The 227,243-nt window shown below is 62.7% G+C and carries 212 protein-coding genes, 4 tRNA genes, 3 pseudogenes and 2 riboswitches (2 of these 221 only partly in view); of the genes and pseudogenes, 91 read left to right on the top strand and 128 right to left on the bottom strand.

The window, feature by feature from the left end:
* The 4 genes in view from CRP40_RS01690 to CRP40_RS01675 are tightly spaced (at most 45 nt apart) and all read right to left on the bottom strand, a layout consistent with a single transcriptional unit that may run on beyond the window.
* Nucleotides 1-138 carry the beginning of an iron ABC transporter permease gene (locus CRP40_RS01690; RefSeq protein ID WP_027915854.1) on the bottom strand. 882 nt of this gene lie to the left of the window's left edge, so only the first 138 of its 1,020 coding nucleotides appear in the window; the start codon lies at nt 136-138; the stop codon falls past the left edge of the window.
* Nucleotides 135-1,103 carry an ABC transporter substrate-binding protein gene (locus CRP40_RS01685; protein ID WP_081728223.1) on the bottom strand — a complete coding sequence of 323 codons (969 nt, stop codon included), beginning with the start codon at nt 1,101-1,103 and terminating at the stop codon, nt 135-137. The genes CRP40_RS01690 and CRP40_RS01685 overlap by 4 nt, the downstream gene beginning before the upstream one ends.
* Nucleotides 1,100-1,885, bottom strand: coding sequence for an ABC transporter ATP-binding protein (locus tag CRP40_RS01680; protein ID WP_027915852.1), 786 nt, complete (start codon nt 1,883-1,885; stop codon nt 1,100-1,102). The genes CRP40_RS01685 and CRP40_RS01680 overlap by 4 nt, the downstream gene beginning before the upstream one ends.
* A gap of 45 nt (nt 1,886-1,930) precedes the next feature.
* Nucleotides 1,931-3,997: a TonB-dependent receptor gene (locus CRP40_RS01675; protein WP_097223505.1), complete on the bottom strand. Its 2,067-nt coding sequence runs from the start codon at nt 3,995-3,997 to the stop codon at nt 1,931-1,933.
* A gap of 180 nt (nt 3,998-4,177) precedes the next feature.
* A riboswitch (cobalamin riboswitch) is annotated at nt 4,178-4,386 on the bottom strand.
* Nucleotides 4,387-4,656: 270 nt separating this feature from the next.
* Here CRP40_RS01675 and CRP40_RS01670 point away from each other — a divergent pair.
* From CRP40_RS01670 to CRP40_RS01650, 5 genes are all read left to right on the top strand, one after another.
* Nucleotides 4,657-5,031 carry a hypothetical protein gene (locus CRP40_RS01670; RefSeq protein WP_050587360.1) on the top strand — a complete coding sequence of 125 codons (375 nt, stop codon included), beginning with the start codon at nt 4,657-4,659 and terminating at the stop codon, nt 5,029-5,031.
* A 28-nt stretch (nt 5,032-5,059) separates the two neighbouring features.
* Nucleotides 5,060-6,847: an N-acetylglutaminylglutamine amidotransferase gene (locus CRP40_RS01665; RefSeq protein ID WP_027915850.1), complete on the top strand. Its 1,788-nt coding sequence runs from the start codon at nt 5,060-5,062 to the stop codon at nt 6,845-6,847.
* A 4-nt stretch (nt 6,848-6,851) separates the two neighbouring features.
* Nucleotides 6,852-8,597, top strand: a complete 1,746-nt coding sequence (ngg, locus tag CRP40_RS01660; RefSeq protein WP_027915849.1) for an N-acetylglutaminylglutamine synthetase — start codon at nt 6,852-6,854, stop codon at nt 8,595-8,597.
* 105 nt (nt 8,598-8,702) lie between these two features.
* On the top strand, nt 8,703-9,887 hold the full coding sequence (locus CRP40_RS01655) for an osmoprotectant NAGGN system M42 family peptidase (protein WP_023533809.1): 1,185 nt from the start codon (nt 8,703-8,705) through the stop codon (nt 9,885-9,887).
* An 85-nt stretch (nt 9,888-9,972) separates the two neighbouring features.
* Nucleotides 9,973-10,200: a YheU family protein gene (locus tag CRP40_RS01650; RefSeq protein ID WP_027915848.1), complete on the top strand. Its 228-nt coding sequence runs from the start codon at nt 9,973-9,975 to the stop codon at nt 10,198-10,200.
* Nucleotides 10,201-10,228: 28 nt separating this feature from the next.
* On the opposite strand, the gene csrA is transcribed toward CRP40_RS01650, so the two are convergent.
* Complete coding sequence (csrA, locus tag CRP40_RS01645; RefSeq protein ID WP_027915847.1) at nt 10,229-10,429, bottom strand: carbon storage regulator CsrA; 201 nt, start codon at nt 10,427-10,429, stop codon at nt 10,229-10,231.
* 129 nt (nt 10,430-10,558) lie between these two features.
* Complete coding sequence (locus CRP40_RS01640; protein WP_027915846.1) at nt 10,559-11,368, bottom strand: SDR family oxidoreductase; 810 nt, start codon at nt 11,366-11,368, stop codon at nt 10,559-10,561.
* A 223-nt stretch (nt 11,369-11,591) separates the two neighbouring features.
* Between CRP40_RS01640 and CRP40_RS01635 the strand changes: the two genes are divergently transcribed.
* A complete protein-coding gene (locus tag CRP40_RS01635) occupies nt 11,592-11,744 on the top strand; it encodes a DUF3309 family protein (protein ID WP_012271016.1) in 153 nt (50 codons plus the stop codon).
* A gap of 48 nt (nt 11,745-11,792) precedes the next feature.
* Here CRP40_RS01635 and CRP40_RS01630 read toward each other — a convergent pair whose 3' ends face one another.
* The 3 genes from CRP40_RS01630 to CRP40_RS22130 all read right to left on the bottom strand — a co-directional run bounded on the left by CRP40_RS01630 (nt 11,793) and on the right by CRP40_RS22130 (nt 14,315).
* Nucleotides 11,793-13,457: a cation acetate symporter gene (locus tag CRP40_RS01630; protein ID WP_027915845.1), complete on the bottom strand. Its 1,665-nt coding sequence runs from the start codon at nt 13,455-13,457 to the stop codon at nt 11,793-11,795.
* Nucleotides 13,454-13,765, bottom strand: a complete 312-nt coding sequence (locus tag CRP40_RS01625) for a DUF485 domain-containing protein (protein WP_023533810.1) — start codon at nt 13,763-13,765, stop codon at nt 13,454-13,456. The genes CRP40_RS01630 and CRP40_RS01625 overlap by 4 nt, the downstream gene beginning before the upstream one ends.
* Before the next feature lie 349 nt (nt 13,766-14,114).
* On the bottom strand, nt 14,115-14,315 hold the full coding sequence (locus CRP40_RS22130; protein WP_239930189.1) for a hypothetical protein: 201 nt from the start codon (nt 14,313-14,315) through the stop codon (nt 14,115-14,117).
* A gap of 1,075 nt (nt 14,316-15,390) precedes the next feature.
* Here CRP40_RS22130 and CRP40_RS01615 point away from each other — a divergent pair.
* Nucleotides 15,391-16,755 carry a glutamine synthetase family protein gene (locus tag CRP40_RS01615; protein WP_027915844.1) on the top strand — a complete coding sequence of 455 codons (1,365 nt, stop codon included), beginning with the start codon at nt 15,391-15,393 and terminating at the stop codon, nt 16,753-16,755.
* 25 nt (nt 16,756-16,780) lie between these two features.
* Nucleotides 16,781-18,088: an FAD-binding oxidoreductase gene (locus CRP40_RS01610; protein ID WP_027915843.1), complete on the top strand. Its 1,308-nt coding sequence runs from the start codon at nt 16,781-16,783 to the stop codon at nt 18,086-18,088.
* A 75-nt stretch (nt 18,089-18,163) separates the two neighbouring features.
* On the opposite strand, the gene fadD1 is transcribed toward CRP40_RS01610, so the two are convergent.
* Both fadD1 and fadD2 read right to left on the bottom strand, forming a co-directional pair.
* Nucleotides 18,164-19,861, bottom strand: a complete 1,698-nt coding sequence (fadD1, locus tag CRP40_RS01605) for a long-chain-fatty-acid--CoA ligase FadD1 (RefSeq protein ID WP_027915842.1) — start codon at nt 19,859-19,861, stop codon at nt 18,164-18,166.
* A 293-nt stretch (nt 19,862-20,154) separates the two neighbouring features.
* Nucleotides 20,155-21,843 (bottom strand): long-chain-fatty-acid--CoA ligase FadD2, encoded by a 1,689-nt coding sequence (gene fadD2, locus CRP40_RS01600; protein ID WP_027915841.1) that lies wholly within the window; start codon nt 21,841-21,843, stop codon nt 20,155-20,157.
* Nucleotides 21,844-22,140: 297 nt separating this feature from the next.
* On the opposite strand from fadD2, the gene CRP40_RS01595 reads away from it, so the two are divergent.
* Complete coding sequence (locus tag CRP40_RS01595) at nt 22,141-22,611, top strand: MaoC family dehydratase (protein WP_027915840.1); 471 nt, start codon at nt 22,141-22,143, stop codon at nt 22,609-22,611.
* 62 nt (nt 22,612-22,673) lie between these two features.
* Nucleotides 22,674-23,063: a GNAT family N-acetyltransferase gene (locus CRP40_RS01590; RefSeq protein ID WP_081728229.1), complete on the top strand. Its 390-nt coding sequence runs from the start codon at nt 22,674-22,676 to the stop codon at nt 23,061-23,063.
* Here the strand turns inward: CRP40_RS01590 and CRP40_RS01585 are convergent.
* Nucleotides 23,050-24,009 (bottom strand): YihY/virulence factor BrkB family protein, encoded by a 960-nt coding sequence (locus tag CRP40_RS01585; protein WP_027915838.1) that lies wholly within the window; start codon nt 24,007-24,009, stop codon nt 23,050-23,052. The two genes, CRP40_RS01590 and CRP40_RS01585, sit on opposite strands and share 14 nt — an antisense overlap.
* Nucleotides 24,010-24,166: 157 nt before the next feature.
* A complete protein-coding gene (locus CRP40_RS01580) occupies nt 24,167-24,352 on the bottom strand; it encodes a CsbD family protein (RefSeq protein WP_027915837.1) in 186 nt (61 codons plus the stop codon).
* A 208-nt stretch (nt 24,353-24,560) separates the two neighbouring features.
* On the opposite strand from CRP40_RS01580, the gene CRP40_RS01575 reads away from it, so the two are divergent.
* Entirely contained in the window at nt 24,561-24,941 is a 381-nt protein-coding gene (locus CRP40_RS01575; RefSeq protein WP_023534906.1) for a hypothetical protein, read from the top strand.
* Here CRP40_RS01575 and CRP40_RS01570 read toward each other — a convergent pair whose 3' ends face one another.
* Nucleotides 24,942-25,778: a S1-like domain-containing RNA-binding protein gene (locus tag CRP40_RS01570; protein WP_027915836.1), complete on the bottom strand. Its 837-nt coding sequence runs from the start codon at nt 25,776-25,778 to the stop codon at nt 24,942-24,944.
* Nucleotides 25,779-25,941: 163 nt separating this feature from the next.
* Here CRP40_RS01570 and CRP40_RS01565 point away from each other — a divergent pair, with 163 nt between their 5' ends.
* The 3 genes from CRP40_RS01565 (at nt 25,942) to CRP40_RS01555 (ending at nt 28,261) form a co-directional block, all read left to right on the top strand.
* Nucleotides 25,942-26,805, top strand: a complete 864-nt coding sequence (locus CRP40_RS01565; RefSeq protein WP_027915835.1) for a DUF6279 family lipoprotein — start codon at nt 25,942-25,944, stop codon at nt 26,803-26,805.
* Between the two features lie 107 nt (nt 26,806-26,912).
* Nucleotides 26,913-27,800: a DMT family transporter gene (locus CRP40_RS01560; RefSeq protein ID WP_027915834.1), complete on the top strand. Its 888-nt coding sequence runs from the start codon at nt 26,913-26,915 to the stop codon at nt 27,798-27,800.
* Nucleotides 27,797-28,261: a DUF4265 domain-containing protein gene (locus CRP40_RS01555; protein WP_027915833.1), complete on the top strand. Its 465-nt coding sequence runs from the start codon at nt 27,797-27,799 to the stop codon at nt 28,259-28,261. The genes CRP40_RS01560 and CRP40_RS01555 overlap by 4 nt, the downstream gene beginning before the upstream one ends.
* A 42-nt stretch (nt 28,262-28,303) precedes the next feature.
* Here CRP40_RS01555 and CRP40_RS01550 read toward each other — a convergent pair whose 3' ends face one another.
* Together CRP40_RS01550 and cysK are read right to left on the bottom strand one after the other, a co-directional pair.
* Nucleotides 28,304-29,239 (bottom strand): aspartyl/asparaginyl beta-hydroxylase domain-containing protein, encoded by a 936-nt coding sequence (locus CRP40_RS01550; RefSeq protein WP_027915832.1) that lies wholly within the window; start codon nt 29,237-29,239, stop codon nt 28,304-28,306.
* A 172-nt stretch (nt 29,240-29,411) separates the two neighbouring features.
* A complete protein-coding gene (gene cysK / locus CRP40_RS01545; protein ID WP_027915831.1) occupies nt 29,412-30,386 on the bottom strand; it encodes a cysteine synthase A in 975 nt (324 codons plus the stop codon).
* Between the two features lie 132 nt (nt 30,387-30,518).
* Between cysK and CRP40_RS01540 the strand changes: the two genes are divergently transcribed.
* The 3 genes from CRP40_RS01540 to CRP40_RS01530 all read left to right on the top strand — a co-directional run bounded on the left by CRP40_RS01540 (nt 30,519) and on the right by CRP40_RS01530 (nt 33,825).
* A complete protein-coding gene (locus tag CRP40_RS01540; RefSeq protein ID WP_027915830.1) occupies nt 30,519-31,592 on the top strand; it encodes a DUF748 domain-containing protein in 1,074 nt (357 codons plus the stop codon).
* Nucleotides 31,593-31,787: 195 nt separating this feature from the next.
* Nucleotides 31,788-32,633 carry a MoxR family ATPase gene (locus tag CRP40_RS01535; RefSeq protein ID WP_023534935.1) on the top strand — a complete coding sequence of 282 codons (846 nt, stop codon included), beginning with the start codon at nt 31,788-31,790 and terminating at the stop codon, nt 32,631-32,633.
* Nucleotides 32,634-32,646: 13 nt separating this feature from the next.
* Nucleotides 32,647-33,825, top strand: a complete 1,179-nt coding sequence (locus tag CRP40_RS01530) for a VWA domain-containing protein (protein WP_023534905.1) — start codon at nt 32,647-32,649, stop codon at nt 33,823-33,825.
* 22 nt (nt 33,826-33,847) lie between these two features.
* Here the strand turns inward: CRP40_RS01530 and CRP40_RS01525 are convergent, their stop codons facing one another.
* From CRP40_RS01525 to CRP40_RS01510, 4 genes are read right to left on the bottom strand one after another with little or no spacing between them, the layout of a single operon-like run.
* Nucleotides 33,848-34,768 carry a biotin-dependent carboxyltransferase family protein gene (locus CRP40_RS01525; protein WP_027915829.1) on the bottom strand — a complete coding sequence of 307 codons (921 nt, stop codon included), beginning with the start codon at nt 34,766-34,768 and terminating at the stop codon, nt 33,848-33,850.
* Complete coding sequence (gene pxpB / locus CRP40_RS01520) at nt 34,765-35,451, bottom strand: 5-oxoprolinase subunit PxpB (RefSeq protein ID WP_027915828.1); 687 nt, start codon at nt 35,449-35,451, stop codon at nt 34,765-34,767. The genes CRP40_RS01525 and pxpB overlap by 4 nt, the downstream gene beginning before the upstream one ends.
* Nucleotides 35,448-36,227: a 5-oxoprolinase subunit PxpA gene (locus CRP40_RS01515; RefSeq protein ID WP_027915827.1), complete on the bottom strand. Its 780-nt coding sequence runs from the start codon at nt 36,225-36,227 to the stop codon at nt 35,448-35,450. Before CRP40_RS01515 ends, pxpB begins: the two co-directional genes overlap by 4 nt.
* A gap of 9 nt (nt 36,228-36,236) precedes the next feature.
* Complete coding sequence (locus CRP40_RS01510) at nt 36,237-37,523, bottom strand: MFS transporter (RefSeq protein ID WP_027915826.1); 1,287 nt, start codon at nt 37,521-37,523, stop codon at nt 36,237-36,239.
* A 130-nt stretch (nt 37,524-37,653) separates the two neighbouring features.
* On the opposite strand from CRP40_RS01510, the pseudogene CRP40_RS01505 reads away from it, so the two are divergent.
* Nucleotides 37,654-38,577: pseudogene (locus CRP40_RS01505) on the top strand (LysR family transcriptional regulator).
* A gap of 64 nt (nt 38,578-38,641) precedes the next feature.
* Here CRP40_RS01505 and CRP40_RS01500 read toward each other — a convergent pair.
* From CRP40_RS01500 to CRP40_RS01490, 3 genes are read right to left on the bottom strand one after another with little or no spacing between them, the layout of a single operon-like run.
* On the bottom strand, nt 38,642-39,163 hold the full coding sequence (locus CRP40_RS01500) for a DUF2937 family protein (protein WP_027915825.1): 522 nt from the start codon (nt 39,161-39,163) through the stop codon (nt 38,642-38,644).
* Between the two features lie 9 nt (nt 39,164-39,172).
* The gene (locus CRP40_RS01495) at nt 39,173-39,946 is read right to left on the bottom strand and encodes a class II glutamine amidotransferase (RefSeq protein ID WP_023534887.1); all 774 of its coding nucleotides are present in this window, start codon (nt 39,944-39,946) and stop codon (nt 39,173-39,175) included.
* Nucleotides 39,947-39,960: 14 nt separating this feature from the next.
* On the bottom strand, nt 39,961-40,455 hold the full coding sequence (locus tag CRP40_RS01490) for a hypothetical protein (protein ID WP_027915824.1): 495 nt from the start codon (nt 40,453-40,455) through the stop codon (nt 39,961-39,963).
* Nucleotides 40,456-40,582: 127 nt separating this feature from the next.
* Here CRP40_RS01490 and CRP40_RS01485 point away from each other — a divergent pair, with 127 nt between their 5' ends.
* Complete coding sequence (locus tag CRP40_RS01485) at nt 40,583-42,625, top strand: S9 family peptidase (protein WP_027915823.1); 2,043 nt, start codon at nt 40,583-40,585, stop codon at nt 42,623-42,625.
* Between the two features lie 97 nt (nt 42,626-42,722).
* Here the strand turns inward: CRP40_RS01485 and CRP40_RS01480 are convergent, their stop codons facing one another.
* Nucleotides 42,723-43,001 (bottom strand): hypothetical protein, encoded by a 279-nt coding sequence (locus CRP40_RS01480; RefSeq protein ID WP_080992821.1) that lies wholly within the window; start codon nt 42,999-43,001, stop codon nt 42,723-42,725.
* A gap of 132 nt (nt 43,002-43,133) precedes the next feature.
* Here CRP40_RS01480 and CRP40_RS01475 point away from each other — a divergent pair, with 132 nt between their 5' ends.
* From CRP40_RS01475 to CRP40_RS01465, 3 genes are all read left to right on the top strand, one after another.
* On the top strand, nt 43,134-43,502 hold the full coding sequence (locus tag CRP40_RS01475) for a YajD family HNH nuclease (protein ID WP_023534919.1): 369 nt from the start codon (nt 43,134-43,136) through the stop codon (nt 43,500-43,502).
* Between the two features lie 66 nt (nt 43,503-43,568).
* Nucleotides 43,569-44,039 (top strand): RNA methyltransferase, encoded by a 471-nt coding sequence (locus CRP40_RS01470; protein ID WP_027915822.1) that lies wholly within the window; start codon nt 43,569-43,571, stop codon nt 44,037-44,039.
* A 104-nt stretch (nt 44,040-44,143) separates the two neighbouring features.
* Nucleotides 44,144-44,485 (top strand): DUF2892 domain-containing protein, encoded by a 342-nt coding sequence (locus tag CRP40_RS01465; protein ID WP_027915821.1) that lies wholly within the window; start codon nt 44,144-44,146, stop codon nt 44,483-44,485.
* Between the two features lie 245 nt (nt 44,486-44,730).
* On the opposite strand, the gene CRP40_RS01460 is transcribed toward CRP40_RS01465, so the two are convergent.
* The 6 genes from CRP40_RS01460 to CRP40_RS01435 form a co-directional block, all read right to left on the bottom strand.
* Entirely contained in the window at nt 44,731-45,948 is a 1,218-nt protein-coding gene (locus CRP40_RS01460) for a hypothetical protein (RefSeq protein ID WP_027915820.1), read from the bottom strand.
* Nucleotides 45,949-45,986: 38 nt separating this feature from the next.
* Nucleotides 45,987-46,436 carry a YcgN family cysteine cluster protein gene (locus CRP40_RS01455; RefSeq protein WP_027915819.1) on the bottom strand — a complete coding sequence of 150 codons (450 nt, stop codon included), beginning with the start codon at nt 46,434-46,436 and terminating at the stop codon, nt 45,987-45,989.
* A 254-nt stretch (nt 46,437-46,690) separates the two neighbouring features.
* Complete coding sequence (locus tag CRP40_RS01450; RefSeq protein ID WP_027915818.1) at nt 46,691-47,623, bottom strand: D-2-hydroxyacid dehydrogenase; 933 nt, start codon at nt 47,621-47,623, stop codon at nt 46,691-46,693.
* Between the two features lie 2 nt (nt 47,624-47,625).
* A complete protein-coding gene (locus CRP40_RS01445; RefSeq protein WP_023534892.1) occupies nt 47,626-47,919 on the bottom strand; it encodes a YcgL domain-containing protein in 294 nt (97 codons plus the stop codon).
* Entirely contained in the window at nt 47,916-49,049 is a 1,134-nt protein-coding gene (gene rnd, locus CRP40_RS01440) for a ribonuclease D (protein ID WP_027915817.1), read from the bottom strand. Before rnd ends, CRP40_RS01445 begins: the two co-directional genes overlap by 4 nt.
* Before the next feature lie 126 nt (nt 49,050-49,175).
* On the bottom strand, nt 49,176-50,813 hold the full coding sequence (locus CRP40_RS01435) for a phosphoethanolamine--lipid A transferase (RefSeq protein ID WP_027915816.1): 1,638 nt from the start codon (nt 50,811-50,813) through the stop codon (nt 49,176-49,178).
* Between the two features lie 250 nt (nt 50,814-51,063).
* On the opposite strand from CRP40_RS01435, the gene CRP40_RS01430 reads away from it, so the two are divergent.
* Nucleotides 51,064-51,297, top strand: a complete 234-nt coding sequence (locus CRP40_RS01430; RefSeq protein ID WP_027915815.1) for a YdcH family protein — start codon at nt 51,064-51,066, stop codon at nt 51,295-51,297.
* 86 nt (nt 51,298-51,383) lie between these two features.
* On the opposite strand, the gene CRP40_RS01425 is transcribed toward CRP40_RS01430, so the two are convergent.
* Complete coding sequence (locus tag CRP40_RS01425) at nt 51,384-52,550, bottom strand: PLP-dependent aspartate aminotransferase family protein (RefSeq protein ID WP_027915814.1); 1,167 nt, start codon at nt 52,548-52,550, stop codon at nt 51,384-51,386.
* Nucleotides 52,551-52,654: 104 nt separating this feature from the next.
* Here CRP40_RS01425 and CRP40_RS01420 point away from each other — a divergent pair, with 104 nt between their 5' ends.
* Nucleotides 52,655-53,116 carry an Lrp/AsnC family transcriptional regulator gene (locus tag CRP40_RS01420; protein ID WP_027915813.1) on the top strand — a complete coding sequence of 154 codons (462 nt, stop codon included), beginning with the start codon at nt 52,655-52,657 and terminating at the stop codon, nt 53,114-53,116.
* A gap of 38 nt (nt 53,117-53,154) precedes the next feature.
* Here the strand turns inward: CRP40_RS01420 and CRP40_RS01415 are convergent, their stop codons facing one another.
* Entirely contained in the window at nt 53,155-55,485 is a 2,331-nt protein-coding gene (locus CRP40_RS01415) for an FdhF/YdeP family oxidoreductase (protein WP_027915812.1), read from the bottom strand.
* 227 nt (nt 55,486-55,712) lie between these two features.
* Here CRP40_RS01415 and moaA point away from each other — a divergent pair, with 227 nt between their 5' ends.
* Both moaA and CRP40_RS01405 read left to right on the top strand, forming a co-directional pair.
* Nucleotides 55,713-56,717: a GTP 3',8-cyclase MoaA gene (gene moaA / locus CRP40_RS01410; protein WP_027915811.1), complete on the top strand. Its 1,005-nt coding sequence runs from the start codon at nt 55,713-55,715 to the stop codon at nt 56,715-56,717.
* Nucleotides 56,718-56,737: 20 nt separating this feature from the next.
* Nucleotides 56,738-57,637: a bestrophin family protein gene (locus CRP40_RS01405; protein ID WP_027915810.1), complete on the top strand. Its 900-nt coding sequence runs from the start codon at nt 56,738-56,740 to the stop codon at nt 57,635-57,637.
* A 74-nt stretch (nt 57,638-57,711) separates the two neighbouring features.
* Here the strand turns inward: CRP40_RS01405 and CRP40_RS01400 are convergent, their stop codons facing one another.
* Both CRP40_RS01400 and CRP40_RS01395 read right to left on the bottom strand, forming a co-directional pair.
* On the bottom strand, nt 57,712-58,311 hold the full coding sequence (locus tag CRP40_RS01400; RefSeq protein WP_027915809.1) for an FMN-dependent NADH-azoreductase: 600 nt from the start codon (nt 58,309-58,311) through the stop codon (nt 57,712-57,714).
* Between the two features lie 103 nt (nt 58,312-58,414).
* The gene (locus tag CRP40_RS01395; RefSeq protein WP_027915808.1) at nt 58,415-58,729 is read right to left on the bottom strand and encodes a hypothetical protein; all 315 of its coding nucleotides are present in this window, start codon (nt 58,727-58,729) and stop codon (nt 58,415-58,417) included.
* Between the two features lie 48 nt (nt 58,730-58,777).
* Between CRP40_RS01395 and CRP40_RS01390 the strand changes: the two genes are divergently transcribed.
* From CRP40_RS01390 to CRP40_RS01375, 4 genes and pseudogenes are all read left to right on the top strand, one after another.
* Nucleotides 58,778-59,701, top strand: coding sequence for a LysR family transcriptional regulator (locus CRP40_RS01390; protein ID WP_027915807.1), 924 nt, complete (start codon nt 58,778-58,780; stop codon nt 59,699-59,701).
* A 237-nt stretch (nt 59,702-59,938) separates the two neighbouring features.
* On the top strand, nt 59,939-60,496 hold the full coding sequence (locus CRP40_RS01385) for a peptidylprolyl isomerase (protein ID WP_027915806.1): 558 nt from the start codon (nt 59,939-59,941) through the stop codon (nt 60,494-60,496).
* 61 nt (nt 60,497-60,557) lie between these two features.
* Entirely contained in the window at nt 60,558-62,390 is a 1,833-nt protein-coding gene (locus CRP40_RS01380) for an ABC transporter ATP-binding protein (RefSeq protein WP_027915805.1), read from the top strand.
* A 467-nt stretch (nt 62,391-62,857) separates the two neighbouring features.
* A pseudogene (locus CRP40_RS01375) lies at nt 62,858-63,310 on the top strand (transposase); the annotation flags it as partial.
* Here the strand turns inward: CRP40_RS01375 and CRP40_RS01370 are convergent.
* Nucleotides 63,309-64,445 carry a GNAT family N-acetyltransferase gene (locus tag CRP40_RS01370; RefSeq protein WP_027915804.1) on the bottom strand — a complete coding sequence of 379 codons (1,137 nt, stop codon included), beginning with the start codon at nt 64,443-64,445 and terminating at the stop codon, nt 63,309-63,311. The pseudogene CRP40_RS01375 and the gene CRP40_RS01370 overlap by 2 nt on opposite strands.
* A gap of 247 nt (nt 64,446-64,692) precedes the next feature.
* On the opposite strand from CRP40_RS01370, the gene CRP40_RS01365 reads away from it, so the two are divergent.
* Nucleotides 64,693-65,940, top strand: coding sequence for a putative porin (locus tag CRP40_RS01365; protein WP_027915803.1), 1,248 nt, complete (start codon nt 64,693-64,695; stop codon nt 65,938-65,940).
* A 75-nt stretch (nt 65,941-66,015) separates the two neighbouring features.
* Here CRP40_RS01365 and CRP40_RS01360 read toward each other — a convergent pair whose 3' ends face one another.
* The 3 genes from CRP40_RS01360 to CRP40_RS01350 form a co-directional block, all read right to left on the bottom strand.
* On the bottom strand, nt 66,016-67,137 hold the full coding sequence (locus CRP40_RS01360) for a beta-ketoacyl-ACP synthase III (RefSeq protein ID WP_027915802.1): 1,122 nt from the start codon (nt 67,135-67,137) through the stop codon (nt 66,016-66,018).
* A gap of 231 nt (nt 67,138-67,368) precedes the next feature.
* Nucleotides 67,369-71,274 carry an ATP-dependent RNA helicase HrpA gene (gene hrpA, locus CRP40_RS01355; RefSeq protein ID WP_027915801.1) on the bottom strand — a complete coding sequence of 1,302 codons (3,906 nt, stop codon included), beginning with the start codon at nt 71,272-71,274 and terminating at the stop codon, nt 67,369-67,371.
* A 391-nt stretch (nt 71,275-71,665) separates the two neighbouring features.
* A complete protein-coding gene (locus CRP40_RS01350) occupies nt 71,666-72,526 on the bottom strand; it encodes a glycine betaine ABC transporter substrate-binding protein (RefSeq protein WP_027915800.1) in 861 nt (286 codons plus the stop codon).
* A 196-nt stretch (nt 72,527-72,722) separates the two neighbouring features.
* Here CRP40_RS01350 and CRP40_RS01345 point away from each other — a divergent pair, with 196 nt between their 5' ends.
* Nucleotides 72,723-74,288, top strand: coding sequence for a beta-1,6-glucan synthase (locus CRP40_RS01345; RefSeq protein WP_027915799.1), 1,566 nt, complete (start codon nt 72,723-72,725; stop codon nt 74,286-74,288).
* Nucleotides 74,289-74,335: 47 nt separating this feature from the next.
* Here CRP40_RS01345 and CRP40_RS01340 read toward each other — a convergent pair whose 3' ends face one another.
* Complete coding sequence (locus CRP40_RS01340; RefSeq protein WP_027915798.1) at nt 74,336-74,689, bottom strand: hypothetical protein; 354 nt, start codon at nt 74,687-74,689, stop codon at nt 74,336-74,338.
* Nucleotides 74,690-74,875: 186 nt separating this feature from the next.
* Here CRP40_RS01340 and CRP40_RS01335 point away from each other — a divergent pair, with 186 nt between their 5' ends.
* A complete protein-coding gene (locus CRP40_RS01335; protein WP_027915797.1) occupies nt 74,876-76,174 on the top strand; it encodes a serine/threonine protein kinase in 1,299 nt (432 codons plus the stop codon).
* Entirely contained in the window at nt 76,167-76,994 is an 828-nt protein-coding gene (locus CRP40_RS01330) for a VacJ family lipoprotein (protein ID WP_027915796.1), read from the top strand. Before CRP40_RS01335 ends, CRP40_RS01330 begins: the two co-directional genes overlap by 8 nt.
* A gap of 42 nt (nt 76,995-77,036) precedes the next feature.
* On the opposite strand, the gene CRP40_RS01325 is transcribed toward CRP40_RS01330, so the two are convergent.
* Nucleotides 77,037-77,972 (bottom strand): lipid A biosynthesis lauroyl acyltransferase, encoded by a 936-nt coding sequence (locus CRP40_RS01325; protein WP_027915795.1) that lies wholly within the window; start codon nt 77,970-77,972, stop codon nt 77,037-77,039.
* A gap of 111 nt (nt 77,973-78,083) precedes the next feature.
* On the opposite strand from CRP40_RS01325, the gene minC reads away from it, so the two are divergent.
* From minC to CRP40_RS01295, 7 genes are all read left to right on the top strand, one after another.
* Nucleotides 78,084-78,842: a septum site-determining protein MinC gene (gene minC, locus CRP40_RS01320; protein ID WP_027915794.1), complete on the top strand. Its 759-nt coding sequence runs from the start codon at nt 78,084-78,086 to the stop codon at nt 78,840-78,842.
* A gap of 100 nt (nt 78,843-78,942) precedes the next feature.
* On the top strand, nt 78,943-79,755 hold the full coding sequence (gene minD / locus CRP40_RS01315; protein ID WP_012313198.1) for a septum site-determining protein MinD: 813 nt from the start codon (nt 78,943-78,945) through the stop codon (nt 79,753-79,755).
* A gap of 3 nt (nt 79,756-79,758) precedes the next feature.
* On the top strand, nt 79,759-80,013 hold the full coding sequence (minE, locus tag CRP40_RS01310) for a cell division topological specificity factor MinE (protein WP_009682849.1): 255 nt from the start codon (nt 79,759-79,761) through the stop codon (nt 80,011-80,013).
* Nucleotides 80,014-80,162: 149 nt separating this feature from the next.
* Complete coding sequence (locus CRP40_RS01305; RefSeq protein WP_027915793.1) at nt 80,163-80,798, top strand: RluA family pseudouridine synthase; 636 nt, start codon at nt 80,163-80,165, stop codon at nt 80,796-80,798.
* 212 nt (nt 80,799-81,010) lie between these two features.
* Nucleotides 81,011-82,300: a M18 family aminopeptidase gene (locus CRP40_RS01300; protein WP_027915792.1), complete on the top strand. Its 1,290-nt coding sequence runs from the start codon at nt 81,011-81,013 to the stop codon at nt 82,298-82,300.
* Nucleotides 82,301-82,442: 142 nt separating this feature from the next.
* Nucleotides 82,443-82,610, top strand: coding sequence for a hypothetical protein (locus tag CRP40_RS21870; protein WP_165919273.1), 168 nt, complete (start codon nt 82,443-82,445; stop codon nt 82,608-82,610).
* A 44-nt stretch (nt 82,611-82,654) separates the two neighbouring features.
* Complete coding sequence (locus CRP40_RS01295) at nt 82,655-84,808, top strand: mechanosensitive ion channel family protein (RefSeq protein WP_027915791.1); 2,154 nt, start codon at nt 82,655-82,657, stop codon at nt 84,806-84,808.
* A gap of 53 nt (nt 84,809-84,861) precedes the next feature.
* Here CRP40_RS01295 and CRP40_RS01290 read toward each other — a convergent pair whose 3' ends face one another.
* A complete protein-coding gene (locus CRP40_RS01290) occupies nt 84,862-85,575 on the bottom strand; it encodes a UTRA domain-containing protein (RefSeq protein ID WP_027915790.1) in 714 nt (237 codons plus the stop codon).
* A gap of 325 nt (nt 85,576-85,900) precedes the next feature.
* Between CRP40_RS01290 and CRP40_RS01285 the strand changes: the two genes are divergently transcribed.
* The 6 genes from CRP40_RS01285 to CRP40_RS01260 all read left to right on the top strand — a co-directional run bounded on the left by CRP40_RS01285 (nt 85,901) and on the right by CRP40_RS01260 (nt 91,196).
* Complete coding sequence (locus CRP40_RS01285) at nt 85,901-86,962, top strand: extracellular solute-binding protein (RefSeq protein WP_027915789.1); 1,062 nt, start codon at nt 85,901-85,903, stop codon at nt 86,960-86,962.
* 150 nt (nt 86,963-87,112) lie between these two features.
* Nucleotides 87,113-87,919, top strand: coding sequence for an alkaline phosphatase family protein (locus CRP40_RS01280; RefSeq protein WP_027915788.1), 807 nt, complete (start codon nt 87,113-87,115; stop codon nt 87,917-87,919).
* Nucleotides 87,916-88,755, top strand: a complete 840-nt coding sequence (locus CRP40_RS01275; RefSeq protein WP_027915787.1) for an ABC transporter permease subunit — start codon at nt 87,916-87,918, stop codon at nt 88,753-88,755. Before CRP40_RS01280 ends, CRP40_RS01275 begins: the two co-directional genes overlap by 4 nt.
* Nucleotides 88,745-89,539, top strand: coding sequence for an ABC transporter permease (locus tag CRP40_RS01270; RefSeq protein WP_027915786.1), 795 nt, complete (start codon nt 88,745-88,747; stop codon nt 89,537-89,539). The genes CRP40_RS01275 and CRP40_RS01270 overlap by 11 nt, the downstream gene beginning before the upstream one ends.
* A gap of 1 nt (nt 89,540) precedes the next feature.
* Entirely contained in the window at nt 89,541-90,530 is a 990-nt protein-coding gene (locus CRP40_RS01265; protein ID WP_027915785.1) for an ABC transporter ATP-binding protein, read from the top strand.
* A gap of 12 nt (nt 90,531-90,542) precedes the next feature.
* Nucleotides 90,543-91,196 (top strand): HAD family hydrolase, encoded by a 654-nt coding sequence (locus tag CRP40_RS01260; RefSeq protein ID WP_027915784.1) that lies wholly within the window; start codon nt 90,543-90,545, stop codon nt 91,194-91,196.
* 122 nt (nt 91,197-91,318) lie between these two features.
* Here the strand turns inward: CRP40_RS01260 and CRP40_RS01255 are convergent, their stop codons facing one another.
* Nucleotides 91,319-92,281, bottom strand: a complete 963-nt coding sequence (locus tag CRP40_RS01255) for an NAD(P)H-quinone oxidoreductase (RefSeq protein ID WP_027915783.1) — start codon at nt 92,279-92,281, stop codon at nt 91,319-91,321.
* A 143-nt stretch (nt 92,282-92,424) separates the two neighbouring features.
* On the opposite strand from CRP40_RS01255, the gene CRP40_RS01250 reads away from it, so the two are divergent.
* A complete protein-coding gene (locus CRP40_RS01250) occupies nt 92,425-94,506 on the top strand; it encodes a carboxy terminal-processing peptidase (protein ID WP_173645888.1) in 2,082 nt (693 codons plus the stop codon).
* A 148-nt stretch (nt 94,507-94,654) separates the two neighbouring features.
* On the opposite strand, the gene CRP40_RS01245 is transcribed toward CRP40_RS01250, so the two are convergent.
* From CRP40_RS01245 to CRP40_RS01230, 4 genes are all read right to left on the bottom strand, one after another.
* Complete coding sequence (locus CRP40_RS01245) at nt 94,655-95,023, bottom strand: hypothetical protein (RefSeq protein WP_027915781.1); 369 nt, start codon at nt 95,021-95,023, stop codon at nt 94,655-94,657.
* Nucleotides 95,020-95,361, bottom strand: a complete 342-nt coding sequence (locus CRP40_RS01240; protein WP_027915780.1) for a helix-turn-helix transcriptional regulator — start codon at nt 95,359-95,361, stop codon at nt 95,020-95,022. Before CRP40_RS01240 ends, CRP40_RS01245 begins: the two co-directional genes overlap by 4 nt.
* A gap of 126 nt (nt 95,362-95,487) precedes the next feature.
* The gene (locus CRP40_RS01235) at nt 95,488-95,928 is read right to left on the bottom strand and encodes a YkvA family protein (RefSeq protein WP_027915779.1); all 441 of its coding nucleotides are present in this window, start codon (nt 95,926-95,928) and stop codon (nt 95,488-95,490) included.
* A gap of 490 nt (nt 95,929-96,418) precedes the next feature.
* A complete protein-coding gene (locus tag CRP40_RS01230) occupies nt 96,419-97,183 on the bottom strand; it encodes an FKBP-type peptidyl-prolyl cis-trans isomerase (protein WP_027915778.1) in 765 nt (254 codons plus the stop codon).
* 324 nt (nt 97,184-97,507) lie between these two features.
* On the opposite strand from CRP40_RS01230, the gene map (CRP40_RS01225) reads away from it, so the two are divergent.
* Nucleotides 97,508-98,308 carry a type I methionyl aminopeptidase gene (map, locus tag CRP40_RS01225; protein WP_027915777.1) on the top strand — a complete coding sequence of 267 codons (801 nt, stop codon included), beginning with the start codon at nt 97,508-97,510 and terminating at the stop codon, nt 98,306-98,308.
* 98 nt (nt 98,309-98,406) lie between these two features.
* Here the strand turns inward: map (CRP40_RS01225) and CRP40_RS01220 are convergent.
* The 4 genes from CRP40_RS01220 to CRP40_RS01205 all read right to left on the bottom strand — a co-directional run bounded on the left by CRP40_RS01220 (nt 98,407) and on the right by CRP40_RS01205 (nt 98,956).
* Nucleotides 98,407-98,483 (bottom strand) — tRNA-Asp (locus CRP40_RS01220).
* Between the two features lie 132 nt (nt 98,484-98,615).
* Nucleotides 98,616-98,692 (bottom strand) — tRNA-Asp (locus CRP40_RS01215).
* Between the two features lie 98 nt (nt 98,693-98,790).
* Nucleotides 98,791-98,867: transfer RNA gene (locus CRP40_RS01210), tRNA-Asp, on the bottom strand.
* 13 nt (nt 98,868-98,880) lie between these two features.
* Nucleotides 98,881-98,956, bottom strand: a tRNA-Val gene (locus tag CRP40_RS01205).
* Between the two features lie 215 nt (nt 98,957-99,171).
* Here CRP40_RS01205 and rdgC point away from each other — a divergent pair.
* The 3 genes from rdgC (at nt 99,172) to sugE (ending at nt 101,622) form a co-directional block, all read left to right on the top strand.
* Entirely contained in the window at nt 99,172-100,092 is a 921-nt protein-coding gene (rdgC, locus tag CRP40_RS01200; protein WP_027915776.1) for a recombination-associated protein RdgC, read from the top strand.
* 113 nt (nt 100,093-100,205) lie between these two features.
* Nucleotides 100,206-101,171: a bile acid:sodium symporter family protein gene (locus tag CRP40_RS01195; protein WP_027915775.1), complete on the top strand. Its 966-nt coding sequence runs from the start codon at nt 100,206-100,208 to the stop codon at nt 101,169-101,171.
* A 133-nt stretch (nt 101,172-101,304) separates the two neighbouring features.
* Nucleotides 101,305-101,622: a quaternary ammonium compound efflux SMR transporter SugE gene (gene sugE, locus CRP40_RS01190; protein ID WP_023533912.1), complete on the top strand. Its 318-nt coding sequence runs from the start codon at nt 101,305-101,307 to the stop codon at nt 101,620-101,622.
* 24 nt (nt 101,623-101,646) lie between these two features.
* Here the strand turns inward: sugE and CRP40_RS01185 are convergent, their stop codons facing one another.
* The gene (locus CRP40_RS01185; RefSeq protein WP_027915774.1) at nt 101,647-103,524 is read right to left on the bottom strand and encodes a 1-acyl-sn-glycerol-3-phosphate acyltransferase; all 1,878 of its coding nucleotides are present in this window, start codon (nt 103,522-103,524) and stop codon (nt 101,647-101,649) included.
* Nucleotides 103,525-103,679: 155 nt separating this feature from the next.
* On the opposite strand from CRP40_RS01185, the gene bglX reads away from it, so the two are divergent.
* Entirely contained in the window at nt 103,680-105,977 is a 2,298-nt protein-coding gene (gene bglX / locus CRP40_RS01180) for a beta-glucosidase BglX (RefSeq protein ID WP_231977270.1), read from the top strand.
* Between the two features lie 71 nt (nt 105,978-106,048).
* On the opposite strand, the gene CRP40_RS01175 is transcribed toward bglX, so the two are convergent.
* The 3 genes from CRP40_RS01175 to CRP40_RS01165 form a co-directional block, all read right to left on the bottom strand.
* The gene (locus CRP40_RS01175) at nt 106,049-106,882 is read right to left on the bottom strand and encodes an amidohydrolase family protein (protein ID WP_027915772.1); all 834 of its coding nucleotides are present in this window, start codon (nt 106,880-106,882) and stop codon (nt 106,049-106,051) included.
* 21 nt (nt 106,883-106,903) lie between these two features.
* Nucleotides 106,904-108,172, bottom strand: coding sequence for an MFS transporter (locus CRP40_RS01170; RefSeq protein ID WP_027915771.1), 1,269 nt, complete (start codon nt 108,170-108,172; stop codon nt 106,904-106,906).
* 124 nt (nt 108,173-108,296) lie between these two features.
* The gene (locus tag CRP40_RS01165) at nt 108,297-109,028 is read right to left on the bottom strand and encodes a GntR family transcriptional regulator (protein ID WP_027915770.1); all 732 of its coding nucleotides are present in this window, start codon (nt 109,026-109,028) and stop codon (nt 108,297-108,299) included.
* A 235-nt stretch (nt 109,029-109,263) separates the two neighbouring features.
* Here CRP40_RS01165 and CRP40_RS01160 point away from each other — a divergent pair, with 235 nt between their 5' ends.
* Nucleotides 109,264-112,737: a hybrid sensor histidine kinase/response regulator gene (locus tag CRP40_RS01160; protein ID WP_027915769.1), complete on the top strand. Its 3,474-nt coding sequence runs from the start codon at nt 109,264-109,266 to the stop codon at nt 112,735-112,737.
* On the opposite strand, the gene rmuC is transcribed toward CRP40_RS01160, so the two are convergent.
* Together rmuC and CRP40_RS01150 are read right to left on the bottom strand one after the other, a co-directional pair.
* Entirely contained in the window at nt 112,709-114,079 is a 1,371-nt protein-coding gene (rmuC, locus tag CRP40_RS01155) for a DNA recombination protein RmuC (protein ID WP_166741502.1), read from the bottom strand. The two genes, CRP40_RS01160 and rmuC, sit on opposite strands and share 29 nt — an antisense overlap.
* A 201-nt stretch (nt 114,080-114,280) precedes the next feature.
* Complete coding sequence (locus CRP40_RS01150; RefSeq protein ID WP_027915767.1) at nt 114,281-114,697, bottom strand: sel1 repeat family protein; 417 nt, start codon at nt 114,695-114,697, stop codon at nt 114,281-114,283.
* Between the two features lie 939 nt (nt 114,698-115,636).
* Here CRP40_RS01150 and CRP40_RS01145 point away from each other — a divergent pair.
* The 3 genes from CRP40_RS01145 to CRP40_RS01135 all read left to right on the top strand — a co-directional run bounded on the left by CRP40_RS01145 (nt 115,637) and on the right by CRP40_RS01135 (nt 118,003).
* On the top strand, nt 115,637-115,861 hold the full coding sequence (locus CRP40_RS01145; RefSeq protein WP_027915766.1) for a hypothetical protein: 225 nt from the start codon (nt 115,637-115,639) through the stop codon (nt 115,859-115,861).
* A gap of 249 nt (nt 115,862-116,110) precedes the next feature.
* The gene (locus CRP40_RS01140; protein ID WP_027915765.1) at nt 116,111-116,593 is read left to right on the top strand and encodes a hypothetical protein; all 483 of its coding nucleotides are present in this window, start codon (nt 116,111-116,113) and stop codon (nt 116,591-116,593) included.
* 144 nt (nt 116,594-116,737) lie between these two features.
* A complete protein-coding gene (locus CRP40_RS01135; protein ID WP_023533893.1) occupies nt 116,738-118,003 on the top strand; it encodes an outer membrane protein transport protein in 1,266 nt (421 codons plus the stop codon).
* Between the two features lie 42 nt (nt 118,004-118,045).
* On the opposite strand, the gene CRP40_RS01130 is transcribed toward CRP40_RS01135, so the two are convergent.
* On the bottom strand, nt 118,046-118,975 hold the full coding sequence (locus CRP40_RS01130; RefSeq protein WP_027915764.1) for a LysR family transcriptional regulator: 930 nt from the start codon (nt 118,973-118,975) through the stop codon (nt 118,046-118,048).
* A 115-nt stretch (nt 118,976-119,090) separates the two neighbouring features.
* Here CRP40_RS01130 and CRP40_RS01125 point away from each other — a divergent pair, with 115 nt between their 5' ends.
* Nucleotides 119,091-119,348, top strand: a complete 258-nt coding sequence (locus CRP40_RS01125; RefSeq protein WP_027915763.1) for a DUF2798 domain-containing protein — start codon at nt 119,091-119,093, stop codon at nt 119,346-119,348.
* 71 nt (nt 119,349-119,419) lie between these two features.
* Here CRP40_RS01125 and CRP40_RS21865 read toward each other — a convergent pair whose 3' ends face one another.
* The 15 genes and pseudogenes from CRP40_RS21865 to cobO form a co-directional block, all read right to left on the bottom strand.
* Nucleotides 119,420-119,584 carry a hypothetical protein gene (locus CRP40_RS21865; RefSeq protein ID WP_176505831.1) on the bottom strand — a complete coding sequence of 55 codons (165 nt, stop codon included), beginning with the start codon at nt 119,582-119,584 and terminating at the stop codon, nt 119,420-119,422.
* Nucleotides 119,585-120,495: 911 nt separating this feature from the next.
* Nucleotides 120,496-121,047 carry a glutathione peroxidase gene (locus CRP40_RS01115; RefSeq protein ID WP_027913937.1) on the bottom strand — a complete coding sequence of 184 codons (552 nt, stop codon included), beginning with the start codon at nt 121,045-121,047 and terminating at the stop codon, nt 120,496-120,498.
* Nucleotides 121,048-121,093: 46 nt separating this feature from the next.
* The gene (locus tag CRP40_RS22275; protein ID WP_255212321.1) at nt 121,094-121,216 is read right to left on the bottom strand and encodes a hypothetical protein; all 123 of its coding nucleotides are present in this window, start codon (nt 121,214-121,216) and stop codon (nt 121,094-121,096) included.
* Nucleotides 121,213-122,415: an MFS transporter gene (locus tag CRP40_RS01110; RefSeq protein ID WP_027913936.1), complete on the bottom strand. Its 1,203-nt coding sequence runs from the start codon at nt 122,413-122,415 to the stop codon at nt 121,213-121,215. The genes CRP40_RS22275 and CRP40_RS01110 overlap by 4 nt, the downstream gene beginning before the upstream one ends.
* Before the next feature lie 171 nt (nt 122,416-122,586).
* Nucleotides 122,587-122,928, bottom strand: a pseudogene (locus CRP40_RS01105) (glycosyl hydrolase); the annotation flags it as partial.
* 22 nt (nt 122,929-122,950) lie between these two features.
* Nucleotides 122,951-123,673 carry an adenosylcobinamide-GDP ribazoletransferase gene (locus CRP40_RS01100; RefSeq protein WP_027913934.1) on the bottom strand — a complete coding sequence of 241 codons (723 nt, stop codon included), beginning with the start codon at nt 123,671-123,673 and terminating at the stop codon, nt 122,951-122,953.
* Between the two features lies 1 nt (nt 123,674).
* Nucleotides 123,675-124,241, bottom strand: coding sequence for an alpha-ribazole phosphatase family protein (gene cobC, locus CRP40_RS01095; RefSeq protein WP_027913933.1), 567 nt, complete (start codon nt 124,239-124,241; stop codon nt 123,675-123,677).
* Complete coding sequence (gene cobT, locus CRP40_RS01090; protein ID WP_027913932.1) at nt 124,238-125,293, bottom strand: nicotinate-nucleotide--dimethylbenzimidazole phosphoribosyltransferase; 1,056 nt, start codon at nt 125,291-125,293, stop codon at nt 124,238-124,240. The genes cobC and cobT overlap by 4 nt, the downstream gene beginning before the upstream one ends.
* Entirely contained in the window at nt 125,290-125,811 is a 522-nt protein-coding gene (gene cobU / locus CRP40_RS01085; protein ID WP_027913931.1) for a bifunctional adenosylcobinamide kinase/adenosylcobinamide-phosphate guanylyltransferase, read from the bottom strand. Before cobU ends, cobT begins: the two co-directional genes overlap by 4 nt.
* Before the next feature lies 1 nt (nt 125,812).
* A complete protein-coding gene (locus tag CRP40_RS01080) occupies nt 125,813-127,267 on the bottom strand; it encodes a cobyric acid synthase (RefSeq protein WP_027913930.1) in 1,455 nt (484 codons plus the stop codon).
* A complete protein-coding gene (gene cobD / locus CRP40_RS01075; RefSeq protein WP_027913929.1) occupies nt 127,264-128,256 on the bottom strand; it encodes a threonine-phosphate decarboxylase CobD in 993 nt (330 codons plus the stop codon). Before cobD ends, CRP40_RS01080 begins: the two co-directional genes overlap by 4 nt.
* Nucleotides 128,249-129,157: an adenosylcobinamide-phosphate synthase CbiB gene (cbiB, locus tag CRP40_RS01070; RefSeq protein WP_027913928.1), complete on the bottom strand. Its 909-nt coding sequence runs from the start codon at nt 129,155-129,157 to the stop codon at nt 128,249-128,251. The genes cobD and cbiB overlap by 8 nt, the downstream gene beginning before the upstream one ends.
* Entirely contained in the window at nt 129,154-129,810 is a 657-nt protein-coding gene (gene bluB, locus CRP40_RS01065; RefSeq protein WP_162492461.1) for a 5,6-dimethylbenzimidazole synthase, read from the bottom strand. Before bluB ends, cbiB begins: the two co-directional genes overlap by 4 nt.
* Nucleotides 129,801-131,096, bottom strand: a complete 1,296-nt coding sequence (locus tag CRP40_RS01060; protein ID WP_027913926.1) for a cobyrinate a,c-diamide synthase — start codon at nt 131,094-131,096, stop codon at nt 129,801-129,803. Before CRP40_RS01060 ends, bluB begins: the two co-directional genes overlap by 10 nt.
* Nucleotides 131,093-131,704 carry a cob(I)yrinic acid a,c-diamide adenosyltransferase gene (gene cobO / locus CRP40_RS01055; protein WP_027913925.1) on the bottom strand — a complete coding sequence of 204 codons (612 nt, stop codon included), beginning with the start codon at nt 131,702-131,704 and terminating at the stop codon, nt 131,093-131,095. The genes CRP40_RS01060 and cobO overlap by 4 nt, the downstream gene beginning before the upstream one ends.
* A 119-nt stretch (nt 131,705-131,823) precedes the next feature.
* A riboswitch (cobalamin riboswitch) is annotated at nt 131,824-132,045 on the bottom strand.
* Nucleotides 132,046-132,198: 153 nt separating this feature from the next.
* On the opposite strand from cobO, the gene CRP40_RS01050 reads away from it, so the two are divergent.
* A complete protein-coding gene (locus CRP40_RS01050) occupies nt 132,199-133,515 on the top strand; it encodes a sorbosone dehydrogenase family protein (RefSeq protein ID WP_027913924.1) in 1,317 nt (438 codons plus the stop codon).
* A gap of 6 nt (nt 133,516-133,521) precedes the next feature.
* Here the strand turns inward: CRP40_RS01050 and CRP40_RS01045 are convergent, their stop codons facing one another.
* From CRP40_RS01045 to CRP40_RS01025, 5 genes are all read right to left on the bottom strand, one after another.
* Nucleotides 133,522-134,061: a C40 family peptidase gene (locus tag CRP40_RS01045; protein WP_027913923.1), complete on the bottom strand. Its 540-nt coding sequence runs from the start codon at nt 134,059-134,061 to the stop codon at nt 133,522-133,524.
* Nucleotides 134,062-134,202: 141 nt separating this feature from the next.
* A complete protein-coding gene (locus CRP40_RS01040; protein WP_027913922.1) occupies nt 134,203-134,841 on the bottom strand; it encodes an NlpC/P60 family protein in 639 nt (212 codons plus the stop codon).
* 126 nt (nt 134,842-134,967) lie between these two features.
* Entirely contained in the window at nt 134,968-135,675 is a 708-nt protein-coding gene (hda, locus tag CRP40_RS01035) for a DnaA regulatory inactivator Hda (RefSeq protein ID WP_027913921.1), read from the bottom strand.
* 159 nt (nt 135,676-135,834) lie between these two features.
* Nucleotides 135,835-136,938, bottom strand: coding sequence for an AI-2E family transporter (locus CRP40_RS01030; protein WP_042139556.1), 1,104 nt, complete (start codon nt 136,936-136,938; stop codon nt 135,835-135,837).
* A gap of 11 nt (nt 136,939-136,949) precedes the next feature.
* The gene (locus CRP40_RS01025; protein ID WP_027913920.1) at nt 136,950-138,017 is read right to left on the bottom strand and encodes a DUF2066 domain-containing protein; all 1,068 of its coding nucleotides are present in this window, start codon (nt 138,015-138,017) and stop codon (nt 136,950-136,952) included.
* Nucleotides 138,018-138,303: 286 nt separating this feature from the next.
* On the opposite strand from CRP40_RS01025, the gene purM reads away from it, so the two are divergent.
* The 4 genes from purM to CRP40_RS01005 all read left to right on the top strand — a co-directional run bounded on the left by purM (nt 138,304) and on the right by CRP40_RS01005 (nt 141,132).
* Complete coding sequence (gene purM / locus CRP40_RS01020; protein WP_027913919.1) at nt 138,304-139,362, top strand: phosphoribosylformylglycinamidine cyclo-ligase; 1,059 nt, start codon at nt 138,304-138,306, stop codon at nt 139,360-139,362.
* Entirely contained in the window at nt 139,362-140,015 is a 654-nt protein-coding gene (gene purN / locus CRP40_RS01015; RefSeq protein ID WP_027913918.1) for a phosphoribosylglycinamide formyltransferase, read from the top strand. Before purM ends, purN begins: the two co-directional genes overlap by 1 nt.
* Nucleotides 140,016-140,023: 8 nt before the next feature.
* Nucleotides 140,024-140,734, top strand: coding sequence for a DUF3108 domain-containing protein (locus CRP40_RS01010; RefSeq protein ID WP_027913917.1), 711 nt, complete (start codon nt 140,024-140,026; stop codon nt 140,732-140,734).
* A gap of 215 nt (nt 140,735-140,949) precedes the next feature.
* The gene (locus CRP40_RS01005; RefSeq protein WP_023534042.1) at nt 140,950-141,132 is read left to right on the top strand and encodes a hypothetical protein; all 183 of its coding nucleotides are present in this window, start codon (nt 140,950-140,952) and stop codon (nt 141,130-141,132) included.
* 122 nt (nt 141,133-141,254) lie between these two features.
* Here CRP40_RS01005 and CRP40_RS01000 read toward each other — a convergent pair whose 3' ends face one another.
* The 5 genes from CRP40_RS01000 to cysM all read right to left on the bottom strand — a co-directional run bounded on the left by CRP40_RS01000 (nt 141,255) and on the right by cysM (nt 147,335).
* The gene (locus CRP40_RS01000) at nt 141,255-141,794 is read right to left on the bottom strand and encodes a DUF2058 domain-containing protein (protein ID WP_023534063.1); all 540 of its coding nucleotides are present in this window, start codon (nt 141,792-141,794) and stop codon (nt 141,255-141,257) included.
* Between the two features lie 26 nt (nt 141,795-141,820).
* Complete coding sequence (mazG, locus tag CRP40_RS00995; protein ID WP_027913916.1) at nt 141,821-142,654, bottom strand: nucleoside triphosphate pyrophosphohydrolase; 834 nt, start codon at nt 142,652-142,654, stop codon at nt 141,821-141,823.
* A gap of 85 nt (nt 142,655-142,739) precedes the next feature.
* Nucleotides 142,740-144,980 carry a GTP diphosphokinase gene (gene relA, locus CRP40_RS00990; RefSeq protein WP_027913915.1) on the bottom strand — a complete coding sequence of 747 codons (2,241 nt, stop codon included), beginning with the start codon at nt 144,978-144,980 and terminating at the stop codon, nt 142,740-142,742.
* Between the two features lie 96 nt (nt 144,981-145,076).
* Nucleotides 145,077-146,435: a 23S rRNA (uracil(1939)-C(5))-methyltransferase RlmD gene (gene rlmD, locus CRP40_RS00985; RefSeq protein ID WP_027913914.1), complete on the bottom strand. Its 1,359-nt coding sequence runs from the start codon at nt 146,433-146,435 to the stop codon at nt 145,077-145,079.
* Complete coding sequence (cysM, locus tag CRP40_RS00980; RefSeq protein ID WP_027913913.1) at nt 146,436-147,335, bottom strand: cysteine synthase CysM; 900 nt, start codon at nt 147,333-147,335, stop codon at nt 146,436-146,438.
* A 270-nt stretch (nt 147,336-147,605) separates the two neighbouring features.
* On the opposite strand from cysM, the gene CRP40_RS00975 reads away from it, so the two are divergent.
* From CRP40_RS00975 to CRP40_RS00960, 4 genes are read left to right on the top strand one after another with little or no spacing between them, the layout of a single operon-like run.
* Nucleotides 147,606-150,362, top strand: coding sequence for a response regulator (locus CRP40_RS00975; protein WP_027913912.1), 2,757 nt, complete (start codon nt 147,606-147,608; stop codon nt 150,360-150,362).
* A gap of 48 nt (nt 150,363-150,410) precedes the next feature.
* A complete protein-coding gene (locus CRP40_RS00970) occupies nt 150,411-151,400 on the top strand; it encodes a 2-hydroxyacid dehydrogenase (RefSeq protein ID WP_027913911.1) in 990 nt (329 codons plus the stop codon).
* A gap of 31 nt (nt 151,401-151,431) precedes the next feature.
* Nucleotides 151,432-151,869, top strand: coding sequence for a hypothetical protein (locus CRP40_RS00965; protein WP_027913910.1), 438 nt, complete (start codon nt 151,432-151,434; stop codon nt 151,867-151,869).
* Nucleotides 151,866-152,270 carry an META domain-containing protein gene (locus tag CRP40_RS00960; RefSeq protein ID WP_027913909.1) on the top strand — a complete coding sequence of 135 codons (405 nt, stop codon included), beginning with the start codon at nt 151,866-151,868 and terminating at the stop codon, nt 152,268-152,270. Before CRP40_RS00965 ends, CRP40_RS00960 begins: the two co-directional genes overlap by 4 nt.
* Before the next feature lie 80 nt (nt 152,271-152,350).
* On the opposite strand, the gene CRP40_RS00955 is transcribed toward CRP40_RS00960, so the two are convergent.
* Complete coding sequence (locus CRP40_RS00955; RefSeq protein WP_027913908.1) at nt 152,351-152,815, bottom strand: TlpA disulfide reductase family protein; 465 nt, start codon at nt 152,813-152,815, stop codon at nt 152,351-152,353.
* 85 nt (nt 152,816-152,900) lie between these two features.
* Here CRP40_RS00955 and arsC point away from each other — a divergent pair, with 85 nt between their 5' ends.
* The 3 genes from arsC to CRP40_RS00940 are packed head-to-tail and all read left to right on the top strand — an operon-like array spanning nt 152,901 to nt 154,262.
* Nucleotides 152,901-153,254 (top strand): arsenate reductase (glutaredoxin), encoded by a 354-nt coding sequence (arsC, locus tag CRP40_RS00950; RefSeq protein WP_027913907.1) that lies wholly within the window; start codon nt 152,901-152,903, stop codon nt 153,252-153,254.
* The gene (gene wrbA, locus CRP40_RS00945) at nt 153,251-153,856 is read left to right on the top strand and encodes an NAD(P)H:quinone oxidoreductase (protein WP_027913906.1); all 606 of its coding nucleotides are present in this window, start codon (nt 153,251-153,253) and stop codon (nt 153,854-153,856) included. Before arsC ends, wrbA begins: the two co-directional genes overlap by 4 nt.
* Nucleotides 153,849-154,262 carry a DUF2069 domain-containing protein gene (locus CRP40_RS00940; RefSeq protein WP_027913905.1) on the top strand — a complete coding sequence of 138 codons (414 nt, stop codon included), beginning with the start codon at nt 153,849-153,851 and terminating at the stop codon, nt 154,260-154,262. Before wrbA ends, CRP40_RS00940 begins: the two co-directional genes overlap by 8 nt.
* A gap of 25 nt (nt 154,263-154,287) precedes the next feature.
* Here the strand turns inward: CRP40_RS00940 and CRP40_RS00935 are convergent, their stop codons facing one another.
* A complete protein-coding gene (locus tag CRP40_RS00935) occupies nt 154,288-154,959 on the bottom strand; it encodes a DNA-3-methyladenine glycosylase I (RefSeq protein ID WP_027913904.1) in 672 nt (223 codons plus the stop codon).
* A gap of 3 nt (nt 154,960-154,962) precedes the next feature.
* Nucleotides 154,963-155,787, bottom strand: coding sequence for a tRNA 2-thiocytidine(32) synthetase TtcA (gene ttcA / locus CRP40_RS00930; protein ID WP_023534071.1), 825 nt, complete (start codon nt 155,785-155,787; stop codon nt 154,963-154,965).
* Nucleotides 155,788-155,955: 168 nt separating this feature from the next.
* On the opposite strand from ttcA, the gene CRP40_RS00925 reads away from it, so the two are divergent.
* Nucleotides 155,956-156,462 carry a SprT family zinc-dependent metalloprotease gene (locus CRP40_RS00925; RefSeq protein ID WP_256203841.1) on the top strand — a complete coding sequence of 169 codons (507 nt, stop codon included), beginning with the start codon at nt 155,956-155,958 and terminating at the stop codon, nt 156,460-156,462.
* A 79-nt stretch (nt 156,463-156,541) separates the two neighbouring features.
* Here the strand turns inward: CRP40_RS00925 and fpr are convergent, their stop codons facing one another.
* Nucleotides 156,542-157,321, bottom strand: a complete 780-nt coding sequence (gene fpr, locus CRP40_RS00920) for a ferredoxin-NADP reductase (RefSeq protein ID WP_023534074.1) — start codon at nt 157,319-157,321, stop codon at nt 156,542-156,544.
* Nucleotides 157,322-157,442: 121 nt separating this feature from the next.
* On the opposite strand from fpr, the gene CRP40_RS00915 reads away from it, so the two are divergent.
* The gene (locus tag CRP40_RS00915; RefSeq protein WP_027913902.1) at nt 157,443-158,369 is read left to right on the top strand and encodes a LysR family transcriptional regulator; all 927 of its coding nucleotides are present in this window, start codon (nt 157,443-157,445) and stop codon (nt 158,367-158,369) included.
* A 32-nt stretch (nt 158,370-158,401) separates the two neighbouring features.
* Here CRP40_RS00915 and CRP40_RS00910 read toward each other — a convergent pair whose 3' ends face one another.
* From CRP40_RS00910 to CRP40_RS00900, 3 genes are all read right to left on the bottom strand, one after another.
* Entirely contained in the window at nt 158,402-158,770 is a 369-nt protein-coding gene (locus CRP40_RS00910; protein ID WP_027913901.1) for a diacylglycerol kinase, read from the bottom strand.
* Between the two features lie 73 nt (nt 158,771-158,843).
* The gene (gene erdR / locus CRP40_RS00905) at nt 158,844-159,494 is read right to left on the bottom strand and encodes a response regulator transcription factor ErdR (protein WP_027913900.1); all 651 of its coding nucleotides are present in this window, start codon (nt 159,492-159,494) and stop codon (nt 158,844-158,846) included.
* Nucleotides 159,495-159,669: 175 nt separating this feature from the next.
* Nucleotides 159,670-160,380: a tRNA-uridine aminocarboxypropyltransferase gene (locus CRP40_RS00900; RefSeq protein ID WP_027913899.1), complete on the bottom strand. Its 711-nt coding sequence runs from the start codon at nt 160,378-160,380 to the stop codon at nt 159,670-159,672.
* Between the two features lie 210 nt (nt 160,381-160,590).
* Here CRP40_RS00900 and CRP40_RS00895 point away from each other — a divergent pair, with 210 nt between their 5' ends.
* Both CRP40_RS00895 and CRP40_RS00890 read left to right on the top strand, forming a co-directional pair.
* Nucleotides 160,591-161,010 (top strand): quorum-sensing-regulated virulence factor family protein, encoded by a 420-nt coding sequence (locus tag CRP40_RS00895; protein ID WP_027913898.1) that lies wholly within the window; start codon nt 160,591-160,593, stop codon nt 161,008-161,010.
* Between the two features lie 118 nt (nt 161,011-161,128).
* Nucleotides 161,129-162,238, top strand: coding sequence for a TIGR00730 family Rossman fold protein (locus CRP40_RS00890; protein ID WP_050587300.1), 1,110 nt, complete (start codon nt 161,129-161,131; stop codon nt 162,236-162,238).
* A gap of 15 nt (nt 162,239-162,253) precedes the next feature.
* Here CRP40_RS00890 and recX read toward each other — a convergent pair whose 3' ends face one another.
* From recX to CRP40_RS00875, 3 genes are all read right to left on the bottom strand, one after another.
* Nucleotides 162,254-162,721, bottom strand: coding sequence for a recombination regulator RecX (gene recX / locus CRP40_RS00885; protein WP_027913897.1), 468 nt, complete (start codon nt 162,719-162,721; stop codon nt 162,254-162,256).
* A 20-nt stretch (nt 162,722-162,741) separates the two neighbouring features.
* The gene (gene recA / locus CRP40_RS00880) at nt 162,742-163,809 is read right to left on the bottom strand and encodes a recombinase RecA (RefSeq protein WP_023534161.1); all 1,068 of its coding nucleotides are present in this window, start codon (nt 163,807-163,809) and stop codon (nt 162,742-162,744) included.
* 102 nt (nt 163,810-163,911) lie between these two features.
* A complete protein-coding gene (locus CRP40_RS00875) occupies nt 163,912-164,394 on the bottom strand; it encodes a CinA family protein (protein ID WP_027913896.1) in 483 nt (160 codons plus the stop codon).
* A gap of 199 nt (nt 164,395-164,593) precedes the next feature.
* Here CRP40_RS00875 and mutS point away from each other — a divergent pair, with 199 nt between their 5' ends.
* Nucleotides 164,594-167,167 (top strand): DNA mismatch repair protein MutS, encoded by a 2,574-nt coding sequence (mutS, locus tag CRP40_RS00870; protein WP_023534160.1) that lies wholly within the window; start codon nt 164,594-164,596, stop codon nt 167,165-167,167.
* 139 nt (nt 167,168-167,306) lie between these two features.
* On the top strand, nt 167,307-167,630 hold the full coding sequence (fdxA, locus tag CRP40_RS00865; protein ID WP_023534129.1) for a ferredoxin FdxA: 324 nt from the start codon (nt 167,307-167,309) through the stop codon (nt 167,628-167,630).
* 654 nt (nt 167,631-168,284) lie between these two features.
* Here the strand turns inward: fdxA and rpoS are convergent.
* The 8 genes from rpoS to CRP40_RS00825 all read right to left on the bottom strand — a co-directional run bounded on the left by rpoS (nt 168,285) and on the right by CRP40_RS00825 (nt 175,462).
* Nucleotides 168,285-169,292: an RNA polymerase sigma factor RpoS gene (rpoS, locus tag CRP40_RS00860; protein ID WP_023534146.1), complete on the bottom strand. Its 1,008-nt coding sequence runs from the start codon at nt 169,290-169,292 to the stop codon at nt 168,285-168,287.
* Between the two features lie 108 nt (nt 169,293-169,400).
* On the bottom strand, nt 169,401-170,258 hold the full coding sequence (locus CRP40_RS00855; RefSeq protein ID WP_027913895.1) for a peptidoglycan DD-metalloendopeptidase family protein: 858 nt from the start codon (nt 170,256-170,258) through the stop codon (nt 169,401-169,403).
* A 192-nt stretch (nt 170,259-170,450) separates the two neighbouring features.
* Nucleotides 170,451-171,089, bottom strand: coding sequence for a protein-L-isoaspartate(D-aspartate) O-methyltransferase (locus CRP40_RS00850; protein WP_161780410.1), 639 nt, complete (start codon nt 171,087-171,089; stop codon nt 170,451-170,453).
* A gap of 35 nt (nt 171,090-171,124) precedes the next feature.
* Complete coding sequence (gene surE, locus CRP40_RS00845) at nt 171,125-171,874, bottom strand: 5'/3'-nucleotidase SurE (RefSeq protein ID WP_033694933.1); 750 nt, start codon at nt 171,872-171,874, stop codon at nt 171,125-171,127.
* Nucleotides 171,862-172,920, bottom strand: a complete 1,059-nt coding sequence (truD, locus tag CRP40_RS00840; RefSeq protein ID WP_027913892.1) for a tRNA pseudouridine(13) synthase TruD — start codon at nt 172,918-172,920, stop codon at nt 171,862-171,864. Before truD ends, surE begins: the two co-directional genes overlap by 13 nt.
* On the bottom strand, nt 172,917-173,390 hold the full coding sequence (gene ispF / locus CRP40_RS00835; RefSeq protein ID WP_027913891.1) for a 2-C-methyl-D-erythritol 2,4-cyclodiphosphate synthase: 474 nt from the start codon (nt 173,388-173,390) through the stop codon (nt 172,917-172,919). Before ispF ends, truD begins: the two co-directional genes overlap by 4 nt.
* Before the next feature lie 96 nt (nt 173,391-173,486).
* Entirely contained in the window at nt 173,487-174,341 is an 855-nt protein-coding gene (gene fghA, locus CRP40_RS00830) for an S-formylglutathione hydrolase (protein WP_027913890.1), read from the bottom strand.
* Nucleotides 174,342-174,349: 8 nt separating this feature from the next.
* Nucleotides 174,350-175,462: an S-(hydroxymethyl)glutathione dehydrogenase/class III alcohol dehydrogenase gene (locus CRP40_RS00825; protein WP_023534027.1), complete on the bottom strand. Its 1,113-nt coding sequence runs from the start codon at nt 175,460-175,462 to the stop codon at nt 174,350-174,352.
* 107 nt (nt 175,463-175,569) lie between these two features.
* Between CRP40_RS00825 and CRP40_RS00820 the strand changes: the two genes are divergently transcribed.
* Nucleotides 175,570-176,463, top strand: a complete 894-nt coding sequence (locus CRP40_RS00820; RefSeq protein ID WP_027913889.1) for a LysR substrate-binding domain-containing protein — start codon at nt 175,570-175,572, stop codon at nt 176,461-176,463.
* A gap of 69 nt (nt 176,464-176,532) precedes the next feature.
* On the opposite strand, the gene ispD is transcribed toward CRP40_RS00820, so the two are convergent.
* The 23 genes from ispD to rpsB form a co-directional block, all read right to left on the bottom strand.
* A complete protein-coding gene (gene ispD / locus CRP40_RS00815; protein ID WP_027913888.1) occupies nt 176,533-177,240 on the bottom strand; it encodes a 2-C-methyl-D-erythritol 4-phosphate cytidylyltransferase in 708 nt (235 codons plus the stop codon).
* Nucleotides 177,237-177,518, bottom strand: coding sequence for a cell division protein FtsB (ftsB, locus tag CRP40_RS00810; RefSeq protein WP_023534037.1), 282 nt, complete (start codon nt 177,516-177,518; stop codon nt 177,237-177,239). Before ftsB ends, ispD begins: the two co-directional genes overlap by 4 nt.
* Nucleotides 177,519-177,676: 158 nt before the next feature.
* Nucleotides 177,677-178,966 (bottom strand): phosphopyruvate hydratase, encoded by a 1,290-nt coding sequence (eno, locus tag CRP40_RS00805; protein WP_027913887.1) that lies wholly within the window; start codon nt 178,964-178,966, stop codon nt 177,677-177,679.
* A 152-nt stretch (nt 178,967-179,118) separates the two neighbouring features.
* A complete protein-coding gene (gene kdsA / locus CRP40_RS00800; protein WP_027913886.1) occupies nt 179,119-179,964 on the bottom strand; it encodes a 3-deoxy-8-phosphooctulonate synthase in 846 nt (281 codons plus the stop codon).
* 3 nt (nt 179,965-179,967) lie between these two features.
* Entirely contained in the window at nt 179,968-181,596 is a 1,629-nt protein-coding gene (locus tag CRP40_RS00795; protein WP_027913885.1) for a CTP synthase, read from the bottom strand.
* 270 nt (nt 181,597-181,866) lie between these two features.
* Nucleotides 181,867-183,150: a tRNA lysidine(34) synthetase TilS gene (tilS, locus tag CRP40_RS00790; RefSeq protein WP_027913884.1), complete on the bottom strand. Its 1,284-nt coding sequence runs from the start codon at nt 183,148-183,150 to the stop codon at nt 181,867-181,869.
* An 87-nt stretch (nt 183,151-183,237) separates the two neighbouring features.
* On the bottom strand, nt 183,238-184,185 hold the full coding sequence (locus tag CRP40_RS00785) for an acetyl-CoA carboxylase carboxyltransferase subunit alpha (protein WP_027913883.1): 948 nt from the start codon (nt 184,183-184,185) through the stop codon (nt 183,238-183,240).
* A gap of 106 nt (nt 184,186-184,291) precedes the next feature.
* Complete coding sequence (gene dnaE / locus CRP40_RS00780; RefSeq protein ID WP_027913882.1) at nt 184,292-187,816, bottom strand: DNA polymerase III subunit alpha; 3,525 nt, start codon at nt 187,814-187,816, stop codon at nt 184,292-184,294.
* Between the two features lie 175 nt (nt 187,817-187,991).
* A complete protein-coding gene (gene rnhB / locus CRP40_RS00775; protein WP_027913881.1) occupies nt 187,992-188,615 on the bottom strand; it encodes a ribonuclease HII in 624 nt (207 codons plus the stop codon).
* A gap of 1 nt (nt 188,616) precedes the next feature.
* A complete protein-coding gene (gene lpxB / locus CRP40_RS00770; RefSeq protein ID WP_027913880.1) occupies nt 188,617-189,744 on the bottom strand; it encodes a lipid-A-disaccharide synthase in 1,128 nt (375 codons plus the stop codon).
* Nucleotide 189,745: 1 nt separating this feature from the next.
* Nucleotides 189,746-190,522, bottom strand: a complete 777-nt coding sequence (gene lpxA / locus CRP40_RS00765) for an acyl-ACP--UDP-N-acetylglucosamine O-acyltransferase (protein ID WP_027913879.1) — start codon at nt 190,520-190,522, stop codon at nt 189,746-189,748.
* A complete protein-coding gene (gene fabZ / locus CRP40_RS00760) occupies nt 190,519-190,959 on the bottom strand; it encodes a 3-hydroxyacyl-ACP dehydratase FabZ (RefSeq protein WP_023534097.1) in 441 nt (146 codons plus the stop codon). Before fabZ ends, lpxA begins: the two co-directional genes overlap by 4 nt.
* A gap of 113 nt (nt 190,960-191,072) precedes the next feature.
* Nucleotides 191,073-192,128 carry a UDP-3-O-(3-hydroxymyristoyl)glucosamine N-acyltransferase gene (gene lpxD, locus CRP40_RS00755; RefSeq protein WP_027913878.1) on the bottom strand — a complete coding sequence of 352 codons (1,056 nt, stop codon included), beginning with the start codon at nt 192,126-192,128 and terminating at the stop codon, nt 191,073-191,075.
* Between the two features lies 1 nt (nt 192,129).
* The gene (locus CRP40_RS00750; RefSeq protein ID WP_023534153.1) at nt 192,130-192,633 is read right to left on the bottom strand and encodes an OmpH family outer membrane protein; all 504 of its coding nucleotides are present in this window, start codon (nt 192,631-192,633) and stop codon (nt 192,130-192,132) included.
* Between the two features lie 44 nt (nt 192,634-192,677).
* Nucleotides 192,678-195,029 carry an outer membrane protein assembly factor BamA gene (gene bamA, locus CRP40_RS00745; RefSeq protein ID WP_027913877.1) on the bottom strand — a complete coding sequence of 784 codons (2,352 nt, stop codon included), beginning with the start codon at nt 195,027-195,029 and terminating at the stop codon, nt 192,678-192,680.
* A 74-nt stretch (nt 195,030-195,103) separates the two neighbouring features.
* The gene (rseP, locus tag CRP40_RS00740) at nt 195,104-196,456 is read right to left on the bottom strand and encodes an RIP metalloprotease RseP (RefSeq protein ID WP_027913876.1); all 1,353 of its coding nucleotides are present in this window, start codon (nt 196,454-196,456) and stop codon (nt 195,104-195,106) included.
* Nucleotides 196,457-196,523: 67 nt separating this feature from the next.
* Nucleotides 196,524-197,714 (bottom strand): 1-deoxy-D-xylulose-5-phosphate reductoisomerase, encoded by a 1,191-nt coding sequence (gene ispC / locus CRP40_RS00735; protein ID WP_027913875.1) that lies wholly within the window; start codon nt 197,712-197,714, stop codon nt 196,524-196,526.
* Nucleotides 197,711-198,526, bottom strand: a complete 816-nt coding sequence (locus CRP40_RS00730; RefSeq protein WP_027913874.1) for a phosphatidate cytidylyltransferase — start codon at nt 198,524-198,526, stop codon at nt 197,711-197,713. The genes ispC and CRP40_RS00730 overlap by 4 nt, the downstream gene beginning before the upstream one ends.
* Nucleotides 198,526-199,281, bottom strand: a complete 756-nt coding sequence (gene uppS / locus CRP40_RS00725; protein ID WP_027913873.1) for a polyprenyl diphosphate synthase — start codon at nt 199,279-199,281, stop codon at nt 198,526-198,528. The genes CRP40_RS00730 and uppS overlap by 1 nt, the downstream gene beginning before the upstream one ends.
* 15 nt (nt 199,282-199,296) lie before the next feature.
* The gene (frr, locus tag CRP40_RS00720) at nt 199,297-199,854 is read right to left on the bottom strand and encodes a ribosome recycling factor (RefSeq protein ID WP_027913872.1); all 558 of its coding nucleotides are present in this window, start codon (nt 199,852-199,854) and stop codon (nt 199,297-199,299) included.
* The gene (pyrH, locus tag CRP40_RS00715) at nt 199,851-200,594 is read right to left on the bottom strand and encodes a UMP kinase (RefSeq protein WP_023534028.1); all 744 of its coding nucleotides are present in this window, start codon (nt 200,592-200,594) and stop codon (nt 199,851-199,853) included. The genes frr and pyrH overlap by 4 nt, the downstream gene beginning before the upstream one ends.
* A 180-nt stretch (nt 200,595-200,774) precedes the next feature.
* Nucleotides 200,775-201,638 carry a translation elongation factor Ts gene (tsf, locus tag CRP40_RS00710; protein WP_023534066.1) on the bottom strand — a complete coding sequence of 288 codons (864 nt, stop codon included), beginning with the start codon at nt 201,636-201,638 and terminating at the stop codon, nt 200,775-200,777.
* Nucleotides 201,639-201,820: 182 nt separating this feature from the next.
* Complete coding sequence (rpsB, locus tag CRP40_RS00705; protein WP_003252287.1) at nt 201,821-202,558, bottom strand: 30S ribosomal protein S2; 738 nt, start codon at nt 202,556-202,558, stop codon at nt 201,821-201,823.
* Nucleotides 202,559-202,909: 351 nt separating this feature from the next.
* On the opposite strand from rpsB, the gene map (CRP40_RS00700) reads away from it, so the two are divergent.
* The 3 genes from map (CRP40_RS00700) to dapC are packed head-to-tail and all read left to right on the top strand — an operon-like array spanning nt 202,910 to nt 207,654.
* A complete protein-coding gene (gene map / locus CRP40_RS00700; RefSeq protein ID WP_027913871.1) occupies nt 202,910-203,692 on the top strand; it encodes a type I methionyl aminopeptidase in 783 nt (260 codons plus the stop codon).
* Nucleotides 203,693-203,730: 38 nt separating this feature from the next.
* Complete coding sequence (locus CRP40_RS00695; protein ID WP_027913870.1) at nt 203,731-206,430, top strand: [protein-PII] uridylyltransferase; 2,700 nt, start codon at nt 203,731-203,733, stop codon at nt 206,428-206,430.
* A 27-nt stretch (nt 206,431-206,457) separates the two neighbouring features.
* The gene (gene dapC, locus CRP40_RS00690) at nt 206,458-207,654 is read left to right on the top strand and encodes a succinyldiaminopimelate transaminase (protein ID WP_027913869.1); all 1,197 of its coding nucleotides are present in this window, start codon (nt 206,458-206,460) and stop codon (nt 207,652-207,654) included.
* Nucleotides 207,655-207,680: 26 nt separating this feature from the next.
* Here the strand turns inward: dapC and CRP40_RS00685 are convergent, their stop codons facing one another.
* Entirely contained in the window at nt 207,681-209,327 is a 1,647-nt protein-coding gene (locus CRP40_RS00685; protein WP_027913868.1) for a Na+/H+ antiporter, read from the bottom strand.
* A 363-nt stretch (nt 209,328-209,690) separates the two neighbouring features.
* Between CRP40_RS00685 and CRP40_RS00680 the strand changes: the two genes are divergently transcribed.
* From CRP40_RS00680 to CRP40_RS00665, 4 genes are all read left to right on the top strand, one after another.
* Nucleotides 209,691-210,038, top strand: coding sequence for an ArsC family reductase (locus CRP40_RS00680; RefSeq protein WP_027913867.1), 348 nt, complete (start codon nt 209,691-209,693; stop codon nt 210,036-210,038).
* 31 nt (nt 210,039-210,069) lie between these two features.
* Nucleotides 210,070-211,104, top strand: coding sequence for a 2,3,4,5-tetrahydropyridine-2,6-dicarboxylate N-succinyltransferase (dapD, locus tag CRP40_RS00675; protein WP_027913866.1), 1,035 nt, complete (start codon nt 210,070-210,072; stop codon nt 211,102-211,104).
* A gap of 81 nt (nt 211,105-211,185) precedes the next feature.
* Nucleotides 211,186-212,391 (top strand): cysteine desulfurase, encoded by a 1,206-nt coding sequence (locus CRP40_RS00670; protein WP_027913865.1) that lies wholly within the window; start codon nt 211,186-211,188, stop codon nt 212,389-212,391.
* Complete coding sequence (locus CRP40_RS00665; protein ID WP_027913864.1) at nt 212,388-212,798, top strand: SufE family protein; 411 nt, start codon at nt 212,388-212,390, stop codon at nt 212,796-212,798. The genes CRP40_RS00670 and CRP40_RS00665 overlap by 4 nt, the downstream gene beginning before the upstream one ends.
* Before the next feature lie 13 nt (nt 212,799-212,811).
* On the opposite strand, the gene tcdA is transcribed toward CRP40_RS00665, so the two are convergent.
* Nucleotides 212,812-213,621: a tRNA cyclic N6-threonylcarbamoyladenosine(37) synthase TcdA gene (tcdA, locus tag CRP40_RS00660; protein ID WP_033694928.1), complete on the bottom strand. Its 810-nt coding sequence runs from the start codon at nt 213,619-213,621 to the stop codon at nt 212,812-212,814.
* 118 nt (nt 213,622-213,739) lie between these two features.
* Here tcdA and CRP40_RS00655 point away from each other — a divergent pair, with 118 nt between their 5' ends.
* The 4 genes from CRP40_RS00655 to CRP40_RS00640 all read left to right on the top strand — a co-directional run bounded on the left by CRP40_RS00655 (nt 213,740) and on the right by CRP40_RS00640 (nt 218,880).
* A complete protein-coding gene (locus CRP40_RS00655) occupies nt 213,740-216,337 on the top strand; it encodes a glycosyltransferase (RefSeq protein ID WP_027913862.1) in 2,598 nt (865 codons plus the stop codon).
* Between the two features lie 181 nt (nt 216,338-216,518).
* Nucleotides 216,519-217,670 (top strand): succinyl-diaminopimelate desuccinylase, encoded by a 1,152-nt coding sequence (gene dapE, locus CRP40_RS00650; protein WP_027913861.1) that lies wholly within the window; start codon nt 216,519-216,521, stop codon nt 217,668-217,670.
* Entirely contained in the window at nt 217,670-218,482 is an 813-nt protein-coding gene (locus tag CRP40_RS00645) for a putative RNA methyltransferase (RefSeq protein WP_027913860.1), read from the top strand. The genes dapE and CRP40_RS00645 overlap by 1 nt, the downstream gene beginning before the upstream one ends.
* A 17-nt stretch (nt 218,483-218,499) precedes the next feature.
* Nucleotides 218,500-218,880, top strand: a complete 381-nt coding sequence (locus CRP40_RS00640) for a hypothetical protein (protein WP_023534045.1) — start codon at nt 218,500-218,502, stop codon at nt 218,878-218,880.
* A 60-nt stretch (nt 218,881-218,940) separates the two neighbouring features.
* Here CRP40_RS00640 and CRP40_RS00635 read toward each other — a convergent pair whose 3' ends face one another.
* Nucleotides 218,941-219,150 (bottom strand): cold-shock protein, encoded by a 210-nt coding sequence (locus tag CRP40_RS00635; RefSeq protein ID WP_023534051.1) that lies wholly within the window; start codon nt 219,148-219,150, stop codon nt 218,941-218,943.
* A 244-nt stretch (nt 219,151-219,394) separates the two neighbouring features.
* Here CRP40_RS00635 and plsB point away from each other — a divergent pair, with 244 nt between their 5' ends.
* Nucleotides 219,395-221,881, top strand: a complete 2,487-nt coding sequence (gene plsB, locus CRP40_RS00630; RefSeq protein ID WP_027913859.1) for a glycerol-3-phosphate 1-O-acyltransferase PlsB — start codon at nt 219,395-219,397, stop codon at nt 221,879-221,881.
* 28 nt (nt 221,882-221,909) lie between these two features.
* Nucleotides 221,910-222,596 (top strand): DUF4197 domain-containing protein, encoded by a 687-nt coding sequence (locus tag CRP40_RS00625; RefSeq protein ID WP_027913858.1) that lies wholly within the window; start codon nt 221,910-221,912, stop codon nt 222,594-222,596.
* 57 nt (nt 222,597-222,653) lie between these two features.
* Here CRP40_RS00625 and CRP40_RS00620 read toward each other — a convergent pair whose 3' ends face one another.
* Nucleotides 222,654-225,722, bottom strand: coding sequence for an efflux RND transporter permease subunit (locus tag CRP40_RS00620; protein WP_027913857.1), 3,069 nt, complete (start codon nt 225,720-225,722; stop codon nt 222,654-222,656).
* A 6-nt stretch (nt 225,723-225,728) separates the two neighbouring features.
* Nucleotides 225,729-226,826 (bottom strand): efflux RND transporter periplasmic adaptor subunit, encoded by a 1,098-nt coding sequence (locus CRP40_RS00615; protein ID WP_027913856.1) that lies wholly within the window; start codon nt 226,824-226,826, stop codon nt 225,729-225,731.
* 173 nt (nt 226,827-226,999) lie between these two features.
* Between CRP40_RS00615 and CRP40_RS00610 the strand changes: the two genes are divergently transcribed.
* A protein-coding gene (locus tag CRP40_RS00610) for a TetR/AcrR family transcriptional regulator C-terminal domain-containing protein (protein ID WP_027913855.1) crosses the window boundary here: on the top strand, nt 227,000-227,243 show its 5' portion. Its footprint extends 398 nt past the window's final position; the window shows 244 of its 642 coding nt (coding positions 1-244); its start codon is at nt 227,000-227,002; its stop codon lies off the right edge, out of view.

Below are 227,243 nucleotides of genomic sequence, written 5' to 3'. Positions count from 1 at the left end.
CGCGACGATCCCGATGACGTGGGTCAAGGGCACCGATGCCGGGCCAAATGCCAGCGACACGACCGATGACGACACCAGCAGGATGACCAGCATCACGATCAGCCAACCATAATGCACCGGGCTGCGCGCCAAGGTCACGGTGCCCCCGCTGCGAACAGCTCGGGGTGCAGGGCGCGGGCAATGTTCTCCACCGCCTCGACGTTCTCCACCGAGGGGGTGACCTGCAGGTAGGTCAGGGGTAAGAAGCGCTGCTCGCGAATGGCCCGTACCTCTTTCAACGCAGGCTGCTGCATCAGAAAATCACGTTTCTGCTGCCAGGTCCTTGGCCCGTAGTCGACAATCAGGATCACGTCAGGGTCGCGCTCTACCACGCTTTCCCAATTGACCTGGGTCCAACTGGCGGCCACCTCGTCCATCACGTTCACGCCACCGGCTGCGTCGATCAGTGCCTGCGGCATGCCCAGACGCCCCGATGTCATCGGACGATCTTCGCCGCTGTCGTACAAAAAGACCCGTGGTCGGTGTTGCGCCTGCCCTACCCGCGCTTGCACCGTGGCGATTCGCTGGCGCATCTGGTGGATCAGCGCTTGCGCCTGGCGCGGGTGATCGAACATGCGCCCCAGGTTGTCCAGATCGCGGTAAACGTCATCGAAACTCGCACGTTGGCCAGACATGACCCAAGAGCAGGACTCGCTCAACTCGTAGACCGGGACCCCAAAGGGTGCCAGCGTCGCGGGGGTGACCGGCCCTCCTACGTGCATGCCATAGTTCCAGCCGGCGAAAAACAGGTCGGTATCGACTGCCAGCAGCGTTTCAATGGAAGGATACCGACTGGCCAGTTGCGGTATGCCCTCCAGCGCAGCGTCAATCCATGGGTCACGGTGTTTACTTCGGGTGAACCCTGTGTAGCCGATGATGCTGTCTCGCAGCCCCAGGTGCAGCAGCATGGCGGTCATGTTCACATCGTGCACCACCACCCGCTGGGGAGCCTTGTTGAACGTCACCAGGCGCTCACAACTGCGCACGTTCAGCGGGTACTCGCTGGCCACGGCAGGCAGCGCAAACAAGAGCGTTATCAGGGCAATCAGAAAGCGAGCGTTCATGGTCGGGTTATCCAGGTAATGCGGGGGTAAGGGTGCAGCGGATGAAGGTCGACCAGCGCCTGGACACCAAACACCTCCTGGATCAGTTCGCCGGTCAGCACCTGCTGGGGCGTGCCACTGACACGGATTCGGCCAGCGTCGATGACATACAGGCGGTCGCAGAATGCCGCCGCCAGGTTGAGGTCGTGGAAGCTGGCCAGGGTGCTCAGCCCCAGGCTGCGCAAATGCCGCAAAAGCCCAAGCTGGTAACGCGGGTCGAGGTGGTTGGTTGGCTCGTCGAGAATCAGCAGTTCAGGGGCCTGGACCAGTGCCCGGGCCAGTAGCACGCGCTGCTTCTCGCCCCCGGATAGCGAAGCGAACGTGCGCCCGTCATAACCTGCCAGCCCAACCAGCACGAGCGTGTGAGCAACCCTTTGCCGGTCCTCGGGCGAGTCGCCGTCAAACAGGGCCTTGTGCGGCGTGCGCCCCATGGCCACCACTTCGGCAACACTCAATCCAAACTCGCCAGGAAACTCCTGAAGCACCACCGCGATACGCTGCGCACACCAGCGCGGGCTGCGTTGCCAGATATCGGCACCGCTCAAGCTGACGCTGCCTGCGGTGGGTGGCGTGGCGCGGTAGGCGCAACGTAGCAGGCTGGTCTTTCCACTGCCGTTAGGGCCGATAAGCCCTACGCACTCACCGTCGTCCACATGCAGGTCCACGCCTTGCAGGATCTGGCGCACCCTGCGCCCCGCCTCGGGCACTGCCCAGTGCAGGCCCTCGATACTCAGTCGAGTCATCGGATTCACTCCAGCAAGCACCGGCCCGAAGGACGGTGCAACAGGTCAGAAGCGGTAATCCGCCGTGACGAAAAATGACCTTGGCTCGCCCAGGTACCACTGGCGCCCATTGTTGCCGGTGGTGGTCGCGTACTGGCGATCGAACAGGTTGTTGAGCTGCAAGCCCAAGGTCAGGTCCGGCTGCACGTGCCAGTCAACGTTGGCGTCGACCACGGTGTAGCTCGGCACCTGCACGGTGTTGGCATTGTCCCCATAGCGGCTGTCGACATACCGCGCACCCGCCCCGGCACTGAGCAACCGACCAAAGTCCTTGCTCAACCACAGGTTGGCCGATCGCCGGGGCACATCGACCGGCCGATTGCCGCTGTAGTTGCTGGTGCCACTGGCAAACTCGTCGTACTCCGCGCGCACCCAGGCGGCGTTGGCCGAAAGCTGCACATCGTAGGGCAGGCGCAACGCCAAGGTGGCCTCGATGCCGTCCGAGGATTGCTGGCCGACCTGTTGCTGAAGGACAGGGTTGAGCGGGTCGCTGCTCAAGAGCTTTTTCTTGACGATGTGGTAGGTCGCAAGCGTCCACTCGCCACGGCCATCGGGGAGCATCTGTTTGACACCGACTTCGGTCTGTTTGGCGGTACTCAGGTCCCAGCTTTGTTGCGCTGTACTGAGCGTCAGCAGGTTGCTCACGCCCTCGGTGCTGGTGGCGTACTGACCATAGACCGAGAGGTCCTCGGTCAGCGCGAACACCAGGCCCGCCCGCCAGTTGTCGCCACTCAGGCTGCGGTCCGAGCGGGTATCGGTGTCCAGATCGTCACGGTTCAGATGCACCTGATCACGCCGCACACCGGTGATCAGCGACAGACGCTCGGTGAGTTGCGTGCGGTTTTCGGCGAACAGCGAGAATTGCCGTGCCTGGTTGGCTTCGCGCGAGCGATAGGGGTCAGTGCTGATGTAGTCACCGCCGCCCGAGCCCGACAGTGGCACGGTGTCGGTAAAGGTATTGCCGAAATCATGTTTGCGCACGAAGCGGATCGCATTGTAGTCGGCGCCAACAACGGTCTGGCTGTCCAGGCCGAACAACGCGTGCTGCAGGGTGAACGACTGGCGATCCCCGATCTGCTCTTGGGTCTGCTTGATGCTGATGAAACTGCTGCGCTGCACCTGGTCGCCAGGCAGCCAGGTGTAGCTTTCGGCATTTCGCCACCGGCGCTGGGCCTTGAGGAAGTACAGCTGATTGCTGGCGGTGAGGTTGTCGGTGATCACCCAGTCCGTGACCAGGCGAGTGGACTGATCGTTGTAATGCACCTCGGCATTGGCCACGTTGTAGTTGTGGTCACGCAGCGACTCACGGTAATGCCCATTGACCAGCGGCGTACCGAAATACTGCTGCGGGTCCTGGTCACCGTAGTCATGGCTGAGGGTGATGCTGAAATCGTCGTTCGGCTGCCAGCGCAATGAACCGCTGACAGCAACGCTGGCTGACTCACCACGGTCGACCCAGCCATTGCTGTCCAGTTTATTGAGGTTCAAGCGATAGCTCAGGGTATCGGTCAGCGAACCGCCGCTGTCCAACGCCAACTGCCGGCGATCATGGGAACCGTAGCCCAGGCGGACATGATTGCGAACCTCGCCGTCGAAGGGCTTCTTGGGCACCACGTTGATCACCGCACCGGTGGCGCCCTCCCCGTACAACACCGAAGCCGGGCCGCGCAGTACGTCGATGCGGTCCACGGCCCAGGTGTCCACGGGAAACGTGACGGTGCCAGCACCCACGTACAGGCGGGTGCCGTCATACAGCTGCATGGTCGAACTGTGCCCGGTGAAGCCACGGGCCGAAAGCGCAGTGCCACCGTTGCCAGGCGTGCCGATGAAGGTGATGCCGGGGGTGCGGGTCACTGCTTCCTGCACCGTGGCGTTGTTGCGTCCACTGATGTGCTCGGCGCTGATGCTGGTGACGCTGGCTGGCGTTTCCAAGGGCGTGAGGTGCAGGCGCGAACCGCTGGTGCCAGGGGTGTGCAAGTCCATGGGAGGGTTCTGCTCGGCAGTGCCGGTGATGGCCGTGGCGGGCAATGCCAGTGCAAGGCCGTCTTCGGCTGCCTGAATCGGTACGGCCATGCACACACAGGGCACCAGGCTCGCACCCAGCAACGCCCCTTGAGGGGTATGAAAAACACTAAAGCGGGACATATCTTTCCTTTTGCAGCAGGAATGAAAGAATCCCGGAGGGAACAACGCATGGGGAACGCGCAGGCGCACGCGCCCACGGAAACCGGCCTGCGCCCGCCCACCGCGGGTTTGCCAAACAAGGCTTCAGGCCGGTCTCCGGGCTCGCGAGGGTCATGATGCCGTCACCTTCCCATGCCTGTGGCACAGTGGTCTGTCGAAAGCATCGCTCGCATACCGTTGCGGGGGCAGCGCCGGACTGATCACCCTGGGGCGACGAACCGGCTTCCCGTTTCACCCCATGCACGGCGGCAGGGGGCACCTGAAACAGGCGCGCAGATGACCACCAAAATCGTCCTGGGTCAACATCCCGTGTGGATGATTAGCCGCCGCCAAGCGTCGACGAACGGCATTGCGAAGATTAACGCCCCCCGCCTGGCGGGCTTCATCCGAGCGTGCGAAGGCGCGCTCAGGTAGGCGTAGCACTGGGTTTGAACGCGATGGATCGATGCTGGACGTCGACCCACAGAGGCGGACTTCAGCGACGAGGAATCACCGAAAATCGCACCAAAACCAGGCGCCCACGTAAAGTTTTATTGAACGATCGGGCCTTGCATGCCCTCGAAAAACCCAGACCGCTCACCGAGGCGCGTTCAGATGACGTGTTCGCGCCCAGTGGGACAGACGACCGTTCGGCGCTGTTCATACGCCCCGAAGCGAGTCAACAACGTTACTGGCTGGCAGCTTTGCGTACGCTTGGTATCAGGCACCGCAGGCTGTACGACACGCGCCACACGTACGCGACCATGTGCCTGGTGGCCGGCATGAACCCGGCATTCATCGCCGCGCAACTCGGGCACAGCGTGCAGGTGCTGCTCTGCATGCGCCAGGTGGATCACCCCCTCACGATTGGGCGGGGCTTGATCAGCCCTGGCGTTTGGAGGCGGTACAAATGGGGTACGAGTGAAAAGCCAGTGACGCCATGAGTGCCGAAACTCAAAGGGTTTACGTTACATGTGCGGACTAGCTGGAGAATTGCGTTTCACCCCCCTCGGTCAAGCCCCTCGCCCAGCCGACCTGGCTGCCGTTGAGCGAATCACTCATCACCTGGCGCCACGTGGCCCGGATGCGTGGGGCTTTCACAGCCAGGGGCCGATCGCCCTCGGCCACCGTCGCCTGAAAATCATGGACCTGTCCGACGGCTCCGCCCAGCCCATGCAGGACAGCACGTTAGGCCTGTCACTGGCCTTCAACGGCGCCATCTACAACTTCCCTGAACTGCGCCAGGAACTGCTGGACCTGGGCTATACCTTCTGGTCCGACGGTGACACGGAAGTGCTGCTCAAGGGGTACCACGCCTGGGGCGAGGCGTTGCTGCCCAAGCTCAACGGCATGTTCGCCCTGGCTATCTGGGAGCGCGACAGTCAGCGCCTGTTCCTGGCCCGCGACCGCCTGGGCGTAAAGCCCCTGTACCTCTCGCGCAACGGCGAGCGCCTGCGCTTTGCCTCCACCTTGCCGGCGCTGCTCAAAGGGGGCGACATCGACCCGATGCTCGACCCGGTGGCGCTGAACCATTACCTGAATTTCCATGCCGTGGTCCCGGCACCGCGCACGCTGTTGGCCAACGTGCAGAAGCTCGAACCCGGGACCTGGATGCGCATCGACCGCCACGGCGAAGTCGAGCGCAGCACCTGGTGGCAACTCCAGTACGGCCCCAACCCGGATGAGCGTGACCTGACCCTCGAGGATTGGACCACACGCGTACTGGACGCCACCCGCGATGCGGTTGCCATCCGCCAGCGCGCCGCCGTCGACGTGGGCGTGCTGCTCTCCGGCGGTGTCGATTCCAGCCTGCTGGTCGGCCTGCTGCGCGAAGTGGGTGTGGATGACCTGTCGACCTTCTCCATCGGTTTCGAGGATGCAGGCGGCGAGCGCGGAGACGAATTCCAGTACTCGGACCTGATCGCCAAACACTACGGTACCCGCCACCATCAACTGCGGATTGCCGAGCACGAGATCATCGACCAACTGCCCGCGGCGTTCCGTGCCATGAGCGAGCCGATGGTCAGCCACGACTGCATCGCCTTCTACCTGCTGTCGCGGGAAGTGGCCAAGCACTGCAAGGGCGTGCAGAGCGGCCAGGGAGCCGACGAGCTGTTTGCCGGCTACCACTGGTACCCGCAGGTCGATGGCGCCAACGATGCATTCGCGGCGTACCGCGAAGCGTTCTTCGACCGCAGCCATGCCGAATACCGTGACACCGTGCAGCCGGCCTGGCAGCTGGAGAACGATGCCGCCGGCGACTTCGTCCGTGAACACTTCGCCCGCCCTGGCGCCGACGCCGCCGTGGACAAGGCCCTGCGCCTGGACAGCACGGTGATGCTGGTGGACGACCCGGTCAAGCGCGTGGACAACATGACCATGGCCTGGGGGCTGGAAGCCCGTACGCCGTTCCTGGACTACCGCCTGGCAGAACTGTCGGCCCGCATTCCGGCACGCTTCAAGCTGCCCGACGGCGGCAAGCAGGTGCTCAAGGAGGCGGCGCGCCGAGTGATTCCGCACGAGGTCATCGACCGCAAGAAGGGTTACTTCCCGGTGCCTGGCCTCAAGCACCTCGAAGGCGCCACCCTGGGTTGGGTCCGCGACCTGCTGACCGACCCCAGCCAGGACCGCGGCCTGTTCAATCCGGCCATGATCGACCGTCTGCTAAGCAACCCGCACGGCCAGCTCACCCCCCTGCGCGGATCCAAACTGTGGCAGTTGGCGGCGCTGAACCTGTGGCTGACCGAACAAGGACTCTGAACCCATGAAAGCCCACGAAACGGCCTATGGCCAGCGCCTGCTGCGCGGCCAGGCGCCCTCTTACGAGCGCCTGCAGGCACGCCTTGCGGGCGATGGCAGCGAGCCTCACGATCAGCCACGTGCCCTGCACTGTGGCTGGGGACGACTATTGATCGGGCATACCTATGCCGACCCGGCCAAGCTAGCCGAAGACCTGTTGGGCGAATGCCGCGGCGAACGCGACATCGCCCTGTACGTGGCAGCGCCCCAGCAGGTGCTGGCACACGCGCCGCAGCAACTGTTCCTGGACCCCTCGGACACCCTGCGCCTGTGGTTCACCGACTATCGCCCGGCGCAACGGGTATTTCGCGGGTTTCGCGTGCGCCGTGCGCAAAATCCCAGTGACTGGCAAGCCATCAACACGCTCTACCAGGCACGCGGCATGCTGCCCGTCGACCCGGAGCTGCTCACCCCGCGCCACCTGGGTGGGCCGGTGTACTGGCTGGCCGAGGACGAAGACAGTGGCGCGATCATCGGCAGTGTCATGGGCTTGAACCACGCCAAGGCCTTCGACGACCCGGAACACGGTAGCAGCCTGTGGTGCCTGGCCGTCGATCCGCACTGCACCCGCCCCGGGGTGGGTGAAGTACTGGTGCGTCATCTGATCGAGCACTTCATGAGCCGCGGCCTTGCCTATCTGGACCTGTCGGTGTTGCATGACAACCGCCAGGCCAAGCGCCTGTACGAAAAACTGGGCTTTCGCAACCTGCCCACGTTCGCCGTCAAGCGCAAGAACGTCATCAACGAACGCCTGTTCCTGGGCCCTGGGCCACAGGCTGACCTCAACCCCTATGCGCGGATCATCGTCGATGAGGCCCTGCGCCGGGGTATCGAGGTGCAGGTGTGCGACGCGGCTGCCGGGCTCTTCACCCTGAGCCTGGGCGGTCGCCGTGTACGCTGCCGGGAGTCGCTCAGCGACCTGACCAGCGCCGTGACCATGACCTTGTGCCAGGACAAGCGCCTGACCCAACACGCCCTGCACACCGCAGGTCTGCTTGTGCCGGCGCAGCAATTGGCCGGTAACGCCGATGACAACCTGGCGTTCCTCGAGGACCACGGCGCGGTCGTGGTCAAACCCGTGGATGGCGAACAGGGCCAGGGCGTAGCGGTCAACCTCACTACCCTCGAAGACGTCACGCGTGCGGTCGAACACGCCCGTCAGTTCGACAGCCGCGTGCTGTTGGAAAGCTTCCATGCAGGGCATGACTTGCGCATCGTGGTCATCGGCTATGAAGTGGTCGCGGCCGCGATTCGCCACCCGGCGCAGGTGATGGGCGATGGTACGCACAGCATCCGCGAACTGATCGACGCACAAAGCCGGCGCCGCCAAGCGGCCACCGGGGGCGAAAGCAAGATCCCGGTGGACGATGAAACCGAGCGCACGCTGGCCGCGGCCGGCTTTGGGTTCGAGGATGTGTTGCCCGCAGGTCGCCAGCTGGCCGTGCGGCGCACCGCCAACCTGCACACCGGCGGCACGCTCGAGGATGTCACGGCACGCCTTCACCCTACACTCGCCGATGCGGCCATTCGTGCAGCGCGGGCACTGGAGATACCCGTGGTGGGCCTTGATTTCATGGTCAAGGATGCCAGCGAACCCGACTACGTCATCATCGAAGCCAACGAGCGCGCAGGCCTGGCCAATCACGAGCCACAACCCACGGCAGAGCGCTTCATCGACTTGTTGTTCCCCCATAGCAGGCCGCTGGCCTGATACACCCATGCTCCGCTTCGACGGGAGCCCGGCGCCAGCGCCGCTCCCGCTCGACTGTTACGACCGGATCATCCAACGATTTTTCAACCGACCGGAGGCCTGGACATGTCCGAACGACATCCCGAACCCGATCTCGAGTACCTCAAGCGTGTCTTGCTGGAGATGCTCGCCATCCCCAGCCCTACAGGCTTCACCGATACCATCGTGCGCTACGTGGCCGAGCGCCTGGACGAGCTGGGCATTCCCTACGAGCTGACTCGACGCGGCACTATTCGCGCCACCCTCAAAGGGCGTCAAAGCTCCCCGGACCGCGCCGTCTCCGCACACTTGGACACCATTGGCGCCAGCGTGCGCCAGGTGCAGGACAACGGTCGCCTGGCCCTGGCGCCGGTGGGCTGCTGGTCCAGCCGCTTCGCCGAAGGCAGCCGCGTCAGCGTGTTCACCGATACGGGCGTATTTCGTGGCAGCGTACTGCCGCTGATGGCCAGTGGGCATGCCTTCAATACCGCCATCGACCAGATGCCCATCAGTTGGGACCATGTGGAAGTGCGCCTGGACGCTTACTGCGCCACCCGTGCCGATTGCGAGGCGTTGGGCGTGGGGATTGGCGACTTCGTGGCCTTCGATCCGCTGCCCGAGTTCACCGACAGCGGTCACATCAGCGCCCGTCATCTGGATGACAAGGCCGGGGTCGCCGCCTTGCTGGCGGCCTTGAAAGCCGTGGTGGAAAGCGGCCGTCAGCCGCTGATCGATTGCCACCCGCTGTTCACCATCACCGAAGAAACCGGCTCGGGTGCCGCCGGCGCCCTGCCCTGGGATGTCAGCGAGTTCGTCGGGATCGATATCGCCCCGGTCGCCCCCGGCCAGGCCTCCAGTGAGCACGCCGTCAGCGTGGCCATGCAGGATTCGTCCGGGCCGTACGACTACCACTTGTCCCGGCACTTGCTCAAACTTGCAGGCGAACAGGAATTGCCGGTACGCCGCGACCTGTTCCGCTACTACTTCAGCGATGCCCACTCTGCGGTGACCGCAGGCCACGACATCCGCACGGCGCTGGTCGCCTTCGGCTGCGATGCCACCCATGGCTATGAGCGCACGCACATCGACAGCCTGGCCGCGTTGAGCCAGCTGTTGTCGGCTTACCTGTTGAGCCCGCCCGTGTTCGCCAGCGACTCGCAGCCGGCCAATGCGTCCCTGGAGCGCTTCAGTCACCAACTCGAGCACGATGCGCAGATGGAGAGCGACACTCGCGTGCCGGCGGTGGACAGCCTGGTTGGTCAGAAGACCTGACGGAACGCGCGGGACCCCCTGGCGGGCGGTCCCTGCGCCATCGAAATCGCGTAGGATGCCTACAACTCATTCAGACACGTTACCCATGCTGATACCCTACGAACACCTGCAAGCCGACACCCTCACCCGCCTGATCGAGGACTTCGTCACCCGCGACGGCACCGACAATGGCGATGACACACCGTTGGAAACCCGTGTGCTGAGAGTTCGCCAAGCGCTATCCAAGGGGCAGGCGTTCATCCTGTTCGATCCGGAAAGCCAGCAGTGCCAGCTGCTGGCCAAGCACGACGTGCCCCGCGAACTGCTGGAATGATGCCCGTGCGCGTCGACGCCAGTCGGCCTCATGAAGCCTTGTTCGTCCTGCGCGCCCTGGCACATTGCGTTTCCTTGATGCGCCTGTAGACCTCGGCGCGGTGCACCGGCACTTCCCTGGGTGCATCGACACCGAAGCGCACCACCCCGTCCCGGGTTTCTACCACCATGATTCGGATGTCATCGCCGATCATGATGACCTCGCCCACTTCGCGTCCTATTACCAACATGTTCCGGTCCTCCAGCGAAAGGGAAAACCGGAGCGTGCAGCGTAGCCATTTGGCTACTCAATACTTCCACCCTCATTCAGAAAGACCCGACACGCCTAGGTAACCTTTCTTACGGATCCACCCTAAGCCTTAACGGGCTCGGGCCTTCGCACGCATCTTCACTGCCATGTCGGCCATTTCATCGTACAGCCGCTCAGGTGCCTGGCATTTCAACGCCCAGGCCTGACGGCCCGCTTCGTGGGGCAGGATCAGGAACTGCCCGTCAGCCACCTGGCGGTAGATGCAGTCGGCGATATCGCTGGCACTGATGGGCGAGCCTTCCAGCAGCTTGCCGACCTGTGCTTTCATGGCCGGGTCCGGCCCACGGAAGGAGTCCAGCAGATTGGTCTGGAAAAATGACGGGCAGACCACGTGCACACCCACCCCCAGTTGGCGCAGCTCCACCAGCAGGCTTTCCGAGAGCGCCAGCACCCCCGCCTTGGCGACGTTGTAGTTGCTCATGCCGGGGCCCTGCATGAGCGCTGCCATGGAGGCGATGTTGACGATGCGCCCTTTGCTACGCTCAAGCAGCGGCAGAAAAGCCTTGCAGCCTTTGACCACGCCCATGAGGTTTACCGAAATCTGCCAGTCCCAGTCTTCGAGCGACAACTCGGCGAAGAACCCGCCTGATGCCACGCCGGCATTATTGACGATGAGATCGATGCCGTCGAAGTGCTCCTCGCAGGCCTGGGCCAGCGCGGTGAGCTGGCTGTAGTCACGTACATCGCACCGTTGTACGAACCCGTCGCTGCCTGCGGCACGCACCATTTCCAGTGTCTGACGCAGCCCAGCCTCACTGATGTCGGCCAACGCCAGGCGCCAGCCTTCGCGCGCCCAACGCAGGGCAATTTCGCGGCCCAGCCCGGAGCCTGCGCCCGTGATCATGATGCGCTTGTGCATGGCGACTGCCTTTTTCAGAGGTTGTGGCCCCAGTCTAATCAAGCCTATGCCCAGAGCGGGTGCTTATCAGGCAAGTGAATGAGCGGCCATGAATCGCCCGCTGCGCACAAAGACGGGGCGATGACCAACACGCCGATGGAATCTTTCACAAGCGGCGCCGGTCATTAGTTACAAGAGGCCGGCAACCTGGGCCCTTGACCCTCAACCACGCAAGGACTCCTCCATGACCACGATTCTCATCATCATCCTGATCCTCCTGTTGATTGGCGGCTTGCCAGTGTTCCCGCACTCGCGCAGCTGGGGTTATGGCCCGTCCGGCATCGTCGGTGTGGTGCTGGTGATCTTGTTGGTGTTGCTGTTACTCGGCATGATTTAGTGCAGCAAAAAAAACCGCGCCGAGGCGCGGTTTTTTCATGCCTGCGAATCAGTGCGATACCGCCCCTGAAGCGCCCAGGCCAGTCTGCGAGCGTACGAACTGCGGGAAGAACAGCGCCCGCTCGTTTTCGGCAGCCGTGGACTTGTCGGTGATCGAGAAGAACCAGATACCCACGAAGGCAATCAGCATCGAGAACAAGGCCGGGTACTCGTAAGGGTAGATCGCTTTCTCGTGACCAAGGATCTGCACCCAGATGGTCGGGCCGAGCACCATCAGCGTCACCGCGCTGATCAGGCCAAGCCAGCCGCCAATCATGGCGCCACGGGTGGTCAACTTCTTCCAGTACATCGAGAGCAGCAGTACGGGGAAGTTGCAGCTGGCCGCAATGGAGAAGGCCAGGCCCACCATGAAGGCGATGTTCTGTTTCTCGAACAGGATGCCCAGGCCAATGGCCAGGACGCCCAGTGCAACGGTGGTGATCTTCGAGACGCGGATTTCGTCCTTGTCGTTGGCCTTGCCCTTGCGCCACACGCTGGCGTACAGGTCATGGGACACCGCCGAGGCACCCGCCAGGGTCAAGCCTGCCACAACCGCCAGGATGGTGGCGAAGGCCACGGCCGAGATGAAGCCCAGGAACACACTTCCGCCTACGGCATTGGCCAAGTGCACGGCGGCCATGTTGTTACCGCCCAGCAAGGCGCCGGCGGCGTCCTTGAAGTCCGGGTTGGTGCTGACCAACAGGATGGCGCCGAAGCCGATGATGAAGGTCAGGATGTAGAAGTAACCGATGAAACCTGTGGCATAGAGCACGCTCTTGCGGGCTTCCTTGGCATCGCTGACTGTGAAGAAGCGCATCAGGATGTGTGGCAGGCCAGCCGTACCGAACATCAAGGCCAGGCCCAGCGAGAAGGCCGAGATGGGGTCTTTGACCAGACCGCCGGGGCTCATGATGGCCTCGCCCTTGGCATGCACCTTGATGGCTTCGGAGAACAGGGTGTTGAAGTCAAAGCCCACGTGCTTCATCACCATCAGCGCCATGAAGCTTGCACCCGACAGCAACAGCACCGCCTTGATGATCTGTACCCAGGTGGTGGCCAGCATGCCGCCGAACAGCACGTACAGGCACATCAGGATACCGACCAGGATCACGGCCACGTGGTAGTCCAGGCCGAACAGCAGTTCGATCAACTTGCCTGCACCGACCATCTGCGCAATCAGGTAGAAGGCCACCACCACCAGCGAGCCTGAGGCCGACAGGGTGCGGATCTGCTTTTGCCCCAGGCGATAGGAGGCCACATCGGCGAAGGTGTACTTGCCCAGGTTGCGCAGGCGTTCGGCGATCAGGAAGAGGATGATCGGCCAGCCTACCAGGAAGCCGATGGAGTAGATGAGGCCATCGTAGCCGGAGGTGAACACCAGTGCGGAAATACCCAGGAACGAGGCTGCCGACATGTAGTCCCCGGCGATGGCCAAGCCGTTCTGGAACCCGGTGATGCGACCACCGGCAGCGTAGTAGTCCGAGGCGGATTTGTTGCGCTTGGAGGCCCAGTAGGTGATGCCCAGGGTGAAAGCCACGAACGCCACGAACATGGCGATGGCAGAAACGTTCAGCGGTTGTTTCTGCACCTCGCCGGTCAGGGCATCGGCAGCCCACACGGCGGGTGCGAAGACGCCGCAGGCCAGAACGGCCAGTGTCTTGGCATGACGAATCATTGTTGCGCCTCCTTCAGGATGGCCTTGTTCAGCTCATCGAATTCGCCGTTGGCTCGGCGCACGTAGATGGCGGTCAGGACAAATGCCGAGATGATCAGCCCGACGCCCAGGGGAATGCCCCAGGTGATCGATGACTCAGGGCTGATCTTGGCGCCCAGTATCTGGGGACCGTAGGCGATCAGAAGGATGAAAGCGCAGTACAGGCCGAGCATGATCGCCGAGAGTATCCAGGCGAACCGTTCGCGCTTGCTGACCAGCTCCTTGAAACGGGGGCTGTTTTGTATCGAGAGGTAAATGCTGTCGTTCATTGTTTTTGTCCTAGCAGCACAGAGAGGGAATGTAACCCACGTCCTTACTTTATGCGGCTGTTGGACGGCAACCAGACGACCTTAGTCTTAGATGCAACGGTGTTTTACCGATTGCGCAACAAAGCGGATGACGGAGGTGGGGTTCGAGGGGAGTTTCTGCCTGATCGTGTGCAGAGAGAGGTGGCCCTCCCTCAGAGCTCAGCACACAGCGTACCGAGCAATCGGTGAATCGGACTTCAGACTACATATACCCGGGGGTTGTACGCGTGCGACGGGTGTGGGCATCGGTGGATTTCCAGTAATCTGCTACAGGGTTTAATACTGCGCCCAGTGTTTCAATCAATCATTTTCAATATTGAATGAGTGCAACCTGGCAACCTTGGTAACTTCCAAAGATCTTGCCAAGCCACTCACTCCGCCCTACTCTGCTGTTGCTGTTGCTGTTGCTGTTGCTGTTGCTGTTGCTATTGCTCTTGATCTTGATCTTGATCTTGATCTTCGCGACTTCAGAAGGCCGAACGCAGGTCTTGCGGAGGGAGGTGACAGGCATGGATGCCTGTCAAGCGCTGGGCCCCAGGATGGGGCCTGCAGCGCGGTCCTCCCGGGAGCAAGCCCGGAGTGAGGGAACCCCGAAGCGCAGCGTAGGGGCCGTATGAACGGAGCGCAGCCTTTTTTGGTTACTTTTTGTGGCGTTTGACAAAAAGTAACTCGCCGTAAGGGCGAAAAGGTGATTAAGCGTCGCCATCGCAAATGGACTATGCTCAATATCAACACCCACACCAATGCAATCAAACTTAAAACTTCAAACTTCAAACTTCAAAGCGTGGGCGCATACAGCAAGTTGGTATTCATTGGCGCGGGTGGCGCACAGTCACCCTTCCGCCCTTACGGCGGCTCACTTTTTGTCTTGTCAAAAAGTAAGCAAAAACCGCCTGCTCCTATCATCCGGCCCCTACGCTCCGCTCCGGGGTTCCCTCGCTCCGGGCTTGCTCCCGGGAGGACCGCGCTGCAGGCCCCATCCTGGGGCCCAGCGCTTGACGGGCATCCATGCCTGTCACCTCCCTCCGCAAGCCCTGCGCTCGGCCTCCTGAAGTCGCGATCTGTGTTGCCTGGACTACCGCGCGCTTAGAAGCAAAAGCAAAAACCAAAGCAACGACAACGGCAACGGCAACGGCAACGGCAACGGCAACGGCAACGGCAACGGCAACGGCAACGGCAATGATACGGCAAGGTTCGTGGGTGCGCAGATAGCGAGCTCGACCACTGAGCACTGGACCCTAACCATTTGCGTCCCAGGCAAATGTTTAGCCAATCCCGATGCAAAGGTTGCCATTCACTACTTTAATTCTCCACAACCGACATGTGAGTATCGAATGCATGATTCCCGCCCTGCCCAGCCCACCATCGTCCAATCGCCCTTCGCCGTCGAAGCCCCAGACGCTGTGCGGCGAGAATCCGCTGGTGCATGTCATCCTCGCCTTCTGGGCATTGTGGCACTGCCGTCACGCCCGCCCGCCCGACACCTCGCTCATGCCTGCATGACCTCACCCGGCCTGTTTAGGGCCGTTTGACCCAGCCAGGCCGCCTGCACAGGCAGAGGCCTGAGCGTTCGCGAGCGAATGATTATGCACTTTGCACCTGTGGATCAGGCCAGCCAGTTCCTGGCCGCCAACCCCGATATCGATCTGTTCGAACTGTTCATCCTCGACGCCAACGGCGTGCCACGCGGCAAGCTGCTGCACCGTGATGAACTGCTGGCCGTATACCAGACCGGTCGGCCATTACCCAGCACCATTCTCGGCCTTACCGTAAACGGCGACGACGTGGAAGATTCGGGCCTGGTCTGGGATGTCGGCGACATCGATTGCCGCGCCTACCCACTCGATGGCAGCCTGGTTCGCCTGCCCTGGCGCCGGGTGCCGACCGCAGCGCTGCAAGTGAGCATGCACCCGCGCCAAGGCCTGCCTGCCAGCGTGGCCGACCCTCGTCATGTACTGTTGCGCACCGTCGACGCCCTGAAGGCCGATGGTTATCACCCCGTGATGGCCTGCGAACTGGAGTTCTACCTGCTCGACCAGCAGCGCGATGCCCACGGCCATCCACAGCCGGCGCTCGACCGGGACGGCGGACGCCCTCGCAGCACTCAGGTGTATGGGCTGCGGGAGCTGGAGCAGATCGAGCCGTTCCTGGCAGACCTGTACGCAGCCTGCAAGGCGCAAGGCATACCCGCGCGCACGGCCATTTCGGAATACGCCCCAGGCCAGGTGGAAATCACCCTCGAACACGGTGATGCGCTGCAGGCGATGGATCAGGCGGTACGCTACAAGCGCTTGGTCAAAGGCGTCGCCCACGCCCACGGCATGCAGGCCTGCTTCATGGCCAAGCCGTTCGGCCACCTGTCCGGCACTGGCATGCACATGCACCTGAGCCTGGCCAACAGCGCCGGCCGTAACCTGTTCGCCAGCAAAGACCCGGCCGGCACACCGCTGCTGCGCCAGGCAGTGGCCGGCATGTTGCAGCACCTGCACGAGTCACTGCTGCTGTTTTGCCCCAACGCCAACTCCTTCCGCCGCTTCCAGGCCAACAGCTACGCGCCCCTGTCGCCCACCTGGGGCGTGGACAACCGCACAGTCAGCCTGCGGGTGCCGGGCGGACCGGCCAACAGCCGGCATGTAGAGCACCGTATCTGCGGGGCCGACGCCAACCCGTATCTGGCTGCCGCCGCCATTTTGGCCGCCAGTCACGCCGGCATACGTGATCAGCTCGACCCAGGCGCGCCGATTCAGGGCAACGGTTATGCCCAGGCGACCGAACACCTGCCAACTGACTGGCTCACCGCGCTGCAGGCCCTGGAGCAGTCCACTTGGGCCCGCGATGCATTGGGCGATGCGTTTCTTGGCGTGTACCTGAAGGTCAAGCGCGCCGAGTACAGTCAATTCATGGCCGAAGTCAGCGAACAGGACTGGCGCTGGTACCTGCACCAGGCCTGAGCCCCATACAGAACAAGGATTACCCATGAACGCAGCAGTCAACAAAGACCCGGCGCAACGTGCACCGTCCTACTACACCGCCACCCTCAACGACCCCACCACCTACCCCCAGCTCAAGGGCACCGTACAGGTGGACGTGGCAATCATCGGCGCGGGCTTCACCGGCTTGGCAACGGCTGTGGAGCTGGCCGAACGCGGCCTGAAGGTCGCGGTGGTCGAGGCCAACCGGGTGGGCTGGGGCGCCAGCGGGCGCAATGGCGGGCAAGTGACCGGCAGCCTGTCGGGGGACGAGGCCATGCGTGCACAGATGCGCAAGCGGCTGGGCAGCGACGTGGACGATTTCATCTGGCACCTGCGCTGGCGGGGCCACCAGATCATCGAGCAACGGGTGGCCCGCTATGGCATCGACTGCGACCTCAAGCACGGTCACCTGCACGCGGCCATGAAGCCCTCGCACCTGGACGAGCTACGGGCTTTCGAGGCCCAGGCACAGCGCTATGGCATGGGGGATCAGGTCGAACTGCTCGACCGCCAGGCGATGGCCGAGCACCTGCAAAGCCCCCTGTATCTGGGCGCCCTCAAGAACCGTCGCAACCTGCACCTGCACCCGCTGAACCTGTGCCTGGGCGAAGCCCGCGCCGCCCACGGCCTGGGCGCGCTGATCTTCGAGCAGACCGAAGTGCTGGAAATCATCCACGGCGCCCGCCCTGCCGTGGTGACGGCCCATGGGCGTGTAGACGCGCGCCAAGTCATGCTGGCGGGCGATGTCTACCACAAGCTGGAAAAGCGCCAGCTCAAGGGCAAGATATTCCCGGCCATGGGCGGCATCGTCACCACGGCGCCACTGGGCGAGCTGGCAGCGCAGATCAACCCGCATGACCTGGCCGTCTACGATTGCCGGTTCGTGCTGGACTACTACCGCCTGACGGCCGACAAGCGCCTGCTGTTCGGCGGCGGCGCCAACTACTCAGGGCGTGACTCGCGGGATATCGAAGCTGAACTGCGCCCCTGCATCGAGCGCACCTTCCCAGCCTTGAAGGGCGTGCCCATCGCGTTCCAGTGGAGCTGCGCCATGGGCATCGTGGTCAACCGGATTCCCCAAGTGGGCAAGCTTTCGGACCATGTCTGGTACTGCCAAGGGTATTCCGGGCACGGCATCGCCACCAGTCACATCATGGGCGAAATCATGGCGCAAGCCCTGACGGGCACGCTGGAGAAATTCGACACCTTCGCCCAGTGCAAGCATGTGCGTGTGCCGATGGGGGACGTGTTGGGCAACCCGCTCTTGGCGGCGGGCATGTGGTACTACCAGATGCTGGAAAAACTGCGCTGAAGCCCAGGCCCGTCAATCGCCCTGCGCGGCCTCATCAAAAGGGCTGCAAGGCGATTGCGGGCGGTGCACGCCAGGTCAGGCGCTTTTCTTGAGGTTGAGCTTCTTGAGCTCTTCGTCACGCAGTTCGCGGCGCAGGATCTTGCCGACATTGGTGGTCGGCAAGGTGTCGCGAAACTCGACCTGACGCGGCACCTTGTAACCGGTGAGGTTGGCACGCATGTGCTCCATCACCTGCTCCTTGGTCACGGTCATACCGGGTTTGACCACGACGAAGACCTTGATGAGCTCGCCGGATTTCTCATCCGGAATGCCGATGGCCGCACACTGCGACACGCCGGGCACCGCCGCCAGCACGTCTTCGAGTTCATTGGGGTAGACGTTGAAGCCGGACACCAGAATCATGTCCTTCTTGCGGTCGACGATACGCATGTAGCCGTCGGGTTGGATCAGGGCGATGTCGCCGGTCTTGAGCCAGCCGTCGCTGTCGAGAATCTCGGCGGTGGCCTCCTCGCGCTGCCAGTAGCCTTTCATCACCTGAGGGCCCTTGACGCAGAGTTCGCCCACTTCGCCCAAGGGCAGCTCGTTGCCGGCGTCGTCGACGATCTTGCACAGCGTGGACGGCACCGGAATGCCAATGGTGCCCACCTGGTTGGCCTGCGCCGGGTTCACGGCGGCCACCGGGCTGGTTTCGGTCATGCCGTATCCTTCGCAGATGGCGCAACCGGTCACCGTACGCCAACGCTCGGCAACGCTCAGTTGCAGCGCCATGCCGCCGGACAGGGTGATCTTCAAGGCCGAGAAGTCCAGGGCGCGGAACGCATCGCTGTTGCACAGCGCCACGAACAGCGTATTGAGACCCACGAAGCCCGTGAACTTCCACTTGCCCAGCTCCTTGACCATGGCGGACAGGTCGCGGGGGTTGCTGATCAGCACGTTGTGGTTGCCGATCAGCATCATGGCCATGCAATGGAAGGTGAAGGCGTAGATGTGGTATAGCGGCAGCGGGGTGATGAGGATCTCGCACCCTTCCTGCAGGTTCGAGCCCATCAGCGCCCGGCACTGCAGCATGTTGGCCACCAGGTTGCGGTGAGTCAGCATGGCGCCTTTGGCCACACCGGTGGTACCGCCGGTGTATTGCAACACGGCCACGTCATCGGCCTGCGGGTTGGCCTCGGTCACCGGCTGGCCCTTGCCCAGGGCCAGGGCATCGTTGAAGCGCACGGCGCTGGGCAGGTGATAGGCCGGCACCATCTTCTTGACGTACTTGATCACGCTGTTGATCAGCAGCCGCTTGAGCGGGGGCAGCAGGTCTGCCACCTCGGTGACGATGATGTGCTTGACCTGGGTCTTGGGCACCACCTTCTCGGCCAGGTGCGCCATGTTCGCCAGACACACCAACGCCTTGGCGCCGGAGTCCTTGAACTGGTGCTCCATTTCCCGGGCGGTGTACAGCGGGTTGGTGTTCACGACGATCAAGCCGGCGCGCATGGCACCGAACACCGCCACTGGGTACTGCAGCACATTAGGCAACTGCACCGCGATACGGTCACCGGGCTTTAGGTCGGTATGCTGCTGCAACCAGGCGGCAAAGGCACCGGACAGGGTATACAACTCACCGTAAGTGAGGGTCTTGCCCAGGTTGCTGAAGGCCGGTTTGTCGGCGAAGCGCTGGCAGGATTGCTTGAGTACCGCCTGGATGTTGGGGAATTCGTCGGGATCGATCTGCGCCGCGATACCGGCCGGATACTTGTCCTTCCAAAAATGGTCGATCATGCAAGCCCACTCCTTCAGCAACAGCGAAGTTCGTTTCACGCGTCGAGGCGTTTATTATTGATATGAGATGACGGCCTGATGCAAACCAGATCATCTGAAAGCGGGCCGAGAGTAGCAGCTTTGCCGAGGGTCTACTAGAGCCCAAAGCGGGCTTGACAGTCACAAAAGTGACTCAAAGAATTCTTCGGGTCACGTTTAGAGTATTTGACTTAATTTACCCTGGGCGTCCAGCAGGATGTGCCGTGCCAGAGGCCCTGGCGCACGGCACCACGTTCTCACCGCAGGCTACCGATCTAGCTGGCGTCGCGCAGTTCGCGCCGCAGGATCTTGCCCACGGGCGTCATCGGCAGCGCCTCGCGCAGCACGATGTGCTTGGGCACCTTGTAGCCGGTGAGGTTGGCCTTGCAGTAGGCCTTGAGCTCCTCGACATCCACACCACCCTCGCGCGGCACCACGAACAGCTTCACCGCTTCGCCGGAACGTTCGTCCGGCACGCCGATGGCGGCACAGTTGGCCACCTTGGGATGGCCCATCACCACCTCTTCGACTTCGTTGGGGTATACGTTGAAGCCAGACACGATGATCATGTCCTTCTTGCGGTCGACGATGCGGGTAAAGCCGTCCGGGTCGATCACGGCAATGTCACCGGTCTTGAACCAGCCTTCGGCGTCCAGTGCCTCGGCCGTGGCCTCGGGTTGCTGCCAGTAGCCCTTCATGACCTGCGGGCCTTTGATGCACAGCTCGCCGGGTTCCCCCAACGCCAGCTCGTTACCGTCGGCGTCGATCACCTTGAAGGCCGTGCCCACCACCGGGATGCCCACCGTGCCCAGCCGCGCCAGCGTGCCATAGGGGTTGGTGCTGGCCACGGGGGACGTTTCGGTCAGGCCGTACCCTTCGACGATGCGGCAGCCTGTCAGCTGTTCCCAGCGCTCTGCCGTGGCCTTGACCAGGGCGGTGCCGCCGGAATTGGTGACCTTGAGTGCGGAGAAATCGAGCTGGCGGAAGCCGGGGTGGTCCATCAGCGCGACGAACAGGGTGTTGAGGCCCAGCAACGCAGAAAACCGCCACTTGCCCAGCTCCTTGATGAAGCCAGGTATGTCCCGCGGGTTGGTGATCAATACGTTGTGGTTGCCGGTGACCATCATGCACATGCAGTTCGCAGTGAAAGCATAGATGTGGTAGAGCGGTAACGGCGCGATCATCACCTCTTCGCCATCCTTGAGCAGCTTCTGCCCGTCCGGCCCATGTTGGGAGAAGCACGCCAGCACCTGCAGCATGTTCGCCACCAGGTTGCCGTGGGTGAGCATTGCGCCCTTGGCCAGCCCCGTCGTGCCGCCGGTGTACTGCAGCACGGCGATGTCACCCAGGCCCAAGGGCACAGGCTGGGGCACGCCACCGCGGCCCTGGCGCAGCACCTGCTTGAACGACACAGCCTGGGGCAGCGCATAGGCCGGCACCATCTTCTTGACCTTGTCGACCACGGTGTTGACCAGCCAGCCCTTGAGCGTGGGCAGCATGTCGCCCATCTTCGCTTCGATCAGGTACTCAATACCGGTATCGGGCAGGACCGTCTGCACACGCTTGCCGAACAGGTTCATGTACACCAGCGCCCGGGTACCACTGTCCTTGAACTGGTGCCGCATTTCGCGCTCGGTGTACAGCGGATTGGTGTTGACCACGATCAGCCCTGCGCGCATGGCGCCGAACACCGCGATGGGGTACTGGAGCACGTTGGGCATCTGCACCGCGATGCGGTCGCCCGGCTTGAGGTCGGTATGTTGCTGCAGCCAGCTGGCGAAGGCAGCCGACAGGCGATCGAGGTCGGCGTAGGTCAAGGTCACGCCCAGGTTGCTGAAGGCCGGGCGATCGGCAAAGCGCTTGCAGGAGCGTTCGAACACCTCGACCACAGACGCGTAGGCTTGCATGTCCAAGGTGGACGGCACGCCCGCCGGGCGCTTGTCATTCCAGAAGTCGGCTTGCATTTATTGTTGTTCCTCTGCCGGGACCTGCACTGCGTCCTGATTAGTCCGAGTGCCTGCGCGCAGGCGATGCACAGGCGTTGATTCGACGTTAGCAGGTAAGCCAGGCACGGCCCAGCCGTCAGCGCCTGCCATTAACATTGTGAATCTTATTTGTGCCCTTCCTGCAATTTGCTCGACTGTGGGTACACTGACGTGGGCGCAGAATGTGATCCGGGCGACCCCGGCAAGCGTCTCACCCGTCTGGCCGACGCCCTGCGTGCGACCGGCATCCGACCTGTACTGCTTAAGGAAGCCCTGATGTCCCAGCTCAGCAACACGCCCTACGAAACCCTTGAAGTCGGCCAGCAAGCCGAATACACGAAGTTGGTCGAGGAGCGCGACATCCAGCTGTTCGCCGCCATGTCCGGCGATCACAACCCGGTGCACCTGGATGCCGAGTTCGCGGCCAAGAGCATGTTCCGCGAGCGCATTGCCCATGGCATGTTCAGCGGCGCGTTGATCAGTGCGGCGGTGGCCTGCACGTTACCAGGCCCTGGTACCATCTACCTGGGCCAGCAGATGAGCTTCCAGAAGCCGGTCAAGATCGGCGACACCCTGACGGTGCGCCTGGAAATCCTGGAAAAACTGCCCAAGTTCAAAGTGCGTATCGCCACCAACGTGTACAACCAGCACAACGAACTGGTCGTCGAGGGTGAAGCCGAGATCCTGGCACCGCGCAAGCAGCAAACCGTCGAACTGGTTTCCCCGCCGAACTTCGTGGCCAGCTGAGCACCGTCGTGCAGTCATGGCCGCCAGTGCACTGCACCCGGCTTTCAGCCCCGGAACGGCGGCTGCTCGACCACTTCTATCGCCAACAGGGCTCGCGCATGCGCGCCCCTGCGCAGGGCACGTTTTGGGTGGCCAGGTCGCCGGGCATCATTGCTGGGTTGTCCCTCAGCGAGGTGGACGGTGGTCAGTGGTTGACGGGGCTGTTGGTGGCGCCTGATCGGCGCTCGGAAGGCGTGGGTGAGCAATTGGTCGCAGCGGCCCTGGAGAACGCCTGCGCCAGCACATGGTTGTTTTGCCATCCATCGCTCGCCCTCTATTACGGACGCCAGGGGTTCGCGCCGGCTGGAGCGCTACCCCGGTCGCTGCATGACAAGTTCCAGCGCTATCAACGCAGCAAGGCCTTGATAGCGCTGGAGCGCACCGCCCAACCGGGGCAGGTCAGCGCGGGGTAGGTTCAACGCCCGCCGCTTCATCAGCACCGGGGCGTTCCTTGCCCAATACCTTGGGCTTCTCGTCGTCGCGGGTGCCATCGAAGTCTTTTTCGCCTGGGTCCTTGCCCTCGGCCGACATGTGCTCGATCACCGCGTTCATCTCTGCGCCCAGCAACAGCACAGCAGCCGAGATGTAGAAGTACAGCAGCAGTACGATGATCGCCCCGATGCTGCCGTACATGGCGTTGTAGTCTGCGAACGTCTTCACGTAGTAGGCAAAGCCCAGCGACGCGATGATCCACACCACGACCGCCAGCACCGAGCCCGGGGTGATGAAGCGAAATTTCTGCTCCACATCGGGCATGACGTAGTAGATCACCGCGACCGCGACCATCAGCAGAATCACGATCACCGGCCAGCGAAGAATGGTCCACAGGGTGACGATGAACTCTTCCATGCCAATCTGCGCCGCGATCCACTCCATGACCTGCGGGCCCAGCACCATCAGCGCAGCGGCCGCCAGCAGCATGCCTGCCAACCCGATGGTGTACAGCACCGACAGCGGGATGCGTTTCCAGACCGGGCGCCCTTCTGGTACATCATAGGCCGCGTTCATGGCGCTCATCATCAGGCGCACGCCGGCCGAGGCCGTCCACAGGGCAATGACGATACCCACCGACAGCAAACCACCCTTGGACTGCTGCAATTGGTCGATGACCGGGTTGACCTGCTCAAGGGCTTGGGGCGGCAAGACCAGTTCTGACTGCAAGCGCAGCCAGGAAAAGAAGTCTGGCAGGTGCAGGAAACCGATCAGGGCAATGAGAAACAATAGGAAGGGGAACAACGAGAAAAGAGCCTGGTAGGCCAATGCCGAAGCATAAGTGGACATCTCGTCATCGAGGAATTCGTTGACGGTGCGCACCAGTACGCGGTGCAAGGGTAAGCCCTGCAAGGCGGAAAAAATCATAGCGTCTCCTTTCGCCGCTTGATCGATCTGACGTTCAGTCTAATAGACCCTGCGCTTGGGGTGCTGCTCCCGGTCGTCATGCAACGGCTTTGAATACTTCTGCCGGTCACCGTCCCCTGTTTCGAAGCGCAGAGGACGGCTCGGCAGGCGTGAATCATTACTTGGTCAGGTCGTCGGCCTTGTTTTTCACGTCGCCTTTGACCTGCTGGCCTTCGCCCTTGATTTCCTGGGCCTTGCCTTCGCCTTTGAGTTTTTCGTTGTCAGTGAGGTTGCCAACACCTTGCTTGATGTTGCCCATTGCCTCGTTGGCCATACCTTTAATTTTGTCTCCAGTACCGCTCATGGCAAAACTCCTGTGATGTAGCACGCGTATCGTGCCGACAGAAGGTTGACCCAGCCGCTTGCACAGGAGTTTCAAGAAATTTGCGTCAACAAGCCAAACGGTTGAAAGGCGTAGGCGTAAATGCGGGGATCAGGGCCTGAAACCTTGCCCGCCAAGGTGCCACCCCTCACAATGCGGCCTTTGAAGGCTTCGACCCGCAGGAACCTGCATGAAACTCGACAAACCCGCTGCCATCGCCCGACGCAACAGCGCACTGGCGCGCCCGGTGCTGACCAGTGCCAATACGCTGTTCGCCATTCTCGACCCCAAGCGCAACCTGTGGTGGTTCGAGGTCCCGGTGGCCTTGCTTCGCAAAGGCCAGCCCGACTGGGTCAACCTGCTGCTGCATACCCCGCTGACCGATGAACTTCAGCACCTGAAGGTGCCGATCAACTTCCTGCGGGCCCACCAAGAGCAGATGGAAGTGCGCAACCCTGGCAAGCGTCGCTCCACCATCAGCCTGGCCCTGAGCGCTGACCGCGACTCGTTGCTGCGCGACACGCGCCCCGGTGGCGATCAGCTGGACTTCAACACCTTCGTGCAGGGCTGATCAGGCTTTCTCGATCCGGTCGTCATGGATGACGATGCGGCCCTGCTTGAACAGCCCGCCAATGGCCTTCTTGAAATTGCCCTTGCTGACATTGAACAGCTTGCTGATCAAGGCAGGGTCGCTCTTGTCCGAAACAGGCAACACCCCACCCTCGGCGTCAAGGCGCGCCATGATCTGCTCCTGCAAGCTGTCGGACAGCGCAGCGCCCACCGGCTGCAAGCTGAGCGAAACCTTGCCGTCGGCCCGCACTTCCTTGATGTAACCCTGCTCGTGCATGCCTGAGCGCAGGAACTTGAACACCTCGTTCTTGTGAATCAAGCCCCAGTGACGGTTGTTGATGATGGCCTTGAACCCCATCGGCGTTTCGCCGGCCACCAGCAGCTCAACCGGCTGGCCAGGTTTGTAGTCTGCAGGCGTGGTGTCGAGGTAACGGTCCAGGCGCGAGGTGGCGGTGATGCGGCGGGTGCGCTTGTCCAGGTACACGTGCACCACGCAGTAGTCACCGATCTTCAGCGGCCGTGCTTCTTCGGAATAGGGCATCAGCAGGTCCTTGGACAGGCCCCAATCCAGGAAGATACCCGCACCGTTGATGTCCTTGACCTTGAGGCTGGCGAACTCGCCCACCTGCACCTTGGGCTTCTCGGTGGTGGCGATCAGCTGGTCTTCGCTATCGAGGTAGACGAACACGTTCAGCCAGTCATCGACTTCGGTCTCGGCACCCTTGGGAATGTAACGGGACGGCAGCAGGATTTCCCCGTCGGCACCGCCGTCCAGGTACAGGCCAAAGTCCACGTGCTTAACAATTTGCAAACTGTTGTAACGCCCAAGCAGAGCCATTTTCGAACATCCTCAAGTCAAGGCGGCTATTTTCCGGATAGACCCGCCCTGGTGTCAAAGCCTGCGGTCGGTTCATCGCCGCTCACGCTTCCACGTGCCATCCGGTGGAACCGCAGGTCTCGTGCTGCGTCTACCCCTTGGCTGCCACTGCAAGGACCCGCACATGCCTGCACGCCTGCTCAAAGTCCTGTCGATCTGCCTGGGTTTCGCCCTGATGCTGGGCGCCTGCAGCCGCATCGACCTGGCCTATCGCAACCTCGATCGCCTGGTGCCCTGGTCGCTGGGCGACTACCTGGACATGAACCGCGAGCAGAAAACCCTGCTCGATGATCGCCTCAGGCAGCACCTGGCGTGGCACTGCCAGACGCAACTGCCCGGCTACCTCGACTGGCTGGACCGCCTGCGCACCATGGTGGCCGATAACCAAGTCACCGACCAGGCGCTGCAGCAGCGCACCGAGGAGGCCCGCGAGGCGATTGGCCGGGTCGCGGCCGAAATCACGCCGTCGGCCACCGAGTTGCTGCAAGGCATGAGCGACGCGCAGGTGGGGGAAATGCGCGATGCGTTTCGTGACGATATTGCCGAGCGGCGCAAAGAATATGTCGATACGCCCCTGCCCCGCCAGATCAGCGAGCGCGCCGAGCGCATGGAAAAACGCCTCAAGCCTTGGTTCGGCGAGCTGACCGAGACACAGCGGCAACGGGTTGGCGCCTGGTCCCGCGCGTTGGGTGACCAGAACAGCGAGTGGATACGCAACCGGGCCCATTGGCAGCAGCAACTGCTGTTGGCGGTGGAACAACGGCACGAGTCAGGCTTCCCGGCACGGGTCGCGACCTTGCTGCAGAACAAGGAAAGCCTATGGACGGCCGACTATCGCCGGGCCTTCCAGAACACCGAGCAGCAAGCACGCAGCCTGGTGGTGGACCTGATGCAGCAGAGCACTCCCGCCCAGCGCCAGGTGCTGCTGGATCGGCTGACCAAGGTGCGCAGCGACTTCAGCGCCTTGAAGTGCCTGCGCGGGGCTTGAACAGGCTATGGCAGGACACTGACTGAACTTCGCTGGGCAAGAAAGCGCAAGAATCCGCCGGCCTGCTGACGTACACTCGCGCCCCTGCCAAGCCCTCGGAGACCGTCGTGAGCCCCACCGCCCTAGCCCGCCTGCTGACCCTTGCTGCCGTATGGGGCGCGAGCTTTCTGTTCATGCGCATCATCGCCCCTGTACTGGGCACCGTGCCAACGGCCTTCTTCCGTGTCTCCATCGCCTGCCTGGGCTTGATCGCGCTGCTGGGCGCAGCGCGCGTACGCTGGGATTTCCAGGGTAAGTTAGGCGCCTGCCTGGTGCTGGGCATGATCAACTCGGGCATTCCGGCCACCTTCTACTCGGTGGCAGCCCAGGTGCTGCCGGCCGGTTATTCGGCCATCTTCAATGCCACGACCCCTTTGATGGGCGTGCTGATCGGCGTGTTGTTCTTCAAGGAACCCATGACGTTGGCCAAGTTGAGCGGCATTTTCCTGGGCCTGTTCGGCGTGGGTATCCTGAGCGGCGCGGGGCCTGTTGCCCTGGATGCAGCCCTCTTGCAAGGCGCCCTGGCGTGCCTGGCGGCCACGACCTGCTATGGGTTTGCCGGCTACCTGGCCCGCCGCTGGGTCAGCGGCCTGGACAGCCGCCTGTCGGCCCTGGGCAGCATGCTCGGTGCGACCCTGCTGCTTACCCCGTTGTTCGCCTGGAGCGTGCTTACCCAGCCACCGGCCAGCTGGGGCGGCTGGCCGGTCTGGGGCTCGCTGGTGGGGCTTGGCCTGTTGTGCACGGCGTTCGCCTACATCCTGTACTTCCGCCTGCTGGCCGAAATCGGCCCGGTCAAAGCCAGTACCGTGACCTTCATGATCCCCGTGTTCGGCGTGCTGTGGGGAGCCTGGCTGCTGAATGAGCCGTTGTCGATGGCCCACCTGTACGGTGGCCTGCTGATCGGCGTGGCTTTGTGGCTGGTCCTGCGCCCGGCACGGCGCCGGGGCGCTGCATGAACAGCGTCTACAAAAAAGTGCTGTTCCCGCTGCAGCAGGACGCCAATGGCTATCCGCCGGCATCGGTGGAAGGGCTATGGGCCAAGGCCGTCGAAGACGGTTACGTGATCGACAACATCCCGTTCCATGTCTACGGCATCGCCCCAGGTGACGTGATCTGCACTCATGAAGAGGCTGGCCAGCACTGGTTCGCCCGTTTGCTGCGCAGCAGTGGCAGCTCGGTGTTCCGGGTTCGGGTCAAGCCGCCCGAGACACTGGAGCAGGTCAGCGAAGCCTTGGTGGAATTCGGGTGCACCTGTGAAAGCGAACCTGCGGTGAAGATGCTGGCGATCGCCATCCCACCGGCACGAACGCTCGACACCCTGCTGTATTACCTGATCACCCAGCGTGAAGCGGGTTTTCTGGACTTCGAGGAAGGCGTGCTGCGCCACTGCGTTGCCCACGAGTTTCGCCAGGGATAAGGGCGACTGCCTTGCAGGCGCCCCTCCCGGTCGAGGGCGTCGTCAGAACAACCAGCGGTACAGCAGATAGGCTACGACGACGGCCAGAATCGGTCGCAACACGCGGTATGCCTTGGGGTTGGCACGCTTGAACTGCTTGACGCGCGTGCTCAGCTTGTTGCTGAACCGCTTGCTCCAGGCATAAGCCTGGTTGATCCCGCCCACGCGTTCATCGTCGGTATTCTGTGGCGCGGTGGCGCGGCCCAGAAATGCGCTGACCTTGCGGTTGAGGCGGGTCATGATTGGGCTGTTCAAAGGACGCTCCACGTCGCAGAACAGGATCACACGGGTGACGTCGGTCTCATTCTTGACCCAGTGCACGTAGGTTTCGTCGAACATCACGTCCTGGCCATCGCGCCAGGCATAGGGCTGGCCGTCCACATAAATGCGGCAGGCATCGGAGTTGGGGGTCGAGAGGCCCAGGTGATAACGCAGGGAACCTGCAAACGGATCACGGTGCGGATTCAGGTGGCTGCCGCCGGGCAACAGGGCGAACATCGCGCCCTTGACGTTGGGGATGCTGCTGACCAGCTCGACGGTTCGCGGGCACAGCGCTTCGGCAGACGGCAGGGGTTTGTCGTACCACTTCAGGTAGAAGCGCTTCCAGCCTTTCTTGAAGAACGAACCGAAACCGGCATCGTTGTCCTTTTCGGCTGCCCGGATATAACCCTCGTCGAACAGGCGCATGGCCTCCTCCCGAATTTCCTGCCAGTTGTCCTTGAGCACGTCCAGCTCCGGGAAGCGTTGGCGGTCCAGGTACGGCTTGGACGGCACCCCCGAGAACAGGTACATCAACGCATTGTAGGGGGCGAACAGCGCCGAATGGTTGACGAACTGGCGCAACACGGGCAGGCGGGCCTTGCCGCGCAGGTGGACGAACAGCACGCTGCCGAAGAACACCAGCAGCACACCTGCCTTGGCGAGGAAGGAAACGGTCATGCAACACTCCTAGGGCGGGACACAGGCCAGCGCTGCCTGATCCGGGGAAAATCATCCGGGCATCATAAACCTATCGCGCCCAGGCACAAACCACCTGGGCGCAACGAGACGGATGAAGATTGTGCAATGAACCCCGCCGCCAGGTATTGCTTCGGGTCACCGCCAAGGCAGGTTATTGCTGGGTTTCCTGCTCGCTGAACAGGTCGCTGAACAGCATGCTGGACAGGTACCGCTCGCCTGAGTCGGGCAGAATCACCACGAGGGTCTTGCCCTGCATTTCCGGCTTTTCTGCAAGGCGCACGGCAGCGGCCATGGCGGCACCGCAGGAAATACCACACAGGATGCCTTCTTCCTGCATCAGGCGGATCGCCATGGACTTGGCTTCGTCATCGCCCACCGTCATGACCTGATCGACGATCGACAGGTCGAGGTTCTTCGGCACGAAGCCCGCGCCGATGCCCTGGATCTTGTGCGGCGTGGGCGTGAGCGCCTCGCCTGCCAGGGTCTGGGTGATCAGCGGCGAGCCGATGGGCTCGACCGCCACCGAGGTGATCGCCTTGCCCTGGGTGTGCTTGATGTAGCGCGAGATACCGGTGATGGTGCCGCCGGTGCCGACACCAGCAACGATCACATCCACGGCGCCATCGGTATCGTTCCAGATCTCAGGGCCCGTGGTCTTTTCATGGATGGCCGGGTTGGCAGGGTTTTCGAACTGCCCGGGCATGAAGTACTGCTCGGGGTTGGAGGCGACGATTTCGTTAGCTTTCTCGATGGCGCCCTTCATGCCCTTGGCAGGTTCGGTGAGCACCAGTTCGGCGCCAAGGGCCTTGAGCACCTTGCGCCGCTCCAGGCTCATGGAGGCCGGCATGGTCAGCATGAGCTTGTAACCCCGGGCGGCAGCGACGAAGGCAAGGCCGATGCCGGTGTTGCCCGAGGTGGGTTCGACGATGGTCATGCCGGGCTTGAGCTTGCCGCTGCTCTCGGCGTCCCAGACCATGTTCGCGCCGATGCGGCATTTGACCGAATACCCTGGGTTGCGCCCTTCGATCTTGGCCAGGATGGTCACGCCGCGCGGCGCGAGGCGGTTGATCTGCACCAGGGGCGTGTTGCCGATGGAGTGGGCATTGTCTGCGTATATACGGCTCATGGCAGGGTCCTTGGCATGATGAAGAACTCGGAAAGGCCCAAGGGTAAGCCCCGGCCCCAAGGCCCGTAAAGCCTGTTCGAACTCCGGCGCAGCCCCTGCGGTCAACCACACACCTTGCCTTGGAGAACTGCCATGAGAGCCCGCTATCGCTGGCCGCTGATCGCCCTGGGCAGCCTCATCGTGCTGCTGGTGGCCTTGCAGCTTGCCCTGCCCTACCTGGTGCGCGACTACCTCAATGAAAAGCTGGCCGACATGGGCGACTACCGTGGGCAGGTCAGCGATGTGGACCTGGCCTGGTGGCGCGGCGCCTATACCGTCAACGGGCTGAAGATCGTCAAGACCACAGGTAAGGTGCCGGTGCCCTTCCTCGACGCCCCGGTGATCGACATCTCGGTCAGCTGGCATTCGCTGTGGTACGACCGCGCCGTGGTGGCCGAAGTGGCGTTCCTGCGCCCGGAGCTGAACTTCGTCGATGGCGGCGACAAGCAGAACTCCCAGACCGGCCAGGGCACTGACTGGCGTCAGCAACTGGACAAGCTGCTGCCCATCACGCTCAACGAAGTGGTAATCGACGACGGGGTGCTGACCTTCCGCAACTTCAACTCCAAGCCCCCGGTCACGCTCAAGGCGACGCAGTTGCAGGCCAGCGTTCGCAACCTCACAAACATCCGTGACGAAGCCGGCCGGCGCGACGCCAGCTTCGAAGCCCGTGCCCTGGTCGCAGGCGATGCCAAGGTCGAGAGCCGTGCCACCTTCGATCCGTTCAGCGACTTCGACGACTTCGAGTTCCGCCTGCGTGCCACCGGTATCGAGCTGCGCCGACTCAACGACTTTGCCAGCGCCTATGGCAAGTTCGACTTCAAGGCGGGTCATGGCGATGTGGTCATCGAGGCCGAGGCGACCAACGGCCGTCTGAACGGCTACATCAAGCCCCTGCTGCGCGACGTCGAGGTATTCGACTGGCAACAGGACGTGGAGGACAAGGACAAGGGCCTGTTCCGCTCGGTGTGGGAGGCGCTGGTGGGTGCCACCGAAACCGTGCTCAAGAACCAGCCGAAAAACCAGTTCGCCACGCGCGTTGAGCTCAGTGGCAGCGTGCGCAGGCAGAACATCAGTGCGTTCGAGGCTTTCCTGCAGATCCTGCGCAATGGTTTCGTGCAGGCGTTCAGTGCGCGCTACGAGCGCAGCGCGCCGGATTCCGACTAAGGCGCGGTGACGAGGCATTCGGGGACTGAATACTCGGTCTGCGTTTTCAGTCGTCGTACCCCCGCGTTATAGTCGGGCCACCATCACACACCCTGTGTTGGCCACTTGAGCACCAGCCTGTCGCCCACCCCACCAAGGTCTGGCCTAGCAGGCCGGCTGCGCGTGGCCCGCAAGCCCAAGCAGAGGAAAGACCCAATGAAGTTCGAAGGCACGGGTGACTATGTCGCCACGGACGACCTGAAACTGGCCGTCAATGCGGCCATCACCCTTGAGCGCCCGCTGTTGGTCAAAGGTGAGCCCGGTACTGGCAAAACCATGCTGGCCGAGCAGCTGGCAGCTTCGTTCGGGGCGCGCCTGATTACCTGGCACATCAAGTCCACCACCAAGGCTCACCAGGGCTTGTACGAATACGATGCCGTGAGCCGCCTGCGCGACTCCCAGCTGGGTGTGGACAAGGTGCACGACGTACGCAACTACCTCAAGAAAGGCAAGCTGTGGGAAGCCTTCGAGGCCCAGGAACGGGTGATCCTGCTGATCGACGAGATCGACAAGGCCGATATCGAATTCCCCAACGACCTGTTGCAGGAACTCGACAAGATGGAGTTCTACGTCTACGAAATCGACGAGACCATCAAGGCCAGGCAGCGCCCGATCATCATCATCACGTCCAACAACGAAAAGGAGCTGCCGGACGCTTTCCTGCGCCGCTGCTTCTTCCACTACATCGCCTTCCCCGACCGGGCTACGCTGCAGCGCATCGTGGACGTGCACTACCCCAACATCAGCCAGTCGCTGGTCAGCGAGGCGCTGGATGTGTTCTTCGACGTGCGCAAGGTACCGGGCCTGAAGAAAAAGCCTTCGACGTCCGAACTGGTCGACTGGTTGAAGCTGTTGATGGCCGACAACATTGGCGAAGCGGTACTGCGCGAGCGCGACCCGACCAAGGCCATCCCTCCGCTGGCCGGGGCGCTGGTGAAAAATGAGCAGGATGTGCAACTGCTCGAGCGCCTGGCCTTCATGAGCCGGCGCGGCAACCGCTGAGGGAGCCTGGGCCATGTTGCTCAACCTGTTCAACGAAATGCGCGCGGCGAAGGTGCCGGTGTCGGTGCGCGAACTGCTCGACTTGCACCATGCCTTGCAACGGCATGTGGTGTTCGCCGACATGGACGAATTCTATTACCTGGCCCGCGCCATCCTGGTGAAGGACGAACGCCATTTCGACAAGTTCGACCGAGCCTTCGCCGCTTACTTCAAGGGCCTGGAGAACCTGGATCGTCACATCGAGGCGTTGATCCCCGAGGACTGGCTGCGCAAGGAATTCGAGCGCTCTCTGACCGCCGAGGAGCGCGCGCAGATCCAGTCCCTGGGCGGGCTGGACAAGCTGATCGAGGCGTTCAAGCAGCGCCTGCAGGAGCAAAAGGAGCGCCACGCAGGCGGCAACAAGTGGATTGGCACCGGAGGCACCAGCCCGTTCGGCTCGGGTGGGTTCAACCCCGAAGGGATCCGCGTGGGCGACGCTGGCGAGCGCCAGGGCAAGGCGGTGAAGGTCTGGGACCAGCGCGAGTACAAGAACCTGGACGATCAGGTGGAGCTGGGTACACGCAACATCAAGCTGGCCCTGCGGCGCCTGCGCAAGTTCGCTCGCCAAGGGGCTGCCGAAGAGCTGGACATCGATGGCACCATCGACCATACCGCGCGCGATGCGGGGCTGCTGAACATCCAGATGCGCCCGGAGCGGCGCAACACGGTGAAATTGCTGCTGCTGTTCGACATCGGTGGCTCGATGGATGCCCATGTCAGGGTCTGCGAGGAGCTGTTCTCGGCATGCAGGACCGAATTCAAGCACCTGGAGTACTACTACTTTCACAACTGTGTGTATGAGACGGTGTGGAAGAACAACTTGCGCCGCACGTCGGAGCGTTATTCCACCTTCGACCTGCTGCACAAGTACGGCGACGACTACAAGGTGGTGTTCGTCGGGGACGCTGCCATGGCCCCTTACGAAATCACCCAGCCGGGCGGCAGCGTGGAGCACTGGAACGAGGAAGCCGGGTATGTCTGGATGCAGCGCATCATGGCCAAGTTCCGCAAGGTCATCTGGATCAACCCATACCCCCGCCAGGCCTGGGACTACACCGCCTCAACCCATCTGGTGCGTGAACTGATCGAGGACCGGATGTATCCGCTGACCTTGCAGGGGTTGGAGGATGGGATGCGGTATTTGTCGAAGTGAGGCAGCCAGGATAAGCGCCCTTCTATGCTCGCCAGCGTTCCAAGTACCCCTGCTGCTCCCGCCATGCCTGCTCCTGCACTACCGGTCGGAACCGCACCGTCGCGCCTGGCATGCACTGTGCCAGTTGTGCCAGTGCCAGCGGCGTCAGCGCCCCCAGGCGGGGATAACCGCCGATGGTCTGGCGGTCATTGAGCAACACGATCGGCTGCCCGTCGGGCGGGACCTGGAGGGCGCCAAGGGGAATGCCCTCGGAGATCATGGCCGGGCCTTGGTAAACCAGAGGTGGGCCAAGCAGGCGTATACCCATGCGGTCGGCACGGGTATCCAGTGTCCAGTCGCGGTTGAAGGCATCGAACAGGCTGAGGCCGGCAAAGTCGCCGATCTGCGCGCCGATCACCAGGTCCAAGATGGGCTTGGCAACATATTCAGGGCGCGCCCGATCAGGCACTTCGCCGATCGGTTTCGCTGCACCGGCAAAACTCAAGCATTGACCTTCACGCAACACACTCCCCTGGCCATCGACTCCGCCCAGCCCCTCACGCACGACCGTGGCACAACTGCCCATCACAGGCTCGGCATCGAAACCGCCCGGTGCAGCCAGGTAAGCGCGTACGCCCCGCCGGGGTTGCCGGAGAGTAAGGCGCTGCCCCTTGGTCAGGGTGAAGCTGCGCCAAGGGGCCAGGTATTGATCGTCGATGTGCGCGTCCAAGTCGGCCCCGGCCAGCGCCAGCACGCAATCATGCTGCGCCACCACGCTGAACCCACCCAAGGCAACCTCTACGACGGGAGCCTGCAGGGCATTGCCCAGCAACCAGTTGGCCCAGTGCATCGCGACCCAATCCAGAGCACCGCCCTGGGTGACCCCAAGGTGCCTCACGCCAAAGCGACCCGCATCCTGTAATGCACACAGCGGTGTGCTGGCCTCGACTCGCAAGTGCTTCATGCCTGTGCCTCTTCATCACCGCCCAACGCCAGAAATTCCTGCCGCGTCACCGCTACGAAACGGACGCGGTCACCCGGTTGCAGCAGGCTGTAGCCGTCGCGCTCACGGTCGAACAACCGTACCGGCGTCCGTCCGATCAGGTTCCAACCACCGGGTGAAACGGCCGGGTAGGCGGCGGTCTGGCGCTCGGCAATCCCGACACTGCCCGCTGCCACCTGCTTGCGCGGGGTGCTTAGCCTCGGGGTGGCCAGCCGTTCGTCCACCAGCCCCATGAACGCGAAACCTGGCGCGAACCCCAGGGCGAACACCGGGTAGTCACGTTCGCTGTGCAAGCGCACGACCTCAGCTTCGCTCAGGCCTGCCTGACGCGCTAGCACGGGCAACTCCGGACCGACGCTGGCGTGGTACCACACCGGTATCTCGTGCCGACAGCCGCTGCTGTCAGTGCCAGGCTGTAGCCCATCAAGGGCTTGCCTGATCAGGCAGCGTGCATCGGCCGGCGCCAGGTCGAAATGCACCATCAGGGTGGTGTAGGACGGCACCAGGTCGCGCAAGTGCGCACCGAACGCTGCTTGCAAGCGCTGGCTGGCGGCAAGCACCCAGGGCATGTTGGCTTCCTCGATGCGCTCGAACAGGCGCACCATCAGACAATCGATACCGACCACTTCGATGCGCGGGGTCATGCTGATACGATCCCATCAAGCGCCTGGCGAATCTGCCGAACTGCAGCCACCGAGCTGTCGTTGTCCCCATGCACGCAGAGCGTATGGGCCTTGAGCAGCAACGCAGTGCCATCGCTGGCCAGCAATGGGTGACCGTGGGCCAGCTTCACGGCTTGCTCCACCACCTGGGCCGGGTCGTGGTGCACGGCGCCCGGCAGGCGTCGCGACACCAGGTGGCCGCTGGCGGTGTAGGCCCGATCGGCGAACGCCTCGAACCAGAGCGGTACGCCGATTTCAGCGCCCAGCGCCTGGGCGGCCGCATCGTCGGCCGTGGCCATGAGCATCAGCGGCAGGCCACTGTCATAGGCCGCCACGGCCTCCAGCACCGTGCGCAGGATCAGCGGGTCGGCCATCATGTCGTTGTACAACGCACCGTGGGGTTTCACGTAGGCGACGCGTGTGCCCAGCGCCTTGCAGATGCCATCGAGCGCGCCGATCTGGTAGTGCAGCAAGTCGCGGATTTCTTCGGCACTGCACGCCAGGCTGCGCCGGCCGAAGCCGACCAAATCCGGGTAGGCCGGGTGCGCGCCCACGGTGACGTCGTGAGCCAGGGCCAACGTCACGGTGCGGCGCATGATGCCGGGGTCGCCGGCATGATAGCCACAGGCGATATTGGCACAGTCGATGTAAGGCATGACCTCGGCATCCAGGCCCATGCGCCAGCTGCCGAAGCTTTCGCCCATGTCGCAATTGAGTAGCAGGCGTTGCACCACGGTGTACCCCTTGTCGTTATCCATGTGCCTACCTTAGCGCGCCTGCAATTGTTTGCCGCGTGTTTCTGGCAGGCTCAGCGCTGCTACGATCACCACGCCATAAGACACCGCCGAGAACAGGCCAATGCCCAGGCCCAGCGGCACCTGCTGCCCCAGCATGCCGATCAGCAGCGGGAACAGCGCCGCGACGATCTTGCCGACGTTGTAGCAAAAACCTTGCCCCGAGCCGCGAACGCGCGTGGGAAACAGCTCGGTCAGAAAGGCCCCCATGCCGCTGAAGATGCCCGAGGCGAAAAAACCCAGCGGGAAACCCAACCACAGCATCACCCCATCACTGACGGGCATTTGCGTGTACAGCAGCACGATGACGAACGAGCCTACGGCGAACAGGATGAAATTTTTCTTGCGCCCAAGCAGGTCGGACAGGTAGGCGCTGATCACATAGCCCACATAGGAGCCTACGATCACCATTGCCAGGTAGCCGCCGGTACCCAGCACGCTCAGCCCACGCTCGTTCTTCAGAAACGTGGGCAGCCAGGCGGTGATTGCGTAGTAGCCGCCCAGGGCGCCGGTGGTCAGCAGCGAGGCACGCACGGTGGTCCAGAGCATGCCGGGGGCAAAGATTTCATAGAAATGCGAGGGCGCCGCAGTGGCTTCGGTTGCCTTGGCCTGGCGGTAGACCTCCGGATCCTTGACCAGCCGCCGAACGAAGATCACGAACACGGCCGGCACCAGCCCGAGCAAGAACAGCGCCCGCCAGGCCTGCTCCGGCGGCAACCAGGTGAACAGCAGCGCGTACAGGATGGCCGTCAGCCCCCAGCCGATGGCCCAACCCGACTGCACCATGCCCACCGCCTTGCCGCGGTCCTGGGCACGAATGACCTCGCCGATGAGCACCGCACCTGCCGTCCACTCACCACCGAAGCCAAAACCCATCAGGGTCCTGGCGACCAGCAGTTGCTCGTAGTTCTGGGCAAAGCCGCAGAGGAAGGTGAAGAAGGCGAACCACAGCACTGTCAGTTGCAGGGTGCGGACCCGGCCGATGCGGTCTGAGAGAATGCCGGCCACCCAGCCACCGATGGCCGAAGCGACCAGGGTACTGGTGTGGATCAGCCCAGCCTCGGTGGTGGTGATGCCCCACAACATGATCAACGTGGGGATGACGAAGCTGAGCATCTGCGTGTCCATGCCGTCCAGGCCATAGCCGATCTTGCAACTCCAGAAGGTACGTCGCTGTTGTTGATCGATGTCGCGGTACCAGGCAAAAGGCCCGGAGGAGGATGGGGAACTGATCTGCTGCTGCGTGCCGGTGGGGTTCATGGATGCCTCGGCTTGTTGGTATTGTTTTATGGGGCGACAGCAAAGGTCGCGGCCTGGGCTTCATGTTCAGAGCACGCGGCGCTGGCGTCCAACGAGAAAAACCCCGGGTCTGGAACAAGAAAAACTGATCATGAACCTTCGCTTTCTCGAAACGTTCGTCTGGGTCGCTCGCCTCAAGAGCTTCCGCCTGACCGCGCAGAAGCTGTTCACTACCCAGGCGTCGGTGTCCAGCCGTATCGCGGCGCTCGAAGCCGACCTGGGCGTTAAGCTGCTGTTGCGCGACTCGCGCGGGGTCAGCCTGACCCCGGAAGGCAGCAAGGTGCTGGAACATGCCGAGCGCATGCTGGAAACCGCCAAGGCGCTCAAACAGTCGCTGGACAGCGACCGGGCCAAGGTCGGGCGTATTCGTCTCGGGGTAATGGACACGGTCATTCATACCTGGATGAGCGCGCTGGTGGCCGAATTGACCGAGCGTTATCGGTAGGTAGAGATCGAACTGGTCGCCGACACGGCGCTGAATTTGCGCGAGCAACTGCACAAAGGCTTTCTGGACGTGATCGTGCAAACAGACTTGCTGCGCGAGCCTTCGATCCGCAGCCTGGATCTGGCGCGCTATCCGATGGGCTGGGTGGTCGCTGCCGGGTCGCACCTGCACAGGGACTACGCGTCACTGGCCGAGCTGGGGCGCGAGCGCATCATTACTTTCTCGAAGAATTCCCGGCCCCACCAGGAAGTACTGGCGTTGCTGCAAGGGGCCGGGGTGCAAACGCCGCGGCTGAACTGCGTCAATTCGGTAGCGGCCATTACCCGCTTGTTGCGCGACGGTTTTGGCATCGGGGCCTTGCCACCTGCCCTAGTGGAGCCCGAACTGAACCAGGGTGACCTGGTGCTGCTGGCTGGGCTTCAGCCTCCGCCAAGCCTGGAGCTGGTAGTGGCCTGGCAGACCGGGGTGGCATTGGTGGATGAAGTGGTTGGTGTCTGTCGGCAGGTGCTGGAGCGCTATGCGCAGGACGTGGGCGGGCAACGGATCGTGCTGGTGCCGGGGGGGATGTAGTAAGGGTTTTGACTCGATTTGGGGTAACCGCGCAAATGGCTAGGCCAACGTGTCAGCCCCCAGCCTAACGCCAACTCTCCTTAACCGCACCACGTCGCCCACCCAGTATCAACCGACCTATCCCCAGCAACAGGCTTTCTACCACGAATGCCAGCACGAACCCGGCGCCGACGCCCCAGCCGATGGCCTGCGGAACCAGCAAGACCTGGTAGCTGTAGCCGTTGAGCGTTTCTTCTCGCAGCCGCGGGTCGGCTTGCGTCAGGACATGCCAGGTACGCTGCGCCCATGAACCTTGCAGCGCCTGCCACTCGTCTTCGAGCATCTGGTTGCGAATCATCAGGCTTTCGATGCTGTTGGCATCACTGAGAAAAACGGGGTCGTCACTGCTGCGGTAGTGTCGCAACAAGGCTTGCAGGTCGCCGTTGAAAAAACGCTCAGCCGTCTGGCGAAAACCGTCCAGCGCCTCGCGAGATTCGAATAGGTGGGCCTCCACGCGCTGGCTATAGTCCTTGACCAGCCCCGGGACCTGGATGCCGGCCAACAGCCCGAGGGTGAACAGCAGCAACCGCAGGTAACTTCTGAACATGCAGCATCCTTAGCTTTGCCCGTGCGCGGTGCACTCGCCGTGCCGCCACAGGGCCCACTGACCTGGCGCGTAGCGGTTCCAGGTTTCGTTCTCGGTCAAGGCCTCGGTGGCGATCACCGTGACCACGTCGTTGGGGGTGGTTTGGGTATGGAAATCGACGATCAGGTCTACATCCTTCAGCCGCGCCGCGCCAAACGGCGCGCGGCGGGTAATGTGGACCAGTTTCGTCGAACAGAAGCAGAACAGCCAGTCGCCATCGCTGAGCATGCAGTTGAACACGCCGCGGGCGCGATAACCGGCACAGGCTTCGACCAGCACCGGCAGTAGCTGTTCCACCGGCACCGGCTCCGGGAAGGCGCCGCGGATGCGATTGAGCAGGTCACAAAACGCCGCCTCGCTGTCGGTATCGCCAATGGGCTGGTAAAAGCTTGTGGAACCGGTGAAATCACCCAGTTGGCCGTTGTGGGCAAAGCACCAGTTGCGCCCCCACATCTCGCGCATGAAGGGGTGGGTGTTGGCCAGGCAGACCTTGCCGACATTGGCCTGGCGGATGTGCCCGATCACCACTTCGCTCTTGATCGGGTAGCGTCTTACCAGGTTGGCCACTTCGGACTCGCTGCTGGCGGCAGGGTCCTGGAACAGGCGCAGGCCGCGCCCTTCGTAAAAGCCGATGCCCCAGCCGTCACGGTGCGGGCCGGTGCGCCCGCCGCGTTGGATCAGGCCGGTGAAGCTGAAGACGATGTCGGTGGGGACGTTAGCACTCATGCCCAGCAGTTCGCACATGGCGGTGTCTCCGTTTACAGGCGGGGCTCGACCCGGCCAGCGCCGGCAGGCAGCGCAGGCGGGTCGTCACGGTAACGATCGCTGCGTTCCGCGGCCAAGGCCTCCCCAGGCGCCAGCGCCTGCGCTTCGGCGGCCTCGCGCTGGGCGGCGGCTTGGGCACGCAGGCGGCGCTCGCGGGCGCGTTTCTCCAGCGGCCAACGCACCAGCACGAACAGGAAATACAGCACGAAGGCGATCATGCCGTACATGGCAAAGTCCGATACTGCGCGCCAGGCGTTGTTGCCCACTTTGAAGGCGACGTCCAGCACCGTGATGGCAATGGCCGGAGCGAAGCTGTCCTTGACTGGGTCGACCACGGTCGGCGTAAGCAGCAGCACCGCCAGCACGACGCGCAGTGGTTCGCGTAGCCAGCGCCACATCCAGCCGGTGAGCTTGAAGCCCACCAGAAGGCAGCCCAGGGCGGCCACGGCGTAGAGGCCCCAGGCCAGGGTGTAGTCGTTCTCGATCATGGTAATCGTGCAAGCCAGGCAAAGAGGTGCCTATGATAAACACATTTCCTGGCGCAAACAGTGTTTGCCTGTACCGGCACGCCAACGAAGCTGCCGGCAGCGCCCTTCAAGAACCGAGAGAAATTCGATGCCAAGCACCCACTTGCCGCCCCTGGCCAGAGCCGACGACGCGACCGACCCCTATGCGTGGCTGCAACAGCGTGACGAGCCCCAGGTACTGGCCTACCTCGAAGCGGAAAACGCCTACCAGCAAGCCTGTCTGGCTCATCAGGCCCCGTTGCGCGAGCAGTTGTTCGAGGAGATCAAGGGCCGCATCCAGGAAACCGATCTGTCCCTTCCTTCGCCATGGGGGCCCTACCTGTACTACACCCGTACCACCGCTGGCGATGAATACCCCCGCCATTACCGCTGCCCACGCCCTGGCGATGATTCCAACACGGTCGATGAAGGCCAGGAGCAACTGTTGCTGGACCCCAACGCCCTGGCAGGCGGGGGCTTTCTTTCGCTGGGGGCGTTCAACGTTAGTCCCGACCATCGCCTGTTGGCCTATAGCCTGGACACCAGCGGGGACGAAATCTACACCTTGTACGTCAAGGATCTGGCCACAGGCGATGTAACCACCCTGCCCTTCGACGGCTGCGATGGCAGCCTGACCTGGGCCAATGACAGCCGCACGCTGTTCTTTGCCGAACTCGACGATACCCATCGCCCTTGGCGGCTGTACCGGCATACGTTGGGTCAGGACGGTGCCCAGCGGGTGTTCGAGGAGCCCGATGGCCGGTTCTTCCTGCACTGTTACCGCACCAGTTCCGAACGCCAATTGGTGCTGCTGCTCAACAGCAAGACCACTAGCGAAGCCTGGGTGCTGGACGCGGCCACGCCGCAAGCGCCGTTCACCTGCCTGGCACCGCGCGTGGAAAGCCATGAATACTTCCCCGATCATGGCCTGCTCGATGGGCAGTGGCGATGGTTCATCCGCACCAACCAGGACGGCATCAACTTCGCCTTGTATCACGCCCCAGTCGACCCCGTGCCTAGCCGCGCCCAGTGGCAGCTGTTGGTAGGCCATCGCGATGACATCATGCTCGAAGGGCTGAGCCTCAATGCCAGCGCGTTGACCCTGAGTCTGCGTGACGGCGGGCTGCCGATCATCGAAGTGCGCCCACAGGGGCTGGCGCCCTACCGGGTGGCTTTACCCGACGCCGCCTATAGCCTGTACGTGCAGGACAGCCTGGAATTCGACAGTCCTCGGATACGCTTGCGCTACGAGGCGCTGAACCGGCCGGCCCAGGTGCGGCAGCTGGCGCTGGCCACTGGCGCACAGGAAGTGCTCAAGCAGACGCCGGTGCTGGGGCCCTTCGATGCCGACGCTTATGTCAGCGAACGCCTGTGGGCCACGGCCGCAGATGGCACCCAGGTACCGATCAGCCTGGTGCGACGGCGTCAGGATGTGGGCCGCACGACACCGCTCTACCTGTACGGATACGGCGCTTATGGCGAGAGCCTGGACCCGTGGTTCTCCCATGCGCGGCTGAGCCTGCTGGAACGTGGCGTGGCGTTTGCCATTGCCCATGTGCGCGGCGGCGGCGAGTTGGGCGAGGCCTGGTACCGTGCCGGCAAGCAGGAGCACAAGTGCAATACCTTCAGCGACTTCATCGCGTGCGCCGAACACCTGATCAACGAGGGCGTGACGTCCCCCGCCACCCTGGCCATCAGCGGGGGCAGCGCTGGCGGGCTGCTGATCGGCGCCGTGTTGAACCTGCGTCCCGAGCTGTTTCGCTGTGCCATCGCCGAGGTGCCGTTCGTGGATGTCCTCAACACCATGCTCGACCCTGAGCTGCCGTTGACGGTGACCGAGTATGACGAATGGGGCAATCCCGAGGTACCTGAGGTGTATGAGCGCATCAAGGCCTATGCGCCGTATGAGAACGTGAAAGCCCAGCCTTACCCGGCGATGTTGGTGGTGGCCGGCTACAACGACAGCCGGGTGCAGTACTGGGAAGCGGCCAAGTGGGTCGCCCGCCTGCGTACGCGCAAGACCGATGACAACTTGCTGCTGCTCAAGACCGAAATGGGTGCCGGACACGGGGGTATGAGCGGGCGTTACCAGGGGTTGAAAGATGTAGCCCTGGAGTACGGGTTTGTGCTGGGTGAGCTGGGGGTTGCCTGAGGTTTCGAGCTGTTTGTGTGTGTGAGGCGGCCCCAGCGGCCTTGGCGTTCGTGTTCGGTTGTGGCGCTATCGGCAACGCTAGGACAGCCGCCTTCGCTCACTCCTGGTCCCGCACCGGTTTCTCTGCATCCTGCCGCAACCCTGGTAAAGGCTGGTCCTTTGGCGGGCCAGGCACTGGCATTGGCGGTAGCAAAGGTGCCCCTTGGGAAGTGCCGGTGGCCTTGGGCGGGCTGCTTGGGGTGATCTGCGGATACGGCGTGGGGGTAGGCGTGCCCGGCGCGCCGGGTACAGGTGTGGTCAACCGGGGTGGCGTGCTGGCAGCGTGAGCCGCAGGCACGCCTGCCGCCAGGACAACGGCGAGAATCGCAGCAAGCATCGGCAACCTCCTGTTCAGAACCTTCCTACAGGCTACGCCCATATGACATTTTTCGCCTGTGCGCCGATCATGCAGCCGCGCTAGACTCGACGGCATAACCGTCATTTGCCTGATCAGAACGAAGGAAACACCATGACCTCCTCTACTTCCGCCGCCACTGCGCGCCTGGACCGCATTCTCGCCGATGCCAAGCGCGACAAGGAAATGGGCTACCGCGACAAGGCCCTGAGGATGTACCCGCATGTATGCGGGCGCTGCGCACGCGAGTTCGCCGGCAAGCGCCTGAGCGAGCTGACCGTGCATCACCGCGACCACAACCACGACAACAACCCGCAGGACGGCTCCAACTGGGAGCTGCTGTGCCTCTACTGCCACGACAACGAACACTCGCGCTACACCGATCAGCAATACTTCAGCGAAGGCTCTACCAGCACCCCTAGCATTGCCAAGGCCACCCACAATCCGTTCGCAGCGCTGGCAGGCATGCTGAAGAAGGACTGACCGGTAGCACCCGCTATGACCGGGCAACCCGTATAATCGCGTCTTTTTTGCGAAGGGCCCCGGTTCGTGGCTAACAAACGATACAGTTGCATCGGCCTGTTCAACCCCAAGTCGGCCGAAAACGTAGGCTCGGTGATGCGTGCGGCCGGCTGCTACGGGGTAAACTCGGTGTTCTATACCGGCAAGCGGTACGAACGCGCGCGGGACTTCGTGACCGACACCAAGCGCGTGCACTACGACATTCCGCTGATCGGCATCGATGACCTGCAACGCATCATCCCGCTGGACTGCACCCCGGTGGCGGTGGAGCTGGTCGAAGGCGCCCGCCCCCTGCCCGACTATACCCACCCGGACCGGGCCATCTACATCTTCGGCCCCGAAGACGGCAGCCTTAGCCCCGACGTCAGGGCCTGGTGCGAGGAAACCATCTACATCCCCACTACCGGTTGCATGAACCTGGCAGCGACGGTGAACGTGGTGCTGTACGACCGCCTGGCCAAGGGCCTGAACACCCGCTCAGGCCCGAAATTCAAGTGATGCGTGCGCTGTCATGACCGCCAGGAGGCTCGCCTGGCACATGGAGTGAACGCCGCCCGCCGCCGGCAGGTCAGCTGCTTACACATCACGAAGAGGGCTTACCAATGCTTGATAATCACGCTGATGCACCGTTGCAGGAAAAGAACGTCCATGGCATCGAACGCGCCACGTCGTTGGCCGGTGGTGCTTTGCTGGTGGGCAAAGGGCTGAGCCAGGGCGGTATCGTAGGGCTGTTCAAAGTGGCCGTCGGTGGCCTGGCGCTGGTGCGCGGCTTTACCGGGCATTGCGCTACCAAGGCGTGGTTGCAGCACCACCGCGATCAGTACGATCAGCTGAAATCGGACCTCAAGCGTACTGGGGACGAGCTGACTGCACTGAAGGACAGTGCTAAAGCGGCCACCGAAGGCGTGACGGTGACTGGCAAGGACCCTGTCGCTGGAGTGTGATGCCCTGGCCAGTGTTTTGGCCTTGCCGTGGCGGCGCTGCGGCAAGGCGTAACCATGACGTCTTGCGGTTTGATTGGTAGTCGTCACACGTTCGACTTGAGGGCGGCCGGGGCGCCGGACCGGCCGCGACGGGCTGCGCAGCAGCTCCGGAATCTCAGATTCCGTACTGCTGGAACCGCTTTACGGACCCGATGGCCTTCAAAGGTTGTGCAACGCGTGGCTTCCATCAGGCATTGCGTAGCGCGTCAACGCAGCACTTTGCTCTGCAACGCCTCCGACCGACGCCCAAGTACGTTTTCACTGATCTGCACGAAGTCCTCGAGGCTGACGCTCGGTAGCCGCATCAGCCCTCGCGCCACGTCGTCGAGCGATTGCCGGGCCTGGGTGTGAATACGGATCTCCTTGTCCAGCGCCTGCAACAGCATCACCCCTCGCGCCACTTGGGCAGGCGTTGCCTGCTGCCCCTTGAGGTGCTTGACACTTGCGCCCTGCTTGCTCAGGCGCGCCTGCCAGGCCTGGTAACGGTCATCACTCAGGCCGCCTGATCGGCGCAGGAGCTCGGTGGCGTAATAGTCGGTCAAGCTCTCGATCAACCAGTCATTGCCCTCACGCCCACGCAGCTGCGTGAACAACTGGACCACTTCGCGCAGCAGTGGGCTGCTACCGCTCTCGCTGACCATGGCCTGGCCACTGTGCAGGTAGAGCGAGCCGTGAGCGGCCATCGCCCCGCGCCACATGTGATCGCGTGCGCCCACCACCAGCAGTTTGGGCGGGTTTCTTGGGAAGGTGGCCTGCAGTTGCGGCCAGATGTAGGTCAGCAAGGTCAGGTTGTCCAGGCGGCGCATCCCCTCCCCGACCGGCGCTGCCACCGTCACGTCGGTTTCGCCCAGGCGCGCACGGCGGCTACCCAGGTTGCCAGCCAGCATCCAGCCGGTGGGTCGATCAAACAGCCGCGAGACGTTGTCGATGCGGAACTTGTCCTTACCAATACGTGGCCAGGCGGTCTCGACGCTTTTCCAGCCTTCGGGCAAATCGAATGCCAGGCGGGCGACCAACTCCGTGCCGTCCTGCTGGTCCAGCCGACCGGGTGGGACCAGTTGGTCGCCCAGGAACAGTGCCCAGTGCGCCGTCATACGGGTGTTGTACACCCCAGGACCGTGGAGCTGGTTCAACTGCACGCGATAGCTCAGGCTGGTCTTGCCAGCCGCTGGCTGCCATACCCCGCGCTGGCCGCGAAGCTGCCAGTGGCCATCTGCCTGGAAGCCGCTGTAGGCCCCCGCCTTGCCCAGGTCGAAGTCCAGGCTGCGCACGGCGCTGCCATCGGCAAGCGTGAGGCGCACTTCGGCTTGCCCGGTCGCGGGCAACAACCGGACCTGATAGTCAAGATCGACTTTTTTCGCCCAGGCCGGTGCCACCGCCAGCAATCCCAACATGGCCACCAGCACACTCAAACGGCAACGCATACCGACACTCCTTGTTCACCAGTGGGTAAAGCGCCTGGTTAGCTGGCGCGAAAGATCAGGTGGTCTTCCCAGTCGTCCTCGTGCACGTCACGCTCGCTGAGCATGCGCCCGGCCTGGGATATGCGCTGTTCATGCACTTGCTGGCGGTCACCGCATACCAGGTGGTGCCAGGCCGGCAGGTCCTTGCCTTCGCTGACCAGCCGGTAACCGCAGGTCGCTGGCAACCACCGAAACTGGTCAGCCTTGCCCGGGGTGAGCTGAATGCAGTCGGGCACTTGGGCGAAGCGATTGGGGTAGTCGGTGCACTGGCAGGTGTCGAGGTCGAGCAACGTGCAGGCGATGCGGGTGTAATAAACACTGTTGTCGTCCTCGTCCTCGAGCTTTTGCAGGCAGCACAGCCCGCAACCGTCGCACAGCGATTCCCATTCCTGCGGGTTGAGTTGCTCGAGGGTTTTGCGCCGCCAGAAGGGGGCGTTGTCAGCGATCATGACGCGAATTCCTGCAAGGGATCAGCAGCGCGTGTCCGGCATCGGGCCCGAAGCAGACAGCGCCTGAAACGGTTCGTTAAGGCGTGCAGCATGGAGCTGCTGGCCGTGGCGGCGCCAGTCTAGGGCCTGGCATGCAGCAATACCAGACCGCTTGTCAGCCATGCTCGCGCACAGGCGCGTGGTAGATCGGTACGCGTGAAGGGCCGCCATGAGGCGCTACCCGCAGGCAACGCGCTCTGGCCCAGGCCGAACGATCAATACCCGCGGTCGAAGTCCACTTCGCCGCGCAGCGCCTGGTCGGCTTCGAACGCCTGCAGGTTGTCGAGAAACAACCGCACCATGGCCGCAGGCGTGGTGGGCGCGGCGCTGTGTCCGGTGAGCAACAGGCCCCAGGCGGTCCAGAACGGATGCTGCCTGGGCAGCGGTTCCTGGCGGCATACATCGATCACCGCCCCGGCCAGGTGACCCTCCTTCAGCGCATCCACCAGGTCCGCGTCGACGACTGCCACACCGCGTCCGGCATTGATGAACAAAGCAGTCGGCTGAAAACGCCGGAACATCGCCGCGTCAAAGATATCGTGCGTGGCCGGCGTGTCGGGCAGCAGGTTCAGCACATAATCGACCTGGCCCACCAGGCGCGCGAGATCGTCCAGGGCGGCTACCTCGACGAATGGCGGCTGTTCACGGGCCTCACTGGCCACACCGTACAGCACCACCCCGAACGGACGCAGGAACTCGGCCACCGCCTGACCGATGTCGCCGGTGCCAACGATCAACACCTTGCGGCCCTGCAGCGAGCAACCGGGGCGGTCGTCCCAGCGCCGCTCCACCTGGCTGACCAGGCGCGACAGGACGTGCCGTTCATGGCCCAGCATGTAGGTGAGCATGTATTCGGCCATGACCTGACCGAAAATGCCCACGGCGCGGGTCAGGCGATACTCGCGGGGCAGTCCCGCCGCCAGCAGCGGCGTCACGCCGGCCCAGGTCGACTGCATCCAGTGAGGCCGATGCCCCTGGCGCAACAGGCTCGCCAGCAGGTCGGGCTGACCGAGCCACACCGGGCACTGCGGCGCCAGCCGGGCCAGTTGCGCGGAGTCGTCGCTGGTCAGGACGTCAAGGTGCGGTGCCGCCTGGTGCAACAGGTCGGCGTAGCGGACGTGGTCATGCTCGGCAATCAGTACGCGCATGATCAGGCGGGATCGTTACGGTGCAGCAACTCATCGGGCAGGTGCTCGATGTACTCGTCATCCGGCGGCGGCATCTGCAGGTGATACCCCTGGTTGTCGAGGTTTTCCAGCACCTTGGTGATGTCTTCGCGGGCCAGCTTGCGTTCGGGGCTGAGCACCAGGTCGAAGGCGTGCTGGGGCGTGCCGAAGAACGGCAGCAAGCCTTCGGGTACGCGTTGCAGGCCATCGGCCTTGAGCACGTATAGGTACATTTCGTTCTTGCGGGGGCTCTTGTAGATCGAGCAGATGCGTTTCATTGAGGGTCTCCGGCACCGGCCAGGCTGTCCAGCAGTGCCTGGCCCATCCGCTCACGGCGCCAGCCGCGCAGCGAATCGGGCAAGGTGTAAGGGCCGTCGGGGTAACCGCTTTTAAGCAGGGCCTCGAGGGTTTTCTTGCGCAGCATCAGCTCGGGCGCGATGCCCAACCGCTGCCCTTCGGCCTGGCCGACGGCGCGCAGTTGCTTGAGAATGCCCGAGGCTTCGATCGGCAGCGGCTCAGGCAGTGGCTCGGGCCATTGTTCGGCCGGCAGGCTGGCGGCGTGCTTGATCAGTTGCAGCAAGGTTTCGCCATCCTGGCGCAAGGTGCGCGGGTGCATGTCGTCGATGCGGGCCAAGGCCGCCAGGTTGGTCGGCTGGCTCTTGGCAATGGGCCACAGCGCATGCTCCTTGAGGATGCGGTTGCGCGGAACATCGCGCAGGCGGGCCTCGCGCTCGCGCCAGGCGCACAGGGCGCGCAGCACCGCCAATTGCTGGGGCGACAGTTTCCACGCCAGCTTGACCTCGCGGTACAGGCTGTCGGGCTGTACCTCGCGGCGCAACTGGGCCACCAGTTCAGCACCGTCTTCCAACACCCAGGCATACTTGTCGTCGGACAGGCGCGCACGCAAGGCGCTGAACAGCTCGGCCAGGTGCACGGCGTCCTCGGCAGCATAGCTGACCTGGGTCTCGGACAGCGGGCGTTGCAGCCAGTCGGAGCGGGTTTCGCCTTTGGGCAGGTCGATGCCCAGCACCTCCTGCACCAACCGCGAATAGCCCATGGAGAAGCCCAGGTTGAGGTAGCCGGCGGCCAGCTGGGTGTCGAACAGCGGCTGGGGCAGCTTGCCGGTCAGGCGCAGCAACACCTCCAGGTCCTCGCTGCAGGCATGCAGCACCTTGACCACGTTACGGTCTTCGATCAGCTCGGCCAGCGGCTGCCAGTTGCCGATCAACAGCGGGTCGATCAGGAACGCGCACTTGCCATCGCCAATCTGGATCAGCCCTGCCTTGGGGTAGAAGGTGTCGACGCGCATGAATTCGGTATCGACCGCGACAAAGGGCAATTGGCGCCAGTCGCGGCAGTGTTCGGCCAGGCTCAGTTCGTCACGGATCCAGTGAATTTCGATGGCCACAAGGCTCTCCCACTAACATTGGCGCGCAGTATATACGGCGCGGGCACTGCTGGTGAAACCCGGGCCATCCTTGATGTCGATCAATGGTGCAATTTCATGGACTGTGCAACCCGGCCGGCGGCCTGCTCAACGCTTGGCGGTGAGCCAGGGCCGGCAGCTGGCGAACAGGTCCAGGGAACGCTCGTACACCTGGGTGTGAACTTGCAGCAACCCCAGCATCGAGTGGAACAGGTTGTCCTGGGACAAGGGCGCGTCGTTCAACTTGGCCAGGCAACCGGTATCGACACCGAAGTCCTGTTGATAGCTGTCGGAGAACCAGGCCAGCAGCGGTACATGCTTTTGCTGTTCCGGAGCGATGGCGTACGGTGTCCCGTGCAGGAACAGGTTGTACTCGCCCAGCGATTCGCCATGGTCTGACAGGTAGATCATGGCCGTATCGACCTTGTCCTGCCGGCTGCGCAGGGTGTCGATCAGGCTGGCCAGGACCCGGTCGGTGTAGGCCAGGGTGTTGTCGTAGCCATTGATGATCTGCGCTTGGCTGCACTGGTCCAAGGCGTTGCTCTGGCACACCGGGGCAAAGCGCTGCTCGGCCTTGGGGTAGCGTTTGAAGTAGTCGGGCCCGTGGCTGCCCATCTGGTGCAGCACCAGCACGGTGTCCTTGTCCAAATGGTCGATCAGCTCGCCCAGGCCCTGCAGCAGGATTTCGTCGTGGCACTCGCCTTCGGCGCAGAACTGCGGGTCCTTGAGCTTGCTCATGTTGATGAACTGCACGCGGTCGCAGGTGCCCTTGCACCCGGACTGGTTGTCGCGCCACTGCACGTCCAGGCCTGCCCGTTCGAGGATATCGAGCAACCCTTCACGGTTCTTGGCAACGCGGGCATCGTAGGCTTTGCGGGGCATGCCGGAGAACATGCAGGGTACCGACACAGCCGTTTCAGTGCCGCAGGAATGAACGTCCGAGAACGCCAGCAACCCCTGCTCGGCGGCAAGCCTGGGGGTGGTATCGCGGTTGTAGCCCAGCACGCCGAAGTGATCGGCGCGCGCGCTTTCACCCACGACCAGCACCGTCAGGGATTTGCGCTGGTGATGCTGCCAGTCCGGGGTGCGGGCGGCATCTTCGCCATAGTGCGCAAAGGGGCGTGCACTAGTGACCACCCGCTCGCTCACGTACGCCATGGAGGCACCGACGATATTGCTGGGGGTCAGCATCAGGCGCAGTTCATGATGATTGCGAAACAGCGACGACAGGCCCTGATAATTGGCCAACCCCACCGAGCCCAGGCCTACCACGCAGGCCGCCGTGACCACCAGCTTGCCGAACAGCTCGCGCTGCCACGGCCGGTACACCACCGGTGCTCGCCATAGCAGCACCGAGGGCAACACCCCAAGGCCAAGGATGTACAAGGCGAACTTCAGCGACAGCAGGTCGCGCACTTCTGCCACGTTGGTTTCGGCGATGTTGGCGAACATGCCCGCGTCGATCAGCACGCCGTAGCGATTCATGAAGTACGCCACCGCCGCGCCACTGACGAACAGCAGCACCAGCAAGGGCTTGAGCACATAGCGGAAGGCAATGAGGGTAAGGATGAGGTTGAAGGCGAACAACATCAGCACCGCAAACGCGAGGGTCAGCCACAGGCCGGGCAAGCCGGGGGGCACGACTTGCTCCAGGTGCTGCCACAGGAAAACATTCATGCCGATCAACAGGTACAGGCTGGCCAGCAGCGTGACCCATTCGGTGCGCAGGGGTTTGATGTTGAGCATTCAGGTTCGCAACCAAGAGAAGTGACCACCAGCGCCGGATGGCACTGGGAGCAAGCAGGGCGAACTCTAGAAACCGGGCCATCAATTTTCTGTGAAAAATAACGTAACAATTTAGTGAAAGCGCTGATTTCGATGAGGACCTGTCAGTCGTTCAGCAGGGGTTCAGGATTCGCGGCCTCCCCCGTCGAGGCAAACGCGGCTATCCTCAGAGGTCAGGACCTTAACCAATCCCCCTGACAGAGGTGAAGAAATGCCTGTTCCGCACGATCTGCTCGCTGACTTGCACGTTACCGCTGACGCATTCCAGGCGCTCATTGACAAGGACCAGACGCTGCATGGCTTGCACAAGGAGTACAACGCCAAGGACAAGGAAGTGGTCGCCGCCGAGAAAAACGGCACCAACGACGACGCCGTCACGCGCTTGCGCCGCGAGCGGCTGCTGATCAAGGACAAGATCGAGCGCATCATCCACCCGCCCAAGTAATCACCGGCCTCTTTGCTGGCGCCAGCCCATCATCGGTCGCATGACGGGTTGGCGCTGAACCCCTCGCCAGTACAGCCTTGCCCTTGTTATCCGGCCAAAGCGCCCAGCGCCGTTTCCAGGTCATCGATCAGGTCGGCAACCGCCTCGATGCCCACTGACAGGCGCAACAGGTTTTCGCTGATGCCCATCGCCCCTTTCTGCTCGGGGCTCATGGAGCAGTGGGACATGGTCCAGGAATGGTTGATCATGCTTTCGACCCCGCCCAGCGAATCGGCCAGTACGAAAATCTGCAGCGCTTCGACCAGACGGTTTAGCGCTGCCCGATCGCCCTTGACCTTGATGGCGACCACGGCCCCGCCGCTGCGCATCTGGCGCTTGCACAGGTCATGCTGCGGGTGGCTTTGCAGCCCTGGGTAGTACACCTGCTCGACCTGCGGGTGGCCTTCGAGCCTGCGGGCCACTTCCAGCGCGTTGGCACACTGGCGTTCCATGCGCACGTCCAGGGTCTTGAGGCCGCGCAACGCCAGGTAGCAATCGAACGGCCCTTGCACCGCGCCGATGGCCATGCTGATGCGGCGCAGTTGCCGGTGCAGGTCTTCGCTGGCCGCCACCACCACGCCACCGGTGAGGTCGGAATGGCCACCGATGTACTTGCTGGCCGAGTGCATGACCAGGTCTACGCCCAGGGTGATCGGGCGCTGGTTCCACGGTGAGCAGAAGGTGTTGTCGATGCAGGTCAGGATGCCCCGGGTACGGGCAAGGTCGCACACGGCCTTGATATCGACCAGGTGCAACAATGGGTTGGTCGGTGACTCAATCCAGATCAGCCGGGTTTCGGGCTTGATGGCAGCAGCCACGGCTTCCAGGTCATTGAGATCGACGTACGTGGTGGTCAGGCCGGAAGTACGGCTGCGGTAGTCCTCCATGATACGGAAGGTGCCGCCGTATACGCCGTTCATCACCACCACGTGGGCATCCTTGGGCAGCAGTTCCAGCACGGTGGCGGTGGCATTCACGCCTGACGCACAGGCCACCGCCCCGACGCCTTCTTCCAGGGCTGCAACACAGGTCTCGTAGGCGTGGCGGGTGGGGTTGCCTACGCGGCTGTAGGAGTAGTCCGGCGTGTCGTCCAGGCCGCGCTTGATGAACGAACTGGCCGTGAAGATGGCCGGGAAAATGGCATTGTCGGCGACTTCGAACTGCTCGCCGGCATGAATGGTTCGGGTGGCGAAATGGCGCGGCTTGTCGGACATGGTCGGGCTCGTTGGCAGAGGTAAGGTTGCCACTATCGCACAACGCAAAAGCCCTGACCTTGGAGTACCCTGTGAAAACTTCTTCGCCACGGCCCATGCCCCCTATGGACAGCTTCGACCGACACATCCTGACCCTGTTGCAGCGCGATGCCGCGCTCTCGCTCAAGGCCTTGGCCGAGGCCGTCAACCTGTCCACCACCCCGTGCTGGAAGCGGGTCAAGCGTCTGGAAGACGAAGGCTACATCGTTGGTCGTGTGGCCCTGCTGGATCCTGACCTGCTGGGGCTGGGCCTGACCGTGTTCGTGCAGGTCAAGACCCAGCGTCATGACAGTGCATGGCTGGAGCAGTTTGCCGCCACGGTCACGGCGTTCGAGGAGGTGATGGAGTGCTACCGCATGTCCGGCGACTGGGACTACATGCTGCGGGTGGTAGTGGGTGATATCGCAGCGTATGACCGGTTCTACAAGAAGCTGATCACTAGTACTGATGGGTTGTCGAACATTACCTCGAGCTTTGCCATGGAGCAGATGAAATACACCACGGCTTTTCCAGTGAATCGCGGTTGACGCGGGGTTGCAGAGGTGACCCTGTCGCCTGATCAGACTCAGTCGGTCGCCAGTGCCGCTGCAATGCGATTATCCGCCTTGGCCTTCTCGACCTTGATCGCCACGAACTTGGAGGTCGGGGTATAGGTCCCTTCACCATAACTCTCCAGCGGCACCAGGGGGTTGGTTTCCGGGTAATAGGCGGCAGCCTGCCCCGGCGGTACGTCATAGGCCACCAGACGAAAACCCGACACCCGACGTTCGACGCCGTCGTCCCACAACGACACCAGATCGACGCGCTCACCCGGCTCGAACCCCATGCGCCGAATGTCGGCCTCGTTGACGAACACCACTTCGCGCAGCCCGAACACACCACGGTAACGGTCATCCAGACCGTAGAGGGTGGTGTTGTACTGGTCGTGGGAGCGCAAGGTCTGCAAGATCAAGTCTGGCTTGTCGCCACGCGCCAGCACCTGGGCGTTGACCAGTTCTGCGGGGAGCGCATTGGGGCTGAATTGTGCCTTGCCGGTGGCGGTGCGCCAGATACGGTCGGCGGCGTGGTTGCCCAGGTGAAAGCCCCCAGGTTGCTGCAGGCGTTCGTTGAAGTTTTCGAAGCCTGGAATCACATCGGCAATCAGGCTACGGATATGGGCGTAATCGGCCACTGCGTGTTCCCAGTCGATGGGGTGCTTGCCCAAGGTGGCCTGGGCCATGCCGGCAATGATCCAGGGCTCGGAGCGCATGTGGGGCGAACGTGGCCGCAACTGGCCGTGGGAGATGTGCACCATGCTGAAGGTGTCTCCGACCGTCACGCCTTGCGGGCCGCTGGCCTGCAGGTCGATTTCGGTGCGGCCCAGGCAGGGCAGGATCAACGCATCGCCACCGGTCACCAGGTGCGAGCGGTTGAGCTTGGTGGAAATCTGCACGGTCAGCGCGCAGTTGCGCAGGGCGGCATGGGTGCGCGCGGTGTCAGGGGTGGCCTGGGCAAAATTACCCCCAAGGCCGATGAACACCTTCGCCCGGCCTTCTTCCATGGCCTTGATCGCCAGTACGGCATTGTGCCCGTGGGTGCGCGGCACCTGAAACTCAAAACGAGCTTGCAAGGCATCGAGCAAGGCGGCCTTGGGCTTCTCGTCGATGCCCATGGTCCGATCACCCTGCACGTTGCTGTGGCCGCGCACTGGCGAAAGCCCTGCGCCGGGTTTGCCGACATTGCCACGCAGCAATTGCAGGTTGACGATTTCCTGCACGATGGCCACCGAATGACGATGCTGGGTAACGCCCATGGCCCAGCACATGATCACGCGTTCGGCCTTGCGGTACATGCGCGCGGCCTGCTCGATCTCGGCCTGGGTCAGCCCGGACTGCGCCACGAGGGCAGGCCAGGGTGTAGCATCCAAGGTCTGCAGGTAGGCCTCGATGCCGCTGGTGTGCTCGGCAATGAAAGCATGGTCGAACACCGCCGGTTCACCCTTGGCCTTGGCTTCGCGCTCCCATTGCAGCAGGTACTTGGCAATGCCGCGCATCACCGCCATGTCTCCGCCCAGTGCCGGGCGGAAGTAGGCGGTATTGGTAGGCTCGGAGCCATTGCTGAGCATTTCCAGCGGGTGCTGCGGGTGCTGGAAGCGCTCCAGACCCCGCTCCTTGAGCGGGTTGAAGCACACCACCTGGGCACCGCGCTTCACGGCTTCGCGCAGCGGTTCGAGCATGCGCGGGTGGTTGGTGCCAGGGTTCTGGCCAATGACGAAGATGGCGTCTGCCAGTTCCAGGTCGTGAAAGACCACGGTGCCCTTGCCCACGCCCAAGGTCTGCGCCATGCCGACGCCGCTGGCCTCGTGGCACATGTTCGAGCAATCCGGGAAGTTGTTGGTCCCGTAGGCGCGCACGAACAACTGATAAAGAAAGGCTGCTTCGTTGCTGGCCCGGCCCGAGGTATAGAACTCGGCCTGATCGGGTGATTCCAGGGCGTGCAGGTGCTTGGCGATCAGCGCGAAGGCCTCTGCCCAGCTCGTTTCGACATAGTGATCGGTGGCTGCATCGTAGCGCATGGGATGGGTCAGGCGACCCTGGTACTCCAGCCAGTAATCGGTCTGATCGGCCAGGGCGCTGACGCTGTAGCGGGCAAAGAAGGCCGGATCGACCGAGCGCCCAGTGGCCTCCCAGTTGACGGCCTTGGCACCGTTCTCGCAAAACTTTACCGTGTCGTTTTCCGGCGACTCGCCCCAGGCGCAACCAGGGCAGTCGAAGCCGCCATTCTGGTTGGTCTTGAGCATGGCTCGCAAATTCTTGAAGGCGTTGTCACTGCCCAGCCAGCTTTTGGTCACGCTCTTGAGCGCGCCCCAGCCGGCAGCGGCGCCTTTGTAGTCGCGGATGTGTGGATCCTGGCTCATGGGTGAAGTCCTCGCCCTGCTATGGCTTTTGTCCAGCCTATGAAGCCTGGCGTAGAGCCGTCCAATCGAAAGATCCTACGAGGTGATAAGCGCCTTCGATGACCCCCGTAAACGCGGGGGCTGCACGGTGATAGAGAGCATTTATCGGTCGGTCGGTCAAAGCCATTTGACGGCCCGCCCCACCAGGCGCTAGCTTGGAGGCCAACCTCCCTGATTCGAGCGCGTACGTGGAACAGAGCAGCCGGGCACTGATCGACGGCTTCAACCGGAAAATCGACTACCTGCGGATGTCGGTCACAGACCGCTGCGACTTCCGTTGCGTGTACTGCATGGCCGAGGACATGCAGTTTCTGCCCCGCCAGCAGATCCTGAGCCTTGAAGAACTATTCCAGGTAGCCGAGCGTTTCGTGGCGCTGGGCACCCGCAAGATTCGTCTGACCGGGGGCGAGCCGCTGGTACGCCAAGGCATCGTCGACCTGTGCGGACGCATCGCTGCCCTGCCGGGGCTGCGCGAGCTGTGCCTGACCAGCAACGGCTCGCAGCTGGGGCGCCTGGCGCAACCGCTCTTCGATGCGGGGGTGACGCGGCTGAACATCAGCCTCGACAGCCTGGATGCCGACCGGTTCAAGCAACTGACCCGCACCGGCGACCTGCACCAGGTGATCGCCGGCATCGATGCTGCACGTAAAGCCGGCTTTCGCCGGACCAAACTCAACTGCGTGGTACTCAAAGGGCGCAATGACGACGAACTCGTCGACCTAGTGCGCTTTGCGATCGATCGCGAACTGGACATCACCTTCATCGAGGAGATGCCGCTGGGACAGATCAGCGAGCACGCCCGTGAAGAGTCGTTTTTCTCAAGCGATGAGGTACGCGCGACGCTGGCCGAGCAGTTCAGCCTGGTGGAGTCGACCGAATCTTCGCAGGGCCCCGCGCGGTACTGGCGCCTGGCCGATGCCCCGCAAACCCGGGTGGGGTTCATTTCGCCCCACAGCCACAATTTCTGCGCCACCTGCAACCGCGTACGTCTCACCGTAGAGGGGCGCTTGTTGTTGTGCCTGGGCAATGAGCACTCGGTCGATCTCAAGCACGTGCTGCGTGCCCACCCCGGCAACGCTGAACGGCTGGAAAAAGCCATTCGTGACTCGTTGCACCTCAAGCCGTATCGCCATCACTTCGAGGTGGGCGGCGACGTTCAAATCCTGCGCTTCATGAACATGACCGGCGGCTGACCCGCCGTCTCTGGATTGCCATGATCGTTCATCCCACCCAGGGTGTGCTGCGAGTGCTGTTCACCCTCAAAGGGTCGATCATCAAACAGATCGCCCTGCGCTGCCTGATGGTCACACTGCTGGCGGCGGTCATCGTCCTGGTCGAACGGCATTACCCAGCGTTCTTCTATCCGGTCAGCGCTACGCCGTTCACCTTGCTCGGCTTGTCGCTGTCGATTTTCATGAGCTTTCGCAACAACGCGTGTTACGACCGTTGGTGGGAGGGCCGCAAGGCCTGGGGCAAGTTGATCGTCGAGATTCGGTCGTTCACTCGCGAAAGCGTGGTGATCGCCGATGCCGCGCTACGCGCCGAGATGCTGCGCAGCCTGTGCGGGTTCGCACAGGCGCTCAATGCCAGGCTGCGAGACGAAGACGACCTGGCTGCCGCGCGGCCCTGGCTGGGGAATGCCGAGGCGGTCAGCCCTCACAACGTGTGTAACGGCATCCTCCTGCAACTGGGCGAGCAGTGTTCGCGGCTGACCGAGCAGCAGGGCTTGTCCGAGTGGCGCTACAACCTCCTGGCGCAGCGGTTGGCGGGCCTTGGGGAGGTTCAGGCCACCTGCGAGCGGATCAAGGGCACGCCGTTGCCCTTCCCCTATACCTTGCTGCTGCACCGCACCATCTACATCTTCTGCCTGTTGCTGCCGTTCGCCCTGGCCGAACCGCTAGGCTGGCTGGCACCGCTGTTCACGACCATCGTGGGGTACACCTTCTTTGGGCTCGATGCCATTGGCAACGAGTTGGAAGACCCGTTCGGCCGCGACGAGAACGACCTGCCTACCGATGCCATGGTGCGAACGGTGGAGCGTGATGTATTGGCCGCACTGGGGCAGACGCCGCTGCCGCCAGCGCTGTTGCCGGTGGGGTATGTATTGAGTTGAACGCGCTGCGAAGCTCGAATGAAGCGGTCACCCACAAGCGCTGATACAGGTGCCCGGGGTGAGATTCGCTGCAGTCAGGCTACCGAAGCCAGGCTTGCCCTGGCCTGGTTCAGGCCCTTTTCATGGAAATCCCCGCTCATGTTCAGGCCCTCGGCATGAATGAATGTCACGTCGTGAATGCCAATGAAGCCCAGCACCTGCCGCAGGTAGGGCTCCTGGTGGTCGCTACCAGCCCCTGCATGGATGCCGCCGCGCGCTGTCAGTACGATGGCGCGCTTGCCATTCAACAGGCCCTGAGGGCCGGTGGGCGTGTACTTGAAGGTGATCCCGGCGCGCAGCACATGGTCCAGCCAGGCCTTGAGGGTGCTGGGTATGGTGAAGTTATACATGGGCGCCGCCAGCACCAGCACATCGGCTGCCAGCAATTCGTCGGTCAGCTGGTTGGAGCGCTCCAGGGCTTGGAGCTGTGTTGCACTGCGCTGGTCTTGCGGGTTCATCCAGCCGCCGAGCAGGTCGGCGTCCAGGTGCGGCACCGGGTTGGCCGCCACGTCACGCACGGTAATCTGGTCGGTCGGGTGAGCGGCACGCCACTGGGCGGTGAAGTCCCGGGTCAATTGGCGGGAAATCGAATCCTGCTGGCGTGCACTGCTTTCGACGATCAGAACGTGGGACATGACGGCCTCCATTGGGCTGGGATAAATGCGATGGAGGAAGGTTAGCGCTTGACCTATCGATGAAAAAGCGTAAATAGTCGGTACGATTTATCGATTAATTAGTTTATTCAGCCGCGCAGTTCACGGTGACGCGCAGCTTGATGATCTGACGGGTGAACTTGGCGGTGACGTCGGCGCGTTTGCCGGCCGGCACATTTATCCGGCGCACCCGCGGGGCTTCAGGACCGTTGCGAAAGGTCACCTTGCAGGCGGCGGGCACCTGGCCGTAGTTCTCCAAGGTAATGGCGCCCAGGTCATAGGCCGTGTCGTAGGCAGTGGCGTCGACCTTTACCCCGTCCATGTGTTTTTCCATGTCGATGGGATAGGCAAAAGCGGTCACCGGCAGGCATAGCAACAATGCCGCACAATAGTTCTTCATGGGCGTTCTCCTTGTGTAGAGCGCAGCTTAGGCCAACAGGAGCAGGACATGAAAGCGCCGCGCGTGACGCTGGATCAATGGCGGACCTTGCAAGCTGTAGTCGATCACGGCGGCTTTGCCCAGGCTGCCGAGGTGCTGCACCGATCACAGTCATCGGTCAGTTATACCGTGGCGCGCATGCAGGAACAGTTGGGTGTGCCGTTGCTGCGCATCGACGGCCGCAAGGCGGTGCTGACCGAGGCAGGCAGCGTGCTGCTGCGCCGCTCGCGGCATCTGGTCAAGCAGGCCAGCCAATTGGAAGACCTGGCGCACCACATGGAACAGGGTTGGGAAGCCGAGGTGCGCCTTGTAGTCGATGCGGCCTACCCCAGCGCGCGCCTGGTACGTGCCCTGGCCGCCTTCATGCCGCAAAGCCGCGGCTGTCGCGTGCGCCTGCGCGAGGAAGTGCTGTCCGGGGTCGAGGAGGTGATGCTCGAAGGCATCGCCGACCTTGCCATCAGCAGCTACAGCATTGGCGGCTACCTGGGCGCGGAGTTGAGCGCGGTGGAGTTCGTGGCCGTGGCTCATCCAGACCACAGCCTGCACCGGCTGGGACGCGAGTTGACGTTCCAGGACCTTGAAAGCCAATTGCAGGTGGTGATTCGAGATTCGGGCCGCGCTCAGCCACGCGATGTGGGCTGGCTTGGCGCCGAACAGCGCTGGACGGTCGGCAGCCTGGGTACGGCTGCCACCTTCGTCAGCAGCGGGCTGGGCTTTGCGTGGTTGCCGCGGCATATGATCGAGCGGGAGCTGCGTGACGGTGTGCTCAAACCGCTGCCGCTGGACCAGGGCGGTAGCCGCCATCCGCTGTTCTATCTTTACGCGAGCAAGGAGAAGTCCTTGGGCCCGGCCACGCAGATCCTGATCGACCTGCTGCGCAACTTTGACACGGCGCCGTTGGATGTGCCCTTCGCAGCCCCGGCCCAGGCGTGAGGGTGATGGCCAGGGCCGGCTGCGAACGCCGGCCCCGGCTGGCTGTCTGAGCGGGGTGCAACACCTCGCGATCAGCCCTGACACACGTTCAAACGCTGCGCCTGTGCTCGGCCCGCAACCTGCACTGGCAGACGTCGAAGATTCACGGCACGCTATTGCCCTTGTTCATTGCGATGTATCCACCGTACCGGCGGCCCTCGAAAGCCGCCGCCTCCACTTTGAAGGACCTTTGCGCCCATGTTGAAAAAACTGCTGCTTACCGCCTGTTCCGTCGCGTTCGCCACCAGCGTCATGGCTTCCGACAAGACGCCGCACGTTGTGCTGGACACCAGCTTCGGCCAGGTGGAAATCGAGCTCAATGCAGAGAAGGCACCTGTCAGCACCAAGAACTTCCTGCAGTACGTGGACAGCGGCTTCTACAACAACACCCTCTTCCACCGGGTAATTCCGGGCTTCATGGTGCAAGGCGGCGGTTTCACTGAACAGATGGTGCAAAAGGGCACCAAGGACCCGATCCCCAACGAAGCCAGCAATGGCCTGCAAAACACCCGCGGCACCCTGGCCATGGCCCGCACCTCGAACCCGAACTCGGCCACCAGCCAGTTCTTCATCAACGTGGCCGACAACGATTTCCTCAACCCAGGCCGGGACGCGGGTTATGCCGTGTTCGGCAAGGTAACCAAGGGCATGGAAGTGGTCGACCAGATCGTCAATTCGCCCACCACCGTCAAGAAAGGCATGCGTGACGTGCCTGCCGACCCGGTGTTCATCAAGTCGGCTAAACGCATCGATTGATCACGGGTCTCACAGGGACGTGACCCGATTACCGGTCGGTTGAACAGGAGTTTCAACGCTGATGCTGTACCGTCGTTTCGAGCAACTGATCGACATCTTCCGCGAGGCCCCCAGTGAAGCGCCGCCCAGCGGCGTATGGGCGTTCTATATCTATTATCTGCGCCAGGTATGGCCGAGCTTTCTGGCCTTGCTGGTGGTTGGGCTGATCGCTTCGTTGATCGAAGTGGCCATGTTCAGCTTCCTGAGCCGCATCATCGACCTGGCCCAGGGCGCGCCCAACGCCCGTATTTTCAGCGAGCACAGCGGCGAGTTGATCTGGATGCTGGTGGTGGTGCTGTTGCTGCGTCCGTTGTTCTTCGGGTTGCATGACCTGCTGGTACACCAGGCCATCAACCCGGGCATGACCAGCATGATCCGCTGGCAGAACCACAGCTACGTGCTCAAACAGAGCCTGAACTTCTTCCAGAGCGACTTCGCCGGGCGCATCGCCCAGCGCATCATGCAGACCGGCAACTCGCTGCGCGACTCCGCGGTGCAGGCGGTGGATGCGTTATGGCATGTGCTGATCTATGCCATCACGTCGCTGGTGTTGTTTGCCGAGGCTGATTGGCGGTTGATGTTGCCCTTGGTGATCTGGATCGTGTGTTTCATTGCTGCCTTGGCGTATTTCGTGCCACGCGTCAAAGCGCGCTCGGTGGTGTCGTCCGAGGCCCGCTCCAAGTTGATGGGCCGCATCGTCGATGGCTATACCAACATTGCCACGCTCAAGCTCTTCGCCCATACCGATCACGAACAGCAGTACGCCCGCGAGGCCATCAGCGAGCAGACCGAGAAAACCCAGTTGGCTTCGCGGGTGATCACCAGCATGGACGTGGTCATCACAACGTTGAACGGCTTGCTGGTCGTCGGCACTACCGGGCTCGCCCTGTGGCTGTGGAGCCAGTCGCTGATCACCGTGGGGGCCATTGCCTTGGCGACGGGTTTGGTCATCCGCATCGTGAACATGTCGGGGTGGATCATGTGGGTGGTCAACGGCATTTTCGAGAACATTGGCATGGTGCAGGATGGCCTGCAGACCATCGCCCAGCCCGTCACCGTCACCGACCGCCCTGCTGCCCCGGCCTTGAAGGTCACCCAGGGCGCCGTGCGGTTCGAGAACGTGCGCTTTCATTATGGGGAGGCGAGGAATGTGATCGAGGGGCTGAACTTGGCGATCAGGCCCGGGGAAAAGATCGGGTTGATTGGGCCGTCGGGGGCCGGGAAATCGACCCTGGTGAATTTGCTGTTGCGTCTGTACGACGTGCAGGGTGGGCAGATTCTGATCGATGACCAGGACATTGCGCAGGTGAGCCAGGCAAGCCTGCGTGCGCAGATCGGCATGATTACCCAGGACACATCGTTGCTGCACCGTTCGATCCGCGAGAACCTGCTGTACGGCCGTCCGGATGCGACTGACGCCCAATTGCAGGAAGCGGTGCGCCGCGCCCGCGCCGATGAGTTCATCCCTCACTTGTCGGACGCCCAGGGCCGTACCGGCCTAGATGCGCATGTGGGTGAGCGTGGGGTGAAATTGTCCGGCGGCCAGCGCCAGCGCATCGCGATTGCCCGGGTGCTGCTGAAGAACGCGCCGATTCTGATCATGGATGAGGCCACATCGGCGCTGGATTCGGAGGTGGAAGCGGCGATTCAGGAGAGCCTGGAAACGCTGATGCAGGGCAAGACCGTGATCGCCATCGCCCACCGGCTTTCCACCATTGCCCGCATGGACCGGCTGGTAGTGCTGGACAAAGGTCGTATCGTGGAAGTGGGTAGCCATTCGGAGTTGCTGGAGCAGCGGGGGTTGTATGCGCGGCTTTGGCAGCATCAGACAGGTGGGTTTGTGGGGGTTGATTAGGTGAGGCCCCGGCTTTAAGGTTTCAGGCTTGAGGAGGGAGATGAAACCTCGCGCCTGCTCAAAACCCGGGGCCGCTGCGCGGCCCATCGCGGCCGGTCCCACCCCTGATAGCGCTGGCCTTCGGGTGTCATGAAGGTGAGCAATTCTTCAAAGAGCAACTGCTTGCGCCGACTTGGAAGCTAGCAAACTTCCGGGTAGGAGCGGCCTTGCCGGGGCGCCGGACCGGCCGCGATGGGCCGCAAAGCGGCCCCACTCTGATAGTGCTGGCCTTCAGGTGTCATGTAGCTGAGCAACTCTTCAAAGAGCAACTGCCTGCGCCGACTTAGAAGCTAGCGAACTTCCGGGTAGGAGCGGCCTTGCGCCGCGATGGGCCGCAAAGCGGCCCCAAGTCATAAGCTGTAAAACTGTCTCACTCTGCCCACTTCAATGGCCAGCTACCCTTGAAATGACTACGCAAGGGGGTAGCCATGATAGGCCGAGGTTCTCATCGCTTACGTCTGGGCAGGTTCTCCGAACCTGGGCGTTTATACCTGCTGACCACCGTCACCCGAAACCGTACCCCACTCTTCAAACACTTGTACTACGCCAGGGCCGTGATCCAGCAATTGCGACTCACCGCTACGCACCGTCAGTGTCAAAGCCTCGCCTGGGTACTGATGCCCGATCACCTGCACTGGCTAATCACGCTCGGCCACTGCAGCCTCGGCGAACTGATGCGTGAGTTCAAATCACGCAGCAGTTGCGCGCTTTACAGGCAAGGCGCCGAGCACCAGCGGATCTGGCAGCCTGGCTTCCATGACCGCGCCCTGCGCCGTGACGAACAAATGCGCAGCCTCGCTCGCTACATCATTGCCAACCCGATCCGCGCTGGCCTGGTAACGCGAGTGAGCGATTACCCACACTGGGACTGTGTCTGGCTCAATGCCCCTCGTTCCGGCGATAAGGCAACATCTCCCGTGCCTGCGCAGCATACGCCATCACCCCTTCACGCTCCTGGAGCAGAAAATCGGCCACCGCCGTACGCAACCCGGGATGCAGCAGGTAATGCCACGACCGGGTGATCACCGGCTCGAACCCGCGGATCAGCTTGTGCTCACCCTGGGCGCCAGCATCGAAACGTTGCAGCCCATGGGCAATGGCGAAGTCCATGCCCTGGTAGAAGCACGTCTCGAAATGCAGGCGATCGAATTCGGCCAGGCAGCCCCAGTAACGGCCATAGAAGCTGTCGCCACCTACCAGGCTCAGTGCCATTGCCACGTCTCGCCCGGCCTGGCGGGCCATTACCACGCGCAGGGCGTGGGGCATGCGCTCGGCCAGCAGGCTAAAGAACTCGCGGGTCAGGTAAGGCGCCCGGCCGCGCACGGCGTAGGTGTTGGCGTAGCACAGGTAGACGAAATCCCATTGGGCTTCGTCCAGTTCGTCACCCTGATACCAGCGAAAATCGATGCCCTGCCCCGCCACCTGCTCACGCTCCTTGCGCATCTGCTTGCGCTTGCGCGAACTGAGGGTGTCGAGAAAATCCTGGAAATCGCGATAGCCGCGGTTCTGCCAGTGAAACTGGCAACCCAGGCGCTCCATCCAGCCCGGCAGACGCGCCATCTGTACGTCCAGCGCAGGCTCGGTGAAGTTGATGTGGGCGCCGGACAGGGCGGCTTTGCTCAGGTACTCGGGCAAGGCTTGCAGTAACAAGTGCCCGGCTGCCGGATCGGCCGTCAGCAAGCGCGGGCCACTGACCGGGCTGAACGGCACGGCCCCCAGCCATTTGGGATAGTACGCGATGCCCGCCCGTTCGCAGGCGTCCGACCAACCATGGTCGAACACGTACTCACCGTACGAATGCCACTTGCGGTAACCCGGCAGCAGCGCTTGCACCTTGCCCTCATGCTCAAGCACCAGGTGTTCGGCCGCCCATCCGGTGGTGCGCGCGACACTGCCACTGTCTTCCATCGCACTGAGAAAGGCATGGCTGAGAAACGGCTGGCCCGCAGGGACCAAGGCGTCCCAGGTGGCGGCTGGCATATCACGTAAATGAGCAAGGCTATACAGACTGGTCACAGGGTCGGCTCGCGGCATCAAGGCCCCCAGTATCACCAAGCCGGGCGCCGGACTCAAATGACGATCGCCTGGCGGCCTTCACTTCACAACAGTGCCACTATTCCGACATTAATCTGTCACTCGCCCCCGCAATACTTGCGCCTGTTTTCCGGAACCACAGAACCTGTCTATTCAGGCCCTTTCGGAGACGTGCCAACACAGGGGCGGGCGCTCGGCGTCCCCCATCTTATTCAGTAGGGAGAACCGTATGCGTCTTGTTTCTACACTTACCGGAGCAAGCCTGACCGGCATGGTGCTGGCCATGAGCACCACTCCGGCCAGTGCGGCCGTTGACGCCAAGCTGCTCGAAATGCTCCGCGCCAATGGCTCGATCAATCAGGCGCAATACAGCGAGCTGCAGGCCGACCTGGCCCAGGAAACCAAGGAAAAGGCCGCTCAGAAAGCCCAGTCCGAGCGCATGAGTTCGTTCGAGCAGAAAGTAGCCTGGGCAGCGAAGACTCAGATCAAAGGCGACGTGCGCCTGCGTTATGAAGACGTCAACGTGGACAACCCGATTTCCCGCAGTGGCAACCAGGACCGGGAACGTGTGCGTGCCCGCGTCGGTTTCTACAGCGAAATCAACCCGCAAGTAGACGCCGGGGTACGGGTAGCCACCGGCAGCAGCGCCGATGCACGTTCGACCAACCAGAGCCTGGACAACTACTTCGAGAAGAAATCGCTGTGGGTCGACCTGGCCTACCTCGACTGGCACCCCACTGCCGTGCCGAACCTGCACCTGATCGGCGGCAAGATGATGCAGCCCTGGGTGAGCATGGGCGACATCATCTGGGACAGCGACATCAACCCTGAAGGCGTAGCCGCCACCTACAAGACCAACCTGGGCCCTGCCGAAGTGTTCGGCAGCATTGGCCACTACAACCTCAAGGACAACGTCGACGGCGACGGCGTGCAGTTCAAGCACGATGCACAGCTCTACGCCGCGCAGCTTGGGACCAAGTTCAACGCAGCCGATACCGTCAAGGTCACGGTGGGCGGCAGCGTGTACGGCTACGACAACGACAAGTCATCTGCGGCCCTGCGCTCGCTGGGCAACACCACCGACGAATTCAACCTGGTCGAAGGTTTTGGCCAGGTGGACTTCACCGGCTTCGCCATCCCGCTGTCGGCCTATGGCCAATTCGTGAAGAACACCGAGAGCACCGATGGTCAGGACAAGGCCTGGCTGGCGGGTCTGAAGAGCAAGATCGGGGCATGGAGCCTGGACTACAACTACCGCGACGTGCAGCGCAATGGCGTCGTGAGCCTGTTCACAGACTCGGACTTCGGCAACGGCTTCACCGGTTCGCGCGGCCACAAGTTCAAGGTTGGCTACGAGATCGACAAGAACTTCGCACTCGGTGCGGCCTACATGATGGCCAAAACCGACTACTCCAACCTGCCCAACAGCAACGCCGATGTGGATACGCTGCAGGTGGACCTGGAAGCCAAGTTCTAAGCATCGCCAAGCTGCAAACGGCCGCCCCCATCCGGCCGTTTGCGCGTTTATGCGGGCATCGCCCGCCTTGCCGGCTTAGCGTTTGCGCAAGATCACGCTGCCAATCGAATACCCCGCCCCGAACGAGCTAAGCACCCCCAACGCACCTTGCGGCAAGTCATCTTGATACAAGTGGAAGGCAATGACCGACCCTGCCGAACTGGTGTTGGCGTAGCGGTCCAGGATCACCGGTGCTTCCTGTTCACTCACTTCGCGCCCCAGCAGCTTCTTGACGATCAGGTGGTTCATGCTGAGGTTGGCCTGGTGCAGCCAGAAGCGCGCCACGTCGCTGGGCTGAAGGCCGTTTTCCTGCAAATGCTCGCCTACCAGCTCCGCCACTTTCGGGCACACCTCGCGGAACACCTTGCGGCCTTCCTGGATGAACAGCTTGTCTGCGGCGCCCTCGCCCTCCTCCGCTGCGCGGTTGAGGAAACCGAAGTTGTTGCGGATGTTGTTGGAAAACTCCGTCCACAGCTTGCTGCTGACCACGTCGAACTGGTGCACCGATGTGGCTCGATCGGCGCGTTCGAGCAGCACCGCAGTCGCCGCATCGCCAAAGATGAAGTGGCTGTCACGGTCGCGGAAGTTAAGGTGGCCGGTGCACACTTCGGGGTTGACCATGAGCACGGCCCGCGCCTGCCCCAGCGCCACGCTGTTGGCGGCGGTCTGGATGCCGAAGGTGGCTGACGAACAGGCCACGTTCATGTCGAACGCAAACCCCTGGATGCCCAGCGCCTGCTGCACTTCGATGGCAATGGCCGGGTACGGGCGCTGCAAGTTGGAGCAGGCGACGATGACCCCGTCCACATCGGCCGCGCTGCGGCCAGCGCGCTCCAGCGCCTGACGTGCCGCTGCCACGGCCATTTCGCACAGCACGGAGGGTTCGTCGTTGGCGCGCTCTGGCAGGCGCGGTTTCATGCGCTGCGGGTCGAGGATGCCGGCCTTGTCCATGACGAAGCGGCTCTTGATACCGGAGGCCTTTTCGATGAACGCCGCATCGGACAGCGGTGCGGCTTCGACCTCGCCACGCTCGATGGCCTGGGCGTTGTCCTGATTGAATTGCTGCGACCAGGTGTTGAAGGACGCTATCAGTTCTTCGTTGGAGATGCTCTGGGCCGGGGTGTACAGGCCGGTGCCGCTGATCACGACATTATGCACGGTCGTTCCTCTGTTCGTGGGCCATCGCCACCCGGCGCTGGCTGGAAATACACTGGATTAGTGGCACTTTAGTACTAACTTCACGACGAGGGCCAAGCCCTCGTTTGACAGTAGCCCGTCTCACTTAAGCCATCACCCCGCGAACGGTGAATGGACAAGCGAAGCAGGGCTGCCCGCACTGGGCCGCCAAGCGGCCTGAAATTGTCTCAATAGTGCCACAACTGTGTGAGTTTAGCCTTCCACCAGGCTCCACTGCTTGCTCAATCGCTTGTCTGAAATCGGCACTTTTGTGCCCAACTGCTGGGCGAACAGCGACACGCGGTATTCTTCCAGCCACCAGCGGTACAGGGCCAGTTGCTCGTCGCGCTTGCCTTCCTGAGCATGTTTGTCGGCACGGGCCTTGTACTGCGCCCACAGATTGGCCAGTTCGCCACTCCATACCCGGTCCTTCTGCACCTGAGAACCCAACTTCTCCAGGCGCAGCTCGATGGCCCTGAGGTAGCGTGGCAGTTCCTTGAACCATACCGCCGGCGTTTCGCGCACAAAGCCGGGGTACACAAGGTTGCCCAACTGCTGCTTGATATCGTTCAGGGCCACGGCCTGGCTCAGGTCGATCTTGCCCTTGAAGCGTTTCTGCAACCCGTGCCACAGCTTCAGCACCTCGAGGGTTTGCCGCGCCAGGCGCTCGGCATGTTCGGCCCAGCTGCCCCGCTTGCGTTCGGCCAGCGCCGCCAGCGCGGCACCTTCACGGGGCAATACCGGCTCACCGTCGAGGATGCAACTGTCCAGGCTTGCCAGCAGAATGTCCTCGACCAGCGCGTCGACCCGGCCCATGTCGCGGTACAACAGCCCCAGTTCAGTCAGGCCAGGCAGTTTGCCACGCAGGAACTTGGCCGGCTCGGCCAGCTGTTGCAACAGCAGGCGCTGCAAGGCGCGGCGGTGCTGGAAGTCGGCCTCGGCCTGGGTCGAGAAGCGGCCTTCACGCACCGTGCCGTTATCCTCGACCAGTGCCGGGTAAACCGTCATCGACAGCCCTGCGATCTTTTGCTGCGCCGTGGGCTTCACTTCGCTGAAGGCCTTGGCCTGCACCGGCTGCTCGCTCTTGGCATCGCCTGGCACCGCCAGGGCTGCCTGGCTGGCAGCGGCGAACCGCGCCGTAAGCTCAGCCAGGTCACGCCCTTCACCCAGGAACTTGCCCTGCCCGTCGACCACCTCGATGTTCATGCGCAGGTGACCTTCAACCAGGCTGACCGACTCGTCCCAGGCGTCATCGGGCACGCGCGCACCGGTCATGCGCAGCAGTTCATGGCCCAAGGCCTGGGGCAACGCGCCTTGGCCAAACGTCATGCGGGCCAAGGCGGCCTTGACGAAGTCCGGCACCGGCACGAAGTTCTTGCGCAGGGCCTTGGGCAAGTTGCGAATCAGCGCCACGCACTTGGCCTCGAGCAGGCCTGGCACCAGCCACTCCAGGCGCTCGCCCGGCAGGCTCGGCAACAGGGGTGCCGGCACCCGCACGGTCACGCCGTCACGGGGGTGATTGGGCTCGAAGTGGTAGGTCAACGGCAAGCGCAGTTGGCCGACCTGCAAGCTGTCGGGGTACTGCGCGGCGGTCACCTCACTGGCCTCGCGCGCCAGCACGTCTTCCTCGCGCATGATCAGCAGGTTGGGATCTTTCTGGCTGCCCATGCGGTACCAGCTGTCGAAGGTGGCCGTCTGGTGGATCTCGGCCGGCAGACGCGCTTCGTAGAAGGCATAGAGCGTTTCTTCGTCGGCCAGAATATCGCGACGGCGGGCCTTGGCCTCGAGGGCGTCGAGCGTTTCGAGCAGGCGCTTGTTGGCCGCCAGGCACTTGGCCCGCGACTGGATCTCACCGCCCACCAGGGCTTCACGAATGAACAGCTCGCGGGAGGTGGCCGGGTCGATGGGGCCAAAGTGTACCGGCCTGCGGCCGACCAGGATCAACCCATACAGGGTGATCTGCTCATAGGCCACGACCTGTCCGCGCTTCTTCTCCCAATGGGGCTCGAAGTGGTTCTTCTTGATCAGATGGCCGGCCAGCGGCTCGATCCAGTCCGGCTCGATGCGCGCGACCACGCGGGCATAAAGCTTGGTGGTTTCCACCAGTTCGGCCGCCATGACCCACTGCGGACGCTTGCGCCCGATACCCGATGACGGGTGCACCCAGAACCTGCGCTGCCGCGCGCCTTGGTAGTCACCGTCTTCGGTCTTGTGGCCTATCTGGCTGAGCAGGCCGCTGAGTACGGCTTTGTGCAGCTTGGGGTAGTCGCACGGTTCCTTGTTGACCGTCAGTTGCAGCTCGCGGCAGATCAGCGCCAGCTGGCGATGGGCGTCGCGCCACTCGCGCAGGCGCAGGTAATTGAGGAACTGCTTGCGGCACCAGTTGCGCAAGGGGTTGGCCGTCAGCGCCTGGCGCTGCTCCTCGAAGCCCCGCCACAGGTTGACCAGTGCGGCGAAGTCCGAATCCACGTCCTTCCATTGTGCGTGGGCCTGGTCGGCGGCCTGCTGGCGCTCAGGGGGGCGTTCGCGTGGGTCCTGCACCGACAGGGCGCTGGTGACGATCAGCACTTCCTGCAGGCTGCCCAGGCGCGCGCCTTCGAGCAGCATACGGCCCAGGCGCGGGTCGATGGGCAGCCGCGCCAGCTGACGCCCGACCGGCGTCAGTTGGTTTTCACGGTTGACCGCCGAGAGCTCTTGCAGCAGGTTGAAACCGTCGCTGATCGCCTTGCCGTCTGGCGGCTCGATGAAGGGAAACGCGTCGATGGCGCCCAGGCGCAGGTGCAGCATCTGCAGGATGACGGCCGCCAGGTTGGTGCGCAGGATCTCGGGGTCGGTGAAAGCCGGCCGGCTGTTGAAGTCTTCTTCGCTGTACAGGCGCACGCAGATACCCGGCTCCACCCGTCCACAACGGCCCTTGCGCTGGTTGGCGCTGGCCTGGGACACGGCTTCGATGGGCAGGCGCTGCACCTTGGCGCGGTAGCTGTAGCGGCTGATGCGGGCCGTACCGGTATCAATCACATAACGGATGCCGGGCACCGTCAGCGATGTTTCGGCCACGTTGGTGGCCAGCACCACACGCCGCCCGGCATGGGGCTGGAAGATCCGTTGCTGCTCGGCTGGCGACAGGCGCGCGTACAGGGGCAGGATTTCGGTATGGCGCAGCTGCGCCTTGCGCAGAATCTCGGCGGCGTCGCGGATTTCGCGCTCACCGGGCAGGAAGATCAGCACATCCCCCGGGCCCTTGCCCTGGCCGCGCTCGTGCTGGGCCAGTTCGTCGAGGGTGGCGAGGATAGCCTGGTCGACGGTGAGGTCGTCCTCGATCGGGTTGCCCTCCTCGTCCTGTTCGCTGGTCAGCGGGCGGTACCAGGTTTCCACCGGGAAGGTACGGCCGGACACCTCGATGATGGGCGCGTTGTCGAAATGCTTGGAGAACCGCTCCAGGTCGATGGTGGCCGAGGTGATGATGAGCTTGAGTTCGGGCCGCCGGTGCAGGAGGGTTTTGAGGTAGCCGAGCAGGAAGTCGATGTTCAGGCTGCGTTCGTGGGCTTCGTCGACGATGATGGTGTCGTAGCGTTCCAGGAAGCGGTCGTGCTGGGTTTCGGCCAGCAGGATGCCGTCGGTCATGAGTTTGACCAGTGTGTTGGCATCGCTCTGGTCTTCGAAGCGCACCTGGTACCCCACCAGGCCGCCCAACGGCGTGCCCAACTCCTCGGCCACCCGGGCAGCGACACTGCGCGCGGCGATCCGGCGTGGCTGGGTGTGGGCGATCAGGCCATGGCTGCCACGGCCCAGTTCCAGGCAGATCTTGGGCAGCTGGGTGGTCTTGCCCGAGCCGGTTTCGCCAGCGATGACCAGCACCTGGTGTTCGGCCAGGGCCTTTTTGATCTCGTCGCGCTTGGCGGCGATGGGCAGGCTGTCGTCGTAGCGCACCAATGGCACGCTCTGCTGGCGGGCGGTGACCTGGGCGCAGGACGCCTGCACCCGCTCAGCCCACTGCGCCAGCTTCGCCTCGTCGGGGCGCTTGCGCAGTTCGTGCAACTGGCGCCGCAGGCGGTGGCGGTCGGCGATCATGGCGTGGTCGAGGTTTTGCAGCAGTTTGTCGATGGCGTGGTCAGTCATTGGGCTTTTCGGTGATGCAGGTGGGCCTGCGGTGTGATCGGCATTCGAAAGAGGTGTGATTGTCGCAGATTTGGTTAGTGCGTGCTGGGGGTGCTTGAGCGGTTGGGCTAGCGGGTCGGTGTGAGGGTTCAGTTTCTCTCGGCGGGGGTGTAGCTGGGGGGTGCAGGGATGATGGACGGTGATGTGGGTGAGAGCAGGCGATGTGCGACTGGCTGAGGTCGCCTGGGCCGATTTGCGCCCATCGCGGCCGATCCGCGCCCCGCCAAGGCTGCTCCACGGAGCACTGGACAGCCTCGTAACGCAGCGCAATGGGGTCGTTCCCACGCCAACGAAACCGCTCGAACGCTTGAGGCTCGAACGGCTTCATTTCAGGGCATCAGCGCACAGCGTTTTACTTGCCCGTCCAGTCCTTCACGCGCTCAGGGTGCTTGGCCACCCAGTCCTTGGCAGCCGCTTCGGGCTTGGCGCCTTCCTGGATAGCCAGCATCACCTCGCCGATCTCATCCTTGGACTGCCAGCTGAACTTCTTCAGGAACTCGGCCACTTCCGGGGCCTTGGTGGCCAGCTCCTTGCTGCCGATGCTATTGACGGTTTCAGCAGCGCCATACACGCCTTTGGGGTCCTCGAGGAACTTGAGTTTCCATTTGGCGAACATCCAGTGCGGTACCCATCCGGTCACGGCGATGGATTGCTGCTTGGCGTAGGCACGGCCCAGCTCGGCGGTCATTGCAGCACCGGAACTTGCCTGCAGCTTGTAGCCGGTCAGGTCGTAGTCCTTGATCGCCTGATCGGTCTTGATCATTACACCCGAGCCAGCATCGATGCCGACGATTTTCTGCTTGAACGAGGAATCGGTCTTCAGGTCAGCGATGCTCACCGCCTTGACGTACTCAGGCACGATCAGGCCAATCTTGGCATCCTTGAAGTTCGCGCCGTAGTCGACCACGTTGTCCTTGTTCTTGGTCCAGTACTCACCGTGGGTCACCGGCAGCCATGCCGACAGCATGGCATCGAGCTTACCGGTGGCCACGCCCTGCCACATGATGCCCGTGGCCACGGCTTGCAGCTTCACATCGTAGCCAAGCTTCTGCTTGATCACCTCGGCGGCCACGTTGGTGGTCGCCACACTGTCTGCCCACCCATCCACGTAACCAATGCTGACTTCTTTGGCCATGGCCTGTGCGCCGCTCAAGGCCAGTGCCAGGGCGGTACCTACGCCCAGGAAACGACGCATTTTTGTTGAAGTAGCCATCAAAGCATTCCCTCGTCAGGTCTCGGAGATTCCATCATCTGCCTGCAACCAAGCCAGACCTGATCCAAGTACGACGCCCAGGCGCTCATACGCGACAGCACTGTGCCATTAGCGGCAGCGGCATGAACCTGCCTGCGCGATCCTTGCATGCCAAAGGTTTGGCGCCGGGCTACTATTGACCCTTTTGCCCCCGATGATGGACCGCCCGATGCCCAGTTCCACCCGCCTGCTGACACTTCTGTACACCCTTGCTTGCCTGATCGGTCTGCTTGGGCTCGGCGTGCTCTGGCACGGGCTGGGCAGACCGGTGCACCTGCCCGACGCCGCCAATGCCACGCACAAGCTGCAGTGCGCATCCTATACCCCGTTCGACAAGGACCAGTCGCCCTACGATCAACCCATGCAACTGCGCCCGGCGCGCATGGATGCCGACTTGGCCCTGCTCGCTGAGCGATTCCAGTGCATCCGCACCTATTCGATGAGCGGTCTTGAGGCTATCCCAGCGCTGGCGCGCAAGCATGGACTGAAGGTGATGCTCGGGGCCTGGGTCAATGCTCACCCGGCCGACACCGACCGGGAAGTCGCGCTGCTGATCGCCGCCGCCAATGCCAACCCCGATGTGGTCCGCGCCGTCATCGTGGGTAACGAGACCTTGCTGCGCAAGGAAGTCACCGGCAAACGACTGGCCGAGTTGATCGCGCGGGTCAAGCGCCAGGTAAGCGTGCCGGTCACCTACGCCGATGTGTGGGAGTTCTGGTTGCAGCACCCCGAGATCGCGCCTGAAGTAGACTTTCTCACCATTCACTTGCTGCCGTATTGGGAAGACGAGCCACGGGGCATCGACGATGCGTTGGCCCATGTCGCCGACATACGCCGACAATTCGGCCAGCGCTTCGCGCCCAAGGACATCCTGATCGGTGAAACCGGCTGGCCCAGCGAAGGCAGGCAGCGTGAAACCGCCCTGCCCAGCCGGGTCAACGAAGCGCGCTTCATTCGCGGCTTCGTCGCCATGGCCGAGCACAACGGCTGGCGCTACAACCTGATCGAAGCCTTCGACCAGCCCTGGAAACGCGCCAACGAAGGTGCCGTGGGCGGGTATTGGGGCCTCTACGATGCCGACCGGCAGGACAAGGGCATCCTTGAAGGGCCCGTCAGCAACTTGCCCGACTGGCCCACATGGTGGCTGGCATGCGCGGCGCTGGCGGGGCTGATGCTGTGCATGGCCGGGCGGCCACGCACACGCCGTGGCGCGTGGGCCATGCCAATACTGGCCATGTTCGGTGCGGCGTGCCTGGGCCTGTGGGGCGAGCTGATGCGCAGCCACGCCCGTTTCGCCCCCGAATGGATGTGGGCAGGGCTGTTGGCGGGGTTGAACGTGCTGGTACTGGCCCGGGCACTGCTGCACCTGTCCCAGCCGCAAGGCGTGCGCGGGCGCTGGTCTGCCTGGCTGCAAAGGCGAGCTGGCGGGTTGCTGCTGCTGGGCGGCTTTGCTGCCGCCGTAAGCACGTTGGCGATGGTGTTCGACCCCCGCTACCGCAGTTTCCCCAGTGCCGCGCTGGCCTTGCCAGCCCTGGTGTTCATCCTGTGGCCCGTGCCAGTGCGGCGACGGGAGGCCACCTTTCTGGCAAGTATCATCGGGCTTGGCATACTGCCCCAGCTACTCATCGAGGGGATGAACAGCGGGCAGGCGTGGCGCTGGGCAGCAGTGAGCGCGCTGATGACCGCCGCCCTGTGGCGCAGCCAGAGACTCGGCCGCGCCTGATACCTCTATTTGTCAGCGTCACGGAGCGCCCCCTGGCGGGCGCACGTTTACCTGACCAGGCGCAACCCCGCCAGGACCAATGCGAATACGGCGATGCTCGCGGTATACAGCACCAATGCTGGCACTGCGAACAGCAGGGCAATGCCGGCCAGCCATGTACCGGTCCGCCCCTGTAGCAGCCAGCCAAGCGCTGCCAGGGCCAGCCCGGTCCAGGCCAGGACCTGGTGGTGAATGCCCAACCCCAGCACTGCCCGCATCTTGCACTGCCAATAGGCGGCTGGCTCCGTGCACAACCCCACCCACTGGCCGTCCTCCATCAGTCCATAGCGCACGCCGTAGCTGGCAGCGAGCCAGAGCCCGACGAACATCAGCAGTAGTGCGCCAGGCAGCCTGCGACTCATTGACTTTTCCCACTTGATTGATCAAAAAATCAATGATCGCTTACATCACGGTCTAAGGCAAAATACCTGCCTGCAACACGGTTCAGATAACTGGCACACCAAAGGCCATCACGCCCGGCAACTTTGCCACGGCCCATGTGGTCTTAGCTTGCACACGCGCTACCTTGCGTTCTTTTGGGGGATTACATGCTTCGTTCTTTGCGCCTCGCTGCCGTTCTCGGCAGCCTGCTCATGGCTGTGGCCGCTTCTGCGCGGGATATCGATGCCGCGAGCTATGGCTACCCCCTGACCAACCCGTTCGAGGCGACCATCGCCACGACGCCGCCGGACCAGCGCCCGATGCTGCCCAGCGATGACGAGATCGACCAGTCCGACTACAGCCTCACCTTGCGCCCGGAGCGTGAATTCACGCTGCCGGACAACTTCTGGGCGGTCAAGAAACTCAAGTACCGCATGGCCCAGCAGGACCACGCTGCCCCCTTGATCTTCATCATTGCCGGCACCGGTGCGTCCTACAGCAGCAGCATCAACGAATACCTGAAAAAGCTGTACTACAAGGCCGGCTTCCACGTGGTGCAGCTGTCCTCGCCCACCAGCTACGATTTCATCAGCGCCGCGTCTCGCTTCGCCACGCCCGGCATCAGCCAGGATGACGCCGAGGACATGTACCGGGTGATGCAATCGGTCCGCGCCCAGCACCCTCGCCTGCCGGTGACCGAGTTCTACCTGACCGGCTACAGCCTGGGCGCGCTCGATGCGGCCTTCGTCAGCCACCTGGACGAAACCCGGCGCAGCTTCAACTTCAAGCGTGTGCTGCTGCTCAACCCACCCGTGAACCTCTACACCTCGATCAACAACCTGGACAAGCTGGTGCAGACCCAAGTCAAGGGGATCGACCGCAGCACCACGTTCTATGAGCTGATGCTGGAAAAACTCACGCGCTACTTCCAGGAAAAGGGGTTCATCGACCTCAACGAAGCGCTCTTGTACGACTTCCAGCAGTCGCGCCAGCACCTGTCCAACGAGCAGATGGCCATGCTCATCGGCACCTCGTTCCGCTTCTCGGCCGCCGATATCGCCTTCACCTCCGACCTGATCAACCGCCGCGGCCTGATCATCCCGCCGAAGGTCAAGATCACCGAAGGCACGAGCCTGACGCCCTACTTCAAGCGTGCCTTGCAGTGCGATTTCGACTGTTACATGAGCGAACAGGTAATCCCGATGTGGCGTGCCCGCACTGGCGGGGGCACCATCCTGGAGCTGACCAACCAGGTCAGCCTGTACGCCCTGGCCGATTACCTGCAAAACAGCCCCAAGATCGCCGTGATGCACAATGCCGACGATGTCATTCTCGGCCCTGGCGATATCGGGTTCCTGCGCAAGGTGTTCGGTGATCGCCTGACCCTTTATCCCCATGGTGGCCATTGCGGCAACATCAACTACCGCGTCAACAGTGACGCCATGCTGGAGTTCTTCCGTGGTTAACAAACTGCTCTTTGCCACGGCCCTGCTTGCCGCAGGCCATACCCTGGCCGCCGAGACCGCTCCCCGAGCCAGCGTCATCGAGGCTGATCCGCAGGTGATCGGTACCGCCCCGCTGGCACCGGAAGCCGATGGCTTCCTCGACCCGCTGCGCGAGTTGAAATTCAACCCGGGCCTGGACCAGCGTGAGTTCGAGCGCTCGACCCTCGAAGCGCTGAACGTCTACGACCCGCTCGAGTCGATGAACCGCCGCATCTATCACTTCAACTACCGCCTGGACCAATGGGTGCTGCTGCCGCTGGTCAATGGCTACCAGTACGTCACCCCGCGTTTTCTGCGCAGTGGCGTGACCAACTTCTTCAACAACCTGGGGGACGTGCCCAACCTGTTCAACAGCGTGCTGCAGCTCAAGGCCAAACGCTCGGCCGAGATCACAGCGCGGCTGATGTTCAACACGATCATCGGGGTAGGCGGTTTGTGGGACCCGGCGACCAAGATGGGCCTGCCGCGCCAGAGCGAGGATTTCGGCCAGACCTTGGGCTTCTATGGCGTACCGGCAGGCCCGTACCTGATGCTGCCGCTGTTGGGCCCTTCGAACCTGCGCGACACCACCGGGCTGGTGGTGGATTATTCCGGCGAGCAGGCGATCAATTACCTGGACATGGCCAAAGTCAGCCGCGAGCACCCGGAGTTCTTCGGCCTGCGGGTCATCGACAAGCGCTACACCACCAACTTCCGCTACGGGCAGATGAACTCACCGTTCGAGTATGAAAAGGTGCGCTACGTCTACACCCAGTCGCGCAAGCTGCAGATCGCCGAGTGAGCCGGCAGCGCCACTGCCATTACGGCAGCGGCGCACTCGCTTTCAACGCCCTTTCTTTTCGTACAGCCTTGGGGCCCCGTCCGGTCGGGACTTGAACCGGCGGTGTGCCCACAAGTACTGCTCGGGGCATTCGCGCAGTACCTGCTCGACCCATTGATTGATTCGCAGGCAATCAGCCTCTTCGCTCTCACCGGGGAAATCGCTCAGTGGGGGATGAATCACCAACCGATAACCGCTGCCGTCTTCGAGTCGCTTCTGCGTGAAGGGAATGACCTGGGCGCGGCCCAGGCGCGCAAACTTGGTGGTGGCCGTGACCGTGGCTGCCGGGATCCCGAACAAGGGCACGAACAGGCTTTGCTTGGCGCCGTAGTCCTGGTCGGGTGCGTACCAGATTGCGCGGCCGGCGCGCAGCAGCTTGAGCATGCCCCTGACATCCTCGCGTTCGACGGCCAGTGAGTCCAGGTTGTGCCGTTCGCGTCCGCTGCGCTGGATGAAATCGAACAGGGCATTGCCATGTTCGCGGTACATGCCATCGATGGTGTGACGCTGGCCGAGCAAGGCCGCACCGATTTCCAGGGTAGTGAAGTGCACCGCCATCAGGATTGCGCCCTGCCCCGCCTGCTGGGCGGCCTGCAAGTGCTCAAGCCCCTCGACATGGGCCAGGCGCGCCAACCGCGTCTTGGGCCACCACCAGCTCATGGCCATTTCGAAGAAGGCGATGCCGGTCGAGGCAAAATTGGCTTTGAGCAGCCGTTGCCGTTCGTCCGCCGACAGCTCGGGGAAGCACAGTTCCAGGTTGCGCGCAGCGATACGCCTGCGTTCACCGGCAAAGCGGTACATGATCGCGCCTAACGCCGCACCCAGCTTGAGCAATGCCCGGTACGGCAACTGCACCACCAGCCACAGCAGCCCCAGGCCCAGCCACAGGCCCCAGAACTTGGGATGAAGGAAATAGGGACGAAAACGCGGGCGATCCATTGAAGCTTCCAGCAAGACATGGGCCGCGCATTCTACAACGGATCGGCTCATGTTGCGGGCAACCGGTCTTATCGTTATAAGTCAGGGCACTTTTTCCGCAACAAGCCGTCTATGCAGACCATGAGCCCAAACCACACCCCCGACACCCCCTCCGTGTTCCAGCTCAAGGGCAGCATGCTTGCCATTACCGTTCTGGAACTGGCGCGCAACGACCTTGAAGCCCTCGATCGCCAGTTGGCGGCCAAAGTGGCGCAAGCGCCGAACTTCTTCAGTAACACGCCGTTGGTGCTGGCGCTGGACAAGCTGCCGGCCGGCGAAGGCGCGGTCGACTTGCCTGGTTTGATGCGGATTTGCCGCCACCATGGCCTGCGGACCCTGGCCATCCGCGCCAACCGCATCGAGGACATTGCCGCGGCCATCGCCATCGATCTGCCAGTGCTGCCCCCGTCCGGCGCCCGCGAGCGGCCACTGGAACCCGAGCCCGAGGCCAAGAAACCCGAGCCGGCCCCTGCCCCGCCACCGGTACTCGAACCTGAGGTGCGCCCCACGCGCATCATCACCGCTCCGGTACGTGGCGGCCAGCAGATCTATGCCCAAGGGGGGGACCTGGTGGTCACCGCCTCGGTCAGCCCGGGTGCGGAACTTCTTGCCGATGGCAACATCCATGTGTACGGCGCCATGCGTGGCCGTGCCCTGGCAGGTATCAAGGGCAATACCAAGGCGCGTATCTTCTGCCAGCAGATGACCGCCGAAATGGTCTCCATTGCCGGCCAGTACAAAGTGTGCGAAGACTTGCGCCGCGATCCTTTGTGGGGGGCGGGCGTACAAGTCAGCCTGTCTGGCGACGTGTTGAACATCACCCGTCTTTAACGGATACTTGCCAGCATTTTTAGAGCAACTTTTTTATCGTTGCCGTTATTTCAGTTATTTGCAGGGACTTGCGTCCCGATCATTTTAGGGGTGAAACACCTTGGCCAAGATTCTCGTGGTTACTTCCGGCAAAGGGGGTGTGGGCAAGACCACCACCAGCGCCGCCATCGGTACCGGCCTCGCACTGCGTGGCCACAAGACGGTTATCGTCGACTTCGACGTGGGCCTGCGTAACCTCGACCTGATCATGGGCTGCGAACGCCGCGTGGTGTACGACTTCGTCAACGTGGTCAATGGCGAAGCCAACCTGCAACAAGCCCTGATCAAGGACAAGCGCCTGGAAAACCTGTACGTGCTGGCGGCCAGCCAGACCCGTGACAAGGACGCGCTTACTCAGGAAGGCGTCGAGAAAGTCCTGATGGACCTCAAGGAGCAGTTCGAGTACGTGATCTGCGACTCGCCGGCCGGTATCGAGAAAGGTGCCCACCTGGCCATGTATTTCGCCGACGAGGCCATCGTGGTCACCAACCCCGAAGTGTCTTCGGTCCGTGACTCCGACCGCATGCTGGGCATCCTGTCGAGCAAGTCGCGCCGCTCGGAAAACGGCGAGGAGCCGATCAAGGAGCACCTGTTGATCACTCGCTACCACCCCGAGCGCGTCGTCAAGGGCGAAATGCTGAGCGTGGCCGACGTGGAAGAGATTCTCTCGATCAAGCTCAAGGGCGTGATTCCCGAATCGCAGGCGGTGCTCAAGGCATCCAACCAGGGTATCCCGGTCATTCTCGATGACCAGAGCGATGCCGGCCAGGCGTACAGTGACGCAGTCGACCGCCTGCTGGGCAAAGAGAAGCCGATGCGCTTCATCGATGTACAGAAGAAGGGATTCTTCGAGCGCATTTTCGGGAGCAAATAAACCATGAACCTTTTTGACTTCTTTCGTGGCAGACAGAAACAGACCAGCGCGTCGGTGGCGAAAGAGCGTCTACAGATCATCGTGGCGCACGAGCGCGGACAACGCAGCGAACCGGACTATCTGCCCGAGTTGCAGAAGGAACTGCTGGAAGTGATTCGCAAGTATGTGAACATCGGCAATGACGATGTGCATATCGAGCTGGAAAACCAGGGCAGCTGCTCCATTCTGGAGCTGAACATCACCCTGCCGGATCGCTGATCCGGCCAAGAGCCGGGGCTGCGCTGCAGCCCATTCGCGGCACGAGGCCGCTTCGACAAGGGATCGCGTTCCCCTGTCGGAGCGGCCTTGCCGCATATGGGTTGCGGCACAGCCACGCTTTTTTCTCCCGATTCAACAGAGACCACGCAATGCCGCTGTCCACCCTCCAGATCCTTCACGAAGACGCCGCCATCCTGGTGATCAACAAGCCGACGCTGCTGCTGTCGGTCCCGGGCCGGGCTGACGACAACAAGGATTGCCTGATCACCCGCCTTCAGGAAAACGGCTATCCCGATGCGCTGATCGTGCATCGCCTGGACTGGGAAACCTCGGGCATCATCCTGCTGGCCCGCGATGCCGACAGCCACCGCGAGCTGTCGCGCCAGTTCCATGACCGGGAAACCGAAAAGGCCTACACCGCCCTGTGTTGGGGGCAGCCGGCCCTGGACAGCGGCAGCATCGACCTGCCACTGCGGTATGACCCACCCACCAAGCCACGCCACGTCGTGGATCATGAACAAGGCAAGCATGCGCTGACGTTCTGGCGGGTGGTGGAACGTTGCGGCGAGTATTGCCGTGTGGAGCTGACGCCGATCACAGGGCGCTCGCACCAACTGCGTGTGCACATGCTATCGATCGGCCACCCGCTGCTGGGTGATCGGCTGTATGCCAACCCCCAGGCCTTGGCCGCCCACGAGCGGCTGTGCCTGCATGCATCGATGCTCAGCTTTACCCACCCGGTGTCCGGTGAACGCCTCAGATTCGAGTGCCCGGCACCGTTTTGATGGGGTGTGGCTGTGGCTAGCAGTCCACGAGCGCTGCTGGCCCTGCCCTGACGAGCTGTAATGCGAGCCGAAGCGCTGGGGCCGCAGTGCGGCCTGGAGCCTGCGCTATACCTTCGCAACAACTGTCGCCTGGCCAACCGCACAACCCACAGCCCGACACCGCTCGGCGACTCAATACGCTAAACTCGCGCCACTGCTGTCTGGAGTGAACTATGCGCGATGTACTCAATGCAGGCCTGATCGATTTTCTGAAGGCCTCCCCTACTCCCTTCCACGCTACTGCCAGCCTGGCCCTGCGCCTGGAGGCCGCTGGTTACCAGCGCCTGGACGAACGCGAGAGCTGGTCCGTCGTGTCGGGCGGGCGCTATTACGTCACCCGCAACGATTCCTCGATCATCGCGATCAAGATGGGCAGGCAGGCGCCGCTGCTCAACGGCATCCGCATGGTCGGCGCCCACACCGATAGCCCCTGCCTGCGGGTCAAGCCGCAGCCGGAACTGCAGCGCCAGGGCTTCTTGCAACTGGGCGTGGAAGTGTATGGCGGTGCCCTGCTGGCGCCGTGGTTCGACCGCGACCTGTCGCTGGCGGGGCGGGTCACCTACCGCCGTGACGGCAAGGTGGAAAGCCAGCTGATCGACTTCAAGTTGCCGATCGCCGTCATCCCCAACCTGGCCATCCACCTCAACCGTACCGCCAACGATGGCTGGCATATCAACCCGCAGACCGAACTGCCACCGATCCTGGCCCAGGTGGCCGGTGACGAGCGCATCGACTTTCGCGCCCTGCTGACCGAGCAACTGGCACGCGAGCACCAACTCAACGCCGACGTGGTGCTGGACTACGAGCTGAGTTTCTACGATACCCAGGACGCCGCGCAGATCGGGCTCAATGGCGACTTCATTGCCGGCGCCCGCTTGGACAACCTGCTGTCGTGCTATGCCGGGCTGCAGGCCCTGCTGGCCGCTGACAGCGATGAAACCTGCATCCTGGTGTGCAATGACCACGAGGAAGTCGGCAGCAGCTCGGCCTGCGGCGCCGACGGGCCGATGCTCGAGCAGACGTTGCAGCGCCTGTTGCCCGACGGTGACGCCTACGTGCGCACCATCCAGCGCTCGTTGATGGTCTCGGCCGACAATGCCCATGGCGTGCATCCGAACTACGCCGACAAGCACGACGGCAACCACGGCCCGAAACTCAACGCAGGGCCGGTGATCAAGGTGAACAACAACCAGCGCTACGCCACCAACAGCGAAACCGCCGGCTTCTTCCGCCACTTGTGCATGGCCGAAGAAGTACCGGTGCAGAGCTTCGTGGTACGCAGCGACATGGGCTGTGGCTCGACCATAGGGCCCATTGCGGCCAGTCACCTTGGCGTGCGGACGGTCGACATCGGGCTGCCGACCTTCGCCATGCACTCCATCCGCGAGCTGTGCGGCAGCCATGACCTGGCGCACTTGGTGAAGGTCCTGACAGCGTTCTACCGCAGCCACGACTTGCCGTGAGCCACGCGGGGCGCCGGGGTGCTACACACCCGGCGCCAACAGGCCGCGCTGCTGCACATGGCCGACGAGTCCGCTTCCAGCAGGCCAGGTCGGGGGTTAGCGACTATGCTAAAGGCATGTCTCACTGCAAAGGACTGTCGCCATGTCACCCTTCCTGGCCCTGCTGATTCCCGTCTGCGCATCGCTGTTGTTGCTGACCCTCGGGTTCGGCCTGCGCGAGCGCGATGTTGGCGTGCTGATGATGTGGGTGGGCACCCTGGGCATCTTCGGCCTGACCTGCTGGAAGATCCTGGAGAAACTGCCGTCATAAACCTCTACACTCGGGCAATCGTTTGACCTGAGGTAGATCTGCCCGTGCCTGCCCTTCTGCGTTACCTGTTTGTTGTGCTGTTGCTGTTCATAGGTTCTGCACACGCAGCAGGCCTGCCCGGCCTTCTGGGTTCCAGTGCCCCCGCCCAGCCCGAGGCTTCCGAGCCGCTGGGCAAATCCCTGGACGAGGTGATCAAGAGCCTGGAGAACGACCAGCAGCGTGCCAAACTCCTGGCCGACTTGAAAAAGCTGCGCGACGCTACGCAAAAGTCGCAACCGAGCGTTGAGCAAGGCGTGCTCGGCTTGATCGGTGGCGCCCTGCACGATTTCGAAAAGCAGTTCACCGGGGAAGCCAACCCGTTCCAGCGCTGGGGCATGGAAATCGACCAGGCCCAGGAAGAACTGGCGGCCTTGATGGTGCCCGTTCATCAATGGCCCGCGATCCTGTTCGGCTTTGCTGCGGTTATCGCGGTGTGGAGCGTACTGGCGTTCGCGTTCAACTGGGTGGGCCATCGGGTCCGCCTGCGATTCGGCCTGAGCGAAGAACTGCCCCAGCATCCTCGCACCTGGGACCTGGTCCGCTTCGCCCTGCGCAAGCTGGGCCCCTGGTTGGTCGCGCTGGTGTTCACGGTGTACCTGAGCTTCGTACTACCCCCGTCGCTGGGTAAATCGCTGGCCATGGTGCTGGCGTATGCCCTGGTGGTCGGCACCTGCTTCTCGGCCATCTGCGTGATCGCGTTTTCCCTGCTGGACGGCCCGCACCGCCACCGGGCATTGCACATCCTGCGCCACCGTGCATTCCGGCCCTTGTGGCTGATCGGCAGCTTTGCAGCCTTCGGCGAGGCCATGAGCGACCCGCGCCTCACCGCTGCGCTGGGCATACACCTGGCCCATGGGGTGGCAACCCTGGCCAACGTCGTCGCCGCGGTGTGCACCGGCCTGTTCATCCTGCGTTTTCGCCGGCCGATTGCCCACCTGATTCGCAATCAACCCCTGTCGCGCCGGCTGACGCGACGAACCCTGAGCGACACCATCGAGATCCTGGGCAGTTTCTGGTTCATTCCGGCGCTGATTCTGGTAGCCATCTCGCTGTTCGCCACTTTCGTTTCGGCCGGTGATACCAGCACGGCGCTTCGCCAGTCACTGATGTGCACGGTGCTGGTGGTGGTGTGCATGGTGCTCAATGGCCTCGTCCGCCGCCACGCTGCCAACCCCAAGCGCGCCGGCAAGCGCCATGCGGTGTATGCCGAGCGGCTGCGCAACTTTGGCTACTTGTTGGTCCACCTGTTCATCTGGCTGGTGTTCATCGAACTGGGCCTTCGGGTATGGGGGCTGTCGATGATCAGCTTCGCCGAAGGCGATGGGCATGACATCAGCCTGCGCCTGATGGGCCTGGCAGGGACGCTGATTGTCGCGTGGCTGGTGTGGATCCTGGCGGACACGGCGGTACACCATGCGCTGGTCCGCTCGCGCCGCGGCATGGCCAACGCCCGGGCGCAGACCATGATGCCGTTGATCCGCAACGTGATGTTCGTGTTCATCTTCATCATCGCGGTGATCGTGGCCCTGGCCAACATGGGCATGAACGTGACGCCGCTGCTGGCCGGTGCCGGTGTCATCGGCCTGGCGATCGGCTTCGGCGCCCAGTCGCTGGTGGCCGACCTGATCACCGGGCTGTTCATCATCATCGAGGACTCCCTGGCCATCGACGACTACGTGGATGTCGGCGGCCACCTGGGTACGGTGGAAGGCCTGACCATCCGCACCGTGCGTCTGCGGGACATCGATGGCATCGTGCACACCATTCCTTTCAGCGAAATCAAGAGCATCAAGAACTACTCCCGCGAATTCGGCTATGCGATCTTCCGCGTGGCGATCCCCTACAACATGAACATCGACCAGGCGATCACACTGGTGCGCGAGGTCGGTCAGAAGCTGCGCAGCGATCCGCTGATGCGCCGCAACATCTGGTCGCCGCTGGAACTGCAAGGGGTGGAGAGCTTCGAGTCGGGTTCAGCGGTGTTGCGGGCACGCTTCAAGACGGCGCCGATCAAGCAGTGGGAGGTGTCGCGGGCCTTCAACCTGGCACTCAAGCGCCAGCTCGACGAAGCCGGGTTGGACTTGGCAACGCCCAGGTTGTCGGTGCAGGTGGTAACGGCCGGCGCAGGCGCCATGACACAAACCGAGCCGTCCGGTTGAAGCCGGTTGGCCATGGATCGCGTCCTCGCTGGCGCCCTCAAGAGGCCGCCCGGCTAGCCTGCCTGTGCCCTGATGCAGATGGCGTCATGGCGCCAGTATTCAAGGTCGCAGTCGATCAGTTGCCCCTGCTGGTCGCTGTTGACCCGGGTGATTTGCAGCCCAGGGCTGCCTGCTGACACCTTCAACGCACCGGCCGCCTGCACGGGCAATGCGGTGGGCAGGATCTCGAAGCACACCTGCCCGTAGTGCAGACCGTACTGGCGCGCGTAGATTTCGGTCAATGACTGGGCCAGGTCTTGCTCGAGGATGGCCGGAAAGTAACGCGGGTTGAGGTAGTGCTCGGCGTACAGCACCGCCCTGCCGTCGATGCGCCTGAGCCTGCAGATGCGCACCACACTGGATAACGCCGGCAGTTGCAACCGCTCGCAAATGGCCGCCGACGCCGGCTGCAGCCGAGCCGACAGCAACTCGGTACTGGCGGCCCGCCCCTGCTCACGCACCATTGCATGAAAGTGGCTGCGCGCGATGAGGTCATAGCTCAAGCGTTCGGGGGCGACGAACCAGCCCCGCCGCTCCTCGCGATAGATCAACCCCCTTGCCTCCAACTGCACCAACGCTTCGCGCAGGGTGATGCGCGTGGTGGCGAAGAGTTCGCTGAGCCGGCGTTCGGCAGGCAGCTTGCCGCCAGGCGCCAAAAGGCCGTGTCCGATCTGCTCCTCAAGGGCGTTACAGATGGCTGTTACCGCGCGCGGTGGCATCGGCTGCATCAAAGGTTACCTATCTGGACTAGGCCAGCCCCACTACAGGGCACGGGGCACTGGATACAAGCCTAGGCAGGGCTGATGAACATCCCGTGACAAGACTGCCCGGCTGGTGCTGCCAGAAACGGGCCAGGCCTTGTGAAGCCCCGCTCGCAGGTGGTCTACGCTGTATTGCCAGAGGCCGCGATCAGGCAGCTGGACCTGGGGCTACATCAAATTGTCACGCTACCGGCCTACCTTGGCTCAAGGTTTGCTGACCTAGACCAAGGCTGCAGACAACGGCTTCATACACAACAGCGTTCGGTCGATGCACCCACCCAAGGAGCTACGGATGAAAAAGTTGTTCATGGCGTCACTGCTCGGTTCGGCAATCGCGTTCTGCACGTCGGCCATGGCCGCAGATGACCTCAAGGCACTGGAGGATGCCGCCCGCAAGGAAGGCATGGTCAACAGCGTGGGCATGCCCGACGCCTGGGCCAACTGGAAGGACACCTGGCAGGACCTGGCCAGCAAGTACGGGCTCAAGCACAGCGACACCGACATGAGTTCGGCGCAGGAAATCGCCAAGTTCGAGGCGGAGAAAGACAACGCCAGTGCCGACATCGGCGATGTGGGCGCAGCGTTCGGACCCATCGCCATCGCCAAGGGCGTAAGCCAGCCGTACAAGCCAAGCACCTGGGACCAGGTGCCAGAGTGGGCCAAGGACAAGGACGGCCATTGGGCGCTGGCCTACACCGGCACCATCGCGTTCATCATCAACAAGGACCTGGTCAAGGAGTCAGAGCGGCCCAAGACCTGGCACGACCTGGAGCGCGGCACGTACAAGGTGGCCATCGGTGATGTCGGCACCGCCGCCCAGGCCGCCAATGGTGTGCTGGCCGCCGCCATCGCCTACAAGGGCGATGAGAGCAACGTGGCCCCAGGCCTGCAACTGTTCACCAAGCTGGCCCAGCAAAAGCGCCTTTCTCTGGCTAACCCGACCATCCAGACCCTGGAAAAGGGCGAGGTGGAAGTGGGCGTGGTCTGGGACTTCAATGGCTTGAGCTACCGCGATCAGATCGACCCCAAGCGCTTCGAAGTGCTGATCCCATCGGACGGCTCGATCACCTCGGGCTACACCACCATCATCAACAAGTACGCAAAACACCCCAATGCCGCGAAGCTGACGCGTGAATACATCTTCAGCGATGCCGGGCAGATCAACCTGGCCAAGGGGCATGCACGCCCGATCCGCGCCGAGCACCTGAAGTTGCCGGAAGATGTGCAGGCCAAATTGCTGCCCAACGAGCAATATGCGCCTGCGCAGCCGATCAAGAACGCCGAGGTGTGGGAAGCGACCTCCAAGAAGCTGCCGCAGATGTGGCAGGACCAGGTGATCATCGAGATGGAATGAGGCATGCAGACGGGCCTGCCAGCTGCCACGCTGGCCGTCCCGCCTGTATGGCAGCCCCAGCGAGCCGGCGTCGCGCCAGCAGTAACTCCCCGGCGCGGCGCCGCGCAATGCGAGCGCCCCCTTCCCCGATGGTTTTTTGCGGAGTCATCAATGAGCCACAACGTCATCCTGGTGCTGTTGGACGGGCTGAACTATCAGGTTGCCCACCACGCCATGGGCCACTTGCACGCCTATGTCGAGGCCGACCGCGCCGCGCTTTACCGCATGGAGTGCGAGTTGCCGTCGCTGTCCCGTCCGCTGTACGAGTGCATTCTCACGGGTGTGCCCCCTATCGACAGCGGCATCGTGCACAACAACGTCAACCGGCTTTCCAACCAGCGCAGCGTGTTCCACTACGCCCGCGAGGCCAACCTGGGCACGGCAGCGGCGGCCTATCACTGGATGAGCGAGCTCTACAACCGCTCCCCGTTCGACCCCCAGCGTGACCGGCATACCCACGCCCCCAAGTTGCCCATCCAGCACGGGTTGTTCTACTGGGACGATCGCTACCCCGATTCACACCTGCTGGCGGACGGCGAATACCTGCGCCGGCGCCATGCGCCCAACTTCCTGCTGGTGCACCCGATGAGCATCGACGATGTGGGCCACCACCATGGGCTGGACAGCAGCCAATACCGCAATGCTGCCCGCAGCGCGGACATCCTGCTGGCCGATTACCTGCCCAGGTGGCTCGACGAGGGCTATCAAGTGCTGGTGACCGCCGACCATGGCATGAACAACGATCGCTCGCACAACGGGCTGCTGGCCGAAGAGCGCGAAGTACCCCTGTTCGTGTTCGGCGCAGCCTTCAGCCTCGACCCATCGGCCAAGCCACTGCAGACCGACCTGTGCGGGACCATCTGTGAGTTGCTTGGCGCCGCTCACGACAAATCGGTCTGCCGGGAGTTGCTCAAATGAGCCAATCGCCTCGTGGCCGTAACCTGGCGTTGCTGTGCCTGGTGCCCTTCGCTGCCGTTTTCGTGATCTTCCAGATCGCCCCGCTGGCCTGGGTGGCGCTGAGCAGCCTGCAGTCGGAGGCGGGTTGGGGCATGGACAACTTCAGCAAGGTGTTCGCCTCCAAGTTCTACCTGCAAGCCCTGCAACGCAGCCTGGAGATCAGCTTCTGGTCCAGCCTGTTCGGCATCTTCATCGCGACCTTGGGCGCCTATTCGCTGCGTCAGGTGGACTCGCGGCTGCGCGACTTCGTCAGTGCCTTTGCCAACATGACCAGCAATTTTGCCGGCGTGCCGCTGGCGTTCGCGTTCATCATCCTGCTCGGCTTCAACGGCGCATTGACCTTGTTGCTCAAGCAGATGGGCCTGCTGGAAGACTTCAGCATCTACTCCAAGAGCGGGCTGATCCTGGTGTACACCTATTTCCAGATCCCCTTGGGTGTCCTGCTGCTGTACCCGGCCTTCGACGCGCTGCGCGAAGACTGGCGCGAGTCGGCTGCGCTGCTGGGCGCCAATCACTGGCAGTTCTGGCGGCACATCGGGCTGCCGGTGCTGGCCCCGGCGCTGCTGGGCACCTTCGTCATCCTGCTGGCCAATGCCCTGGGCGCCTACGCCACGGTCTATGCCCTGACCACCGGTAACTTCAACGTACTGCCCATACGCATCGCGGGCCTGGTGGCCGGCGACATCAGCCTCGATCCGAACCTTGCCAGTGCCCTGGCAATGGTGCTGGTAGGGCTGATGACGGTGGTTACCGTGGTGCATCAATGGTTGTTGAAAAGGAGCTACCATGCGCGCTGACCCCAAAGGAGGCGGCTGGTACCACCGCGCCGTGGTCTACCTGCTGTTTCTGATTTTGCTGATGCCACTGGCCGGCACCCTGCTCTACTCCCTGGCCACCAGTTGGTCGGCCACCCTGCTTCCCAGCGGCCTGACCCTGAAGTGGTACGTGGCGTTGTGGAGCGAGCCGCGCTTTCTGGCGGCATTCGGCCAGTCGCTGCTGGTGTGCGTCGGCGCGCTGCTGCTGTCGGTCGTGCTGATCCTGCCACTGCTGTTCGTGGTGCACTATCACTTCCCCCGGCTCGACGCGTTGATGAATGTCCTGATCCTGCTGCCGTTTGCCGTACCACCTGTGGTGTCGTCGGTGGGGTTGCTGCAACTGTATGGCAGTGGGCCGATGGCCATGGTGGGGACACCGTGGATTCTGATCGGCTGCTACTTCACCATCGCCCTGCCCTTCATGTACCGGGCCATCACCAACAACCTGCAGGCCATCAATCTGCGCGACCTGATGGACGCGGCGCAGTTGCTGGGCGCGAGCACCTGGCAGGCGGCTTTGCTGGTGGTACTCCCCAACCTGCGCAAGGGCCTGATGGTGGCCCTGCTGCTGTCGTTCTCGTTCCTGTTCGGGGAGTTCGTGTTCGCCAACCTGCTGGTGGGCACGCGCTACGAGACCCTGCAGGTGTACCTCAACAACATGCGCAACAGCAGCGGTCACTTCAACAGTGCGCTGGTGATCTCCTATTTCGCCTTCGTGCTGATCCTGACGTGGGTCGCCAACCGCTTGAACAAGGACAAGACCTGACATGAGCTACGTCAGCGTACGCAACCTGCAAAAAAGCTACGCCGGTAGCCCGGTATTCAGCCAGATCGATTGCCAGATCGAACGGGGCGAGTTCATCACCCTGCTCGGCCCCTCAGGGTGCGGCAAGTCCACGCTGCTGCGCTGCATCGCCGGGCTCACGCCCGTTGACAGCGGGCAGATCCTGCTCGACGGCATCGACATCGTGCCGCAGAGCCCGCAGAAGCGCGGTATCGGCATGGTCTTCCAGAGCTACGCGCTGTTTCCCAACATGACGGTGGAGCAGAATGTCGCCTTCGGGCTGCGCATGCAGAAGGTCAGGGGTGATGAAAGCCAGGCACGGGTGCGCGAGGCATTGCAGCTGGTGGAATTGAATGACTTCGCCGCACGTTACCCTCACCAGTTGTCTGGCGGGCAATGCCAGCGCGTCGCCCTGGCCCGCTCCCTGGTCACCCGCCCCCGACTGCTGTTGCTGGACGAGCCGCTTTCGGCGCTCGATGCGCGTATTCGCAAACACCTGCGTGAACAGATCCGCGCCATCCAGAGGGAACTGGGTTTGACCACGATCTTCGTTACCCATGACCAGGAAGAGGCCTTGACGCTGTCAGACCGCATCTTCCTGATGAATCAGGGCCGTATCGTGCAAAGCGGTGATGCAGAGACTCTCTACACGGCCCCGGTGGACCTGTTTGCCGCCGGTTTCATCGGCAATTACAACCTGCTGGACGCCGACAGTGCCAGCCGCCTGCTGCAGCGGCCTGTCACCGGGCGCCTGGCCATACGCCCAGAATCCATCACACTGGGTCTGCACGGCGAACTCGACGCCCAGGTGCGCAGTCACAGCCTGCTGGGCAACGTGATACGTTATCGGGTGCAGGTACGCGAGGTAGAGCTGGTGGTGGATGTGCTCAACCGCTCACCCGCCGACCTGCATGCCGACGGTCAGCGGGTCAGCGTGTCGATAGACCCCAGTGCGCTACGGGAAGTGGCTTAAGGAGATGCATGTATGGCGCTAGCCATTTTCGATCTGGACGAAACCCTGATTCACGGCGACTGCGCGTCACTGTGGAGCGAACACATGGCCCGGCTGGGGTGGGTGGATGGTGACACGTTCTTGCGCCGTGACCGCGCGCTCATGGAGGCCTACAGCAAAGGCGAGCTGGCGATGGAAGATTACATGGCGTTCAGCCTGGAGCCGATTGCCGGGCGGACCCTGGAAGAGGTCGCACACTTGGTCGAGCCGTGGGTGGAAGATGTCATCGAACCGATCATTTTAGGCGATGCCTGCCGCTGCATCGCCGAACATCGCAAGCGCGGGGACCGGGTGCTGATCATTTCTGCGTCAGGGGTACACCTGGTTGGACCGATTGCTGCACGCCTGGGCGTGGACGAATACCTGGCAATCGACTTGGAGGCCCGCAATGGCGTCTATACCGGGGCTACCCATGGCGTACTCACCTACCAGGAAGGCAAGATCACCCGCTTGATGGCCTGGCTGGACCAGGAGCAGGAAAACCTGGAGGGCGCGAGCTTCTATTCCGACTCGCGCAATGACCTGCCCTTGTTGCTGAAGGTGGATCACCCTTGTGCCGTGAACCCGGACCCTGTGTTGCGCGAGCATGCGCAAGCCCACGGTTGGCCGATCTTGAGCTGGCACTGAACCCGCGTTCGCTGTTCAGTGCCAAGGCTTGCCCTGCCCCCGTGGGCCTGCGTTCACGCAGGCCCGCAGGGACTATGAGGGCGTCATGAGGCCAGTACCCGAGCAGGCAAGCGGGCCCGACACTAGGCCAGGCTCGGGTCGATGATCATGACCAGCTTGCCGGACACCTGGTTGGTCTCGAGTTCGGCGTAGGCTGCCTGGGCGAACTCCACCGGGTAGGTATCAACCAACTGCGGTGACAACCGCCCCTCGGTAAACAGCGGCCAGACTTGCTGGTGCAAGTCACTCAACAGTTCGGCCTTGAATGCATCGTCACGGTTGCGCAAGGTCGAGCCCGTGATCTGCGCCCGCTTGCCCATGACCTGGGCCAAGTCCAGTTCGAACGTGCGTCCACCCATCACGCCGATGATCACCCAGCGCCCGTCGCGGGCCAGCAGCTTGAGGTTCAGCTCGCCATAGCTGGCGCCGACCGGGTCGAGAATCACATCGAATGGGCCGATGGCTTCCAGGTCATCGAGGTTCTGGTTGCGCACCACGCCACCTGCCGCGCCCAGGGCCTGGCAATACGCCAGTCGCTCGGCCGAGCCGACGCTGACCCAGACGCTGTTGCCGAACGCCTTGCACAGTTGAATGGCAGCCGACCCCACGCCGCTGGCACCGGCGTGCACCAGCACCTTCTCGCCGGCTTTGACGCCGCCCAGCTGGAAGATGTTCAGCCACGCCGTCGCGTAGACCTCCGGCAGGGCTGCCGCTTCATGCAGGCTAAGCCCTTCGGGCACAGGCAGCACGTGCCGCGCATCGACGATCACTTCCTCGGCCATGGCACCGCTGGCCAGCAGTGCGCACACCCTGTCGCCCACCCGCCAGGCTGCCCCGGCCCCCACTTCTGCGATCACGCCGGCACATTCCAGGCCCATGTAGGGGCTGGCGCCGGGCGGCGGCGGATAGAGCCCTTTCATCTGCAGCAAATCGGCACGGTTCAACCCCGCAGCCGCGACCCGGATGCGTACTTGTCCTGCGTCACACGCCGGACGTTCGGCTTCGACCCAGGTGACATGTCCGTCAACGCCTTGCAATGCCTTCACAGTGCCTCCATAGTTGAATCATATGACCGAGCCTGGGCCACCCGTGCCCAGGCTTTTTGCAGTATGCGCCCGGTTTTTATGGAACCGGCGAACGGAAAAGACGGCCTACTATGCGTGATCAATTGCCCCCACGTCGAATCAGCATGAAGCATTTCCTACCCAGCACCGCCCTGGCACTGATGATCGGCCTTGGCAGCCTTACGCTCGGCGGCAATGCGGCGGCCGCCAACAAATGGGACAGCCTGCAACCGGACCGCGACGAAATCGTCGCCAGCCTCAACGTGGTGGAGCTGCTCAAACGCCATCACTACAGCAAGCCGCCCTTGGATGACGCCCGTTCGGTCATCATCTACGACAGCTACATCAAGCTGTTGGACCCGGCGCGCAGCTATTTCACCGCCGCCGACATCGCCGAATTCGACAAGTGGAAGACGCAGTTCGACGACTTCCTCAAAAGCGGCAACCTCGACCCTGGCTTCACCATCTACAAGCGCTACCTGGACCGGGTCAAGCAGCGCCTGGACTTCGCCTTGGCCGAGCTCAACAAGGGCGTGGACAAGATCGACTTCACGGTCAACGAGACCTTGCTGATCGACCGCAAGGACGCGCCTTGGCTCAAGGACCAGGCTGCCCTGGACGACCTGTGGCGTAAACGCGTCAAGGACGAGGTGCTGCGCCAGAAGATTGCTGGCAAAGAGCCCAAGCAGATTCAGGAAACCCTGATCAAGCGCTACAAGAACCAGCTGGCACGCCTGGATCAGACCCGCGCCGAAGACATTTTCCAGGCGTACATCAATACGTTTGCCCAGTCCTACGACCCGCACACCAACTACCTGTCGCCGGACAACGCCGAAAACTTCGACATCAACATGAGCCTGTCGCTCGAAGGGATTGGCGCGGTGCTGCAAAGCGACAACGATCAGGTCAAGATCGTGCGCCTGGTACCGGCGGGGCCTGCGGCCAAGACCAAGCAGGTCGCACCGGCCGACAAGATCATAGGCGTTGCTCAGGGCAACAAGGAAATGGTCGACGTCGTCGGCTGGCGCCTGGACGAAGTGGTCAAGCTGATTCGCGGCCCCAAGGGCTCGGTGGTACGCCTGGAAATCATCCCGGCGAGCAACGCCCCCAGCGATCAGACCAGCAAGATCGTGTCGATCACGCGTGAAGCGGTCAAGCTCGAAGAGCAGGCGGCCAAGAAGTCGGTGCTCAAACTCAAGCAGGACGGGCGTGACTACAAACTCGGCATTATCGAGATCCCGGCGTTCTACCTGGACTTCAAGGCCTACCGCGCAGGTGATCCGGAGTACAAGAGCACCACGCGTGACGTGAAGAAGCTGCTGACCGAGCTGCAGAAAGAGAAAGTCGACGGCGTGGTCATCGACTTGCGCAACAATGGCGGTGGTTCGCTGCAGGAAGCGACCGAGCTGACCAGCCTGTTCATCGAAAAAGGCCCTACTGTGCTGGTGCGCAATAGCGATGGCCGTGTGGATGTGCTTGAAGATGAAAACCCAGGTGCCTTCTACAAGGGGCCGCTGGCCTTGCTAGTCAACCGCCTGTCCGCCTCGGCATCGGAGATTTTCGCTGGCGCCATGCAGGATTATCACCGCGCGTTGATCATTGGTGGCCAGACCTTCGGCAAGGGCACCGTGCAGACCATTCAGCCACTTAACCATGGCGAGCTCAAGCTGACCCTGGCTAAGTTCTACCGGGTTTCCGGGCAGAGCACCCAGCACCAGGGCGTATTGCCGGACATCGACTATCCGTCGATCATCGACACCAAGGAAATCGGCGAAAGCGCCCTGCCCGAGGCGATGCCATGGGACACCATCCGTCCTGTCGTCAAGCCTGCGGTAGACCCCTTCAAGCCTTACCTGGCCCAGCTCAAGGCTCAGCACCAGGCACGCAGCGACAAGGATGCCGAGTTCATCTACATCCGCGACCGTCTGGCATTGACCCAGAAACTGATGACCGAAAAGACCGTCAGCCTCAATGAGCAAGAGCGTCGGGCGCGTCACGATGAAGTCGAGGCCAAGCAACTGGCTCTGGAAAACATCCGTCGCAAGGCCAAGGGCGAGGAACCGCTCAAGGAGCTGAAGAAAGAAGATGAGGATGCACTGCCGACCGAGGATGAAGACACCAAGCCGGAAGACGACGCCTACCTGTCGGAAACCGGGCGCATCCTGATCGATTACCTCAGCGCCAGCACCAAGGTGGCTAAGAAGTAAGCGGCAGACCCTGGGGAGGGACGATCCATTCGCCACCCTCCCCTGATGTGTAAAGAAAAGCCGGGCTCATTGATGCCCGGCTTTCTTTTTGGGTCATTGGTAGGAGCGCCTGGAGAAGGGTTGAAGGGCTCAGCGTTGCTGGGTCTGATCAGGCGGGATCGGGATACGTGTATTCGAATACGCGTGCGACTTCAGAGGCATGCCAGGAAGCGGCCTCCATGCCATCGACAGGCCCTGTGAAGCGCCCTAACCGCTCGACGCACTCAAAGAAGCCTGTGCGCGGCAAGCGGCTGGCACCCTGGCTGATCACCAATGAACTGCGCAGGGGTTGTTCGGCACGCGCATCCAGCACTGCCAGGTACTCAAGCGCTGCGGTCAGTGTCTGCATGGCAGGACTTGGCAGTTGCAGGCGCTCGATGAGCGCTCGGTAGGTCAGCAAATGACGTTGCCGTCGGGCCAGATCCAGCTCGCCCAGCAGGTTGTCCCAGTGCTGGCGGCTGATCCTGACCTGACTCATGAAGCCTCGCTCCAGCCAGGCACACCCAGGTGCCAGGCCAGGGCACGGCGAATGGCGGCATCGGGCTCCCGCTCGCCCGACTCGATCATCGCCAGGTAAGCCGGGCTCACCCCCACATTGCGGGCCAGGTGCTCGGCGGCGATGCCTTTGTCCCGGCGTATGGCACCTACTTCGCTAAATGCGGGCAAAGCGGCATGTGAGGCGGCTTCTTCGACAGGTGACTGTACTGGGGTATTCGCTGGGGCCTGCCCTGCTGCCTTGAGCAGCGCCTGGTAGTCTTCCCACGGTACGACGGCATACTCGGGTTGACCGTCGCGGCTGATGACCTGAATATCCATTGCAAAAATCCCTTCGAGAGGACTACTGAAGGTAATCCATTGGCGTGTTTCATGTGCCAATTATATGACCAAGTTCAGGATCTTTGCAGTCGAGCGCTGGCAGGGTTCTACCGTGTCACTGACGCCTCAAGGGATTTCACGCTCCAGACGCAGGTCTTCGGGGGTGGCTGGAAGACGCTCAACTACCTGCAGCCGTTCTGGCGACTGGGTGTCCCGCCAGGCCTTGAAGCGCTCCAGTTCATCGGAAACGGTCTTGAGCACCCACCCCAGCACGGCGATGTCATCCAGAAAACCTACGCCCAGCAACCAGTCCGGGATGGCGTCGATGGGGCTTACGAAATAAAGCAGACCGGCAACGATCGTAATCAAGGCCTTGCGGTTGATCGCCCGGTACTCGCCTCGCCACCATGCCAGGCACAGGGCCTGCATCAACTTCACGTCTTCGCGCAGTTTGCCCAAGCGTGGCCCTTTGCGGGCCACCGCGAACAGCAGCGCCGGCAAGCGCCCACGGCTGAGCAGGCGCTCTGCCAGGGGCAGGAAGCGCGTGAAATTCCAAGGTGCCTTCATAGTGCCTCCAGACGGAAAAGGTTATCCACATTTATTGTGGATAACCTTGTGAACAGGGGGACGTTTCCGAGCCCGCTGGCCCATAAACAGGGCACCGGACAAGATCGGGCATTTTTTACACAGCGGTTACAGAGCACTGCGCGGGCCCGCCCTAGGACAGTTATTTCAGACGCAGCTTACACCCAGCGCCTGTCCTTGTTCGGACCATGGGCGCCAGAGCAGGTTCGAACGGGATGCCCAAATGCGAACGTCCTGTAAGGCAGCTCCGCCACAGGTTCAGCACGGCTCTGAATGTCATCAGATACCCGTGTAGGCGGAGTACGCTGTACCCGCGCAGTTACGGCCTTGCCGGGGCTGCGGATCGGCCGCGCAGCCTCCCCAGGATTTAGCTTTGCCGCAGATACTATTAGGGCCGCATAGCGGCCCCAATGGTATCAAGTGAACCGAACGCTCCGTGATGACAGCGCGCTCGTTTCAATCGAAACACGCCTTACTTGGCAGGTGCTTCAGCCGGTGCGTCGGCAGGCGCTTCGGCCTCAGGCTCACCACCTTGCAGCTGCGCTGGGTCCTTGATCGCGATCAGTTCCAGGTCAAACACCAGAACCGAATTGGCTGGGATCAACGGGCTCGGGCTCTGGGCGCCGTAGGCCAGGTCAGCAGGGATGAACAACTTGTACTTCTCGCCAACGTGCATCAATTGCAACGCTTCGACCCAACCTGGGATCACGCCGCTGACCGGCAGGTCGATCGGGCTGCCGCGCTCGACGGAGCTGTCGAAGACCTTGCCGTCGATCAACTTGCCTTCATAGTGAACGGTCACCACGTCGGTTGGCTTGGGCTGCGGGCCATCGGCCTTCTTGACAACTTCGTACTGCAGACCCGAGGCGGTGGTCACCACGCCTTGCTTCTTGCCGTTTTCTTCAAGGAACTTCTTGCCCGCAGTGGCCGCCTCTTCGCTGGCCTTGGCCAGGCGTTCTTCGGAACGCTTCTGCAAGGCAGTGAAGGCTTCTACCAGTTCTTCGTCCTTCAGGCGCTGCTCTTTCTTGCCAACGGCGTCCTCGATACCCAGCGCTACCGCCTTGGAATCGAGGTCGTCCATGCCTTCCTGCGCCAGGCTCTTGCCCATGTTCAGGCCAATGCCGTAGGAAGCTTTCTGCGCAGGCGTCTTCAGTTCGGGGCTGCTGGCCTGCTGATCACAACCAGCCAGTACCAGGCCTACCAGGGCAACCGCAGCCGCCAAACGATGCTGTTTCATGCTAATTCCTTGTTCATGCGCCATAAGGGCAATCAGGGTAGAGGCCGCGAGCTTAGCAGGCGGCCCTCACCAATGGCTACCGGCATAGGAGCGGGTTTGAGTAAGTAAGTTCAGCAAGTGAATCGTTATTCATCAACCAGGTAACAGCTTCATGCCATGACCTGACAGATCCCCCGCGCCAGCGCTAAAGTCATGTTTAAAACAGCAGGTACCGACAAAGAAATCATCCACGATCAAGTGACGCATCGGTGCTCGACGGTGGCATGTGGGTATGCCGTGGGTCTATGCTTTGAGGCATTCTAGCTGGAGTGATTATTCGCGTTTATGTCCAAGGTCATCATCAAATCCCCCGCCGAGCTCGACCTGATGCGCCGCGCAGGCCAACTGCTGGCACAGGTGTTCGCCGAACTCGACAGTTTCATCCGTCCAGGCATCACCACCCTGCAGATCAATGACCACGCAGAAGACTTCATCGTCCAGGCCCTTCGGGCAAGACCGGCCAGCAAAGGCCAGTACGGCTTCCCCTATGCGCTCAATACCTCGGTCGATCATGTGGTGTGCCATGGCATGCCTGACGCCGATGAAGTACTCAAAGAAGGTTCGATCGTCAACGTCGACATCACGCTGGAACAAGGCGGTTACATTGCTGACTCTTCTAAAATGTACGCCATCGGGCAGATCGATGATGAAGCCCGGCGCCTGATCGACACCACCTATGCGGCGCTGTGGAAAGGCATCGAGCAAGTACGACCTGGGGCCACCCTGGGTGACATTGGCCATGCCGTGCAGGCGCATGCCGAGGCCGCAGGCTACAGCGTGGTCCGAGAGTATTGTGGGCATGGCATTGGCCAGCAGATGCATGAAGCGCCAGAGGTGCTGCATGTCGGTCAGCGCGGCATGGGCATGAAGCTCAAGCCAGGCATGGTGTTCACCATCGAGCCCATGATCAACCAGGGCGGGCGCGGCACCCGCACGCTCAAGGATGGCTGGAGCGTGGTGACACGTGACGGCAGCCTGTCAGCGCAATGGGAGCACACGGTGGCCGTGACGGACGAAGGGTTCGAGGTACTGACCCTGCGGGCCGAGGAGCGCCCAGGCCTCAATGGCCAGGCGGCCCGGGCCTGAAAGGCGACTATAAAACTGAAATGCAGGCATAAAAAAAGCGACCCTAAGGTCGCTTTCTGTTTGCTTCAGGGTGTTCAGTGGGCCCTTGAAGCTGAATATGGCGCAGCGGACGGGACTCGAACCCGCGACCCCCGGCGTGACAGGCCGGTATTCTAACCGACTGAACTACCGCTGCGTTTTATTTCGGGTTGCGCCCGATTGAAACTTGGGTCTACCCACCAGACAGCCTGGGGGAAGGCATGAAAAACGGCTCAATGACCATTCGTCATGGTTGCCTCAAGGTGTTCTAGGGACCTTGATGCGAAGATGGCGCAGCGGACGGGACTCGAACCCGCGACCCCCCGCGTGACAGGCCGGTATTCTAACCGACTGAACTACCGCTGCGTATCGTTCAGGCTCGCGCCCGATTGAAACTGGGTCAGCCCAAGGCGCTCGACCTTGTGGCTTCAGACCGGTGACAAGCACCCATCTGTTAATCAAAATGGCGCAGCGGACGGGACTCGAACCCGCGACCCCCGGCGTGACAGGCCGGTATTCTAACCGACTGAACTACCGCTGCGCTATACATCGAGTGGTGGGTGATGACGGGATCGAACCGCCGACCCTCTGCTTGTAAGGCAGATGCTCTCCCGGCTGAGCTAATCACCCTTCGTCTCGGTGTGGGGCGCATTCTACGGACGGCCCTGCCCCCTGGCAAGCACTTTCTTTCACTTTATTTCGAAAAAAGTACAGATCTTTCAACGACCTAGCGTAACGGCCCGATTTCGTCCGGTTTGTGCACTGCTGGCCCTCTGACAGGGTTGGCCTTCCGGGGCTGGTAGGAGAATAATGCCCGCCTTATGCATTAATGAGAGACTTCCCCGATGTGGTTCAAGAACCTGCTGACCTACCGCCTGACCCAGGACGTGCCCTTCGAGCCTGAAGCTTTGGAGGCTGCCCTGGCCAGCAAGCCAGCCCGTCCGTGCGCCAGCCAGGAGCTGACCACCTACGGTTTCGTCGCCCCGTTCGGCAAGGGCGAAGATGCCCCGCTGGTGCACGTCAGTGGCGATTACCTGCTGATCGCTGCACGCAAGGAAGAACGTATTCTGCCCAGCAGCGTGGTCAATGACGCGGTCAAGGAAAAGGTCGAAGAGATCGAGACCGAACAGATGCGCAAGGTCTACAAGAAGGAGCGTGACCAGATCAAGGACGAGATCATTCAGGCCTTCCTGCCTCGCGCCTTCATTCGCCGCTCGATGATCTTCGCTGCCATCGCCCCGCGCCTGGGGGTGATTCTGGTCAACTCGGCCAGCGCCAAACGCGCCGAAGACCTGCTGTCCACGCTGCGCGAAGTGATGGGCTCGCTGCCCGTGCGGCCGGCCACCGTCAAGATCGCCCCGGTGGCCACCATGACCGACTGGGTCAAATCCCAGAATGCCGCCGAAGGCTTCTATGTGCTGGACGAATGCGAGCTGCGCGACACGGCCGAAGATGGCGGCATTGTGCGCTGCAAGCGCCAGGACCTGACTGGCGAGGAAATCCAGCTGCACCTGAGTACCGGCAAGGTCGTGACCCAACTCGCCCTGGCCTGGCAGGACAAACTGTCGTTCGTGCTGGACGACAAGATGGTCATCAAGCGCCTGAAATTCGAGGAACTGCTGCAGGAGCAGGCCGAGCAGGATGGCGGTGACGAGGCCGCGCAGCAGTTCGACGCCAGCTTCCAGCTGATGATGATGACATTTGCAGAGTTCCTGCCCGTGCTCTTCGAAGCTTTGGGCGGCGAAGAAATCCCGCAAGGGGTGTGAGCCCGCTGCGGGTTGGCAGTACCCACGACACTTGAGTGCGGCACCGTTGCCGCACTTGACCCCCTGCCTGCAGCGACAATGCCCGGGCATGCAGTCGAACTGGAGATAACCCCATGCGCGCCCTCGCCGCCTTGAGTCGATTCGTCGGCAACACCTTTGCCTTGTGGGTATTGGTGTTCGCCGTGCTGGCCTTCCTGCAACCGCAATGGTTCATTGGGTTGAAGGTGGCCATCGTGCCCTTGCTGGGGCTGGTGATGTTCGGAATGGGCCTTACCCTCAAGCTCGACGACTTCGCTGCCCTGGCCCGTCAACCCTGGCGGGTCATGCTGGGGGTGGTCGCGCATTTCGTGATCATGCCGGGCATGGCCTGGCTGCTGTGCCAGCTCTTCGAGCTACCGCCGCAGATCGCCGTGGGCGTGATCCTGGTCGGCTGCTGCCCGAGCGGTACGGCCTCGAATGTGATGGTGTGGCTGTCGCGCGGCGACCTCGCGCTGGCCGTGGCCATCGCAGGCGTCACCACGCTGCTGGCGCCACTGCTGACCCCTGCGCTGATCTGGTTCCTGGCGTCGGCCTGGCTTCCGGTGTCCTTCATGGATATGTTCTGGTCGATCCTGCAGCTGGTCATGCTCCCGATCGTACTCGGCGTGCTGGCCCAACGCCTGCTGGGTGAGCGCGTGCAGACCGCAGTTCAGGTTTTGCCACTGGTATCGGTGGTGAGCATCGTACTGATCGTATGCGCCGTGGTGGCCGCCAGCCAGGCGAAAATCGCCGAGTCGGGGCTGTTGATCATGGCGGTGGTCATGTTGCACAACAGCTTCGGTTATTTGCTGGGGTACATCACCGGCAAGCTGTGCAAACTGCCCTTGGCCCAGCGCAAGTCGCTGGCGCTGGAGGTCGGCATGCAGAACTCCGGGCTAGGAGCAGCCCTTGCCGCTGCGCACTTCTCGCCCCTGGCGGCCGTGCCCAGTGCGCTGTTCAGCGTGTGGCACAATATTTCCGGGGCGCTCCTTTCCACCTGGTTCCGGCGGCTGGAGGACACCTCCTCCGACGTCGAGGGCGCAAAACGTGTCAGACGCTGACAGGCGATTGGCCCGCAGGCTTGCCCGGCAGACCGTAGATGTGCACCATGGGCTCACGGTGAGGACGACCTCACGACGCCCAGCGTGATCATCCAGGGGACGGCCCCATCACTTGCAACGATGGAGACGCATCATGTCCTGGATCATCCTGTTCTTCGCCGGCCTGTTCGAGGTCGGCTGGGCCGTTGGCCTCAAGTATACCGACGGCTTCAGCAAGCCACTGCCCACCGCGCTGACGGTTGCCGCCATGGCCGTCAGTCTCGGCCTGCTGGGCCTGGCGATGAAAGAGCTGCCGCTGGGGACGGCCTATGCCATTTGGACCGGCGTCGGCGCGGTGGGCACCGTGATCGCCGGCATCATCCTGTTCGGTGAGTCCATGGCGTTGGTTCGACTGGTCAGCGTGGCACTGATCGTATGCGGCCTGATCGGCCTCAAGGTCAGCGCCAGCTGATACCGGTCAGCTGGCCAGGTTTGCTCAGCGAATGCCTGCGCGCAGGCCAATGACCTGCTCGCGCAGCCGCTCTGGTAGCGCCTCCTGTGCAGGGATGGCGCTGCCTGCCACGACGGTCACACGGGACCACATTCTTCTGAAAAACCCTTTGGCCGGGTCGCGACTGAAGAAACTGCCCCACAGCCCTTGCAGCGCCAGGGGAATCACCGGCACCGGCGTCTGTTCAAGGATATGGCTCAAGCCGCCCTTGAACACGTCGACCTCACCGTCCCCTGTCAGCTTGCCCTCGGGAAAGATGCACACAAGCTCGCCGTCAGCCAGGTAACGGGCAATGCGGGTGAAGGCGCGCTCGTACGTCGCCAGGTCCTCGCTGCGTCCGGCAATCGGAATGGCGCCTGCGGTGCGAAACACGAAGTTGAGCACGGGCAGGTTGTAGATCTTGTAGTACATGACGAAACGAATGGGACGGCGTATCGCGCCAGCGAGCAACAAGGCATCGACGAACGACACGTGGTTGCACACCAGCAATGCCGCGCCTTCGTCGGGAATGTGCTGCAGCCCCTGGTGCTTGACGCGGTACATCGAGTGACTGAGCAGCCAGATGAGAAACCGCATGGTGAATTCAGGCACGATGCTGAAAATGTAGGCGTTGACGGCGATGTTCAGCAGCGAGACGACCAAAAACAGCTGCGGGATGTCCAGCCCAGCCACGCCCAGCAGCACCATGGTCAACAGGGCCGATACCACCATGAACAACGCATTGAGGATGTTGTTGGCAGCGATCACCCGCGCGCGCTCGTCTACGGCGGTGCGTGCCTGAATCAATGCGTACAGCGGCACGATATAGAAACCGCCAAACACCCCGAGCCCGACGATGGACAGCAGAATCCACCACGCCTGGCTCAGGCCCAGCAGGTCGAGCCAGTCATGGGCGCTGGCAGCGCTGGGCACATCCCCGGAATGCCACCACCACAGCAGGCCGAACACGGTCAGGCCAAAGGAGCCGAACGGCACCAGCCCGATCTCCACCTTGCGCCCGCTCAGACGCTCACACAACAAGGAACCCAGGGCGATGCCCACCGAGAACAGCGTCAGCACCAGGGTGACCACGGTGCCATCGCCGTGCAGCCAGTCCTTGGCATAGGCCGGGATCTGGGTCAGGTAGATGGCGCCGACGAACCAGAACCAGGAGTTGCCGACGATCGAGCGCGATACCGCAGGCGGCTGGGCAAGGCCCATGCGCAGGATAGTCCACGACTGCCTGAAGATGTTCCAGTCCAGCTTCATGTGGGGTGAGGCAGCGGCGGCACGGGGAATCCAGCGGCTGGCCAGATAGCCCAGTACGGCAGTGCCCACTACGCCACCGGCTACCACCGCGGCATAGCGTTCGGTCGACATCATCACCCCGGCGCCGATGGTGCCGGCGAGGATAGCCAGGAAGGTGCCCGTCTCCACCAGCCCATTGCCGCCTACCAGCTCTTGCTCACGCAGCGCTTGGGGCAGGATCGAGTACTTCACCGGCCCGAACAGCGCCGAATGGGTACCCATGCCGAACAAGGCCACCAGCATGAGGGCCAGGTGATTGGTCGCAAACCCCAGCGCGCCGATCGACATGATGCCGATCTCCGCCAGCTTGATCACACGAATGAGCGCGTCCTTGGGAAATTTCTCCCCGAACTGTCCACCCAGCGCCGAAAAAAGAAAGAACGGCAGGATGAACAGCAAGGCACACAGATTGACCCAGATGGATCGGTCACCGTCCCCAAGGCTCAGCTTGAACAGGATGGCCAGGATCAGCGACTGCTTGAACAGGTTGTCGTTGAACGCACCGAGCGACTGAGTAATGAAAAAAGGCAGGAAGCGCCGCTTGCCGAGCAAGGTGAATTGCGAGGAATGACTCATCGTCCTTGGTCCTGGGTGAAGCCGCGAGGGCACGGGTGAAGGAAGGTCGTGGGGATTGCACAGATATCGGGGATAGGCAACTGGTAGATCTGCGAGTAGCGAGCTTGATCACTCAGGTGGCAATGTCAGGGAAATTCGCCCAGGAAGTCAATGGAATGACGCCTCCTCGCAAGCGAGCAACCCGCTCACCTGCACTCACGGCCATGTTGATGCTTTGCGCAGCGATAGGGCCTGTCACCGCCCTGGCTAACAAGCCTGACGCGCAGCAAAAGACGTTCATCGACAATTTGCTCTCGCAGATGACCTTGCAGGAAAAGATCGGACAGTTGCGAATGGAATATGCCGCTCAAGGTGATGCGCCTCAAGACATGAACACAGCCATCGCAGCCGGGGATGTGGGGGCGATGTTCACCCACCCGGCTGCCAACAGTACGGATTTGCGCAGGCTGCAGGCCATGGCGGTCGAGCGTAGCCGGCTGGGTATCCCGCTGTTCTTTGCAGGTGATGTAATCCATGGACGTCGCACCATCTTTCCCATCAACTTGGGTCAGGCGTCCAGCTGGGACCTGCGCGCGGTGGAAAAAAGTGCACGCGTTGCAGCAATCGAGGCGACCAACGATGGCTTGGACATGACCTTCGCTCCCGTCTTGGATGTCAGTCGCGACCCGCGGTGGGGACGCATCTCCGAAGGCTACGGCGAAGACACGCACCTGGCCTCGCGCATGGGTGAGGCTGCCATCCGCGGTTTGCAACGACCGCATCTGGCAGCACCGGACAGCCTGATGGTTTGTATCAAGCATTTTGCCGGTTATGGAGCGGTTGAGGGAGGGCGCGACTACAACACGGCTGACATGAGCGAACAACGCCTTCATCAGGATTACCTGCCCCCCTTCAAGGCTGCCATCGAAGCCAAGGCCGGTGCCGTGATGACTGCACTGTCCAGCCTTAATGGCATCCCTGCAACGGCCAACGGCTGGCTCTTGAAAGACCTGCTTCGCACACAGTGGCAGTTCAAAGGCTTAGTCATCAGCGACCACGGCGCAGTGGCAGAGCTGATAGACCATGGCGTGGCCCGTGATGGCACCCAGGCGGCCAAGGCAGCGCTGACCGCTGGCACACAAATGAGCATGAGCGACCGTCATTACCGTGACCAGCTGGCTGGCTTGATCAAGCAAGGACAGGTCAGCGAAGCCGAGCTGGACGGCGCGGTTCGCCAGGTGCTCACAACCAAGTACGAATTGGGCCTGTTTGATGCCCCTTATCAGCGCCTGGGTGCCGACGCCGCTAGCGAGCAGATCGGACAGCATCGTGCCCAAGCGCGGGATATGGCGCGCCGCTCCTTGGTGCTGCTGAAAAACCGAAACCGCACGCTGCCGCTGCATAAAAGCATGAACATCGCCTTGATCGGCCCATTGGCCGATAACGCGGCAGACATGCTTGGCAGTTGGTATGCCAATGGCAGACCCGAGGAGGTGGTCACGCTTCGCTCCGGCATGCATCAGGCTCAGGCGGGCAAGGGTCGATTGCGCTATGCCAAAGGGGCCAACATCATTGACGATCCATCGGCCCTGATGCTTCTTGCGGACAAACACGTCGACATCGATCCAAGCCCTCCCGCAGCGATGCTCAAGCAGGCCCTGGCGGTGGCTCGGCAAGCCGATGTAATCGTCGCGGTGCTTGGCGAGGCGCGCGGCATGTCCCATGAGGGTGCGAGCAGGACCGAGCTGGGTCTACCCGGCGGACAACGTGCGCTGCTCAAGGCATTGAGCGATACCGGCATTCCAGTGGTACTGGTTTTGATGAATGGCCGCCCGCTTGCCCTCGACGACGAAACCAAGTGGGCCGATGCCGTACTGGAAACCTGGTATAGCGGGAGCGAGGGGGGTAATGCCATCGCTGATGTGCTGTTTGGCGACTACAACCCCTCCGGGAAACTCCCAGTGACGTTCGTGCGCAACGTCGGCCAGATCCCCCTGTATTACAACCATCTGAACACCGGCAGGCCGTTCGACCCCATCGACCCCGCACCTTACCGGTCGCGCCACTTCGACGTCGATGACACCCCTCTTTTTCCTTTTGGCTTCGGGCTGAGCTACACCCAGTTCGATGTCTCAGCCCCACGCTTGTCCACCGACCGTCTGCGTCCGGGTGAGCGCTTGAAGGTTCGAGTCACTGTTACCAATCAGGGACCGTTGGCGGGCGAAACAACCGTGCAACTCTATCTTCGGGACCTGAGCGCCTCTGTCAGTCGGCCCGTCAAAGAACTCAAAGGCTTCCAGAACATCTTCCTGGAGCCTGGCGCTGCCAGAGACCTGACGCTGGAGATTGCACCCACCGCGCTAGCATTCGTGGACCGTAACCTGCAATGGGTGACCGAGCCCGGTAACTTCGAAGTGATGGTCGGACTGGACTCGCACCACGTCAAAACAGCCACATTCGAACGCCTGCCGTGACTGCTTGCCCCGACGCCCCCGCTACAGGAGCGCTATTGGTTGACCGAAGCCTTGCGTACCCATTCTTTGGCTCAATTGAAACGGTACAAGTCCTTGGCCGTCTCCAGCAACAGCGCCTTGCGCAACTCGCTGGAGCAGCCTAGGGCCTGCAATTGCTCGAGCGCCTGGCCATAACTCATCGTGCGTTCGTGCTGCGTATGCGGCCAATCGCTGCCCCACATCAGGCGCTCGGCCCCATAGTGCGCTTCCAGCGCGCCCAGCGCCTGGCGGGCGAACAGCTCGTTCTGCTCGGGCGAGCCTTCCAGGCGGTAGATACCGGAAACCTTCACCCAGACATTGCCCTGCCCGCCCAGGGTCAATAGGTCGGCGAAGCCTCCCTGCCCCAGCCCGCTGCGCGCATCGGGCCTTCCCAGATGGTCGATGACGATATCCAGCCCGTACGGTTGCAGCGCCCGCACCAGGGTGGGAATGTCCGCCAGTTGTCGATGCAGCTCGACGTGCCAGCCCAGTTCGGCCATGCACGCGAAGCGATGGCGCCACTGCGGGGCCGCAAGGTCCGGCAGTGGTTGCCCCATCAGGTTCAGGCGCACGCCTCTGACCCCAAGCTGGTCCATCTGTATGAGGGTTTGGCGCGCAACGTCCGGCTCAAGCATCACCACCCCCCGCAGGCGCCCCTGAGCGGCTTGCAGGGCACCCAGCAGATAGCCATTGTCGGTCCCCAGGAAACTGGGCTGCACCAGAACGCCGTGACTGAAACCGTGCGCCTGCAACTGGCTGAGGTAATCCGCCAACGGTGCATCGTACGCGGGGGCATAACGGCGCTCGCGCGCCAATGTCAGCCCTTGACTGAACACGTGGGCATGGCTGTCGATGGCAATCATGGATGAAGCAGGGTTGTGAGGCATGTCTTTGATCTTTCGGTCAGGTTACTGGGCGGCCACACCGGGCGCTTGCGGGGCAGGCTCGAGGTTGCGGCCGCGCGTTTCAGGCAGGCACAGTGCAGCGATCACCGCCACGCCGTAGGCGATGCCGGCATCAATGCCGATGGCGGTACCCAGCGACATGGATTCGCTCATGTGCCCGACCAGGAAGGGGAAGACCGCCGAGAGCACACGGCCAAAGTTGTAGCAGAAGCCAACCCCCGCTCCCCGCACATCGGCAGGATACAGCTCGTTGAAGAAGGCGCCGAGGCTTGCTGGAATGCCGGCTGCGAAGAAGCCCAGCGGGAAACCCAGGAACAGCATCTGCGTATTGCTCAACGGGAAGAAGACATAGGCCTGAACCGTCAGCACGCAGCACAGCGCAAACAGCAGGATGTTGCGACGCCTGCCGATGCGATCGATCAACAACCCGCTGACCACGCAGCCACACCAGAACGCAAAGATGATCACCGCCAGGTAGCCACCGGAATTGAGCACCGACAAGTTGCGTTCGGTCTTAAGGAAAGTCGGCAGCCAGGTCATCACCGCGTGGTAGCCACCATGCGCCCCCAGGCCCAGCAAGCCGCCCAGCAACGTGACGCGCAGCAATTCAGGGCGAAAGATCCCCGCCATCGAGGCGAAGAAACCCTGGGGAATGGCGTTCTGTTTCTGCAGGCGTTGAAAGCTGTCCGGTTCTGGAACGTTGCGACGCACCCAGATGATCAGCAGCGACGGCAACAGGCCCACGAAGAACATCACGCGCCAGGCGAATTCCTGCGGCACCAGCGAATAGATCAAGGTGAACAACGCTACCGCCAGGCCCCACCCTACCGCCCAGGCGCTTTGCACCGTACCCATGACCTTGCCGCGGTACTTGGGGTTGATGGTCTCGGCCATCAGCACGGCCCCGGCCGCCCACTCCCCACCAATGCCAAAGCCTTGCATGGCCTTGACGAACAGCAGTGGATAGAAGCCTGTGACGAAAGCCGAGAGGAATGTGAAGCAGGAGAACCACAGGATCATCCACTGCAAGGTGCGCACGCGGCCGTACCGATCCGACAGGGTTCCGCCAAGCCAGCCGCCGATCGCCGAGGTCACCAGGGTCAGGCCACTGATCAGGCCCGCATCGCCTTTGGACAGCGAGAAAGCCGCGATCAGCGCGGGAATGGCCAGGCCGAACATCTGCACTTCCAGCGCATCGAGCGACCAGCCCCCAAAACAGGCCCAGAAGGTCTTGCGTTCGCGCGATGTAATTTGGCGGTACCAGCTGAACATGATTCTTATCCTTTTAAGGGTGAAGGGTACGCTGGGTTGCCCTCAACGCAGACAACCGAGCAGGCGAAGCCACTGCGCCCTGGTGACGGGGCGCAGGCAGATAAAGAAGGTTGAAACGGCGCGGTCAGCGAATATCGATGCGGTAGCGGAAGTGCTGCGCGTGTCCCCGCGACCGGCGCCACTCCAGGGGTTTGCCGGCGTAGTCACGGGCCAGCCGTTCGATCACCACAATAGGGCTGCCGGCCGGTACCTGCAGAAGGCGCCCATGCACTTCATCCACGGCCTCGGCAGTCAGGGCTTCTTCGGCGGCTGCGACCACTTGCCCACACAGCTGTTCGTAGATCGGGTAGAGCAATGGGCCCTTGTTATCCAGATCAGTCTCCAGCAGCAACTGGAACGGCTGGCGGGGCAGCCAGATGTCCTCGGCCAGCACGGGCTGGGCATCGAGCAGACGAAGCCGCTGCAGATGGATCACATCGGCCCCGGGTACGAGCCCCAAGGCCTGAGCCACGGCAGACGGTGCCGCCACGGCGTTCATGCTCAGGATGCGACTCATCGGCACGACGCGCTCGCCGTTGACAGCTTCGAAGCGGAAGAAGCGAAACAGCGAGGATTGGAACTGTGGACGGCGGATGAAGGTACCTCGCCCCTGCTGGCGCTCAAGCACGCCTTCGGCGACCAGCGCATCGATGGCCTTGCGCACCGTGCCCACCGACAGGTCGAATTCACTCGCCAGTGCAGCCTCGGTGGGGATCGCCTCACCCGGGTGCCAGCGGTTGTTAGCGATCTGCGCTACCAGATGGTCGCGTAGCTGTTGATAGCGTGGCAGTCGTGTGTCGCTGGCGAGTGGAAGCATGGCTGTATTCTCGTCTTGTTATATAGACATCTATATGAATTTTTCGAGAGTATTTGCTTCCCGGCATCGCCTGTCAATCCTCCACCCGTCTGCTGGGCCCCACACGAGCCCGCAATTTGAGTGCGTCACGCTGCGACCACCTGCCACTGCGACCATCGTCTGCGCTGACGGCGCGCCACCTGTCGTGCCAGACTGGCTGACCGGGCCTCGTTATCCATTTAGCTTCGGAGTCACCATGTCGTTGTCCAGCGGGCTGATCGCCGCGGTCGCCCTGGCCTATATGGCCGTCATGTTCGCCATCGCCTTCTATGGCGACCGGCGCAGCACCCCTTTGCCGCCCAAATTGCGTGCCTGGGTGTACAGCCTGTCGCTGGCGGTGTATTGCACCAGCTGGACGTTCTTCGGCGCGGTCGGACAAGCGGCCGAGCAGCTGTGGGCATTCCTGCCGATCTACCTGGGGCCGGTATTGCTTCTGGTCTTCGCACCGTGGGTGGTGCAGAAGATGGTGCTGATTAGCAAACAGCAGAACATCACGTCCATCGCCGACTTCATCGCTGCCCGTTACGGCAAATCCCAGACGCTGGCCGTGGTCGTGGCTCTGATCTGCCTGGTGGGCGTGCTGCCCTACATCGCCCTGCAGCTCAAAGGCATCGTGCTGGGCGTCAATCTGTTGATCGGCGCCAGTGCAGACGCCACCGGCACGCGCGTACAGGACACTGCGCTGGTGGTGTCGCTGGTGCTGGCGCTGTTCGCCATCGTATTCGGCACGCGCAGCCTGGACGTCACCGAGCACCACCGGGGCATGGTGCTGGCGATCGCGTTCGAGTCGTTGATCAAGCTGTTGGCGTTTCTGGCCGTGGGGATCTTCGTCGTCTTCAACCTGTACGATGGGTTCGATGACCTGTTCACCCAGGCGCGCCAGTCCATCGAGCTGCACGATTACTGGACAGAGACCATCAACTGGCCGTCGATGGTGGTCCAGACGGCTGTCGCCATGATGGCCATCATCTGCCTGCCTCGGCAGTTCCACGTGACCGTGGTGGAAAACATCGAGCCACAGGACATGCGCCTGGCACGCTGGGTGTTCCCGATGTACCTGGCCCTGGCTGCACTGTTCGTGGTGCCCATCGCCCTGGCGGGGCAGATGTTGCTGCCAGGGACGGTGATGTCGGACTCGTTCGTGATCAGCCTTCCCCTGGCCGAGGCACACCCCAGCCTGGCGCTGCTGGCATTCATCGGTGGCGCGTCAGCGGCTACCGGCATGGTCATCGTAGAAGCGGTCGCGTTGTCGACCATGGTGTCCAACGACATGCTGCTGCCCTGGTTGCTGCGTCGCAACAACGCCGAGCGACCGTTCGAGGTGTTCCGCCACTGGATGCTTTCGGTCCGGCGGGTCACCATCGTGGTCATCCTGCTGCTGGCGTACGTCAGTTACCGCCTGCTGGGTTCTACGGCCAGCCTGGCGACCATCGGCCAGATCGCGTTTGCTGCCGTGACCCAACTGACGCCCGCCATGCTCGGGGCGCTGTACTGGAAACAGGCCAACCGCCGGGGTGTATTCGCAGGTCTGGCGGCGGGCATCTTCCTGTGGTTCTACACCCTGGTGCTGCCCATCGCCGCCCACAGCCTGGGCTGGTCGTTGCAGGTGTTCCCAGGGTTGGCGTGGTTGCACGGCAACCCCCTGAATCTGCCGATCAGCCCGCTGACCCAAGGCGTGGTGCTGTCGCTTGCCGGCAACTTCACCCTGTTTGCCTGGGTCTCGCTGCTGTCGCGTACCCGCGTGTCCGAGCACTGGCAAGCGGGCCGCTTCATTGGCCAGCAGACCAGCGCCCGCCCCAGCAGCAAGCCCTTGCTGGCGGTGCAGATAGACGACCTGCTGACCTTGGCATCGCGTTTCGTGGGTGAGGAGCGCGCGCGCCAGAGCTTCATCCGTTTCGCCTACCGCCAGGGCAAGGGCTTCAACCCCAACCAGAACGCCGACGGTGACTGGATCGAGCACACCGAGCGGTTGTTGGCCGGTGTCCTGGGCAGTTCGTCTACCCGTGCAGTGGTCAAGGCAGCGATCGAAGGCCGCGACATGCAGCTCGAAGACGTGGTGCGCATCGCCGATGAAGCGAGCGAAGTGCTGCAGTTCAACCGGGCACTGCTGCAGGGCGCCATCGAAAACATCAACCAGGGCATCAGCGTGGTCGACCAGAACCTGCATCTGGTGGCCTGGAACCGGCGTTACCTTGAGCTGTTCAATTACCCGGACGGGCTGATCAGCGTGGGACGGCCCATTGCCGACATCATTCGCTACAACGCCGAGCGCGGCCTGTGCGGCCCAGGGGAGGCCCAGGTGCACGTAGCCCGGCGTCTGCACTGGATGCGCCAGGGCCGGGCCCACTCGTCCGAGCGGCTGTTCCCCAATGGGCGCGTGATCGAGTTGATCGGCAACCCGATGCCCGGTGGCGGTTTCGTGATGAGCTTTACAGACATCACGCCGTTCCGCGAAGCCGAGCAAGCGCTGCGCCACGCCAACGAAAGCCTTGAGCAACGCGTGGCAGAGCGCACCTACGAGCTGTCGCAACTGAACCAGGCGCTGACCGAAGCCAAGAGCCATGCCGAAGCGGTCAGCCAGTCCAAGACTCGCTTTTTGGCTGCGGTCAGCCACGACCTGATGCAGCCTCTGAACGCCGCCAGGTTGTTTTCCGCGGCCTTGTCGCAGCAAGCCGAAGGCATGACCGAGGAAGCCCGACAACTGGTTCAGCACATGGACACTTCACTGCGTTCGGCCGAAGAACTGATCAGCGACCTGCTGGACATCTCGCGCCTGGAAAACGGCAAGATCACCCCCGACGCCAAGCCATTTGCCTTGAACGAGCTGTTCGACACCCTTGGGGCGGAATTCAAGGTACTGGCGGCAGAGAAAGGCCTGGCGTTCCGCCTGCGCGGCAGCCGCCTGCGGGTCAACAGTGACATGAAGCTGCTGCGCCGCGTGCTGCAAAACTTCCTGACCAACGCCCTGCGCTATGGCAAGAGCCCGATCCTGCTGGGTGCCCGCCGCCAGGGCGAGCGCCTGTGGCTGGAAGTCTGGGACAGGGGCCCTGGCATCGCCGACGACAAGCTGCACGTGATCTTCCAGGAGTTCAAACGCCTGGACAGCCATCAGACCCGCGCCGAAAAAGGCCTGGGCCTGGGCCTGGCGATCGCGGACGGACTGTGCCGAGTCCTGGGTCACACACTGGAGGTACGTTCCTGGCCAGGCAAGGGCACCGTGTTCCGTGTGAGCGTGCCGATCTCTCTACAACCAGCCCCTGTCACTTCGGCGGTGGAGCAGCGCAGCGAGCCGCTGGCCGGGCTGCAGGTGTTGTGCGTGGACAACGAAGACAGCATCCTGATTGGCATGAACAGCCTGCTCAGCCGCTGGGGCTGTCAGGTGTGGACCGCACGCAGCCGCAGCGAGTGCGAGGCCCTGCTGGCCGAGGGCATGCGCCCACACCTGGCCTTGGTGGACTATCACCTGGATGAAGGCGACACCGGCACGCGCCTGATGGGCTGGCTACGCACCCGATTGGGCGAACCGGTGCCCGGGGTGGTCATCAGCGCCGACGGCAGCAAGGAAACCATCGCCCTGGTGCATGCCGCAGGCCTGGACTATTTGCCCAAGCCGGTCAAGCCGGCTGCATTGCGGGCCCTGCTCAACCGTCATCTGAGCCTGGTGCAGTAACTGCCTGGTCGGGCACTTCATCGGCGAAGGCGCGTTCGAGCAAGTCGGGCGACAGGCTTTTGCTGGCCCGGGCGCCGAGCAGCTTGAGCTGCTCGCTGCGACTGACGAGATTGCCGCGCCCTTCGCACAGTTTGTTACGTGCTGCCGCATAGGCCTTGTCCACCTGTTGCAGGCGGCTGCCCAGCTCATCCAGGTCCTGGATGAACAACACGAACTTGTCGTACAGCCACCCGGCACGTTCGGCGATTTCCCGGGCGTTCTGGCCTTGGCGTTCCTGCTTCCACAAGCTGTCTATCACCCGCAAGGTGGCCAGCAAGGTGGTGGGGCTGACGATGACGATTTGCCGGTCGAAGGCTTCCTGGAACAGGTTGGGCTCGGCCTGCAGTGCCGCCGAGAACGCGGCCTCGATGGGCACGAACAACAGTACGAAATCCAGGCTGTGCAGGCCTTCGAGGCGGCTGTAGTCCTTGCTCGACAGGCCCTTGACGTGACTGCGCAGCGACTGGACGTGCTGCTTGAGCGCCGCCTCGTCGTTGCCTGACACGAACTGCTGATACGCCGTCAGGCTGACCTTGGCATCGACCACCACCTGCTTATTGCCCGGCAACATGATCAGCACATCTGGCTGGAAGCGCTCACCGTCAGCGCTCTTCAGGCTCACCTGCGTCTGGTACTCCCTACCCTTCTCCAGCCCTGCGTGTTCGAGCACGCGCTCCAGGATCAGCTCGCCCCAATTACCCTGGGTTTTCTGCCCCTTGAGCGCCTGGGTGAGGTTGGTCGCTTCATCGGACAGACGCAGGTTGAGTTGCTGCAGGCGCTCGAGTTCCTTGCCCAGCGAAAAACGCTCGCGGGCCTCTTGCTGGTAACTTTCCTCGACACGCTTTTCGAACGCCTGGATACGCTCCTTCAATGGGTCGAGCAGTTGGCCAAGGTGCTGCTGGCTGGTTTGAGCAAAGCGCTGCTCACGCTCATCGAAAATCTTGGTGGCCATGTCGGCAAACTGGGCGCGCAGCGTATCGCGGGCCTCCTGCAGGTCTTCGAGACGCTGCTGGTGGCTTTCCTGCTGTTCTCGCAGCTCGGCTTCGAGGCGTGCGGCCTGGGACTCCAGACGGCGCTGCTCGGCCTCGCGAGTCGCGCGTTCCAGGTTCCAGGCGTGAGCGGCATCACGGGCGTTGTCTCGCTCGATCTGCAGCAGCTCCAGCTCTCGTCCCTGGGCTGCCAGTTGCGTCTGCTTGAGGGTATTGGCTTCGCTGAGATCACTGACTTCATCACGGCTGGCTTCGAGTTGCGCCTGCAAACCGGCCTGGGCCAACTGCGCTGCGTTCAGACGCTCGTCAAGCAAAGCACGCTCGCCATCACGTGCTGCATGCCGACGCTGAAGCTGCATGACCCACACCAGGCACGGCACCGCGCCCGCCACCAAGCCCAGCAGAATGCTGGCCAGATCCACTGTCATGCCTACCCCGGTCACTGTTGGCAAATTCGCTGAAGCTTAACAGCCTGACCGGCAGGTTGCCCGTGCCGCCGTCACCTGCAGGGGTCGTCAGTGCCCAAACCACTGACGCAGCAATCGACGGGCCTCATGGGACCCCTTCCCGGCCGCCAACTCCAGCCAGCTACGGGCCTGTTCGGGCGCAGACGCCCGGCACGCCCGTGCATACTCCACCTGGGCACGACAATCGCCAGCGCGTGCGGCCTGGCGTAGCAGGTCATGGCCGATACGCCGATCACGGGCGCTGCCACAATCGCGGCAAAGCATCTGCCCCAGGCGGCTTTGAGCCACCACCACACCCTCGCGGGCTGGGCGCTTGAGCAACCGCCCAGCCAAGTGCTTGACCTGAGGCTTGTCACCCAGACGCGAATTGTCGAGTAGCCACAGGGCAACCTTTAGGGTGAACCGTCCGGAACGCTCTGCAGACGAGGGCATGGGGCTGGCAAGTTGTTTACTGCGAGACTTCATGAGCGGCAGGTCAGGCAAATCGAAAAGCGCGCCACTCTACCGGTTTTCGACGTGCGGGCCTAACCCTGAGGATTTTTTTTATAAAAATTTCATGTGATTGTTTCTTGACGTTTGCGAGACGATGGATGGTCATTCGAACTGGTCTGATTCTTGGCGAGACCCGAGGCAGCTTGGCGCCAACCCCGCACTAGAGCAAGCGGCGGCGACAATCCACAGTTCCTGTGGATAAGTCGGTGGACAACACCCTATTCCCCCCCGCCAAGCCCCGAATTACGGGGGCTGCTGTCAAACTGACGATTTTTTCACCAACGAAAAATAGTGTTTTTTTTCATTGACTTAACTGGCTAGTCAAGTCATTGGCGACTGGAGCGAAAGGTGGGACAGGTTTGATACACGTCCTCCTTTCGGTGTGAACAAACATCAACCGCGCATCCGTTCGTGTGTGAGCAAGGCGGCCAGGACACCCTTCGAGCACGCTCGGCCCCTTCCCACCGCCGGCATTAAGCGCCATACTGCTCGGCTACCCACGCACAATCAGGGCTTGCCTTCACCGAAAGGCTCAGGTAGGATGCGCCTCGTTAGTACCAAGCTGAAAGTCAATTCTGGCCCACAGTGTCCTTGCAGACTCGCTCTCCCAATAGCGCGCTGCTGAAACCAGGACCGGCCCTTTCGATGATTCGCCCGCAGCCGATACGCTGCCGCGACATCCATCACGAGTCCAATTGATCAGGATCCCGCGCGAAGGCCTAGAACCTTGGCTCCGCGTGCTGCCTGCCCTCTGAAGTACCTACCAGTCAGCCCAAGCGCCCACCATTGATTGCGCTCCCTCTGGCTGCTTTGTTCCAGCAGGTTCTCTCGTCCCTTAATAAAGACGTCACTGGAACGTTTCTATGATGCACGGATCTACTCCCCGTGTTTAATGCAGGAACCTCCAATAATATGCAAACTCAACATCAAATCCAGGCTGCAATCGGTACCCTTTCCCAGGCGTTCTCGCCGTTGAAATGCTTGCTCGTCGCACCCCGCAAAGGCAGCTTCAGCTTTACGCTGGTGGACGAACACGGTATCGCCTGCCATACCGAACGCCTGTACCACGAGCAGTACAGCCGCAGCGAACCGCTGCAGGCCGTCATCGCCCGTACCCGCCAGTCACTCACCGCGTGAGCGGTGAATGCTGCGGCATTCACCCATCAGATACACCCCCTCCCAGCTTGCCTGCACAAATCCAGCGTAATTGCCTTCGGGTATATCGCTCGGCTTGTCAGGCAGCAATCGATTTAAAAACAGCCTTTTACGTCACCCTTATCACACTACACTTCAACTCGAGCGGTGCACGCCGCTTCCGGCGGGCCTGACCGTTCACACAGCTGCCAAGCGCCTGCGCCCGCCGGTCCCTTACTGCTCGGGGGCACCATGGGTATTGCGGCCAAAGAACTATGTCAGCATGTCATCAGGCCCACACTGATCTACCTTGACCGTCACTGCGCCAGCGCCGAAGTGTTGTTGCTCGGCATCGCTGCCTGCCAGTCGGCTTTGGGATCGGCGCTGCACGGCAGACGCGGGCATGGCCTCTTTCGCATAGATGATCAGCGTCATCGGGCGCTCTGGGACGACTACCTGGCACGCGATCCAGACTTGGCCAGCCGTGTACGCGGCCTGGCCAGCCAACATGCCTTCCTGGGCGGACCCGACCTGGAACTCACCGTCAACCTGCGCTACGCCACTGCCATTGCCTGGCTGCTTGTGGAGGTCCAGGTGGTGAGCTTGCCTGCCGTGGACGACCGGATGGGCCAGGCGCGTATCTGGCGGCAGATTTTCAACCCTCAGGGTCGCTTGCGAGACTTCACCGAAGCCTGGCAAGCCTGCATTGATCAGAAACTGCCAGTAGCTTCTTGAGACGGTTCTTACAGACTCAACTGAGAAAAGGAATTTTAGTCGGATTGTCCTACAAAACCGCTCTATCTCCTGCGATTGCGCCTATAGCGCGACGCGTGATTTGTTGGTAGCTTTTCGCCTCGGAGATCCCAAGGAGTTCTAATAATGAAAAAAGTAATGCTCAAAACCTCCCTTGGCGTTGCTGTTGCGCTCGCTTCGAGCCAACTGTTCGCCAGCGGCTTCGCGTTGAACGAACAAAGCGTCAGCAGCATGGGGACAGGTTTCGCGGGACGTTCCTCTTCTGCCGAGGATGCCAGCACCGTATACGGCAACCCGGCCGGCATGTCCCGCCTCAAGCGCCAGCAGGTCACCGTCGGTGGCGCAGCGGTCATCGCCAAAACCGATATCTCGGGGCCTGGCAGCAACCTTGGGGGGGAAACTGACGGTGACATGGTACCGGTCGTCGGCGTACCCATGGGTTACTACGTCAAGCCCATCGACGACCACTGGACCGTCGGCTTCGGTGTCTACGTGCCCTTCGGTCTGGTGACCGATTACGGCAGTGACGACGCGGCGCGCTATTGGGGCAAGAAAAGTCACGTGGAAGTGGTGACGTTCCAGCCTACCGTCAGCTATGCCTTCAATGACAAGGTATCGATCGGCTTCGGCCCGACCTTCAACCGGATCAAAGGCGAACTGGGTTCCAACCTGATCAACCCGGCCACCCCTGGGCGCAACGACGGTGAAGTCAAGATCAAGGGTGACGACACGGCAGTCGGCTACAACATCGGCCTGATGGTGCAAGCCACCGACCGCACGCGCATCGGCCTGACCTATCACTCCATGGTCGACTACAAGCTCGAGGGCAAGACCAAGGTCAACACCCCGCTGATCGGGCCATTCAACGGCAGCAAGTTCGATGCCTCGCTCAAGATCAAGACGCCGGAGTCGGTTGACCTGTCGGTCACGCATGAACTCGACGACCAATGGACGCTGTACGCTGGCAGCACCTGGACGCGCTGGAGCCGCCTGAAGGACATCACTGTACAGAACGATGTCCCGCGCCCATTGATCGGCTCTGCCTTCCAGACCATTTCGGAAGAACAGAACTGGCATGACACCTGGGCCCACGCCGTGGGTGCGTCGTACAAGGTCAACAAGGAGTGGGTGCTGCGCACCGGCTTCACGGTCGACCAATCGCCGACCAACAACCAGGACCGTTCGCCGCGCATCCCCACGGGCGATCGCAAGATCTTCAGCCTGGGCGCCGGCTGGAGCCCGAGCGAGGACATGACCATCGACGTGGCGTACTCCTACCTGTGGGAAGAAGACACCAAGGTCAATCAGGTCAGCGCCACCAAGGGCGCCTACCGTGCCAAGTACGAGAACAGCGCGCACGGTGTAGGGGCATCGCTCACTTACCGCTTCTGATCGTTACCGTTACCTTGAAAAACCGCCCTTGTGGCGGTTTTTTCATGTTGGCACTTGCCACTCGTCGCCCAGGTGGTCGCGCAGGTAGTGCATGAAAGCGTGTACCTTGCTCGTGAGTGCGAAGCGGTCGGCCACGCAGAGATAAACGTCCATGGGTGCTGTCTGCGCGTACGCCTGCCCGTCAGGGCCATGTTCGAACAGCGGCACCAGGGCACCGCAAGCCAGGTGCGGCCGGGCAATGAACGCTGCCAGGCGCGTGATGCCGCCGTCATGCACCGCCATCTGCGTTAGCGCATCGATGTCGTCGCAGATGAGCACGTCGCCAAATTCGGGCTCCAGGCGCTGCCCATCACGCATGAATCCCCAACGCAACAGACGGCCATCGACCGGGTAGCGAAACACCAGACAGCGGTGATTGCGCAGCGCCTCCGGCGTCTGTGGTACGCCGGCACTGGCCAGGTACCCTGGTGCGGCACAGCAGACGAAAGGAATGCGGGCGATGTGCTTGGCTATCAGGTGCTCGTCCAACTGGGGCGTGATGCGCAGGCTGACATCGATACCTTCACGTGCGTGGTCAACCTTTCTGTCGCTCATGACCAGTTCTATCGAAATGCGCGGGTACAGCACGCTGAACGCGGGTATCAGGGGCGCCAGGACGTGACGACCGAACGCAGAGGTCGACGCGATGCACAGGCGACCTTGAGGTTCGCTTTCGGGGGTCATCACCGCTTGTTCAGCGCGCGCCAAGTCACGCTCTATCAGCCTGACATGCTTGTAGTACTGGGTGCCGGCGGGAGTCAGCGTCATACGCCGCGTTGTGCGGGTCAGCAAACGGACCTGCAAATGCCCTTCAAGCCGGGCCAGGTTCTGGCTCACAGCTGCTGGGGTAATGCCCAGGCTGCGGGCACCTGCTGCAATACTTCCGGCTTCGACGACCTTGATGAAGCTGCGGATGGCGTTGAGCAGGTCCATGCTGTGCCCTTGGGATTCGTAAGTTTTGCTTTATAAAGGAGTTAGGCGGAGCGGTCTACTGGTGAAGCGCAGTGGGTTGATAGGGTAAGGCCTCAATCGGACTCCAGGAGGTCGCATGACTGATGTCACTCAAAGCCGTCGTCGCAGGTTGCATGTGAATGCCACGCCGTATGTGTTTGCCTTTTACATGTCGGCCATCATGGCATTGCTGATGTGTTTCGTGATCACGGCAGCTAATGCCGGAATCGATCAGGATTATATGAGCAACGTACTGAAAGCTTATCGATTGGCGATGCCGGTAGCCTTTGTGTGCGTGTTGATTGTTAGGCCGATTGTGGGAAGGCTGGTTGCGATGACCGTGCATACGGCTTGAATGGCCGTGCAGCTGCTATCGTGGATAGGTAGATTAATCATCAGCAATCGCTATGCAGGGTACCCTCTTCACTAACCCCCTACCTGTAAATAACGGTCACTGCTATCGGTTTGGCTGTTGATCTTGATCTTGATCTTGCTCTTGATCTTGATCTTGCTCTTGCTCTTGCTCTTGCTTTTGATCTCCGCGACTTCAGAAGGCCGAACGCAGGTCTTGCGGAGGGAGGTGACAGGCATGGATGCCTGTCAAGCGCTGGGCCCCAGGATGGGGCCTGCAGCGCGGTCCTCCCGGGAGCAAGCCCGGAGTGAGGGAACCCCGAAGCGCAGCGTAGGGGCCGTATGAACGGAGCGCAGCCTTTTTTGGTTACTTTTTGTGGCGTTTGACAAAAAGTAACTCGCCGTAAGGGCGAAAAGGTGATTAAGCGTCGCCATCGCAAATGGACTATGCGCTCTATCAATACCCACACCAACCCATCGAACTTCAAACTTCAAACTTCAAACTTCAAACTTCAAACTTCAAACTTCAAACTTCAAACTTCAAACTTCAAACTTCAAACTTCAAAGCGTGGGCGCATATATCGAGTTGGTATTCATTGGCGCGGGTGGCGCACAGTCACCCTTCCGCCTTTACGGCGGCTCACTTTTTGTCTTGTCAAAAAGTAAGCAAAAACCGCCTGCTCCTATCATCCGGCCCCTACGCTGCGCTCCGGGGTTCCCTCGCTCCGGGCTTGCTCCCGGGAGGACCGCGCTGCAGGCCCCATCCTGGGGCCCAGCGCTTGACAGGCATCCATGCCTGTCACCTCCCTCCGCAAGCCCTGCGCTCGGCCTCCTGAAGTCGCGAGCTGTGTTGCCTGGACTACCGCGCGCTCAGAAGCAAGAGCAAAAGCATTAGCAAGAGCAAGAGCCAAAACAGCGCATTTCTCTGAACTTGATAGTTGAGCAGTTGCCCAACTTTCTGGATTACACATCACCCCTGTAGGAGCGGTCGGCCCGGTACCCCAGGAAGGCCGCCCCTACAAGCTACTGTGGGTAATTGGCTAAGTATACTTAAGCACCTTATATATACTTGCCACAGATCACCTATACAGCTCCATCACTGGAAGCCCCCATGCTCTAACAGGGACCGCTACTTGATCAAACCAAAAAGATCAGGGCTGCGAGGCGATAGCCTTCTCAATCGCTGTTCTAAACTCGACGTCATCCGGTTTCGTCAAACTCGAAAAACTACCAATCACCTTGCCCTGGCGATCAATTACATACTTGTAGAAGTTCCACTTGGGCGCACTGCTCTGCCTGGCCAATTCAGCGAACATCGGAATCGCATCCTTGCCCCGCACCGCCTGCTCCTTGGTCATGGTGAACGTCACACCATAATTCGCATAACACACCTTCGCCGTCTTCTCGCTGTCCGCATCCTCCTGCTTGAAGTCGTTCGAAGGCACACCCAGCATCTCCAACCCACGGCCATGGTACTGCTTGTACACCGCCTCAAGCCCCTCGAACTGCGGCGCAAACCCACAATAACTGGCCGTGTTGATCACCACCAAGGGCTTGCCGGCAAACCGCTCGCACAAAGCGACCTCACCCTTGCCCCGCAACTCCGGCAACGAACCCTGCAACACGGCCGGGCATTCGGTCGCCCAGCTGGACGCGCTGGCCATCAACGCCAATACCGGCACCACCATCCACTTCACGCTCATGACATCTCGCTCCTGCTCGATCAACCTTGAACTGGCAGCGTAGTGCCTAACAGGCGCCCATGCCCAATTGCATGAGCGCCATGCCGCCCTCGTGCCACCCCCACCAGACCAGCGTCAGCACCAAAAGCGCCGCCACCGCGAGGGCGATACGGATCAGTCCAGGGCTCATGCCGCTGTTGCCTGCAAGCGTGCCACAGGCCGTTCACGAACCGGCCAGTTGAGCGCCGCAGCCAAGACACTCAGCAGGATCGCGATCTGCCAGACCAGGTCATAACTGCCAGTACGGTCATACACCACGCCTCCCAGCCAACCGCCCAGAAACGCCCCAAGCTGGTGGAACAGGAAGACGATACCGCCAAGCATCGACAAGTTGCGCACGCCAAAGACCGTCGCGACGGTACCGTTGGTGAGCGGTACGGTGGACAGCCACAACAGGCCCATCGCAATACCGAACAGGTACGCGCTGAAGGCACTCACCGGCGCCCAGAGAAACAGCACGATGACGACTGCACGCAGCAGGTAGAGCCCGGTCAGCAACCGTGGCTTGGACAGGCGCCCGCCCAGCCAACCGGCCGTGAACGTGCCCACGATATTGAACAGGCCCACCAGGGCCAGCACGGTCGTGCCCGTGGTGGCTGGCAGATGCTGGTCTACCAGGTACGCCGGCAGGTGCACCCCGATGAACACCACCTGGAAGCCACACACGAAAAAACCTAGCGCCAGCAACCAGAAGTCGGCATGCCCACAGGCCTCACGCAGCGCCTCGCCCAGGGTCTGCTCGTTGCCGTACGCGGGCAAAGGCCGGTCGCGCAACAGGCCTACCAACGGCACGATGAAGGCGACCAGCAGGCCCAGTACCAGCAAGGCGGCCGACCAGCCCAGCCATTGGATCAGGCCGAGGGTGCCGGGCAGCATGGCGAACTGACCGAACGAACCGGCGGCACTGGCAATGCCCATGGCCATGCTGCGCTTTTCAGGCGGCACGGCCCGGCCGACGACGCCCAGGATGACCGAAAAGGACGTACCCGACAGGCCGATGCCGATCAACAGACCCGCGCTCAGTGACAACGACCAGGCAGAATCGGCCATCCCCATCATCGCCAGGCCCACCGCATACAGCACGCCGCCCACCATGACCACCCGCGATGCGCCAAGACGATCGGCCAACGCCCCGGCGAACGGCTGGGCCAGGCCCCAGATCAGGTTCTGCAAGGCGATGGCGAAGGCAAAGACCCCTCGACCCCAGCCGAAATCGGCGCTCATCGGCGCCAGGAACAGGCCAAAGCCGTGCCTGACGCCCAGTGACAGCGCGAGGATCAGCGCCGCCCCAGCCAACACCCATCCACTGGTTCGCCATACAGACGTCATTGTTATTGTCTCCAGCCCATCGCAAGGTCGTCAGGTGCTGCCGCTGATAAAACCTGATATTCCAGGGACGGTGACCGCCCTGTACGTCGAGTTATCAAGGAAGCATTTGGTTACAGCATGAACGCTGGAGCCGACTGACAGCAAGCAGGACATCAGCAGACGTCGCCATTGGTCTATGGCCAGTCGTTTGCGTATCGGTTCGAACGCCGGCGTCGCCTGCCGTGGCAGCGGGTCGGGCAACCCCTGGTCGATCGCCTGCCAGTAACGCCAGGGCACTTTGGCGGTACCCAATTCGTAATCCATCCCGTCCCAGCTGTCTTCGCGGAAACTGTAGAACGCCCAGTGCACGCGGTGCTGATCGAGCACGCCCAGTACGTCCTCCAGGTACTGCCGGCAGCCGGACTCGCCCACCACCAGGCGCGAACGGGGCACGTTCGTGGCTTCGGCCCTGTTCAGCGGGGCCTGCAGGTACTGCGCCACGCGCTGGCCGTCCCCTTGCTGAGGCTGGCCGGAAGACCGCGCTGCCGCGATTTGCTCAGCGGATCACGACAAGGCCCAGCAGGACGGTGAGCTCAAGCAGTTCCAGCAGTGCACCTGCGGTGTCGCCCGTGGTGCCGCCCAGACGATTGCACATCACCCTGCGCAATGCCACGAACACGACCGCCGTCAGCACCATTGCCCAGCCGGTCAAAGCCAGGCCCAGGCCAGCACAGGTCAACAGTACCCATCCCGCTGCGCGGCGGGGCATGTGATCGGCCAGTGCCTGGCCTAACCCGCCAGGGCGCACATAGGGAGTACACAGGAACAACCCCAGCATCGCTGCTCGACCAATGACCGGTGCAAGCATCAGTTGCAGGCCAGCCCCCTGCTCGATCAGTGCCCACAAGGCGCAGAACTTGAGCAGCAGCACCAAAACCAGCGTCACCACCGCTGCCGGCCCGCTGCGCGGGTCCTTCATGATCTGCAGCGTGCGTTCACGATCACCAAACCCGCCTAGCCAGGCATCTGCGCTGTCTGCCAGGCCGTCCAAGTGCAGCGCGCCACTGAGCAGCACCCAGAGGGTCAATAGCAAGGCAGCATGCAGCGCCGCCGGAACGCCTTCGAGCCAGTGGCTGGCCAGCCACAGCACCAGACCGAACAGCAGCCCGACCAAGGGGTAGTACAACAACGAGCGGCCCACTTGGCGTGGCGTTGGCATGCCAGGCAAGGTGACAGGCAGGCTGCTTAGAAACTGCAGGGCAATCCAGAATGGCTGCATGCTAACCCTCCTCAACCAGCTGGCCATCCTCGCCGACTTGCAAGCGCACCCGTGCGCCATGGCCGACTTCCACCTGCAACAGCTGCGCCCTGGGCAGGCCCCGGGCGCGGGCCAGCAGCAGGCGCATGACACCCCCATGGGTGACCAGCAGTACACGCTTGCCGGCATGCTGGCGGTACAACCCCTCGATGGCTGTCAGGACGCGCTGCGCAAACGCCTGGACCGGCTCGCCATTGGGCGGCGTATAGCCATAGGGGTCAGCCCAGAACTGCCCAAGCGCCTGTGCGTCGTGTTCCATGATCTGCAACGCCGTACGCCCTTCCCAATCGCCGAAATGCAGCTCTTGCAATGCAGGCTCGCGCTGCACGGGCAGGCCCAGCCTGGCGCCCAATTCATCGGCGAATCGGCCACAGCGCTGCAACGGCGAACTGACCAATGCCTGCCAAGGCCCTGCGTCGGCCACGGCAGCGCGCATTTGGGCCCAGCCCTTTTCGGTCAGGGCGTCATCGAGGCTGCCACGCAGGCCACCTTGCTCGGTTTCCCCGTGGCGCAGCAGGTCGAGCCTCATGCCGGGCGGTCCTCCACGGCAGCCTCGGCAAAGGTCGCCATCTGCGCGTGTAGCGCGCAGGCCAGCCGCAGCAAGGGCACGGCCAGCGCGGCACCGCTGCCCTCACCCAGGCGCAGCCCCAGGGCCAACAGAGGCTCGGCCTGCAAGGCGCTCAGCACCGCCTGGTGACCAGGCTCCGCACCTTGGTGGGCGAACAACAGCCAAGCGCGGCACTGCGGGTTGAGGCGCACGGCCACCAAGGCCGCCACGGTGCAGATGAACCCGTCCACCAGCACCGCCACACCCGCCTGGGCGCATGCGAGATAAGCGCCGACCAGCGCCGCCAGCTCGAAGCCCCCCACACAGCCCAGCGCACGCAGCGGCTCATCGGCCGCCAGGCGGTGCAAGGCCAGGGCTCGCTCGATGACGTACGCCTTGTGCTGCACGCCGGCGCTGTCCAACCCGGTGCCTGGCCCGCTCAATGTGGCTGGCGGACAGGCGAGCAGTACGCTGGCCAGCGCCGCCGCTGCGGTAGTGTTACCGATGCCCATTTCGCCGCCGATGAACAGCTGTGCACCGTGGGCCGCCGCCCGCAGCGCGCTGTCACGACCTGCCTGCAGGGCGGCTTGCAGTTGTGCCTCGCTCAGGGCGGGCTGTTGGGCAAAATTAGCCGTACCGGGGCCAAGGTGCATGTGGCGAACGCCCGGCAATGCGAGCGTCGGGTCGACAGTGCCGAGGTCGACCACCTCCAGGGTGGCGTGCAGTTGGCGCGCCAGTACGCTGATGGCTGCACCCCCACCGACGAAATTGCGCAACATCTGGCCTGTCACGGCCTGAGGGTACGCCGAAACGCCCTCCTCGACCACGCCGTGGTCGCCCGCGAACAGGCTGATGGCGACGTGCTCCAGCGACGGCCGTTCGCAGCCCTGCAGGCCTGCCAACTGAATGGCGAGCGCTTCGAGCTGGCCGAGCGAACCGGCAGGCTTGGTCAATTGTTGCTGCCGCTCGCGTGCTGCGGCCATGGCCGCCTCGTCAAGGGGCTGGCAGGGCATCTGCCACCAGACAGGGTTCATGATGCAGGTCCTTTGAGCGTGAGTGGGAGGCCGGCGACCGTGAGGATCACCTGCTGGCAGCGTTCGGCCACCGCCTGATGCACGACACCGGCCAAATCGACGTAACGTCGCGTCAGCTCGCCCATGGGCACCACGCCCAGGCCGGTCTCGTTACTGACCAGGATGATGTGGCCGGGCAGGTGCTCAAGGCAGCCCAACAAGGCATCACGCTCCTCGGCCAGCCGGCGCGGGTCGTCCAGCATGAGCAGGTTGGTCAGCCATAGCGTCAGGCAGTCCACCAGCAGGCAGCGGTCAACGGCCGCTTCGGCCTTCAGTACGGCGGCCAGGGCCAAGGGTTCTTCGATCAACCCCCACTCCACTGGCCGGCGCTGGCGGTGCAGCTGCACCCGCTCATCGAGTTCGCCATCCAGCGGTTGACTGGTGGCGATATAGGTCACGGGCAGGCCGCAGGCGGCTGCCCGCTGCTCGGCCAGGCGGCTCTTGCCAGACCGGGCTCCGCCGATCACGAACGTACGCACGTCAAGGTACTCCACACAATTGGCGCAGGCGCTGGGTGTCCAGGTGCTTGTCCACTAGGTCAGCCAGGCGTTCGATGTCGCGCTCGCGCAACGCCTCGTAGTCGATCAGTTGCACGTCTTCAAGCCCAGCCCAGCGCAGCAGGGCCGCGCAGGAGGCGCTGCCCTCGAACAACCCGTGCAGGTAAGTGGCCAACACCTGGCCGTCCGTGCTGATGGCACCCTCGCAGCGACCGTCGGCCAGGCGTATAGCTGGTTGCGCCAGCGCAGGGCCAGTGGTGACACCGGCATGGATCTCGTAACCGGTCACAGGCGATGCATCCAGGTGCAAGGTCCCGGCGACGTTGCGCAACTGCTTGTCGGCTTCCAGCACCGTGGCGTAGTCCAGCAGGCCGAGCCCGGGGCTGGAGCCTGCAGCGCCTTCCAGGCCCAGCGGATCGTGCACCTCGCGCCCAAGCATCTGCAGGCCGCCGCAGATACCGATCACCTTGCCGCCATAACGCAGATGGCGTTCGATGGCCTTGTCCCAGCCGCGCGCACGCAGTTGCGCCAGGTCGCCACGGACACTCTTGGAGCCTGGCAGGATGATCAGGTCCGCTGGCGGCACCGGTTGACCGGGGCCGATGAACTGCAGGTCGACCTGCGGGTGCAGGCGCAGCGGGTCGAAGTCGGTGTGGTTGCTGATACGTGGCAGCACAGGCACGATCACCTTGAGCACACGCTGCTGCTTTTCGCCCTGGCGCCGGTCGATGCCGTCCTCGGCTTCAAGGTGCAGGTCGGTGACGTACGGCAGCACGCCGAGCACGGGTTTGCCGGTGCGCTGCTCCAGCCAGTCGAGCCCGGGTTGCAACAGGGCGATGTCGCCCCTGAAGCGGTTGATGACGAACCCTTTGACGCGCGCCTGCTCGCTGGGCGACAGCAGTTCGAGGGTACCGACCAGGTGGGCGAACACACCCCCGCGGTTGATGTCGGCGACCAGAATCACCGGGCAGTCCACAGCCTCGGCAAACCCCATGTTGGCAATGTCGCCAGCCCGCAGGTTGATCTCGGCCGGCGACCCTGCGCCCTCCACCATGACCACCGGCCAGCCCTGGCTCAGGCGCTGGTGCGAGGCCAGCACGGCCTGCATGGCGATGGCCTTGTAATCATGGTAGGCAACCGCGTTCATGCTGGTCACCGCACGGCCATGGATGATCACCTGGGCGCCGGTGTCGCTGTTGGGTTTGAGCAGCACCGGGTTCATGTCGGTGTGCGGCGCCAGGCGACAGGCTTGGGCCTGCACCGCCTGGGCCCGGCCGATCTCGCCGCCGTCGGCGGTCACGGCGCTGTTGAGGGCCATGTTCTGCGGCTTGAACGGCACCACGCCGATGCCCTGGCGCAGCAGCCAGCGGCACAGGGCAGTCACCAGGGTGCTCTTGCCGGCGTCGGAGGTGGTGCCTTGCACCATCAGGGTCGTCATGTAAGGTCCTTGCGGTAGGCACTGAGGGCTTGGGCCAATCGTCGTTCGTCCGCCTGGCTGGGCGGTAACCCGAAACGCAGGGCCGCCGGCTGCTCGAACAGGCGCACCAGCACCCCGTGTCGTGCGAGGTGATCGTGCAACCGGGCGGCATGCTCGCACCGCACGTACTGGAACAGGTCACAGCCGCCGGCGGGCGCCAGCCCTGCATGGGACAGCAAAGCCGCCAGGCGTTCGCTGGCGCCTGCACAGCGCTGGCGCTGCAGCTGCTGCGTGGCCAGGTCGGTCAGGCTGGCCTGGGCCAGCACCCGGCTGGGGCCGTTGATGGTCCACGGGCCGAGCAATTCGGCCAGGCGCTGCAGCACGCTGTGCTCTGCGGCCACGAAGCCCAGGCGCACACCGGCCAGGCCGAAGAACTTGCCGAACGAGCGCAGCACTATCAAACCCGGGCATTCGGCACGTTTGATCACAGTGTTTGCGGGGCTGTTGTCCATGAAGGCTTCATCGACCACCAGCCAGCCGCCGCGTGCTGCCAGGCGCTGATGCCACCCCAGCAGTGTGGGCGCAGGCACGACGCGGCCGGTGGGGTTGTTCGGATTGACCAAGACCAGCACGTCGAGGTTGTCGATCGCGTCGTCGACCTGGTGCTCATCCAGCTCAAGCAACGTGTGCCCAGTCCGCTGCCAGGCATAGGGGTGCTCGGCATAACAGGGTGTCAGCACTCCGACTCGGCTCGGGCTGCGTAACAGGGGCAGGGCCTGGATGGCAGCCTGTGAGCCCGCCACGGGCAGCAATCGCGTGGCGCCGTAGTAGCTGCACGCCGCCTGCTCAAGACCATCGTCTGTTTCCGGCAGGCGTGCCCAGGCTTCGATAGGGATCGGCGGTATCGGGAAGGACCAGGGTGCAATGCCACTGGACAGGTCCAGCCACTGCTCGCGCGCGATGCCATATTGCCGAACCGCACGCAGCAGCCGGCCTCCATGTTCAAGCATTCAAGTAAGCTCCCAGACACAACACCAACAGCCACAGCCATACCCCACGCTGCACCAGTGTCCAGCCGCCCTCGATGGCATCGGGGCTGGCCGCAGGGCCGTCGCCCAGGCGCGGGCGGTCGTGCAGTTGGCCGTGGTACACCGCCGGCCCGCCCAACTCGACACCCAGTGCCCCTGCCCCGGCCGCCATGACCGGGCCAGCATTGGGGCTGTCCCATAGCGGCCCCTGGCGGCGCCAGCAGGCCAGCGCCAGGCGGGTTTTGCCCAGCACTGCGTAGGTGAGTGCGACCAGGCGCGCCGGCACATAGTTAAGTACGTCATCGATACGCGCCGCGCACCAGCCGAAGCGCTCGAAGCGTTCGTTTCGATAGCCCCACATGGCATCGAGGGTGTTGCTCAGTCGATAAAGCACCACCCCTGGCGCCCCGGCCACGGCAAACCAGAACAAGGCGGCGAACACGGCATCGCTGCCGTTTTCCAGCACCGACTCGGTGGCCGCCCGCGCCACCGCCGTCTCGTCCAGCTCACGGGTTTCACGGCTGACCAGATACCCCACTCGCCGCCGTGCTTCTTCCAGATCGCCCTGGCGCAAGGCCGTGGCCACCGGCAGCACATGTTCGCCCAGGCTACGCAGCCCCAGGGCGCAGTACAGCGCCAGCACATCGACCAGCCAGCCGATCACCGGCAGCCAGGAGAGCATGAGGGCCAGCAAGGTCAGCGGCACCACGGCCAGGAACCAGGCGCTCACGCCATGACTGCGCCAACCGCGCCCGCCGGCATTGAAGCGCCGCTCCAGGCTGCTGGCCATGTTGCCGAAAGCAACCAGCGGGTGGCGCCGCCGCGGCTCACCGAGCAACGCATCCAGGGCCACACCGGCCACGCTCAGCAACGCCACGCTCATGCGCCTTCTCCCCACCGGTTTTCAAACAGCATCTCGTGCAACGGTCGTTCTTCGGCCCAGCTCTGCATGACCAGCATGGGCGCAGGATAGAATGCCGCCACCGGCCCCAGGCACAGCACGGCCACGGGTTTGGCGCCGCTGGGCATGCCAAGCAACGCTGCCAGCGCCTGGGGATCGAACAGCGATACCCAGCCCATGCCCAGCCCTTCGGCACGGGCGGCCAGCCACAGGTTCTGGATCGCGCAGGCGAGCGAGGCCAGGTCCATTTCAGGCAGGGTGCGGCGCCCGAAAATGTGAGGCTCACGGTTGTCCATCAAGGCGGCGACCCACAGTTCGGCGCAATCGTTGATGCCCTCTACCTTGAGCTTCATGAATTCGTCCGAGCGCTCGCCCAGCGCTTGTGCAGTCAACGCCCGTTCGGCCTCCACCAGGGCCTGAATGCGCCCACGCAGGGCCCGCTCGGTGATGCGGATGAACCGCCATGGCTGCATCAAGCCCACGCTCGGTGCCTGGTGGGCTGCGCTGAGTAACCGTGTCATGACCTGCGGCGCCACCTCCCCTTGAGCGAAATGGCGCATGTCGCGCCGCTCGCCGATGGCGCGATAGACCGCGGCACGCTCCTGGTCGCTGAACGCATGCTCGTTCATGGGCAGAGCAGCGCTGCGACTGCCTCCGGGTTGGAGGGGAAGTAGAAGTGCACGTAGGACGCGGTCAGGCGGCCCAGGCGATAGACCGCTTCGTTGCCGCGCCCACCGTTGGGGCTCAACCCACGTGCCAGCGGCTCGAGCGCGGTGCTGGTCAAGGAGTGGTGGTAGGTATGGCCGCGCAGTATGCCCTCGGGCAGTTCGACCGCCTGCAGAGCCAGGGCCGCCAGGCGCTTTTGCATGGTCGCCTCCCCCGGCAGCAACCCAAGCAACTCGACCCTGTCCCCGGCCACGTCGGTCAGCGCGTCGAGCAGATACAGCATGCCGCCGCATTCGGCGAGCAACGGCTTGCCCTGGGCATGATGGGCGCGGATGGCCTGGCACATCGAGGTGTTGCGCGCCAGGGCATGATGGTGCAGCTCGGGGTAACCGCCGGGCAGGTACAGGCTGTCCACTGGGGGCAATTCGACGTCATGCAGGGGGGAGAAGAACTGCACCTGTGCGCCTAGACGGCGCAACAGGTCCAGGTTAGCGCCATAGAGGAAGGCAAAGGCTTCGTCGCGGGCCACACCGATACGTACGCCCGCCAAGGTGGCCTGGGCGGGTAACGGATCGGCCGGTTCGAAGGTGACCGCCGGTGGCAAGGCGGCATCGCAACTGGCGCCCAATGCCTGGGCGGCAGCGTCCAGGCGTGCGTCCAGGTCGTTCAACTCGCTGGCCTGCACCAACCCCAGGTGACGGCTGGGCAGTTCGATGCCGCGCTCGCGGGACAAGCCGCCATACCAACGCAGGCCCTCGGTGAGGCTGCCTTCGAGCAGTTGCGCATGACGCAGGCTGCCCACCCGGTTGGCCAGCACCCCGGCGAACGGCAGATCCGGCTGATAACGCGCCAGGCCCAGGGCCAGCGCGCCAAAGGTCTGGGCCATGGCCGTACCGTCGATAACCGCCAGCACCGGCACGCCGAAGTGACGTGCCAGGTCGGCGCTCGAAGGGGTGCCGTCGAACAGCCCCATCACCCCTTCGATGAGGATCAGGTCGGCTTCACCTGCCGCCTCCCAGAGCAGCCGGCGGCTTTCCTCGGCACCGATCATCCACAGGTCCAACTGGCAGACGGGGGCATCGCTGGCGCGTTCGAGAATCATGGGGTCGAGAAAGTCAGGCCCGCATTTGAACACCCGCACCTTGCGGCCCAGATTGCGGTGCAGGCGCGCCAGCGCGGCAGTGACCGTGGTCTTGCCTTGGCCAGAAGCCGGCGCGGCAATCAGGACGGCGGGGCAATGGCGGGCCTGGCTCACAGCTCGACGCCCTTCTGGGCACGGATACCGGCCTGGAAGGCGTGCTTGAGCATGCCCATTTCGGTCACGGTGTCGGCCAGCTCGACCATTTCCGGCTTGGCCGCGCGACCGGTGACGATGACGTGCTGCATGGGGGGGCGAGCCTGGATGTCCGATAGCACCTGGTCCAGATCAAGGTAGCCGTGCTTGAGCGCAATGTTGAGCTCGTCGAGCACCACGAACTGCACCGCAGGATCCTGCAGCAGTTGCCTGGAGACGGCCCATGCCGCTTCTGCCGCCGCAATGTCACGCTGGCGGTCCTGAGTTTCCCATGTGAAACCCTCGCCCATCACGTGATAGCGCACCTGTTCGGGAAAGCGCCTGAAGAACAGCTCTTCGCCGGTACTGTTGCGGCCCTTGATGAACTGCACCACCCCGCACTGCATGCCGTGGCCCAGGGCCCGGGCCAGCATGCCGAAGGCCGAGCTGCTCTTGCCTTTGCCATTGCCGGTGAGCACCAGCAGCAGGCCGCATTCGTTGGGGGAATTGGCAATGCGTTCGTCGATGACCGCTTTCTTGCGCTGCATCCGTGCCAGATGGCGTTCGTCGCGCTCGGTGGCGTCGCTCATGGGAGGTTCTCCGCTGGCTGACACCACGATCGAGCGCCGTGTCAGGGAATGGGCAGGCAAACGGAGCGCGCGCAGGGGCATTGGCCAAGGCCAGTGGTCACCGCGCATCACCCTCCGTGATGCCGTTGGCAGTATCAGGCCGGTCTCCGGGCTCGTGAGCGGGCCGCTGGCCCTGACCTGCGCGCCTTCCCGGGTATGGTCACCCAGTGGCCCTGCGCGGCCGTCACTCACTTACCGTTGCGGGGGCAGCGCCGGAATCGCACCCTGTGGGCACTCACCGACTTCCCAGTTTCACCCTGGCCAGACGTTGCTGGCGGGGCACCTGAAACACGCGCGAAGGTTAGAGGGTTGCACCCGGAGCGTCAATCGACGCGGCTCGCCTGGCGGCGCAGGAGGGATGGCCGAGCCACCCGCGTCAGCCCCGCCGCCTGTGCGACTGAACCCGCCGCGTTCCACAGCCTCTGAATCAATAGAACCTGCCGAGGACGTCGACCATGAACCGCGTGGCACTGCCTGTTGCACTTCTTGTAAGCCTGGGCTTGGGTGGCTGCGGCGAAACGGCGCGCCTGACAGTGGCCGACGGCACCGGCCCTGCGCCGCAGTTGCCCTCCCCCGCCAAGACCCTGCTCCCCACCGTGAACATCGCGCCAGCCGTCGGCTGGCCCGCCGGGCGCATGCCTCAGGCTGCACCCGGGTTACAGGTGTCGCGCTTTGCCGGTGACCTCGACCATCCGCGCTGGCTGTACGTGCTACCCAATGGCGACGTGCTGGTGGCAGAAACCAACGCACCTGCCAAGCCTGAAGACGCCAGGGGTATCCGCGGATGGGCCATGAAGCGGGTCATGGCACGCGCGGGGGCTGCCGTGCCCAGCCCTGATCGCATTACCCTGTTGCGCGACGCTGACCAGGATGGCGTTGCGGAAATCCGCCATACCTTTGCCGACGGGCTGAACTCGCCCTTTGGGATGGCGCTGGTGGGCAATGATTTTTACATAGCCGATACGGACAAGCTGCTGCGTTTTCACTACCAGCCCGGGGCACGCCAGGTAACCGGCCCGGCAGAAGTAGTTACCCTGCTGCCAGCCGGCCCGTTGAATCACCACTGGACCAAGAATGTCATCGCAAGCCCTGATGGGCAGCGCCTCTACGTCACCGTGGGCTCAAACAGCAACGTGGGTGAAAACGGACTCGACCAGGAGCAGGGTCGCGCCGCAATCTGGGAGATCGACCCCAGCACCGGCAAGCACCGCCTGTTCGCCACCGGCCTGCGCAACCCTAACGGGCTCGCCTGGGAGCCTAACAGTGGCGCACTGTGGACGGCGGTCAACGAGCGTGACGAAATCGGCAGCGATCTGGTACCGGACTACATCACCTCGGTACACGCGGGTGGATTCTATGGGTGGCCCTACAGCTACTACGGCCAGCACGTGGATGAGCGCGTGCAGCCCCAGGACCCCGCCAAGGTCGCCCGAGCACAGGTACCCGACTATGCCGTTGGACCGCATACTGCTTCACTGGGATTGGCCTTCGCCGGGCCGGATGTGCTACCTGCTCGTTTTGGAGCAGGCGCATTGATTGGCCAGCATGGGTCCTGGAACCGCAAGCCCCACAGCGGCTACAAGGTGATATTCGTACCCTTCGACGCCTCAGGCAAACCGTCGGGCCGGCCCATGGACGTGCTCGACGGTTTTCTGGATGAAGGCGGCCAAGCCATGGGCCGCCCGGTGGGGGTTGCCCTGGAGGGTCGCGGGGCCGTGCTGGTCGCGGACGATGTGGGCAATGCCATCTGGCGCGTCAGCAAAGCTCGGTAACCCGTCTCAGGGGTTCTGTGCCAGGTGCCCCTGAGGGATGACCCGCTTGGCCTGCAGGTAGGCCTTGGCCCAGTAGCTGTTGGACAAATAGTCCAAACGCACCGTACCGCCAGTGCGAGGCGCATGCACGAAGCGCCCGTCCCCTACATAAATGCCGGCATGGCTCACCTGCGAGCCGCCACTGGTCGCGAAAAACACCAGATCACCCGACTGCAAGGATTTCACATCCACGGTAGGCGCACGCATGCCGATCATCTCGCGCGTGGAGCGCGGCAGGCTGATGCCGGCGGCATCGCGGTAGACGTACTTGATCAGACCACTGCAGTCGAAACCTGAATCGGGCGTATTGCCGCCCCAGCGGTAGGGCGTGCCAACCAGACCAATGGCGCGAATCAGTACGTCATCGGCAGTGGGCGAGAAGCTGGGTTGGCTGTAGGTAACCTGGGGCTGCACAACCCGCACAGGGGCAGGCGCCTGAGGTTGGCTGGAGCAGGCCGCCAATAAGGCTGCCAGGGAAATGAAAGCGAAGCGCGCCATCGTTGTCATGGCCAAAACATCCTGTATGGGAACGCTGGGCCGCAGCGGGATAGAGTTGAGAAATTAGATTAGACGCTTTCTGTAAATACGCACGGCGTCGAGCTTTTTTGCAAAGCAGCGACGCCGTGGTTAGGACACATCAGATTGCCATTAGTTGCGCGCGATATGCGTCGGCGCCATGGCCAAGGCACGTTTGGCCTCGAGGAAGGTCTTGCTCCAGTAACGGTCACCGAGGCTATCGATGCGCACGCCCCCGCTACGACGGCTGCTGGAGTGAATGAACTGGTTGTCGCCCAGGTAGATGCCAGCATGACTGACACGACCACGGCCGTTGGTGCTGAAGAACAGCAGATCGCCAGGCTTGAGTTTGTTGCGTGCCACCTTCGGCGCATCGACGTTGATCATCTCGCGGGTAGAGCGCGGCAAGGTCATGCCTGCCTCTTCGCGGAACAGGTAGCCGATGAAGCCGCTGCAATCGAAGCCGGACTGCTCCGAGGTACCACCGAAGCGATAGCGGGTGCCGATCAACGACATGCCGCGCTCCAGAATGCTGTCGGCCAGCACTGGCAGCTGATAGGGCTTGCTGCTGGAGAAGACCTCCAGTTCATCGTCAGTAGCCACTTCCTGGGGTTCGCCAAACACTGACGAAGACGAGGCCTTGGCCTTGATCGCCGGCTGTACGGCGACCGGGGTGTGATCCTGGGGCTGGGATACCGGGCCTTGGGCCGCGCAGCCAAAAAGCAGGGTCACGAGTGCGAGTGGCACGAGGGGTGCGAAGCGCTTGAGCATGGGCACAACCGTGTCTGTAATCCTTTAGTGGGGTGGAACTATGCCCACTATAAGTTCCATTTGCAAATTTTATCGAAAAAGATGTGACTTTTCCGTGGGATGGCTCTGGCCCCGTGTTTTCAGGGGTCACCAGCCCAGGGTTTCCTTGAGGAAAGGAATGGTGAGTTTGCGCTGGGCTTGCAGAGATGCCTGATCGAGCCGTTCCAGCAGATCGAACAGCGCACTCATGCTGCGCGCGCCGCGGGTAAGGATGAAGTGACCCACTTCGTCGGTCAGGTGCAGGCCGCGCCTGGATGCCCGCAATTGCAAGGCACGTAGCTTGTCTTCGTCGGACAGCCCGCGCATCTGGAACACCAGGGCAAGGGTGAGGCGGGATTTCAGGTCAGGCAGCTTCACCGGCAATTCCCGCGGGGAAGCGGATGCTGCCAGCAGCAGCCGACGGCCACTGTCGCGCAAGCGATTGAACAGGTGGAACATGGCCTCCTCCCAGTCCGGCTTGCCGGCGATGACGTGCAGGTCATCGATGCACACCAGTTCGTACTGGGCCAGGTAGTCTAGAAGACCGGTACCGCGTTCGAGCAGCTGCGCCAAGGGCAGGTAGACGGCAGGCTCGCCCCGTTGCTGGAAGCGATGGGTGGCTGCTTGCAGCAGATGCGTGCGGCCCACGCCTTGTTTGCCCCACAGGTAGATGAGGCTCTCGGTCCAGCCGGCGTCGGCTTCGCAAAGCCGCTCGACATACCCCAACGCAGCGGCATTGGCGCCCGGATAGTAGTTGATGAAGGTGGCGTCGTCGCGCAGGCGCACACCCAGGGGCAACTGGATCGGTGGTTTCATGCTCGCGGGCGGTCGACAGGACCGCAGGGGGCCTTTTGTGGACAATCTTCAAAGTCTATACCTGCCAAGCGGGGTGCACAATGACGCCGCTGCAGAGTCCAAGCAAAATCAATGGGTTGCACTCTCCCAGCGCCAACCCGAGACTCACCTGCCGCCCTGTCACGGCTGATCGGGTGCGGGGGGATCGAGGGGGACTGGGACTGGAGCATCCCCTGCATACATGTCCGACTCCTTGTACAAGCCGTGCACGTGGCGCAGCAGCACCATGATGACCGCCGCCACCGGCAACGCGAGCAGCACGCCCGTGAAACCGAACAGCTCACCGCCGGCCAGGATGGCGAAGATCACCGCCACAGGGTGCAAACCGATCCGGTCGCCTACCAGTAGCGGTGTCAGCACCATGCCCTCGAGTGCCTGACCGACCATGAAGACCGCAACGATGCCGAGCATGGGATACAGATCGCCACCGAACTGAAACAGTCCTGCCACCAGCGCCGCGCCGATGCCAATGATGAAGCCCATGTAGGGGACGATGGCCGCCAGACCGGCCAGCATGCCGATCAACAACCCCAGTTCAAGCCCGACCAGCATCAAGCCTGCCGAGTAGATGATGCCCAACGCGACCATCACCAGCAGTTGCCCACGCACGAACGCACCCAGCACCTCGTGGCACTCGCTGGCCAGCTCGACGACTTTCGGCTCGCTCTGCCGCGGCAACAAGCTGCGCAACTTGGCCATCATCAAGTCCCAGTCACGCAACAGGTAGAACCCCACCACGGGGATCAGCACCATGTTGGCCACCCAGGCCATCAACGCCAGGCTGGAGGCCGTTGCCTGGGACAAGAGCATGCTGACGATATCGGTGGTCTGCCCCATGTGAGCGCCGATGGCCGCCTTGATCTTGTCGAATTTCCAGAACCCGTCGGCAAGGCCCAGGCGCCCCTGCACCCAAGGCAAGGCGACGTGTTCGAGCCAGTCAAGCACTTGCGGCGCCAGCGCATACAGGCGCACCAACTGCTTGGCCAGCATGGGGATGAGCACGAGCAACAGTGCAAGCATCAGCAACGTGAACAGCCCGAACACCACCACTACGCCCCAGGTCCGTGACAACCCCAGGCGCTCCAGGCGATCGACCAGCGGGTCGGCCAGATACGCCAGCAGAATGCCGACCAGAAAAGGTGTGAGAATGTTGTGCAGGCTATAAAGCAGGGCGATGACGATCAATGCCACGCCCAGCCAGATCCAACGACGCATGTCAGTCATGAACGACCCTCTTACCAACCAAAGCGCAAGCCATCGAACGTTTCGGCACCAGCCGCAGGCGACACTGGTGGCTCGTCTGGGGACGTACCCACTGGCCCAGGGGTCACCTGCGGCGCAGGTATCTGCTCGGCCGGGACTTCCCTGAGCTTGGCCAATGCCAGCTGAGCCCGTAGTTGTTCGCGGCTGGCGGTGACCGAATAGGTCAGCACGTCGCCGTCGACCCGCTTCAACTGCGCGCCGTAGGACTCCAGAACCCGGGCCAGCTCAGCGTAGCGCGGCAGGTTCATGCCCTGGACCTGCATCTGCACTTGGCCACCGGCCCCGGGTCGCGTCACGTAACGCGGTGCCAGCCGCGTACTCACCGCAAGCATCACGGCGTCGGCAAGCGCTGCCGGGTCCGCTCCTTCGGCGCTGCCCTGCTCGCGCTCACCGCCCAGCCACAATTGCCATTTACCTTGCCATTTGCCGTCGACCTGCTGGGCGTGCACAGCCAGCAGAGCATCGGCGCCGTAGCGCTGGGAGACTTCACGCAGCGGCCCCGGGTCCTTGGCGTCGATATGCTTGGCATCGGCCACCAATTGCTCTTGCAGATCGGCCAGAGGCAGGCGCAGCGGCAAGCCCCGGTGACGGGCCGCGCGCCGCAATGGCTGGGCGCTGGGCTGGCCGTCCCCTACCAAGCTGGTGCCGTCAACGCTCTCGACGAGCCACCAACCCAGAATCGACGGGCGATTGCTGCCCCACAGACTAAGGCCCGCCTTGCGCAGGGCACGTTCGGTGCTACCGGGGTCGAACTCGACCCGCACGGTTTCGGGCGGGCCAGCGTCGCTGCCCACCTGGTTGACGATCGGTTGCGGGTCCTTGCGCAGTGCGGCCAGCGCCGGGCTCTGCACGGCCTTGGAGTCGCCGGTCAGGCGCAGCACCAAGGTGTCGAAGGCCTGGCTGGTCGCCGCCGCACGCGCCTCGGCGCCCTGCCCGGCCACTGGCTCGCGTACCTGATAGAGGCCGGAGACGTTTTCGGCCTGGGCCGCGCCTGCGACCAACGCCAGACATCCCATGACCCAAGTAGTGAAGAAGCGCATCGTTGTGTCCTTGTGATCTGGAACGGCGAGTTTCAAGCTTCAGCGCTCACACCTCAAGCGGCAGGGTTAAAGGTAGCACCGGCAAGGCCAGGCTTCTGGCGATCTTGCAGGGGCAAGGGCCCTAAATTCACCTGCCCGTCGGCCGGAGGATGGCCGCTGCCCGGCAACCCTGATAAAATCGCGCGCCTTCACAGACCACTGATGTCACGGTTAGCCGCTGCATGGCTGCCGGCCCTTGCCGTCAGGGTCGTTTTTACGAATCCCTCCCTCCTAAAGGCCTGGATCAATGAGCAAGCAACCCTCCCTGAGCTACAAGGACGCCGGTGTAGACATCGACGCCGGCGAAGCACTGGTCGAACGCATCAAGGGCGTGGCAAAACGCACCGCACGCCCTGAAGTCATGGGTGGCCTGGGCGGCTTCGGCGCCCTTTGCGAGATCCCGGCCGGCTACAAGCAGCCGGTGCTGGTCTCCGGCACCGACGGCGTGGGCACCAAGCTGCGCCTGGCGCTGAACCTGAACAAGCACGACAGCATCGGCCAGGATCTGGTCGCCATGTGCGTGAACGACCTGGTAGTTTGCGGCGCCGAACCGCTGTTCTTCCTGGATTACTACGCCACTGGCAAGCTGAACGTGGACGTGGCGGCTACCGTGGTCACCGGTATCGGCGCAGGTTGCGAACTGGCGGGGTGCTCGCTGGTCGGCGGCGAAACCGCCGAGATGCCGGGCATGTACGAAGGTGAGGACTACGACCTGGCGGGCTTCTGCGTAGGTGTAGTGGAAAAGGCCGAGATCATCGACGGCTCGCGCGTGGCCACCGGTGATGCGCTCATCGCTCTGCCATCCTCGGGCCCGCACTCCAACGGTTACTCGTTGATCCGCAAGATCCTCGAAGTCTCGGGCACCGACGTCGAAAGCACCCAGCTCGACGGCCAGCCACTGACCGACCTGCTGATGGCGCCAACGCGCATCTACGTCAAGCCGCTGCTGCAACTGATCAAGAACACTGGCGCAGTCAAGGCCATGGCCCACATCACCGGTGGCGGCCTGCTGGACAACATCCCGCGCGTATTGCCGGCCAATGCCCAGGCGGTCATCGACGTGGCCAGCTGGCAGCGCCCAGCCGTCTTCGATTTCCTGCAGGAAAAGGGCAACGTCGACGAGCATGAAATGCACCGCGTACTCAACTGCGGCGTGGGCATGGTGATCTGCGTAGGCCAGGACCAGGTCGAAACTGCCCTGAGCGAACTGCGCAACGCCGGCGAACAGCCTTGGGTCATCGGCCATATCACCGAGGCCGCAGAGGGCGCTGCTCAGGTCGAGTTGCAGAACCTCAAGGCACACTGATGCCGAGCAAGCCCTGCAATGTCGTGGTACTGCTGTCGGGTTCCGGCAGCAACCTGCAAGCGCTGATCGACAGCAGCGCCATCCCGGACAGCGCCGTGCGCATCGGCGCGGTCATCTCCAACCGCGCCGATGCCTACGGCCTGCAGCGCGCAGCCGCTGCCGGTATCGAAACCGCAGTACTCGACCATACCGAATTCGAAGGCCGCGAAGCCTTCGATGCGGCCCTGGTGGCGTGTATCGATGGGTTCGCCCCGGACCTGGTGGTGCTGGCGGGTTTCATGCGTATCCTCAGTGGCGGCTTCGTGCGCCACTACCAGGGTCGCCTGCTCAACATCCATCCTTCGCTGCTGCCTCGCTACAAAGGGTTGCACACCCATCGACGCGCCCTGGAAGCAGGGGATGCCGAGCATGGGTGCAGTGTCCATTTCGTCACCGAGGAACTCGATGGGGGCCCGTTGGTCGTACAGGCTGTCGTGCCGGTGGCACCCGATGACACGGTCCAAAGCCTGGCTCAGCGGGTTCACGCACAGGAACACGTCATCTACCCAATGGCTGTTCACTGGTTCGCCAACGGCCGCTTGCGTCTTGGCGAACAAGGTGCATTACTGGATGGCCAGCCCCTGTCGGCCAGCGGTCATTTGATTCGATCCTAGGAGATACTATGCGTCGCGCCATGCTCTTGGCTCTTGCCGTGCTTGCCCTGCCCCTCCAGGCAGCAGACCTGAAGCCGTTCTCGGCCAGCTACACCGCCGACTGGAAGCAACTGCCCATGAGCGGCACCGCCGAACGTAGCCTGGTCAAGAATGCCGATGGCACTTGGGACCTGAACTTCAAGGCGTCAATGATGATCGCCAGCCTGACCGAGCAAAGCTCGTTGCGCCTGGAAAACGATACCTTGCTGCCGCAGCGTTACCACTTCGAGCGCGGCGGTCTTGGCAAGGCCAAGAAGGTCGACTTGAACTTCGATTGGGCTGCCAAGAAAGTGACCGGTAGCGATCGTGGCGATGCCATCACCCTGCCGCTCAACCGTGGGGTGCTCGACAAGTCGTCCTATCAACTGGCGCTGCAGCACGATGTCGCCGCAGGCAAGAAGAGCATGACTTATCAGGTGGTCGATGGTGACGAGATCGATACCTATGACTTCCGCGTGCTGGGCACCGAAAAAGTCACCACCAAGACCGGCCAGGTGGATGCCGTCAAGGTCGAACGTGTGCGTGATCCAAGCCAGAGCAAGCGCATCACCGAGCTATGGTTTGCCAAGAACTGGGACTACCTGCTGGTGCAATTGCGCCAAGTGGAAACCGATGGCAAGGAATACGTGATCGTCCTGCAGGACGGCACGGTCGATGGCAAGTCGGTCAAAGGTAACTAATGTTCGAGGTTGTCGGCGTTTAGCCGTAATCAACGCAAAGCCCCGCCCTGTGCGGGGCTTTTCTTTGGCCGGGCATAAGGCAGTCGCGCCAGGGCATGCCATGGCTACATGAAACTTGTTTCATGACCGTTTTATTTACTTAGGCTGCTAACAAACTCTATAAATAAGGCGTGCGACAGACTGTCGCACCCAACCCGAAAAAGTGGAGTTTAACGATGACAGTTCAAGTGACCGAACGCGACGAATCGAAAATGTCCCACGAAGGCCTGGCCGCAGGCGTGCGGATCTGGGATGTGCACCAGCAGGGCCAGTTGGTCGGGATGTTCCACAACGAGCACGAGGCGCAACAGTACCGTGTCGAACTGGAAGACCTGGAAAAGCAGCGCACGACGCAGTGACAGCGATCTTCAGAAAAACCATGACGTGAATAGTCGTCGTGGTGCCAGGGGCCGCCTCGCGGCCCAGCGCACACAATGCGGCCCTGCCTAACAGATTCACGATCAGACAGGGCCTTGCAGCGTTACCACATCAGATCGTCAGGGATCTTGTACGCCGCATACGGATCGTCGTCATCGGCTTCCTCGACATGGGTATTGAGCAGTAATACCCGGCCCGGGTCGCGTTCCTGAATCTTGACGGCAGCCTCGCGGGGAATGACCTCATAGCCGCCCCCGTAGGACACCACCGCCAGCGCACCATTGCTCAACTTGCTGCGCATCAGGGCGTTGACCGCGATACGTTTGACCTTTTTGTCGTCGACGAAGTTGTAGTAATCCTCGGTCGTGAGCTTGGGCAGGCGGGTCGCTTCGATCAGTTGCTTGATCTGCGCGGCGCGTGCCTTCTTTTCAGCTTTTTCCTGCTGTTCACGGTTGAGCGCCTGATCACGCTTGGCCTTTTCAGCCATGGCTTCCTTGGCCAGCCGCTGCTGGGTATCGTCCACGTCGACCTGGCCTTTGTGCTCCAGGCGCTTCTGTTTCTTTTCAGCCTTGTTGGCCTGAGAAACCTGTTTCTGGTTGACCAGCCCGGCTTTGAGCAATTGGTCGCGAAGGGAAAGGCTCATGAATGTTCACTCACTTATGCAACAGCTCAGCCGCAGCTGGGCAGGTTCTTTTCCTGACGCTTGGCTTCACCCCAAAGGGTGTCCAGCGCATCAAGGTTACAATCTTCAATGGCAGTGCCGCTGTCACGCAACGCCTGCTCGATAAAGCGAAAACGTCGCTCGAACTTGCGATTGGCTCGGCGCAAGGCGTTTTCAGGGTCATGTTTCAAGTGACGCGCCAGGTTGACCACCGCGAACAGCAAATCGCCTACTTCGTCTTCCAGCGCATCGTTGTCCCCGTCGGCCATGGCCTGCAACACTTCGCCGAGTTCCTCACGCACCTTGTCCACAACCGGCAAGGCCTCGGGCCAGTCGAAACCGACGGTGGCCGCACGTTTTTGCAGTTTGGCCGCCCGGGACAAGGCAGGCAATGCCGTCGGCACATCGTCGAGCAACGACAGCTGCTCTGGTCGGCTTTTTTGCGCCCGCTCCTGCGCCTTGATTTCTTCCCAGCGTGACTTGACCTGCGCATCGCTCAGGCTGGGCGTCTCCAGCGGCGCATACAGGTCCCCGGTCGGAAAGACATGCGGGTGGCGACGAATAAGCTTGCGGGTGATGCCATCCACCACGCCGTCGAACGCGAAACGGCCCTCCTCCCGAGCAAGCTGGCTGTAGTAGACCACCTGGAACAGCAGATCACCCAACTCGCCTTGCAAGTCCTCGAAATCGCCGCGTTCGATGGTGTCCGCCACCTCGTAAGCTTCTTCGAGGGTGTGCGGGACGATGCTGGCATAGTCCTGCTTCAGGTCCCAGGGGCAGCCGTAGTGCGGGTCGCGCAAGCGAGCCATGAGGTGAAGCAGGTCCTGGAGGGTGTAGGTCATTCAGGCAAGTCCTTGACGGTCGGGCTTGGCGGGCAAACCGGCCCCACAGGTGAGGCGGTCTACCCGCAAATCGTGCACACGTGGTTCAGGGCGTACGATTACGCCGTGTCTCGATGATGTTCGGCAACTGCGAGATACGCCCCAGCAAGCGCCCAAGGGCGTCCAAACCGGGAATCTCGATGGTCAGCGACATCAGCGCCGTGTTGTCTTCCTTGTTCGAGCGGGTGTTGACCGCCAGCACGTTGATCTTCTCGTTGAGCAGCACCTGGGAGACATCGCGCAGCAAACCGGGGCGGTCATAGGCACGGATGACGATATCGACCGGATAGGTCTGTACCGGTATCGGCCCCCAGCTGACCTGGATCATGCGCTCTGGCTCTTTGCCGGCCAGCTGCAACACCGAGGCGCAATCCTGGCGGTGGATGCTCACCCCGCGCCCCTGAGTGATGTAGCCGACGATGGCATCGCCAGGCAAGGGCTGGCAGCAACCGGCCATCTGCGTCAGCAGGTTGCCCACGCCCTGGATCTGGATATCGCCACGCTTACCCCCACGCGGCCCACTGGGCTTGCGCGGCACCAGTTCGATCTGCTCGATGCGCTCAGGCTCCAGCAGCTGTTGCGCCGCGTTGACCAGGTGCGCCAGGCGCAGGTCCCCAGCCCCCAGGGACGCAAACATGTCCTCGGCCGTCTTGACGTTGGTCTTCTCGGCCAGGCGCTCGAAGTCGACCTGCGGCAGGCCCAACCGGCTGAGCTCGCGTTCGAGCAGCGTCTTGCCAGCGGCAACGTTCTGGTCGCGCGCTTGCAGCTTGAACCAGTGCACGATCTTGGCCCGCGCGCGCGAGGTGGTGACATAGCCCAGGTTCGAGTTCAGCCAGTCACGGCTCGGGTTGCCATGCTTGCTGGTGATGATTTCGACCTGCTCGCCAGTCTGCAGGCTGTAGTTGAGCGGCACGATGCGCCCGTTGATCTTGGCACCCCGGCAGTTGTGGCCGATCTCGGTGTGTACCCGGTAGGCGAAGTCCAGGGGCGTCGCCCCTTTTGGCAGGTCGATGGCGTGACCGTCCGGGGTGAATACGTACACCCGGTCGGGCTCGATGTCGACCCGCAGTTGCTCGGCCAGCCCCCCGATGTCGCCCAGTTCTTCATGCCACTCCAGTACCTGGCGCAGCCAGGAAATCTTTTCTTCGTAGTGGTTTGAGCTGGGCTTGACGTCGGTGCCCTTGTATCGCCAGTGGGCACAGACGCCAAGCTCCGCTTCTTCGTGCATGCCGTGGGTGCGGATCTGCACTTCCAGCACCTTGCCTTCCGGGCCGATCACAGCCGTGTGCAGGGAGCGGTAGCCGTTTTCCTTGGGGTTGGCGATGTAGTCGTCGAATTCCTTGGGGATGTGACGCCACAAGGTGTGCACGATACCCAGGGCGGTGTAGCAGTCGCGTATCTCGGGGACCAGCACCCGCACGGCGCGCACGTCGTAGATCTGGCTGAATTCCAGGCCCTTGCGCTGCATCTTGCGCCAGATCGAGTAGATGTGCTTGGCGCGGCCACTGATGTCCGCCTTCACCCCGGTGGCCAGCAGTTCGTTCTGCAACTGGTTCATGACATCGCTGATGAAGCGTTCACGGTCCAGGCGGCGCTCGTGCAACAGCTTGGCGATCTGCTTGTACTGCTCGGGCTCGAGGTAGCGGAACGACAGGTCTTCCAGTTCCCACTTGATATGCCCGATACCCAGACGGTGGGCCAGGGGGGCGTAGATGTCGAACACTTCCCGCGCCACCCGCAGGCGCTTCTCGTCGTCAGCGGACTTGACCGCCCGAATGGCACAGGTGCGTTCGGCCAGCTTGATCAACGCCACGCGAACGTCGTCGACCATCGCCACCAGCATCTTGCGCAGGTTCTCGACCTGCGCCTGGGAGCCGAGCACCAGCGACTGGCGGGGGCTGAGGCTGGCACTGATCGCAGCCATGCGCAGCACGCCATCGATCAGCTTGGACACGACCGGCCCGAAGCGCTGGCTGACTTCGGCCAGGGTGACCTTGCCTTCTCGCACAGCGCGGTAGATGACCGCCGCTACCAGGGAGTCCTGGTCAAGCTTGAGGTCCGCGAGGATCTCGGCGATCTCAAGACCTGCCTGATAGCTCGACGTACCATCGGCCCAGGAATGCTTGGCCGGGTTGCCCTTCTTCTCGACTTCCTGGGCAAACTCGCAGGCCTCTTTGAGCGCTGCGCGGTCGAGCGCCGAATCGACGCTGACCACATGGTCCAACCACGCTTCGAGATTGATACTGCCGTCGGTATTGACCGGCTGGTGCACTCTCACCTGTACCATCTTTGTTTTACCTTTCCATACAGCGCACCCTGCGGGTGCACTGGCAATCACCGCACGGCTGCCATTCCCTGGAAGCCGCACCAAGGGGCCAGCTGGCTAGCCCACTTCGAATAACGCCATGGCTTCGACATGCGCCGTTTGAGGAAACATGTCGAGAATCCCGGCCCTTGTTAACCGGTACCCCTGCCCGACCAGCACTTGGGCGTCTCGCGCCAGTGTGGCCGGGTTGCACGATACATAGACCAGCCGCTTGGCCCCAAGACGGGCGATGCCTTGCACCACCTCCCATGCACCGTCGCGCGGTGGGTCCAAGAGTACCGCAGAAAAGCCCTCGGCGGCCCATTCCATGCCCGTCAACGGCTGCGATAAATCGGCCTGAAAAAACTGCGCGTTATGCACATCGTTGCCGCGGGCGTTAGCCGCCGCGCGATCGACCATGGCCTGCACGCCCTCTACCGCCACCACCTCACGAGCGTTCCGTGCCAGCGGCAAGGCAAAATTGCCCAGGCCGCAGAACAAGTCCAGTACCCGCTCTTCGGGCTGCGGAGCGAGCCAGGCCAGGGCCTGCTCGATCATGGCGGTATTGACCTGGGCATTGACCTGCACGAAGTCGCCGGGGCGCCAGTCCAGCTGCAGCTGCCAAGGCGCCAGGACGAAACCCAACGGCCCAGTGGCATCCACCGGCTGCGGCTCGCCTTCACCCTGCAACCACAGCTGCGCGTTGGCCTCGGCGCAGAACGCCTGCAAGCGCGCTACATCGTCGGGCGGCAACGGCGCGACATGACGCACCAGCACCGCCTCGGCCGTGCCGCTGAACAGTTCCACATGGCCCAGGGCCTGGGGCTTGACCAACGAGCGCAGCACCGTAGGCAAGTGACGCAGGATCGACTGCAAGGGCTGTACCAGCACCAGGCAATCATCGATGGCAACGATGTCCTGACTGGCCTGCGCCCTGAAGCCGACGGCCAACTGGCGGGTCTTGGGGTCCCAGCGCACGGCCACACGGGCGCGACGACGGTAGCCGAAAGCGGCCCCGGTCAAGGGCGCGGCCCACTGCTCGGGCTGCACACCGGCCACCCGTTGCAGTTGCTCGGCCAGGGTGCGCTGTTTGAGCGCTAGCTGGGCCTCGTGGGGCAGGTGCTGAAGGTTGCACCCCCCGCACTGGCCGTAGTACTTGCACGGGGCATCGCGGCGCTCGGGACTGGCCTGGAGCACCCGCTCCAGCCGCGCCTCGACCACTTTGCCACGGGCATTGAGCACCCTCGACTCGACCTCCTCGCCTGCCAGGGCGCCGGTGACGAACCAGGTGCGCCCTTCATGGAAGGCAATACCGCGACCGTCCCCTGACAGGCGCTCGACGACCAGCCGTTGCTTCTTGCCCACGGGAACCTGGGGACTACGATTGCCACCGGCTGGCTGAAAGCGCAGGCCGCTGTTGGTTTTCTTCTTGGACATTTAGCTCGGATCGAACAGGCCAGTGGACAGGTAACGGTCGCCGCGGTCGCAGATGATGGCCACCAACGTGGCATTTTCCACCTCCCGGGACAGGCGCAGCATGGCGGCGACTGCACCACCGGAAGACACGCCGCAGAAAATGCCCTCTTCACGAGCAAGCCTGCGCATGGTCTGCTCGGCCTCGTCCTGGGACATGTCGACGATGCGATCGACCCGGGCTGCGTCGAAGATTTTTGGCAGGTATTCCTGGGGCCAGCGGCGAATACCCGGAATGGCCGCGCCTTCCATCGGCTGCAAGCCGACGATCTGCACCGCAGGGTTCTGCTCCTTGAGGTACTGCGAGCACCCCATGATGGTCCCGGTAGTGCCCATCGAACTGATGAAGTGGGTAACGCGCCCCTGGGTCTGCTGCCAGATTTCCGGGCCGGTACTGGTGTAGTGCGCAATCGGGTTGTCACCGTTGGCGAACTGGTCGAGCACCACGCCACGGCCATCGGCTTCCAGCTGCTGGGCCAGGTCGCGGGCCCCTTCCATGCCCTCTTCCTTGGTCACCAGGATCAGCTCGGCGCCGTAGGCTGCCATCGCCGCCTTGCGTTCGGCCGTGGAGTTGTCGGGCATGATCAGGATCATCTTGTAACCCTTGATTGCCGCCGCCATGGCCAAGGCGATGCCGGTGTTGCCGGAAGTGGCTTCGATCAGCGTATCGCCGGGTTTGATCTGACCGCGCGATTCTGCACGGGCGATCATCGACAGCGCGGGGCGATCCTTGACCGAGCCGGCAGGATTGTTGCCCTCGAGCTTGAGCAGCAAGGTATTGCTGGTCTGGCCAGCCAGGCGCTGCAGGCGAACCAGGGGCGTATTGCCGACGCAATCGGCGATGGTTGGATACTGCAAGGTCATGGTGTCTTTCACAATCCGGACGGCAGGGGCGACCATCATACCGGCAAACCCTGCTTCGCCATATCACGCAATCTGAGGTGCATATAGCTGCAAGCTATAAAGCCTGTGCAATGCCTTGCCCACGCACTGCGCAGGCCCTGTGGACTCATGCCAATGCGCAGGCTGCCCATGCGCACGGAGTTAACTCGTGCAATGGCTGGCGAGGCGGAGTAACGTCCCCGCTTGGCCGCCTTGCAAGGCGGCATCCAGGCACATTGACAGGAGGCGAGTGTGCTCGACCGTTTGGGAATTCGCAGCCGTGTGCTGTTGCTGGCGCTGCTGCCAGCCGGATTGATGGCCTTGGTACTGGGCAGCTATTTCACCTGGCTGCAACAGAGCGACCTGCGCACGCAATTGCTGCAACGGGGCAAGATGCTGGCCGAGCAGCTGGCGCCGCTGGCAGCCCCGGCCATGGCCCGCAAGGCGCCTGCACAACTGGAGCGCATTGCCGCGCAGACCCTCGAACAGGCCGACGTACGCGCCGTCGCCTTCCTGACACCGGACCGTAGTCGGCTGGCCCATGCCGGCCCGAGCATGCTCAACCAACCGCCCAGCGGCGGCAGCGGCACCCAGTTGCTACAACGCAGTGGCAACGATGCCACTCGCTACCTGATGCCGGTGTTCGGCCACCACCGCGACCTGGCCACCGACGCCGTGCCTGCCGAAGCCGAACGCTTGCTGGGCTGGGTGGAAATCGAACTGTCCCATGACGGCACCTTGCTGCGCGGCTACCGCAACCTCTTCACCACGCTGCTCCTGATCCTGGCCTGTTTGGTGGTCAGCGGGCTGCTGGCCCTGCGCATGAGCCGTGCCATCAACACCCCGATCGAGCGCATCAAGCATGCCGTCAACCAGCTCAAGGACGGCCACCTGGAGGAACGCCTGCCGGCCATGGGCAGTCACGAGCTGGACGAACTGGCCCACGGCATCAACCGCATGGCCGAGACCCTGCACAGTGCCCACGAAGAGCTGCAGCACAGCATCGACCAGGCCACCGAAGACGTCCGGCAAAACCTTGAAACCATCGAGATCCAGAACATCGAGCTGGACATGGCCCGCAAGGAGGCCCTGGAAGCCAGTCGGATCAAGTCGGAATTTCTGGCCAACATGAGCCATGAAATCCGCACGCCGCTCAACGGCATTCTGGGCTTTACCCACCTGCTGCAGAAAAGCGAGCTGATGCCACGCCAGGTGGACTATCTGAACACCATCGAGAAGTCAGCTGACAACTTGCTCGGGATCATCAACGAGATTCTCGATTTCTCCAAGATCGAGGCGGGCAAGCTGGTGCTCGACAGCATCCCCTTCAACCTGCGCGACCTGATCCAGGACACCTTGACCATCCTGGCGCCGGCGGCCCATGCCAAGCAGCTTGAGCTGCTGTGCCTGATCTACCGCGATACGCCCTCCTCGCTGATCGGTGACCCGCTGCGGCTCAAGCAGATCCTCACCAACCTGGTCAGCAACGCGATCAAGTTCACCCGCGAAGGCACCATCGTCGTGCGTGCCATGCTCGAGGACGAGCACGAGGACAGCGCCCAGTTGCGCATCAGTGTCCAGGACACCGGCATCGGCCTGTCGCCTCAAGACGTACGTACGCTGTTCCAGGCCTTCAGCCAAGCTGACAACTCCCTGGCCCGCCAGCCAGGTGGCACTGGCCTGGGGCTGGTGATCTCCAAGCGCCTGATCGAGCAGATGGGTGGCGAGATCGGCGTCGACAGTACCCCTGGCGAGGGCTCGCAATTCTGGATCAGCTTGAACCTGCCCAAGGCGCACGACGATGCCGAGGAGCTCCCTTTGCAGCCCTTGCTCGGGCGTCGCGCCGCCATCGTCGATGGCCACGAACTGGCGCGGCAGGCTCTGGAGCACCAATTGCAGGACTGCGGCCTGAGCGTCTGTGTCTTTACCTCCTACGAGCAACTGGTGCAGGCGGTGCAAGCTGCCAGCCAGGCGGGGCAGCCGTTCGACTTCGCCGTGCTGGGCGCCAACGTGGGCTCCCTGGCGCCCGAACAACTGGGCCAGTACTACCAGCACCTGGAGCGGCATCATTGCCAGTGCGTGGTGCTGTGCCCCACCACCGAACAGGCGCTCTATCACCCTTACCTGTCCAATGGCCACGGTCAGCTGTTGTCCAAGCCATCCTGCACACGCAAGCTGCGTCGCCTGCTGCTGGAAATGGTCCAGCCCCGCCGGTTGCAGGGCGAGGTCAGCGCCATGGCGGGCCAGCAGCGCCAGCCAAAGGTGCTGTGCGTGGATGACAATGCGGCCAATCTCTTGCTGGTGCAGACCTTGCTGGAAGACCTGGGCGCCCGGGTGACGGCTGTCGACAATGGTTACGCGGCGGTACAGGCCGTGCAGAGCGAACCGTTCGACCTGGTACTGATGGACGTGCAGATGCCTGGCATGGACGGACGCGCCTGTACCGAACAGATTCGCCTCTGGGAAAACACCCAGAGCGGCAACCCGTTGCCGATCGTTGCGCTGACCGCCCACGCAATGGCCAATGAAAAACGCGCCTTGCTCCATGGCGGCATGGACGACTACCTGACCAAGCCGATCAGCGAGCGGCAGCTGGCACAGGTGGTGATGAAGTGGACCGGCCTGAGCCTTGGCCCGTCGCCGCAGATGCCGTCGGGCCTGCCCACCGGGCCTGACGAGTTGAAGGTGCTTGACCATGACGAAGGCCTGCGCCTGGCGGCAGGCAAAGCCGATCTGGCCGCCGACATGCTGAGCATGCTGCTGGCCTCGCTGGAAGATGACCGCGCCGCCATTCTGGGTGCGCGTGAAGCGCATGACCGTCATACGCTCATCGAGCAGGTGCACCGGCTCAACGGCGCTTCTCGCTACTGCGGTGTACCTCAACTACGTGCCGCCTGCCAACGCAGCGAAACCCTGCTCAAACAGGACAGCCCCTTGGCTGGGGAGGCGCTCGATGAACTGGACAACGCGATCAGCCGGCTGGCAGCCGAGGCCAGGCTGAGTATTTGAAGGCACCCGCCCTTTCCACCGACCAGTGCCCATGCACAAGGAGCCACCATGCGCGCCCTGCTCTTCAGCAGTCAGCACTATGACCAGGAGAGTTTCACCCAGGCCGCCCTAGGCGGCGGCGTGGCACTGCACTTTCAGTCCGCCCGACTTACGGCCGATACCGCGCCGCTGGCCCAGGGCTTTGATGTGGTCTGCCCCTTCATCAACGACGAGCTCGACGCGACGGTGCTGCAATGCCTGGCGCGCGGTGGTACGCGCCTGGTGGCGTTGCGTTCGGCGGGGTACAACCATGTCGACCTGGCTGCGGCCAAGCGACTGGGGATAGACGTGGTGCGCGTGCCGGCCTACTCGCCCCAAGCCGTGGCCGAGCACGCCGTGGCGCTGATACTGGCGCTCAATCGGCGCTTGCATCGGGCCTACAACCGCACACGGGAAGGCGACTTCACCTTGCACGGCCTGACCGGTTTCGACTTGCATGGCAAGACCGTCGGGGTGGTCGGCACCGGCCAGATCGGCGCGGCCTTCGCGCGCATCATGGCTGGCTTCGGCTGCCAACTGCTGGCTTACGACCCCTGCCCCGACCCGCAGCTTGAGGCCTTGGGCGTGCGCTACATGAGTTTGCCAGCGTTGCTGGGCCAGGCACGCATCATCAGCCTGCACTGCCCGTTGACGCCAGGCACCCGGCACCTGATCAACGCGCAGAGCCTGGCGCACCTGCAACCTGGCGCCATGCTCATCAATACCGGGCGCGGGGCGCTGGTCGATACGCCGGCATTGCTCGATGCGCTCAAGAGCGGCCAGCTGGGCTACCTGGGCCTGGACGTCTACGAAGAAGAAGCCAAAGTGTTCTTCGAAGACCGTTCGGACCTGCCCCTGCAGGACGATGTGCTGGCGCGCCTGCTGACATTCCCCAATGTGATCGTGACTGCCCATCAAGCCTTCCTCACCCACGAGGCCTTGCAAGCCATTGCCCAGACGACCCTCGAGAACATTGCCAGCTGGGCGGCAGGCAGGGCGCAGAACCTGGTGACCGGTTAATGCTAGGATACGCGGCATTTAGGGAGGACCCATGGTCGAACACGATTTTCGTTACACCCTCTTCAACCCGCAGCACACGCTGATCGAATGCCGCGCCCTGGTGCCTGGTCGCTACCAGGTCACAGGCAACGGCGGCTCGATGCACAAGGGCGATACCCTGCTGGTCACCCTCAAGGGCAGCAAGGACTTGACCATGCGCCTGACCGTGGACAGCGTCCGGCACCTGATCAACCCGCGTGGACAGTGGGTTGCCGTGGCCAACGGGCCGGTCTTCCACGAACTGGAGATTCTGGCCTGGCAAGTGGCGTGCGACAGCTGCGATGCGGTACTGGATTTCGAATTTGCGGTCGATGCCAAGCTGGGCAAAGCAGCGCGTCAGCCTGCAGCCAACGCCCGCATCGCCGAACTGGGCTGGGCAAGCCAGGACGCCCGGCACCTCTGCCCCCGTTGCCAGGAGCCTGCACAATGAAACACCTGCTCACCAGCGCACTGATCGTCACCGGCCTGATTGGCTGCGCGACAGCCCCTTCGGACCTGCAGCAAGACCGCAGCTACGTTCTGGAGTGGATCGGGGAGCGCCCCCTGCTCGACGACAGCCACTTGAGCATGACCCTGGGCAGCGACGGGCGCGCCTACGGCAATGCAGGCTGCAATCACTGGTTCGCGGCCTACACCCTCGACGGCGGGCGCTTGAGTTTTGGCAGCGTCGGCAGCACCCGCAAGCTGTGTGCACCGGCCTTGATGGAACAGGAAAAACGCTTCCTGCAGGCCCTTGGCAAGGTGACGCGCTGGGACTTGGCGCCCGATCAGCAACTGCGCTTGTGGCCAACCGACGGCAAGCCGCTGCGCCTGTGGCCTGAAGAGGGCTGATCAGGCGGCCCGTTACCCACGGGGCGGGGCCTGGCCTGGCGTGACAGGTCAGCGCCCCGTTCGCACCGCCCGTGCCAGCGTTAGCCCTGTTTCAGGGCCTTGATTTTGGCCTTCAAGCCTTCGAGCGTCTGCTCACCGAGCAACTGCTCACGCACCTTGCCCTTGTCATCGATGATGTAGGTCACCGGCAGCGCTTCGCTGCGGGGTAGGTCGTAGCGCTCGGCGGGGTCCTGGGCCAGCACGGTGAAACCGATGCCCAACGTGTCGGCCGCCTGCTTGAGGTCCGCGCCTTGCAGGCCATCGAAATTCACCCCCACCACCTTGATGCCGTCAGCGGCCCACTGCTTGGCAGCGGCATTGAGCTCGGGAATTTCGGTGCGGCAGGGCCCGCACCACTCCGCCCAGTAGTTGAGCACCAGCCAGTGCCCATCCAGGTGTTCGGCCTTTACCGTGTTGCCATGCTGGTCCACGCCATAATCGGCACCGCAGCCACCAAGCAACAGGCTCGCGGTGATGGCCATTACTGCTGCCAGACGCCTTGCCATGGGTCAATCCTTCTCGAGTTTTAGAGCAAATGGGACAGTCGCTGCGGTTAGAATACCGGTCACACCTTGCCGGATGCGACCCCACATGACTGACCTGACGCTCTATCATAACCCGCGCTGCTCCAAATCCCGCGGCGCGCTGGATCTGCTCGAGGCCCGCGGCCTGGCGCCTACCGTGGTGCGCTACCTGGAAACACCCCCCGATGTGGCCACGCTCAAGGCGCTGTTGGACAAGCTGGGCATGCCGCCCCGTCAACTGTTGCGTACGGGCGAGGACGACTACGCTCAACTGAACCTGGCCGACCCGACACTCAGCGACGCCCAGCTGATCGACGCCATGGCGACCCATCCCAAGCTGATCGAGCGGCCAATTCTGGTAGCCGGCGACAAGGCCGTGATCGGCCGCCCACCCGAAAAAATCCTGGAGATCCTGCCGTGAGCGAACCTTACATCCTGGTGCTTTACTACAGCCGCCATGGCTCGACCAGCGAGATGGCCCGGCACATCGCCCGTGGCATCGAGCTGGGCGGCATGGAAGCACGCCTGCGCACCGTACCGGCAGTGTCCAGCGAATGCGAGGCGGTCGCGCCCGACGTGCCGACCAGTGGCGCACCCTACGCCACCCTCGACGACCTGCGCCACTGCTCGGGGCTGGCCCTGGGCAGCCCTACCCGCTTCGGCAACATGGCCGCTGCGCTCAAATACTTTCTGGACGGTACCAGCCCCTTGTGGCTGGGCGGCGAGCTGGTGGGCAAGCCCGCCGGTGTGTTCACCTCCACCGCGAGCTTGCACGGTGGCCAGGAGAGCACCCTGCTGTCGATGATGCTGCCCTTGCTGCACCACGGCATGTTGGTACTGGGCCTGCCCTACAGCGAGTCAGCCCTGATCCAGACCCGTGGCGGCGGCACACCTTACGGGGCAAGCCACCACGCCGGCGCCGACGGCAAGCGTGACCTCGATGAGCACGAAATCGCCTTGTGCCGCGCCTTGGGGCAACGCCTGGCGACCACGGCCAAAGCTTTGGAGACCACGCGTGGCTAAGGCGCGAAAACCGCTGCCTGCGCAAGCATGGCTGGCACCCCGGGTGCGGGTGACGCGGGCGCTGAGCTTGGCCTTCGTGCTGGGGTTGATCGCGCTGCTGGTGGTCAACAACCTGTGGTTCGCCAACCTGCATGGCGCGCGGGTGAGCGTGATCCTGGCCATCGAACTGCTGCCACTGCTGCTGGTATTGCCAGGCATGTTAAGCGCCAGCGCCCGGGCTCATGCCTGGGCCTGTTTCGTGGTCAACATCTACTTCATCAAGGGGGTGGTGGCAGCGTTCGATCCTGCCCGGGCGCTGTCTGGCTGGCTTGAGCTGTTGCTCAGCCTGGGGCTGTTCACGGCTGCGCTGCTGTATGTGCGCTGGAAGTTCCAGTACCAAAGGCGCCTGGCCGGCGAAGGCAACTGATGGGGGGCGGGCCCGCCCCGCCGGCTCAGTGATTGACGGTGTGGGCCAGCATCACCGACAGCTGGCACAACGGCCGGCCGCTTTGTTCTTGCCACTGGTTGAAGGCGTCCTGCACCAGGGCCAGGTCGCGCTGGCTGGTGGGCTTCTTATCGATGACCTTCTGAGCGATCAGCGCTGCCGACATATCGTCGGTAGGCACGAAGGTGTCCTTGCCGACCATGCGCAGGAAACGTGGCGCGGACAAACCGCCCAACTGGTTGCCGTGCTTGGTCAGGTATTTCCACAAACCCACGATATCGGTGACTGGCCAATCGGCGATGAAGTCGCCGAAGCTGCCCCACTGTTTTTCGATGTCCAGCACCATCTGGGCGTTGCGCGGCACGCTCTTGAGCTTGCCCAGGTGCCGGATGATGCGGGTGTCCTGCATCAGCCGCTCAAGGTGCTCGGCACTCATCAGCACGACCTTTTCCGGGTCGAAGCCGAAGAACACCTGCTCGAAGGCCGGCCACTTGGCATCCACCAGGCTGTGCTTGAGCCCGGCGCGAAATACACGCAGGGCAAGGGTCGACAAGTAGCGATCAGCGCTGGTCGCCCTTAGCTGCTCCGGGCTACGGGGGTGCGGCAAGGCCGCCTCCAAGGCGCGGGCAGAGCCGAAGCGGTTCAGGCAGAACTCGTGCAACCACTGATAATCACGCATGAGTCAGATGTTCACCACGTCAAGAAAACGCGGGGTGGCGTTTTCATCGATCGTCAGGCTGGTGAAATCGAAGAGATTGCGGTCGGCCAACTGCGACGGCGCAACATTCTGCAGGGCGCGGAAGATGCTTTCGGTACGACCTGGGTGCTTGCGCTCCCATTCGACCAGCATGTCCTTGACCACCTGACGCTGCAGGTTCTCCTGCGAGCCGCACAGGTTGCAAGGGATGATCGGGAACGCCTTCATGTCCGAGTACGCCTGGATATCTTTCTCGCTGCAATAGGCCAGCGGACGGATCACCACGTTACGGCCGTCGTCGGCACGCAGTTTTGGCGGCATGCCTTTGAGGGCACCGTTGAAGAACATGTTGAGGAAAAATGTTTCGACGATGTCGTCACGATGATGGCCTAGCGCCATCTTAGTGGCACCAATTTCATCGGCGAAGGTGTACAAGGTACCGCGGCGCAGGCGTGAGCAGAGCGAGCAGGTGGTCTTGCCTTCCGGGACCAGCTCCTTGACCACCGAGTAAGTGTCCTTCTCGACGATGTGGTACTCGACGCCCAGTTCCTTGAGGTAGGCCGGCAGCACGTGCTCGGGGAAGCCCGGCTGCTTCTGGTCCATGTTCACCGCCACGATCTGGAACGAGATCGGCGCCACCTTCTGCAGGTGCAACAGAACATCGAGCATGGTGTAGCTGTCCTTGCCGCCGGACAGGCAGACCATGACCTTGTCGCCATCCTCGATCATGTTGTAGTCGGTGATGGCTTCGCCGGCGAGACGACGCAGACGTTTTTGCAATTTGTTCTGGTTGACCGAAAGGGTGCCCATAGCGCTTGAATCCGCGAGGTGTGACAAAAGCCGGCTATTTTACGCACAATTCCAGCTGGGCTGTAGGCATTCCGACAAAGACTTCAGGGCGATCACGCTCGAATAACCCGCCGTGTGACCAATGGCTGGGTGAGCGCACTGCCGCTGCGGCATAATGGTCGCCAGAGGATTCATTGCCCCATGCCCGAACTGCTCATCCAACGCGTTGAAACCTGCTATCAGCAAGCTGAACGGTTTTTCGATCGCGCCTTCCCCCGCCCGCAGATCAGTTTCAAGCTGCGCGGGCAAAAAGCCGGGGTCGCTCACCTGCACGAAAACAAGCTGCGTTTCAACCTGCAGCTCTACCGCGAGAACCACGAAGACTTCCTGCGCCAGACCGTGGCGCACGAGGTCGCCCACTTGGTCGCACACCAGGTCTTCGGCGAAGGTATCCAGGCCCACGGGCAGGAGTGGCAGTTGATCATGCGCGGCGTCTACGAACTACCGCCCGCGCGCTGTCACAACTACGCCGTCAAGCGCCGCGTGGTGACCCGCTACCTCTACCGCTGCCCCTGCCCGCAAAGCGAGTTTGCGTTCACGGCGCAGCGGCACGCGCTGGTAGGGCAAGGCCGTCGGTACCTGTGCAAACGTTGCAGGCAGCTGCTGGTCTACAGCGGCCAGACGCGGGTCGAATAGCGGCCTGAGTGATGAAGCAGGCAAAAAAACGGTCCGTTGACGCGGGGTCAACGGACCGTCTGGTCATGCTGAGCGCGCCTTACTTCTCGACGAACGCTCGCTCGATCAGGTAATCGCCCGGCTCGCGCATGCGTGGGGAGATTTTCAGGCCGAAGCTGTCCAGCACTTCGCTGGTCTCATCGAGCATGCTCGGGCTGCCGCAAATCATCGCGCGGTCATCCTGCGGGTTGATCGGCGGCAGGCCGATGTCGCTGAACAACTTGCCGCTGCGCATCAGGTCGGTCAGACGGCCCTGATTCTCGAAAGGCTCGCGGGTAACGGTCGGGTAATAGATCAGCTTTTCGCGTACGGCATCGCCGAAGAATTCGTTCTGCGGCAAGTGCTCTGTGATGAACTCACGGTAGGCCACTTCGTTCACGTAGCGCACGCCGTGGACCAGGATCACCTTCTCGAAACGCTCGTAGGTTTCAGGGTCCTGGATCACGCTCATGAACGGCGCCAGGCCAGTGCCGGTGCTGAGCAGGTACAAGTGCTTGCCAGGGTTGAGGTCGTCGAGCACCAGCGTACCGGTAGGCTTCTTGCTGATGATGATCTCATCGCCTTCCTTCAGGTGCTGCAGCTGCGAGGTCAGCGGGCCGTCGGGCACCTTGATGCTGAAGAACTCCAGGTGCTCCTCCCAGTTCGGCGAGGCGATGGAGTAGGCGCGCATGAGCGGACGGCCGGAGTCCTGCTGCAGGCCGATCATCACGAACTGACCGTTCTCGAAGCGCAGCCCCGGATCACGGGTGCACTTGAAGCTGAACAGCGTGTCGTTCCAGTGGTGCACACTGAGGACACGTTCGTGGTTCATGTTGCTCATCTAATGGGGCTCCTGAAAAAAGTCGCAGCGCGCACGAGGCGCAGAGTTGCGCGATAGTTTAGGGGCAGCGACAATATCTGTTAACTGGATTATCAAGATATGTGTTATCGGTTATATCGATATGCGATTCACACTACGTCAACTGCAGGTCTTCGTGGCCGTCGCCCAGCACCAGAGCGTTTCACGCGCTGCCAGCGTGCTCGCGCTGTCGCAGTCGGCTGCCAGCACCTCCATCACCGAGCTTGAGCGCCAGAGCAGTTGCCAGCTGTTCGACCGCGCGGGCAAGCGCCTGAGCCTCAATGCCTTGGGTCACCAGTTGCTGCCACAAGCTGTGGCGTTACTGGACCAGGCCAAGGAGATCGAGGACCTGCTCAACGGCAAGTCAGGCTTCGGCTCCCTCGCCGTGGGCGCTACGCTCACCATTGGCAACTACTTGGCAACCCTGCTGATCGGCAGCTTCATGCAGCGACACCCCGAAAGCCAGGTGAAGCTGCACGTACAAAATACCGTGCATATCGTGCAGCAAGTTGCCCACCACGAAATTGACCTGGGTCTGATCGAAGGTGATTGCAATCATCCGGACCTTGAGGTGCAGCCTTGGGTGGCGGATGAACTGGTGGTGTTCTGCGCCCCTCAACATCCATTGGCCAGGCAGGGCCGCGCCGACATCGCCACGCTGGCCCGTGAGGCCTGGATCCTGCGCGAGCAAGGCTCGGGCACGCGCCTGACGTTCGACCAGGCCATGCGGCACCACCGCGCACAGCTGGACATCCGCCTGGAACTGGAGCACACCGAGGCCATCAAGCGCGCCGTGGAATCGGGCCTGGGCATCGGATGCATTTCACGCCTCGCCCTGCGCGATGCCTTTCGCCGAGGCAGCCTGGTGGCAGTGGAAACACCCGAGGTGGACTTGATGCGCCAGTTCTACTTCATCTGGCACAAGCAGAAATACCAGACCTCGGCGATGCGCGAGTTTCTGGAACTCTGTCGCCACTTCACAGCTGGCGTCACGCGCAGCGACGAGATCGTGCTGCCGCCCATCGCCTGAGCCGTCCAGGCGCTGCGCCCCACGGTGCAGCTCTACAGCAGGATCACGCCCCACACGATCGCCACCATGCACAACGACACCAGCTGGGCAGCGCTGCCCATGTCCTTGGCGTTTTTCGACAACGGGTGGCGTTCGAGAGAAATGCGATCGATCGCCGCCTCCACCGCCGAATTGAACAGCTCGACGATCAGTCCAAGCAGGCACACCGCGATCATGATCGCCCGCTCCGCACGGCTTACCGGCAACCAGAATGCAACAGGCACCAGCACGACGTTGAGCAGCACCAGCTGGCGGAACGCAGCCTCGCCCTTGAAGGCGGCGCGCAGCCCGTCCAGGGAATAGCCTGCGGCGTTGAGGATTCGTTTCAGGCCAGTCTGGCCCTTGAAAGGTGATGGCGTCATGAGGTTCGCTTAGCTACAAAAAGGCCGGCAGACTAGGCTGGCAAGGGTCAAAAAAGCGTGAAGCCACGTACAGTCAGGTGCTGGCAACCGATTCAAGTTGTTGCAGCAACAAAGCGGCCTGGGTGCGCGTGCGCACGCCCAGTTTGCGGAAAATGGCCGTCACATGGGCCTTGATGGTAGCTTCGGACACACTCAGCTCGTAGGCGATCTGCTTGTTAAGCAAGCCCTCGCAGACCATGGTCAGCACCCGAAACTGCTGCGGCGTGAGGCTAGCGAGGCCTTCGCTGGCAGCCTTCGCTTCGGCAGGCACATCGACCTTCTCGAACGCCTGCGGTGGCCACCACACGTCGCCATCGAGCACTTTGCGCACCGCATCCTGAATCACTTCAAGGGTGCTCGATTTGGGAATGAACCCGCTGGCGCCGAACTCGCGGGACTTGACCACGACCGCAGCCTCCTCCTGCGCCGAAACCATCACCACCGGTATCTGCGGGTACTGCCCGCGCAGCAGGACCAATCCGGAAAAACCATAGGCACCCGGCATGTTCAGGTCCAGCAGCACCAGGTCCCAGTCTGCCTTCTCGCTCAGGCGGTTTTCCAGCTCGGCGATACTTGCCACTTCCACCAGGCGCACGTCCGGGCCCATGCCCAGGGTTACGGCCTGGCGCAGTGCACCGCGAAACAGCGGGTGGTCATCGGCAATCAGGATTTCATATGTGGCCATCGATCTAAGGATCCTGTTCTGTACCAAGGGCCCGTCGACACGGGCACGTTGGCGGGAATCGGCGCCAAGGATGCCGAGCGGCAACGGCAAAGGTCAAGCCAGCCTGCCAGTCGTTCAACCCGCCTCGGCGGCATGCCGGCCATTATGAACCAAAGCCGGTAGGCTGCCCCTTGGACTATAGGAAGGTATGCAGGCGCTGGTGAACAGCATCCTGCTCATCCAGAGGCAGGCGACGCTTGCCACTGAGGTAGTGCAAGCTGAAGACGTCCAGATAGGCATCCAGTGCCTGTGAGGCGAGGTGGTCCCCAGCCAGGTCCAGGCACATCGCGGCTACTTCCGCCGTGCAGAAGTGGTCATCGCGCCGCGAGCGGCGCAGGCGGTAGCGCGACATCTGCTCGGGCTGCAGGCTCAGCACCGGAAAACGCTCCAGGTACGGACTTTTGCGGAACATCTTGCGCGCCTCGGTCCAGGTGGCGTCGAGCAGGATGAACAATGGCCGCTTCTCAGGCGAGCGCACCACGTCCGTCACGACGCGCTCCGGCGCCACGAATTCACCCGGGAACACGATGTACGGCTGCCATTGCGGGTCATCGAGCAATGCCAGCAAGCCTTCGTTTACCGAGGTTCGCAGCCAGCCGAAGGCTGATGTGTCTTCGATCAGGTCAGCGATGAGCCAGCCGGTGTTGGTTGGCTTGAGCGGCTCGGTATCGTGCATCAACAGGCAGATGCCCGACTCGGCACTGACACTGGGCTTCCAGTCACACAGGCAATGCGTGGCGATGACCCGGCAGCCCGGGCAACGCTCGGCACGTGAGCCGCGTGCGACGAAGGGTTTGTTGCTGCGTGCCAGGCGTTCGGCGCGCAGCCGTGCGACGGCATGACTCATGCCGGCACGCGGTGCAGAAGAGAGGTGGCAGTCACAGCAATTGCTCGATTGAAAACGGCCGGCAGTTTACCAGAATGCTGGCCAGTTGCTGTGCAGACGACCAGTGCGCCCCTATACTCGCGATTTCAAGCGCCATACGGGCGGCAGCGATTACGGAACGCCGCCTGTCCTTGCCTGTCCAAGCGCCAGTCACCGAACCAGGAGAGATCCATGCTGCGCCTTATCGCCCCCGCCCTGAGCTTGCTGCTCGCATTGCCACTTGCAGCCCAGGCGGCTTCCAAGCAGGACTATGACCTGAACACGATGCTGCAAAAGGTTGCCAAGGAAAGCAGCGTCGGCACACCCCGCGCCATCAACGAAGACATTCTCGACCAAGGCTATACCGTCGAAGGCAAGGCCCTGATCAATCATCTCAGCGTACGCGCCGACCATGCTGCGCGCATGCAGGCCAACCCTGAGCAGGTGCGTAGCCAGTTGGGCGACAGCGTTTGCCGCAACAGCGGGTTCCGCAACCTGATGTCCAAGGGCGCAGTGATGGTGTACCGCTTCACGGTCTACAAGACCAATCAGCCGTTGATGGATCAGGCCTTCGACAGCGCCAGCTGCGTTGCCGGTAACAAGAAGAAGTAAATCTTCGACTACCGCTCAAGCCCCGTCCGGGCGCCCTCATGCGCCCGACGCCCTGATACGGGCTGGGCGTGACCGGTGCTAAAGGGCTAGATTGATGAGGTGCAGAAGGAGAAGTTGCATGCCCTATCAATCGAATGACCTGCTTTCCAGCCACTTCCGCGATCATGACATCGACCTGAGCTACATCGACGCGCAACTCGAACGCGTGGCCCCCGATAGCCCCAACCTGCCCCTCTATCGCGACATGATGCTGACGGTCCTGCGCATGGCCCATGACGATGCCGACCGCTGGAGCACCAAGATCACCCTGCAAGCGCTGCGCGAACTCGACCAGTCCTTTCGCGCACTGCGTCGCCACAAGCATCGCCGCAAGGTCACCGTCTTCGGCTCGGCGCGTACGCCGCTGGAGCATCCCATGTATGCCCTGGCCCGTGAGCTGGGTGCTGCGCTGGCCCGCTCGGACCTGATGGTCATCACCGGGGGTGGTGGCGGTATCATGGCCGCCGCCCATGAGGGTTCAGGCGCCGACAACAGCCTTGGCTTCAACATCACCCTGCCCTTCGAGCAACATGCCAACCCAACGATAGACGGCACCGACAAGCTGCTGTCGTTTCACTTCTTTTTCATTCGCAAGTTGTTTTTCGTCAAGGAAGCAGACGCGCTGGTGTTGTGCCCCGGAGGGTTCGGTACGCTCGATGAGGCACTGGAAGTGCTGACGCTTATCCAGACAGGCAAGAGCCCGCTGGTACCGGTGGTGCTGTTGGACTCGCCGCAGGGTACTTTCTGGCAGGACTGCCTGACGTTCATTCGCCATCAGTTGCAAGACAACCGCTACATCCTCCCAGGCGACCTCAAGCTGCTGCGCCTGGTGCACAGTGCTGACGAAGCTGTCGAGGAAATCAATCAGTTTTACCGAAACTACCACTCCAGCCGCTGGCTGAAACGCCAGTTCGTCCTGCGCATGCACCGGCCACTCACGCCCGAAGCGTTGCACGCAATTGGCGAGCGGTTTAGTGATCTCTGCCTGAGCGGCAGCTTCGAGCAAACGCCTGACAGCAATGTCGAAAACGAGACCGGGGATTTTGGGCACCTGACACGCCTGTGCTTCGCTTTTACCGGCCGTGATCAAGGCCGACTGCGAGAGCTGGTGGACTTCATCAATCTGCCGCAACATTGGGCTGTTGCGCCACCGACCTGCCTTGAACAGCGTTTGCCGGATCTATCCTAGGCGCAGGCTGTGCGCTCAGTCGTCCCAGCCTCGACCACTAAGCAGCCTGCCAATCATGTCCATGGGGAAACCGCGATAAGCGAGGAAACGCATTTGCTGCGCACGCGCCTTGGGGTCTTCAGGGCGTTGCCCGGCATATTTGCGCTGCCATACTTCAAACAGCCGCTCGCCCCAGTCGATTTGACTCTCGCGAAGCGCCGCGTCGATATCACCACGCGCCAAGCCGCGCTGCCCGAGCTCCTCACGGATTCGGGCAGGGCCATAACCTGAACTGGATCGATAGCGAATGAAGCTTTCCAGATAACGAGCTTCACTCAGCAGGCCTTCGTCGCTCAGCCGATCGAGCTCAGGCTCGATCAGCGTCTGCAACGCCCCGCGCTGAAGTAACTTGCGGGTCAATTCCACGCGACCATGCTCACGTCGCGCAAGCAGGTCCATGGCTGCCCGCCGAATGGCGACGGGAGTGTCGAGTACGGCAGGCATGTTCGGCTACGGTCGCGTGATCAATAGCCAGCTTCGGCTTCGGCCACGTCACCCGCATCGGCCTGTGCGGCTGCAGCCTTGGCAGCAGCGGCTACAGCACCGGCATTGAGCAGCTTGTCGCGGATCTGCTTCTCGATTTCGCTACCGATAGCGGGATTCTCATGCAGGTACTTGGCAGCATTCGCCTTGCCCTGACCGATCTTGTTGCCTTGGTAGCTGTACCAGGCGCCCGATTTCTCGACCAGGCCCTGAGACACGCCCAGGTCGATGATTTCACCGTTACGGTAGATACCCTTGCCGTACAGAATCTGGAATTCCGCTTGACGGAACGGTGGCGCCACCTTGTTCTTGACGATCTTGACGCGGGTTTCACTACCCACCACCTCGTCGCCTTCCTTGACTGCACCGGTGCGGCGGATGTCCAGGCGAACCGAGGCATAGAACTTCAGTGCGTTGCCGCCGGTGGTGGTTTCCGGGCTACCGAACATCACGCCGATCTTCATACGGATCTGGTTGATGAAGATAACCAGGCAGTTGGCGTTCTTGATGTTACCGGTGATCTTGCGCAGCGCCTGGGACATCAGACGAGCCTGCAAGCCCACGTGCATGTCACCCATTTCGCCTTCGATTTCAGCCTTGGGTACCAGCGCCGCCACGGAGTCGACGATGATGACGTCGACCGCGTTGGACCGTACCAACATGTCGGTAATTTCCAGCGCCTGCTCACCCGTGTCAGGCTGCGAAACCAGCAGGTCGTCTACGTTGACGCCCAGTTTGCCAGCGTACTCCGGATCAAGAGCATGCTCGGCATCGACGAACGCACAGGTGGCGCCACTTTTCTGGGCTTCGGCGATGACCGAGAGCGTGAGCGTGGTTTTACCTGACGATTCCGGGCCGTAAATTTCGACGATACGGCCTTTTGGCAGACCGCCGATACCCAGGGCGATGTCCAGCCCCAGAGAGCCGGTAGAAATGGAAGGGATGGCTTGGCGCTCATGGTCGCCCATGCGCATGACCGCGCCCTTACCGAATTGACGTTCGATTTGACCCAGGGCCGCAGCCAAGGCGCGCTTCTTGTTGTCGTCCATTGAAATCCTCACGTGTTCGACTTGGCCCTGATGGCCGGATAACTGTATAAGTAGCCAGTATTATTCCACAGGCGAGCGTTCGAGCAAACCCCCGATTTCGATTTAACCGATGCCAAGCTGTAACAAGCCTTCTAAGGCGGCGATGACGGTCTGGCGCCGCACGGCCTCGCGGTCGCCGTCGAACTGACGACGCTCGCTGACGACCTGCTGGCCATCGCTCCAGGCCAACCATACAGTCCCCACGGGCTTGTCGGCCGAACCGCCGCCGGGGCCGGCCACTCCGCTGACCGCCACGGCAAAGCGGGCGCCGCTGGCCAGCTGCGCGCCCTTGACCATGGCCTCGACCACCTCCTGACTTACGGCGCCCACCTGCCCGAACAACGCTTCGGGCACCCCCAGCTGACGCGTTTTTTGCCGGTTGGAATAGGTCACGTAGCCGGCTTCGAACCAGGCCGAGCTGCCGGCAATCCGGGTAATGGCCTCGGCAATGCCGCCGCCGGTACAGGATTCGGCGGTGCTCACATGCGCCCCCAGGCGTTGAAGGTGGTCACCCAGGCGAGTGGCGAGTGTGGTAATCGGGTCCATGCGAGGGCTCCTTGTAGACTGACTACTACCCTATCACCCCAATAGAGAAGCTTGCCCGGCAAACGTTCAGGTTTTCCAAGCCCCTGACGCAGCACCCATGGTGGGCAGGCACGGCGTTCGGCGCCTGCATCGCACCGAAAAAGCCTGTACCATTGCCGGTTTACCCTTGCCAACCAGATCACCCGCTGTAAGGCCGACCATGTCCGATCTCTCCGCACATACCCCAATGATGCAGCAGTACTGGAAGCTGAAAAACCAGCATCCGGACCAGCTGATGTTCTATCGCATGGGCGACTTCTACGAGATCTTCTATGAAGATGCGAAAAAGGCCGCCAGCCTGCTGGACATCACCCTGACCGCGCGCGGGCAGTCCGCCGGCCAGTCCATTCCCATGTGCGGGGTGCCGTTTCATTCCCTCGAGGGTTACCTAGCCAAGCTGGTCAAGCTGGGCGAATCGGTGGTCATCTGCGAGCAGATCGGCGACCCGGCCACCAGCAAGGGGCCGGTCGAGCGCCAAGTCGTGCGCATCATCACGCCAGGTACCGTCAGCGACGAAGCGCTGCTCGATGAGCGCCGTGACAACCTGATCGCAGCGCTGCTGGGCGACGAGCGCCTGTTTGGCCTGGCCGTGCTCGACATCACCAGCGGTCACTTCGGCGTCCAGGAGATCAAAGGCTGGGAAACCCTGCTGGCTGAACTGGACCGCCTCAACCCGGTCGAGCTGCTCATCCCGGATGACTGGCCACGCGACCTGCCTGCCGAGAAACGCCCCGGTGCGCGTCGCCGAGCGCCCTGGGACTTTGACCGCGACTCGGCGCGCAAAGCGCTCTGCCAACAATTTGCCACCAAGGACCTCAAGGGCTTTGGCTGTGACAAGCTGACCCTGGCCATCGGCGCCGCCGGCTGCCTGCTGGCCTATGCCAAGGAAACCCAGCGTACGGCCCTGCCGCACTTGCGCAGCCTGCGTCACGAGCGCCTGGACGACACCGTCATCCTCGACGGGGCCAGCCGTCGCAACCTGGAGCTGGACGTCAACCTGGCAGGTGGGCGTGACAATACCCTGCAATCGGTCGTCGATCGCTGCCAGACGGCCATGGCCAGCCGCCTGCTGAGCCGCTGGCTGAACCGTCCGCTGCGCGACCTCAAGGTCATACAGGCCCGCCAGGATTCGATCCGCTGCCTGCTCGACAGCTACCGGTTCGAAAAGCTGCAACCCCAGCTCAAGGAAATCGGCGATATCGAGCGCATCCTGGCCCGTATCGGCTTGCGCAACGCCCGCCCACGCGACCTGGCGCGGTTGCGAGACGCACTGGGCGCCCTGCCCGAGCTGCAGAATGCAATGACCGAGCTCGAGGCGCCGCACCTGGCACGCCTGGCCGCGATCACCGGCACCTACCCGGAGCTGGCCAGCCTGCTGGAGCGTGCGGTGGTCGACAACCCGCCTGCCGTGATCCGTGATGGAGGCGTGCTCAAGACCGGCTACGACAGCGAGCTCGACGAGCTACTGGCCATCAGCGAAAACGCCGGGCAGTTCCTGATCGACCTCGAGGCGCGTGAGAAGGCGCGCACCGGCCTTGCCAACCTCAAGGTCGGCTACAACCGTGTGCATGGCTATTTCATCGAGCTGCCTTCCAAGCAGGCTGAGCAGGCCCCGGTCGACTACATCCGCCGGCAGACCCTCAAGGGCGCCGAGCGTTTCATCACGCCGGAACTCAAGGCATTCGAGGACAAGGCGCTGTCGGCCAAGAGCCGCGCCCTGGCCCGGGAAAAGATGCTCTACGACGCGCTGCTGGAGACCCTGATCAGCCACTTGGCGCCACTGCAGGACAGTGCCGCCGCCCTGGCCGAACTGGACGTGCTCAGCAACCTGGCAGAGCGTGCCCTGAACCTGGACCTGAACTGCCCACGCTTCGTCGACGAGCCGTGCCTGCGCATCGAGCAGGGGCGTCACCCGGTGGTCGAGCAGGTGCTCACCACGCCGTTCGTGGCCAACGACCTGGGCCTGGACGACAGTACCCGGATGCTGATCATCACCGGGCCGAACATGGGTGGTAAGTCCACGTACATGCGCCAGACCGCACTGATCGTGCTGATGGCGCACATCGGCAGCTTCGTTCCAGCAGCGCGCTGCGAGCTGTCGGTGGTCGACCGCATCTTCACCCGCATTGGCTCGAGCGACGACTTGGCAGGCGGGCGCTCCACCTTCATGGTGGAAATGAGCGAAACCGCCAATATCCTGCACAACGCAACCGACCGCAGCCTGGTGCTGATGGACGAAGTAGGCCGCGGCACCAGTACCTTCGATGGCCTGTCGCTGGCCTGGGCAGCAGCCGAACGCCTGGCGCGCCTGCGGGCCTACACCTTGTTCGCTACCCACTATTTCGAACTGACCGTGTTGCCCGACAGTGAGCCGCTGGTGGCTAACGTGCACCTCAATGCAACGGAGCACAACGACCGTATCGTGTTCCTGCACCACGTGCTGCCAGGGCCTGCGAGCCAGAGCTATGGCCTGGCGGTTGCGCAACTGGCAGGTGTACCGGCGGTGGTCATCCAGCGCGCCCGTGAGCACCTGTCACGCCTGGAAACCACCAGCCTGCCGCACGACTCGACTCAGGTCACGAAAGCGCAGGATGCACCACAAGTGCCGCACCAGAGCGACCTGTTCGCCAGCCTGCCTCACCCAGCCATCGAGAAACTGGGCAAGCTGCAGCTTGATGACATGACACCGCGCCAAGCTATCGAAATGCTATATCAACTAAAGAACCTGTTATAACGGCAGCCATGACAAGCTGGTAGAATCCGCCGCGGTTTGCTGGTACTGCACGGTTATTAGCCTGGCCTGCAGCCAAAACCCGCAAACCGCGCGGCCCGAGAGGAAGGGCCGCCGCCGTCGCCTGAGGAGAGAACTAGAAATGACCTTCGTCGTCACCGACAACTGCATCAAATGCAAATACACCGACTGCGTGGAAGTCTGTCCGGTGGACTGCTTCTACGAAGGCCCGAACTTCCTGGTCATCCACCCGGATGAGTGCATCGACTGTGCACTGTGCGAACCAGAGTGCCCGGCACAAGCCATTTTCTCGGAAGACGAAGTGCCATCGGGCATGGAGAACTTCATCGAGTTGAACGCCGAACTGGCTGAAATCTGGCCCAACATCACCGAGCGCAAGGATGCCCTTCCTGATGCTGAGGAGTGGGACGGCAAGCCAGGCAAGATTGCCGACTTGCAGCGTTAACGTCGCATGAAAAAACGAAAAGGCCCGCAAGGGCCTTTTTGTTTAGCGCGAAAAACCTGCATGCAGACGTGGCCGCCGCCACGCGGGTTCTGGCAGAGCTGTTCACAAGCGTCATGCAGTCTGGCGCTGGTATCGAAAAGCTCAGATCCTGAAAAAAAGGCAAAAAAAAGGGGCGGTTTGACCCGCCCACATTTTTTTCCGTAGTCCCTGCTTGTCCTGTACATCGTCCTGATGAAATCGCTTCTTGCGATGTCCTTGGCGCTCTTCCTGAGTGCCTGTGCGTGTCCGTGTGCACAGTTCGAATACTAGCGATCTGAGCAGGATGTGCAACGCGTCCTCCTCACAGAATGTTGCGACCTACAAACTTTCACACATCTAAATACTTCAGCTTTTTCAATGACTTAAGAAAAGGTTGCTTTTGAAAACGACAATGATTTACCGCCACACCCTTCAAAGGCTTACGCAACGAGTAAGCAAAGGCTTACAGGCCGAACTGTCAGGGTGAGCACATCGCTGAGTACGCCTGTGAATCTGCAAACCGGGCCGAGCACCGCTCACCGCAGAGAACGGATCGACAGCACGGCTCCCCAAACCCCAAACGCAAAAACGCCCCTTTTTATCGGGGCGTTTCTGTACGCAGCGTAAGACCAGGGACTAACGAAAAAGCGACTCGCTGGATAAGCCGTTCTTTTCCAGAATCTCACGCAGGCGCTTGAGCCCCTCGACCTGTATCTGCCGCACCCGCTCGCGGGTCAGGCCGATTTCCAGACCGACGTCCTCCAACGTACTGCTTTCGTGTCCACGCAAGCCGAACCGGCGCACCACCACTTCACGTTGCTTGTCGGTCAGTTCACCGAGCCACTGATCGATGCTCTGCGACAGGTCATCGTCCTGCAGCAACTCGAACGGGTCAGTGGGGCGATCATCCGTCAGGGTGTCGAGCAGCGTCTTGTCCGAGTCAGGGCCCAGAGACACGTCCACGGAGGACACCCGCTCGTTGAGACCCAGCATGCGCTTGACCTCGGCAACCGGCTTCTCAAGCAAGGCGGCGATCTCTTCGGGCGAAGGCTCGTGATCCAGCTTCTGGGTCAGTTCGCGCGCCGCGCGCAAGTAAACGTTGAGTTCCTTGACCACATGAATGGGGAGGCGAATGGTGCGGGTCTGGTTCATGATCGCCCGCTCGATGGTCTGCCGAATCCACCAGGTGGCATAGGTCGAGAAACGGAAGCCCCGCTCAGGATCGAACTTCTCCACCGCGCGAATCAGCCCAAGGTTGCCCTCCTCGATCAGATCGAGCAATGACAACCCCCGGTTCACGTAGCGGCGAGCGATTTTCACCACCAGGCGCAGATTGCTTTCGATCATGCGCTTGCGGCCGGCAGGGTCGCCCTTTTGCGACAAGCGCGCAAAATGCACTTCTTCTTCCGGCGAAAGCAGAGGCGAAAAACCAATCTCGTTGAGGTACAACTGAGTCGCATCGAGGGCGCGGCTGTAATCGATGTACTTGTGTTGTTTAAGTGAAGAGCCTGATTTGGCCCTGGTCCGAACCGAAGGTACAGCAGGTTCGTCTGACACCACATCCGTTTCCAAAACGATGCCCGTCTCCATGAGGAGGACGTCATCGTCGATGTCAAACTCCGGCGCTTCTTTGCTGAGAGCCATTGTTATAGTCCTTTGCTGAGTTCGAACTCAGACTCAAGCGGCGCCTTTCTCCTTGGCAGCGCTGGAGCCTGTCCCCTCCATGTCAGCGGAACAGACCGGAAACAACAATCAACGGCGTGGCAGGAACTGGAGCGGATCGACGGGTTTGCCCTGACGGCGAATTTCGAAATGCAACTTCACCCGATCTGTGCCTGTAGACCCCATTTCAGCAATCGACTGCCCTGCCTTGACCTGCTGCCCCTCCCGTACCAAGAGCCTGCGGTTGTGGCCGTAGGCACTGACATAGGTATCGCTGTGCTTGATGATGATCAGCTCGCCGTAGCCCCTCAAACCACTCCCGGCGTACACCACTGATCCACTGGCCGCAGCAAAAACAGGCTGTCCCAAATCACCGGCGATATCAATGCCTTTATTCAAACTACCGTTTGAAGCAAATTTGCCGATCAAAACCCCGTTCGCCGGCCAGGTCCAGCCACCGGCCGCACGTTCGGCGGCAGGCACGGTAGCGACTACCGGCGTGCTCGCCGAGCTGGATGTGGTGACGGTCTTGGTGGTCGTGGCAGGAGTAGAGGCCGTGGCACCCACAGGACGGCGGGTGACCGTGGTTCGGCTGGACGAGGACGGGCTGGCCACTACGGTGGTGCTGCCCGAGGCCCCGCTACTGAAGCGAATTGGCTGGCCAGGGCGAATGGTATACGGCGGGGCGATACCGTTGCGGGCCGCCAACTCCTTGTAGTCCCAGCCATAGCGAAACGCGATGGAGAACAGCGTGTCGCCTGGCTTGACCACATACTGACCGGAGGTCACGGTAGGCCGTTTGGGCGCGCTGCTGTTGCGGTCGACGACACGCGCACTGTTGCTGCCGGAGCTCGAGCACCCCACCAACAGTGTGCCCATGGCCAGTACCAGCACCAGGAGCCTGAGACCCGAGCTGTCCTTGCGCTGCCGAAAGACTGTGTGACCCACCCGCGCTCCCCTCATGGTGCCGAAAACGTTTCAAGACATGAATGCAATATTGTTGCAATTATAACGAAGCTCGCCAGTCTTGGCAGGCGGCTGCAACACACTTGCGCAACGTGCGTGCACCGCCAGATAGACAGGTCGATCCTGCAAGAATTCGACGCAGGTGCAAAAATAGCCCGTCGATGCCCAGATGAATCAGGTTACCGGTCCATTGAGCAGAGGCACGAAGCGTACCGCCCCAAGCACACGGCGTGAAAACCCATGCTCTTCTCGGACGATGAGCATCAGCTGCTGCACTTCACCGGGTGAACCCACTGGAATCACCATCCGCCCACCCGGCGCCAGTTGGTCGAGCAGCGCCTGGGGCACTTCCGAAGCAACGGCGGTCACGATGATGCCATTGTAGGGGGCCAGTGCCGGCCACCCCTCACACCCATCGCCCCAACGAAACACCACGTTGCGCAGGTTCAGCTCCACCAGGCGTTCCTTGGCGCGGTCCTGCAAGACCTTGATGCGCTCGACCGAGAACACCCGCTCGACCAGTTGCGCCAGCACGGCGGTCTGGTAGCCAGAACCGGTGCCGATCTCCAGGACTTTATCCAGCGGACCCGCCTCGAGCAGCAATTCGCTCATGTGCGCCACCATGAACGGTTGCGAGATGGTCTGGTTGTGGCCGATGGGCAGCGCGGTATCTTCATAGGCGCGATGGGCCAGTGCCTCGTCCACGAACAGATGGCGTGGCGTGCGGCGAATCACATCGAGCACCTGGGGGCTGGACACGCCCTCCTCGCACAGCCGCTGGATCAGACGCTCGCGGGTGCGCTGGGACGTCATGCCGATGCCCCGACGCAACATATCGTCCTCACGCATCAAAGCAAGCCCTCCAGCCAGCCATCGAGCTGCTCGAAAGCGTCGTTGAAGGTGCGGTCGAGCTGCAACGGGGTGATGGAAACGTAGCCTTGCATCACGGCATGGAAGTCGGTGCCCGGGCCGCCGTCCTCTGCATCGCCGGCGACTGCGATCCAGTAACCTTCCTTACCACGCGGGTTGACCACTTTGGTGGGTGCCGCGGCCCGCGCCCGATGGCCGAGTCGCGTCAGCTGGATGCCACGAATGCGCTCAAGCGGCAGGTTGGGTATGTTGACATTGAGCACGGTGCGCGGCGGCAGCGTCAGGCGCGACTGTGCCTCGACCAGGCGACGGGCGATATGAGCCGCGGCGGGAAGGTTGTCCGGCTGGCGCGAAAGCAGTGAGAACGCCAGCGACGTACCGCCCAGGAAACGACCCTCCAGCGCAGCGGCCACGGTGCCCGAGTACAGCACGTCATCGCCCAGGTTGGCCCCCAGGTTGATGCCCGACACGACCATGTCTGGCGTATACGGCAACAGCCCGTTGAGCCCCAGGTGCACGCAGTCGGTCGGCGTGCCATTGAGGCTGATGAAGCCGTTGGCCAGCGTCTGCGGATGCAGCGGCCGGTCCAACGTCAGCGAGCTGCCGGCGCCGCTCTTGTCTTGGTCAGGTGCAATGACCGCGCACTGCGCGTAATCGGCAAGCGCAGCGTGCAGCGCGGCGATGCCTGGTGCGGTCACACCGTCGTCGTTCGAAATCAGAATACGCATGGGCTGTCCGTCTGCCCTGCCGACACCAGATCCACCACCTCGCGCACCACGACGGTGGCGAAGCATCCGGCCGGAAGGACGAATTCCAGTTGCAGGATATCAGGCTCGGGATAATGCCACGTAAGGCCAGCAATAGGGAGCCGCAGAATACGCCGTTCGTGATCCATGCCCGCCTTTGCCAACCACTGGCACAGCGCGGGCTGGGCAGCACCGACCGAATTTTCCAATGCCCGGGTTCGACCGCTGGCTGGCGAATCGCCCTCGCCCCACAGGGGGCCTGTAGGGTGCAGGTCGAGAACGGCTAGGCGAGGATCAGCGCATTCAGCTTCAGCAGCCGGAAAAAAGCTGCGGCTGTCGGTGAATGCCAGCAGATCGCCCACTTGCGCACTGGCCCAGCTGCCATCGGCTACCCGTGCGGCCAGGACCTGGTTGAACAGGTAGCTGCGACCGGCTGAAAGCAGGCGCGAGCGAACGTTACGTTGCTCAGGCAAGGCCTGGCGCTCGGCCCAGGCCAGGGCGTCATGCACATTGCCGCCGGCATGCCCGAAGCGCTGGGTACCGAAGTAATTGGGCACGCCGTTCGCTTTGAGCTGGGCCAGGCGCGCGTCGACTGCCTGATGATCGGCTGCCAGCTGGGTCAGGCGCAGCGTGAAGCCATTGGACGAATGCGCGCCGCGCTGCAACTTGCGCTGGTGGCGCATCTGCTTGAGGACGCGCAGATTGGCATCCTCGGCCCGCGACAGGTCGGGGTCGGCCTTGCCCGGCAAATGCAGGCTGAACCACTGGCGGGTCAAGGCCTGGCGGTCCTTGAGCCCGGCGTAGCTGATCGCGCGCGCAGGCACCCCCGCGGCCCTTGCAAGCCGGCGGGCCGCTTCCTCGGTATTGAGCTCACGCTTTTCCACCCATAGCCACAGGTGCTCGCCCTGGCCAGACAGCGGGATATCAAGCACTTCGTCGACCTGAAAATCTTCGGCAACGGCCTTGAGCACAGCCGTACCGAGCGCTTGCCCCGAGGCCCTTGGGCCCAGCAGATCCAATTCGGTCATGCTGGCAGCAACAGGGCAACCGCATGCACGGCGATCCCCTCCTCGCGCCCGGCGAAGCCGAGCTTTTCGGTGGTGGTGGCCTTGACGTTGACCTGGTCCAGGCCCACTTTGAGGTCGTCGGCGATGCGCTGGCGCATGACCTCGATGTGGGGTGCCATCTTCGGCGCCTGGGCAATGATGGTGGCGTCGACGTTGCCGACTTGCCAGCCCTTGGCCCGAACGACATCCAGCACATGACGCAGCAGCACGCGGCTGTCGGCGCCCTTGAACTGCGGGTCGGTGTCGGGGAAGTGCTTGCCGATATCACCCAGCGCGGCGGCGCCGAGCAATGCGTCGCTCAGGGCATGCAGCAGCACGTCACCATCGGAATGGGCCAGCAGGCCGTACTTGTGGGGGATACGCACCCCGCCCAGGGTAATGAAATCACCGTCGCAAAACCGGTGCACATCGTAGCCGTGGCCAATACGCATAAGAAAACGCCCTGAATGAGTCAGGGCGTGATTCTACCTGCATTTGCAACGCCAAGGTGCAGAGCCGGCCAACGTCGCCGGCTGGCTGCCCTGCGGCTACACCCGGCCCAAAGCCATCGCGTGATGACGCAGGTGTTCCTCGATGAAGCTGGCGATGAAGTAGTAGCTGTGATCGTAGCCCGGTTGCAGACGCAGGGTCAGCTCATGACCGCCTTTGCGCGCCGCCTGCTCCAGGGCTTCGGGCTTGAGCTGCTTTTCGAGGAAGTCGTCGCGATCGCCCTGGTCCACCAGCAACGCAGGGCACTGCCCCGACGGGGTTTCGGCCAACAACACGCTGGCATCCCACTCACGCCAGCGCGTGCGCTCTTCACCCAGGTAGCGGCTGAAGGCCTTTTCGCCCCAAGGGCAATCCATCGGGTTGCAGATCGGCGAAAACGCCGACACCGAGCGATAGCGGCCTGGGTTGCGCAATGCGCAGACCAGGGCGCCGTGCCCGCCCATGGAATGCCCACTGATGCTGCGCTCGCCGGAGGCCGGGAAATGCGCCTCGATCAGGGCTGGCAGCTCCTGCACCACGTAATCGTGCATGCGGTAGTGCTGAGCCCAGGGTTGCTGCGTGGCATTGAGGTAGAAGCCAGCACCCAGGCCAAAGTCCCAGGCACCGTCGGGATCACCGGGTACCTGCTCGCCGCGAGGGCTGGTATCGGGCGCCACGATGATCAGCCCCAGCTCTGCGGCCAGGCGCTGGGCGCCGGCTTTCTGCATGAAGTTCTCGTCGTTGCAGGTCAACCCGCTGAGCCAGTACAGGACCGGCAGCTTTTCGCCCTGCTCGGCCTGGGGTGGCAGGTAGACGGCGAAGACCATGTCGCAACCCAGCACCTTGGAGGTGTGGCGGTAACGCTTGTGCCAGCCGCCGAAGCTCTTCTGGCAGGAAATATTGTCCAGGGTCATGGCAAGCCTCAGAAGTGGATGACGCTGCGAATGCTCTTGCCTTCGTGCATCAGGTCGAAGGCCTTGTTGATGTCCTCCAGGCCCATGGTGTGGGTGATGAAGGTATCCAGCGGAATCTCGCCCTTCTCGGACATTTCCACGTAGCTAGGCAGTTCGCTGCGGCCACGCACGCCGCCGAACGCCGAACCGCGCCAGACGCGTCCGGTGACCAGTTGGAATGGCCGGGTGGCGATTTCCTGACCGGCGCCAGCGACACCGATGATGACCGACTCGCCCCAGCCCTTGTGGCAGCACTCCAGGGCCGCACGCATCAGTTGCACGTTGCCGATGCACTCGAAGGAGAAGTCCACGCCGCCGTCGGTAAGGTCGACGATCACTTCCTGGATGGGGCGATCGTACTCCTTGGGGTTGATGCAATCGGTAGCGCCCAGCTGGCGAGCGATTTCGAACTTGGCCGGGTTGATGTCGATGGCGATGATGCGCGAAGCCTTGGCCTTGACTGCACCAATGATGGCCGACAGGCCGATGCCGCCCAGGCCGAAGACGGCGACGGTATCACCCGGCTGCACCTTGGCGGTGTTCAGCACGGCGCCAATACCCGTGGTCACGCCGCAACCCAGCAGGCAGACCTTCTCCAGCGGCGCTTCTTTCTGGATCTTGGCCACCGAGATTTCCGGCAATACGGTGTATTCGGAGAACGTCGAGGTGCCCATGTAGTGGAACAGCTGCTGACCCTTGTAGGAGAAGCGCGTGGTGCCGTCGGGCATCAGGCCCTTGCCCTGGGTGGCACGGATGGCCTGGCACAGGTTGGTCTTGCCAGACAGGCAGAATTTGCACTTGCCACACTCGGGCGTGTACAGCGGAATCACATGATCACCCACCGCCACCGAGGTCACGCCCTCGCCCACGGCTTCGACGATGGCACCGCCTTCGTGGCCCAGGATGGACGGGAAGATGCCTTCGGGGTCAGCACCGGACAAGGTATAGGCATCGGTGTGGCACACGCCGCTGGCGACCACGCGCAGCAATACCTCGCCAGCCTTGGGCATGGCCACATCGACTTCAACGATTTCCAAGGGTTTCTTGGCTTCGAATGCTACGGCAGCGCGGGACTTGATCATCGCAGGGGCTCCAGACAGGTCAATGAAATCGGCAGACAGTGTAATTCACCCGCAATTGCTGAATAATCGGGTGAAAGACAAAACATTATTGCTGTGCAGGGATAATCATGAGCAACCGCTGGGAGGGCATCGATGAGTTCGTGGCGGTGGCCGAATTGGGGCAGTTTACGGCGGCGGCTGAACGGCTGGGCGTATCCTCGTCCCATGTGAGCCGGCAGATAGCGCGCCTGGAAGAACGCGTGCAGACACGTTTGCTGTACCGCAGCACGCGAAGGGTTACGCTCAGCGAGGCCGGTCAGACGTTCCTGCAGCACTGCCAGCGCCTGCAGGATGGGCGTGAGGAAGCGCTGCGGGCAATGGGCGACCTGGCCAGCGAGCCCAAGGGGCTGCTGCGCATGACGTGCGCCGTGGCCTACGGCGAGCGCTTCATCGTGCCGCTGGTGACCCGTTTCATGGCGTTGTACCCGCAGTTGAGGGTGGACGTCGAACTGAGCAACCAGACCCTGGACCTGCTGCACGAAGGCATGGACCTGGCCATCCGCCTCGGTCGCCTGGCCGACTCGCGCCTGATCGCGACGCGCCTTGCGCCCCGGCGCATGTACGTGTGCGCCTCGCCGGGCTACCTGGCGCGCTATGGCAGGCCCCACAGCCTGTCGGAACTGGCCAGGCACAACTGCCTGATAGGCAGCTCGGATGTATGGGCATTGCAAATGGAGGGGCGTGAAATCAGCCAGCGTGTTCAGGGCAACTGGCGGTGCAACAGCGGCCAGGCGGTGCTGGATGCGGCGCTCCAGGGCATCGGTTTATGCCAACTGCCGGATTACTACGTGCTCGAACACCTGCACAGCGGCGCATTGGTCCCGCTGCTGCAAGCCCACCAACCCCCCAATACGGCAGTATGGGCCTTGTACCCGCAACAGCGGCATTTGTCGCCCAAGGTGCGGCGCCTGGTGGACTATCTGAAAGAGGGCTTGGCAGGTCTGCCTGAGTACCGGGCATGACCGGCGCTCAGTCAGAATGGCGGGTGGTGGGAGCCTGACTCAATCACCGGGGAGTTGAACGGGGCCCTGTCAACGCCGCCCATTCCAGCGTTGGCGCAGCCACTCCAGGTCTTCGGGGCGCGTAACCTTGAGGTTGTCACTGCGGCCTTCGATCAGCCGTGGCGACTGACCGGACCATTCGATGGCCGACGCCTCATCGGTCACCACCACATCCGAGACCAGGCACTCGGCCAGCGCCCGATGCAGCGCCCCTAAACGGAACATCTGCGGCGTATAGGCTTGCCAGATGGTGCTGCGGTCAACCGTGGCGCTGACGCGCCCATGGCCGTCGGATTTTTTGAGCGTATCGCGAGCAGGTACCGCCAACAGGCCGCCCACCGGATCATCTGCCAATTCGGCCAGCAGCTTGTCCAGGTCACTGCGTGCCAGGTTGGGCCGCGCCGCATCGTGCACCAACACCCAGTCATCATCTTGCGCGCCCTGAGCGTGCAACAGCAGCAAGGCATTGAGTACCGAGTCAGCACGCTCGCGCCCCCCGGCAGCCCGGCGGATGCGCGGGTCGCTGGCGCACCCAAGGCCGGGCCAGTAAGGGTCATGTTCAGCGATGCTGACCACGACCCCCTTGAGGGCGGGGTGATCGAGAAAACACGCCAGGCTGTGCTCGATGATGGTCTGCCCCGCCAACGACAGGTATTGCTTGGGGCGATCGGCAGCCATGCGGGCGCCCACTCCCGCCGCAGGGATCACGGCCCAGAAGGCCGGCAAGCGCTCACTCATTTCTGTGGCAACTGAAAGAGGGTTTCGCCTTCCTTGACCATGCCAAGCTCGTGGCGGGCACGTTCTTCGACGGTTTCCATGCCTTTTTTCAACTCCAGTACTTCGGCGTCGAGCACACGGTTACGCTCCAGCAGCCGCTCGTTCTCGGCATGCTGCTCGTCAATCTGCTGCTTGAGCTCGGCCACCTGCGCCAGGCTGCCATTGCCTACCCACAAACGGTATTGCAAGCCGCCCAGCAGCAGAAGCAGGACCAGGAACAACCAATAAGGACTGCGCATCAAGATATCCAGGTTGAAAGACCCTGTTGGTTCAGGGTCTCAGATAGCACGAAGCCTGGCCGAGGCCAGGCTTCTCAAACAGAAACCCGATGGAACGTAGGAAGTTACGGTACGAACGTTCCTACAGCTCCGGCTGCTGTCTTTTTACCATCTCTTGCTTAGCCGCGAAACTCGGTACGGCCACGGTAAACCGCCTTGGCACCCAGTTGCTCTTCGATGCGCAGCAATTGGTTGTACTTCGACACGCGGTCGGAGCGGCACAGCGAACCCGTCTTGATCTGACCGGCCGCAGTACCCACAGCCAGGTCGGCGATGGTGGAGTCTTCGGTTTCACCCGAGCGGTGGGAGATCACGGCGGTGTAACCGGCAGCCTTGGCCATCTGGATGGCTTCCAGGGTCTCGGTCAGCGAGCCGATCTGGTTGAACTTGATCAGAATCGAGTTACCGATGCCCTTCTCGATGCCTTCCTTGAGGATCTTGGTATTGGTCACGAACAGGTCGTCACCGACCAGTTGCACCTTCTCGCCGATCTTGTCAGTGAGGATCTTCCAGCCAGCCCAATCGGACTCGTCCAGGCCATCTTCGATCGAAATGATCGGGAAGCGCTCGGTCAGGCCTTTGAGGTAGTCGGCAAAGCCTTCGGCGTCGAACGACTTGCCTTCGCCGGACAGGTTGTACTTGCTGTTTTCATAAAACTCGGAGGCGGCGCAGTCCAGGGCCAGGGTCACGTCGGTGCCCAGTTTGTAGCCGGCTTTCTCGACGGCTTCGGCGATGGCGCCAAGGGCGTCTTCGTTGGAGGCCAGGTTAGGGGCGAAACCGCCTTCGTCACCCACGGCAGTGTTCAGGCCACGGGCCTTGAGCACGGCCTTGAGGTGATGGAAGATCTCGGTCCCCATGCGCAGGCCGTCGGAGAAGGTCTTGGCGCCCACTGGCTGAACCATGAACTCCTGGATATCGACGTTGTTGTCGGCATGCTCGCCACCGTTGATGATATTCATCATGGGTACCGGCATCGAGTACTGGCCTGGAGTGCCGTTGAGGTTGGCAATGTGGGCGTACAGGGGCAGGTCCTGATCCTGGGCTGCCGCTTTGGCAGCCGCCAGGGACACGGCCAGGATGGCGTTGGCGCCCAGCTTGGCCTTGTTCTCGGTACCGTCCAGCTCGATCATGGCGTGGTCCAGGGCCTTCTGGTCGGAAGGGTCCTTGCCCAGCAGCAGGTCGCGGATTGGGCCATTGATGTTGGCGACAGCCTTCAGCACACCCTTGCCCAAGTAACGGCTCTTGTCGCCATCACGCAGCTCCAGCGCTTCGCGCGAGCCGGTGGAAGCACCGGACGGCGCGCAGGCGCTGCCGATGATGCCGTTGTCGAGCAGTACATCGGCTTCCACGGTGGGGTTGCCACGTGAATCGAGAACTTCACGACCTTTGATGTCGACGATTTTTGCCATTGTTGTAAGCACTCCAGAATTGACGAAAACAACGCAGCTTAGAAAATTCTTGCCGTTCACCGGACGAGGATGCAGAGGCAGGCCCGGCGAAGGGAGCCCCTGACCGAGTGGTCAGGGGTGAATCGGACGGTACTTTACCCGAGAAAAGTGCTTTACGCGGTTTCTACCGTCGGAAAACTTTTCACCAGGTCATCCAGTTGCTTGAGCTGAGCCAGGAACGGCTCCAGCTTGTCCAGGCGCAAGGCACACGGGCCGTCGCACTTGGCGTTGTCCGGATCGGGGTGAGCTTCGAGGAACAACCCTGCCAGCCCCTGGCTCATGCCGGCCTTGGCCAGGTCGGTCACCTGAGCGCGGCGCCCGCCTGCGGAGTCGGCACGACCACCCGGCATCTGCAGGGCATGGGTCACGTCGAAGAACACCGGGTACTCGAACTGCTTCATGACACCGAAGCCGAGCATGTCCACGACCAGGTTGTTGTAACCGAAGCTCGAACCACGCTCGCACAGGATCAATTGGTCATTACCGGCTTCCTCGCACTTGGTCAGGATGTGTTTCATCTCCTGGGGTGCGAGGAACTGCGCCTTCTTGATATTGATCACCGCGCCAGTCTTGGCCATCGCCACCACCAGGTCGGTCTGGCGCGACAGGAAAGCCGGCAACTGGATGATGTCGCAGACCTTGGCCACCGGCTCGGCCTGGTAGGGCTCGTGCACATCGGTGATCACCGGCACGTTGTAGGTGCGCTTGATCTCCTCGAAGATCTTCAGGCCCTCTTCCAGGCCAGGGCCGCGGTAGGAAGTGACCGAGGACCGATTGGCCTTGTCGAAGCTGGCCTTGAACACATACGGGATACCGAGCTTTTCGGTAACCCGCACGTATTCTTCGCACACCTTCATGGCCAGGTCGCGGGACTCCAGAACGTTCATGCCACCGAACAGGACGAATGGCTTGTCGTTGGCGATATCGATGTGACCGACGCGGATGATCTTCTGGGGCATGGGTCAGGCCTTGTTCTTCTGGGCGAGCGCTGCCTTGACGAAGCCACTGAACAGCGGGTGGCCATCGCGTGGGGTGGAGGTGAACTCCGGGTGGAACTGGCAGGCGACGAACCACGGGTGGTCCTTGGACTCCACCACCTCGACCAGGGCACCGTCTTCGGAACGACCGGAAACCACCAGGCCTGCGCCCACCAGCTGCGGCAGCAGGTTGTTGTTCACTTCGTAGCGGTGACGGTGACGCTCGGTGATGATGTCCTTGCCATAGCACGCATGCACGTTGGAACCGGCAGCCAGCTGGCAGTCCTGGGCGCCCAGGCGCATGGTGCCGCCCAGGTCCGACGCCTCGCTACGGGTTTCGACCGCGCCGGTGGCATCGGCCCACTCGGTGATCAGGCCGACGACCGGGTGGCCGCTGTCGCGATCGAACTCGGTGGAGTTGGCGTCGCTCCAGCCCATCACGTTGCGGGCGAACTCGATGACGGCCACTTGCATGCCCAGGCAGATACCCAGGTACGGCACCTTGTTCTCACGGGCGTATTGCACCGCCGTGATCTTGCCTTCGACACCGCGCAGGCCGAAACCACCGGGTACCAGGATGGCATCGGCGCCCTGGAGCAGGCTGGTGCCCTGGTTCTCGATGTCTTCGGAATCGATGTAGCGCAGGTTGACCTTGGTGCGGTTGGTGATGCCCGCGTGGCTCATCGCTTCGATCAGCGACTTGTACGCATCGAGCAGCTCCATGTACTTGCCGACCATGGCGATGGTGACTTCATGCTCCGGGTTGAGCTTGGCGTCGACCACCTTGTCCCACTCGGACAGGTCGGCACTGCTGCACTGCAGGCCGAAACGCTCGACGACGAAGTCGTCCAGACCCTGGGCGTGCAAGACACCTGGAATCTTGTAGATGGTGTCGACGTCTTCCAGCGAAATCACAGCGCGCTCTTCAACGTTGGTGAACAACGCGATCTTGCGGCGCGACGATGCATCGACAGGGTGGTCGGAGCGGCAGATCAGCACGTCAGGCTGCAGGCCGATGGAGCGCAGCTCCTTGACCGAGTGCTGGGTCGGCTTGGTCTTGGTTTCACCGGCGGTGGCGATGTAAGGCACCAGCGTCAGGTGCATCAGCATCGCGCGCTTGGAACCCACTTCCACGCGCAGTTGGCGAATGGCTTCGAGGAACGGCTGGGACTCGATGTCGCCCACGGTGCCGCCGATCTCGACCAGGGCCACGTCGGCATCGCCTGCACCCTTGATGATGCGGCGCTTGATTTCATCGGTGATGTGCGGGATGACCTGGATGGTCGCGCCCAGGTAGTCACCACGGCGTTCCTTGCGCAGCACGTGCTCGTAGACGCGGCCGGTGGTGAAGTTGTTGTTCTGGGTCATGGTGGTGCGGATGAACCGCTCGTAGTGGCCCAGGTCCAGGTCGGTCTCGGCGCCATCCTGGGTGACGAATACTTCACCGTGCTGGAACGGGCTCATGGTGCCTGGGTCGACGTTGATGTACGGATCCAGCTTGAGCATGGTGACCTTCAGGCCCCGCGCCTCCAGGATGGCCGCCAGGGAAGCCGAGGCAATGCCTTTCCCCAATGAAGAAACAACACCGCCCGTGACGAATATGTAGCGCGTCATGAAAAACCCTAGAAGTCTGCGTTAAAGCGGCCAGCGCCGCCGGAGATAGCGAAGGAGGGCAAACGCCCCCGATCACCTGCGTCAATCACAGTGCATCTCGAAAAACTGCCGCGTGTGTACAGACCAGGGGTAACCCTGGCAGGGCGCTCGCTCGTCATTTCTAAGAATCAGCCCAGCAAAAAACTGCTTGGTAATCGGCAACTCCTGTGTTTTCGCGGAACCCACAGAAGCTGTATCAAGAAGGGAGGGTAGTCTACCCGAATGTACCCACTAGCTCAAACCTTGCGCGCGCGTCGGCAACTGCCAATGCAGCCGGTAATCCCCCTGAGCCAAACTGGGCAGGTTGGCCACCGCCAGCAGCCGCTCACCTTGGAAAAGCAGAGGCAGGCGCATGCGCAGAAAATGCGGCACTTGCAGCTCATTGAGCAGGCGCTTGAGATCACGCCGCCCGCGTCCTGGGATGTCCAGCCACTCCCCGCCCTGACGGTAGCCGATACGCAGGCCCGTCAGCGAGCCTGCGCCAACAAGTCGCACACTGCCGTTGCCCGGCAAGGCCAACGGCTCATCGGCGTTTTCCCAAGCCATGGCCTGACGCGGCGTTTGCAACCAGTCGCCGCTCAGCCACCAGATGCGCCCTTGGCTGCGCACCAGTTGGCCATCGCTCAGTTGCCACACGGGGCAGGCATCGCCAGCGGCGTCGCGCAGGTCCGCCCAGCCGGCCCAGTGGCGCGTGTCGGGCAAGCGGGTTCGGTGGCTGAGCCAATACTGCAACGCATTGCGTTGGCGTGCAGGTGAAAGCGCGAGCAGGCCGGCCAGGTCCAGCGAATCGAGTCCAGGCCAAACAGCAGGGGCATTTTGGCGTACCGGCGCCAGGTCGCTCTCGGCCAGCTCGTCCAGCAGGCTCAGGGCTTCGCCCAGGTGGTCGGCGGCACGGGCCAGGCTCTGCCCGGCGTGCGGCCAGCGCTGCCGAAGGGACGGCAGAACCTCCCTGCGCAGATAGTTGCGGGCAAACCGGGTGTCGGCATTCGAAGGGTCCTCGACCCAGCCCAACGCGTGCGCCTGTGCATAGTGTTGCAACTGTCGCCGGGAGCAACCGAGCAAAGGCCTGACCAGCCTGCCCTGCCCCATCGCCCGCTCCCTCGGCATCGCCGCCAGGCCGCGCAACCCCGCGCCCCGCAGCAGGCGAAACAGCAGCGTTTCAGCCTGGTCGTCGCGGTGCTGGCCAGTGAACAGCATGTCATCTGCCGCCAACACCCGCTCGAAGGCGGCGTAACGGGCATGGCGGGCAGCCTGCTCCAGGCTCGGGCCCGGGGCGACGTCGACCTCGATGACCTGCAGCTCGATGCCCAGGTCATCGCAGACGCGTTGGCAATGGGCAGGCCACGCCTGCGCGACCGGTTGCAGGCCATGCTGGATGTGAATCGCGCGCAGCGGCGGTGCACGATGGCTGCGGGCGTAGGCGGCGAGCCAGTGCAGCAGAACGGTGGAGTCCAGGCCGCCAGAGAGGGCGACGTACCAGGTGCGGGCGCAAAGCCAGGGGGCGGGATCAATCATCAAGGCTTCCATCAACCTGAGTGACGGATGCGGGTGAGCCTGGGTTCCAGGCTCACCCGAGGGGCCGACAGACGGCCCCGAAGGCGATCAGACGCCGTAGCTCATCAGACGATCGTAACGGCGAGCCAGCAGTGCGTCGTGGTCCAACCCGCTGAGCATGTCCAACTGCTGCACCAGCTCGGCGCGGATGCTTTCGGACATGGCGGCAGGGTCACGGTGAGCGCCACCCAGTGGCTCCGGGATAACCTTGTCGACGATGTCCAGGCTCTTGAGGCGCTCAGCCGTGATGCCCATGGCCTCGGCGGCATCGGCAGCCTTGTCGGCCGTCTTCCACAGGATCGAAGCGCAGCCTTCGGGCGAGATGACCGAGTAGGTGGAGTACTGCAGCATGTTCAGCTGGTCGCACACGCCGATGGCCAGCGCGCCGCCCGACCCGCCTTCACCGATCACCGTAGCGATGATTGGCGTCTTCAGGCGCGCCATCACGCGCAGGTTCCAGGCGATGGCCTCGCTCTGGTTACGCTCTTCGGCGTCGATACCTGGATAGGCACCCGGCGTGTCGATGAAGGTCAGAATCGGCATGCGGAAACGCTCGGCCATTTCCATCAGACGGCACGCCTTGCGGTAGCCCTCAGGGCGCGGCATGCCGAAGTTACGGCGAACCTTCTCCCGCACTTCGCGGCCCTTCTGGTGCCCGATGACCATGACCGGCTTGCCGTCCAGGCGTGCGGTACCGCCAACGATGGCAGCATCGTCGGAGAAGTGGCGATCGCCGTGCAGTTCTTCGAATTCGGTGAAGATGTGCTGCAGGTAGTCCAGGGTATAGGGACGACGCGGGTGACGTGCCAGGCGAGCGATCTGCCAGCTGGTCAGGTTGCCGAAGATGCTTTCGGTCAGGGTATTGCTCTTGTCTTGCAGACGGGCAATTTCATCGCTGATGTTCAGCGAATTGTCGTTGCCTACCAGGCGCAGGCCTTCGATCTTGGCTTGCAGGTCGGCAATCGGCTGTTCGAAGTCGAGAAAGTTCGGGTTCATAGTCATCCGTCTTGGGTCTACGGCCAGGCGGCCGGCCGGTTGATCCGTTTGGCGCCATACCTTAAGGGATCAGGCGCCTTCAGGTCGAGATTAAATGTTGAGCGGCTCAACGGTATTGCAAAAAGACGTTCTCACGTCCGAACTGGTCACGCAGGGTCTGAATCAGCCCGTCTGCGGGGTCGATGGCCCACTGGTCGCCAAATTGCAGCATGGCCTTGGCATCGCTGCCGGTATATTCCAGCGTGATCGGGCAGGCGCCGCGGTGACGGGTGATCAACTCACCCAACCACTTGAGGCGATCGCCCTTGAGCGCCTCGTGGGCGACCTTCAGGCGCAGGCTCTCGGCCAGCTTGGTACGGGCATCCTCCAAGGTCATCACCTGCTTGACCCGCAGCCGCAGGCCGCCTGAGAAATCGTCGTTGCTGACCTCCCCTTCGACCACCACCATCGCATCGTTCTGCAGCAGTGACTGGGCCGTGATATAGGCATCGGCAAACAGCGAGGCCTCGATGCGGCCAGACCTGTCATCCAGGGTGACGAACCCCATCTTGTCGCCCTTTTTGTTCTTCATGACTCGCAGGGCGATGATCATGCCGGCGATGGTCTGGGTTTCGCGCGAGGGCTTGAGGTCGATGATGCGCTGGCGCGCGAAGCGGCGGATTTCAGCCTCGTATTCATCGATCGGGTGACCGGTGAGGTAAAGCCCCAGCGTGTCCTTCTCGCCCTTGAGCCGCTCCTTGAGCGTCAGTGGTCGCGCTTTGCGATAACTGGCATACACGTCGGCGTCCGGCTCGTCGAACATGCCGCCGAACAGGTCGATGTGACCGCTGTCGGCCGTGCGGGCCGTCTGCTCGGCCGCCTTGATGGCATCGCCCAGTGCCGCCAGCAGGATGGCCCGGTTGATGTCGATGTGGGCATGGTAAGCCTTGATCTCGTCATGAAAATGCGGGCCGAGCCGGTCCAGCGCGCCACTGCGTACCAGCGCATCGAGGGTGCGCTTGTTGACGCGCTTGAGGTCGATACGCTCGCAGAAGTCATACAGGTCCTTGAACGGGCCGCCCTCGGCACGGGCCTCGACGATCGCCTCCACAGGCCCCTCACCCACGCCCTTGATGGCGCCGAGGCCATACACAATGCGGCCATCGTCGTTGACGGTGAACTTGAAGTCCGAGAAGTTCACATCTGGCGCGTCCAGACGCAACTTCATGGTGCGCACTTCCTCGACCAGCACCACCACCTTGTCGGTGTTGTGCATGTCCGCCGACAACACCGCGGCCATGAACGGTGCCGGGTGGTGGGTCTTGAGCCAGGCTGTCTGGTAGGACACCAGGCCATAGGCGGCCGAGTGAGACTTGTTGAAGCCGTAACCTGCGAACTTCTCTACCAGGTCGAAGATGTTGCCCGCAAGATCCCCATCGATTCCATTATTGGCACAGCCTTCAATGAAACCGCCGCGCTGCTTGGCCATTTCCTCGGGCTTCTTCTTGCCCATTGCCCGACGCAGCATGTCGGCGCCACCCAAGGTGTACCCCGCCATCACCTGGGCGATCTGCATCACCTGCTCCTGATACAGGATGATGCCGTAGGTCGGCGCCAGCACCGGCTGCAAGCCGTCATACTGATAGTCCGGATGCGGGTAGGCCAGCTCGGCACGTCCGTGCTTGCGGTTGATGAAGTCGTCCACCATGCCCGACTGCAGCGGGCCGGGGCGGAACAGCGCCACCAAGGCGATGAGATCTTCGAGGCAGTCGGGCTTGAGCTTCTTGATCAGCTCTTTCATGCCGCGCGATTCGAGCTGGAACACCGCTGTGGTTTCGGCCTTCTGCAACAGCTCGTAGGTCTTGCGGTCATCGAGCGGGATGAAGTCGATGTTCAGGTCGGGCAGGTCTTTCTTGGCCTGCTCACGGTTGATGATCTCCATCGCCCACTTGATGATGGTCAGGGTGCGCAGGCCCAGGAAGTCGAACTTCACAAGGCCCGCCGCCTCCACGTCGTCCTTGTCGAACTGGGTGATCAGGCCACCGCCTTCTTCGTCGCAGGCGATGGGCGAGAAATCAGTAAGCTTGGTCGGCGCAATGACCACGCCACCGGCGTGCTTGCCGGTACCGCGCGTGACGCCTTCGAGCTTCAGGGCCATGTCCCAGATTTCGCGAGCGTCCTCGTCACCCTTGAGGAAGTCGCGCAGGATTTCTTCCTGCTCGTAGGCCTTCTCCAGGGTCATGCCCACTTCGAACGGAATCATCTTCGACAGACGATCGGCCAGGCCGTAGGACTTGCCTTGCACGCGTGCCACGTCGCGCACCACGGCCTTGGCCGCCATGGTGCCAAAGGTAATGATCTGGCTCACGGCATTACGCCCGTAGGCCTCTGCCACGTAGTCGATGACCCGGTCCCGGCCGTCCATGCAGAAGTCGACGTCGAAGTCGGGCATGGACACCCGCTCAGGGTTCAGGAAGCGCTCGAACAGCAGGTCGTAGGCCAGCGGGTCGAGGTCGGTGATCTTGAGCACATAGGCCACCAGCGAGCCTGCACCCGAGCCTCGGCCAGGTCCCACCGGTACGCCGTTGTTCTTGGCCCACTTGATGAAGTCCATCACGATCAGGAAGTAACCGGGGAAGCCCATCTGGATGATGATATCCAGCTCGAACTTCAGCCGATCGAGGTAGACCTGGCGCTTTTGCTCGTAGTCGGGCGTGGTCTCTTTAGGCCACAGCACCGCCAGGCGCTCTTCCAGCCCTTCGTGGGACACGTGCCGCAGGTAATCGTCGATCCCCATGCCATTGGGCGTGGGGAAGTCAGGCAGGAAGTACTTGCCCAGTTGCACCTGGATATTGCAGCGCTTGGCGATTTCGACGGTGTTGGCCAGGGCGTCCGGCAGGTCGCTGAACAGCTCGGCCATTTCCTCGGCCGATTTCAGGTATTGCTGGTCGCTGTACAGGCGCGGGCGACGCGGATCGTCCAGCGTCCAGCCTTCACCGATGCATACACGGGTTTCGTGGGCGTCGAAATCGGTCTGTTTGATGAAACGCACATCGTTGGTGGCCACCAGCGGCGCACCCAGCCGATCGGCGAGGGCCACGGCGGCATGCACATACTCTTCGTCCCTGGGGCGACTGGTGCGCTGGACTTCGACATAAAAGCGCTCGGGGAACATGGCCATCCAGTCCTCGAGCAGCGCTTGCGCCTCCTCACTACGCCCCCCCAGCAACGCCATGCCGATGTCGCCTTCCTTGCCCGCCGAAAGCGCGATCAAGCCTTCGCTGGCCGCGGCAATCCAGTCACGCTGGATGATGACCAGGCCATTGCGCTGGCCCTCGGTCCAGCCCCGGGAAAGCAACTCGGTCAGGTTGCGGTAGCCCAGAGGGTTCATGGCCAGGAAGCAGATACGCGACAGCGGCGCCTGCGCATCTTCACCGGCCAACCACAGGTCCGCACCACAGATCGGCTTGATGCCCGCCCCCATGGCCGCCTTGTAGAACTTGACCAGCGAGCACATGTTGCTCTGGTCGGTGATCGCCACCGCAGGCATGTTCATCCCGGCCAGCGCCTTGGCCAGCGGTTTGATCCGGACCAGACCGTCGACCAGCGAGAATTCGGAGTGGACGCGCAGGTGAACGAAGGAAACCGACATGAATGATCCTGTAGCAGTGCTTAACGACAAGGGCGCGATTGTAGCTCAATTGGGCAGGGGTTTTGAGGGCCGGTTGCCCCTGCGCGACGGCAGGGCGGCCTGAGCAAATGCCCGGGAACGTGGTCCAGCCCGACCCCACAGGGCCTCAAGCCCCTGGATACGGCAGGGTTGGGTATCAGATCAGCGAGGCGGTCACAGCCTCACGCACACCCCAGGCGGCACGCACGGGCGCAAACGATCGACGATGAATGGGCGTCGGCCCGAGCCGTGCCAGTGCCTCCAGGTGGACCGGCGTCGGGTAGCCTTTATGCGCGCCTATGCCGTACCCGGGGTAGATCAGCTCGAAGGCGCCCATTTCGCGATCCCGCGTCACCTTGGCCAGGATCGAAGCCGCCGCGATGGCGGGCACCTTGGCATCCCCCTGCACGACCGGTGCCGAGGGCACCGACAGCTGCGGGCAGCGATTGCCGTCGATCAAGGCCATGTTCGGGGTGATGTGCAAGCCTTCCACCGCGCGCTGCATGGCCAGCATGGTGGCATGCAGGATATTGAGGCGGTCGATTTCTTCGACTTCAGCGCGGGCAATGAAAAAGCTCAGGGCCTTGTCGCAGATTTCGTCGAACAAGGCCTCACGGCGTGCCTGGGTCAGCTTCTTCGAGTCGTTCAGCCCCAGGATCGGGCGTGCTGGGTCAAGGATCACGGCAGCCGTCACCACGTCGCCACACAGGGGGCCGCGGCCCACTTCGTCGACGCCGGCGACCAAGTCTTCGACCAGGTTGAAATCCAGACCGAACTGCATCTCAGCGTTTCTCCAGCAGGGCCAGCACGGCGTCGGCGGCCTGATTGGAGGCATCCCGGCGCAACGTGCGGTGAATCTCGTCGAACGAGTCGGTTTGCCCGCTACCGTCGCGCAGCAAGGGCAGCAGCGCATCGACCAGCGCTTCGCTGGTCGCGGCGTCTTGCAGCAACTCGGGCACCAGTGCACGGCGCGCCAGCAGGTTGGGCAAGGACACGTAGGGGCTTTTCACCAGCCGTTTGAGTATCCAGTAGGTAAGCGGCGCCAGGCGGTAGGCGACTACCATGGGTCGCTTGAACAGCAGCGCTTCCAGGGTGGCCGTACCCGATGCGATCAGGACGGCGTCACACGCGGCAAGCGCCTCGTGCGAGCGGCCATCGAGCAGGGCCAACGGCAAGTTGCGGCCCTCGAGCATTTGCTCGAGCTGCGCGCGGCGAGCGGCGTTGGCACAGGGCAGCACGAAGCGCACACCCGGCACCTGCTGCTGCAGACGTTGCGCTGCATCCAGGAACAGCGCACCCAGGCGCCCGACTTCGCCCCCACGGCTGCCTGGCATCAGGGCGACCACCGGGCCATCGCCCAGGCCCAGGGCGGCGCGCGCCGCGGGCCGATCCGCCTGCAGGGCAATGGTATCGGCCAGCGGGTGGCCGACGAATCGCACCGGCACGCCCTGCTCTTCATAGAAGCGGGCCTCGAACGGCAACAATGTCAGCATCAGGTCGCAACCCTGACGTATCTTCAACACGCGCTTTTGCCGCCATGCCCACACTGAAGGGCTGACGTAATGGACGGTCTTGATCCCCGCCTGGCGCAGTTTGAGTTCGATCTCCAGCGTAAAGTCGGGCGCATCGATACCGATGAACACGTCCGGCTTCTGCTCGATGAGTGTCTGGACCAGCAGCTTGCGGCGCTTGAGCAATTCACGCAGGCGACCGAGCACCTCGACCAGCCCCATGACGGCCAAGCGCTCCATGGGGAAGTAGGATTGCAGGCCTTCGGCCTCCATGAGCGGGCCACCGACACCGATGAAGCGCACATCGGGATGGCGCGCCTTCAAGGCGCGCATCAAGCCGGAACCGAGGATGTCGCCGCTGGCTTCACCGGCGACCAGGGCTACGCAGAGCTGGGCCATGTCAGCGAGTGATGCCGCGGGCCGAACTCACGATCGACTGGCGGAACAGCTCGACCTCGGGATGCTGCGCCGCCGGCGCTTCGAGTTCGCGCAATGCATCCTCCACCGTCAGGCCCTGGCGGTAGACGATCTTGTAGCAGCGACGCAGCACATGGATGACCTCGTCGCTGAAACCACGGCGGCGCATGCCTTCGAAGTTCATGCTGCGCGCTTCGGCGGGGCTGCCGAAAACGGTGACGAACGCGGGTACGTCCTTGCCGATGGCCGTGCCCATGCCAGAAAACGCATGGGCGCCGATGTGGCAATACTGGTGCACCAGGGTGAACCCGGACAGGATCGCCCAGTCGCCCACATGCACATGGCCCGCCAGCGCAGTGTTGTTGACCAGAATGCAGTGGCTGCCGATCACGCTGTCATGGCCAATGTGGGCATAGGCCATGATCAGGTTATGGTCGCCGACGGTGGTTTCGGCGCGATCCTGCACGGTACCGCGGTGGATCGTGACGCCTTCACGGATGACGTTGTGATCGCCGATCACCAGGCGGGTGGGCTCACCCTTGTACTTGAGGTCCGGGGTGTCTTCGCCAATCGAGGAAAACTGAAAGATACGGTTGTGCTTGCCGATCCGGGTCGGCCCCTTGAGCACAACGTGTGGGCCGATGACGGTGCCCTCCCCGATTTCGACATCGGGGCCAACGATCGACCAAGGGCCCACCTCGACGCCTTCGGCCAGCTTGGCCGAAGGGTCGATGATGGCCCGAGGATCAATCGAATTCATAGGGAGCGTTCCGCACAGGTGATTTCGGCCGAGCATACTGCCTTGCCGTCGACCAGGGCACGGCATTCGAATTTCCAGATCATGCTTTTGCGGCTCAGGAACTTCGCTTCCAGCACCAGCTGGTCACCCGGCAGCACCGGCTGACGGAAACGCAGCTTGTCGGAGCCTACGAAGTAGTACAAGGTGCCGTCGGCAGGCTTGGCATCGAGCATCTTGAAACCGAGGATGCCGGCCGCCTGGGCCATGGCTTCGATGATCAGGACGCCGGGCATGATGGGGTGCGCCGGGAAGTGACCGTTGAAGAACGGCTCGTTGATGCTGACATTCTTGTAGGCACGAATGCTCTGGGCCTCGTAATCCAGATCCGTCACGCGGTCCACTAGCAGGAACGGGTAACGGTGAGGCAGGTATTCGCGAATCTCGTTGATGTCCATCATTTCGGGGGGGAAGCCTGTATAAGAATAGGGAGCGCAGGTGCTGACCACACGCTCCTTTTGCAATCCAAAGAGGAGCCAGCTAGCGACTGTTCACTCTTGCTCAGGAAATGGTATCAGCCTTCTGATGTCGGCTGCCCACCTGAGGTCACGGTATCGACGCGTTTTTCCAACTGCTGGAGACGCTTGGCCATGTCGTCCAGGTGGCGGATACGCGCGGCGCTCTTGCGCCAGTCAGCCAGAGGCTGCATGGCAGTCCCGGAAGAATAGCCACCCGGCTCGGTGATCGAGCGGGTCACCATGGTCATTCCGGACACGAAAACGTTGTCGCAGACATCGATATGACCGACCATGCCCACGCCACCGGCGATGGTGCAATGCTTGCCGATACGCGTGCTGCCGGAGATACCCACGCACGCGGCCATGGCCGTATGCTCCCCGATCTGCACGTTGTGGGCAATCTGGATCTGGTTGTCGAGCTTGACGCCGTGGGCGATGCAGGTGTCGGACAAGGCGCCACGGTCCACGGCCGTGTTCACACCAATCTCCACATCGTCACCAATGCTGACCCCGCCGATCTGGGCGATCTTGCGCCACACGCCTTTCTCGTTGGCAAAGCCAAAGCCTTCACCACCGATCACTGCGCCGGACTGGATGACCACCCGCTTGCCAATGGTGACATCGTGATACAGCGTGACCCGCGGCGCCAGCCAGCCCCCTTCGCCGATCACGCAGCGGGCACCGATGAAGCAGTGGGCACCGATGGTGACATGGGCGCCGATACGCGCACCGCTTTCAACGACCGCGAAAGGCCCGACACTGGCCGTCGCGTCTACCTGGGCATCCCCGGCCACCACGGCGCTGGGGTGAATCCCCGCCACAGCCTTGGGTTTGGGGTCGAACAGGTGGGAAATGCGGGCATATGCCAGGTAGGGATCGGCAACGATCAGGGCATGACCGGCGAACGCCTCGGCATCGGCGGCCTTGAGCAGCACGGCAGCCGCCTGGCTCTCGTCCAGGTATTTGCGGTACTGCGGGTTGGCAAGAAAGCTCAACTGACCCGGCCCGGCCTCCTGCAAGGTGGCAAGGCCTGTGATCTGCAGCGTCTCGGGGCCCTTGAGGGTGGCCCCGAGGGTCTCGGCCAGTTGGCCAAGCGTCATGGTCACGGTCATATCAACGGGCTTGGTTCATACGCTCGATAACCTGGCGGGTGATGTCGTACTGAGGCTTGACATCAATGACCGCACCGCGCTCGAGCACCAGGTCGTAACCGCCCTTCTTGATCACTTCCTCGACGGCGCCGTCCAGCTTGGGCTTGAGCTGCTTGAGCATGTCGCGGTCGGCAACAGCCTTGGCTTCGTTCAGCTCCTTGGACTGGAACTGGAAGTCACGGGCCTTTTGCTTGAACTCGAGCTCCAGGCGCTCACGCTCCTGCTGCTGCATCTTGTCACCGCCCTTGATCAGGCGATCCTGGATGCCCTTGGCGCTGCTTTCCAGGCCTTTGAGCTTGGTCAGCTGAGGGCCGAACTTCTTTTCGGCATCCACGGCGTACTTCTTGGCGGCATCGGACTCGAGCAGTGCCATCTGATAGTTCAGAACGGCAACCTTCATTTCGGCGAAAGCCGGGGTGGCGACCAGCGCCGCGGCCACTACGGCCATTTGGGTCAACTTGCGCACGATGAACTCCTGGATAAACCGTTGTCGTTAAGCAAGGGCCGACCTTAGAAGGTCTGGCCCAGAGAGAATTGGAACACCTGGGTGTCTGCCTCGTCCGGCTTCTTGATCGGCATCGCCAGGCTGAAGCTCAACGGGCCCAAGGCCGTGATCCACGTCACGCCAAGACCGACCGAACTGGCCATGTCGGAGAAACCGACCTTGGTGCAGTCCGGCTTGTTGCCGCAGTTGGTGTCGAACACGTTACCCACGTCCCAGAAGACCGAGGTGCGCAGGGAACGCTGGTCCTTGACGAACGGCAGCGGGAACAGCAACTCGACGCCGCCCTGGACCAGGACGTTGCCGCCGAATGGAAGCGGGTCTTGGTCGGGGTCAAGCAGAGTTCCGTTCTTCTCGTTAAGTTTACTTGGCGTACTGCGCGGCCCCAGGGTGCTGTCCTTGAAGCCGCGAACCGAGTTGAAGCCGCCCGCGTAGTAGTTCTCGTAGAACGGCAGACCGGAGGTACCCCCGAAGCCGTCACCGTAACCCAGTTCGGTGTGCAGACGCAGGGTGTAGTTCTGGCTCAATGGCTTGAACAGCTGGCCGCGGTAGTCCAGTTTGTAGAACGACAAGTCGCTGCCTGGAATCGTGGTTTCGAGGCTCAGGCTCTGAGAGTGACCGCGTGTCGCCAGCACACCTTTGTTCAACGTCGATTCGGACCAGCCGATCGAGGCTTTGAAGTTGGTGAAGTTCTCGCCTTCCTTGTTGATGAAATCAAAGATCTCGTCAACGGTGTACTTACCGGTCTTGAGCTTGTCCTGCTGCACACTCAACCCATAGGTCAGGCGCGACGTCTCGCTGATCGGGTAACCCAGGCTCACACCGGCACCCAGGCTGTCCACCGCGTAGCTCGCCACGTCGACATCGAGGTCGTCGTAGTTGGTGCTGCGGTAGAAGGCGTTGTAACCCAGGCTCACGCCATCGGCAGTGAAGTAGGGATCGACGAAGCCGAAGTTGTATCGCGACTGGTACTCGGACCGGGTCAGGCCAACGGAAACCTTGTTACCGGTACCCAGGAAGTTGCTCTGGCTGATCGAGCCACCCAGGATCAAGCCTGCGCTCTGGGCAAAGCCGACGCTGGCGGTGATCGAACCGGAGGCCTGCTCTTCGACGCTGTAGTTCACGTCGACCTGATCGTCGGTGCCCGGCACCGGTGGGGTCTCGACGTTCACGTCCTTGAAGAAGCCCAGCCGTTCCAGACGGGTCTTGGACTGGTCGATCAGGTAGGTCGAGGCCCAGCCGCCTTCCATCTGACGCATTTCGCGGCGCAGCACTTCGTCTTCGGTCTTGGTGTTGCCGCGGTAGTTGATGCGGTTGACGTAGGCACGCTTGCCCGGATCGACCACGAACATGATGTCGACGGTGTGATCCTGGTCGTTTGGCTGAGGCACACCGTTGACGTTGGCGAAGGTATAGCCTTCGTTACCCAGGCGGCGGGTGATCAGCTCGGACGTGCTGGTCATCACCTTGCGCGAGAACACCTGGCCCGGCTGCACCAGCAGCAGCGACTTGACCTGGTCTTCCGGCACCTTGAGGTCACCGGAGAGCTTCACGTCACGGACGGTGTACTTCTCGCCTTCGTTGATGTTGACGGTGATGTAGACGTGTTTCTTGTCAGGCGTGATGGACACCTGGGTGGACGCGATGTCCATGTTGATGTAGCCGCGGTCCAGGTAGTAGGAACGCAGACGCTCCAGGTCACCGGACAGTTTTTCGCGGGCATACTTGTCGTCATTCTTGAAGAACGACAACCAGTTGGTGGTCTTGAGCTCGAACAGCTGACCCAGGGTGTCGTCATCGAACACGTTGTTGCCAACGATGTTGATGTGCTGGATGGCAGCGACGGTGCCCTCGTTGATCTTGATCTTCAAGGCCACACGGTTGCGCGGCTGAGGCACCACCTCGGCGTCGACCTCGGCCGAGTAGCGGCCCTGGGCCACGTACTGGCGCTGCAGCTCGTTACGCACGCCTTCGAGGGTAGCACGCTGGAAGATCTCGCCTTCGGCCAGGCCCGATTGCTTCAGGCCCTTCATCAGGTCTTCGGTACTGATCGCCTTGTTGCCTTCGATCTCGATGCTCGACACCGACGGGCGCTCGACCACATTGATGATCAGCACGTTGCCATCACGGTTCAGCTCGATGTCCTGGAAGAACCCGGTCTTGAACAGCGAGCGGGTCGACTCCACCAGGCGCCGGTCATCGGCCTGGTCGCCCACGTTCAGGGGCAAGGCACCGAAGACGCTGCCGGCGGAAACCCGCTGCAGGCCATTGACGCGGATATCGGAGATGGTGAAGGACTCGGCGTGAACTTCAGCGATCATCAGTGCGGAGAGCACCGCAGTTAGCAACAGACGTTTCATGAAGTCCTTTTATTCCAACTGGCAATAAACAACCTGCCGTCATGAACGACAGGTTTCGCAATTGAGCGAAGCTTTTATAGTCGACCCAGATCGTTGATCAGGGCGAGCAACATCACCCCCAAGACCAAACTGATACCGATCTGGACCCCCCAACCTTGTACCCGGTCAGACAACGGACGACCGCGCGCCCATTCAACCAGGTAGAACAGCAAGTGCCCCCCATCCAGTACCGGGATGGGCAGCAGGTTAAGAACCCCCAGGCTTATGCTCAGGTAGGCCAGGAAATTCAGGAAATCCCCCACGCCGGACTGGGCTGAAGCGCCCGCCACTTTAGCAATGGTTATCGGTCCACTCAAGTTTTTTACCGAGAGCTCACCGAACAGCATTTTCTTCAGTGACCCAAGCGTGAGCACGCTCATGTTCCAGGTGCGCGACAGGCCTTCACCCACCGCCTCCAGCGGCCCATAGCTGACTTCGCGCAGCATCGAGGCCGGCCATTGACCGCCTTTGACGCCCGCCCCCAGGTAGCCTGCCGCCGCCTCACCCTCGCCCTTCACGCCCAGCGTTACCGGTACGTCCAAGGGCGCACCGTCGCGCTCCACACGCACTACCATCTGGGCGCCGGGCCGCGCGCGCACGCTATCGACCACCTGCTGCCATTCGTTCACCGACTGGCCGCCGATGCCCAACAACCGGTCGCCGGTCTTCAAGCCCGCCGCCCCGGCCGGCCCCTTGGGGTCGATCTCGGCCAGCACCGGCTCGATGGCCGGGCGCCAGGGTTGAAGCCCCAGCGAGCGAATCGGATCGGGCTCATCGGCACCTTTCAACCACTGGTCGAGTTTCACCTGGCGCTGCTGATCGGTACTGCTGCCTTCATCGCGCACACCGATGTTCAGCGTGCCGCTCTCACCCAGGCGGCGAACCAATTGCAGGTTGACCGCCGACCAACCGTTGGTCGGCTTGCCATCCACTGAGACGATTTCCTGGCCGGCCGTCAGCCCTGCTGCTGCCGCCGGGCTGCCATTCTCGACGGTGCCGATTACCGGTCGGATCTGCTGGCTGCCGAGCATCGCCAGCACCCAGAAGAAGAAGATGGCCAGCAAAAAGTTGGCGACCGGCCCCGCGGCAACGATCGCGATGCGCTGGCCGACGGGCTTGCGATTGAATGATTGACCCACCAGTGCAGGGGGCACGTCGCCTTCGCGCTCGTCGAGCATTTTCACGTAGCCACCCAGTGGAATGGCTGCAATGACGAACTCGGTGCCCTGGCGATCATGCCAGCGCACCAGCGGCGTACCGAAGCCCACGGAAAACCGCAGCACTTTCACGCCACAGCGACGCGCCACCCAGAAGTGGCCGAACTCATGGAAGGTGACCAGCACACCCAAGGCGACGAGCGTACCGATGATCATGTAGAGCGCTGTCATGTCCATCTCCGAATGATGAGCAATGGGTCAATAGGGGTGCTGTCGTCGATGACCGGGCGAGCCCGCCTCAGCGGCCGTTGAGGTCCAGCCAGGCCCAGGCCAGCTCGCGCGCGCGCTGGTCGGCGGCAAACACTGCTTCCAGCGAAGTCAGCGGCACCACGGGCTCCTGGTCCAGTACCTGTTCGATCATACTCGCGATCTCCGGGAAGCGGATACGGCCCTGGAGGAACGTCTGCACCGCCACTTCGTTGGCCGCATTGAGCACGGCTGGGGCGCTGTTGCCTGCCTGCGCCGCCTGTCGTGCCAGGCGCAGGCAAGGGAAACGCTGCTCATCGGGCGCCTCGAAATCCAGGCGCGCAATGCTGAACAGGTCCAGCGGCGCGACCCCGGAATCGATTCGCTCTGGCCAGGCCAGGGCATTGGCGATGGGTGTACGCATGTCCGGGTTACCCAACTGTGCCAGCACCGAACCGTCGACGTAATCAACCAGGGAGTGGATCACGCTCTGCGGGTGCACCACCACCTCAACCAAGCTGGGCGGCGCATCGAACAGCCAGCATGCCTCGATCAACTCCAGGCCCTTGTTCATCATGCTGGCCGAATCGACGGAAATCTTGCGCCCCATCGACCAGTTCGGGTGGGCGCACGCCTGTTCGGGCGTGACGTCCTGCAGGGCCTGGGTCGATGTCTGGCGGAACGGTCCACCCGAGGCCGTCAGCAGAATGCGGCGCACACCCACAGCGCTCAGCCCGCGCGCGTAGTCGCCGGGCATGCACTGGAAGATGGCGTTGTGCTCACTGTCGATGGGCAACAACACGGCGCCCGACTGACGCACGGCGTCCATGAACAAGGCGCCCGACATGACCAGGGCCTCCTTGTTGGCCAGCAGCACCTTCTTGCCGGCCTGCACGGCGGCCAGGGTCGGCCGCAGGCCGGCGGCGCCGACGATGGCGGCCATGACCGCATCCACTTCGCTGGCGCAGGCGACCTGGCACAACCCGGCTTCGCCTTCCAGCACTTCGGTAGCGCACCCTGCCGCTGCCAGGCCTGCACGCAGGCGCCCCGCCGCGTCGGCGCTCGGCACCACGGCGTAGACCGGGCGATGCCGCACACACAGGGCCAACAGCTCCTCGACGCGGGTGTAGCCGGTCAAGGCGAAGGCCTGATAGCGCTCAGGGTGGCGGGCAATCACGTCCAGGGTACTCAGACCAATGGAGCCGGTGGCCCCCAGCACGGTAATGCGTTGCACTTGACTCACATCACACCCCATTCAGCCGCCCACAACAGCACGGCGAACAATGGGATGGCCGCCGTCAGGCTGTCGATGCGGTCGAGCACGCCACCGTGGCCAGGCAGCAGATTGCTGCTGTCCTTGATGCCCGAGCGGCGCTTGAACATGCTTTCGGTCAGGTCGCCGATCACCGAGGCCATGACCACCAGCGCAGCGCCTGCCAGACCCAGCAGCAGCTGACCAATGCTCCAGTCTCGGCTGATACCCACCACCAGGGCGATCACCAGGCTGACCGCCAGCCCGCCGTACACGCCTTCCCAGCTTTTGCCAGGGCTGACCTGCGGCGCCAGCTTGCGCTTGCCGAAGGCCCTGCCGGAAAAGTACGCACCGATGTCGGCGGCCCAGACCAGAGCCATGACCGACAGGATCAGCCAGTTGCCCAGCGGCCAGTGCTTGAGCAGCACCAGGCCTTGCCAGGCCGGCAGCAACACCAGCAGGCCGATCAGCAGCCGGCAGGCAGCGCTGGCCCACAGTTCGCTGGTGCGTGGGTACGTTAGCACCAGCCAAGTGGCCAACCCCCACCAGATGACGGCAGCCCCAAGCACCCAGGGTGCAAGCTCCGGCAGGATGTACAGCAGCATCAAGGCCCCGGCAACGACCAAGGCATAGGCGACACGCAGGGGCTGAGCCATCAACCCCGCCAACCGTGCCCACTCCCAGGCGCCGAGCGTTACCACCAGACCGATGAACAGGGCGAAGTTGCCCCCCTCGAGCAGGAAGAACCCACCCAGCGCTATGGGCAACAGGATCAGCGCGGTAATGATGCGTTGTTTAAGCATTAAGCACGCGCTCCAGCCTCGACCTGCTCGCTGGTCTTACCAAAGCGGCGCTGGCGCGAAGCGAAATCAGCCAATGCACTGCGCATGGCCTCGTGTTTGAAGTCCGGCCAGTAAAGGTCGGAGAAATACAACTCGGCGTAGGCCAGTTGCCACAACAGGAAATTGCTGATGCGATGCTCGCCGCCGGTGCGGATGCACAAGTCCGGCAAAGGCTGCTCGCCGGTCGCAAGGCACGTCTGCAACAACCCTGGGGTGATGTCGTCGGGGCGAAGATGGCCAGCCTGAACTTCACGCGCCAGCCGCTGCGCGGCCTGGGCGATGTCCCACTGCCCACCGTAGTTGGCGGCGATCTGCAGGATGAAGCGGCTGTTGCCTGCGGTCAGCGCCTCGGCTTCGCGCATGGCAGCCTGCAGCTCCGGGTGAAAGCGCGAGCGGTCGCCGATGATGCGCAGGCTGATGTTGTTGTCGTTCAAGCGACGCGCCTCGCGGCGCAGCGCCGAGAAGAACAACTCCATCAATGCACCGACCTCATCGGCAGGTCGCTGCCAGTTTTCACTGGAGAAGGCAAACAGGGTCAGCACTTCGACGCCGGCCTCGGCGCACACTTCGATGACTGCGCGCACGGCATCCACGCCCGCCTTGTGCCCGGCAACGCCAGGCAACAAGCGCCGTTTGGCCCAGCGATTGTTGCCGTCCATGATGATCGCGACGTGACGCGGCACCGAGGGAGGCACCGCTGGCTTGGTCTTTTCCATTAAAAAAACCCGGCCTTAGACGGCCATCAGGTCCTTTTCCTTGGCCTTGAAGGCTGCATCCACCTCGGCGACGAACTTGTCCGTCAGCTTCTGGATGTCATCGGCAGCGCGGCGCTCTTCGTCTTCGCTGATGGACTTGTCCTTGGTGAGCTTCTTCAAGTCCGCCAGGGCATCACGACGCACGTTGCGCACGGCGACCTTGGCGTCTTCGGCAACGCCGCTGGCCTGCTTGGTGTAGTTTTTGCGGGTTTCTTCGGTCAGAGCAGGCATCGGCACACGGATGGTGGTGCCGGCGCTCGACGGGTTCAGCCCGAGGTCGGAGGTCAGGATGGCCTTTTCGATGGCAGCGCTCAGGTTCTTGTCGTGAGCGACGATCTTCAGGGTGCGCGCGTCCTCGACGCTGATCGCAGCGACCTGGTTCAGCGGCATCTCGCTACCCCAGGCAGTGACCTTGACGCTGTCCAGAATGCTTGGGTGCGCGCGACCGGTGCGGATGGCCGCCAGGTTGCGGCCCAGGGCCTCGATGGACTTGGTCATGCGCTCCTGCGCGTCTTTCTTGATGTCGTTGATCATGCTTGGCCTTCCTCGATCAGAGTGCCTTCAGCGCCGCCCACCACGATGTTCAGCAGGGCGCCTGGCTTGTTCATGTTGAATACCCGCAATGGCATGCCGTGGTCACGGCACAGGCAGATTGCGGTCAAGTCCATCACGCCGAGCTTACGATCCAGGACCTCGTCATAGGTCAGGCGATCGAACTTCTCGGCGTGCGGGTCCTTGAATGGATCGGCAGTGTACACACCATCGACCTTGGTCGCCTTCAGCACCACGTCGGCATCGATTTCGATGGCTCGCAGACAGGCTGCCGAGTCGGTGGTGAAGAACGGGTTGCCGGTACCGGCGGAGAAAATTACCACATCCCCGGAATTGAGGTGGCGAATCGCTTTGCGACGGTCATAGTGATCGGTAACGCCCACCATGGAGATGGCCGACATGACCAGTGCCGGAATGTTCGAGCGCTCCAGCGCATCGCGCATGGCCAAGGCGTTCATCACGGTAGCCAGCATCCCCATGTGGTCGCCGGTAACGCGGTCCATGCCGGCGGCGCTCAGCGCAGCCCCTCGGAACAGGTTGCCACCACCGATGACCAGGCCGACCTGCACACCGATACCGACCAGCTGCCCTACTTCAAGGGCCATGCGATCAAGCACCTTCGGGTCGATCCCGAAGTCTTCGGAGCCCATCAGGGCCTCGCCGCTAAGTTTGAGCAAAATGCGTTTATAGCGAGGTTGGCGACCACTCACCTGCTGAGCCATTGCGAGTCTCTCCTGCGGCGTACTGTAGAAAATTCGTGCGGGCTGTTTGCAGCCTGCTAACTGTAGCGTGGCACCGTTTCGGCGCCAGCGGCGGCAGCGTCGTGTAAACGCCTCGCCGCTTTGACAAAGAGGCTGCGCGCGTGAGCGGGCAGCCTCTTTGGGGCGACAGACGGGGCTGTCTTACTGCTTGGCAGCAGCAACCTGTGCGGCAACTTCGGCAGCGAAGTCGTCGACTGGCTTCTCGATGCCTTCGCCAACCTTGAAGTAGGTGAAGGAAACGATTTCAGCACCGGCTTTCTTGGCCAGCTCGCCGACCTTGACTTCCGGGTTCATGACGAACGCCTGCTCTTTGAGCGAGGCTTCAGCCTTGAACTTGGTGATACGGCCGTTGATCATGTTTTCAACGATGTTTTCCGGCTTGCCGGCGATCTTGTCGGCGTTCAGCTGCAGGAAGACACCCTTCTCGCGCTCGATGGCTTCGGCGGAGATTTCCGACGAGTCCAGGAACTCGGGGTTGGACGCTGCAACGTGCATGGCGATGTTCTTGGCCAGCTCGACGTCACCGCCTTTCAGGACAACGACAGCACCGATCTTGTTGCCGTGCAGGTAGGCGCCGACCACGTCGCCTTCCACACGTACCAGGCGGCGGATGTTGACGTTTTCGCCGCACTTGGCGACCAGGGCTTCACGGGCAGCTTCACGCGAGGCGATCAGCGGAGCGGCGTCGGTCAGCTTCTGGGCGAAGGCTTCTTCCAGGCTTTCGGCGACGAAGTTCTTGAAGTCGTCTTGCAGGGCCAGGAAGTCGGTCTGCGAGTTCACTTCCAGCAGTACGGCGGCCTTGCCGTCGGTCTTGACGGCGATAGCGCCTTCGGCAGCCACGTTGCCAGCCTTCTTGGCGGCCTTGATGGCGCCCGAGGCACGCATGTCGTCAATGGCTTTTTCGATGTCGCCGTCAGCCTTTTCCAGGGCTTTCTTGCAATCCATCATGCCTTCGCCGGTACGCTCGCGCAGTTCTTTGACCAGCGCTGCAGTAATTGCTGCCATTTCAAAATCCTCTTGGAAAGTTTTTCAACCATTCCACCCGTTTGTGACGGGCGTTCAATTCTGCTAATCCGCTGTCTGTGCCTGCATGCCCATGAAAGGGACGGCTGCCGACAGCAGGATTTCAAGGTGGCAAAAAGGGGGCATAGCCCCCTTTTCGCGTGCCAAGTCGACGCTAGCGTCTATTACTCGGCAGCAGGTGCAGCCGCTTCTTCAGCGTAGACTTCGGTGCCGCCAGCAACGTTGTTGCGGCCACGGATGACAGCGTCAGCCATGGAAGTCATGTACAGCTCGATAGCGCGAATGGCGTCATCGTTACCTGGGATGATGTAGTCAACACCTTCCGGGCTGCTGTTGGTATCGACAACGCCAATGACCGGGATACCCAGTTTGTTGGCTTCGGTGATCGCGATGCGCTCGTGATCAACGTCGATGACGAACAGAGCGTCAGGCAGACCGCCCATGTCCTTGATGCCGCCCAGGCTGCGGTCCAGTTTTTCCAGATCGCGGGAGCGCATCAGGGCTTCTTTCTTGGTCAGCTTGGCAAAGGTGCCATCTTCGGCCTGAGTTTCCAGGTCGCGCAGACGCTTGATCGAAGCACGGATGGTCTTGTAGTTGGTCAGCATGCCGCCCAACCAACGGTGGTCAACGTACGGCGAACCGCAACGAGCAGCTTGCTCGGCGACGATCTTGCCGGCGGAACGCTTGGTGCCGACGAACAGGATCTTGTTCTTGCCCTGGGCCAGGCGCTCAACGAACGACAGGGCGTCGTTGAACATCGGCAGGGTTTTTTCCAGGTTGACGATGTGGATCTTGTTGCGCGCACCGAAAATGTACTTGCCCATTTTCGGGTTCCAGTAACGGGTCTGGTGGCCGAAGTGCACACCGGCCTTCAGCATATCGCGCATGTTGACTTGGGACATGATAGTTCCTTGATAAGTCGGGTTGGGCCTCCACGTATCCCAATGACCAACCCGCGAACCCTGAAGCTCGGGGCACCCAGGCCATCGTGTCGACACGTGTGTGGGTTTGGATGCAGACGGAGCTGGCTCCGAAAGCGGCGCATGTTATACCACAGGCTGCGCGCAAACAAAACACGAAACTCACCCCCCAACCGCCGGACGGCAGGGCATGTGCGCCAGCGCACGACCAGCGACGGTGCAGGTGTGGCGTGTTTGCAAGGGCCGCGTGCCGCTACGAGCCCGCACCTCTGATAGAATGACGCCTTTCCCGATTTGAACGCGCCGCCTGCGGCGCCGAGTAGAGAGCCTGTAATGACCGTCACCATCAAGACTGCAGAAGACATCGAGAAGATGCGCATCGCCGGCCGCCTGGCAGCCGACGTGCTGGAAATGATCGAGGAGCACGTCAAGCCCGGTGTCACCACCGAGGAGCTCGACCGCCTGTGCCACGACTACATCGTCAACGTCCAGCAGGCCATACCGGCGCCGCTCAACTACAAGGGCTACCCCAAGTCGATCTGCACGTCGATCAACCACGTGGTCTGTCACGGCATCCCCAATGACAAGCCCCTGAAAAACGGCGATACCCTGAACATCGACATCACGGTGATCAAGGACGGCTACCACGGCGACACCAGCCGCATGTTCCACGTCGGCACCGTGCCGGTGTGGGCCCAGCGTCTGTCCCAGGTCACCCAGGAATGCCTGTACAAGGCCATCGAACTGGTCAAGCCGGGCTGTCGCCTGGGCGACATCGGCGAAGTCATCCAGAAGCATGCCGAGAAGAACGGTTTCTCGGTGGTGCGCGAGTTCTGCGGCCATGGCATCGGCAAGGTATTCCACGAAGAGCCGCAGATCCTGCATTACGGCCGCGCCGGCACCGGCATGGAACTCAAGGAAGGCATGACCTTCACCATCGAGCCGATGATCAACCAGGGCAAGGCCGACACAAAGGTGCTGGGCGATGGCTGGACCGCGATCACCAAGGACCGCAAGCTCTCGGCGCAGTGGGAGCATACCCTGGTGGTCACGGCGACCGGGTACGAGATCTTCACCCTGCGCAAGGACGACACCATCGCCCGCACCTCGGCCTGAGCCACCCCAGCAGCCTTCGATGACAGGAACCTGACCCCATGCTCCAGCTCGACCCCGAACTGTTCGACCGTGGTCAGTTCCAGGCGGAACTGGCCCTCAAGGCCAGCCCCATACCCGCCTTCAAGAAGGCCATTCGCCAGGCGGGCGAGGTGCTGGACAAGCGCTTTCGCGCAGGCCACGCCATCCGCCCGCTGATCCAAGCTCGGGCCTGGCTGGTGGACAACGTCCTGCAGCAGGCGTGGAACCAGTTCGACTGGGGCGAGCAGGGCGGCATTTCCCTGGTGGCGGTCGGCGGCTACGGGCGCGGTGAGCTTCACCCGCACTCGGACATCGACCTGCTTATCCTGCTGGGAGAGGCCGAGCACGAACGGTATCGCGATGCCATCGAGCGCTTTCTGACCCTGCTGTGGGACATCGGCCTGGAGGTCGGCCAGAGCGTGCGCACCGTCGATGAGTGTGCCGAACAGGCCCGCGCCGACCTCACCATCATCACCAACATGATGGAAAGCCGCACCATCGCCGGCCCGGAAGCCCTGCGCCAGCGCATGCTCGAGGTCACCAGCACGGCGCACATGTGGCCGAGCCGCGAGTTCTTCCTGGCCAAGCGCGCCGAGCTGCAGGCGCGCCACCACAAGTACAACGACACCGAGTACAACCTCGAGCCCAACGTCAAGGGCTCGCCTGGGGGGCTGCGCGACATCCAGACCGTGCTGTGGGTGGCGCGCCGCCAGTACGGTACCCTGAACCTGCATGCCCTGGCCGGCGAAGGCTTCCTACTGGAAAGCGAGAATGCGCTCCTGGCCTCCTCCCAGGATTTCCTGTGGCGGGTGCGCTACGCCCTGCACATGCTCGCCGGCCGTGCCGAGGATCGCCTGCTGTTCGACCACCAGCGCAGCATTGCCGCCCTGCTGGGCTACAGCGACGAAAACCCCAAGCGTGCCATCGAGCAGTTCATGCAGCAGTACTACCGGGTGGTGATGAGCATCAGCCAGTTGTGCGACCTGATCATCCAGCATTTCGAGGAAGTCATTCTCGCCGACGACGACAGTGGTACCACCCAACCGCTCAATGCGCGCTTCCGCCTGCATGACGGCTACATCGAGGCCGTGCGCCCGAACGTGTTCAAGCGCACGCCGTTCGCCATGCTGGAAATATTCGTGCTGATGGCCCAGCACCCGGACATCAAGGGTGTGCGTGCCGACACGGTACGCCTGCTGCGCGAGCATCGGCACCTGATCGACGACACCTTCCGCAACGATATTCGCAACACCAGTCTGTTCATCGAACTGTTCAAGTGTGAAATCGGTATTCATCGCAACCTGCGGCGCATGAACCGCTACGGCATCCTCGGGCGCTACCTGCCGGAGTTCGGGCTGATCGTCGGGCAGATGCAGCACGACCTGTTCCACATCTATACCGTCGATGCCCATACCCTCAACCTGATCAAGCACCTGCGCAAGCTGCAGTACACACCGGTGTCGGAGAAATTCCCGCTGGCCAGCAAGCTCATGGGCCGCTTGCCCAAGCCCGAGCTGATCTACCTGGCCGGTCTCTACCACGACATCGGCAAAGGCCGTCAGGGCGATCATTCCGAGCTCGGCGCGGTCGATGCCCTCAAGTTCTGCGAGCGCCACCAGCTCCCAGCCTGGGACAGCCGGTTGATCGCCTGGCTGGTGCAGAACCACCTGGTCATGTCCACCACCGCCCAGCGCAAGGACTTGTCCGATCCGCAGGTGATCAACGACTTCGCCCTGCACGTGGGGGATGAAACACGGCTGGACTACCTCTATGTGCTGACGGTGGCGGACATCAACGCCACCAACCCCACCTTGTGGAATTCATGGCGAGCCAGCCTGTTGCGCCAGTTGTACACCGAGACCAAGCGTGCCCTGCGCCGTGGGCTCGAAAACCCGCTGGATCGTGAGGAGCAGATTCGCCAGACCCAGTCCTCGGCATTGGACACGCTGGTGCGCGAAGGCACCGACCCAGATGACGTGGAGCAGCTGTGGTCGCAGCTGGGGGATGACTACTTCCTCAAGCACACCGCCTCCGACGTGGCCTGGCACACCGACGCCATCCTGCAACAGCCGGCTGACGGTGGCCCGCTGGTACTGATCAAGGAAACCACCCAGCGCGAATTCGAAGGCGGGACTCAGATCTTCATCTATGCCCCTGACCAGCACGATTTCTTCGCCGTGACGGTGGCGGCCATGTCGCAGCTGAACCTGAACATCCACGACGCCCGCATCATCACCTCCAGCAGCCAGTTCACCCTGGACACCTACATCGTGCTGGACAACGACGGCGGTGCGATCGGCGACAACCCGCAACGGGTCAGGCAGATTCGCGACGGCCTGACCGAGGCGCTGCGCAACCCCGAAGACTACCCCACGATCATCCAGCGTCGGGTGCCGCGCCAACTCAAGCACTTCGACTTCCCGCCGCAGGTGACCATCCTCAACGACGCCCAGCGCCCGGTGACCATTCTCGAAATCACCGCGCCCGACCGGCCGGGCCTGCTGGCGCGGCTGGGGCGCATCTTCCTGGAATTCGACCTGTCGTTGCAGAACGCCAAGATTGCCACCCTGGGCGAGCGTGTGGAGGACGTGTTCTTCATCACCGACGCCGACAACCAGCCCCTGTCCGACCCGCAACTGTGCAGCCGCCTGCAGGAAGCCATCGTGCAACAACTGCAAGCAGGGCAGGCCAGCGCCAGCCCTGCCCGCGTGACCTTTTGACGACATGATTGACGAGACCTTGCGCCAATGAACCCTGCCTTGAGCCAGCTTCAGCCCTACCCTTTCGAAAAGCTTCGTGCCCTGCTGGGCAGCGTTACGCCCGCTGCTGACAAACGCGCCATTGCCCTGTCGATTGGCGAGCCCAAGCACGCCTCGCCACCCTTCGTGGCCCAGGCGATGGCCGACAACCTCGACAAGCTGGCGGTATACCCCAGCACGCTGGGCCTGCCTGCCTTGCGCCAGGCCATCGGGCAGTGGTGCGAGCGCCGCTTTGGCGTGCCTGCTGGCTGGCTGGATGCCGATCGTCATATCCTGCCGGTGAACGGCACCCGCGAAGCGCTGTTCGCCTTTACCCAGGCGGTGGTCGACCGTAGTGCCGATGGCCTGGTGTTGAGCCCCAACCCGTTCTACCAGATCTATGAAGGGGCTGCGCTGTTGGCCGGTGCCACCCCGTACTACCTGCCGTGCCTGGAAAGCAACGGCTTGAACCCCGACTTCGACGCGGTGCCCGACCACGTCTGGGCCCGTTGCCAGGTCCTGTTCCTGTGCTCACCCGGCAACCCCACCGGCGCCCTGGTGCCCATGGACACCTTGAAAAAGCTGATCGCACTGGCCGATGCGCACGATTTCGTGATCGCTGCCGACGAATGCTACAGCGAGTTGTATTTCGATGAGGATGCACCGCCACCGGGGCTGTTGTCGGCCTGTGCGGAGCTGGGGCGTAATGACTTCAAGCGCTGCGTGGTGTTCCACAGCCTGTCCAAGCGTTCGAACCTGCCGGGGCTGCGCTCGGGCTTCGTGGCCGGCGATGCCGACATCATCAAGCCGTTTCTGCTGTACCGCACCTACCATGGTTGCGCCATGCCGGTGCAGACACAGTTGGCCAGCATCGCCGCCTGGGAGGATGAGGCGCATGTGCGCGCAAACCGCGACCAGTACCGCGCCAAGTATGACGCCGTGCTGGCCATCCTCGAGCCGGTCATGGATGTGCAGCGCCCGGACGGCAGCTTCTACCTGTGGGCCAAGGTGCCGGGTAGCGATGCCGACTTCACGCGCGATCTGTTCGAGGCCGAGCACGTGACCGTGGTACCCGGCTCGTACCTGTCCCGTGAAGTGGGCGGGGTCAACCCCGGCGCCGGACGCGTGCGCATGGCGCTGGTTGCCCCGCTGTCCGAATGCATCGAGGCGGCCGAGCGTATTCGCGCGTTCTTGCACACGCGCTGAAGCCTTTTAGGCAAGACGGGGCCAGTTCACTTGATCTGGCCCAGGTTAGCCTCGCTCATGTCCAGGTCGCCCAGCACATGCCGCACCACCTCGTCACCGAGCAGGTGCTGGCGGTGCAGGTTGTAGAGCTCCAGGCGCTGGGCCCGCAGCGCACGCAAGCGCAGGCGGCGCTCGAGCAGGTCCATCTGCTCGGCCAAGGCCCTGGCCTCCTCACTGTCATTGTGCCGGTCCAGCTGGTCGCGATACTCAGCCATCAGCCGAGCCTTCAATTCTGTAGCCAGTGTGGCCTGGGCGGCATCCTGCGGCGCGTTGGCATCGACCACCTCCTCGGCCTCCAAGGCGTGAATCGCGGCCTCAGCGGTGCGTCGCCAGGCTTCATGCACCTCTTGCTGCATGCGCTCGTCAGGGCTTTTGGTCACGCCGCGCAGTAAAAGCGGCAGTGCGACACAGGCACCGATCAACGACAGCAGGATGACACCGGCGGCAATGAAGATCAGCAGATCGCGCTCTGGAAACGCCTTGTCCGCGCCCATCAGCAACGGAATCGACATCACACCCGCCAGGGTGACGGCCCCTCGCACACCGCCCAGCGTGAGCAACCAGCACGAGCGTGCGGTGGGCAACATCACCAGCGCAGGCTTGCCGCGCCAACGGCGCAGAACCCCCACCAGGCGCCAGATACTCTGCACCCAGATGAACCGCAGCACGATCAGCGCCGCGAAGATGGCGACCACGTCCAGGCAGCGCCAGGCCAGGGTCGGCCACAGCGTGGTTTCATGGCTGACCACCGCCTTGACGATGTCGGGCAGTTGCAAGCCCAACAACAGGAAGATCAGCCCATTGAACGCGAACTCCAGCAGCGACCACACGCTACGATTGAGCAGGCGGGTGCTGGTCTGGCGTGGCAGCAGGTCGAGCCAGCTCTGCATCATGCCGGCCGCCACTGCCGAGAGGATGCCCGACACCCCGAGGCGCTCGGCCAGCACATAGGCCGCGAACGGCAGCAGCAGCATGAACACCACATGGGTGGCCGGGTCGTCCCAGCCGCGGCCGATCATCCAGGCACGCAGGCGGCCGACCAGCCAACTCAGCGCCACCCCCACGGCCAGACCGCCAAGCGCCACCAGTGCGAAGCTCAGGCTGGCATCGGTCAGTGAAAAGACACCGGTGATGGCCGCAGCCAGGGCGAACTTGAAGGTAACCAGGCCCGAGGCATCGTTCATCAGGGCCTCACCCTGGAGCATGTGCATCAACGGCGTAGGCAGGCGGTCCTGGGTAATGGCCGACACGGCCACCGCGTCAGTCGGCGACAGTACGGCTGCCAGCGCGAATGCCACCGGCAACGGGATGCTCGGCAACAACCAGTGGATGAAATAGCCCGCACCGACCACGGTGAACAACACCAAGCCCACCGCCAGGGCCACCACCGGGCCGCGAATGCGCCACAACGCGCGTTTGGGAATGCGCCAGCCATCGGCGAACAACAGCGGCGGCAAGAACAGAAACAGAAACAGTTCGGGGTCGAGGGCGACATGCAGCCCCAGTGTCGGCCAGGCCAGCAAAGCGCCAGCTGCGATTTGTACCAGCGGCAGAGGCAGGGGAATCAGGCGGCCGACCAATTTCGACACGCTGACCAGCATCAGCAGGATAAGGACGGTATAGGCGGACTGCATCCAGTGGGTCTTCCTTCTTCAAACGGCCCCGTACCCGAGGACAAAACGTACACCTGGATCAGCATGGTAACGGGTGACAAGCGTGCCTGGCCGCTGCACCAAGGTCGCAGGTGGCGAACTAATGTGTAACATGAAGATACATCTACCGCCCAAGGGTTCAGCCGGTATCGGGAAATGACCGGTGGTTTCGCTCAATTGGACGCACGTTCCCGCCCATGAAGGAAGGCAGCACGCGTTTGCAGAAGCAACCGCTGCCCGTTCAGGACAACCTCCCGTGGCGCCGTGCGGAGGGTTATCGCATAATCGCGCGACTGACATTCGGAAATGGAGAGATTGGGGCGACACGTATCCCCGATGCACACAATGACCTACACGCTCTACGGCATCAAAGCCTGCGACACCATGAAAAAGGCTCGCACCTGGCTCGACGACCAGGCCATCGCCTACGAATTCCATGACTACAAGACTCAAGGCATCGACCGTGACAGCCTGAACCGCTGGTGCGACGAGCACGGCTGGGAAACCCTCCTCAACCGCGCCGGCACCACGTTCCGCAAGCTCGACGACGCCAGCAAAGCCGATCTCGACCAGGCCAAGGCCGTCGAGCTCATGCTGGCCCAGCCTTCGATGATCAAGCGCCCGGTACTCGACCTGGGTACGCGCACGCTGGTGGGCTTCAAACCCGACCTGTACGCCGCCGCCCTGGCCTGAGTCCCTACCCTATTTAGCAAGAGGTAACCACATGTCCAATTCCCTGTTCAGCCTGGCCTTTGGTGTCGGCTCCCAGAACCGCCAGGGCGCCTGGCTGGAAGTGTTCTACGCACAGCCCCTGATCGACCCGAGCCCCGAGCTGGTCGCGGCCATCGCACCAATCCTTGGCTATGAGGGTGGCAACCAGGCCATCACCTTCAGCAACGCCCAGGCCGCGCAACTGGCCGACGCCGTCAGAAGCGTCGATGCCGCACAAGCCGCCCTGCTCACGCGTCTGGCAGAAAGCCACAAGCCGCTGGTGGCCACCCTGCTGGCTGAAGACGCCGCACTGGCCTCCACGCCCGAGGCCTACCTCAAGCTGCACCTGCTGTCCCACCGCCTGGTCAAGCCGCACGGCGTGAGCCTGGCCGGTATCTTCCCCCTGCTGCCAAACGTGGCCTGGACCAACATCGGCGCCGTGGACCTGGCCGAGCTCGCCGAGCTGCAACTCGAAGCGCGCTTGCGTGGCGAGCTGCTGGAAGTGTTCTCGGTGGACAAGTTCCCGAAGATGACCGACTACGTGGTCCCGGCCGGCGTGCGCATCGCCGACACTGCACGGGTACGCCTGGGCGCCTACATTGGCGAAGGCACCACCATCATGCACGAAGGTTTCGTCAACTTTAACGCCGGCACCGAAGGCCCGGGCATGATCGAAGGTCGTGTGTCGGCCGGTGTCTTCGTCGGCAAAGGGTCGGACCTCGGTGGCGGCTGCTCGACCATGGGTACCCTGTCCGGCGGCGGCAACATCGTCATCAAGGTCGGCGAAGGCTGCCTGATCGGTGCCAACGCCGGTATCGGCATTCCACTGGGCGACCGCAATACCGTCGAAGCGGGCCTGTACATCACCGCCGGGACCAAGGTGAACCTGCTGGACGAGCACAACGAACTGGTCAAGGTCGTCAAGGCACGCGACCTGGCGGGCCAGGCCGACCTGTTGTTCCGCCGCAACTCGCTCAATGGCGCCGTGGAGTGCAAGACCCACAAATCGGCCATCGAGCTGAACGAAGCCTTGCACGCACACAACTGAAAACCCCACCGGGTATGAAGTGTTAAGATCGGGTCTGGCGCCTCAGCGCCAGACCCGATTTTCATTCCAGGCCCCGCGAATATGTTCCAGCCCTCCCCCTGGCGTGCCGATTTTCCTGCCATCGACGCCCTGCAACGCCAGCACCAGACCTACCTGGACAGCGCCGCCACCGCTCAGAAACCCCAGGCGCTGCTCGACGCTCTAGGCCATTACTATGGCAGCGGCGCGGCCAATGTCCACCGTGCCCAGCACCTGCCTGGCGCGCGGGCAACCCAGGCCTTCGAAGCCAGCCGCGACAAGGTCGCCCGCTGGTTGAATGTCGGACAGACCGGCCAGATCGTGTTCACCCATGGCGCCACGGCTGCGCTGAACCTGCTGGCCTACGGCCTGGAGTCTCGTTTCGAGGCCGGCGACGAGATTGCCATCAGCGCCCTCGAACACCATGCCAACCTGCTCCCGTGGCAGCAGCTGGCACACCGACGCAACCTGCGCCTGGTGATATTGCCGGTCGATGCACGCGGTTTCATCGACCTGGAGCGGGCGCTGCAGATGATCGGGCCACGCACCCGCGTCCTCGCCGTCAGCCAGTTGTCCAACGTGCTGGGCACTTGGCAGCCGCTGCCGGCCCTGCTCGCCCATGCCCGCGCACAGGGTGCACTGACGGTGGTAGACGGCGCCCAGGGTGTGGTGCATGGGCGCCAGGACCTGCAGCAACTGGGGTGCGACTTCTATGTGTTCTCCAGTCACAAACTGTACGGGCCGGACGGGGTGGGCGTTTTGTACGGGCGCGACCAGGCGCTGGGGCTGCTGCGCCATTGGCAGTTCGGCGGAGAGATGGTGCAACTGGCCGAGTACCAGCGCGCGAGCTTCAGGCCGGCGCCGCTGGGCCTGGAAGCCGGCACACCGCCCATCGCCGGGGTGATCGGCCTTGGCGCTACGCTCGATTATCTGGCGAGCCTGGACGCGGCGGCGGTGCTGGCTCACGAGGCCGGGTTGCATGCCCGGCTGATCGAGGGCCTCACGCAACGCGAAGGTATTCGCCTGCTAGGCCTGCCGCAGTGTGCGTTGGCCAGCTTCGTCGTGGAAGGGGTGCACAACGCCGATATCGCGCACCTGCTCACCGAACAAGGCATTGCCGTGCGGGCAGGCCATCACTGTGCGATGCCCCTACTCCAGGGGTTGGGCCTGGACGGGGCGATCCGCGTGTCGCTGGGCCTCTACAATGACCAGGCCGACCTGCAACGCTTCTTCGAGGCGCTGGACCAGGCGCTGGAGTTGCTGCGATGACCTTGCCAGCACAAGCCGATCAGGCACTGGAGGCCTTTGCGCAGAGCAAGGGCTGGGAGCAGCGCGCGCGGCTGTTGATGCAGTGGGGGGACCGCCTGGAACCGCTGACTGAAGCCGAGAAGACCGAAGCCAATCGCGTTCACGGGTGCGAAAGCCTGGTCTGGCTGGTGGCCGATGCCGTGGACGGCCACTGGCGATTCAAGGCCAGCAGCGATGCACGCTTGCTGCGCGGTCTGCTGGCGCTGCTGCTGGTGAGGGTGCAGGGCTTGAGTGGTGAGGCGCTGCTGGCGCTGGACGTGCAGGACTGGTTCGGGCAACTGGGCCTTGAACGCCAGCTGTCACCCTCACGCAGCAACGGCTTGCATGCCGTGGTGCAGCGAATGGCTGTGCTGGCTTCTGGGCGTTGATGCCACCGCGCATTCACTCCGGCCGGACACGCTCCGATGGCCGCCTGGCGCCCGCTACCAGCTTCTCCACGGCTTTGCTGGCGGCAACCATGCCGAACGTGGACGTCACCATCATCACCGCGCCAAAGCCGCCGGAGCAGTCCAGCCGTACGCCCTCGCCCACGAAACTCTTCTGCAGGCACACACTGCCATCCCCCTTGGGATAACGCAGCTGTTCACTGGAAAACACACAGGGCACGCCATAGTTACGGCTGACATTGCGCGAGAAGTTGTAGTCGCGGCGCAAGGTCGAGCGCACCCTTGAGGCCAGCGGGTCGTTGAAGGTCTTGTTCAAGTCCGCGATCTGGATCTGGGTCGGGTCGATCTGGCCACCTGCACCACCGGTGGTGACGATGCCGATCTTGCGCCGCCGGCACCAGGCTATCAGGGCTGCCTTGGCCATGACGCTGTCAATGCAGTCCACCACGTAGTCGAACTGTTCGGTGATGTACTCGGCCATGGTCTCGCGGGTGACGAAATCGGCCACCGCGTGGACCTTGCACGCCGGGTTGATGGCCCGCAGGCGCTCGGCCATCACCTCGACCTTGGGCCGGCCCACCTGCCCTTCCAGCGCATGGGCCTGACGGTTGGTATTGCTCACGCACACATCATCCAGGTCAAACAGGGTGATCTCACCCACCCCCGAGCGGGCCAAGGCTTCGGCCACCCACGAGCCCACCCCGCCAATCCCGACGATGCCCACGTGGGCCTGCTGCAGGCGCTGCAGGCCCTGGTCGCCATACAACCGGGCCACCCCTGCAAAACGTGGATCTTCTGTGCTCATGTCAATACCCCAAAAAACCGGCGCGCATTATAGGCCAGCCAGGCCATGCCCTGCACGGTTATGAAAGACACCTTAACCCTGCTTTAATGTCGTAACACTTCGACACTTATGGACGACAATGTCTTCACGTAAATTCGGCCTGAACCTGGTAGTGGTCCTGGCCATCGCGGCGCTGTTCACCGGTTTCTGGGCGCTGATCAATCGCCCGGTATCGGCACCGGCCTGGCCCGAACAAATCTCCGGCTTTTCCTACTCGCCGTTTCGCCTGGGTGAAAGCCCGCAGAAGGGCCAGTACCCGGACGACAACGAGATGCGTCAGGACCTGGAGCAGATGAGCAAGCTCACCGACAGCATCCGTATCTACACCGTCGAAGGCACCCAGGCGCACATCCCGAAGCTGGCCGAGGAATTCGGGCTGCGGGTAACGGTGGGGATCTGGATCAGCCCGGACCTTGAGCGTAACGAGCGCGAGATCGCCACGGCCATCGAACTGGCCAACACCTCGCGCAGCGTGGTACGGGTGGTGGTCGGCAACGAAGCCTTGTTCCGCGAGGAAGTGACGCCGGAAAACCTCATCCAGTACCTGGACCGTGTACGCGCGGCCGTGAAAGTGCCGGTGACCACCAGCGAGCAGTGGCACATCTGGAAACAGAACCCGCAACTGGCCAAGCATGTGGACCTGATCGCCGCCCACATCCTGCCCTACTGGGAATTCGTGCCCATGAAGGACTCGGTCGAGTTCGTCCTCGACCGTGCGCGGGAGCTGAAACACCAGTTTCCCCGCAAGCCGCTGCTGCTTTCGGAAGTGGGCTGGCCGAGCAATGGCCGGATGCGCGGTGGTGCCGATGCCACCCAGGCCGACCAGGCCATCTACCTGCGCACCCTGGTCAACACGCTCAACCGACGCGGCTTCAACTATTTTGTGATCGAAGCCTACGACCAACCCTGGAAAGCCAGCGATGAAGGCTCGGTCGGGGCCTATTGGGGCGTGTTCAACGCCGAACGCCAGCAGAAATTCAACTTCGAAGGCCCCGTGGTCGCCATTCCCCAATGGCGAGCCTTGGCAGTGGCCTCGGTGGTGCTGGCGATGATTGCACTGATGGTGCTGTTCATCGATGGCTCGGCCCTGCGCCAGCGTGGGCGCACCTTCCTGACGTTCATCACGTTCCTGTGCGGATCGGTGCTGGTGTGGATCGCCTACGACTACAGCCAGCAGTACAGCACCTGGTTCAGCCTTACGGTAGGCGTGCTCCTGGCCCTTGGCGCACTGGGGGTGTTCATCGTGCTGCTGACCGAAGCCCATGAGCTGGCCGAGGCAGTATGGACGCACAAGCGGCGGCGCGAATTCCTGCCGGTGCACGGCGACAGTGCCTACCGACCGAAAGTGTCGGTGCATGTGCCGTGCTACAACGAACCGCCGGAAATGGTCAAACAGACCCTCGATGCCCTGGCCGCGCTGGATTATCCGGACTACGAAGTGCTGGTCATCGACAACAACACCAAGGACCCGGCCGTGTGGGAGCCGCTCAAGGCCCACTGTGAAAAGCTCGGCGAGCGCTTCCGGTTCTTCCACGTCGCACCCCTGGCCGGTTTCAAGGGCGGCGCGCTCAACTACCTGCTCCCGCACACGGCCAAGGATGCCGAAGTGATCGCGGTGATCGACTCGGACTACTGCGTCGACCGTAACTGGCTCAAGCACATGGTGCCGCATTTCGCCGATCCGAAGATCGCCGTGGTGCAGTCGCCGCAAGACTACCGCGACCAGCACGAGAGCGCCTTCAAGAAGCTGTGCTACAGCGAGTACAAGGGCTTCTTCCACATTGGCATGGTCACCCGCAACGACCGCGATGCGATCATCCAGCACGGCACCATGACCATGACCCGGCGCAGCGTGCTGGACGAACTGGGCTGGGCCGAGTGGTGCATCTGCGAAGACGCCGAACTTGGCCTGCGGGTGTTCGAGAAGGGCCTGTCGGCGGCCTACGCCCACAACAGCTATGGCAAGGGCTTGATGCCTGACACCTTCATCGACTTCAAGAAACAGCGCTTCCGCTGGGCCTATGGCGCCATCCAGATCATCAAGCACCACGCCGCTGCCCTGCTGCGCGGCAAAGGCAGTGAATTGACCCGCGGCCAGCGTTACCACTTCCTGGCCGGCTGGCTGCCGTGGATTGCCGACGGCATGAACATCTTCTTCACGGTGGGGGCCTTGTTGTGGTCTGCCGCCATGATCATCGTGCCGCACCGGGTGGACCCGCCGCTGATGATCTTCGCCATCCCGCCGCTGGCGCTGTTCTTCTTCAAGGTCGGCAAGATCGTGTTCCTGTATCGCCGCGCCGTTGGGGTCAACCTCAAGGATGCACTGGCCGCTGCGCTGGCCGGGTTGGCGTTGTCGCACACCATCGCCAAGGCCGTACTGTACGGGTTCTTCACCAGCAGCATGCCGTTCTTCCGCACGCCGAAAAATGCCGACAGCCATGGCTTGCTGGTGGCGATTTCCGAAGCGCGGGAAGAACTGTTCATCATGCTGCTGTTGTGGGGCGCTGCAGCCGGAATTTACCTGGTGCAGGGCTTGCCGAGCTCGGACATGCGCTTCTGGGTCGCCATGCTCCTGGTGCAGTCGCTGCCCTACCTGGCCGCGCTGGTGATGGCGTTTCTGTCATCACTGCCCAAGCCTGAAGCAAAGGCTACGGAAAAGGCTGTCGAGACGCCCTAGGCGTGAGGCCTTGCAGGCCGACTTGCCGGCCATCACCGGCAAGTCGCCTGCAAAAGGACTGCGTGTTGTGCGAATGCGTGCAGGGGCCGGCTTGTCGGCGATTGGGCCGTGAAGCCCGACATCATTTGATATAAGATAACGCCCCTCAGCTTTCCCGCCTTGCCTTGCCCCGGAGTTCCCCATGACGGCCCCTGCCGAGCTCTCGCCTACCCTTCAACTGGCCTGCGACCTGATACGTCGTCCCTCGGTCACCCCCATCGACGCCGATTGCCAGGCGCAGATGATGCAGCGCCTGGGCGCCGTGGGCTTCGAGCTTGAACCGATGCGCATCGAGGACGTCGACAATTTCTGGGCCACCCATGGCACCCAGGCAGGCCCGGTGCTGTGCTTTGCTGGCCATACCGATGTCGTGCCTACCGGCCCGGTCCAGCAGTGGCAACACGAGCCGTTCCAGGCGCTGATCGATGCCGACGGCATGCTCTGCGGCCGTGGCGCGGCCGACATGAAGGGCAGCCTGGCGTGCATGGTGGTGGCCAGCGAACGCTTCGTGCGTGACTACCCAGGCCACCGGGGCCAGGTTGCCTTCCTGATCACCAGTGACGAGGAAGGCCCGGCCCATCACGGCACCAAGGCCGTGGTCGAGCGCCTCAAGGCGCGCAACCAGCGCCTGGACTGGTGCATCGTCGGCGAGCCCTCCAGCACCAACGTGCTGGGCGATGTGGTCAAGAATGGCCGTCGCGGCTCGCTCGGCGCCACGCTGACCGTACGCGGCAAGCAAGGCCACGTCGCCTACCCGCACCTGGCGCGCAACCCGATCCACCTGGCCGCGCCAGCGCTGGCCGAACTGGCAGCCGAGCATTGGGACCAGGGGAACGCCTTCTTCCCCCCGACCAGCTTCCAGATTTCCAATCTCAACGCCGGGACCGGTGCAACCAACGTGGTGCCCGGCGAACTGACGGCGCTGTTCAACTTCCGCTTCTCCACCGAGTCCACCGTGGAGGGCCTGAAGGCTCGGGTCTCGGCGATCCTGGACAAGCATGAACTGGATTGGTCGGTGGAGTGGGCGTTGTCCGGCCTGCCGTTCCTGACCGAGCCGGGCGAGCTGCTCGATGCGGTTTCGGCCAGCATCAAGGGCGTCACCGGCCGCGACACCCAACCCTCGACCAGCGGCGGCACCTCCGATGGCCGCTTCATTGCCACCATGGGCACCCAAGTGGTCGAACTCGGCCCGGTCAACGCCACCATTCACCAGGTCGACGAGCGCATCCTAGCCAGCGACCTGGACCTGCTGACCGAAATCTACTACCAGACCCTGGTACGGTTGCTCGCCTGATGCTGACCTGCCCACTCTGCCAGGCTGCCCTGAGCCCGCTGGACAACGGTGTGGTGTGCCCAGCGGGCCACCGCTTCGATCGCGCGCGCCAGGGCTACCTGAACCTGCTGCCGGTGCAGCACAAGAACAGTCGCGACCCAGGTGACAACCAGGCCATGGTCGAGGCACGCCGTCATTTTCTGGACGCTGGCCATTATGCACCGGTGGCCGGACGGCTGGCGCAATTGGCGGTCGAGCGCCAGCCAGGTACTTGGCTGGACATCGGTTGCGGCGAAGGCTACTACACCGCGCAATTGGCCCAGGCACTGCCTGATGCCCAAGGCTACGCCCTGGATATCTCCCGCGAGGCCATCAAGCGTGCCTGCCGCCGCGCACCGGACGTCACCTGGATGGTAGCCAGCATGGCGCGCGTGCCGCTGGCCGATGCCAGCTGCCAGTTCATCGCCAGCGTCTTCAGCCCGCTCGATTGGGCCGAAGCCAGCCGTGTGCTGAGCCCAGGCGGTGGCCTGATGCGCGTAGGCCCTACCAGCGGCCACCTGATGGAGCTGCGCGAAGTGCTCTACGACCACGTGCGCCCCTATGCTGACGACAAGCACCTGGCCCTGGTGCCCCAGGGCATGTATCACGCCCATGGCGAGGTCCTGGAATTTCGCCTGAGCCTGGCCGAACCCCAAGCCCGCGCTGCCCTGCTCGCCATGACCCCGCATGGCTGGCGCGCCAGTGCAGAGCGTCGGGCGCGCGTGATCGAGCAGCCGGAACCGTTCGAGGTCACCGTCTCCATGCGTTTTGACTATTTCGTGCGCCAAGCATGAGCACACCCGGAGGTGTTATGCGCCAACCTGATATCGAGATTTATCTCAAAGACGCCGAAGTCGACCACAAGCAGATTGCAGCCTGGCTGACCCAGGCCATCGGCCCGTGCACCGAATGGAAGCAGAAAGGCCAGACCTACAAGTGCCAGGCCGGTAACATTCCGGTCACTTGGTTACCCAAGGCTGTAGGGAAATGGAACAGCCTGTACCTGGAAAGCGACCAGACGCCCTGGGCCGATGATATCGCCTGTGGTCGTGATGCCCACGCGGCTCTGGGTGTGGAAGTACGCTGTGCACCCGGCGGCTGGGTAGAGGAAGACGGCGAGGAAGATGCTGACCGCTGGGTGCGTATCAGTGCCGACGGCGAAGAGGAAATCACCTGGCGCACGTCGCCCTGATGGGCGTCCCTGAAGCTGCAAGCACAGCCGGCTTGCAGCTTCAGGCTTGAGCCTGGTCGCTCAGAGACCCACGACATCCTCGGCCTGCAGGCCTTTCTGGCCCTGCACGCAGGCATACTCGACCTGCTGGCCCTCGACCAGGCTACGATGCCCCTCACCCCGGATGGCCCGGTAGTGAACGAAGACATCTGCGCCCCCTTCCCGTTGAATGAAGCCATAGCCCTTGGCATCGTTGAACCACTTCACGTTCCCAGTCTCACGAGACGACATCTGCACTACTCCGGATTTTTATTGTGAAAATCGCCTTGCAGACACGAGACAATCGCCCCGAATCAGCGCCGCGTGCGTAAATCTCCTGCAAGCGGCAGGCCTGATCGGTGCTGGCGCATAAAAAAATTGAAGACAGGCCACGTGCACGTCAAGCTAGGCGCAATGCGAACGACTGGCCTATCTGGGCTAACCGCGCAGTGATCGCTGCGCTCGGCACTCTTCACCCTCAACCAGGGCTCTTTTCATGACCCGTTCTCCCCTGCACCGCTTGGTATTCGGCGTTCTGCGCCGGTTCTTGTACCTGTGGGTGCGCTCCGAAACCATCAATCAGTCAGCCCTGACCCTCAAGCTCGACCGCAGTCGCCCTGTGTTCTACGCCTTGCCTTCGCCTGCGCTGACGGACCTGGCGGTGCTCGACCACGAGTGCACCAAGGCAGGGCTGCCACGCCCGGTACTGCCAGTGGTCGTCGGCCCCCTGCACGAGGCGGCTGCGTTCTTCTACCTCACCCCCGACCCGGACTGGCTGGGGCGCCATGACAAAAGTGGCGCCCCGCCTACCCTGGAACGTCTGGTCGAAGTGCTCGGCCAGCACGCCGAGGAAGATGCGCAGATCATTCCGGTCAGTGTGTTCTGGGGGCAATCGCCCGACAGCGAGTCGAGCCCGTGGAAGCTGCTGTTTGCCGACAGCTGGGCGGTGACCGGCCGCTTGCGCCGCTTGCTGACCGTGCTGATCCTGGGACGCAAGACCCGGGTGCAATTCTCCACCCCGATTCACCTGCGCGAACTCGTGCAGCACAACAAGGGCCACGCCCGCACCGTGCGCATGGCCCAGCGCCTGATGCGCGTGCACCTGCGCAACCTCAAGACAGCGGTCATCGGGCCGGACATCTCCCACCGACGCAACCTGGTCAAAGGCTTGATCCATGCGCCGTTGGTGCGCCAGGCCATCGCCGAGCACGCTGAGCGCGAGCACGTGCCCCAAGCCAAGGCCGAGGCACAGGCCCACCACTACGGTAACGAAATCGCCTCGGACTACACCTACACGGCCATTCGCTTTCTCGAAGTGGTACTCAGCTGGTTCTGGCACAAGATCTATGACGGCATTAAGGTCAACCACATCGAGCAGGTCCAGGGCATCGCCCCGGGCCACGAGGTGATCTACGTCCCTTGCCACCGTAGCCATATCGACTACCTGCTGCTGTCGTACTTGCTGTTCAAGAACGGCCTGACACCACCGCATGTGGCGGCCGGCATCAACCTGAACATGCCCGTGGTGGGCAACCTGTTGCGCCGTGGTGGCGCGTTCTTCATGCGCCGGTCGTTCAAGGGCAACCCGCTCTACACCGCCGTGTTCAACGAATACCTGCACACGCTGTACACCAAAGGGTTCCCGGTGGAGTACTTCGTCGAGGGCGGCCGCTCGCGTACCGGGCGCATGCTCCAGCCGCGCACGGGAATGCTGGCCATCACCCTGCGCAGCTTCCTGCGCTCCTCACGCACGCCGATCGTGTTCGTGCCTGTCTACATTGGGTATGAGCGCGTACTCGAAGGCCGTACCTACCTCGGGGAGTTGCGCGGGGCGAGCAAGAAGAAAGAATCCATTTTCGACATTTTCAAAGTGCTAGGTGCGCTCAAGCAACGCTTTGGCCAGGTCTACGTCAACTTCGGCGAACCCATCCGCCTGGCCAGCTTTCTCGACCAGCAGCAACCCGGCTGGCGAGACCAGGACCACGGGCCACAGTACCGCCCGGCTTGGCTCAGCGAAACCACGACGCGCCTGGGCGATACCGTCGCCAGGCACCTGAACGGCGCAGCGGCCATCAACCCGGTCAACCTAGTGGCGCTGGCCCTGCTTTCCACCAGCAAGCTGGCCCTGGACGAACGTGCGCTGGTGCGCGTGCTCGACCTGTACCTGGCGTTAATGCGCCAGGTGCCCTACTCCGCACATACCACAGTGCCCGAAGGCGACGGTCAGGCCCTGATCGAGCATGTGCGCGGGATGGACCTGGTGGCAGAGCAGAAGGACGCGCTTGGGCGCATTCTGTACCTGGATGAAAACAACGCGGTACTGATGACCTATTACCGCAACAATGTCCTGCACATCTTTGCCCTGCCTGCCCTGCTGGCAAGCTTCTTCCTGAGTAGCTCGCGCATGAGCCGCGCCTTGCTTGGCCAATATGTCCATGCCTTGTACCCCTACCTGCAGGCGGAGCTGTTCCTGCGCTGGGAACCTAAGCAGTTGGACGAGGTGATCGACCTGTGGCTTGGCGCGCTGGTCGAGCAAGGCCTGCTTCGCCAGGACCACGACATCTTTGTCCGTGCAGCGCCCAGTTCTCGTCAGTTCGTGCTGCTGACCCTGCTGGCGCGCAGCATCACCCAGACCCTGCAGCGCTTCTACATGGCGACTTCGCTGCTGCTCAACAGCGGCCAAGGTACCCTGAGCGCCGAAGCGCTCGAAGCACTGTGCGTGATGATGGCCCAGCGCCTTTCGATCTTGCATGGCCTGAACGCACCGGAATTTTTCGACAAAAGCCTGTTCCGCCACTTCATCCAGACGCTGATCGACCAAGGTGTGCTGCGCGAGAATGCACACGGCAAACTGAGCTACAGCAACAAGCTAGGCGGGTTGGCCGAAGGCGTGGCCAAGCGCGTGCTGTCGGCCGAGTTGCGCTTGTCGATCCGCCAGGTTGCCCTGCACGGGGATGATGGCCTGGCAACGGCGACCCTATGAACCTTTTTCTGAATACAAGGACACTGCCATGACCCGCTCCTCCCTGCGTCTGACCACCCTGTGCGCCGGCCTGCTGCTGTCGGCCAGCGCCTTTGCCCTGTCGCTTGGCGACCTCAGCCAGAAGGACGCCACCGGTGGCCTGAAAGACGCACTGACCCAAGGCGCGCAGTTGGCCGTCAAGCAGCTGAGCACGCCGGGCGGCTTCAGCAACAACCCGGACGTGCGTATCGAGCTGCCCGGCAACCTGGGCAAGGCGGCCAAGGCCATGAAAATGTTCGGCAAAGGCGACCAGGTGGACGCGCTCGAAGCCGGCATGAACAAGGCCGCTGAGGCGGCCGTGCCGCAGGCCCAGGCGATTCTCGTCAACGCCGTGAGAAACATGACCGTGACCGATGCCAAGGGCATTCTAAGCGGCGGTCAGGATTCGGCCACCCAGTACCTGAACAAAAGCAGCCGCGAGCAGATCCGTGCCAAGTTCCTGCCAATCGTCAAGCAAGCGACCGACCAGGTCGGCGTGGCCCAGCAGTACAACGCCTTCGCCGCACAGGCCAAAGGCCTGGGGCTGATCAAGAATGACGCCAACATCGAGAACTACGTGACGGAAAAGGCAATGGACGGTTTGTTCGAGATGATCGCCAAGCAGGAGCAGAGCATTCGGCAGAACCCTGCCCAGGCCGCCACGAGCCTGGCCAAGAAGGTATTTGGCGCACTCTGATCGCTACCTGAAAGGGGCCCCGCCGCGGGCCCTTTTTACACCGCAGCAAAAAGGCCGCTAGTCGCGTTCCCTGACCTTGAACCAGGCGGCGTACAACGCCGGCAGAAACAGCAGGGTCAAGGCGGTGGCGACGATCAGCCCGCCCATGATCGCCACGGCCATTGGCCCGTAGAACACGCTGCGCGACAACGGGATCATGGCTAGCACGGCCGCCAAGGCCGTCAGCACGATAGGCCGGAAACGGCGCACCGTGGCTTCGACGATGGCCTGCCAGCGCCCCAGCCCGGATGCGATATCCTGCTCGATCTGGTCCACCAGAATGACCGAGTTGCGCATGATCATGCCCGCCAGGGCAATGGTCCCCAGCATGGCGACGAACCCGAACGGCTGGTTGAACACCAGCAGGAACAGGGTCACGCCAATCAAGCCCAGCGGCGCCGTCAGAAAGACCATGACCGTGCGAGAAAAACTGCGCAGCTGAATCATCAGCAGGCTCAACACGACCACGATGAACAACGGCATGCCGGCATTCACCGATTTCTGCCCACGTTCGGCATCTTCCACCGTGCCACCCACCTCTAGCAGATAGCCATCGGGCAACTTGGCCCGGATGCCTTGCAAGGTAGGCTGTACCTGCTTGACCACAGTGGCCGGCTGTACCTTGTCGTAGATATCGGCCCGCACGGTCACCGTCGGCAGACGGTCGCGGTGCCAGATGATGCCTTCCTCGAAGCCGTAGGTCAGCGTGGCCACCTGTGACAGGGCCACGCTACGCCCGTTGTCCGTGGGCAGCGACAAGCTGGCGAGCTGGCTCAGGTCGTTGCGTTCCTGTGAGGTGCCTCGCAGCAGGATTTCGATCAGCTCATCGTCTTCGCGGTACTGGCTGACCGCGGTGCCTGTGAGCGAGCTTTGCAGGAAACTGGACAACTGGCGGGTGCTGACGCCCAAGGCGCGGGCGCGGTCCTGGTCGATTTCCACGAACACGGCTTTGCTGGGCTCTTCCCAGTCCAGGTGCACATTGACCACATGGGGGTTCTCCCGCACCTTTTCTGCCACTTCCCGGGCCAGGGCGCGTGCTTGTTCGATGTGCTCGCCTGTCACTCGGAACTGCACGGGGTAGCCCACCGGTGGGCCGTTTTCCAACCGGGTGACGCGCGCGCGCAGATCAGGGAACTGCTGCTCGACCGTGCTGATCAGCCAACTGCGCAAGTCTTCGCGTGCTTGCATGGAGTCGGCCAATACCACGAATTGGGCGAAGCTGGCAGCGGGCAGTTGCTGATCCAAAGGCAAATAAAAGCGCGGCGACCCTGAACCGACATAGGCGACATAGTTGACGATGCCCTGTTGCTGCTTGAGCAACTGCTCAAGCTGCCGGACTTTCTCGCCCGTGTTGACCAGCGATGCGCCTTCGGCAAGCTTCAGGTCGACCATCAGCTCAGGACGCCCGGAGGCCGGGAAGAACTGCTGCGGTACGAAGCGAAACAGGAACACGCTGCCCACGAACGCGGCGATGGTCAGCACGATAACGGTCTTGCGGCGCCGCACGCACCATGCCACCACACGGCGCACACGCTGGTAGAAGGGCGTGGCATACGGGTCCGGTGCAGCGCCGCCGTTACCGTGGCGAGCGGCGTGTCGCTTGGCCAGATCCGGCAGCAACCGCTCGCCCAGGTAGGGCACGAAGAGCACGGCGGCCACCCAGGAGGTGAGCAACGCAATGGTCACCACCTGGAAGATCGACCGTGTGTACTCGCCGGTGCTGGAGGCAGCCGTGGCAATGGGCAGGAACCCGGCTGCGGTGATCAGGGTGCCGGTCAGCATGGGGAATGCCGTGCTGGTCCACGCATAGCTTGCCGCTTTCAGGCGGTCGAAGCCCTGCTCCATCTTGATCGCCATCATCTCCACGGCAATGATGGCGTCATCGACCAGCAACCCCAGGGCGAGCACCAGCGCACCCAGTGAGATCTTGTGCAGGCCGATGCCAAAGTAGTACATGGCGGCGAAGGTCATGGCCAGCACCAGGGGGATGGCCAGCGCCACCACCAACCCCGTGCGCACGCCCAGCGAAAAGAAACTGACCAACAACACGATCACCAGCGCCTCGCACAGCACCTGGACGAACTCGCCAACCCCTGCCTTCACCGCAGCGGGCTGGTCGGACACCTTGCGCAGCGACAAGCCGGCCGGCAAGCCGCGGGCCAGACGCTCGAATTCCGCTTCCAGGGCCTTGCCCAAGGTCAGGATGTCACCCCCATCCTTCATCGACACCGCCAGGCCGATGGCGTCTTCGCCCATGAAGCGCATCCGCGGCGCAGGCGGATCGTTGTAGCCCCGGTACACGCGCGCCACATCGCCCAGGCGAAACGTGCGCTCGCCCACGCGCAGTGGCAACTGGCGAATCTGCTCGACACTGTCGAATCGCCCACTGACCCGCAGTTGCACACGTTCGCTGGGCGTTTCGAAGAACCCGGCCGTGCTCACCGCATTCTGCTCCTGCAACGCCTGCTGCACCGCCTGCAAAGGGATGCCGAGGGTGGCCAGCTTGACGTTGGACAGTTCGATCCAGATCTTCTCGTCCTGCAAACCGATCAGCTCGACCTTGCCCACATCCTTGACCCGCTGCAGCTGGATCTGAATACGGTCCGCATAGTCCTTAAGGACCGCGTAGTCGAAACCCGGCCCAGTCAGCGCATAGATGTTGCCGAACGTGGTGCCGAACTCATCGTTGAAGAACGGGCCCTGCACCTCGGGTGGCAGCGTGTGGCGGATGTCGGCGACCTTCTTGCGTATCTGGTACCACAATGTGGGGATATCGGCCGAGTGCAGAGAGTCGCGGGCCATGAAGGTCACCTGCGATTCACCGGGGCGCGAGAACGAGACGATCTTTTCGTACTCGCCGGTTTCCATGAGCTTTTTCTCGATGCGCTCCGTGACCTGGCGCGCCACCTCCTCAGCGGTGGCGCCGGGCCACAGGGTGCGGATGACCATGGCCTTGAAGGTGAAGGGCGGGTCTTCGCTCTGACCCAGCTTGGTGTAGGACAGCGCGCCAACGCCCGCGAGCAGTATCATCAAAAAGAGTACGATCTGGCGGTTGCGCAGCGCCCAGGCAGAGAGGTTGAAACCCATCCCGAGTTACTCCTTGCCCGTCAGGTCGACTGTACGGTTGGCGCGGTCCACGGGTCGCACCTGCTGGCCTTCGCGCAGCACATGACCGCCGGCTGCCACCACCCAGTCGTCAGCCGCAAGCCCCGCGAGCACAGGCACGCTGTCAGTCCCATAGGCGCCAAGCTGCACCGTGACCCGCTGCACACGGTGCTCGCCAGTGACCCGCCAGACGTACGCCTGGCCGGCTTCAGCCGTGACGGCCGACAGGGGAACCGACAACGGCACCTGCCCTGGGTGGGCGACCAATACCCTGGCGCTCTGCCCCAGCGTTGCCGGCACCTCGTTGGAGGTAAAGGCAACCCGAGCCGCGTAGGTTCTGGAGCGCGGATCGGCGGCCGGCGACAGCTCGCGGATCCGCCCCTCGAAGCGCCGCCCCGGGTGCGACCACAGCTCCACGGTGACCGGTTGGCCCACGGCGAAGCGGGCGTATTGCTGCTCGGGGACGGCGATGGCCACTTCGCGCTCGCCGTCAGCTGCCAAGGTCAATACCGTCTGACCCGCAGCGACGACTTGACCGACTTCGACCAGGCGCCTGGCTATCACCCCTGCCTGAGGCGCGCGCAACACAGCGTAGTCGGCCTGGTTACCCGCCACGTCGAACTCGGCCTTGGCCTGCTTGAGCCGGGCGACCCCAGCGCGATAGAGGTTTTCGGCGTTGTCGTACTGCGAGTGGCTGATCATCTGCTTGTCGAGCAACTTCTGGTAACGGTCACGCTCGGTGCGCACCAGCGCCAGGTTGGCCTCGGCACCGGCTACCTGCGCGCGGTTAGCCTCCAACTGCAGGCGCACATCCTGCGGGTCCAGTTCAGCCAGCGGCTGGTTGAGCTTGACCCGTTGCCCTTCTTCGACAAGCCGCTTGCTGACCTTGCCACCAATGCGAAAAGCCAGTTCCGGCTCCAGTCGCGCCCTCACCTCGCCTGGGTAGTTATCGGCCATCGCCTCGGCTGGCCGCGGCTGAACCACCAAAGCAGGGCGAACCACCGCAGGTAATGCAGGTTCCTGATTGCACGCCGTAAGCATCAAGAGGACCATGGGCAGGGCAAGGCTGAGGGCACGGGGCAACATCGGGAATCCCTTCGCAAAATGCTGATCGAATATTTGAACTGGCCGGTATAGTAAGTCAGCCATCAAGGCACGGGAAGAGCGTCCCGAGGTTTTTTTGGAGCGTTTGCGCGCTATTGCGGTCAAGAACAGCGAGCCACGCCCAAGCCGTATAAGATAGGCAACCTTCAAGGCAGATGCAGATCCCAATGTCCAACGACGTCTCCAGCGGCCCAGGCCGCCCAAAGGACCTTGCCAAGCGCCAGGCCATTCTCGAAGCGGCCAAGTCGCTGTTTCTGAGCCTGGGTTACGCAAGTACCAGCATGGATGCGGTCGCGGCGGCAGCGGGTGTATCGAAGCTGACGGTGTACAGCCACTTCACCGACAAACAGACACTGTTCTGCTCGGCGGTCATGGCCACGTGTCAGTTGCAGTTGCCCG

The organism is Pseudomonas sp. URMO17WK12:I9, assembly GCF_900230165.1.
Lineage (GTDB): Bacteria > Pseudomonadota > Gammaproteobacteria > Pseudomonadales > Pseudomonadaceae > Aquipseudomonas > Aquipseudomonas fulva.
Note: the sequence above shows the minus strand (reverse complement) of the source record. Positions and strands in the feature narration are given on the sequence as shown.

Coding starts and splice junctions, on each gene's coding strand:
- hrpA (WP_027915801.1), bottom strand. CDS start 71,274: ATGACTGACCACGCCATCGACAAACTGCTGCAAAACCTCGACCACGCC.
- CRP40_RS01475 (WP_023534919.1), top strand. CDS start 43,134: ATGACCTCCTCTACTTCCGCCGCCACTGCGCGCCTGGACCGCATTCTC.
- CRP40_RS01230 (WP_027915778.1), bottom strand. CDS start 97,183: ATGAAACAGCATCGTTTGGCGGCTGCGGTTGCCCTGGTAGGCCTGGTA.
- CRP40_RS01300 (WP_027915792.1), top strand. CDS start 81,011: ATGCGCGATGTACTCAATGCAGGCCTGATCGATTTTCTGAAGGCCTCC.
- CRP40_RS01285 (WP_027915789.1), top strand. CDS start 85,901: ATGAAAAAGTTGTTCATGGCGTCACTGCTCGGTTCGGCAATCGCGTTC.
- CRP40_RS01390 (WP_027915807.1), top strand. CDS start 58,778: ATGAAAGCGCCGCGCGTGACGCTGGATCAATGGCGGACCTTGCAAGCT.
- CRP40_RS01365 (WP_027915803.1), top strand. CDS start 64,693: ATGCGTCTTGTTTCTACACTTACCGGAGCAAGCCTGACCGGCATGGTG.
- ttcA (WP_023534071.1), bottom strand. CDS start 155,787: ATGGGCACCCTTTCGGTCAACCAGAACAAATTGCAAAAACGTCTGCGT.
- CRP40_RS00785 (WP_027913883.1), bottom strand. CDS start 184,185: ATGAACCCGAACTTTCTCGACTTCGAACAGCCGATTGCCGACCTGCAA.
- CRP40_RS01290 (WP_027915790.1), bottom strand. CDS start 85,575: ATGCAGCCGATGCCACCGCGCGCGGTAACAGCCATCTGTAACGCCCTT.
- recX (WP_027913897.1), bottom strand. CDS start 162,721: ATGCCTGCCGTACTCGACACTCCCGTCGCCATTCGGCGGGCAGCCATG.
- bamA (WP_027913877.1), bottom strand. CDS start 195,029: ATGAAACGTCTGTTGCTAACTGCGGTGCTCTCCGCACTGATGATCGCT.
- csrA (WP_027915847.1), bottom strand. CDS start 10,429: ATGTTGGTAATAGGACGCGAAGTGGGCGAGGTCATCATGATCGGCGAT.
- CRP40_RS01335 (WP_027915797.1), top strand. CDS start 74,876: ATGCTTCGTTCTTTGCGCCTCGCTGCCGTTCTCGGCAGCCTGCTCATG.
- ispD (WP_027913888.1), bottom strand. CDS start 177,240: ATGAGTGAGCGCTTGCCGGCCTTCTGGGCCGTGATCCCTGCGGCGGGA.
- CRP40_RS01030 (WP_042139556.1), bottom strand. CDS start 136,938: ATGACTGACATGCGTCGTTGGATCTGGCTGGGCGTGGCATTGATCGTC.
- CRP40_RS01525 (WP_027915829.1), bottom strand. CDS start 34,768: ATGAAGCACTTGCGAGTCGAGGCCAGCACACCGCTGTGTGCATTACAG.
- CRP40_RS00970 (WP_027913911.1), top strand. CDS start 150,411: ATGCGCGCCCTGCTCTTCAGCAGTCAGCACTATGACCAGGAGAGTTTC.
- CRP40_RS22275 (WP_255212321.1), bottom strand. CDS start 121,216: ATGAGCCCTGGACTGATCCGTATCGCCCTCGCGGTGGCGGCGCTTTTG.
- CRP40_RS00695 (WP_027913870.1), top strand. CDS start 203,731: ATGCTCCAGCTCGACCCCGAACTGTTCGACCGTGGTCAGTTCCAGGCG.
- CRP40_RS00615 (WP_027913856.1), bottom strand. CDS start 226,826: ATGTTGCCCCGTGCCCTCAGCCTTGCCCTGCCCATGGTCCTCTTGATG.
- CRP40_RS01165 (WP_027915770.1), bottom strand. CDS start 109,028: ATGCTTCCACTCGCCAGCGACACACGACTGCCACGCTATCAACAGCTA.
- CRP40_RS00795 (WP_027913885.1), bottom strand. CDS start 181,596: ATGACGCGCTACATATTCGTCACGGGCGGTGTTGTTTCTTCATTGGGG.
- CRP40_RS01415 (WP_027915812.1), bottom strand. CDS start 55,485: ATGAGCCAGGATCCACACATCCGCGACTACAAAGGCGCCGCTGCCGGC.
- CRP40_RS00965 (WP_027913910.1), top strand. CDS start 151,432: ATGGTCGAACACGATTTTCGTTACACCCTCTTCAACCCGCAGCACACG.
- CRP40_RS01040 (WP_027913922.1), bottom strand. CDS start 134,841: ATGCTCAAGCGCTTCGCACCCCTCGTGCCACTCGCACTCGTGACCCTG.
- minC (WP_027915794.1), top strand. CDS start 78,084: ATGCAGACCATGAGCCCAAACCACACCCCCGACACCCCCTCCGTGTTC.
- ftsB (WP_023534037.1), bottom strand. CDS start 177,518: ATGCGCAGTCCTTATTGGTTGTTCCTGGTCCTGCTTCTGCTGCTGGGC.
- CRP40_RS01480 (WP_080992821.1), bottom strand. CDS start 43,001: ATGCTTGCTGCGATTCTCGCCGTTGTCCTGGCGGCAGGCGTGCCTGCG.
- CRP40_RS01115 (WP_027913937.1), bottom strand. CDS start 121,047: ATGAGCGTGAAGTGGATGGTGGTGCCGGTATTGGCGTTGATGGCCAGC.
- CRP40_RS01175 (WP_027915772.1), bottom strand. CDS start 106,882: ATGCCTCACAACCCTGCTTCATCCATGATTGCCATCGACAGCCATGCC.
- CRP40_RS00685 (WP_027913868.1), bottom strand. CDS start 209,327: ATGCAGTCCGCCTATACCGTCCTTATCCTGCTGATGCTGGTCAGCGTG.
- CRP40_RS01575 (WP_023534906.1), top strand. CDS start 24,561: ATGAAACTCGACAAACCCGCTGCCATCGCCCGACGCAACAGCGCACTG.
- tsf (WP_023534066.1), bottom strand. CDS start 201,638: ATGGCAGCAATTACTGCAGCGCTGGTCAAAGAACTGCGCGAGCGTACC.
- CRP40_RS01450 (WP_027915818.1), bottom strand. CDS start 47,623: ATGCGCGTACTGATTGCCGAGCATGACCACGTCCGCTACGCCGACCTG.
- frr (WP_027913872.1), bottom strand. CDS start 199,854: ATGATCAACGACATCAAGAAAGACGCGCAGGAGCGCATGACCAAGTCC.
- CRP40_RS01565 (WP_027915835.1), top strand. CDS start 25,942: ATGCCTGCACGCCTGCTCAAAGTCCTGTCGATCTGCCTGGGTTTCGCC.
- CRP40_RS01510 (WP_027915826.1), bottom strand. CDS start 37,523: ATGAACCCCACCGGCACGCAGCAGCAGATCAGTTCCCCATCCTCCTCC.
- CRP40_RS01380 (WP_027915805.1), top strand. CDS start 60,558: ATGCTGTACCGTCGTTTCGAGCAACTGATCGACATCTTCCGCGAGGCC.
- CRP40_RS00825 (WP_023534027.1), bottom strand. CDS start 175,462: ATGATCAAGTCCCGCGCTGCCGTAGCATTCGAAGCCAAGAAACCCTTG.
- kdsA (WP_027913886.1), bottom strand. CDS start 179,964: ATGCCCCAGAAGATCATCCGCGTCGGTCACATCGATATCGCCAACGAC.
- eno (WP_027913887.1), bottom strand. CDS start 178,966: ATGGCAAAAATCGTCGACATCAAAGGTCGTGAAGTTCTCGATTCACGT.
- CRP40_RS00670 (WP_027913865.1), top strand. CDS start 211,186: ATGTTCCAGCCCTCCCCCTGGCGTGCCGATTTTCCTGCCATCGACGCC.
- CRP40_RS01025 (WP_027913920.1), bottom strand. CDS start 138,017: ATGCGCTTCTTCACTACTTGGGTCATGGGATGTCTGGCGTTGGTCGCA.
- ngg (WP_027915849.1), top strand. CDS start 6,852: ATGAAAGCCCACGAAACGGCCTATGGCCAGCGCCTGCTGCGCGGCCAG.
- bglX (WP_231977270.1), top strand. CDS start 103,680: ATGACGCCTCCTCGCAAGCGAGCAACCCGCTCACCTGCACTCACGGCC.
- plsB (WP_027913859.1), top strand. CDS start 219,395: ATGACCCGTTCTCCCCTGCACCGCTTGGTATTCGGCGTTCTGCGCCGG.
- sugE (WP_023533912.1), top strand. CDS start 101,305: ATGTCCTGGATCATCCTGTTCTTCGCCGGCCTGTTCGAGGTCGGCTGG.
- purM (WP_027913919.1), top strand. CDS start 138,304: ATGAGCAAGCAACCCTCCCTGAGCTACAAGGACGCCGGTGTAGACATC.
- dapD (WP_027913866.1), top strand. CDS start 210,070: ATGTCCAATTCCCTGTTCAGCCTGGCCTTTGGTGTCGGCTCCCAGAAC.
- CRP40_RS21865 (WP_176505831.1), bottom strand. CDS start 119,584: ATGCCTGTCACCTCCCTCCGCAAGACCTGCGTTCGGCCTTCTGAAGTC.
- CRP40_RS01515 (WP_027915827.1), bottom strand. CDS start 36,227: ATGGATAACGACAAGGGGTACACCGTGGTGCAACGCCTGCTACTCAAT.
- CRP40_RS01345 (WP_027915799.1), top strand. CDS start 72,723: ATGGACCGCCCGATGCCCAGTTCCACCCGCCTGCTGACACTTCTGTAC.
- CRP40_RS01195 (WP_027915775.1), top strand. CDS start 100,206: ATGCGCGCCCTCGCCGCCTTGAGTCGATTCGTCGGCAACACCTTTGCC.
- CRP40_RS00625 (WP_027913858.1), top strand. CDS start 221,910: ATGACCCGCTCCTCCCTGCGTCTGACCACCCTGTGCGCCGGCCTGCTG.
- CRP40_RS01500 (WP_027915825.1), bottom strand. CDS start 39,163: ATGTTCAGAAGTTACCTGCGGTTGCTGCTGTTCACCCTCGGGCTGTTG.
- CRP40_RS01240 (WP_027915780.1), bottom strand. CDS start 95,361: ATGGATATTCAGGTCATCAGCCGCGACGGTCAACCCGAGTATGCCGTC.
- CRP40_RS01455 (WP_027915819.1), bottom strand. CDS start 46,436: ATGATCGCTGACAACGCCCCCTTCTGGCGGCGCAAAACCCTCGAGCAA.
- CRP40_RS01445 (WP_023534892.1), bottom strand. CDS start 47,919: ATGAAACGCATCTGCTCGATCTACAAGAGCCCCCGCAAGAACGAAATG.
- CRP40_RS01680 (WP_027915852.1), bottom strand. CDS start 1,885: ATGACTCGACTGAGTATCGAGGGCCTGCACTGGGCAGTGCCCGAGGCG.
- fadD2 (WP_027915841.1), bottom strand. CDS start 21,843: ATGCAAGCCGACTTCTGGAATGACAAGCGCCCGGCGGGCGTGCCGTCC.
- cobT (WP_027913932.1), bottom strand. CDS start 125,293: ATGAACCCTGTCTGGTGGCAGATGCCCTGCCAGCCCCTTGACGAGGCG.
- CRP40_RS01535 (WP_023534935.1), top strand. CDS start 31,788: ATGAAGTTCGAAGGCACGGGTGACTATGTCGCCACGGACGACCTGAAA.
- CRP40_RS01675 (WP_097223505.1), bottom strand. CDS start 3,997: ATGGCCGTACCGATTCAGGCAGCCGAAGACGGCCTTGCACTGGCATTG.
- CRP40_RS00935 (WP_027913904.1), bottom strand. CDS start 154,959: ATGCGTGATTATCAGTGGTTGCACGAGTTCTGCCTGAACCGCTTCGGC.
- CRP40_RS00915 (WP_027913902.1), top strand. CDS start 157,443: ATGCGATTCACACTACGTCAACTGCAGGTCTTCGTGGCCGTCGCCCAG.
- fadD1 (WP_027915842.1), bottom strand. CDS start 19,861: ATGATCGACCATTTTTGGAAGGACAAGTATCCGGCCGGTATCGCGGCG.
- cysM (WP_027913913.1), bottom strand. CDS start 147,335: ATGACCTTGCAGTATCCAACCATCGCCGATTGCGTCGGCAATACGCCC.
- CRP40_RS00730 (WP_027913874.1), bottom strand. CDS start 198,526: ATGCTTAAACAACGCATCATTACCGCGCTGATCCTGTTGCCCATAGCG.
- minE (WP_009682849.1), top strand. CDS start 79,759: ATGAACCTTTTTGACTTCTTTCGTGGCAGACAGAAACAGACCAGCGCG.
- CRP40_RS00820 (WP_027913889.1), top strand. CDS start 175,570: ATGAGCAACCGCTGGGAGGGCATCGATGAGTTCGTGGCGGTGGCCGAA.
- rlmD (WP_027913914.1), bottom strand. CDS start 146,435: ATGTCCAAGAAGAAAACCAACAGCGGCCTGCGCTTTCAGCCAGCCGGT.
- CRP40_RS01530 (WP_023534905.1), top strand. CDS start 32,647: ATGTTGCTCAACCTGTTCAACGAAATGCGCGCGGCGAAGGTGCCGGTG.
- CRP40_RS00960 (WP_027913909.1), top strand. CDS start 151,866: ATGAAACACCTGCTCACCAGCGCACTGATCGTCACCGGCCTGATTGGC.
- CRP40_RS00665 (WP_027913864.1), top strand. CDS start 212,388: ATGACCTTGCCAGCACAAGCCGATCAGGCACTGGAGGCCTTTGCGCAG.
- dnaE (WP_027913882.1), bottom strand. CDS start 187,816: ATGTCGGTTTCCTTCGTTCACCTGCGCGTCCACTCCGAATTCTCGCTG.
- CRP40_RS01465 (WP_027915821.1), top strand. CDS start 44,144: ATGCTTGATAATCACGCTGATGCACCGTTGCAGGAAAAGAACGTCCAT.
- cysK (WP_027915831.1), bottom strand. CDS start 30,386: ATGAGCCGTATATACGCAGACAATGCCCACTCCATCGGCAACACGCCC.
- CRP40_RS01485 (WP_027915823.1), top strand. CDS start 40,583: ATGCCAAGCACCCACTTGCCGCCCCTGGCCAGAGCCGACGACGCGACC.
- rnhB (WP_027913881.1), bottom strand. CDS start 188,615: ATGCAGTTCGGTCTGGATTTCAACCTGGTCGAAGACTTGGTCGCCGGC.
- CRP40_RS01080 (WP_027913930.1), bottom strand. CDS start 127,267: ATGACGACCCTGATGGTGCAAGGCACCACCTCCGACGCCGGCAAGAGC.
- arsC (WP_027913907.1), top strand. CDS start 152,901: ATGACTGACCTGACGCTCTATCATAACCCGCGCTGCTCCAAATCCCGC.
- CRP40_RS00640 (WP_023534045.1), top strand. CDS start 218,500: ATGCGCCAACCTGATATCGAGATTTATCTCAAAGACGCCGAAGTCGAC.
- purN (WP_027913918.1), top strand. CDS start 139,362: ATGCCGAGCAAGCCCTGCAATGTCGTGGTACTGCTGTCGGGTTCCGGC.
- CRP40_RS01625 (WP_023533810.1), bottom strand. CDS start 13,765: ATGAACGACAGCATTTACCTCTCGATACAAAACAGCCCCCGTTTCAAG.
- uppS (WP_027913873.1), bottom strand. CDS start 199,281: ATGGAAAAGACCAAGCCAGCGGTGCCTCCCTCGGTGCCGCGTCACGTC.
- CRP40_RS01630 (WP_027915845.1), bottom strand. CDS start 13,457: ATGATTCGTCATGCCAAGACACTGGCCGTTCTGGCCTGCGGCGTCTTC.
- lpxD (WP_027913878.1), bottom strand. CDS start 192,128: ATGACCGTGACCATGACGCTTGGCCAACTGGCCGAGACCCTCGGGGCC.
- fdxA (WP_023534129.1), top strand. CDS start 167,307: ATGACCTTCGTCGTCACCGACAACTGCATCAAATGCAAATACACCGAC.
- relA (WP_027913915.1), bottom strand. CDS start 144,980: ATGGTACAGGTGAGAGTGCACCAGCCGGTCAATACCGACGGCAGTATC.
- mazG (WP_027913916.1), bottom strand. CDS start 142,654: ATGACCTACACCCTCCAGGACCTGCTTCACCTCATGGCTCGCTTGCGC.
- CRP40_RS01405 (WP_027915810.1), top strand. CDS start 56,738: ATGATCGTTCATCCCACCCAGGGTGTGCTGCGAGTGCTGTTCACCCTC.
- CRP40_RS01325 (WP_027915795.1), bottom strand. CDS start 77,972: ATGGATCGCCCGCGTTTTCGTCCCTATTTCCTTCATCCCAAGTTCTGG.
- CRP40_RS00680 (WP_027913867.1), top strand. CDS start 209,691: ATGACCTACACGCTCTACGGCATCAAAGCCTGCGACACCATGAAAAAG.
- CRP40_RS01140 (WP_027915765.1), top strand. CDS start 116,111: ATGGGTATTGCGGCCAAAGAACTATGTCAGCATGTCATCAGGCCCACA.
- cobC (WP_027913933.1), bottom strand. CDS start 124,241: ATGAGGCTCGACCTGCTGCGCCACGGGGAAACCGAGCAAGGTGGCCTG.
- CRP40_RS01130 (WP_027915764.1), bottom strand. CDS start 118,975: ATGGACCTGCTCAACGCCATCCGCAGCTTCATCAAGGTCGTCGAAGCC.
- CRP40_RS01435 (WP_027915816.1), bottom strand. CDS start 50,813: ATGCTCAACATCAAACCCCTGCGCACCGAATGGGTCACGCTGCTGGCC.
- CRP40_RS01420 (WP_027915813.1), top strand. CDS start 52,655: ATGGACAGCTTCGACCGACACATCCTGACCCTGTTGCAGCGCGATGCC.
- CRP40_RS01640 (WP_027915846.1), bottom strand. CDS start 11,368: ATGCACAAGCGCATCATGATCACGGGCGCAGGCTCCGGGCTGGGCCGC.
- CRP40_RS01685 (WP_081728223.1), bottom strand. CDS start 1,103: ATGAACGCTCGCTTTCTGATTGCCCTGATAACGCTCTTGTTTGCGCTG.
- CRP40_RS01650 (WP_027915848.1), top strand. CDS start 9,973: ATGCTGATACCCTACGAACACCTGCAAGCCGACACCCTCACCCGCCTG.
- CRP40_RS01235 (WP_027915779.1), bottom strand. CDS start 95,928: ATGAAGGCACCTTGGAATTTCACGCGCTTCCTGCCCCTGGCAGAGCGC.
- CRP40_RS01050 (WP_027913924.1), top strand. CDS start 132,199: ATGAACCGCGTGGCACTGCCTGTTGCACTTCTTGTAAGCCTGGGCTTG.
- map (WP_027913871.1), top strand. CDS start 202,910: ATGACCGTCACCATCAAGACTGCAGAAGACATCGAGAAGATGCGCATC.
- CRP40_RS00900 (WP_027913899.1), bottom strand. CDS start 160,380: ATGAGTCATGCCGTCGCACGGCTGCGCGCCGAACGCCTGGCACGCAGC.
- rpoS (WP_023534146.1), bottom strand. CDS start 169,292: ATGGCTCTCAGCAAAGAAGCGCCGGAGTTTGACATCGACGATGACGTC.
- CRP40_RS01615 (WP_027915844.1), top strand. CDS start 15,391: ATGCACTTTGCACCTGTGGATCAGGCCAGCCAGTTCCTGGCCGCCAAC.
- CRP40_RS01185 (WP_027915774.1), bottom strand. CDS start 103,524: ATGAGTCATTCCTCGCAATTCACCTTGCTCGGCAAGCGGCGCTTCCTG.
- pyrH (WP_023534028.1), bottom strand. CDS start 200,594: ATGGCTCAGCAGGTGAGTGGTCGCCAACCTCGCTATAAACGCATTTTG.
- CRP40_RS01145 (WP_027915766.1), top strand. CDS start 115,637: ATGCAAACTCAACATCAAATCCAGGCTGCAATCGGTACCCTTTCCCAG.
- CRP40_RS01125 (WP_027915763.1), top strand. CDS start 119,091: ATGACTGATGTCACTCAAAGCCGTCGTCGCAGGTTGCATGTGAATGCC.
- CRP40_RS00895 (WP_027913898.1), top strand. CDS start 160,591: ATGCTGCGCCTTATCGCCCCCGCCCTGAGCTTGCTGCTCGCATTGCCA.
- CRP40_RS01395 (WP_027915808.1), bottom strand. CDS start 58,729: ATGAAGAACTATTGTGCGGCATTGTTGCTATGCCTGCCGGTGACCGCT.
- CRP40_RS01555 (WP_027915833.1), top strand. CDS start 27,797: ATGAACAGCGTCTACAAAAAAGTGCTGTTCCCGCTGCAGCAGGACGCC.
- CRP40_RS01110 (WP_027913936.1), bottom strand. CDS start 122,415: ATGACGTCTGTATGGCGAACCAGTGGATGGGTGTTGGCTGGGGCGGCG.
- CRP40_RS01400 (WP_027915809.1), bottom strand. CDS start 58,311: ATGTCCCACGTTCTGATCGTCGAAAGCAGTGCACGCCAGCAGGATTCG.
- pxpB (WP_027915828.1), bottom strand. CDS start 35,451: ATGACCCCGCGCATCGAAGTGGTCGGTATCGATTGTCTGATGGTGCGC.
- CRP40_RS00635 (WP_023534051.1), bottom strand. CDS start 219,150: ATGTCGTCTCGTGAGACTGGGAACGTGAAGTGGTTCAACGATGCCAAG.
- CRP40_RS01275 (WP_027915787.1), top strand. CDS start 87,916: ATGAGCCAATCGCCTCGTGGCCGTAACCTGGCGTTGCTGTGCCTGGTG.
- fabZ (WP_023534097.1), bottom strand. CDS start 190,959: ATGATGGACATCAACGAGATTCGCGAATACCTGCCTCACCGTTACCCG.
- dapC (WP_027913869.1), top strand. CDS start 206,458: ATGAACCCTGCCTTGAGCCAGCTTCAGCCCTACCCTTTCGAAAAGCTT.
- CRP40_RS21870 (WP_165919273.1), top strand. CDS start 82,443: ATGTCACCCTTCCTGGCCCTGCTGATTCCCGTCTGCGCATCGCTGTTG.
- CRP40_RS01005 (WP_023534042.1), top strand. CDS start 140,950: ATGACAGTTCAAGTGACCGAACGCGACGAATCGAAAATGTCCCACGAA.
- erdR (WP_027913900.1), bottom strand. CDS start 159,494: ATGGCCACATATGAAATCCTGATTGCCGATGACCACCCGCTGTTTCGC.
- CRP40_RS01100 (WP_027913934.1), bottom strand. CDS start 123,673: ATGCAGCCATTCTGGATTGCCCTGCAGTTTCTAAGCAGCCTGCCTGTC.
- ispF (WP_027913891.1), bottom strand. CDS start 173,390: ATGCGTATTGGCCACGGCTACGATGTGCACCGGTTTTGCGACGGTGAT.
- CRP40_RS01665 (WP_027915850.1), top strand. CDS start 5,060: ATGTGCGGACTAGCTGGAGAATTGCGTTTCACCCCCCTCGGTCAAGCC.
- CRP40_RS01045 (WP_027913923.1), bottom strand. CDS start 134,061: ATGACAACGATGGCGCGCTTCGCTTTCATTTCCCTGGCAGCCTTATTG.
- CRP40_RS00645 (WP_027913860.1), top strand. CDS start 217,670: ATGCTGACCTGCCCACTCTGCCAGGCTGCCCTGAGCCCGCTGGACAAC.
- CRP40_RS01570 (WP_027915836.1), bottom strand. CDS start 25,778: ATGGCTCTGCTTGGGCGTTACAACAGTTTGCAAATTGTTAAGCACGTG.
- CRP40_RS22130 (WP_239930189.1), bottom strand. CDS start 14,315: ATGCCTGTCACCTCCCTCCGCAAGACCTGCGTTCGGCCTTCTGAAGTC.
- CRP40_RS00955 (WP_027913908.1), bottom strand. CDS start 152,815: ATGGCAAGGCGTCTGGCAGCAGTAATGGCCATCACCGCGAGCCTGTTG.
- CRP40_RS00875 (WP_027913896.1), bottom strand. CDS start 164,394: ATGGACCCGATTACCACACTCGCCACTCGCCTGGGTGACCACCTTCAA.
- CRP40_RS01540 (WP_027915830.1), top strand. CDS start 30,519: ATGAGAGCCCGCTATCGCTGGCCGCTGATCGCCCTGGGCAGCCTCATC.
- cobD (WP_027913929.1), bottom strand. CDS start 128,256: ATGCTTGAACATGGAGGCCGGCTGCTGCGTGCGGTTCGGCAATATGGC.
- CRP40_RS01350 (WP_027915800.1), bottom strand. CDS start 72,526: ATGGCTACTTCAACAAAAATGCGTCGTTTCCTGGGCGTAGGTACCGCC.
- CRP40_RS01580 (WP_027915837.1), bottom strand. CDS start 24,352: ATGAGCGGTACTGGAGACAAAATTAAAGGTATGGCCAACGAGGCAATG.
- CRP40_RS01245 (WP_027915781.1), bottom strand. CDS start 95,023: ATGAGTCAGGTCAGGATCAGCCGCCAGCACTGGGACAACCTGCTGGGC.
- CRP40_RS01495 (WP_023534887.1), bottom strand. CDS start 39,946: ATGTGCGAACTGCTGGGCATGAGTGCTAACGTCCCCACCGACATCGTC.
- CRP40_RS01550 (WP_027915832.1), bottom strand. CDS start 29,239: ATGACCGTTTCCTTCCTCGCCAAGGCAGGTGTGCTGCTGGTGTTCTTC.
- rseP (WP_027913876.1), bottom strand. CDS start 196,456: ATGACAGCGCTCTACATGATCATCGGTACGCTCGTCGCCTTGGGTGTG.
- CRP40_RS01305 (WP_027915793.1), top strand. CDS start 80,163: ATGCCGCTGTCCACCCTCCAGATCCTTCACGAAGACGCCGCCATCCTG.
- CRP40_RS01655 (WP_023533809.1), top strand. CDS start 8,703: ATGTCCGAACGACATCCCGAACCCGATCTCGAGTACCTCAAGCGTGTC.
- CRP40_RS01585 (WP_027915838.1), bottom strand. CDS start 24,009: ATGATTTTTTCCGCCTTGCAGGGCTTACCCTTGCACCGCGTACTGGTG.
- CRP40_RS01595 (WP_027915840.1), top strand. CDS start 22,141: ATGTCCCAGCTCAGCAACACGCCCTACGAAACCCTTGAAGTCGGCCAG.
- rpsB (WP_003252287.1), bottom strand. CDS start 202,558: ATGTCCCAAGTCAACATGCGCGATATGCTGAAGGCCGGTGTGCACTTC.
- dapE (WP_027913861.1), top strand. CDS start 216,519: ATGACGGCCCCTGCCGAGCTCTCGCCTACCCTTCAACTGGCCTGCGAC.
- CRP40_RS00890 (WP_050587300.1), top strand. CDS start 161,129: ATGCCCTATCAATCGAATGACCTGCTTTCCAGCCACTTCCGCGATCAT.
- surE (WP_033694933.1), bottom strand. CDS start 171,874: ATGCGTATTCTGATTTCGAACGACGACGGTGTGACCGCACCAGGCATC.
- lpxA (WP_027913879.1), bottom strand. CDS start 190,522: ATGAATTCGATTGATCCTCGGGCCATCATCGACCCTTCGGCCAAGCTG.
- CRP40_RS01270 (WP_027915786.1), top strand. CDS start 88,745: ATGCGCGCTGACCCCAAAGGAGGCGGCTGGTACCACCGCGCCGTGGTC.
- CRP40_RS00655 (WP_027913862.1), top strand. CDS start 213,740: ATGTCTTCACGTAAATTCGGCCTGAACCTGGTAGTGGTCCTGGCCATC.
- CRP40_RS01265 (WP_027915785.1), top strand. CDS start 89,541: ATGAGCTACGTCAGCGTACGCAACCTGCAAAAAAGCTACGCCGGTAGC.
- CRP40_RS01170 (WP_027915771.1), bottom strand. CDS start 108,172: ATGTTCAGCTGGTACCGCCAAATTACATCGCGCGAACGCAAGACCTTC.
- rdgC (WP_027915776.1), top strand. CDS start 99,172: ATGTGGTTCAAGAACCTGCTGACCTACCGCCTGACCCAGGACGTGCCC.
- CRP40_RS01610 (WP_027915843.1), top strand. CDS start 16,781: ATGAACGCAGCAGTCAACAAAGACCCGGCGCAACGTGCACCGTCCTAC.
- CRP40_RS01010 (WP_027913917.1), top strand. CDS start 140,024: ATGCGTCGCGCCATGCTCTTGGCTCTTGCCGTGCTTGCCCTGCCCCTC.
- tcdA (WP_033694928.1), bottom strand. CDS start 213,621: ATGAGCACAGAAGATCCACGTTTTGCAGGGGTGGCCCGGTTGTATGGC.
- CRP40_RS01635 (WP_012271016.1), top strand. CDS start 11,592: ATGACCACGATTCTCATCATCATCCTGATCCTCCTGTTGATTGGCGGC.
- CRP40_RS01385 (WP_027915806.1), top strand. CDS start 59,939: ATGTTGAAAAAACTGCTGCTTACCGCCTGTTCCGTCGCGTTCGCCACC.
- fghA (WP_027913890.1), bottom strand. CDS start 174,341: ATGACCCTGGACAATATTTCCTGCCAGAAGAGCTTCGGCGGCTGGCAC.
- CRP40_RS01425 (WP_027915814.1), bottom strand. CDS start 52,550: ATGTCCGACAAGCCGCGCCATTTCGCCACCCGAACCATTCATGCCGGC.
- map (WP_027915777.1), top strand. CDS start 97,508: ATGTCCAAGGTCATCATCAAATCCCCCGCCGAGCTCGACCTGATGCGC.
- CRP40_RS00620 (WP_027913857.1), bottom strand. CDS start 225,722: ATGGGTTTCAACCTCTCTGCCTGGGCGCTGCGCAACCGCCAGATCGTA.
- CRP40_RS01000 (WP_023534063.1), bottom strand. CDS start 141,794: ATGAGCCTTTCCCTTCGCGACCAATTGCTCAAAGCCGGGCTGGTCAAC.
- CRP40_RS00910 (WP_027913901.1), bottom strand. CDS start 158,770: ATGACGCCATCACCTTTCAAGGGCCAGACTGGCCTGAAACGAATCCTC.
- CRP40_RS01160 (WP_027915769.1), top strand. CDS start 109,264: ATGTCGTTGTCCAGCGGGCTGATCGCCGCGGTCGCCCTGGCCTATATG.
- recA (WP_023534161.1), bottom strand. CDS start 163,809: ATGGACGACAACAAGAAGCGCGCCTTGGCTGCGGCCCTGGGTCAAATC.
- CRP40_RS01135 (WP_023533893.1), top strand. CDS start 116,738: ATGAAAAAAGTAATGCTCAAAACCTCCCTTGGCGTTGCTGTTGCGCTC.
- lpxB (WP_027913880.1), bottom strand. CDS start 189,744: ATGGCCCAGCTCTGCGTAGCCCTGGTCGCCGGTGAAGCCAGCGGCGAC.
- cbiB (WP_027913928.1), bottom strand. CDS start 129,157: ATGAGCGTGGCGTTGCTGAGCGTGGCCGGTGTGGCCCTGGATGCGTTG.
- CRP40_RS01460 (WP_027915820.1), bottom strand. CDS start 45,948: ATGCGTTGCCGTTTGAGTGTGCTGGTGGCCATGTTGGGATTGCTGGCG.
- CRP40_RS01490 (WP_027915824.1), bottom strand. CDS start 40,455: ATGATCGAGAACGACTACACCCTGGCCTGGGGCCTCTACGCCGTGGCC.
- CRP40_RS01260 (WP_027915784.1), top strand. CDS start 90,543: ATGGCGCTAGCCATTTTCGATCTGGACGAAACCCTGATTCACGGCGAC.
- mutS (WP_023534160.1), top strand. CDS start 164,594: ATGTCCGATCTCTCCGCACATACCCCAATGATGCAGCAGTACTGGAAG.
- CRP40_RS01280 (WP_027915788.1), top strand. CDS start 87,113: ATGAGCCACAACGTCATCCTGGTGCTGTTGGACGGGCTGAACTATCAG.
- cobO (WP_027913925.1), bottom strand. CDS start 131,704: ATGAGCGACGCCACCGAGCGCGACGAACGCCATCTGGCACGGATGCAG.
- CRP40_RS01430 (WP_027915815.1), top strand. CDS start 51,064: ATGCCTGTTCCGCACGATCTGCTCGCTGACTTGCACGTTACCGCTGAC.
- fpr (WP_023534074.1), bottom strand. CDS start 157,321: ATGAGCAACATGAACCACGAACGTGTCCTCAGTGTGCACCACTGGAAC.
- CRP40_RS01150 (WP_027915767.1), bottom strand. CDS start 114,697: ATGAAGTCTCGCAGTAAACAACTTGCCAGCCCCATGCCCTCGTCTGCA.
- CRP40_RS00850 (WP_161780410.1), bottom strand. CDS start 171,089: ATGACGTCCCAGCGCACCCGCGAGCGTCTGATCCAGCGGCTGTGCGAG.
- CRP40_RS01340 (WP_027915798.1), bottom strand. CDS start 74,689: ATGAGTCGCAGGCTGCCTGGCGCACTACTGCTGATGTTCGTCGGGCTC.
- tilS (WP_027913884.1), bottom strand. CDS start 183,150: ATGATTGATCCCGCCCCCTGGCTTTGCGCCCGCACCTGGTACGTCGCC.
- hda (WP_027913921.1), bottom strand. CDS start 135,675: ATGAAACCACCGATCCAGTTGCCCCTGGGTGTGCGCCTGCGCGACGAC.
- CRP40_RS01250 (WP_173645888.1), top strand. CDS start 92,425: ATGAAGCATTTCCTACCCAGCACCGCCCTGGCACTGATGATCGGCCTT.
- truD (WP_027913892.1), bottom strand. CDS start 172,920: ATGACCGAATTGGATCTGCTGGGCCCAAGGGCCTCGGGGCAAGCGCTC.